Below are 230128 nucleotides of genomic sequence, written 5' to 3'. Positions count from 1 at the left end.
CCGTACGGCTTGCGGCCCCCGGTGTAGAACCAGCCGCCCGCGATGCACAGGGCGCCGACGGCCAGCATCCACCAGTGCCCGCTGAGCACCACCACGGCCAGGCCCGCCACGGCGGCCAGGCCGAAGCACGTCCACGCCGCCGTGCGCACCGCCGCCGGCCGCGCCGCTCCCGAACCGGTCAGCCGGAACGGGCCGACCCGGTCGTCGTCGGTGCCGCGGACGCCGTCGGAGTAGTCGTTGGCGAAGTTCACCCCGATGATCAGCAGCACCGCCACGACCAGCGCCAGCACCGCGAGGAGCGGGTCGAACCCGTCGATCCCGATCGCGGCTCCGCCACCGACCAGCACCGGCGCGATCGCGTTCGGGAAGGTCCGGAGCCGGGCGCCTTCGATCCACTGCGAGACAGTCGCCATGGGTGCATCTTCGCGCACCGCCCTCACCCGGCGGAGGGAGCCTCCCGCACGTCAGGGCACGCCGAGCCGCGCGGCCAGCCCCCGCCGGTCCGGTTTGCCCGGACCGCGCAGCGGCAGCTCGGGGAGGAAGACGATCCGCTTCGGGGTCGCCGCGGCGCCGCTGCGTTCGCGCACCGCGCCGCGCAGCGCCTCGGAATCCGGTGGTGCGGCGGGGTCGGCGGGCACCACGGCGGCGACCACCGCCTGCCCCCACTCCGGGTCCGGCACGCCCACCACGCAGACCTCGCGCACCCCGGTCTGCTCGGTGAGGACCCGCTCCACCGGTGCCGGGGCCACGTTCACCCCGCCGGTGATGATCAGGTCGTCGACCCGGCCGAGCACCTCCAGCCGGTCTTGGCGCCAGCGCCCGAGATCGCCGGTGCGGAACCAGCCGCCGGCGAACTCGGCCGCGCCGGGGCGGCCGAGGTACCCGGAGGCGAGCATCGGTCCGGACAGCGCGATCGGCCCCTCGCCGCCCTCGATGCGGACCTGCGCGATGTCCAGCGGCAGGCCGTCGTAGACGCACCCGCCCGCGGTCTCGCTCATCCCGTAGGTGGTCGTGACCCGGACCCCTTCCTCGGCGGCCCGGGCCAGCAGCGCGGGCGCGGCGGCGGCGCCGCCGACCAGCACGGCGTCGAAGTCCCGGAGCGCGGCCAGGCCCTCGCCCCCGGCGTCGAGCAGGCGGCGCAGCTGGGTCGGCACCAACGAGGTGTAGCGGGGGCCGCCGGTCACCTGCATCGCGCGGGCGGCGTCGGCGAAGCGCTCGGGCCGGAACCCGCCGGTGGTGTCCACGGCGTGCGGCTCGACCCCGGCGACCAGGGAGCGGATCAGCACCTGCATCCCGGCGACGTGGTGCGCGGGCATCGCCAGCAACCAGCGGCCGGGGCCGGCCAGCCCGCGGTGCGTCGCTTCGGCGGAGGCGCGCAGCGCGGTGGCGCTGAGCAGGACGCCCTTGGGCGTCCCGGTGGAGCCCGACGTGGCGATGACCAGCGCGGTCGGCTCGCCGTCCGCGCCCACGGGGTGCTCGCCGAGCGCTTCCGCGGTGCGGCGGGCCTCGTCGGGCTGGTCGGCGGGCACCGGGAGCAGCGCCGGTCCGCCGCCGTCCAGGGCGGTGCGCAGGGCGGGCAGCACGTCCAGGGCGGCCGGTCCGGCCGGTACGGGGAGCGGCTGCGGGACGCGGGGGTCGGGCATGGCCCCATTGTCGTCCCGGCTCGGGCGCGGCGGTGCTGACGTCCTCCGAATACATCAATTCGACCACCAGTTCGAGCGATCAAGTGTTCGATCCGGGTGGTCGATGGTGATGTCAGTGGCGAAACGAAGGAGGCACCATGCGCGTCACCGACACCGCGGTCCGCCCCGTGCGATGGGTCATGCGATCGGCCGTGCGGCGGGCCGTGCGAGAAGTCCGGGTCCGCCTGCGGGCGGCGCTGCACCGGCTGCGCGGCTCCGCCGGCCGGTCCCGCGCGCCCGGGACCGGCCGGCGGAGCGGCTCAGTAGTACCAGGGGAAGGACGACCAGTCCGGCTCGCGCTTCTGCAGGAACGCGTCGCGGCCCTCGACCGCCTCGTCGGTCATGTACGCCAGCCGCGTCGTCTCACCGGCGAAGATCTGCTGGCCGACCAGGCCGTCGTCGATCGCGTTGAACGCGTACTTGAGCATCCGCTGGGCGGTCGGCGACTTCCCGTTGATCTCGCGGGCCCACTGCAGCGCGGTGGACTCCAGCTCGGCGTGCGGCACGGCCTCGTTGACCATGCCCATCCGGTGCGCCTGCTCGGCGGTGTACGGGCGGCCGAGGAAGAAGATCTCCCGGGCGAACTTCTGCCCGACCTGGCGAGCCAGGTACGCCGAGCCGTAGCCGCCGTCGAAGCTGCCCACGTCGGCGTCGGTCTGCTTGAACCGGGCGTGCTCGGCGCTGGCCAGCGTGAGATCGCACACCGCGTGCAGGCTGTGCCCGCCGCCCGCGGCCCAGCCCGGCACCACCGCGATGACCACCTTCGGCATGAACCGGATCAGCCGCTGCACCTCCAGGACGTGCAGCCGCCCGGCCCGCGCCGGGTCCACCGATTCGGCCGTGTCGCCCGAGGCGTACTGGTACCCGGACCGGCCCCGGATGCGCTGGTCGCCGCCGGAGCAGAAGGCCCAGCCGCCGTCGCGCTCCGACGGCCCGTTGCCGGTCAGGAGCACGCAGCCGACGTCGCCGCTCATCCTGGCGTGGTCGAGAGCCCGGTACAGCTCGTCGACGGTGTGCGGGCGGAAGGCGTTGCGGACCTCGGGCCGGTCGAACGCGATGCGCACGGTGCCGCGACCGGGGCCGTCCTCGGTGCAGCGGTGGTAGGTGATGTCGGTGAAGTCGAAGCCCGCCACGGGCTCCCACACGTCCGGATCGAACAGCTCAGAGACACGGGGATTCTGCACACCTGGGACAATAGGTCCCGCGGGCACCGGGTGTCGGGACCTCCCCGCGGTATCCCGGTGCTCCGCGGCGAGACGTCGGAGCGCACCATGGGGGAGGCGACGGGCCGGGGTCCGCCGGGAGACGTGCAGGGGTGATCGGTTGAATCCGTCCACGGCGCAGGCCGAGGTCATCGTCGATGAGCTCGTCCGCAACGGTGTTCGGCACGTGGTGCTGTCCCCGGGCTCCCGCAACGCCCCGCTGTCCTTCGCGCTGCACCGCGCGGTGCGCGCGCGGCGCCTCGAACTGCACGTCCGGATCGACGAGCGCAGCGCCGGCTTCCTCGCCCTCGGGCTCGCCGCCCGCACCGGTCGACCGGTGCCCGTGGTCTGCACCTCGGGTACCGCGGCGACCAACCTGCACCCGGCGGTCAGCGAGGCGTACCACTCCGGTGTGCCGCTGGTCGTGCTCACCGCGGACCGGCCTCCCGAGCTCCGGGCGGCGGGTGCGAACCAGACGATCGACCAGTACCGCATGTTCGGCACCGAGGTGCGGCTGTTCGACGAGCTGGGCGTGGCGGAGGACCGGCCGGGGCAGAACGCCTACTGGCGCAGCCAGGTGTGCCGCGCGTGGCAGGCGGCGGTGGGCGGCTCGCGCGGCGGTCCGGTGCAGCTCAACATCCCGTTCCGGGAGCCGTTGGTGCCCGACGGGACCGAGCGGTGGTCGGAGCCGCTGGTCGGAAGGCCCGATGGCGGCCGGTGGACGGAGGCCTCCGAGCACGGCTGGGAGCCGAGCACCCTGTCGAAGGTCGACGCCCGCCGGGGGCTGGTCCTGGTCTCGGGCTGGGGAGCCGAAGGCGCCAGCGACTGGGGCGAGCGCTACGGGTGGCCGGTGCTCTCCGAGGTCGGCGCCGTCGGCCTGTCCGGCGCCGCGGCGATCGGCACCGGCATGTGGTTGCTGAACCTGCCGGAGTTCATGCGGTCGCACCGGCCCGAGCAGGTGGTCTGCGTCGGACGGCCGACCGTGTTCCGGCAAGTGCAGCGCTTGCTCGCCGACGAAGGAGTGGAGGTGTTGCTCGCCCACGGCGGAGCGGAGTGGCCCGCGCCCGCGCACAACGTGCGCGAGGTCGCCGAGACCTTCGGCGCCGCGCCCGGACGGGCGGCAGCGGACTGGCTCACCGGCTGGCAGCAGGCCGACCAGAAGGCCTGCGCGGCGCTGCACCACGCCCTCGACCTGGAACGGTGGCCGAGTGGTCCGGCGGTGGCCCGCGACGTCGTCGACGCGCTGCCGGAGCGGGCGCTGCTCGTGCTGGGCTCGTCGAACCCGACGCGGGACGTCGCGCTCGCGGCGCGGCAGCGGCCCGACGTCCTGGTGCACCGCAATCGGGGTGTGGCCGGGATCGACGGCACCGTGTCGACCGCGATCGGCGCGGCGCTGGGGCACGACCGCCCCGCGTACGCGCTGCTCGGCGACCTGACCTTCCTGCACGACGCCAACGGGCTGGTGCTCGGGCCGCAGGAACCGCGACCGGACCTGACCCTGGTGGTGCTCAACGACGACGGCGGCGGCATCTTCTCCTTGCTGGAGCAGGGCAGCCCCGAGCACGAGGACAGCTTCGAGCGGATCTTCGGCACCCCGCACGGCACCGACCTCGGTGCGCTCTGCGCGGCGCACGGCGTGGAGCACCAAGTGGTCCGCGAGCGGTCCGAGCTGGCCAAGGCGCTCCAGTTCCAGCCGGGCCTGCGGGTGGTCGAGGTCCGGGCCGAGCGCGATCGGCTGCGCGACGTGCACGATCGGCTCCGCAACGCCGTCCGCTCCGCGGTCCTCGGCTGATCGTTCGCGCACCCGCCGCCGACTTCGGGCGCTCGCATCCCCAGCACGACGTGCGACCTGCGATGCGCGGGTGGGGCGGACGTGGCCCCAGGTCCGAGCGCCGCACGCCGCCGGACGCCCGCGTCCGGCGGCGTGCGGCGCTGCATCCGTGCCGTGCGGGACGCGGGGTCCGGTCGGTGATGTCACCCGTTGGGCGGTCGTTCGCGTTCCCCGCCCAATTCTGGGAAAAGTCCGCCGCGTGAAATGCCGCGCTCGCGCCGCCGGCTTCCCTAGGCTCCAGGCGGAATCCGTTCGTCGAGGAGGTGGCGGGTGTTTCGAGTGCAGGGCTTGCGGGTGGCGGTCGCCGCGTGCTGCGCGGGGACCTTCCTCGCCGCGCCGGCCTTCGCCGGTGCGGCTGGTCCGGGCGCCCCGGGCGTGGGGGACGACTACTTCCCGGGGTACGGGAACGGTGGCTACGACGTCGCGCACTACGACGTCCAGCTCCGGTACGACCCGGCGCAGGACCACCTGCGGGGGACCACGACGGTCGTCGCCACCCCGACCCAGGACCTGACCTCCTTCCACCTGGACTTCGCGCTCCCGGTGGAATCGGTGCTGGTCAACGGGCGTCCGGCCGCGGTGGACCACCGCGGTCTCGAACTCGCCGTGACACCGTCGCAGCCGCTCGCCGAGGGTGAGCTGGCCACGTTCGTGGTGCGCTACGCGGGCGTGCCGTCGTCGGTGGAGGTCGACGGGGAGAACCCGTGGATCCGGACTTCCGACGGTGCGCTGGCGGTCGGCCAGCCGGCGATCTCGTCGTGGTGGTTCCCCGGCAACGACCACCCGACCGACAAGGCCACCTTCGACATCGCGGTCGCCGTCCCGGACGGCACCGAGGTCGTCTCCAACGGGGTGAACACCGACACCTCCAGCATGGCCGGGTGGACCACGTGGAAGTGGCGCACGACCACGCCGACGGCCACCTACCTCGCGTTCGTCGGCATCGGCCAGTACGAGCTGCACTCCGGCACGGGCGCCTTCGGCCAGCCGTTGCTCACCGCCTACTCCGACGACCTGGGCCACTTCGAGGGCCCGGCGAAGGCCAGCGTCGAGCGGACCCCGGAGGTCGTCGAGTTCCTCACCCAGCTCGTCGGCGAGTACCCGGTGGAGGCGCAGGGCGGGCTGGTCGCCTCCGAGGGCCTGAACTTCGCGCTGGAGAACCAGACCCGGCCCACCTACAGCCACCTGTTCTTCCGCGACGGGGCGAACACCTCGGTCGTCGTGCACGAGATCGCGCACCAGTGGTTCGGCGACTCGGTGTCGGTGGACGAGTGGAGCGAGATCTGGCTGAACGAGGGCTTCGCCACCTACGCCGAGTGGCTCTGGTCGGAGCACCAGGGCACCGGCACCGCGCAGCAGCTCTTCGACCACTACTACGCCTCGCACCCGGCCGACGACCCGTTCTGGCAGGTCACGCCCGGTGACCCGGGTGCGGAGAACGTCTTCGACGCAGCCGTCTACGACCGCGGTGCGATGACGCTGCACGCGTTGCGCACCGTGATCGGCGACGCGGCGCTGCTCGACGTGATCCGCACCTGGGTGGCGGACAAGCGGCATTCCACCGGGAGGATCGACGAGTTCATCGCGCTGGCCGAGGAGCGCTCCGGGCGGCAGCTCGACGAGTTCTTCACCACCTGGTTGTTCACCCCGGGACGTCCTCCGGCCGGGCCGGAGAACGGGGTGACCCCCGGTGCCCGGACGCTGTCGACACCGCCTCCTGCGGTGGCGCAGCTCGACGCGACCCACGAGCTGGTCCACCGGCACGACTGACCGGCGGCCCGACCGACCACCGGAACGGCTGCGCACGGCGACCCCCGACCACCGTGCGCAGCTCATCCTTCGGGGGCGAGCGCCTCGCGGATCGGCCGCAGCTTGGCCTGCGCCTCGGCGACCTCCAGGTCCGGATCGGAATCGGCGACGATGCCGCACCCGGCGAACAGCCGGACCTCCCGGTCCCGCACCTGCGCGCAGCGCAGCGCCACGCCGAACTGGCCGTTGCCGCGCCCGTCCAGCCAGCCGACCGGCCCGGCGTAGCGGTCGCGGTCCATCCGCTCCAGCTCGTCGATCAGGCGCACCGCGGCATCCGTCGGCGTGCCGCCGACCGCGGCCGTCGGGTGCACCGCGTCCACCATCCGCAGCAGCGAGGCGCCGGTGCGCTCGTCGAGCCGCCCCGCGAGGTCCGTGGCCAGGTGCAGGACGTTGCGCAGCGCCAGCACCTCGGGTCCGCGCACCGCCAGCTCCGCGCAGAACGGCCGCAGCCGCCGCGCCAGCGACTCGGCGGCGTAGTTGTGCTCGTGCCGGTCCTTCGCCGAGGACCGGAGCTCGGCGGCGAGCTCCTCGGTGGTGCGGCCCGGGCGCGGCCACGCGGTTCCCGCCAGGACCTGCGAGCGGATCTCACTCCCGGTGCGTTCCAGGAGCAGTTCGGGGGTGGCGCCGACCAGGCCGTCGACCGCGAACGTCCAGCAGCTCGGGTAGCGGGCGGCGAGATCGCGCAAGAGGTAGCGCTGGTCGAGCGGCTGCGCGGTCTCGGCGATCAGGTCGTGCGCCAGCACCACCTTGGCGACCTCGGCACCGCCCCGCATCCGGTCCACGGCTTCGGCGACGGCCTCGCGGTAGTGTGCGGCGGGTGCGCTGCCGTCCCGGAAGGCGACCGCGCCGGGTGAACGCGGCGCGGCGGGCAGCACCGGGTCGGCGATCGCTCCACCGATGGTGGTGATCCAGCGCACCCCGTCGCGCTGGCCGATCAGCACTTCGGGCACCACCAGCGCCGAATCCCCGGGGTGGTCGGCGAAGGCCAGGCTGCCGAAGGCGACCGGACCGCAGCCGGGCAACCCGACCTCGTCGTCGACCTCGAACCGCTGGACGAGCCGCTGCCACCACTCGTCGGCCTCGGCGAACCGGTTCGGCCCCGCGGCGTCGAACCGCGCCGCTTCGCCCCACCCGACCAGGCCGTCGCCGTCGCGCACCCAGCTCAGCGCCGATCCTCCGGGCAGCAGCTCCACCAGGCGGGCGGCGTGCCGCGGGTCACCGGGATCGAGCCTGCGAGTGCGCGCGGTCAGCAGCCGGGAGGGAGTCGCCACACCGAAGAGGGTAGGCCGACTGGCGCGGACCGCACCGAAGCCCGAGCGGGCGCTGACGCGGCGCTGCCTACACTTGGTCGATGATGTGGCGAGCGATGCGGCGAGGCAGCACGCGGACGGCTCGGCGTCCGGAGCCCGCACCGGCGGTGCGCCCGTGAGCCGGCCGCCCGCCGACCGCGCGCGCCGGTACGGGGCGCGCGGCGTGCTCGTGCTCGGCGCGCTGCTCACGATCATGGCGTTCTCGCTGATCGGCGCTTGCTTCATCAACGACCGGACCATCACCGAGTCCCGCGGGCACGCCGTGGCCGAGGTCCTCGACACCTCGCTGACCAGGACCGTGGTGCGCTTCAACACCGAAGAGGGGCGCGTCTACATCCCGCCGAACGGCGTGCTGTACCCGATGGACCTGCAGGACGGACAGCTCGTCCGCGTCGAGTACGACACCCGCAACCCCGACCTGGTGCGGGTCACCGGGCGCACCGCCGTCCTCTCGCTGCTGCCGGTGTTGAGCGCGCTCGCCGTGAGCTGGGCCGTGCTGCTGCCGGTGTACTGGCTGCTCCGCAGGCCGCGCCGCTAGCTCGTGCGGTTCGGGCGAAACGCCCGGTCCGGCCGCCGAAGTTGAGTACTTTCCCGCACGCGTGCCGGGGCGGGACCGGCGCAGACTCGATCGGAGATCCCGGGGTACCGCCCTCGTGCCGGTCACGTCGGACCGGCGGCGGCCGGGAACGGCCGAGGGGAGGGCACGGCGGACATGGGCGCACTCTGGATGCAGGTGCTCACCGCGCTGTCCGCGGGCGTCGTGTGCGCCGGGATGGTGGCGGTGGTGCTGCGGACCCGATCGGCTCCGGCTCCGGTGCCCGACGATCCCGGCCCGGCGTTCGGCGACCCGGCCGCTCCCGCGCTGCCCGACCCGTGGTCCGTCCAGGTCCAGCGCTGCGAGCAGGCCGTCCACCGCGCGCGGTGCGCGGTCGAGGCGATCTCCTCGGCCTCGGCGCGGCACGCGTTGCAGGCGGTGGTGCGCCGGATGGACGCCGAACTGCCCAGCGCCCGCGCCCTCGCCGAGCTCGGCAGGGGGCTGGACCGCGGCGGACGGGCCGGGGACACCGCCGTCCTCGACCGCGTGGTGCGGCAGCTCGACGACGCCGTCGAGCGGTTCGGGGCGATCACCGGCGAGGTGCTCGACGCGGTCGTCGACCTCGTCGCCGATCGCGACCTCGATCGCTTGCACGAGCGCGTGCTCGTGCTGCGCGAGCAGTTCCCGCTGCTGCGTCCGATGTCGTCCCTCGTCAGCCCGGCCCCGAGCCCCGCTGCGCCGAAGGCCCTCGTCCCGCTGGCCTGACCCACCGCGACCACCGGGACGGTGACCCCGCGCGACCCGCCCGGACGCCCGCCTGCGCAGGCGATAGCAGCGGAACTTTCCGCGCAGCACGCCGCCCGCGGGAACGGGCCGCGCGAGCGGGGGCGTCAGGGTTGGGCGGTGTGCCACCAGTCGAGGACTTCGGTGGTGACGCCGGGGGCCGCGACGAGGACGCCGTCCTCGGGCAGCGACGCGGTGCGGCCCTGGCGGTCGACGACCTCGGCCCCGGCTTCGATGGCCAGCGCGAGGGCGCCCGCCACATCCCACTCCTGGTAGGAGTCGAGCACGGCGGCCATCGCGTGCCCGAGGGCGACCTGGGCGATGGCCAGCGACGGGGAGCCGAGCAGCCGCACGCCGACCTGGGCCCGCGCGGCGCCGCTGATGAACCGGCCCATGCCCGCCCAGGGGCCGTCCTTGGTCAGCTCGGTGCAGACGATCCCGGCGCGGGTCTCGCGCTGCGCCGAGAGCTGGACCGGGACGCCGTTGGCGCGCATCCCGCGCCCCCGCGCGGCGGCGTAGATCTGCGCCCGGTACGGGTCGGCGACCACGCCCACGACGGGCCCGTGGTCGTCGATCATGGCGAGGCTGTAGGCGCACCAGGGCAACCCCGCGACGTAGTTGGCGGTGCCGTCGACGGGGTCCACCGACCAGCGGAACCCGTGGCTCCGGGCGTCGGTGGGCAGGTCGTCGAACTCCTCGCCGAAGACGGGGGTGCCGGGAAATTCCTCGGAGAGCACGCGGCGGGTGTGCCGTTCGAGGGTGCGCCCCGTGTCGGTCACCCAGTCGAACGGCGATTCGGTCGGTGCCGGGCGAGCTCCCCGGCCGGCGGTCGCGGTGATCACGTCGGCGGCGTCGTTGGCGAGCCGCCCGGCCACCTCGAAGGCGCGGGACACCAGTGCGGCGTCGATCTGCCGCGCGGGTTCGGAAGGCAGGGCCGTCATACCGCCCCAGCATGGGCGCGGTCGGTGACGGCAGCGCTACGACGAGGTGGACGACGGCGGAGATCGAGGTCACGATCACGCGCCGGTTCGGGTCTTGTTCCGGGACGCGTCGTGTGTTTCCATGCCGGGCCCCCGGCGCGGAACCGCTGATCACGCGCGCACCGGAAAGGACTTCTTCGGTGGGCGTTCACGCGGCCGTCCGCTGCGCGCCGGGCTGGCTCGGGACGCTGCCCGGGTGCGCATCGCGATCGTGACGGAGAGCTTCCTGCCTCAGGTCAACGGCGTGACGAATTCGGTGCTGCGGGTGCTGGCGCACCTGCGCGAGCGCGGGGACGAGGCGCTGGTGGTCGCGCCGGGGGACGGCCCGGAGCGGTCCGAGGGGTTCCCGGTGGTCCGGCTGCCCGCGCTGGACCTGCCCGTGGTGTCGTCGCTGCCGGTGGGCCTGCCGACCGGGCGGGTGCAGCGGGCGCTGGCCGACTTCGACCCGGACGTCGTCCACCTGGCCTCGCCGTTCCTGGTGGGTGCGCGGGGGCTGGCGGCGGCGCACCGGATCGGGGCCCCGGTGGTGGCGGTGTACCAGACCGACGTCGCCGGGTTCGCCGCCTCCTACGGGCTGGGCCTGACCTCGCGGGCCGCGTGGCGGTGGCTGCGCCGGGTGCACCGCGCCGCCGACCGGACGCTGGCGCCGTCGAGCTGGGCGGTGGAGGAGCTGCGCCGCCGCGGCGTGCCCCGGGTGCACCGGTGGGGCCGCGGGGTGGACACCGCGCGCTTCGCGCCGGGGCACCGCGACGAGGCGGTGCGGGCCGAGCTGGCGCCGGGCGGTGAACTGCTCGTGGGCTACGTCGGTCGGCTGGCCCCGGAGAAGCGGATCGACCGGTTGTCCGCGCTGGCCGGGATGCCGGGGGTGAAGGTGGTGGTGGTCGGCGACGGTCCGGAGCGCGCCCGGTTGGCCGGGCTGGACGGGGAGTTCCTCGGCCAGCGCACCGGCGACGAGCTGGCCCGGATCTGCGCGAGCTTCGACGTGTTCGTCCACCCGGGGCCGCACGAGACGTTCTGCCAGGCGGTGCAGGAGGCGATGGCGGCGGGCGTGCCGGTGCTGGCCCCGGACGCCGGGGGCCCGCGCGACCTGGTGCGGCACGGGCGCACCGGCTACCTGCTCCCGCCGCACGACGACGCGGCGTTCGGCCGGGAGCTGCGCGCCTCGGTGGCGGCGTTGCGGGACCCGGACCTGCGCTCCCGGCTCGGCGCGGCCGGGCGCGCGGCGGTGGCGCACCGCACCTGGCCGGCGATCTGCGACGAGCTGGTCGGCCACTACGCGGCGGTCGCCGACCCGTCGTGGCCGTTGGCCGCCTGATCCCGCGCGGCACGTACGCTGCGGGGGTGTCTCGGGCGGGATTGGACAAGGACCCACGTGCTGTCGCGACCATGTTCGACGCCGTGGCGCGCAGGTACGACCTGACCAACACGGTGCTGTCCTTCGGGCAGGACCGGGGCTGGCGGGAGCAGACCCGGCGGGCGCTGGCCCCGGCGCCGGGCGAGAAGGTGCTGGACCTGGCCGCGGGCAGCGGTGTCTCGACCGTCGAGTTCGCCCGGTCCGGCGCGTACTGCGTGGCCGCCGACTTCTCGCTCGGGATGCTGTCGGTCGGGCGCGACCGGGGCGTGCCGATGGTGGCCGCCGACGCGCTGCGGCTCCCGTTCGCCGACGCCGCCTTCGACGCCGCGACGATCTCCTTCGGGCTGCGCAACCTGGTGGACACCCGCGCCGGCCTGCGCGAACTGCTGCGCGTGGTGCGGCCGGGCGGTCGGCTGGTGGTGTGCGAGTTCTCCACGCCCACCTGGGCGCCGTTCCGCGCGGTATACCTGAACTACCTGATGCGGGCGCTGCCGTCGATCGCCCGCGCCGTGTCGTCGAACCCGGACGCCTACGTCTACCTGGCCGAATCCATCCGCGAGTGGCCCGACCAGCGAGGTCTAGCCGAGCTGATCGGCGAGGTCGGCTGGACGAAGGTGGCCTGGCGGGATCTGACCGGAGGCATAGTAGCCCTGCACCGGGCCGTGAAGCCTGGCTGAGTTCGTGGTCGTTTTGCGTGGCGGTGCGGGTGGCGGAACCTCAGCGGCCTTCTCGCTCCGGGCGCCCTTCCTGATGTACAAGCGCGTACACGGCGTCAGGGCGTCCTCGCGAGAAGGCCGCTGAGAACCCGCGGCGGTGCCGGTTGCGAGGGTGGGGCAAGGCGGAAGCGGCTTCGCCGCTTGCCTGACGGTGGTCGGGACGTGTTCGGGCGGTGCGGCGCCCCGGCTTCGCCGTTTGGTTGTGGTGGCCCGGCTTTTCGTCGTGGGTCCGTCAGGTCCAGCGGGTTTCCGGGGCTAGGTTGACCGCTGTTCGCCTGGTGTGCTCGATGGTGTCGAGGAAGGCCCGGGTCGCGGCGCTGACCGGACGGTGCGGGTCGCGGACCACGCAGATCCGGCGGGTGACCACCGGGGAGTCCAGCGCGCGGTGGGCGAGCCCGGCGAAGCCGACCAGCGGCAGCACCAGGCCGGGCACCACGGCGACGCCGAGCCCGGCCCCGACGAGCCCCGCCACGGTGGAGATGTTGCGCGCCTCCATCGCCACCTCGGGTGCGGTCCGGGCCGCCGCGAACGCGCGGTCGGCGTGCTGCCGGATGCTGGTGGCCGGTTCGAAGGCGACGTGCGGCTCGTCGGCCAGGTCCGCCCACGCCAGCCGGTCCCGGTCGGCGAAGCGGTGGTCCGCCGGGTGGACGCAGCAGAACCGGTCGGCGGCGATCGGCTGCACCAGCAGGTCGGGCAGCGGTTCGGCGGCGACCGTGACGGCGAGGTCGACCTCCCCGGAGCGCACCCGGCGCAGCACCTCGTCGGACAGCCCGTCCTCGATGGACAGTTCCACGCCGGGCCGGGCGGCGCGGTGGTCGGAGATCACCGGTGGCAGCAGGATCGCCGCCAGCGAGGGCAGCGCCGCCACCCGGACCTGTCCGCGGGTGCCGGACAGGAAGCCCTCGAAGTGGTTGATCCCGGCGTCCACGGCGTCGACCATCCGCCGCGCGATGTGGCAGAACTCGGCGCCCGCGGCGGTCACCACGACGTGCCGGGTGGTGCGCTCGAACAGCGCGACGCCGAGCTTGCGCTCCACCTCCCGGACGGTGCGGCTCAGCGAGGACTGGGCCAGGTGCAGCCGCTGCGCGGCGGTGGTGAAGCTGCCGCTGTCGTGCACCGCGAGCACCAGCCTGAGCTGCTGCAACGTCAGATCCATGCGCACGACGCATTAATGTATCAGCAATTCTTGCTTGACCCGCATGAGCGACGTGGATCACGGTGACCTCCGACCACGAGGAGGTGCCGATGCTGGCCGTGACGGGATTCGCGACCGTAGGCCTGTTCCTCGCGCTGGTGCTGTCGCGCCGGGTCTCGGTGCTGCTCGCGCTGACCCTGGTGCCGATCGCGGCGGCGCTGGTCGCCGGTTACGGCGACCGGCTCGGGGAGCTGATCGCCGAGGGCCTGAGCACGGTGGCGCCGGTCGCGATCATGATCACGTTCGCGGTGCTGTACTTCAGCACGATGATCGACGCCGGGCTGTTCGACCCGGCGGTGGCGCGCATCCTGCGCTGGGCCGGGGGCGACCCGCTGAAGATCACCGTGGGCACGGCGGTGCTCACCCTGCTGGTCGCGCTGGACGGTGACGGCGCGTCCACCTTCCTCATCACCGTCTCGGCGCTGCTGCCGATCTACCGGCGGCTCGGGATGCGCCGAATCGTGCTCGCCGGGGTGATCTGCCTGGCGGCCGGGGTGATGAACATGGTGCCGTGGGGCGGTCCGACGGCTCGCGCGATGGCCGCGCTGGACCTCGGCAGCGCCGAGCTGTTCCTGCCGCTGCTGCCCGCGATGGCCGCCGGGGTCGCCTGGGTGCTGGTCGCGGCGTACCTGATCGGTCGCGCCGAGCGCAGGCGGTTGGGCGTGATCACCCTGGAGGTCGCCGAGCGGCCCCGGCTCACCGGTGCGGCCCGGGTGCGGTTCTGGCTGAACCTGCTGCTGACCCTGCTGCTGGTGGCCGCGCTGCTGGCCCAGCTCGCCGAGCTGGAAGTGCTGTTCGTGCTGGGCTTCCTGGTGGCGCTGCTGATCAACCGGCCGAGCTGGCGGGCCCAGCAGGAGCTGCTCACCGAGCACGGGCACAACGTGGTGCTGGTGATCACCATGATCTTCGCCGCCGGCGTGTTCACCGGCATCCTCACCGGCACCGGGATGATCCAGGCGATGGCGGAGTCGCTGGTGGCGCTGATCCCCGCCTCGGCGGCCGGGCTGCTGCCGGTGGCCACGGCGATCACCAGCATGCCGATGAGCCTGGTGTTCACCCCGGACGCCTACTACTTCGGCATCGTGCCGGTGCTGGCCGAGACCACCGCCGCGCTCGGCGGCGACCCGGCTGCGATCGGCAGGGCCGCGATCCTCGGCCAGATGACCACGGGTTTCCCGCTGAGCCCGCTGACCGCCTCGACGTTCATCCTGGTCGGGATGAGCGGCGTGGACCTCGGCGAGCACCAGCGGTTCATCTTCGGGTGGGCGTTCGGCACCACCCTGGTGATGACCGCCGTCGCCCTGCTGACGGGAGTGCTGTGATGCGCATCGGGTGCGGAGCCGGGTTCGCCGGGGACCGGATCGAACCGGCGGTGCGGCTCGCCGAGCGGGCCGGGCTCGACGACCTCGTCCTGGAATGCCTCGCCGAGCGGACCATCGCGCTCGGCCAGCAGCGCAGGCTGCGCGATCCGGCGGCCGGGTACGACCCGCGGCTGCGCGCCCGGTTCACCCCGCTGCTGCCGGTCGCGCTGGCCCGCGGCGTCCGGGTGGTGACGAACATGGGCGCGGCGAACCCGCTCGCCGCCGGCGCGGCCACCCGCGACCTGCTCGGCGAACTCGGGCTCGGCGGCCGGGTCGCGGTGCTGACCGGCGACGACGTGCTGGACCGGATCGACCCGCGCGCGCCCGCCCTGGAGGACGGCGTGCCGTTGGCCGACCACGGCGAGCTGGTGTCGGCCAACGCCTACCTCGGCGCCGAGGAGCTGCTGCCCGCGCTGGACACCGGCGCCGACGTGGTGCTCACCGGGCGGGTCGCCGACCCGGCGCTGTTCGTCGCCCCGCTGGCGCACCGGCTGGGCTGGGCGCTGGACGACTGGCCGCGGCTGGCGGCGGGCACCCTGGTCGGGCACCTGCTGGAGTGCGCCGGTCAGGTCACCGGCGGATACTTCGCCGACCCGGGGCGCAAGGACGTGCCGGGGCTGGCCGACCTCGGCTTCCCGTTCGCCGACGTCGCCGCCGACGGCACCGCCACCATCGGCAAGCCCGAGGGCACCGGCGGCGCGGTCACCACCGCGACCGTCCGGGAGCAGCTCCTCTACGAGGTCACCGATCCGACCGGCTACCGCACGCCGGACGTGGTGCTGGACCTCCGGCAGGTGCGGGCCGAGCAGACCGGCGCCGACCGGGTGCGCATCGGCGGGGCCGTCGGCGGGCCGCGTCCCGACGAGCTCAAGGTCAGCGTCGGCTACCGCGCCGGGCACCGGGCCGAGGCGGGGATCAGCTACGCCGGACCCGGTGCGGCGCAGCGGGCGCGGCTGGCCGCCGACGTGGTGCTGGCCCGCCTCGGCGGGGCGGGGGCGCGGCTGCGCGCCGACGTGCTCGGCGGGCCGGACGAGGCGCGGCTGCGGGTCGCGGCGATGGCCCCGGACCCGGACGCCGCCGAGGTGGTCTGCCACGAGGTCGAGGCGCTCTACACCAACGGGCCCGCCGGGGGCGGCGGGGTGCGCACCGACGTCCGGGAGGTCGTCGGCGTCGTCTCCGCGATGCTGCCCCGGTCCGAGGTCGAACCCGCCGTCGCGGTGCTGGAGGTGGACCGTGCTGCTCCATGAGATCGCGCACTGCCGCGCCGGGGACAAGGGCGACACCTCGACGCTGTCGCTGTTCCCGCTGCGCGACGAGGACTACCCGCTGCTGGTCCGCGAGGTCACCGCGCGGCGGGTCCGGGAACACCTCGCCGCCGACGTCCGGGGCGAGGTGCTGCGCTTCGAGCTCCCCGGGCTGCGCGGCCTCCAGTTCGTCTGCCGCGCGGCCCTGCACGGTGGCGTGACGACCTCGCTCGCGCTGGACACGCACGGCAAGACCCTGGGCACCCGCCTACTCTCACTTCCTCTTGATTGAGGTGTTGTGGTCCATTTGGCGCGCGGTGCAAGTGGCGGAACCTCAGCGGCCTTCTCGTCGGGAAGGTGTTGTGGTCCGGTTGCGTAGGGGTGCCGGTGGCGGAACCTCAGCGGCCTTCTCGCTCCGGGAGCCGCTCCTCATGTACAAGCGCGTACACAGCGTCGCGGCTTCCTCGCGAGAAAGCCGCTGAGAACCCGCGGCGGTGCCGGTTGATCAGGTGGGGCAAGGCGGAAGCGGCTTCGCCGCTTGCCTGGCGGTGGTTCCGTTCCGCGTGTGCGTGGGGCGGAAGCGGCTCGCGCCGCTTGTCTGATGGTGGTCGCTGGTGGCGCGTGCGTGGGGCGGAAGCGGCTGACGCCGCTTGCCTGACGGCGGTTCCGTTTCGCGCGTGCGTCCGGGGCTGCGGGTGTTCCGTCCGGTTTCCGGGGTGGCCGCGCAGGGTTGGCGGGGCGTCACCCGAAGTGCCCAACAGGCTGCTCCTACCTGCGACAACAGTCACCCGGGTGGCGCATTTCGCGGACTCGATCGCGTGTCGTGCGGCGCTTAGACTCAGGATTTAGTGAACTCGTTCACAAGCGGGTTCGCAAGGCCGGGTCGGCACGACGGCCCGGCTCGGCAATGCACCGAACCGAGGAGTGTCATGACCAGCGCCACCAGCCGCCGCCGACCGGACGACGACGCCGACGTGATCGTCGTCGGAGCCGGTCCGGCCGGGTCGACGGCTGCGACGTACCTGGCCCGCGCGGGCCTGGACGTCCTGCTACTGGAGAAGAGCGAGTTCCCGCGCGAGAAGGTGTGCGGTGACGGCATCACCCCGCGCGGCGTCAAGCAGCTGATCGATCTGGGGATCGACACCCGCGAGGAGGCCGGGTGGCTGCAGAACCGGGGGCTGCGCGTGGTCGGCGGCGGGGTGACCCTCGAACTCGACTGGCCGTCGCTCGCGGACTTCCCGCCCTACGGCCTGGTCCGCCCGCGCAACGACTTCGACGACCTGCTCGCCGGCGCGGCGAAGTCGGCGGGCGCCCGGATGCACGAGCGCACCACCGTCACCGGCGCGATCACCGACGAGCGCACCGGGCGGATCACCGGCGTCGAGGCCAAGTCCGGGCCGGACCGCACCCCGGTCCGCTACCGGGCGCCGCTGGTGCTCGGCTGCGACGGGGTGTCGGCCCGGCTGGCGCTGTCGATGGGCATCGAGAAGCGCGAGGACCGGCCGATGGGCGTGGCGGTCCGCCGCTACTACACCAGCCCGCGCACCAAGGACGACTACCTGGAGTCGCACCTGGAGCTGTGGGACCGCTCCAACCCGGCGGACCCGAAGCTGCTGCCCGGTTACGGCTGGCTGTTCGGGATGGGCGACGGGACGGTCAACGCGGGGCTGGGCATCCTGTCCACCTCGAAGGCCTACGGCAAGACCGACTACCGGGCGCTGCTGCGTTCCTGGCTCGACGGCACGCCGGAGGAGTGGGGCTACCGGGAGGAGAACGCCGTCGGCAAGATCGGCGGCGCCGCGCTGCCGATGGGCTTCAACCGGGTGCCGCACTACCGCGACGGCCTGCTGCTGGTCGGCGACGCGGGCGGGATGGTCAACCCGTTCAACGGCGAGGGCATCGCCTACGCGATGGAGTCGGCGCGGCTGGCGGCCGAGTGCGTGGTGCACGCGCTGGCCCGCCCGGACGGCCCGTCGCGGGAGCAGGCGCTGGCCCGCTACCCCCGCGCGGTGTCCGAGGCGATGGGCGGCTACTTCCGGATGGGCAACTTGTTCAGCAAGTTGATTGGCAATCCGGTGGTCATGCGGACCGCCACCAAGCACGGTCTGCCGCGCCGCACGCTGATGCGTTTCGTGTTGAAGCTGCTGGCGAATCTCTACGACGCCAAGGACGGGGACACCATGGACCGTGTGATCAGCACCACTACTCGGCTCACCCCTAGCGCCTGAAGGCGGCGAAATGGTCAGATGACGCCGTAGTCGTGTGTGGCAACTCATAAAGTTAGGTTCGCCTCACTACCGAGCCGTCACGGTTGACCGCATAGAGTGCGCCCCGAGACCGCAGACGTGTTCCCCGTCTCGGTGGGGGCCGCTGAAGGAGGGCAGCGAGAGTGCTCGACCCGTACATCCCGTTGGTGCTGATGTTCGCGTTGGCCTTCGCCTTCGCGTTGTTCTCGGTGACCATCGCCCCTTTGGTCGGCCCCCGCCGGTACAACCGCGCCAAGCTCGACGCCTACGAGTGCGGCATCGAGCCGTCGCCGCAGCCGGTGATCGGCGGCGGCCGGATGCCGGTCGCCTACTACCTGACCGCGATGATGTTCATCCTCTTCGACATCGAGATGGTCTTCCTCTACCCGTACGCGGTGTCGGCCGACGCCCTCGGCCTGTACGGCGCCGTCGCGGTGGTCCTGTTCATCGTCACCTTCGGCATCGCCGACCTCTACATCTGGCGGCGCGGTGGCTTCGACTGGAACTAGGCGGTGCCCGCCCTGCGCGCGAATCCCCCGCGAACCCCCGGGCCCGCAGGCCCGACGAGACCCGAATCCGTCCCAGAAGCCGCACCGACGCGGGAAGGAGTGCCGAGATGGGGCTTGAGGCAAGCCTGCCGAACGGCATCCTGTTGGCCAACGTGGAGAAGCTCGTCAACTGGACCCGGAAGACGTCGATGTGGCCGGCCACCTTCGGGCTGGCCTGCTGCGCCATCGAGATGATGACCGTCGGCGGATCCCGGTACGACTTCGCGCGCTTCGGCATGGAGCGGTTCTCCGCCACGCCCCGGCAGGCCGATCTGATGATCGTGGCCGGCCGGGTGACCAACAAGATGGCGCCGGTGCTGCGGCAGATCTACGACCAGATGCCCGAGCCGCGGTGGGTGCTGGCGATGGGCGTCTGCGCCTCCACCGGCGGCATGTTCAACAACTACGCGGTGGTGCAGGGCGTGGACCACGTCGTGCCGGTGGACATGTACCTGCCGGGCTGCCCGCCCCGGCCGGAGATGCTGCTCGACGCCGTCCTCAAGCTGCACGCCAAGATCATGGACGAGCCGATCAACCCGACCCGCGCCGCGGCGAAGCTGGAAGCCGGCGAGCGGACGCCGATGATCCCGTCCTCCGAGCGCTACGCCCCGAAGAACCGGGCGCAGCGCAAGCGGGCCGAACGGCAGCAGGCCGCGCAGCGCAGGGAAATGGGTTCCACCTCGTCGCTGGGCGCCCTGGAGAGCACGCCGCGGCGCCCGGAACTCGGTTCGGCGCAGGAAACTCGGTCGGGTAGGTGAGTTCGGTTGGCACAGGACGAAACGCGGAACCAGACCACGCCGGACCCGGGTGAGCCGGGGTCCAGCGCGGAGCGGACCCCCGGGCTGGAACCGACCGCGGCCGGTGCGCAGCCGGTCGCGGGCCGGTCGCGGCGGGGCATGTTCGGGGTCACCGGCACCGGCGACACCTCCGGGTACGGCGGGCTGCGGTTGCCCCCGCACGTCCCGGCCCGCGCCGAGCGGCCCTTCGGGGGCTGGTTCGACGACGTGGCCGACGCGCTGTTCGCCGCGCTGCACGACGCCGGGGTGCCCGACGACGCGGTGCAGCAGGTGACCATCGACCGCGGCGAGATCACCTTCTACGTCCGCGCGGAGCACCTGGTGGCGACCTGCCGCGCCTTCCGGGACGATCCGGCGCTGCGCTTCGAGCTGTGCAGCTCGGTGTCCGGTGTGGACTACGGGCCGGAGGTGCCGCAGCGGCTGCACTCGGTCTACCACCTCACCTCGATGACCTACCGCAGGCGGGTGCGGGTCGAGGTGGCGATCGACTGGCCGAACGAGGCGGGCGGTCCGCCGACGGTGCCCTCCGTCGTCGGCGTCTACCCGACGGCCGACTTCCAGGAGCGGGAGTCCTGGGACATGTTCGGCATCGTCCACGAAGGACACCCGGCGCTGACCCGGATCCTGATGCCCGACGACTGGGAGGGCCACCCGCAGCGCAAGGACTACCCGCTCGGCGGCATCCCGGTCGAGTACGAGGGCGCCGAGATCCCGCCGCCCGACCAGCGCAGGTCCTACACGTGATCGCCGCGGAGAGGTGCTGGAGATGACGACGGAAACACCGGCCGGGACCACCGGCTTCGACCCGTACGCGACGTCCCGGGAGACCACCGAGGGCCGCGTCTACACCGTCACCGGCGGCGACTGGGACGAGTTCGTCGACGAGACCGGCGGCGAGGAGCGGGTCGTCATCAACCTGGGCCCGCAGCACCCGTCCACGCACGGCGTGTTGCGGCTGGTCCTGGAGCTGGAGGGGGAGACGGTCACCAACCTGCGGTCGGTGATCGGCTACCTGCACACCGGGATCGAGAAGAACTGCGAGTACCGCACCTGGACCCAGGGCACCACCTTCGTGACGCGGATGGACTACCTCTCGCCGCTGCACAACGAGGCGGCGTACTGCCTGGCGGTGGAGAAGCTGCTCGGCATCGAGGTGCCGAAGCGGGCCGAGGTGTCCCGGGTGCTGCTGATGGAGCTGAACCGGATCTCCTCGCACTTCGTCTTCCTGGCCACCGGGGCGATGGAGCTGGGCTCCACCACCGGCATGACCTTCGGCTTCCGCGAGCGCGAGGAAGTGCTGCACCTGCTGGAGTTCCTCACCGGGCTGCGGATGAACCACGCGTTCATCCGGCCGGGCGGCCTCGCCCAGGACCTGCCGGAGAACTTCCGGGAGCGGGTGCTGGACTTCATCAAGGTGATCGACGAACGGCTGCCGTCCTACGACAAGCTGTTCACCGGCCAGCCGATCTGGCGGCAGCGGCTCCAGGGCGTCGGCTACCTGCCGGTGGACGGGTGCCTCCAGCTCGGCATCACCGGGCCGGTGCTGCGCTCGGCCGGGCTGGCCTGGGACCTGCGCAAGATCGACCCGTACTGCGGCTACGACGAGTACGACTTCGAGGTGCCGACCAGCACCGACGCCGACTGCTTCGCCCGGTTCCTGCTGCGGGTGGAGGAGATCCGGCAGTCGCTGCGGATCATCCGGCAGTGCGTGGACCGGCTGGAGCCGGGCCCGGTGATGGTCGAGGACGCGAAGATCGCCTGGCCCGCGAAGCTGTCCATCGGCCCGGACGGCATGGGCAACTCGCTGCGGCACGTGCAGAAGATCATGGGTCAGTCCATGGAGTCGCTGATCCACCACTTCAAGCTGGTGACCGAGGGCTTCGACGTGCCGCCCGGCCAGGTGTACGTGCCGATCGAGTCGCCGCGGGGCGAGCTCGGCTACCACGTGGTCTCCGACGGCGGCACCCGCCCGATGCGCGTGCACGTGCGCGACCCCAGCTTCGTGAACCTCCAAGCGATGCCAGCGATGGCCGAAGGCGGTCTGGTGGCCGACGTGATCGCCGCGGTGGCCTCCATCGATCCGGTGATGGGCGGAGTGGACCGATGACCGAGCAGTTCGACTACACCTCGACCGAGGACGTGGTGCACCCCACCGCGGACACCGGCGCGTTCGACGAGCGGGTCCGCGCGGACGCCGACGCGATCGTCGCGCGATACCCGGAGTCCCGGTCCGCGCTGCTGCCGCTGCTGCACCTGGTGCAGTCGGTGCAGGGCCACGTGAGCACCGAGGGCATCCAGTTCTGCGCCGACCGGCTCGCGCTGTCCACCGCGGAGGTCAGCGCGGTCGCCACGTTCTACACGATGTACAAGCGCAAGCCCTGCGGGCAGCACCTGGTCAGCGTGTGCACCAACACGATGTGCGCGCTGCTCGGCGGCGACGAGATCTACCGGCGGCTCGGCGAGCACCTCGGCGTCGGCCACGACGAGACCGCCGGGACGCCGGGCGAACCGGGCTCGCTCACCCTGGAGCACGCCGAGTGCCTCGCCGCCTGCGACCTCGGGCCGGTGCTCCAGGTCAACTACGAGTACTACGACAACCAGACCCCGGAGCAGGCGCTGGAGCTGGTGAAGTCGTTGCAGCGCGGCGAGAAGCCGAAGCCGACCCGGGGTCCGGCGCTGACCGACTTCCGCACCGCCGAACGGCAGCTCGCCGGGTTCTTCGACGACCTGGACGCCGGCGCGGCGGGCTCCTCGGAGGCGACCGAGACCCTGCGCGGCGCGCACCTCGCCCAGCAGCGCGGCTGGACCGCGCCGGTGATGCCCGAGGACGCCCCGCTGCCGGAGACGAAGTGAGGGTGGCCATGACCGACGCGAACACCAGCCCGCTGACCCCGGTGCTCACCAAGCGGTGGCTGTCGCCGAACGCCTGGACGCTGCGGACCTACGAGCAGCTGGAGGGCTACACCGCGCTGCGCAAGGCGCTCGGCGCCGCGCCGGACCAGCTCGTCGAGCTGGTCAAGGCGGCGGGCCTGCGCGGTCGCGGCGGCGCCGGGTTCCCGACCGGTGTGAAGTGGGGATTCATGCCCAAGGAGCCGGTCAAGCCGCACTACCTGGTGATCAACGCCGACGAGGGCGAACCGGGGACGTGCAAGGACATCCCGCTGATGATGGCCGACCCGCACTCGCTGATCGAGGGCTGCGTCATCGCCTCCTACGCGATGCGGGCGAACCACTGCATGATCTACGTGCGGGGCGAGGCGCTGCACCCGATCCGGCGGCTCAACCACGCGGTCCGCGAGGCCTACCAGGCCGGTTACCTGGGCAAGGACATCCTCGGCTCGGGCTTCGACCTGGACATCGTGGTGCACGCCGGGGCCGGGGCCTACATCTGCGGCGAGGAGACCGCGCTGCTGGACTCGTTGGAGGGCAAGCGCGGCCAGCCCCGGCTCAAGCCGCCGTTCCCCGCCGCCGCCGGGCTCTACGCCTGCCCGACCACGGTGAACAACGTCGAGACCATCGCCTCGGTGCCCTACATCGTCAACGGCGGGTCGGACTGGTTCCGGTCCATGGGGCGGGAGAAGTCGCCCGGGCCGAAGATCTTCTCGCTGTCCGGGCACGTCGAGCGCCCCGGCCAGTACGAGGCCCCGCTGGGCACCACGCTGCGCGAGCTGCTGGACCTGGCCGGGGGCATGAAGGACGGCATCCCGCTGAAGTTCTGGACGCCGGGCGGCTCGTCCACCCCGCTGTTCACCGCCGACCACCTGGACACCCCGCTGGACTTCGAGGGCGCGGCCGAGGCCGGGTCGATGCTCGGCACCACCGCGCTGATGATCTTCAACGAGACCGTCTCGGTGCCGTGGGCGGTGATGAAGTGGACCCAGTTCTACGAGCACGAGTCCTGCGGCAAGTGCACCCCCTGCCGGGAGGGCACCTACTGGCTCGCGCAGGTGCTGGAGCGGATGGTCGACGGCCGCGGCACCGAGGAGGACATCGACACCCTCCTCGACGTCTGCGACAACATCTTCGGCCGCTCCTTCTGCGCGCTCGGTGACGGCGCGGTCAGCCCGATCACCAGCGGCATTCAGTACTTCCGCGAGGAATTCCTCGCGCTGTGCCGGAAAGAAGAGCACGACGACACGGCATCCGCACTGGTAGGAGCGGCCCGATGACAGTGGTACCCGAAGCGCCCGACGAGGCCCGCCCGGTGCCGGAGGGCTACGTCCGGCTCACCATCGACGGCATCGAGGTGGACGCCCCGAAGGGCGAGCTGCTGATCCGCACCGCCGAGCGGATGGGCATCGTCATCCCCCGGTTCTGCGACCACCCGCTGCTCGACCCGGCCGGGGCCTGCCGGCAGTGCCTGGTCGAGGTCGAGATGGGCGGGCGGCCGATGCCCAAGCCGCAGGCCTCCTGCACCATGACCGTCGCCGACGGCATGGTGGTCAAGACGCAGAAGACCTCGCAGGTGGCGGACAAGGCGCAGCAGGGCATGATGGAGCTGCTGCTGATCAACCACCCGCTGGACTGCCCGGTCTGCGACAAGGGCGGCGAGTGCCCGCTGCAGAACCAGGCGCTCAAGCACGGCCGCGCCGACTCCCGCTTCCACGAGACCAAGCGGACCTTCGCCAAGCCGGTGCCGATCTCGACCCAGGTGCTGCTGGACCGGGAGCGCTGCGTGCTGTGCCAGCGCTGCACCCGGTTCTCCAAGCAGATCGCCGGGGACCCGTTCATCGAGCTGCTGGAGCGCGGCGCGGTGCAGCAGATCGGCATCGGCGAGCAGCAGCCGTTCCAGTCCTACTTCTCGGGCAACACCATCCAGATCTGCCCGGTGGGGGCGCTGACCAGCAGCGCGTACCGGTTCCGCTCCCGGCCGTTCGACCTGATGTCCACGCCCGGCCAGTGCGAGCACTGCGCGTCCGGCTGCGAGGTCCGCACCGACTGGCGGCGCGGCAAGGTGATGCGGCGGCTGGCCGGGGACGTCCCCGAGGTCAACGAGGAGTGGATCTGCGACAAGGGCCGGTTCGCCTTCCGCTACGCCACCGCGCAGGACCGGATCACCCGGCCGCTGGTGCGCGAGGGCGGCGAGCTGCGCCCGGCGTCCTGGACCGAGGCGCTGCGGGTGGCCGCCGACGGGCTGCTGCGGGTCCGCGACGGCGGGGTCGGGGTGCTGCCGGGTGGCCGGGTCACCGAGGAGGACGCCTACGCCTACGCCAAGTTCGCCCGGATCGCGTTGCGCAGCAACGACATCGACCACCGGGCGCGGGCGCACTCGGACGAGGAGCTGCGGTTCCTGGAGTCCACGGTGGTCGGTACCGCGCCGGGTCGCGGCGCGGTGACCTACCAGCACCTGGAGGACGCCCCGGCGGTGCTCTGCGCGGCCTTCGAGCCCGAGGAGGAATCGCCGATCGTCTTCCTGCGGCTGCGCAAGGCCGCCCGCGCGGGCCGGACGCAGGTGTTCCACCTCGGCCAGTGGAGCTCGCCCGGCGTGGAGAAGACCACCGTCATCGCGCAGGCGGGCGGACCGCAGCGCACCGGTGAGCTGATCGAGTGCGCCCCCGGCGGTGAGGCGGCTGCGCTCGAAGCCCTACCGCCCGAAGCCCTCGAAGCGCTGTCCCGGCCGGGTTCGGTGCTGCTGGTCGGCGAGCGCGCCGCGCAGGTCCCGGGCCTGCACTCGGCGTTGCTGCGGTTCGCCGAGCGGACCGGCGCGCGGCTGGCGTGGGTGCCGCGGCGGGCCGGGGAGCGCGGTGCGGTGCAGGCCGGGACGCTGCCGACGCTGCTGCCGGGCGGGCGCCCGGTGGTCGATCCGGCGGCGCGGGCCGAGCTGGAGCAGGCGTGGGGCCTGGCCGGCGGGACGCTGCCCCCCGCCGCGGGCCGCGACCTCACCGGCATCCTGCGCGCCGCCGCCGACGGGGAGCTGCCCGGACTGCTGGTAGGCGGCGTGGAGGTCGCCGACCTGCCGGACCCGGAGCTGGCCGAGCGGGCGCTGGCCCGCGCGGAGTTCGTGGTGAGCCTGGAACTGCGGCCGAGCGCGGTCACCGACCACGCCGACGTGGTGCTGCCGGTCGCGCCGAGCGTGGAGAAGTCCGGCACCTACCTGAACTGGGAGGGCCGGCGCCGCGAGTTCCGCACCACGATCGAGGAGACCGGCGCGGTGCCGGACTGCCGGGTCCTCGACACCCTCGCGGTCGAGATGGACCACGACCTGTTCACCCAGACGCCCGCCGCCGCGGCGGCCGAGCTGGACCGGATCGGCGACTACCTCGGCACCCGGCTGCCCGCCCCGGACGTCCCGGCCGCCGCGCCGCCGACGCCCGGACCCGGGCAGGCGGTGCTGGCGACCTGGCGGCAACTGCTCGACGACGGGGCGCTGCAGGTCGAGGAGCCGGCCCTGGCCGGGACCGCGCGGGAGGCGGTCGCGGTGCTCTCGCCCGGCACGGCCCGGCGCGTCGGCGCCACCGAGGGCCGCCCGCTGGTGGTGCGCACCGACCGCGGCTCGATCACGTTGCCGCTGCGGCTGGCCGAGCTGCCCGACGACGTGGTGTGGCTGCCCACCCGCTCCGGCCCGTCGCAGGTCAACCGGGAGCTCGGCGTCGGGCACGGCGGGCTGGTGGAGATCGGCGCGATCGGCCCGATGCCCGCGGCGTCCACCAACGGCCACGGCCGCCACCACGACGCCGTCGGGAACTCCGACCACGAGAACGGCAAGGGGGGCCGGGCATGACCCGCACCGCGGAACTGCTCGCCGACGACCCGCTGTGGCTCATCCTGATCAAGGTCGTGCTCATCTTCGGCTTCCTGGTCGTGATGACGCTGCTGACCATCTGGGCGGAGCGGCGGGTCATCGGCCGGATGCAGCACCGGCCCGGCCCCAACCGCGCGGGACCGTTCGGCATCCTCCAGTCGCTCGCCGACGGGCTGAAGCTGGCCTTCAAGGAGGACATCCGCCCGGTCCTGGCCGACAAGTGGGTGTACTTCCTGGCGCCGGTGATCTCGGCGACCCCGGCGATGGTGTCGTTCTCGGTGATCCCGATCGCGCCCGAGGTGACGATCTTCGGCGAGACCACCGCGTTGCAGCTCGTGGACCTGCCGGTCGGCCTGCTGGTGGTGCTGGCCTGCGCCTCGATCGGCGTCTACGGCATCGTGCTGGCCGGCTGGGCCTCCGGTTCGCCGTACCCGCTGCTGGGTTCGCTGCGCTCGGCGGCGCAGGTGATCTCCTACGAGATCGCGATGGGCCTGTCCTTCGTCGCGGTGATCATGTACGCGGGGACGCTGTCCACCTCGGGGATCGTCGCGGCGCAGGCCGACGGCTGGTTCGCGCTGCTGCTGCCGTTCAGCTTCGCGGTGTACCTGGTGGCGATGGTCGGGGAGACCAACCGCGCCCCGTTCGACCTCCCGGAGGCCGAGTCGGAGCTGGTCGGCGGGTTCCACACCGAGTACTCCTCGCTGAAGTTCGCGCTGTTCTTCCTCGCCGAGTACATCAACATGGTGACCGTCTCGGCGCTGGCGACCACGCTGTTCCTCGGCGGCTGGCACGCCCCGTGGCCGCTGTCGATGATCGGCGACGGGGTGCTCAACACCGGGTGGTGGCCGGTGCTGTGGTTCCTCGGCAAGACCCTGCTGTTCCTGTTCGTGTTCGTGTGGCTGCGCGGCACGCTGCCCCGGCTGCGCTACGACCAGTTCATGCACCTGGGCTGGAAGGTGCTGGTCCCGCTCAGCTTCGTGTGGATCATCGCGGTGGTCATCATCCGCGCGGTCCGCAACGAGGACGCCATCACCACCCAGCAGTTCCTCATCGGCGGCGGGATCGTCGTGGTCGTCCTGCTGGCGGCGACGTTCCTGATCCCGGACAAGAAACCCCCGCAGGACCACGAGGTCCCGCACTCCGGCAGCGATTTCCCGGTGCCCCCGCTGGACCTCCAGGTCCCGCCCGCGCCGCCGAAGCGCACCCCGGTGCGCAGCGGCGCCCCGGACGCCGGCGACAGCGGTGCCCCGGACGAAGGAAAGGAGGCGCCCCGTGGGGATGTTTGATCCGATCAAGGGGTTCGGCGTCACCTTCTCGACGATGTTCCGGAAGGTCGTCACCGAGGAGTACCCGGAGGTCAAGAAGGTCCCGGCGCCCCGGTTCCACGGCCGCCACCAGCTCAACCGGCACCCGGACGGGCTGGAGAAGTGCGTCGGCTGCGAGCTGTGCGCCTGGGCCTGCCCGGCGGACGCGATCTTCGTCGAGGGCGGCGACAACACCGAGGAGGAGCGGTACTCGCCGGGTGAGCGCTACGGCAAGGACTACCAGATCAACTACCTGCGCTGCATCGGCTGCGGGTTGTGCATCGAGGCCTGCCCGACCCGGGCGCTGACCATGACCAACGAGTACGAGACCGCCGACGACAACCGGCGGGACCTCATCTACACCAAGGAGGACCTGCTCGCCCCGCTGCTGCCCGGCATGGAGCAGCCGCCGCACCCGATGCGGCTCGGCGACGACGAGCAGGAGTACTACGCGCGCGGCCCCGAACTGGCCCGCCACCGCGGTGTTCCCGAAGACGAGACGGTCGAGTCCGGACCCGAGGAGGCCAGGCGGTGATGGTTCTCGCGGCGACGACCCACGTGCTGGCCCAGTCCGGCGCGGCGGTGGGCACCGGTGAGGCGGTGGCGTTCTGGGTGCTGGGGCCGCTGGCCCTGCTCGGCGGGCTCGGCATGGTGTTCGCCCGCAACGCGGTGCACTCCGCGCTGTGGCTGGTGCTGACCATGCTCTCGCTCGGCGTGCTCTACATGGCGCAGAGCGCGCAGTTCCTCGGCTTCACCCAGATCATCGTCTACACCGGCGCGATCATGATGCTGTTCCTGTTCGTGCTCATGATGGTGGGCCGGGACTCCTCGGACTCGGTGGTGGAGGTGCTGCGCGGGCAGCGGCTGTGGGCCGGGCTCGGCGGCATCGGCTTCGGCGTGCTGCTGGTCAGCGGCCTGGCCCGAGCGCTGACCGAGGTGCCGGTGGCCGCCCCGCTGGACCCGTGGTCGCCCGCGGGCGGCGGTGCGGGCGGGCTCGGCCGGTTGATCTTCACCGACTACCTGTTCCCGTTCGAGCTGACCTCGGCGCTGCTGATCACCGCGGCGCTGGGCGCGATGGTGCTGGCCTACGGCGGCAAGGGCCGCGGGCCCCGGATCAGCCAGCGGGAGCGGGCCAACCGCCGGTTCCGCAGCGACCGCCCGTCCCCGCAGCCCGGTCCGGGCGTGTACGCGACCGCCAACTCGGTGGCCGTGCCCGCGCTGCTGCCGGACGGCTCGGTGGCGCCGGAATCGCTGTCCCGGCTGCTGGAGAACCTGCCCGTCGACGAGGTCGGCGACCACCGGTCGGTGGCGGGCCGGGACCGCGCCCCCGATCCGCACACGCTCACCGGTTCCGGCGCCGAACCGGCGCCCGAACCGCCGGAGGGCGGGGCGGGCCACGCGTCCGAGGATTCCCCCGTCGAGGAGGTCCGGCAGTGACCCCCACGTACTACCTGCTGCTGTCGGCGCTGCTGTTCACCATCGGCGCGGTCGGCGTCCTGGTGCGCCGCAACGCGATCGTCGTGTTCATGTGCATCGAGCTGATGCTCAACGCGGTGAACCTGACCCTGGTGACCTTCGCCCGGATCGAGGGATCGGTGCACGGCCAGGTCATGGCGTTCTTCGTGATGGTCGTCGCCGCCGCCGAGGTCGTCGTCGGCCTGGCCATCATCATGTCGATCTTCCGGACGCGTCGCTCGGCCTCGGTCGACGACGCCAACCTGCTGAAGTACTGAGAGGCGCGTGGTGACGGCAATGATGACGCTCAGCGCCGCCGCGGAGGCCGGGGCCGTGGACGTGACCTCGGCGGCCGGGGCAGTGCAGCAGAACGCCTGGCTGCTGATCGCGCTGCCCGCGCTGGGCGCGCTGGTGCTGCTGGTCGCCGGGCGCCGGGCGAACGGGTGGGGCCACTACCTCGGCACCGCGACCGTGCTCGGCTCCTTCGGCTACGCCCTGGCGCTGTTCACCTCGGTGCTCGCCACCGGCGACGAGCAGCGGGTCCGCGAACTGCCCCTGTTCTCCTGGATCCCGGTCAACGCACTCCAGGTCGACTTCGGGCTCCGGATGGACCCGCTGTCGCTGGTGTTCGTGCTGCTGATCACCGGTGTCGGATCGCTGATCCACATCTACTCGATCGGCTACATGGCGCACGACCAGCAGGGCCGCAGCGGCGGGCGCAACACCGAGCGGCGGCGGTTCTTCGCCTACCTCAACCTGTTCGTCGCGGCGATGCTGGTCCTGGTGCTGGGCAACAGCTTCCTCACCCTCTACCTCGGGTGGGAGGGCGTCGGCCTGGCCTCCTACCTGCTGATCGGCTTCTGGCAGCACCGGCCCAGCGCGGCGGGCGCGGCGACCAAGGCGTTCGTGATGAACCGGGTCGGCGACATCGGGCTGGCGCTGGCGATCTTCCTGCTGTTCGCCAACCTCGGCACCACGCAGTACTCCGAGGTGTTCGCCCGCGCCGGGGAGCTGTCCTCCGGGGTGCTGCTGGCGATCACCCTGCTGCTGCTGCTCGGCGCCTGCGGCAAGTCCGGCCAGGTGCCGCTGCAGGCGTGGTTGCCGGACGCGATGGAGGGCCCGACCCCGGTCTCGGCGCTGATCCACGCCGCGACGATGGTCACCGCGGGCGTCTACCTGATCGCCCGCGCCAACCCGCTGTACTCGCTCTCGCCGGGCGGCCAGCTCGCGGTCGTCATCGTCGGCGCGGTGACGCTGCTGGTCGGCTGCATCATCGGCTGCGCCTACGACGACATCAAGAAGGTGCTGGCCTACTCCACGGTGAGCCAGATCGGCTACATGATGCTGGCCGTCGGCCTCGGCCCGGCCGGCTACGCGCTGGGCATCATGCACCTGCTCACCCACGGGTTCTTCAAGGCCGGGCTGTTCCTCGGCGCGGGCTCGGTGATGCACGGCATGAACGACGAGGTCGACATGCGCAAGTACGGCGGCCTCGCCCGGTACATGCCGGTCACCTTCGCCACCTTCGCGCTCGGCTACCTCGCGCTGATCGGCTTCCCGTTCCTGTCCGGCTACTACTCCAAGGACGCCATCATCGCCGCCGCCTTCGGCCAGGAGGGCTGGCGCGCCTGGGTGTTCGGCGGGGTGGCGCTGCTGGGCGCCGCGCTCACCGCGTTCTACATGACCCGCCTGGTGCTCATGACGTTCTTCGGCGAGAAGCGGTGGAAGGAGCTGAAGTCCAGCGACGGCAGGGACTTCCACCCGCACGAGTCGCCCGCGGTGATGACCGCGCCGATGGTGGTGCTCGCCGTCGGTTCGGTGGCGGCCGGGCTGTTCTTCACCGCCGGGGACCGGCTGGTGACGTTCCTGGTGCCCTCGCTGGGCTCGCTCGCGCACGCCGAGACGCCCGCGCTGCCGCACGCGGTGATCCCGGTGCTCACCGTCGGGTTCTCCGCGCTCGGCGCGGTGGTCGCGTGGCTGGTGGTGGGGCGCAGGCCGGTGCCGGTGCAGCGCCCGCAGCGGGTCTCGCCGGTGGTCCGGGCCGCCCGCGCCGACCTCGGCGGCAACGCGCTCAACGACCTCGTCGCGGTGCGGCCGACCTACGCCCTCAGCCGCGGCCTGGTCGAGGTGGACCGCCGCGGGGTGGACGGCGCGGTCCACGGCGTCGGCTCGGTGCTGACCCTGGCCTCGCAGGGGCTGCGCCGGTGGCAGACCGGGTTCGTGCGCTCCTACGCGCTGTCCATGCTCTTCGGCGGCATCTTCGTGATCGCCGCCCTGATGGTGGTGGGGATGCCGGTATGACGTGCTCCGCTGACCGACCGACCGGAGCGTTGCGGGAGGAGAACCGATGACCCCGCTCCTTGCCCTGATCCTGCTGCCGATCGCCGGGTCGGTGGTGGTGGCGCTGCTGCGCGGCAACGCTCCCGCCGCGAAGTGGACCGCGCTCGGCTTCTCGCTGGTGGAGCTGGGGATCGCCGCCGCCGCGTGGCTGGCCTACGACCCGGCGGGCCCGCGCCTGCAGCTGTCCAGCTCGGTGCCGTGGATCCCCGCGTTCGACATCTCGGTGTCGTTCGGGGTGGACGGCATCGCGCTGGTGATGATCGCGGTGATCACCGTGCTCACCCCGCTGGTGCTGGGTTTCAGCTGGGGCGAGCGGCTGCCCGCGGGCCGCACCCACGGCGGGTTCTTCTCGTTGCTGCTGCTGGAGCAGGCGCTGACCATCGCGGTGTTCGCCGCGACGGACCTGTTCCTGTTCTACGTGCTGTTCGAGATCATGCTGGTGCCGATGTACTTCCTCATCGGCGGCTACGGCGGTCCGGAGCGGGTCCGCGCGGCGGTGAAGTTCTTCCTGTACTCGTTCCTCGGCGGCCTGATCATGCTGGCCTCGGCGATCGGCGCCTACGCCTACTCGGCGCAGGCCACCGGCAGCGGGACGTTCGACTGGGAGCGGTTGGTGCCGGTGCTGTCCCAGGCGCCGACCGAGGTCCAGGTGTGGCTGTTCCTCGGCTTCTTCGCCGCCTTCGCGATCAAGGCGCCGCTGGTGCCGTTCCACACCTGGCTGCCCGACGCCACGCAGCAGGCGCCGATCGGCGTCGCGGTGGTCGTGGTCGGCGTGCTGGACAAGGTCGGCACCTTCGGCTTCCTGCGCTACAGCCTGCCGCTGACCCCGGAGGCGTCCACCCTGCTGGCCCCGGTGGTGCTGGTGCTGGCGGTGGCCGGGGTGCTCTACGGGTCGCTGCAGGCGTTCGGGCAGACCGACCTCAAGCGGTTCATCGCCTACGTCTCCATCGCCCACTTCGGATTCATCGCGCTGGGCATCTTCGCGTTCACCACGCAGGCGCAGGCCGGTTCGGTGACCTACATGGTCAACCACAGCTTCGCCACCGGGATGCTGGTCCTGGTGATCGGCATGGTGATCGCGCGCGGCGGCTCCACCCGGATCGCCGACTACGGCGGGATGGCCCGGGTGACGCCGTTGCTGGCCGGGATGCTGCTCATCGCCGGGCTGAGCACCCTGTCGCTGCCCGGCACCAGCTCGTTCATCAGCGAGATCCTGGTGCTCATCGGCTCGTTCCCGACCCGCCCGGTGTTCACGGTGCTGGCCACGCTCGGCATGGTGCTGGCCGCCGCCTACGTGCTGCGGCTCTACCAGCGGACGATGCAGGGCCCGGTGCGCGGGGACGCGCTGCTGGGCGCGCTGCCCGGACCGGGCGCGCTGGCCGATCCGAACGCCCCGGCGGAACCGCGCAGCGCCATCAAGGACCTCGGCGGCCGGGAGATCGCGGTGCTCGCCCCGCTGGTCGTGCTGGTGCTGGCGCTGGGGATCTACCCGAAGCCGGTGCTGGACGTGGTCAACCCGTCGGTCGCGGCAACCATGAGCGAGGTCGGCGCCACCGACCCCGTGACCTCGCAGGGAGGTAATTGACAGTGCGTGCAGGGGTTCTGGCGCAGCAGCCGGTCGAAGTACCACCGATCGACTACGCGGCGATCGCACCGATCCTGGTGATCCTCGGCGCCGCCTGCCTCGGGGTGCTGGTGGAGGCGTTCATGCCCCGCCACCAGCGCTGGTCGGCGCAGGTGGGGCTGAGCCTGCTGGCGATCGTGGTCGCCGGGATGGCGGTGGCGTTCTACGCGCGGCAGGGCGGTACCGGGGCTACCACGCTGTCGGACACGTTGGCGGTCGACCCGCCCGCGCTGTTCCTGTGGGGCACCCTGCTGGCGCTCGGGTTCGCCTCGATCCTGCTCATCGCGGACCGCTCGGTGGAGATCGGCGGGGCGTTCGTCTCCGAGGGGCAGATCACCCGCGTCGCGGAGGGCCCCGGCACGATGAGCCGGGCCGCCGCGGCGGCGTCCGGGATGCGCACCGAGGTCTTCCCGCTCGCACTGTTCTCGCTCGGCGGCATGATGGTGTTCTGCGCCGCCAACGACCTGCTGACGATGTTCATCGCGCTGGAGGTGCTGAGCCTCCCGCTGTACCTGATGTGCGGGCTGGCCAAGCGGCGGCGGCTGCTGTCCCAGGAAGCGGCGGTGAAGTACTTCCTGCTCGGCGCGTTCGCCTCGGCGTTCTTCCTGTACGGGCTGGCGCTGCTCTACGGCTACGCGGGGTCGGTGCGGCTGGCCGCGATCGCCGACGCCACCGCCGGGACCGACCGCTCCGACACGCTGCTGTTCGCCGGGCTCGGCCTGCTGCTGATCGGCCTGCTGTTCAAGGCCTCGATCGGCCCGTTCCACGCCTGGACCCCGGACGTCTACCAGGGCGCACCGACCGCGGTGACCGGCTTCATGGCCGCCTGCACCAAGGTCGCGGCGTTCGGCGGCATCCTGCGGGTGCTCCAGGTGGCGTTCGAGGCGTCGAGCTGGGAGTGGCGCGGGGTGCTGTGGGCGATCGCCATCGCCTCGATGGTGATCGGCGTGGTGCTGGGCCTCACCCAGCGCGACCTCAAGCGGATGATCGCCTACTCCTCGGTCGCGCACGCCGGCTTCATGCTGATCGGGGCGATCGCGCTCACCGACCGCGGCCTGTCCGGCACCCTGTTCTACCTGCTCGCCTACGGGTTCAGCACGGTCGCGGTGTTCGGCGTGATCAGCCTGGTCCGCCGGTCCGATGGTGAGGCAACTCACCTGTCGGACTGGGCGGGGTTGGCCAAGCGCTCACCGCTGGTCGCCGCGGTGTTCACCTTCCTCATGTTCGCCTTGGCCGGAATCCCGTTCACGAGCGGTTTTGTCGGGAAGTTCGTGGTTTTCGAGGCGGCGCTGCGGGACGGGATGGCCCCGCTGGTGGTCGTGGCCCTGGTGGCCAGTGCGGTCGCGGCCTTCTTCTACCTTCGTGTCATCGTGCTGATGTACTTCAGCGAACCGGCCGACGACGGCCCCACCGTCAGCGTGCCGGGCGCCTTCACGACGGCGGCGATCACGCTGGGCGTGGTCGTCACGTTGCTGCTGGGCGTGCTGCCGACGTTGGCTCTGGACTGGGCGAACGTGGGGGGCTTCGTGTCGTAGAGTGCTCGCCGGTAGGGCGACTCGATGGGGGAACGAAGGCGACGGTGACGTGAGCAGGGCAGCGGGTGACCCGATCAGAGAGCTGACCGGCATGGCGGTCGGGTTCGACATCGCCGACGAGGCGCTGGCCGAGTCGGTCCAGCAGGGCATGGATGCGGTGGAGCGGCTGCTGCACGAGTCGGTGCGCAGCGACTTCGAGTTCGCCACCCGCACCTCGCTGCACCTGGTGGACGCGGGCGGCAAGCGCTTCCGGCCGCTGTTCGTGCTCATCGCCGCGCAGTTCGGCGAGGAGGTCACCGAGGACGTCCTCAAGTCCGCCGCGATCATCGAGCTGGTCCACCTCGCGACGCTCTACCACGACGACGTGATGGACGAGGCGACCATGCGGCGCGGTGCGACCAGCGCCAACGCCCGCTGGGACAACTCGGTGGCGATCCTCACCGGCGACTTCCTGTTCGCCCAGGCGTCGCGGCTGGTCGCCGACCTCGGCGCCGAGGCCGTCCGGCGGATGGCCCGGACCTTCGAGGCGCTGGTCACCGGGCAGATGCGGGAGACCATCGGCCCGGGTCCGGAGGAGGACGCCGTCGAGCACTACCTGACGGTGATCTACGAGAAGACCGGGTCGCTGATCGCGACGGCGGGCCGCTTCGGCTCCTGGTTCGCCGACGCCGCCGCCTCCCACATCGCGTCGCTGGAGCGGATCGGCAGGCTGATCGGCACCGGGTTCCAGATCTCCGACGACATCATCGACATCGCCTCGCCGGCCCTGGAATCGGGCAAGACCCCCGGTACCGACCTGCGGGAGGGCGTCCGGACGCTGCCGATGCTCTACGCGCTGGCCGACGCCGATCTGGAACCGCGGCTGGCCGAGCTGCTGTCCGGGCCGATCACCGAGGACGCCGAGGTGGAGGAGGCGCTGGCGCTGCTGCGGGACTCCAACGGCCTGGCCCAGGCCCGCGCCACCCTGGACGACTTCGCCGACGACGCCCGCGCCGAGCTGGCGACGTTGCCCGCCGGTCCGGCGCGCGACGCGCTGTCCTCGCTGGTCGACTACGTGGTCGCCCGCACGAACTAGCGGAAACGGAGCAGGACGTGCGGGGCAGCGGCGGTGCGTTTCCGACAACGTTGCGCAGCCACCGGACCGTGCCGCGAGCCGGTCGGGCCGGTGCGTCGACCGCCGGGCCCGGCGGTCTCGAGGAGGGACGACGCACGTGACTACCTGGCTGTTCACCCAGGTGTGGTTGTGGAGCCTGGCGGCCTTCCTGCTGGGCTCGGCGTGCACCTGGCTGCTGTTCGTCCGCCCGCTGAAGCGGCGGCTGGCCGAGCAGTACGACGATCCGTACTACGACGACGAGCCCGCCTACGACGTCGAGCAGCCGACGCTGGTGCCGGAGCGCCCGCTGGACCTGCTCGACGACGAGCGCGACAACGAGCCGCCGATCGGCCCGTGGGACCGCTCGCCCCGCCCGTGGGTCGACCCGGAGACCCGGCAGTTCCCGGCCGTCGACGACCGGCCCGAGCCCGCCCCGGTCACCGCCCCCGCGCCGGAGCCGGAGCCGGAGCCGCTGCCGGACCGCGAGCCAAGGCCGGGACCGGAGCCGCTGCCGGACCGCGACGCGGGCAACACCTGGTTCCGCAAGCCCACGGCCGGGTCCGGTGCCGAGTTCCTCCCGGTGGGCGCCGCGCCGGAGCCGCTGCCCGAGCGCCCCGGTCCACCGGTCGAACCGGCGCCGACCGCCTGGCCGGGAGCCGCCCCCGCGTCCGCCGCCGAGGCCCCGACGCGCCAGGAACCCGAGCCCGACGTCCGGCACCGCGACGCCCCGTCCGCCCCGGGGCAGGACCTCGCCCCGCTGCGCCCGGCCGAGCCCGCCCGCAACGGCCAGGCGCCCGCCCCGGACCAGGACCGCCCCGCCGAGCTCCCGCAACCCCCGGCGACCCAGCCGCCCGCGCCCCAGGTTCCGGCGGCCCAGGTTCCCGTGTCCCAGGCTCCCGTGTCCCAGGCTCCCCGGGAACTCGACCAGGGGATGCGCCGCGAGACCAGGCTCACCGGCCAGTTGCGGTCGCTGTTCGAGCCGGTGGAGCCCGGCGATGCCGCCTACACCCCGCCGGTCGGCGCGGAGGCCACCCAGGTCTTCCCGGCGGTCGAGGACACCGCGAACGAGCCGCGGACCGACATCCACCCGGCCCCCGAAGTCAACCGAGCCACCACCACCCCGACCGAGACGGACCTGGATCAGGCCGACCCGCCCCAGGCGGACGGGACCAAGGCGGACCTCGACGAGGCGGCCCAGGCCACCCCGGAGCAACCCGATTCAGATCCGGGGAAGGCGAACCCGCTCCAAGCGGCCCAGGCCACGTCAGGACGAGCCGAGCCCGCCCCGGCCAAGGAGGACCCGGACGAGAACGACCCGGGCACCCAACCCGCCGAGGGGCGACCCGAGCCCGAGGTCAACCCGGATCAGGCGGACCAAGCCACGCCAGGCCAAGCCCCGGCCGACCCCGCCCCAGCGGGGCGAGGCACCGACGCATCCGCCGAGCCGGAGGGAACCGCCGCCGAGGGCGAGAGCGGCCCACCGCCGCTGCCGCGCCGCACCCCGGGAGCGGGCCCGCGTCCGGGTCGCCCGGAGGAGCGCCCCGGCCCGATGATCAAGGGCCATTCGGCGTCCCGCCAGTACCACGCGCCGGAGTCGCCGCACTACGAGTCGATCGTCGCCGACGTCTGGTTCCGCACCCCGGCCGACGCCGAGACCGCCGGCTTCACCGCCTGGAACTCCTGACCCGCTCCGCACCCGAACGGGACGTAGGTGAGGGGCACCCTTGTCCGAAGTGGGTACATCAGGAGCGGCTCCCGGAGCGAGAAGACCGCTGAGGTTCCGCCACCGGCACCGCCACGCAGGCCATTGGCGAAAGCGGTCCTCACTGGGACAAGGGTGCCCCTCACTCAGCTCACGAACGGGTGAGAGGTGCTGGGTCAGTCCTGGTGGTGGGGCGGGGGTTGGCGTTCGAGGAGGCGGGAGAGGACGACCGTCGACACCGTGCGCCGGACGAACTCGACGGCCCGCAGCCGTTCCATCGCCTGTTCGAGGTGGTGGATGTCGGCCGCGCGCAGGTGCACGATGGCGTCGGCGTTGCCGGAGACGGTGTAGGCGGCCACGACCTCGGGCAGCGGGTCCAGCCCGGCGCGCAGCCGTCCGGTGGGGACGTTGCCGTGGCAGTGCACCTCGACGAACGCCTCGGTCCCCCAGCCCAGCGCCTCGGGATCGACCACCGCGGTGAAGCCGCGCAACACCCCGCTGTCCAGCAGCTTGTCCACCCGCCGCTTCACGGCGGGCGCGGACAGCCCCACCCCGGCGCCGATCTCGGCGTAGCTGGCGCGCGCATCGGCCACCAGGTGCGAAACGATTCGCTGATCCAAAGCGTCCACGCGCAACATAGTGCCGCATCCGGCGCAATGCAGCGGCATTGATGATCGGTCGAACCGCCGGTTAGATTTCGGATATGTCGGTCACCGCTGGTCTTCCCGCCGGGCCGGTCGCGGCCCGCCCGCGCGCCACCGCCCGGCACTACGTGATGTGCCCGCCGGAGCACTTCGCCGTCGAGTACTCGATCAACCCGTGGATGGACCCCGCCGCGCCGGTGGACGCCGCGCGGGCGATGCGGCAGTGGGCCGAGCTGAAGGGCGTCTACGAGCGCCTGGGCCACACCGTCGAGGTGGTACCGGCCGAGCCGGGGCTGCCGGACATGGTGTTCGCGGCGAACTCGGCGACGGTGCTGGGCGGGACGGTGCTCGGCGCCCGGTTCCGGGCCTCGCAGCGGGCCGCGGAGGCCGAGCACTTCCGCCGCTGGTTCGCCGCCCGGGGCCACCGCGAGCTGGTGATGGCCTCGCGGACCAACGAGGCGGAGGGGGACTTCGCGTGGACCGGCGAGGTGCTGCTGGCCGGGACCGGCTTCCGCACCGACCCGGCGGCGCACGCCGAGGCGCAGGAGGTGCTCGGGGTGCCGGTGGTGTCGCTGACGCTGACCGATCCGCGCTACTACCACCTGGACACGGCGCTGTTCGTGCTGGAGCGGGGTCCGGGGGCGCGGATCGCGTACTTCCCGGACGCGTTCTCGCCGGGTTCGCGGCGGGTGCTGCGGCGGATGTTCCCGGACGCGGTGCTGGCCACCGAGGCGGACGCGGCCTGCCTCGGGCTCAACGGGGTGTCCGACGGGCTCAACGTGGTGCTGCCCGCGGAAGCGTCGGGGCTGGTGACCCGGCTGACCGACCTCGGTTACCGGCCGATCCCGGTGGACATCTCGGAACTGCGCAAATCCGGCGGCGGACCGAAGTGCTGCACGCTGGAACTGCACTGAAGGCGCAGCAGGTGGGGGCGCAGCAGGTGGGGCGCCGTGCCCGGACGCCCCACCGCCCCGATCAGCCTTCGTGGACCGCCTGCACGCCCAACTGGATGTCGATGGTCGGTCCCACCACGGCGATGCCCTTGGCGAGCGTCGCCTGCCAGTTCACCGAGTAGTCCTCGCGGCGCAGCGTCGTGGTGGCCAGCGCCGCCACCCGCAGGTCGCCGTCGAAGCCCGGGCCCTGCCACTTGCGCTGGCCCAGGTAGGTGGTGTCGAGCTGCACGTTGGTGCTGTGCCCGCGCAGCGTGAGGTTCCCGCTGATCGTCCAGCGGTCACCGCGGAGCTGGGTGAGCCGTTCGCTGCGGAAGTACAGCTTCGGGTAGTTCTCGACGTCGAAGAAGTCCGCCGAGCGCAGGTGCGTGTCCCGCATCTCGACGCCGGTGTCGACGCTCGCGGCCTCGATCACCACCTCGACGCGGGTGTCCGCGAAGTTCGGCGCGACGTGGATCAGCCCGTCGAAGTTCTTGAACATCCCGTGGATCTTGGACATGCCGACGTGCTGGGCCACGAACCGGATCTCGGTGTGGTACGGGTCGAAGCGGTAGACGCCGGGCTGCGGGAGCTCCAGCGAGTCGTCCGCCTTGAGCTCGACGCCGCCGATCGAGGTGTGCTGGTTGACCCGCACCTCGGTGCGGGTGCTGAAGCGGCGGTAGCCGCCCGCGACGACCGAGACCTTGTGGGTCCCGGGCGGCAGCGCCGCGACGAAGTAGCCGTAGCTGTCGGTGTCGCCTTGTGCGATCTCCTTGTTGAAGCGGTCCACCACCGTGACGGTGGCGCCGGGGACGAGGGTGCCCCGTTCGTCGTGGACCTGGCAGCTCAGCACGCCGCTGTCCAGCGGTGTCGGAGGGAGGAACGCGCCGGAGCCGTTGCGCTCCGGACGGTGCGTGCCCTCGCCGGTCGAACGACGTCGACGCAGCTTGGCGAAGATCATCCGAATCCCTTCCGTTTGCCCGCCGCGTGCGCGGACAAGATCGTTGATTCACTACTCGCGCGTAGATGCTAGAGACCTCGATCATCCGATCGGCGACGTGGTGCCCACGACGGGGTAGCGAACGGCACACCGCGTCACCGGAACTCCGATTCGCCCGGAGTCGTTTTCCGGGTGACCGTCGACGTGTCGGGGTGTGGCCTCCCCGCGTGCCGGACGAGAGTGTGATGCGGAGGCTGATGTGCACGGTCGTTCCAACGGGTTGAAGACCGCTCTGCTGCTCGGCGGCATGAGCGCGCTGGTGCTGCTGGTCGGGGCGCTGTTCGGGCGGGCCGGCCTGGTCATCGCGCTCGTGGTGGCGCTGGGCATGAACGGCTACGCCTACTTCAACTCGGCGAAGCTCGCGCTCAAGGCGATGCACGCCCGTCCCGTCTCCGAAGCCGAGCAGCCCCGGATGTACCGGATCGTGCGCGAGCTGGCCACCTCGGCCCGGCAGCCGATGCCCGCCCTCTACATCAGCCCGACGCGGGCGCCGAACGCCTTCGCCACCGGCCGCAACCCGAGGAACGCGGCGGTGTGCTGCACGGCGGGCATCCTGGAGCTGCTCGACGAGCGGGAGCTGCGGGCGGTGCTGGGCCACGAGCTCTCGCACGTCTACAACCGGGACATCCTCATCTCCAGCGTGGCCGGTGCGCTGGCCAGCGTGGTCACCTTCCTGGCCAACTTCGGCATGTTGTTCGGGATGGCCGGGGGCAACGGCGAGAACCGGCCGAACCCGCTGGCGATGCTGCTGGTGGCGCTGCTCGGGCCGATCGCGGCCGGGGTGGTGCAGATGGCCGTCAGCCGGTCCCGCGAGTACCAGGCCGACGCCTCGGGCGCGGAGCTCACCGGCGACCCGCTGGCGCTGGCCTCCGCGCTGCGCAAGCTGGAGCGCGGCACCCGGGAGGCGCCGCTGGCCCCGGAGCCGAAGGTGGTGTCCCAGTCCCACCTGATGATCGCCAACCCGTTCCGCCCCGGCGAGCGGATGGCGAAGCTGTTCTCCACCCATCCGCCGATCGAGGAGCGGGTGGCGAAACTAGAAGGAATGGCAGGCCGCCGGCTTCCTCCTGGTTGAGTGGTTCCTTTGCGTAGGGGTGCCGGTGGCGGAACCTCAGCGGTCTTCTCGCTCCGGGCGCCCTTCCTCATGTACCACCACGTACACAGCGTCAGGGCGTCCTCGCGAGAAGGCCGCTGAGAACCCGCGGCGGTGCAAGCTGCGAGCGTGGAGCAAAGCGGAAGCGGCTTCGCCGCTTGCCTGACGGTGGCCGACTGGTGCTCGGGCGGTGGTCAGCCCTGTGCTCCCGCGTTGCGGGCTACCTCCATGACGTAGTGGCCGTAGCCGGACTTGGCCAGGTCCGCGCCCAGCGCGAAGCACTCGTCGGGGGAGATGTAGCCCATCTGCAGCGCTATCTCCTCCAGGCACGCGATCCGGACCCCCTGCCGGTGCTCCAGGACCTGCACGAACTGCGACGCCTCCACCAGCGAGTCGTGCGTGCCGGTGTCCAGCCACGCGAAGCCGCGGCCGAGCGGGTCAGCCGGGCACGACCGCGTTCGAGGTAGGTGAGGTTGATGTCGGTGATCTCCAGCTCGCCGCGGGCCGAGGGGGTCAGCCCCTTGGCGATGTCGACCACGTCGTTGTCGTAGAAGTACAGCCCGGTGATGGCCGTGTTCGAGGCGGGGCGTTGCGGCTTCTCGACGATGGACAGCAGGTTGCCCTCGCCGTCGACCTCGCCGACGCCGTAGCGCTCGGGATCCCGCACCGGGTAGCCGAACAGCGTGCAGCCGTGCAGCTCCCGCGCGCTGTTCCGCAGGACGCGGGAGAAGCCCTGGCCGTAGAAGATGTTGTCGCCCAGCACGAGGGCCACCGGGTCGTCACCGATGAAGTCCGCGCCGATCACGAAGGCCTCGGCCAGCCCGCGCGGCTCGTCCTGCACGGCGTAGTCGATCCGGATGCCGAACCGCGAGCCGTCGCCCAGCAGCCGCTGGAACAGGGGCAGGTCCGCCGGGGTGGAGATGAGCAGTACCTCCCGGATGCCGGAGAGCATGAGCACCGACAGCGGGTAGTAGATCATCGGCTTGTCGTAGACCGGTAAGAGCTGCTTGGAGACGGCCTGGGTCAACGGGTGCAGGCGCGTCCCGTTGCCCCCGGCCAGCACGATCCCCTTCACCGGTGTCCTTACCGGTAGTTCTCGAACTGCAGCGGCACCTCGAAGTCCGCCGACTTCAGGAGCTGGATGATCTCCTGCAGGTCGTCCTTCTTCTTGCCGGACACGCGCAGCGACTCGCCCTGGATCTGCGCCTGGACGCCCTTGGGGCCCTCGTCGCGGATCTTCTTGGAGATCTTCTTCGCGACCTCCTGCGAGATGCCCTGCACGAGCTTGCCGGTGACCCGGTAGACCTTCCCGGAGCTGGCCGGCTCGCCCATGTCGAGCGCCTTCAGCGAGACGCCGCGCTTGATCAGCTTCTCCTTGAAGACGTCGATGGCGGCCTCCAACCGCTTCTCGGTCTCCGACTCCAGCATGACCGCCTCGTCACCGGACCACTCGATCTTCGTCCCGGTGCCGCGGAAGTCGAACCGGTTGGCCAGTTCCTTGGCCGCCTGGTTCAGCGCGTTGTCGACTTCCTGGCGGTCCACCTTGCTCACCACGTCGAAGGACGGGTTGGCCACCTTGCCTACCTCCGTTGTACTCAGCAGCGTCGTCGACGACCACGCTACCGCTCACCCCCACTGCGCAAGGGGCGGACGCGGGTATGTATGCTTTCAAGTGCACGCCAGCGGGAGCTGGTGAGCACCCGCGCCGGGTTGCCCGAGCGGCCAAAGGGAGCTGACTGTAAATCAGCCGGCATTGCCTTCAGAGGTTCGAATCCTCTACCCGGCACGCACCCACGACGGCCCCTCGACCTGCACAGACAGGCCGAGGGGCCGTTCTCTTGCGGTCCGGTTGTGTACGGCTCCGAACGGTCCTGTCCGGCTATTCGCGGCCAATGCGTGGCTGCGGTCCGAGTGCCGCTCCGACCCGTTCCCGCGCTGCTTGCTCGCCCCCATCGAGGCACTTCGCGTACACCGCAGCAGCACGCGCACGCGCCCCGCCCACTCGGCGACACGCGTGGGTTCCACCTCGACACCGCCGCGCCACCTCGACACCGCCGCGTGCCTCGCGCCTGTAACGCCGCCGCTGAGTCGAGTGGCTGCGGCTGATGCGGTGCGGGAAGCAGAGCACGTGCGCTCCAGTGCGGGGCTTACCAGCTGCAATTGGATGGCATGACCGGACTGTCCTCCGGGACGGGACAACGCGGCCGCTCCGGATCGGTGCGCGCGCGGGCTTGCCGGAGCTGTTCGGGATTCACTCCGGTGACGTTGGCGCCGGAAAGATCGGCACCGGCCAGGGCCGCTCCCGTGAGATCGGCATCGGTGAGGTTGGCACCGGAGAGGTCCGCACCGTCCAGATCGCTATTGGTGAGGCTGGCATAGGTGAGGTCGGCTCGGGCCAGGTCGGCGTCGGAGAGGTCGGCGCCGCGGATCTCGGCGTCGGTGAGGTCGCTGCCGATGAGGATGGCCTCGCGGAGGTTGGCACGGTCGAGGAAGGCTTCGGCGAGGATGGCACCGGAGAGGTCCGCACCATCGAGGTTGACCACCTTGAGGTCCGCACTGTGGAGGCTGGCCTCCTCGAAGGTGGTCCTGCGAAGGTCAGCACCGAAGAGGTCGACGTTGGAGAGAGTGGCATCGGTGAGGTCGGCGCCGGAGAGGTCGGCGTGGAGGAGTTCCGCATCGGGGATGTAGAAGCGGCTGAAGTCGGCACCGGGGAGATCGAGGCGGCTCAGGCATAGTCCGGAAAGGTCGAACTGGTCCTTGGTCCGGTTCCGGTTGAGGAGGTGGGGGCCGGTGAGCGCGTCGAGAGCGGCCGCCACATCCGTCGGGATCTCCAACGGACAACGGCGCCCCGGATCAGCGGCGGACCATGTCGACTGGGTGTTCTCGCCGATGAAGGTGGCCAGGACGTTCATGACCGTGGGGTGGTCGCGTTCGGAATCGTGGGCGATGCGCTCCAGGGCGTAGATCCCGCCCAATCGGATCTGGAGCTCGTCCGAGCCGAGTTGGTCGATGGCCGTGGTGAATCGATCGGTGAGCTGGCCCTGTTGATCGATCGCGTTCTGGTTGCGGGTGGCTTCCAGCGTGGCCTGCGCATTGATGGCCTGCGGGATGGCGAAGACGAGGCTGACCAGCACGGCGCCCAGCGTGAGCAGCTGGGTCAGATCCAGCTTCGTGCGCGCTCGTGTCATCTGCCGACGCGCGGGTCCGCTGGGGGCTGGGCGACGCAGACCCGCTCCGGCCGGTCGGGATGGTCTCCTCACCTGGCGGCGAGCACCGGCGACATGACGACGGCGACTGTTCCTGGGCATGGTGCCGACCGTGTCAGCCCCGTCCCGAGGACCGCAGCCGAATGCATCAACTTCGGGCCGCCAATGGGGTGGTTCGGTGACGCCGGTGGCGTTTCGCCTGGTCACTGCGGTGGGAAGCCGGTGGGGATGACGGGGAGTGGAGAGCCGGACGAGCTGACCGAGGTGCTGGGCGACATGGCCCGCGACCTGCTCGCGCAGGGTTCCGTGCAGCGGACCTTGGACCGGATCGTGCAGCACGCGGTGCGCATCGTCGACGGGTGCGAGCACGCCGGGATCATGGCGGTGCCCCAGCAGCAGGGCGTGCGGACCCTGGCCGCGACCAGCGAGCTGGCCCGGCGGTCGGACCTGCTCCAAGGCGAGCTGGGCGAAGGGCCGTGCTTCGACGCCCTGCACGATGGGCGGGCGGTGTACCGGATCGCCGATCTCGGCGTCCACAGCGATCGGTGGCCGCGCTACACCCCGCGGGCCCGCGAGCTGGGCATCGGCAGCATGATGGGGTTCTTGTTGTTCACCGAGTCGGACAACCTCGGCGCGCTGAACTTCTACTCCTCCAGGCCCAATGCGTTCACCGAGCGCTCCGAGCACGTGGGGCTGGTCTTCGCCGCGCACGCCGCGGTGGCGTTCTCCAGCGCCAGCAACGTCGCCCGCTTGGGTGAGGCGATCGAAACGGGGCGGCAGCGGTTCTCCGAGCTGCTCAGCCTCGCCCCCGTCGGGGTGGCGCTGTTCGACGAGGACGACCGGATCCGGGATGCCAACGAGGCGCTGGGGCGGCTGACCGGATACGCGCACGCGCAGCTCCTGGGCATGCGGGGCGTCGAGTTGCTGCATCCCCGCGATCGCGGGGAGGGCGTCAGCACCGAAGCCGGCCGCGAGCACGGCACCGCCGGGCCCTCGGGGGTCCGCCAGCGCACGCTGGTGCGCCATGACGGCGAGCCGGTGATCTGCGAGGTGCGCTACGCCGTCTCCCCGCAGGACGGGGGCGAGCGGTTCTGGTTGGTGAGCTTCCAGGACGTCACGGCGCGCTCGCACCAAGCCGAGTCGTTGCAGCACCAGGCCACCCACGACGTGCTGACCGGACTGCCCAACCGGCGCGGCGTCGAGGAACTGCTGCGGCACCCCACCGAGGACACGGCGGTGCTGTTCGCGGACATCGACAACTTCAAGCGGGTCAACGACTCCCTCGGCCACGCCGCCGGTGACGAGCTGATCGTGCAGGTGGCGCAGCGCCTGCGCCAAGCCGAACTGCCGGGCTGCACCGTCGCGCGCCTGTCCGGTGACGAGTTCCTGATCATCTGCACCGAGCTCGGGCGCGTCGGCGGGTTGCAGGCCCTGGCCGAACGCGTGTCCGGGATCCTGCGGATGACCGCGACCGTGCGGGGGCACTCCATTCGCGTCTCCGCCTCCGTGGGCGCGGCGGAGGTACCGGCGGAGCCCGTCAGCGGTGAGGACCTGCTGCGGTACGCCGATGCGGCCATGTTCACCGCCAAGCGCCAAGGCCCCGGCCGGTTGAAGCTGGCCGAGGAGGACATGCTCGCCCACGTCAGCGGGCAGGTGCAGGCCGAAGGCGACCTGACCCGGGCGCTGCGGGACGACGCCCTCGAACTGCACTACCAGCCGATCGTCGACGGCGACCGCGTCCCCGTCGCGGTCGAAGCCCTGGTGCGCTGGCCGCACCCGGAGCGGGGGATGCTGTCCCCGGCGGTCATCCTGCCCACCGCCGAACAAGCCGGCCTGCTCCACGACCTCGACCGGTGGATCGTGCGCCGAGCCCTGCAGGACGCGGCCGGCTGGCCCGCGACCCCGGCGGGCCCGGTGCAGGTGTGGGTCAACCTCACCAACCAGACCGCCAGCGACTGCGACTTCCTCACCGGCCTCGGCGACACCCTGGCCCGCTCCGGCATCGAACCGCACCGGCTGGTCCTGGAGATCACCGAGATGTCCCTGCTCGACCCGTCCGAGGCCACCCGGGACGCCATGCGAGGGCTGATCGACCAGGGCGTGTCCTTCGCCGTGGACGACTTCGGCACCGGCTACTCGTCCCTGGGCCGCCTCAAGGACCTCCCCATCGGCAACATCAAGCTCGACCGCCAGTTCGCCGCCGGCATCGAGGACCACGAATTCGACCGCGCCATCGTGCGCTCGACCGTGGACATGGCCCACGCCGCCGGACTCGGCTGCGTGGCCGAAGGCGTGGAGACCACCACCCAGTTCCGCCTGCTCGTCGCGCTGGGCATCGACGCGTACCAGGGGTTCCTGTTCTCCCGCCCGCTGCCCGACGACGACCTCCGCGCCCTGCTCGGGGAGCGGGCCCAGCTCCCGCGGCAGCGGTGAGGGCCCGCCCTGCCGTCCGCCGCATCCGGCGGCCGGGCGGCCCCGGGACCGCGCGGGTCCCGGGGCCACCCTCGTGCTGCCCGGCGCGGGGGTCCCGCGCCGCCTGCTCACCTACCGGATCCTGATGGCCTGGAGGTTCACCCCGCCGGGGTGGTTCGGGAAGTGGAAGTAGGTGTACTTCCCGACCGGGTTGTTGGGCTGCCACCTGCCGTCCGCCTTGTACTGCACGCGGTTGTTCCCCGTCGAGAAATTGTCGAGCCAGCTGTCGGCGGGGAACGAGTATTCCCCGGCGTTGGCGAAGCAGGTCGTGTGCGCGCGATTCCCGCGATGCCAGGTGACCCGCAGGAAATCGTTGCTGTTGCACGGGACCGTGTTGATCCGCGGCGTCGTGGATTCCGTCGACGCGACTCCGGCGGGGGCGATCGTGAACAGTCCGGCGGTCACCAGCGCGGTGCCGAGGACGGACGCGATCTTGCGATTCAGGCGGGCCACAGGGGCTCCTCTCCGATTCGGTGCGATTGCCGAGGCCGGGGGGTTCGTCGCCGTGCGGCCGGACCAGCACCGGTCGCACGAGCGCCGACCCGACGGGGTCGAATTCCGCCCGGCCGAGATCCACTATGCCGCCGCGGAACAGCTCCGTCTATTTCCCCGAAGGGGGGAAATAAGCGGGTGGGGGCTGACGTCGTACCATTTTTCACCCGGTTCTCCAGTCGGGTGAGGCAATTTCGGAAAGGTTGAGAATTCGCGGATTCCGGGGATTTCCGCGAGGGTGGAACAATGTAGTCGCCGGGGCAGCGTCCGAGAAGTACCCGGACGAGTTGACGAGGACCGCCGCTGGCGAACGGCCATCCCCGTCACGGGACGAGGACCGCCCGGCCGCGGACCCGCCCGGCCGCCAGGTCGTCGATCGCGTCCTGGAACCGGTCGAGCGGGTACTCGCTGGTGTGCAGCCGCACCGCGCCGCGCGCTGCCAGGGACATCAGCTCGCACAGGTCGGTGTAGGAACCGACCAGGTTGCCGATGAAGTTGATCTCCGCGGAGATCACGTCGATCGTCGGCACGTCGAGGTTCTCGCCGTAGCCGACCACGTGGTAGTCCCCCGCCCGCCGCAGCATGCCGATGCCGTCGCGGGTGGCGCCGCCTTCGCCGACGAAGTCGAGCACCACCTCGGCGCCGCGCCCGCCGGTGAGCTCGCGGACCTGCTCGACCTGCGTGCCGTCGGCGAGCACGCCGTGGTCGGCGCCGAGGCCCGTGGCGAGCCGCACCGCGTCGGGGTTGCGGTCGACGACGATCAGCTCGGAGGCGGAGATCGCCTTCAGGATCTGGATGCCGATGTGGCCGAGCCCGCCCGCGCCGATCACGGCGCAGCGGTGCCCGGGCCGCAGCGCGCGCGCCGCCTTCGCCGCCGCGTGGTACGCGGTCAGACCCGCGTCGGCCAGCGCCGCGACGTCCGCGGGTGCCAACGAGTCGTCGAGCCGGACGACGCTGCGGGCGGAGGTCTTGAGGTAGTCGGCGTACCCGCCCGCGGTGTCGATGCCGGGGAACGCCTGCTGCTCGCAGTGCACGTCGTCCCCGGAGCGGCAGGCGCGGCACGTCCCGCAGGTCATCAGCGGGTGCAGGATCACCTTGTCGCCCTCGGCGACGTGGCCGACCGCGCTGCCGACGGCCTCGACCCAGCCGGCGTTCTCGTGGCCGATCGTGTAGGGCAGCGCCACGCCCGACTTCTCCGCCCACTGCCCTTCCAGGACGTGGATGTCGGTGCGGCACACCCCGGCGCCGCCGATGCGCACGAGCACGTCGTGCGGACCGGTGATCTCCGGGCGCGCCACTTCGGTCATGGCCAGCGGCGTGCCGTAGCCCACTACTTGAACTGCTCTCATGATGCCTTTCCCTTCGGCGTGGCGGCGGGGTCGGCGACCCGCGGCGTCTGGTCGGCGCCGGAGCCCGGGTAGCGGGTGCGCAGCAGGCCCCGGCACCAGTGCGCGTTGCCGTCCATCGAGATCCGGACCGAGCGGGCGAAGCGCAGCCGGATCGGTACCTCGTCCCGCGGGTACGGCCGGCCGGAGTCGTCGACGAGCACCGGCGAGGACGGCTCGGTGTCCAAGCCGAGCTGCTCGCGGCGGCGCAGCAGCGCCCGGGTCGGGGAGTCGTCCGGCAGATCGGCCAGCGCGACCTCGTGCAGGTCTTCCTCGGCGAGCTCGGCGTCGGCGCGCAGCATGCCGGTCAGCACCCGCTCCATCGCGGCGGTGTGCGCCTTGCGGTGGAAGACGGCCCGCAACTCCGCCAGACCGGTCTCGGCCTCGGCCCCGAAGGTGCCGACGTACCCGGCGTCGTCCCGCAAGCCCCGGTTGATCAGGTCGGAATCGTGGTGGTCGTCCAGCCGCACCACGGCCGCGCGCACCCCCGGCAGCGCGTCGAGGACGTCCTTCGCGTCGGAGGCCATCAGGTACGCGAAGTTGGGCGCGCAGAACGACGTGGGAAGTCGCAGGTGCGCGGTGATCTCGCCGGGCGCGGTCTCCGCCAGCGAGCGGACGAAGCCCAGATCGGTGATCGGCTCGTCCAGTTCCGGGTCGAAGACCTCGCCGAGCGCGGTCCTGGCCTGCTGCTCCAAGGCGGTGCTCATGGGGCCACCACCTGGTCCTCGGCGCCCAGCCCGGCCGGGACCTCGATGCCGTACATCGCCGCCGCGTTGAGGCCGAGGATCTTCTTCTTCTGCCGCGTGGTCAACGGCGGGTACTCGGTCATGTCCGCCGGGATCTGGAAGTCCACGAACTTCTCCACCAGCCAGCGCGGGGTCCACAGCGCGTAGTCGCTGGAGAACTGGATCCGGTCCTCGTCCAGCCAGAACAGCAGCTCGCCGATGATCTCGGCGAAGTACCGCGGCCGGTGGTGCATGAACGGCATCGCCACGGCGAGGCCCGCGTGCACGTTCGGCTCCTGCGTGGCGATCCAGCAGAAGTCCTCCAGCCGAGGCAGCCCGACGTGCTCGACGACGAAGTTCATCTCGGGGAAGTCGCTGGCGGCCTTGTCCACGTCGGCGACGTCGAAGGCATCCCGGTCCAGCGGCCGGATCGTCGGGCCCTTGTGGATGTGGACGTTGTCGATCCCGAGCTCCTGGCAGACCTCGAGGTACCGGTAGGTCCAGGGATCGTTGAGCTGGTAGCCCCGCGAATCGCCGTGCCACTCGGCGGTGTAGAGCTTGACGCCCTTGAGCCCGAACCGCTCGGCGTCGCGGCGGAGCCGGTCGAGGCCGGCCTGCTCGAAGCGCGGGTCCCAGCAGTGGTTGTAGGTGAGCTTGTCCGGGTGCCGCCGGGCCAGCGCGAAAGCCTCCTCGGCCTGCCCGAACCCGCTCTCGAAGAACTCGCCGAGGTGCGCCGGCTGGAAGATCGCGTGGTCCACGTGGCCCTCGTCGAACAGGTCCCGCATCAGCCGCTCGCCGCCGTAGTAGAGGAAGTCCTCGTAGGGCCAGATCTCCGACTCCGGGCTCAGGTTCCGGTGGTAGTCGAAGAAGCAGTCGATGAACTGCTTGCCGTGGACGTTGAGCTGGTTCCCGGGACGGGCGTCCCAGAGCGCGACGTGGGCGTCGACGATGAAGTACGTCTCGCCGTCCTTGCTGTACATCAGTACCTCCCGGTGCGTGGCGTCCGTGGCACGTCGGTGGCGAACGCTAGGCAGCCGGGCACCTCCCCGGGAGGGCCGAGGTGTCTCACTTTGAGACAGCGCGCAGGTGTGACCCGCGCCGCATCCCGCATTACCGTTGCTGCTCACGACGCGACGACGCGTGACCGGGAGGCCGGAATGCACCACTGCGAACAGGCACCGCACGTCGTGCCCACCGCGGACGGGCGGGCGCCCGTCATCGCCCGGCGGCTGCGCGCTTCGTGGCAGCGCAGCGAGCGCTACGGGCTCCTGGCCGACGAGCTGCGCCCGGCGTTCAGCGGCTCCGTCGACACCGGCTCGCTGCTGTACGAGTGCGGCGACGAGGTGTTGCGCGGGCTGCGGGCGACCCTCCCCACCGAGCCGATCAGCCTGATGATCACCGACAGCGAGGGCCTGGTGCTGATCCGGGTGTCCGACGACAAGGAGATCAACCGTTCGCTGGACCGGGTCCACCTCGCGCCCGGCTTCTACTTCGCCGAGCGCGACGCGGGCACCAACGGCCTCGGCCTCGCGTTGGCCGACCGGACCCCATCGCTGGTGCGGGCCGCGGAGCACTACTGCACCAGCTTGCGCGGCTATACCTGCGCGGCCGCGCCCATCGTGGACCGGCTCGGCGGCGGGGTGGCCGGGACGGTCAACCTCACGACCTGGTCGGACACCTCGTCGGAGCTGCTGCTGGCGCTGGCGCAGTCCGCCGCCGCGAACACCACCGCGCTCATGCTGGCCCGGGGTGCGGGCCGCCGCATCCCGCCCGCGCCGCGCGGGGAGGTCTACCGGGTCTACGCCGACCGGCTGAGCCAGCCCCCCGCTCCCGGCGAGTCGCTGTCACCGCGCTGGGACGGCGCCGTCCACCACGCGCGGGAGATGTTCGACCGGGGCCGTGTCGTGGCGGTCGTCGGCGAACCCGGGGTCGGCAAGGTCGCCCTGGCCGCGCTCGCCCGCCGCGGACTGCGGCGCGAGCGGTTGCTCAACGTGCGGCCACCCGCGCCGGAGGACGTGGAGGCGTGGCTGGACCTGTGGGCGCCCGAGCTGGGCAAGGACAGCACGTGCGTGCTCGCCTCCGGGGTGGAGGCGCTGCCCGCGCGGGCCACCACCGAGCTGGCACGCCTGCTCGGCTCCGCCCGGCGGCGCGGTGGTCCGCAGCCGTTCGCCCTCACCGCCCGCACCGACTCCGAGCTGCCCGACGAGCTGCGGCGGCTGGTCGACGTCGTGGTCGAGGTGCCGCCGCTGCGGTACCGCTCCGAGGACGTCCTGCCGCTGTTCCGGCACTTCCTGCGGCTGGACCGCGGCCGCTCCGCGGGCTTCACCGCGACCGCCGCTCGGGCGCTGCGCCACTACGACTGGCCCGGCAACGTCCGCCAGCTCCGGCGGATCGTGCGGGAGACCGCTCCCGCGGCCGAGGTCATCGACGTGCACCACCTGCCGCCGGAGGTGTTCACCGGGCCCGGCCGCCCGCTGAGCCGGCTCCAAGCCATCGAGCGGGACGAGATCGTGCGCTGCCTGATCGCGCCCGGCACGAGCGTCACCCGGGCCGCCGCGGAGCTCGGGCTCAGCCGCGCCACCGTCTACCGCAAGATCGCGCAGTACGGCATCGCGCTACCCCGGCCGGAGTGACTTCCGGTGCGCGGATCGGCGGCCTCCGCGCCGCCGACAACGGGCCGCTGACGAGCACCCGGGCGAGTTGACGAGGTTCAGGGCCAGTCCGCCGAGCCCGGCCGTCCCGGTTCCGCGCCGCCGAGGTGGGCGCACCCGTCGGGGCGGCCGAGCGGCCCCGGCCAGTCCAGCGAGCGCCAGAACGCCATCGCCTCCGGCGTGTCGTCGATCGGCGCGGTGCTCCACCGGTGCTCCGGCCAGGTCGCCAGCACGGCGTCCAGCGCGCGGGTGGCCAGGCCGCGGCGGCGGCAGCGCGGGTCGATCCGGATGTGGTCGACGACGGCCAGCCGGCACGGGTCGCACATCAGCAGGTCGACGTCGCCGACGATGAGCCCGCCCAGCAGGATCTCGATCGCCGTGTGCCCCGCCGGGGGATCGGCGGGGGTGACGAGCAGTTCCAGGTCCGCGACCACCTGATCACTATGCGCCGAATCGGGCGACTTGCCCAGTCCGGGCGATCACGGCCCGGGCGATTACGGCCCCGGCGATTCCGGCGGGGTGTCGTGGACCAGGACGTCGGCCTGGTCCAGCCCGGCGCGCAGGTCGCGCGCCGCGTCGGCGGGCAGCTCGCCCGCGAAGTCCGGACCGGCGGCCTTGACCAGCACGAGCAGCCGCTTGGCGATGCCGCGGGCCTGCGTGGTGCGGACGCGTTCGGCGTCCAGCTCCGCCCGGGACGCGGCGATCAGCTTCCGGTAGCGGTGGTTGAGCCCGGCGTGCTCCGCCACGACGTCCAACGCGGCGGACAACGCGCTCAGCTCGGAGGTAGGCCAGCTCTCAGTCACCGACGCGAGTCTAGGGTGCCGTGGTCCGGCTGCGGAGCGGTGCAGGCGCCGGAACCCCAGCGACCCCCGTCAGACAAGCGGCGAAAGCCGCTTCCGCTTCACCCCACCCTCGCAACTTGCACCGCCGCGGGTTCTCAGCTGTCTTCTCGCGAGGACGCCCTGATGCCGTGTATTGGCGATCCATCAAGAAGGGCGCCCGGAGCGAGAAGACAGCTGAGGTTCCGCTACTTGCACCGCCGAGCAAAGCGAGCCCAGCACATTCCATCCCGGCTAGCCTGGGGGCATGGCCATTGACCGCGCCGCCCGCGCCGCCCGCCGTCGCGCGCTGCGCGCCGCCCACCAGGCCGCCGTGGCGCGGGAGCACCGGGGTGGTGGCGCCACCGCGCTGGGCGTCGAGGGCCTGTTCAGCGCGGCGGCCCGGCACCAGCAGGAGCACTTGGCCTGGGTCGAGGTGGTCAAGGAGGACGAGCGCGAGTCGGCGGGCGGTCGGCTGGACCTGGACACCGGTGTGGTCCGGATGCGGCGGCACGGCTGAGGGCTATTCCGCGGCCCAGCCCCGCCAGGTGCGCACGTCGACCACCAGCAGCCCGCTGTCCGGGCGCCGCTGCCGGTACTGCGGGTACTTCGCGACCAGCGCGTCGATGAGGTCCGGCCGGTCGGCGGCGGCGCGCACGGCGCCGATCCCGTCGGCGCGCACCCACCACAGCCGCGACCAGTCGTCCTCGTAGTGGTCGGCGAGCAGCGATACCGCCGGATTCTCCTCGACGTTGCGCAGCCGCTTGAGCGCGGTGCTCCGCTTCGGCTTGTGGTCCACCGCGATGCCCACTTCGTCGCCGAGCACCGCGAACACCACCGGCACCAGGTGCGGGGACCCGGCGGCGTCGGCGGTGGCCAACCGGGCGACCCGCGCTGCCCCGAACCGGTCACGTGCCTGCGCCTGGCTGATGCGCACCGCCACCTCCGCTACGTATGTTCGGGTTGTGCCTTCGAGCGCTCCCTCCACCCCAGGGGCCGCCGCCGCTGTCGGCCCCGGCTACCGCGACCAGCGGCATTGGCGTCATTACCAGGACTTCTTCCCCGGTGCGCTGCGCACCACCGACGGCAACGCGCCGGTCGAGCAGTGGTGGTCCTGGCGCGGGATGTCGGTGCACCTCGACCGGTTGCCCCGGCCCGACGCCCCGGCGACGCTGATCGCCCTGCACGGCGTCGGCACCTACGGCCGGATGCTGGCCCCCTTCGGCCGCCTGCCCGGCACCTCGGATCTGGAATTCGTCGCTCCCGACCTACCCGGCTTCGGCCTCACCGACACCGGCCGGCGCGGCGTCACCTACCGGACGTGGGTGGACTGCGTGGTGGACCTGGTCGCCGCCGAACGCGCCCGGGGACGGCCGGTGGTGCTGCTCGGGATCAGCGCGGGGGGCCGCCTGGCCTACGACGTCGCGGCGCGCGCCGGGGACGACGTGGCCGCGGTGATCGTCACCTGCCTGGCCGATCCCCGGCTCGCCGCGGTCCGGCGGCGGCTGGCCACCCGCCCCGAGCTGGCCCACTGGGCCGGGGTGCTGAGCGTGCTGCCGCCGCCGCTGCGGGCGCCCCGGCTACCGGTGCACCTGCTGGCCAACATCGCCGCGGTGGCCAACCACGCCCAGTTCGCGAACCTGGTGTGGAACGATCCGCTCGGCGGCGGGAACTGGATCTCGCTGGGGTTCCTGCGGAGCTGCCTGGCCGCGCCGCCCACCGCCGCCCCGGAGGACTTCGGCGGCCCGCCGCTGCTGCTGGCCCACCCGGACGACGATCGGTGGACGCCGCTGCGCCCCTCGCGGGAGTTCTTCGACCGGATCGCCGCGCCGACCCGGTTCGCCACGCTCAGCGGGACCGGGCACTTCCCGGTGGAGGAGTCCGGGTTGGCCGACCTGGACCGCGCGGTGCGGGACTTCCTGGACGAGTTCGCGATCCAGTGACCACGCGTGTCGGACCGCGCTCGTACCGTGAGCGGGGAAATCGGTTGCTGCGGTGATGCTCACACAGTCCACCGCTCGCGGCGCCGACCGCCAGCCCCGCTGCGGCTCGCCGCGCCGCGGGTCGAAGCGGCAGGTCACGCCCGTGGAACGGGCCGGATCGGCGGTCGCGGGCGGGCCGGACCGGGTGCCGCGGGTGCGACGGTCACCATTCGCCCCTGGCCAAGCCGTGCGGCGGTGCGTCACGATCAGCGGCGGCGATCCGGCGTGCCGCGAGGAGGAGCGTGGATGATCGAGCGTCACCGCTCCCTCGAGTCCCAGGGCCCGCGCCCACCGGTGCGCGCCGAAGTCGATCCGGTGCGCCGCCGCCGGTTCACCGCCTTCTCGCTGGTCGTGCTCGTCGCCGGGCTGCTGGCCAGCGGCGCCACCTCGGCGCTGGTGCCGTTCCACTACAGCACCGACCTGCTGTTCATCGGCCCGCTGCTGGCGATGGGTTTCCTGCTCGCCGAGCAGCTCACCATCGACGTCGACGTGCGGCGGGTCGGCTGGACGATCTCGTTCACCGAGATCCCGCTGATCCTCGGGCTGCTCACCGCGCCGTTCGAGGTGGTGCTCGCGGCGAACCTGCTGGCCGGGCTCGGCGCCCAGGTGGGCCGCCGCGCGGCCAGCCACGTCCTCTACAACGCGGGCGTGATGTGCCTGGAGATCGCGGTGCCCTTCGCGGTGGCGCACGCGGTCAACGCGGCGCTGGCCGGGATCGCCCCGGTCTGGTTCGGCCCGGTCGTCGGCACCCTGACCTCGTCCCTGCTGAGCTGCGGATTCGCCTTGGCGGCGCTGCTGGTGCTGGGCGGGGCGATGCGGGTCTCGGCGGGCGGTCGGCTGGCGGTGCGGACGCTGGCCGTCGGGCTGCTCAACACCTCGGTCGGCCTGGTCGGCTTCGAGGTCGCGAGCACGACGCCGTGGGGCTGGCTGCTGGTGGGCCTGGTCGCCGGGGCGGTGATCGGGCTGTACCGGGCGTACTCGGGGCTGCTGCGCGAGCAGCGCGACCTCGAAGCGCTCAGCGACGTGAGCCTCAGCGTGGCGCGGTCCGGGCAGAGCCCCGGCCACGGCGCGGCGGACCCGGACGAGCAGACCACGCCGGTGGCGGAGTGGGAGCCGGTGGCCGAGCGGATCCGGGAGCAGCTCAACGCGACGCGGGTGGTGCTGCGGCTGCGCCTCGATCCGGCCGCCGACGTGAGCACCCTGGTGGCGGGGGAGCCGCTGCCCGCCGAGGCCGAGGAGGCCGCCCCGGCCGCGCTGCGCGACGATCCGCTGCTCCAGCTCCCGGGCAGCCACGTGCGCTCGTTCCGGACCCTGGACTCGCCGGAGGAGGTCCGGCGCGCGCTGCGGCTGCGCGGGGCCTACGAGGCGCTGGCGGTGCCGCTGCGCGGGGCGAGCCAACTGCTCGGCGCGGTGGAGGTGCACGACCGGGTCAGCCGGTGGCGCGGGTTCGGCCGCGCCGACGTCCGCCTGCTGCACACCCTGGCCAGCCACCTGGCGACCGCGATGGACAACCGCAGGCTGCTCGGTCGGCTGCGCCACGACGCCTACCACGACCCGCTGACCGGTCTGCTCAACCGGACCGGGTTCCGGGAGCGGGCCGCCGAGGAGCTGCGCGCCGGGCGGGTGGCGGTGGTGCTGCGGGTCGACCTGGACGTGCTCACCACGGTCAGCGAGGCGCTCGGCCACACCTGGAGCGACCGGATGATCGCCGCGGCGGGGCGCCGGATGCGCGAGGAGGTCGGCCAGGCCCCGCTGGCGCGGCTGGAGGCGAGCTCCTTCGCGGTGCTGCTGCCGGACCGCACCGAGGAGCAGGCGCACGAGGTGGCCCAGCACCTGCGCGCGGTGATCGCCGCGCCGTACCCGCTGGACCGGATCGTGGTGGAGGCCGCGGGCGTGGCCGGCTACTCCTCGTCGGCGCCCGCGGTGGGCGAGCCGGAGAACGACGTGGACGTGCTGCTCCAGCACGCCGACGTGGCGGTGCGCGCGGCGCGCAACGGCGAGGACGGGGTGCGCGGCTACGCCCCGGCGATGGGGCAGGTGTTCCTCCGGCGGTTCCAGCTCGTCACCCAGTTCCGGCAGGCGCTGGACAGCGGTCAGGTCGAGGTGCACTACCAGCCGAAGGTGGCGCTGCCGGGCCGCCAGGTGGTCGGGGCCGAGGCGCTGGTCCGCTGGTCGCACCCGGAGTACGGGCGGCTGGACCCGGACGAGTTCGTGCCGGTGGTGGAGGCCACCGGGCTGGTCGACGCGCTCACCTCGTTCGTGCTGGAGCGCTCGCTGGTCAAGATCCGGGAGTGGTTGGACCGGGGGCTGCGGATGTCGGTCGCGGTGAACCTCTCGGTGCGCAACCTCGCCGACGAGGCGTTCCCGGAGCGGGTGGCCGAGGCGCTGCGCCGCCACGACATCGCTCCGGAGCTGCTCACCTTCGAGCTCACCGAGTCCAGCGTGATGGCCGATCCGGAGCGCGCGCTGCCGGTGCTGCGCCGGCTGCACGCGATGGGCGTGGTGCTCGCGGTGGACGACTTCGGCACCGGGTACTCCTCGCTGGCCTACCTGCGGCAGCTCCCGGTGGACGAGGTGAAGATCGACAAGAGCTTCGTGCTGGGCATGGGCACCGCGCTGGGCGACATGGCGGTGGTGCGCACCATCGTCGAGCTGGGGCACTCGCTGGACCTCGTGGTGGTCGCCGAGGGCGTGGAGGACGACGCCGCGCGGGAGCAGCTCGTCGCCATGGGCTGCGACGTCGCGCAGGGTTACCTGATCTCCCGGCCGCTGTCCGAGGAGCGGTTGGAGGCCTGGCTGCGGGCCCGCACCAAGAAGGTCCGCGGCACCCGCTCGGAGACCGTGCTCACACTGCTGCACTGAGGTGGTCGCGCCGCGGCCCGGAAACGCGATCTGACCTGCGGTGATCCGTTGGGGACCCCCCGGTGTGGAGCGGCTCGGGGAGGGTGTGTAGAGTTCTAATCGCTCCGCAAGAAGAGGGCACGCCCCAATAGCTCAGTCGGCAGAGCGTCTCCATGGTAAGGAGAAGGTCTACGGTTCGATTCCGTATTGGGGCTCGGAGAACAGCCGCGGTGCTCGGGAACCTGGGTGCTGTGGCTGTTTCGCATGGGATATCCTGGCCAGCACCGGGTGCTCGGCACGTGGAGGCCCAGGTATGGCGGTGTAGCTCAGTCGGTAGAGCAAGCGGCTCATAATCGCTGTGTCGCCGGTTCAAGTCCGGCCACCGCTACAATGGAAGGTCCGCGCACCTGAGTGGTGCCGTCGACGAACCGCGAGAGGAAGGGCACGCCCGTGGCCGCCACCGATGTCCGCCCCAAGATCACGCTGGCGTGCGAGGAGTGCAAGAACCGCAACTACATCACCAACAAGAACCGGCGCAACAATCCGGACCGGTTGGAGATGAAGAAGTTCTGCTCGACCTGCGGCACGCACCGCAAGCACAAGGAGACCCGCTGATCTCCTGATCGACTTCGCAGGAACCCGCTCCGGCACGGCCGGGGCGGGTTTTTCACGTCCGGGGCGAGTTCGCCCGCCGCCGCCCCGGTAACCTGCGGTGGTGCCGCTCGACCAGTCATTCATCGGACGTCAGTACCCACCCGGCGAGACCTACGAGGTGGGCCGGGAGAAGATCCGCGAGTTCGCCGAGGCGATCGGCGCCGATTCGCCGGTGCACCGCGACGCGGCGGCCGCGCAGGCCGCTGGTCACCCGGACGTGATCGCCCCGCCGACCTTCGCGGTGCTGCTGTCGATGCGCGCGCACGACGTCCTGGTGCACGACCCGCAGCTCGGCCTCGACTACGCCCGGATGGTCCACGGGCAGCAGGAGTTCACCCACCACCGGCCGATCGTCGCCGGGGATCGGCTGGTCACGGCCGTGGCGGTGGACGACGTCAAGGAGCGCGCGGGCAACGACTTCCTCACCGTCCGCGCGGAGATCGCCACCGAGGCCGGGGCGCCGGTGTGCACGGCCACCTCGCTGCTGGTGGTCCGGGGAGCGGAAGGGGACGCCGCATGACGCTGCGCAGGGCCGAGATCGCGGTGGGCGACCAGTTGCCGCCGCTGGAGGTGCCGGTGACCCGCGAGGACCTGGTCCGGTACGCGGGGGCCTCCGGGGACTTCAACCCGATCCACTGGAACGAGCGGTTCGCGACCGAGGTCGGGCTGCCCGGCGTGATCGCGCACGGCATGTTCACGATGGCGCTGGCCGGTCGCCTGGTGTCGGAGTGGACCGGTGATCCCGCGGACGTGCTGCGGTTCTCGGTGCGCTTCACCCGCCCCGTCGTGGTGCCCGACGACGGCGTCGGCGCGACCGTGGAGCTGGGCGGCAAGGTCGCCGCGATCAACGAGGACGGCACGGCGAAGATCACCATCACCGCCCGCAGCGCCGGCCAGGGCGTCCTGGGCGGGGCCAACGCCCTGGTCCGCCTCGCCACCGACTCTCACCCCGCCGAATCTCGCTCGGAAGTGTGATGAGTGAGGGGCACCTTCATCCGGCCATGTCGGATGAAGGTGCCCCTCACCTGGCCCCTGCTCACCTGGACGGGTGAGGTGGAGGTGGACGAAGGCCCGCCCCGTCGCGGACGACGGGCGGGCCTTCTGACGAGTGCGGTTACTTCGCCTCGCGCAGCAGCTCGCCCATCCGGCGGACGCCGGTCTCCAGGTCCTCGTCGCCGAGGGCGTAGGACATCCGGAAGTAGCCGGGGGTGCCGAAGGCCTCGCCCGGCACGACGGCGACCTCGGCCTGCTCCAGCACCAGCTCGGCCAGCTCGACGCTGGTCTGCGGCCGGACGCCGCGGATCTCCTTGCCCAGCAGCCCCTTCACCGAGGGGTACGCGTAGAACGCGCCCTCCGGCTCCGGGCAGCTCACGCCGGGGATGTCCGAGAGCAGGTCGACGATGGTGCGGCGGCGCCGGTCGAAGGCGTCGCGCATCTCGCGCACCGCCTCCAGGGAGCCGCTGACCGCCTCCAGCGCCGCGCGCTGGGCGACGTTGGTGACGTTCGACGACAGGTGCGACTGGAGGTTGGTCGCGGCCTTGACGACGTCGGTCGGGCCGATCATCCAGCCGACCCGCCAGCCGGTCATCGCGTAGGTCTTGGCGACGCCGTTGAGCACCACGCAGGTGTCGGCCAGCTCCGGCACCACGGCGGGCATCGAGACGTTGCGGGCCTCGCCGTAGACGAGGTGCTCGTAGATCTCGTCGGTGATCACCCAGATGCCGTGCTCGACGGCCCAGCGGCCGATGGCCTCGACCTGCTCCGGCGGGTACACCGCGCCGGTGGGGTTGGACGGCGAGTTGAACAGCAGGACCTTGGTCCGCGAGGTGCGGGCGGCCTCCAACTGCTCGACGGAGACCCGGTAGCCGGTGGACTCGTCAGCGGTCACCACGACCGGGACACCACCGGGCAGGGCGATCGCCTCGGGGTAGGTGGTCCAGTAGGGGGCGGGCAGCAGCACCTCGTCGCCCGGGTCCAGCAGGGTCTGGAACGCCTGGTAGACGGCCTGCTTGCCGCCGTTGGTGACCAGCACCTGATCGGGCTGGACCTGGTGGGCCGAGTCGCGCAGCGTCTTGGCGGCGATCGCCTCGCGGAGTTCGGGCAGGCCGGCCGCCGGGCTGTAGCGGTGGTTCTTCGGGTCGGAGCAGGCGGCGATCGCGGCGTCCACGATCGGCTGCGGGGTCGGGAAGTCCGGCTCGCCCGCGCCGAACCCGATCACCGGGCGTCCGGCCGCCTTGAGGGCCTTGGCCTTGGCGTCGACGGCGAGCGTCGCGGATTCGCTGATCCCGGCGATGCGGGCGGAGACCCGGGTCTTGGTCTGGTTGGTGTCAGGTGCGGCCATGGCTGCAATCCTGGCAGACGTCGAGCGCGCACAACGAGCTGGTGACGCGGCCCACCACCGCCGCCACCAGCGCCCGACCGGGTGAAGTTGATCCGAGTCGTCCCGAACCCGCGCGACGGCTCGGGCGCCGCGGGCGCCGTGGTGCTCATCACTGCCGCGACCTGCGGTGGAGTTGATCTCGGTCGGTTCCCGCGGCGGGTGGTGGGGGTGCCTGTTCCGGGTACCCGGGGGGCTTCTGTAGACTTCGGTAATTGGGATACCCGCGGGCCGTGCGAACCCTGTCCCAGGAGTTGGGGCAACCGGGGATGGTCTAGGGTGTCCTTGCCATTGCGGTCGAGCTCCAGGGCCGCAAAGGGGTGTAGCTCAATTGGCAGAGCAGCGGTCTCCAAAACCGCAGGTTGCAGGTTCAAGTCCTGTCACCCCTGCGTCGATGCGACGGTGAGTGGAGGATGGGCGTGAGCGAGGACCGCGACCACGAGCGGGACGAGGCGCGTGATGGCGCGACCGACCCGTCCGGTGCCGCGGCGCGGCGCGACCGTCGCGCCTCCGCCCGCCCGGTCGGCCGCAAGGGCCGATCCGGCGAGTCGGGCTCGGCTCGCACAACAGAGTCCAAGGGTCGGCCGACCCCTTCGCGGGACGGCCGGCAGGGTCGGGTTTCGCCGTTCCGGAAGATCGGGCGCTTCCTGCGCGAGGTCGTCGCCGAACTGCGCAAGGTCATCTGGCCGACGCGCAAGTCGCTGGTGACCTACACGCTCGTGGTGCTGGTGTTCGTCAGCGTCATGGTCGCGTTCATCTCCCTTGTGGACCTGGGCCTCGCCAAGGGCGTCCTCTGGCTGTTCGGCTGAACACCTCCGGGCCCGCGCGAGGAGCGGGACGGCGGATGCCAACCAGGCACGCAACGCACGAGAGGAAGCGAGACCGACTGTGACCTCCCACGAGGGCCAGGAACCGAAGGGCCTCACCGATGAGCAGGTGAACGCCGGGGCCGACCAGGTCGCGGCGGGGTCGGTCGACGCCGTTGGTTCCGCGGACGCCGCCGGCTCCGGCGAGGACACCGGCTCCGCTCCGGAATCCACCACCGACGACGACCGGGCCACCGACGACGACGGCGCCACCGGGGACCGCGACGCCGAGGACCAGGGCACCGAGGACCGCGACGCCGCGAACCGCGCCGCCGAGGACCAGGACGCCGAGGAGCGGGCCACCGGCGAGGGCCCGACGACCGAGGACTCCGACGCCGAGGCGGCGGAAGCCGAGGGTGAGGAGGAGCCGGACCCGGTCGAGGAGCTGCGCGCCGCGCTGCGCCGCGCCCCCGGCGACTGGTACGTGATCCACTCCTACGCCGGGTACGAGAACAAGGTCAAGACCAACCTGGAGACCCGCGCCCAGACGCTGGACGTCGAGGACTACATCTTCCAGGTCGAGGTCCCGACCGAGGAAGTCACCGAGATCAAGAACGGCCAGCGCAAGCTGGTGCAGCGCAAGGTGCTGCCCGGCTACATCCTGGTCCGGATGGAGCTCAACGACGCCTCCTGGGGCGCGGTGCGCAACACCCCGGGCGTCACCGGGTTCGTCGGCGCCACCTCCAAGCCGTCGCCGCTGACCATCGACGACGTGCTGAAGTTCCTGGCGCCGCAGGTCGAGAAGGAAGCCAAGCCGGAGCCGGGCAAGAAGGCCGCGCAGCAGCCCGCCGCCGCCAAGCCGTCGGCGGTCGAGGTGGACTTCGAGGTCGGCGAGTCCGTCACGGTGATGGACGGCCCGTTCGCGACGCTTCCCGCGACCATCAACGAGGTCAACCCGGACGCCCAGAAGCTCAAGGTGCTGGTGTCGATCTTCGGTCGCGAGACCCCGGTCGAGCTGTCCTTCAGCCAGGTTTCCAAGATCTGACCGACTCCCCACGGGGAGTGCGTCGGCCGCGCGCGGACCCGGCAGGACCCGCGCGCGGTGCCGGTGGCCCACCTGGGCCGCCGGCGAACCCGTTCCGCCCTCGGAGCGGGAAAGGTGTCTACCAGAACACAGGAAGCAATCATGCCGCCCAAGAAGAAGAAGCTTGCCGGGATCATCAAGCTCCAGATCCAGGCCGGCCAGGCCAACCCGGCCCCGCCGGTCGGTCCGGCGCTGGGTCAGCACGGCGTCAACATCATGGAGTTCTGCAAGGCCTACAACGCCGCGACCGAGTCGCAGCGCGGCAACGTGGTGCCGGTCGAGATCTCCGTGTTCGAGGACCGCTCGTTCACCTTCCAGCTCAAGACCCCGCCGGCCGCGAAGCTGCTGCTGAAGGCTGCCAACGTGCAGAAGGGCAGCGGCGAGCCGCACAAGAGCAAGGTCGGCAAGGTCACCATGGAGCAGGTCCGCGAGATCGCGCAGACCAAGATGGAGGACCTCAACGCCAACGACATGGACCAGGCCTCGAAGATCATCGCCGGCACCGCCCGGTCGATGGGCCTGACCATCGAGGACTGAGCTCCTCTCGAGTGGGAGGGCTCCAGCGCAGCCCGACCAACCACACCTGATCCGCTTTTCGAATAGGACAGACATGGCACAGCGCAGCAAGGCCTACCAGCAGGCGGCGGAGCTCGTCGACCGCGCCCGGCTGTACACGCCTTCCGAGGCCGCCGACCTGGCGAAGAAGACCTCGAAGTCGAAGATCGACGCCACCGTCGAGGTCGCGATGCGGCTCGGCGTCGACCCCCGCAAGGCAGACCAGATGGTCCGCGGCACCGTGAACCTGCCGCACGGCACCGGCAAGACTGCCCGCGTCATCGTGTTCGCCGTTGGTGACAAGGCCGCCGAGGCCGAGGAAGCCGGCGCGGACGCGGTTGGCTCCGACGACCTGATCGAGCGCATCCAGGGCGGCTGGCTCGATTTCGACGCGGCGATCGCCACCCCGGACCAGATGGCCAAGGTCGGCAAGATCGCGCGGGTCCTCGGCCCGCGCGGCCTGATGCCGAACCCGAAGACCGGCACCGTCACCCCGAACGTCAGCAAGGCGGTCGCGGACATCAAGGGCGGTAAGATCAACTTCCGGGTCGACAAGCAGGCCAACCTGCACATCATCATCGGCAAGGTGTCCTTCGGCACCGACAAGCTGGTGGAGAACTACATCGCCGCGATGGACGAGATCCTGCGCGCGAAGCCGTCGGCCTCGAAGGGCCGGTACCTGAAGAAGGTCACCTTCACCACGACGATGGGCCCCGGCATCCCGGTGGACCCGGCGGGTCGCTCCTGAGCGATCGGCATCGGCGTTCCCGGTAGGGGGCGGATCGGCTTCGGCCGGTCCGCCCCTTCCGCGTTCCAGGGGGTTTTCAGCCCGCCGTCCTCAGCGGCATTCGGCGGCGTTCATGTCGTAGGCCGAGATGAGCCAGCCGCCGTCGGGCTGGCGGGTCAGGCCGAAGCTGCCGAGCTGCGGTCCGCCGGTGGACCGGATGCGGCAGGCGTAGGCGGCGGCCTCGTCCCCGGCGACCTCCACGGCGTCGTGCGCGAAGTCGGGGTTGGCGAACGCCCCGGGTTCGGTGATCTGCGCGCGCACGGCGCGCGCGGCGCCGGGGCAGTCCGGGGCGTCGTAGGCCAGCGCGAACGCCTGCTTGCCGGAGTCGGCGAACAGCGCGCACGCGGCTCCCGGGTCGTCCCCGCGCAGCAGGTTGTAGGCACCGCGCACGGCCTGCTGCGGGCTCGTCGAGATCACCGGGGCCGCGCCGGACGGCCCGCCGCCGTCGCTGCCGCTGTCGTCGTCCTCGCCGAAGAGGTAGCCGATCAGCATCCGCACGACGAGCAGGAACAGCAGCAGGTAGAGCAGCCGCCGGACGAACTTGTAGCGCAGCAGGCCCAGCGCGCGCCGCCACCAGGGCCGCTTCGGCGGCGGGGCGGGCGGTGCCCCGGGCGGCTCCCCGGCCTGGCCGCGCTTCCACTCCTTGAACCGCTGGAACTCCAGGAACTCCTGGTAGTCGGCATCGGTCGAGCCCCGCGCGGCGTGCACCTCCTCGGAGACGACCTCCGCGTCGATGATCTCGCTGTCCGGGCGGGGTTCGGGGCGGTGAGGGTCGGCCACGATCACCATCATGCCGCGCCGCGCAACCGCCGCCGCGGGGGTGGTGACCGGGGCCGCCGCCGGATCGCGTACTCTGGGTGCAGTTCCACCCAAGACCGCTGGTCTGCTCCGGGTTCCGACGCGGAGCACGAAGGTCCCGTGAGATGCGGGCGGCCTGCGCAGGAGGGACGAGGCCGACTGGAGCGCGCTGCGTGCGCGCCCGCTTGCGACGCCCCGTGCTCTGCTGCGCCGGGGCGTTTCGTCGTCTCAGGGCCCGACTGGTGCGGATCTCAGTCGGCTACAGAGAGGAGGCGACATGGCGAAGCCCGACAAGGTCGACGCGGTCAACGAGATCGCGCAGCGGTTCGACACCGCTACCGCGGCGCTCGTGACGGAGTACCGCGGCCTGTCCATGGCGAAGCTCACCGAGCTGCGGCGCGCCCTCGGCCAGGGCGCGACCTACCGTGTCGCGAAGAACACGCTGGTCAAGCGTGCGGCCGAGCAGCAGGGCATCGAGGGCCTCGACGACCTGTTCATCGGCCCGACCGCGATCACCTTCATCGAGGGCGAGCCGGTCGACGCGGCCAAGGCGCTGCGCGAGTTCGGCAAGGACAACGACGCCCTGGTCATCAAGGGCGGCTACATGGATGGCCGCGCGCTGTCGGTGGCCGAGGTCGAGCGGATCGCCGACCTCGACTCCCGCGAGGTCACCCTGGGCAAGTTGGCCGGGGCCATGCAGGCCAAGATGAGCCAGGCCGCGTCGCTGTTCGCCGCTCCGGCCACCAAGGCCGCGCGGCTGGCTGCTGCTCTGGAGGAGAAGAAGGGCAGCGAGTCCGGCTCCTGAGCCGGGTCGCCCCGACGAAATCATTCCCGCCCGGTGGGCGGGCATCGAACGGAAAGGAACGCCGCCGTGGCGAAGCTGAGCAACGAAGAGCTGCTGGACGTCTTCAAGGAGATGACCCTCCTGGAGCTCTCCTCCTTCCTGAAGGAGTTCGAGGAGACCTTCGACGTGACCGCCGCCGCCCCGGTCGCCGCCGTGGCCGCCCCGGCCGCCGGTGCCGCCGAGGAGGTCGAGGAGCAGGACGAGTTCGACGTCGTCATCGAGGGCGCGGGCGACAAGAAGATCCAGGTCATCAAGGTCGTGCGCGAGATCGTCTCCGGCTTGGGCCTGAAGGAGGCCAAGGAGCTCGTCGAGGGCGCCCCGAAGGCCATCCTGGAGAAGGTCGACAAGGAGAAGGCCGAGGAGGCCAAGGGCAAGCTGGAAGAGGCCGGCGCCTCGGTCACCCTCAAGTGACCACGAGCTGACGCTCTGCCGAAAGGGCGGGCACCCCACGCGGGTGCCCGCCCTTTCGCATGTCCGGGGGCGGACGAACACGCCCACCCGCCACCCGCCCGAGTGGGATTCCCCGAGTGAGGGCACCTTCATCCGACATAGCCGGATGAAGGTGTCCCTCACTCGCTTCACGAACGTGGAAGGACGCGGGCACACCGGCGCACGACGTCGCTCACCCGTTCGGGAAGTAGGTGAGGGGCCCCCTTGTCCGAGTTACTCGGGCAAGGGGGCCCCTCACTCCGTCCACGAACGGGTGTTGGGGGTCACGTTCGGGGCGGAAGTGGTTGGGGGTGCGGGGATTTCGGACATCCGGGTGGGTTCGGGCGGTGGCCGGGCGCGAAGTGAACTCGTGAGTAACCTCGCCGCGCCGTGCTCGTTGCACAGGTGTGACGCCGCTGACGTTCGTTAACCGCGTCACGTATGCCAAGCTGCCGAACCGGGGCCCAGCCCCGAACGGGTGAATCTGCACGCGGAGGTGCCGATGGGCGTCGAGGTGGTCGTCGAGGGGCTGTCGAAGTCCTTCGGCCCGCAGACCATCTGGCGGGACGTCACGCTGACGCTGCCGCCCGGTGAGATCAGCGTGCTGCTCGGTCCGTCGGGCACCGGCAAGTCGGTGTTCCTGAAGTCCTTGGTCGGCCTGCTCAAACCCGAGGAGGGGCGGGTGCTGATCGACGGCGTGGACGTCTGCACCTGCTCCGAGGGCGACCTGTACGAGGTGCGCAAGCTGTTCGGCGTGCTGTTCCAGGACGGCGCGCTGTTCGGGTCGATGAACCTGTTCGACAACATCGCCTTCCCGCTGCGCGAGCACACCCGCAAGAGCGAGTCCGACGTGCGCGCGGTGGTGCTGGAGAAGATGGAGATGGTCGGCCTGCTCGGGGCCGAGGACAAGCTCCCGGGCGAGATCTCCGGCGGGATGCGCAAGCGCGCCGGGCTGGCCCGGGCGCTGGTGCTGGACCCCGAGATCATCCTGTTCGACGAGCCGGACTCCGGCCTCGACCCGGTCCGCACCGCCTACCTCAACCAGCTCATCGTCGACCTCAACGCGCAGATCGACGCGACGTTCCTGATCGTCACCCACGACATCGGCACCGCCCGCACGGTGCCGGACAACATCGGGATGCTGTTCCGCCGCAACCTGGTGATGTTCGGGCCCCGCGAGGTGCTGCTGACCTCCACCGAGCCGGTGGTGGAGCAGTTCCTCAACGGCCGCAGGCAGGGCCCGATCGGGATGAGCGAGGAGAAGGACGCCGGGCAGGCCGCGGCGGAGCTGGCCGCGCTGCGCGACGGCGAGGCCGGGGTGCCGCACATCGTGCCGCAGCTCGACGTCACCGAGGGGATGCCGGAGCGCTCGGCGGTGCGCCGCCGCCAGGACCGGGTGATGCAGCGGTTCGGGACGCTGCCCGAGGAAGCGCAGCAGGAGATCGCCAAGACGCTCACCCCGCGGGAGCGCGCCCGCTACTTCGGCGACCCCACCGGGTCGTGGCCGACCGGGCCGGTGCTGGCGCCGCAGCAGGTGGCGCAGGTGACCGCGCCGACCCCGCGGCCGAGTCCCGAACCCCGCGCCGGGGCGCGGACCCCGGACGCGCCGCCGGAGGAGGGCCCGCGGCGCCGCTGGTTCGGGCGCAGGCGGGGTGGTGACCGGTGAGCGCCCCGACCTTCCCGGGAGCGGGTGGGCTGCGCGAGACCGGCCGGTTGTTCGCACTGGCCCTCGACGTGCTGCGCGCGCTGCCCAAGCGCCCGTTCCAGATCCGCGAGTTCATCCAGCAGTGCTGGTTCATCGCCAGCGTGACGATCCTGCCGACCGCGCTGGTGGCGATCCCGTTCGGCGCGGTGATCGCGTTGCAGCTCGGGTCGCTGACCCGGCAGATCGGCGCGCAGTCGTTCACCGGGGCGGCCAGCGTGCTGGCGATCATCCAGCAGGCCAGCCCGATCGTGACCGCGCTGCTGATCGCGGGCGCGGGCGGTTCGGCGATCTGCGCCGACCTCGGGTCGCGCAAGATCCGGGACGAGATCGACGCGATGGAGGTGCTCGGCGTCTCGCCGATCCACCGCCTCGTGGTGCCGCGGGTGCTGGCCGCGATGCTGGTCGCGGTGCTGCTCAACGGCATGGTCAGCGTGGTCGGGGTGATCGGCGGCTACACCTTCAACGTGATCATGCAGGGCGGCACGCCCGGCGCCTACATGGCCAGCTTCAACGCGCTGGCCCAACTGCCCGACCTGTGGATCAGCGAGGTGAAGGCGCTGGTCTTCGGCTTCCTGGCCGGTGTGGTGGCGGCCTACCGGGGGCTGAACCCGCCGCCGGGCCCGAAGGGCGTGGGCGATGCGGTGAACCAGTCCGTGGTGATCACGTTCCTGCTGCTGTTCGCGGTGAACTTCATCCTCACCACGGTGTACCTCCAGGTCGTGCCGCCCAAGGGGATGTGATGGTGACCTTCTCCCAACGCGCCCGGCGCGCGGCCCGACGTCCGCTGGAGGTCCTCGACGACCTCGGCGACCAGATGTCGTTCTACCTGCGCGCGCTGGCCTGGATCCCGAAGGCGGTCACCCGCTACGCGAAGGAGACGCTGCGGCTGCTGGCCGAGGTGAGCTTCGGCAGCGGGGCGCTGGCGGTCATCGGCGGCACGGTCGGCGTGATGATCGGGCTGACCCTGTTCACCGGCACCGTGGTGGGCCTGCAGGGCTACGCGGCGCTGAACCAGCTCGGCACCTCGGCGTTCGCCGGGTTCATCTCGGCGTACTTCAACACCCGGGAGATCGCGCCGCTGGTGGCGGGGCTGGCGCTGTCGGCGACGGTGGGCTCCGGGTTCACCGCGCAGCTCGGCGCGATGCGGATCTCCGACGAGATCGACGCGCTGGAGACGATGGGCGTGCCGAGCCTGCCCTACCTGGTGACCACGCGGATCGTCGCCGGGTTCGTCGCGGTGATCCCGCTGTACGTGCTGGGGCTGCTCACCTCCTACCTGGCGGCCCGCGCGGTGACGGTCTACGTCTACGGCTTGTCGGCGGGCACCTACGACCACTACTTCAACCTGTTCCTGCCGCCCGAGGACGTGCTGTGGTCCTTCGGCAAGGTGCTGGTGTTCGCGGTGGTCGTGATCATGACGCACTGCTACTACGGCTACCGGGCCAGCGGCGGCCCGGCGGGGGTCGGCGTGGCGGTGGGGCGCGCGGTGCGCACCGCGATCGTCACCACGGCGCTGCTGGACTTCTTCCTGAGCCTCGCGATCTGGGGCACCACGACGACGGTTCGGATCACCGGATGAGCGCCCGAGGAGCCCTGACCGCGGTGCGGCGCCGACTGCTCGGCGTGGCGCTGCTGCTGGTCATCGCGCTGTTCCTGGCCACCACGATCGCCTTCTACCAGAAGGCGTTCACGCCGACCGTGGACGTGGTGCTGCGCGCGGAGTCGGCGGGCAACCAGCTGCTGCCCGATTCGGACGTCAAGGTGCGCGGCATGATCATCGGCCGGGTCACCGACATCGAGTCCACGGGCGACGGTGCCCGGATGGAGCTGGCGCTGGAACCGGACAAGGCCGAGCAGCTCCCGGCCAACGTCACGGCGCGGCTGCTGCCCCGGACGCTGTTCGGCGAGCGCTACGTGTCGCTGCAACTGCCGGAGCGGTCCGCGGGCGCGCTGGCTTCCGGTGACGTGATCCGGCAGGACCGCTCGGCGGCGGGCATCGAGCTGGAGCAGGTGCTCTCCGACGTGATGCCGGTGCTGCAAGCGGTGCACCCGGCCGACCTGGCCAGCACCCTCAACGCGCTGGACCAGGCGCTCGAAGGCCGCGGCCGGGAGCTGGGCGAGACGCTGTCGCGGCTCAACACCTACCTGGACGGGCTGAACCCGGCGCTGCCGGACCTGCAGGCGAACCTGCGGGAGCTGGTCGGGGTCGCCGAGACCTACGAGCAGGCGGCGCCGGACGTGCTGGCGGCCCTGGAGAACTTCAGCACCACCTCGCGGACCCTGGTCGAGCAGCGCGCGGAGCTCACCGCGCTGACCACCCAGCTCACCACCACCTCCGGTGACCTGACCGGGTTCCTGCGCGCCAACCGGGAGAACCTGATCGGGCTGGGCGAGGGCGCGCGGCCGACGCTGGACGTGCTGGCCAAGTACTCCCCGCAGTTCCCGTGCTTCCTCGGCGAGATGGCGGAGTTCACGCCCAAGCTGCGGGAGGTCTTCGGCGAGGGCACCGACGAACCGGGCCTGCACATCACGCTGGAGGTGGTCGCGCACCGGGGCAAGTACGTGCCGAACCGGGACGAGCCGGAGTTCGCCGACAAGCGCGGGCCCCGCTGCTACAACCTGATGCCGCTGCCGAACCCGATCCCGGAGTACCCGCCGGACGGGCCGTTCGAGGACGGGTCGGTGCCGCCGCCCGCGTCCCGGCCGATCGACGGGGGCCTGAACCCGCCGGCGATGGGGAGCAGTACCTGCCGCAGGGCCCGGCGAGCACCTCGCCGCAGTCGGCCGGGCTCGGGCTGGCGAACTCGCCCGCCGAGCAGGACCTCGTCTCGTCGCTGCTGGCCCCGGCCGTCGGCCGGTCGGCGCAGGACGTGCCGGACTGGTCGTCGCTGCTGGTCGGACCCCTGCTGCGCGGAGCGGAGGTGAGCTACCGGTGAACGGACGCGGCATCACCGGACCGCTGGTCAAGTTCCTGGTCTTCGTGCTGGTCACGGTGCTGGCGACCGGGCTGCTCGTGATGACCATCGCCAACCAGGACCTGCGCGCCTCGCAGAGCTACGCGGCGCGGTTCACCGACGTCACCGCGCTCAACGAGGGCGACGACGTGCGCATCGCCGGGGTGAAGGTCGGCGAGGTGGAGAGCATCGAGGTGGTGGACCGGCGCCTCGCGGAGGTCCGGTTCAACGTCGCCGACCGCACGTTGCCCGCCTCGGCCACCGCGTCGATCAAGTACCGGAACCTGATCGGCCAGCGCTACCTGTCGCTGGAGCAGGGGACCGGTGCGCAGCGCGGGACGCTGGACCCGGGCTCGACCATCCCGCTGGAGCGCACCCGGCCCGCGCTGGACCTGACGGTGCTGCTCGGCGGGTTCAAGCCGCTGTTCCAGGCGCTCTCGCCGAGCGACGTGAACAAGCTGTCGCACCAGATCATCCAGGTGCTCCAGGGCGAGGGCGGCACGGTGGAGAGCCTGCTCGCCCACACCGCCTCGCTGACCTCCACGATCGCCTCCCGCGACCAGGTGATCGGCGAGGTGGTCACCAACCTCAACGGGGTGCTGGACACCGTCAACGCGCGCGACGAGCAGCTCTCCGGGCTGATCGCGCAGTTGCAGCAGGTGGTCTCCGGGCTGGCCCAGGACCGGGAATCGATCGGTTCGGCGATCACCGCGATGGACGGGCTGACCAACACCACCGCGGGGCTGCTGCACGAGGCCCGGCCGGGCTTGCGGCAGGACATCATCGGCCTCGGCGAGGTGGCGAGCAACCTCAACGACCACGAGCGGACGGTGGAACGGGTGCTCCAGAACATGCCGCACAAGCTGGAGACCATCGGCCGCACCGCCAGCCACGGATCGTGGTTCAACTTCTACCTGTGCGAGGCGGGCGGCACGGTCGGCGTGGGCGAGCTGAACGTCCGGCTGCCGCTGGCGCCCGTGACCCAGCCGAGGTGTCAGCGATGAAGTCGTTCTCCCAGCGCGAACCGCTCACCATCGGCATCGTCGGCATCCTGGTGCTGGCGCTCGGCTTCGCCTTCGCGATGAACTTCGAGCGGCTGCCGCTGTTCGGCGGCACCGTCTACCGGGCGCACTTCACCGAGGCCGCCGGGCTGCGCGCCGACGACGAGGTGCGGGTGGCCGGGGTCAAGGTCGGCTCGGTGGCCGACGTGGAGCTCGACGGCGGTCACGTGCTGGTGAGCTTCCGGGTCCAGGACGCGTGGCTGGGCGACCGGACCACGGCCGCGATCAAGATCAAGACGCTGCTCGGGCAGAAGTACCTGGCGCTGGACCCGCAGGGCGGCCGGGAGCTGGACCCGTCCGCGCCGATCCCGGTGCAGCGGACGCTGTCGCCCTACGACGTGATCGAGGCGTTCAGCGACCTGTCGACCACCGTGGACCGGATCGACTCCGAGCAGCTCGCGCGGAGCTTCCGCACCCTGTCCGACACCTTCGCGGGCACCCCCGACGACGTGCGCGGCGCGCTCGACGGCCTGTCCGCGCTGTCCGACACGATCGCCAAGCGGGACGCCGAGCTGGACAAGCTGCTGGAGCACACCGCGAAGCTGTCCGGGACGGTGGCCGACCGCAACGCCGAGTTCGAGCGGCTGCTCGCCGACGGCAACCTGCTGCTGCGCGAGGTCCGGGAGCGGCGCGACTCCATCGCCCGGCTCCTCGACGGCACCCGCGCGCTGTCGGCGGAGCTGCGCGGGCTGGTGGCCGACAACGCCGCCCAGCTCGGCCCGACGCTCCAGCAGCTCGACAAGGTCACCTCGATGCTCCAGCGCAACCAGGACAACCTCGACCGCAGCATCGAGATGTTCGCGCCCTTCACCCGGCTGTTCGCCAACGTGCTGGGCAACGGGCACTGGTTCGACACTTACATCTGCGGGCTGCTGCCGCCGGCCGTCGGGCCGATCAACCGGGAGGGGTGCCAGCCGTCATGACCGCGGTGCGCAGCGCGACCCGTCCGCTGGCGCTGGCCATCGTGCTGGTGCTGGCCGCGACCCTCGCCGTGTGGTGGGTGTTCAGCGGTGCCGCCGAGCGCCGGGTCACCGCCTACTTCGGCGCGGCGGTCGGCATCTACCCCGGTGGCGACGTGCGGGTGCTCGGCGTGCCGGTGGGCACCGTCGAGGAGGTGGTGCCCGAGGGCACCCTGGTGCGCGTCGAGTTGGCGCTGGACCCCGAGGTGGAGGTGCCCGCCGACGCCGGGGCGGTGTCGGTGTCGCCCAGCGTGGTCAGCGACCGCTACGTGCAGCTCGCACCGGTCTACCGGGGCGGGCCGCAGCTCGCCGACGGCGCGGTGATCCCCAAGGAGCGCACCGCCACCCCGGTGGAGATCGACCAGGTGTACCGCAGCCTCAACGACATCACCGCCGCGCTGGGGCCCGAGGGCGCCAACTCCGAGGGGGCGCTGTCCGAGCTGCTCACGACCGGCGCGGCGAACCTGGAGGGCAACGGGGCGGCGCTGTCGGAGACCATCCGCAACCTCGGCGAGGTGGGCACCACGCTGTCCGGCAACGACGAGCAGCTGTTCGCCACCGTCGACAACCTCCAGCGGTTCACCTCGATGCTGCGCGAGAACGACGCGCAGGTGCGGGAGTTCAGCGGCCAGCTACGCGAGGTCAGCTCCTTCCTGGCGGACGAGCGCGAGGACCTCACCGCCTCGATGGCGGAGCTGGCCATCGCGCTGGGCGAGGTGGAGACCTTCGTGCGGGACAACCGGGAACTGCTGAAGTCCAACGTGGACCAGCTCAACTCGGTCGCCGAGATCCTGGTGCGCCAGCAGGAGGCGCTGGACGAGTCGCTGCGCAACGCCCCGCTGGCGCTGGGCAACCTGAACAACGCCTACAACGGCGCCAGCGGCACCCTGGACACCCGGGCCAACATCAACGAGCTGAACCAGCCGCCGCTGGTGGCGGTGTGCAAGCTGCTCGACCAGACCAACCCGGTGGACGTCCCCGACGAGCTCGCGGGCACCTGCGACTCGCTCCGCCCGGTGCTGGAGGGCGCGGTCCCGCTGCCCACCCCGGCCGAGACCATCGGCGCGCTGCAGAACGGCGAGCTGCCCGAGATGCCGCTGCCGCTGACCCCCGGAGGTGCGCGATGAGGTTTCGGAGCGGTGGCGGGACCGCAGCGGCCTTCGGTGCGGGCTGCGGGGGTGGCGAAGCGGCTGCGGCGCTTTCCGGCGGACGACCTCGGCGGTTCCGGAGGTTCGCCTCGCTCGCGGTGGCCGGGTTGCTGCTGCTCACCGGCTGCGGTTCGCGCGGGGTCTACGACCTGCCGCTGCCCGGCGGCGCCGACCTCGGCGACGACCCGTACCAGGTGACGGTCCGGTTCGCCGACGTGCTCGACCTGGTGCCCAACGCCGGGGTGCGGGTCAACGACGTGCCGGTCGGCCGGGTCTCGGACATCAGGCTGGCCGGGGACTCCTGGCAGGCCGAGGTGGTGGTGCAGGTCAACGGTGACGTCGAGCTGCCGGCCAACGCCACCGCCCGGCTGCGCCAGTCCAGCCTGCTCGGCGAGAAGTTCGTCGAGCTGGCCGAACCGGCGCCGCCGGACCGGCCGACCGGCAGGCTCGCCGACGGCGCGGTCATCGACGCGTCCCGCACCGGCCGCCCCCCGAGGTGGAGGAGGTGCTCGGCGCGCTGTCGCTGCTGCTCAACGGCGGCGGCGTCGCGCAGATCCAGAGCATCACCCAGGAGCTCAACGCCGCGGTGGACGGCCGCGAGTCCGACATCCGCAGCCTGCTGTCCAACGTGGACGAGCTGGTCGCCGGGCTGGACGCGCAGCGCGGCGACATCGTCCGCGCGCTGGACGCGGTGAACCGGCTCAGCGCCGAGCTCAACGCGCAGCGGGACAGCATCGACGTGGCGCTGCGCGACCTGGAGCCGGGGTTGAAGGTGCTCGACGAGCAGCGCGGCCAGCTCGTCACCATGCTCGAATCCCTCGACGAGCTCTCCGGCGTGGCCACCGACGTGGTGGTGCGGTCGCGGGAGGACCTGGTGCACAACCTCAACCAGCTCGCCCCCACGCTGCGCCAGCTCGCCGCCGCCGGGGAGAACCTGCCCAAGTCGCTGGAGCTGCTGCTGACCTTCCCGTTCCCGGACAACGCGGTCGAGGGCATCGGCGGCAGCGACTACACCAACCTCTACGCCAACGTCGACCTCAACCTGACCAACATCCTGGACAACCTCGGCCGCAGCAGGCAGCCGATCGTCCGGCTGCCGGACGCGGTGCGCGAGCCCCCGCTGCCGCTGCCGCTCACCCCGCCGGAGCGACCGGCGCCACCGCCGCCGGAGCAGACCCCCGAGCCGGAGCAGGGCGACTCGGGCGGGCTCCTCGACTGGTTGGGAGGCCGCTGATGCTCGTGCGCAGAGTCCGCGTCCAGATCCTCGCGTTCGTGCTGATCGCGCTGGTCGGGGTGAGCTACGCGGGGTTCCGGTACGCGGAGCTGGACCGGCTGTTCGGCTCGCGCGGCTACGAGGTGACGCTGCGGCTCGCCGATTCCGGCGGCATCTTCCAGAACGCCGAGGTGACCTACCGGGGCGTGCCGGTGGGCCGGGTCGGCGAGCTGTCGTTGACCCGCGACGGCATCGAGGTGCCGCTGGACATCGAGGACGCGGCGGAGCCGATCCCCGCCGACGTGGAGGCGGTCGTGACCAACCGGTCGGCGGTCGGCGAGCAGTACGTCGACCTGCGCCCGCGCCGCGACGGCGGACCGTTCCTGACCGGCGGCTCGGTGATCGAGCAGGAGGACGCCCGGACGCCGCTGCCGGTGGAGGAGCTGATGCTCAACCTGGACGCCTTCGCCAAGTCGGTGCCCGAGGACGCGCTGCGCACCGTGGTCAGCGAGCTCGGCACCGCGTTCCGGGGCAACGGCGGCAACCTCCAGACCATCCTGGACACCACCCAGGAGTTCACCGCGACCGCGCAGCAGCACCTGCCGCAGACCCTCCGGCTCCTGGAGGACGGCCAGCAGGTGCTGGCCACCCAGAACGAGCAGGGTTCGGCGATCCGGTCGTTCAGCGCCGACCTGGAACTGCTGTCGGCCGAGCTGGCCCGCTCCGACGGCGACCTGCGCGCCCTGATCGAGCGGGCGCCCCCGGCCGCCCGGCAGGTCAGCGGGTTCCTCCGGGAGAACGACCAGCTCGGGCCGCTGCTGGCCAACCTGACGAGCACCTCGCGGGTGCTCTCGGACAACCAGGCGGGCATCGAGCAGCTCATGACCCTGTACCCGGCGGTGGTCGCGGCCAGCGGCACCGTCGTCCCCGGCGACGGGACCGCGCACTTCGGGCTCGTGCTCAACGTGTTCGACCCGATGCCGTGCACCGCGGGCTACGAGGGCACCGAACGCAGGGCCGGCAACGACATGGTGCCGGTGCCGCTGAACACCGAGGCGCACTGCGCCGAACCGCCGGGCAGCGACACGTCGGTGCGCGGCGCGCAGAACGCACCCGGGCAGTGAGGAGGAGACATGCCGACCGCGAGGACCGGCGGCATCGCGACCAGGGCGGTCGCGGTGCTGTTCACGGTGAGCCTGGCCGCCTGCCTGGTGCTCGGGTTCTCCTGGTGGCGGGCGGCCGGTGACCCGGAGGTGGCCTACGCCGCCGAACGGGACCGGGCGCTGCACGACGGCAGGGCCGCGATCATCAGCTTCAACACCCTGGACCACCGGGACGTGCCGGGCGGGCTGGACCGCTGGGAGCGCGACTCCACCGGCCCGCTGCGGGAGGAGATCAAGCAGGGCCGCCAGCGCTACGCCGAGCAGATCGAGCGGGCCGGGAGCACCACCGAGGCGCAGGTGGTCGACGCCGGGCTGACCCAGCTCGACGCGCGGGCGGGCAAGGCCGAGATGCTCGCCGTCGTGCGGGTCACCGTCACCGTCCAGGGCCAGCCGCCGTCGACCAAGCAGGACCGCTACCACGCCGAGCTGACCCGCGAGGGCGCCGTGTGGAAGCTCAGCAACCTGCAGGCCGTGCCGGTCGGCTGACCGAACCGAGGAGTGGGAGAACCAGTGCCCAGCAACCGCCCGAGCCGCCCGGCCACGCGGCGCACGCGCGTGGCCGGACTGCGCAACCGCGACCAGCGGCCGGTGACCCCCGAGGCGAGCACCACCGTCGCCACCGAGGCGAGCACCGCCGACGCGACCGAGGCGGGCACCGCCGCCCCCGAGGCGGACACCGGCGCCGCTTCGGAGGCGGACACCGCCGACGTGACCGAATCGGGCTCCGCCGCGACCCGCGAGGCGGACACGGTCGTCACCTCCGAGCCGAGCACCGCCGTGGCTCCCGATGCGGGAACCGCCGACGCGACCGCATCGGGCACCGCGGACAGCGCCCGCATCGTGGAGTCCGAGTACGCCAAGCGGTTGTTCGGCACCGCGGACGGTTCCTCGCGCATCTCCGTCCCCGCGGTGCAGACCGATCCCGAACCCGCCGAGCCGGACGGCCGGTCGTGGGGGCCACGACCGTCCCGCGGCCTGCTCGGCCTGCTGCTGGTGGGAACGGTGCTGTGCACCGCGCTGGCCGGGTGGTTCGGCTACGAGTGGTACGCGGTGCAGCACACCGGCCCGGCGGCCAACCAGGCGCTCGCCTCCGCGGGCACCACCAGCGAGGTCAACGGCCAGATCAGCGATGCCGTGGAGCGCCTGTTCTCCTACGACCACCGCGACACCGCGGCCACCGAGCGGGCCGCCGACGAACTGCTGGTCGGCGACGCGGTGCGCCAGAAGTACGACGAGCTGTTCGCGCCGGTGAAGCAGCAGGCCCCGGTCCAGCAGATCGTCGTCACGGCCACGGTGAAGAACAGCGCGGTCACCTTCCTCCAGGACGACCGCGCCGAGGTGCTGCTGTTCGTCGACCAGCACGCCAAGCGCGCGGCCGATCCGGAACCCAGCATCATCCCCGCCCAGGTCGCCATCGGCGCCGAGAAGCACGGCGACACCTGGAAGGTCCACCGCATCACCCTCCGCTGACCCCAGGAGCGACCCAGGCGAAGCACCCGCTCACCCGGAAGTGCGCTGAGTGAGGGGCACCCTTGCCCAAGTAACTTGGGCAAGGGTGCCCCTCACCTGGGACGCATCACCCGGAAGTGACGGACGACGGTGATCACGGCGTGGTGCCGACGGCTCATGGTGCGGGGATGGCCGACCGGTGGGCGCGATCCCGTGCGGTGCTTGTGGTCGGTGTTCGTCGTGCGGCGTCGAGGTAGGCGGTGATCAGCGGGAGTTCGTCGGTGGTCCAGGTCGACGGGGGCGGTAGGGGCCGTGCGGTTTCGGCGGGTTCGGGTGGGCCGGTGGCGTTCGCAGCTTGGTAGAACTCGCGCTCGGTTCCGCGGGTGGCGACGCAGGATTCGCACGGCACGTGCTCTCCGGGGCGGATCGCGTCGAGTCGGGGGGTGCGGGCCCAGTCGCCGCGCAGCGGGTGTCCGCACACGGCCGAGCCGGGCAGCGTGCTCAAGTGGCACCGCGTCTGGTCGGGCGAGATCACCCAATACGCGGCTACTCGTTCCGGTTCGCCCACGTGCCCGGATGCCGGTGCGACCCTGGGCGGGGGCTCGTCTGGGAGGTGGTGCTCGGTCATGCCCAGCGCGACCGCGATCAGCAGCAGCAGGCCGTCGAAGACGACCAGGCCGCTCATGGCCGCACCGGGTCGCTGTCGATGACCAGCGGGGCGCCGGTTCCGGCGGCCTCGTGCAGCCGGGTCGCCAGCAGTTCGGCGGTGCGGGCCTGTTCGGTGAGTTGCGCCGCGGTGGGCCGGTGGCCGCATTCGAGGTTCTGGGCCATCGCCCCGAGCCCGATCACGGCCGCCTGCATCGTCAGCAACAACTTCCGGAGGTCGTCGCTCACCGCGCACCCGCCCACCGCAGGGCCACCACCGGGCTGCTGCCCGGCATCGGCACCCCCGCCAGCTCGTGCGCTTTCACGTCGCACCGCGGGCAGGTCCACCACAACCACGCCTGCGCCGAATCGACCGCCGCCACACCCGCCCCGCACAACGCCGTGATCGGGGCACCTCCATGCCAGGTCGGTGTTCTGGTCGCGTGCCGCCGTTGCCCGGCCGGTACCCAACTGAACGGGTACGGCTGCCCCGCCGTCTCCGAAGCGATTCGTTCCATGCCCGTGTCCTCCGTGTCGGAGCGGTGCGTTCCCCGTTCGGGATGACCGCAATGTGCGCTGGATGGCGCAGTTCCGTGCGTCTCGCACCCGGTCGGCGCGCCGCGCTCGGCGGGGGTCCTCCGCCGTCCTCGGGGAAATCATGCAGAGGTGCTGTCGAGCAATGCAAGCAATCTGCGCAACGGGAGCATGAGGAGCACCCAGGAGAGGGAGTGCGGCGAGCCGTTTCCGCCCCTGATCGTGTCAACTCACGGAGGAAGGGCTGACATCGTGCTCATATTGCACCAACGATGCACGGAAACCGCATCAAGGGAGACACCATGAAGCTGACCTTCGAAGGCACCACTTCGCACACCGGCACTTGCCCGACCTTCTACAGCACGGACCGAGGTACCTACGTCCTGCAAGGCACCAAGGTGACCGATCCCGAGGCGCTCGCCGCACTGCGGGAGTACGAGACGGCCGTGGAGATCCCGGTCGAGCTGTTGAACTTCGCCCCCGAGGCCGCCCGATGAGCACCTGGGTGCGGCCGGGTGCTGAGTTCGCCGACCTGCTGCGCTCCTTCCGGCACCGGGCATGGCGGTGGGAGCGGCAGGGGACCTACCGCCAGCCCGACGAGCAGGAGCCGTGGCGGCGGTGGCGCGCCGGTGAGCCCGACGACCTGGCCTGGCTGCGGCCCTGGCTCGACGACGTCGCCGCCGCCGCGCGGGCCGGGAAGACCTTCGCGCGCGTCCGGGTCTTCCAGGAGCCGCCCACCGAGTACCAGCGGTGGCAGCTCGATCTCAGCCCCGAGAACATCGCAGCGGGCGAGGACGTGCGCGTCCTCGTCGACCACCAGGCCGATCGCCTCGATCTGCCCGCGAACGACTTCTGGTTCTTCGACGACGAGCACGTCGCCCTGATGCACTTCGAAGACCAGCAGTTCGCCGGGGCCTCGGTGCTCGCGGACCCGGTGGAGGTGGACCGGTACCGCTCGTGGCGGGACACCGCCTGGCATCATGCGATTCCGTTCCCGACGTACGTGCAAGAGCATTCCCCGAGGAGCCGGTGACCGATTACGAAACACGTCGCCTCGCGCTGGGTGACGCGCTCCGCGAACTGCGGACGGCGGCCGGCCTGTCCGGGAAGGCGCTGGCGGACGCGGCCGGGTGGCCCGCGTCCAAGGTGTCGCGCATCGAGACGGCCAAGCAATCCGTGTCCGACGCGGACGTGATCACCTACTGCCGACTGGTCGGCGCTCCGGAGGGCGCCGAGGTCGACCTGCGGCAGGAACTGCGCGAGATCCGCATCGAGGCCGGGAACTGGAAACGGCAACTCCGGTCCGGATACCGCGCACGGCAGGAGTACGGGCAGCGGATCGAGCACGGCGCGAGCCGCATCCGGTTGTTCGAGACGGCACTGGTCCCGGGGCTGGTGCAGACCGCCGAGTACGCGCGGCACGTCTTCCACGCCGCTGCCGAACTGCACCAGTCACCCGTCGACACCGACGACGCCGTGCAGGCCCGGATGGCGCGGCAAGGAGTCCTGTACGACTCGGGGACGGCCGTGGAGATCCTGTGCTCCGAAGCCGCGTTGCGACACCCCATCGCGCCACCTGCGGTGATGGCCGCGCAGCTCGATCGGCTCCTCGCGCTCGCGGACCTCTCGACCCTGCGGTTCGCGATCCTGCCCCTCGACGTGCGCGTACCCGTGGTGCCGCTGCACGGATTCGTGATCCTCGACGAACTCGCGCTCGTCGAGACCGTCAACACCGAGATGAGCATCGCCGAACCCGCCGATCTGGCGAAGTTCGACCGCCTCTTCGGTTCGCTCATGGAGGTCGCCGCGGAAGGCGCGGCCGCGCGTGCCCTCCTGCGGCGCCTCATCGCCACCTACGCCGAGCAAGCCGAAGGCCCTGAGCAGGAAGGCCCTCAGCAGTAGCGGGAGGAACCGGATGCCGCCGAAGGTCACCGCGTGGCGAACGTCGACCTACACCAAGACCTCGAACTGCGTCGAGGTCGGCCGCTTCGCGGGTGGCGTGGCCGTCCGCGACACCAAGGACCGCGCCGCCGGGTACTTCACCGCCACCGGCCCGCAGTGGACCGCCTTCGTCGACGCGATCAAGCGCGGCGAGTGAGCTCGTCCGCCCGGTAGCTCGCCGCGCGGAGGCCTTCCGGGTGTATGCCGCCGCGGCACCGGAGCGGTGGGCTCCGCTGGTGCGCTAGGAAGAGGAGATCGTGACCGGCTTCGAGCAGCGACGACAGGCATTCGGCGAACGGCTGCGGGCGTTCCGCGCGGAAGCGGGCATGACCGGCCGCGAGCTCGCCGCCGCGCTGGGGTGGCCGCACTCGAAGATCAGCAAGCTGGAGACCGGTCGGCAGACGGCCGAGGACGACGACGTGATCGCGTGGCTGACCGCCCTCGACGCGCCGGAATCCTCGGTTCGTCGGCTGCTCGACGAGCTCTCGGAACTGCGCGTCAGCAAGGCCGCGTGGCGGGCGCAGCTCCGGGCCGGTCACCGGGCGCGCCAGATGCAGAGCTACGACGCCGAGCACGCGGCGGGGCGGCTCCGCAACGTCGAGTTCGGCGTGGTCCCCGGGCTGCTCCAGACCGCCGACTACGCCCGTGCCGTGTTCCGCACCCAGGCCGAACTCCTGCAAGTGCCGGACGGCGACATCGAGGCGTCGGTGCGGGTCCGGATGCAACGGCAGCAGGTGCTCTACCAGGGCAAGGACATCGAGATCATCCTGTCCCAGCACGCCCTCCGCCACCCCGTCGCCGGGCGCGAGGTGATGCTCGGCCAGCTCGACCGGCTGGTCTCCGCCGTCGACGTGCCGGGGCTGCGGTTCGGAGTGCTGCCGGAGCACCGGCACCTGCCGAACATCACGATGAACGGCTACTACATCGTGGACGACCTGGTGCAGGTCGAGCACGTCACCGCCGAACTGACCATCGACGATCCCGATCAGGTCGCCACCTACCACCGGCTGACCGACCGCCTGTGGCAGGTCGCCTGCGAGGGATCCGCCGCCCGCGAGGTGCTCAACCGGGTCGCCGCCGAGCACCGGACGACGTCGTGGTGACCCGCTGGAAGACCGCCAGCCGCGGCGGCACCGGTGACGTCGTCGACGCCGCGCGCGCCCGCGGGCTGCCGGTCACCGTGGTCTGGCCCGAGGGCGCCGAGCGGGGGTAGCCGTCACGGGCCGACGTGGACGTGCCCGGCCCAGCGGGTCGGATCGCCCGGGAACTCGGCGCGCACCCGCTGCGCCGCGCCGTGCAGCGCGTAGGCCGAGCCGTCGGTCTCGAAGCCGTCGGAGCCGAACACCTCCGCGTAGACGTCGGCGTGGACCTGCGCCCCGCAGTCCTGCTCGACGTCCCACAGGCTGCCGATGACGTGGGTGAACCCGGCGAAGCCGAGGACGGCGGCCAGCGTGGTCGCCGCCGCCGAGGGCGTCTCGGCGGCGGTCGCGCACCGGCCGAGGTAGGCGAACTCGGACCGGTCCAGCGCCACCTGCCCCAGCTCCACCGCGCCGACCGAGCGCTGCGGCGGCTCCCGGTCCAGCACCAGCCCGGCGGCCGGGCGGGACGGGAACTGCGAGCTCGGTTCGCAGACGTGCAGCCACGGGTGCTCCGGCATCATCCGCAGCAGCTCCAGGGCGTGCGTGCTCTCCACCGAGGCGATCTCGGCGCCCGGCCAGCGCTGCGCGAGCACCTGGTTCTGCCGGGGCAGCTCCCAGGACACCGCGTTCGCCGACCCGGCGGCCACCAGCGGGTTGCCGCCTTCGGGCAGCGGGCGCGACCGGGCCCGCAGCAGGCAGCTCAGCGTCGGGGTCGACGAGGAGACCACCCGGTCCAGCGCCCCCTCGCCGCCGCGCGGGGCCGCGGCGTGCAGCGGCAGGTACGCGGCCTCGCCGAAGGCGCTCCACCACACCCGCGGCCAGCGTTCCCGCGGCGTCCCGAGGTAACCCATCCGGTCCAGCACCGGCCGCACCACGCTGCGCCAGGTCCAGTCGAGCACGTCGGTCGCGGTGCGGGCGTCGCCCTGCTGCGCGGCGGTGAGCAGCGCGGCGGACTGCTCGGCGGCCGACTCGGGGCTCGCGGCAGGCAGCGGCACCAGCAGCACCCGGCCGCCGATCAACACCAGCGCATCGCTGCGGTACCGGCTCAGGTTGAGCAGCACCGCCAAGCCGTCCTCGGCCCCGCCCGCCAGGTCGGCGAACGCGGTGCGGCGCAGGTGGTTCGGCTGCACCTCGCGGGCCTCGGCCAGCAGCGCCTCCCACGCGCGGACCAGCCGGACCCGGTCCGCGCCGTCGCCCGGCTCGCCGACCGGCCGGTCCAGCAACCGGCGCAGCCGGACCGCCTCGTCGGCGAGGTCGGGGTGGGTGCGGTGCAGGATCCCCAGCTCCCCACCGGTGGGCAGGTAGTCGGCGAGGATGGCCTCCCGCCCCTGCTCCACCAGCTCCACCGCCCGCTCCGGGTCGCCGCTCTCCACCGCGCAGGCCGCCGCGTCGGCGGTGATCGCCGCCCAGCGCTGCTGCTGCGCCGCCGAGGCGACCACCCGCTTGCCCCGGGTGACCAGGGGCAGCAGGCCGACCGCGGTGCCCAGCGACTCGGTGGCCTCGGCCCAGCGCTGGCCCTGCGCGGCCAGCCGACCGGCCAGCGCCGCCGCCCGCAACCGCTGGTCGGCGGGTGCGGTGGCCTGCTCGGCGGCCTCGGTGAGGACCTTGCGCGCCCACCGGTAGTAGCGGCGCCGCCCGGTCCGGTGGTGCACCGCGCGCAGCGCGCGGCCGAGCTGGATCGCCGCCGGGGCGCGTTCCGGGGCCGACTCCGGCAGCGCCTCCAGCGTCCGGTCCAGCAGTTCGATCGCGGCGTCGAGCTCCCGCGAGCGGCCGGTGGCCTCGTGCCGGTGCACCGCGACGATCCCGCGCTGGGCGTCGGCGGCGAGCCGCAGCGGCGAATCCGCCGGGACGTGCTCGGACACCTGCTCGCAGAGCTCGGCGGCCTGCTCCAGGTCGGCGACCTCGCCGACGACGCCGAACCGGTCGACGAGCGAACCGGCCAGCGCGCACAGCGCCCGGCCCCGGTCCTCGCCCGCGGGGTCGGCGGCCAGCGCGGACTGCCCGGCGCGGACCGCGGCGTCCAGCGCCTGCGCCCCGCCGCCGTGCTGGTAGTGCCTGCGCAGCAGGGTCCCGTAGGCGGAGAGGCCGACCGCCCGCTCCTCGTCGTCGGCGGTCAGCGCGCGGACCGCCGGGGCGATCGGGCGCAGCACCCGGCGCAGCTGCGTCGGCTCACCGGTGGCGTCGACGTGCGCGGTGGTGGCGACCGCCAGGTGCCGCACCGCCCGGCCGAGCAGCGGGTGCCCGGCGTCGAGCACCCCGAGCACGCCGAGCAGCTCGCCGATCGCCGCCTCCAGGTCGGCCAGGTCGCCGCTGTGCTCGAAGCGCAGCCGCTGCGCGTGCGCGAGCCGGCACAGCGCGTCCCGCCGGGGTTCGCCGTCGGCCAGCGCGTCGGCGCCCGAGCCGAGGTGCTTGATCGCGTCGTCGAGGTCCTCGACCCGGCCGTCGCGCTCGTACCGGCGCAGCAGCGCGCCGCCGAGGTTGATCAGCAGGTCGCTGGTGCCGGGCTCGCGGGCGGGGGAGAGCCGGACAGCCTCGCGCAGCACGTCGATGGACTCCTCGTCGGAGGCCGTGTCGGCGGCCAGCCGGGCGTGCTGGGACAGCGCGGTGGCCAGCCGGATCAGCGCCATCACCCGCCGCGGGTCGCGCGCGGAGGTGCCGCGGACGGCTTCCCGGGCCACCCGCGCGCTCTCCAGCGCCGCGCCGCGCTGATCGGTCTTGGCGGCCAGGTCGCCCAGCGCGAGGGCCAGGTTGCACCGGTAGAGGACGAGGTCGCGGTCCTCCTCGCGGGCGCCGGTGGCCGCCGAGCGGTAGTAGGCGATGGCGTCGTCGAGGTCCTCCAGGTCGCCGGTGCGCAGGTGGCTGAGCTGGGCGGCGCTGCCGAGGTTGTTGAGCACCCCGGCGCGGGCCGGGTCGCCTTCGGGCAGCACCCCGGCGGTCACCCGGAACACCTCGGTGACCCACGGCAGCCGGGTGAAGTCGAGGGTGGCGACGATCTCGTTCATCGCCGCGATGGCGTCGGCGTAGCGCTGCTCGGCGGACGGGCGCTGCCCGCCCTGCTGCGGCGGCGGTGGTGGGGTCGCCGGCTGCGGGGCGGGCGGCTCGGGGGCGTCCTGGCCGGGGACCGGCTCCTGCTCGCCGGAGAACCAGCTCGACCCGGAGCTCCCCCGGTCCTGGCCCGACGTCCGGCGCTGGAGCCCGCCGAACCGCTCGCCTGCGCGGCTCGCGTCGTCTGTCATCAGTGGCTCTCCATGACTTCCTGGCGGCACGTGGGTGGCGGTCGGCGGCGGGCGCGGGTGCGGACCGGGCGGTCCCGCGCGCCGCCGGCGGACGCCGACCGGATCTTCCGGTAGCGCCAAGTTACTCCTCGGTCGCGCACCGAATCACCGGATCGCTACTCCCGGCCGAACCGGGCGGCCGAATGGATCAACGGTATTCGCAAGATCATTTCGCGATTCACCGATCCCGCGCTAGCCGAATGCGACGGATCGTGCCGATTCGGCCACCCGGAGTCGCGGTCGGACCAGAATCGTCGCGGCGCGCGGGCCGGTCGAATTCCTCCCGCGAATCCGGTTCCGGAGGGGCACCCCGGAGGTGTGACGCGGTCGACCCGGGACGCCGCCGAGCGGCCCCCGAGGGGCCCGCCGAAGGGTCTAGCGCGCCTGCCGGGCGTTGTCCAGATCCCGTCTGAAGTTACCTTCTGGTAGTGCTCTGACCAGGTGTTCCGACCCCGTTCGGGGGTCCTCCGAAGATCGTGTCTTGCGCCACGAGAGTGATCGGAGCCGGAACTCTTGACTGTCGGCTCCAGCGGGGTCACTCTGGTCGTCGACGCGAGGTCGGACCTCCATCGGAGGGTCCCCTCGACAGTCGGCGCGGTTCCGGCTAGACTGCTACTTTGCGCTGCCCTCATACCGTCTGCCCGTGGCGAGCGATCAGCGTCGGGACGGACGGGTTGTGGGCGCCATTGCACCCTTGACAGCCGTGTTAGCGGACCGGCTGGCCTGCCCGTTTCAGGCTCGTCCGCCTCTGACTCGGTTGTAGCCAGTTCAGAGTCCCGGAAGGACGCATCTTGGCAGTCTCCCGCGCGACCAAGGTCTCTGCAGCTTCCAACCACACGTCGGGCATCGCAGGAGCTCCCCGGCGGGTTTCCTTCGCGAACATCCGCGAGCCGTTGGAAGTGCCGAATCTGCTCGACCTGCAGATCCAGTCCTTCGAATGGCTCGTCGGAAACGAGACCTGGTTCCAGCGCCGGGTCGACGCCGGCGAAGAGAACCCCGTAGGCGGCCTCGAAGAGGTCCTGGGGAGATCTCCCCGATCGAGGACTTCTCCGGGTCCATGTCGCTGTCCTTCTCCGATCCGCGCTACGACGAGGTCAAGGCCTCGGTCGAAGAGTGCAAGGACAAGGACATGACCTACGCGGCCCCGCTGTTCGTGACCGCGGAGTTCACCAACAACACCACCGGCGAGATCAAGAGCCAGACGGTGTTCATGGGTGACTTCCCGATGATGACGGACAAGGGCACCTTCATCATCAACGGCACCGAGCGCGTCGTCGTGTCGCAGCTCGTCCGCTCGCCGGGCGTGTACTTCGACCAGTCGATCGACAAGACCACCGACAAGGACGTCTACAGCGTCAAGATCATCCCCAGCCGCGGCGCGTGGCTGGAGTTCGACGTGGACAAGCGCGACACCGTCGGCGTCCGCATCGACCGCAAGCGCCGCCAGCCGGTCACCGTGCTGCTCAAGGCGCTGGGCTGGACGGCGGAGGCGATCCGCGAGCGGTTCGGCTTCTCCGAGACGCTGATGGCGACCCTGGAGAAGGACCACACCGCCGGGCAGGACGAGGCGCTGCTGGACATCTACCGCAAGCTGCGTCCGGGCGAGCCGCCGACCAAGGAGAGCGCGCAGACCCTCCTGGAGAACCTGTTCTTCAAGGAGAAGCGCTACGACCTCGCGCGCGTCGGTCGCTACAAGCTGAACAAGAAGCTGGGTCTCGGCCAGGCCTACGAGACGGGCACGCTGACCGAGGACGACATCGTCACCACGATCGAGTACCTGGTCCGGCTGCACGCCGCCGAGGACGAGATGCCCGCCCGCGGCGTCGGCGAGGGCGAGACCGTGCCGGTCGAGGTCGACGACATCGACCACTTCGGCAACCGCCGCCTGCGCACCGTCGGCGAGCTGATCCAGAACCAGGTCCGCGTCGGCCTGTCCCGGATGGAGCGCGTCGTCCGCGAGCGGATGACCACCCAGGACGTCGAGGCGATCACGCCGCAGACCCTGATCAACATCCGGCCGATCACCGCGGCGATCCGCGAGTTCTTCGGCACCTCGCAGCTCTCCCAGTTCATGGACCAGACCAACCCGATCGCCGGGCTGACGCACAAGCGCCGGCTCTCCGCGCTCGGGCCGGGCGGTCTGTCCCGGGAGCGCGCGGGCATGGAGGTCCGCGACGTCCACCCGTCGCACTACGGCCGGATGTGCCCGATCGAGACGCCGGAAGGCCCGAACATCGGCCTGATCGGCTCGCTGGCCACGTTCGCCCGGGTCAACCCGTTCGGCTTCATCGAGACGCCGTACCGGAAGGTCGCCGACGGCGTGGTCACCGACCAGATCGACTACCTGACCGCCGACGAGGAGGACCGCTTCGTCAAGGCGCAGGCCAACACCCCGATCGACGACGAGGGCAACTTCCTCGAGGACCGGGTGCTGGGTCGGCGCAAGGGCGGCGAGGTCGAGCTGCTGGCGCCCACCGAGATCGACTACATGGACGTCTCGCCGCGCCAGATGGTCTCCGCCGCCACGGCGATGATCCCCTTCCTGGAGCACGACGACGCCAACCGCGCGCTGATGGGCGCCAACATGCAGCGCCAGGCGGTGCCGCTGCTGCGCAGCGAGTCCCCGCTGGTGGGCACCGGCATGGAGCTGCGGGCCGCGGTCGACGCGGGCGAGGTCATCACCGCCGACAAGGCCGGTGTGGTCGAGGAGCTGACCGCCGACTTCGTCACGATCATGGCCGACGACGGCACCCGCCGCTCGTACCGGATGGAGAAGTTCTCCCGGTCCAACCACGGCACCTGCATCAACCAGAAGCCGATCGTCAACGAGGGCGACCGGATCGAGGCCGGGCAGGTCATCGCGGACGGCCCGTGCACCCAGAACGGTGAGATGGCGCTGGGCAAGAACCTGCTCGTCGCGATCACCCCGTGGGAGGGGCACAACTACGAGGACGCGATCATCCTGTCCCAGCGCCTGGTGCAGGACGACGTGCTCACCTCGATCCACATCGAGGAGCACGAGGTCGACGCTCGGGACACCAAGCTCGGCGCCGAGGAGATCACCCGGGACATCCCGAACGTCTCCGACGACGTGCTGGCCGATCTCGACGAGCGCGGCATCATCCGGATCGGCGCCGAGGTGCAGGGCGGCGACATCCTGGTCGGCAAGGTCACCCCGAAGGGCGAGACCGAGCTGACCCCGGAGGAGCGGCTGCTGCGCGCGATCTTCGGCGAGAAGGCCCGCGAGGTCCGCGACACCTCGCTGAAGGTGCCGCACGGCGAGACCGGCAAGGTCATCGGCGTCCGGGTGTTCAACCGCGAGGACGACGACGAGCTGCCGCCCGGCGTCAACCAGCTCGTCCGGGTCTACGTCGCGCAGAAGCGCAAGATCCAGGACGGCGACAAGCTCGCCGGCCGCCACGGCAACAAGGGCGTCATCGGCAAGATCCTGCCGGCCGAGGACATGCCGTTCCTCCCGGACGGGACGCCGGTCGACATCATGCTCAACACCCACGGCGTGCCGCGGCGGATGAACATCGGCCAGGTGCTGGAGACCCACCTTGGGTGGATCGCCTCGCAGGGCTGGTCGATCGACGGCGACCCGGACTGGGCCAAGCGGCTGCCCGCCGAGCTCTACGACGTGGAGGCCGGCACGAACACCGCCAGCCCGGTGTTCGACGGTGCCCGCGAGGAGGAGATCACCGGCCTGCTGGCGTCGACGCGGCCCAACCGCGACGGCGAGCGGATGGTCGGGGGCAACGGCAAGGCGCAGCTGTTCGACGGCCGCAGCGGCGAGCCGTACCCGTACCCGATCGCGGTCGGCTACATGTACATCCTGAAGCTGTCGCACCTGGTGGACGACAAGATCCACGCCCGGTCGACGGGTCCGTACTCGATGATCACCCAGCAGCCGCTGGGCGGTAAGGCGCAGTTCGGCGGTCAGCGCTTCGGCGAGATGGAGTGCTGGGCCATGCAGGCCTACGGCGCCGCGTACACGCTGCAGGAACTGCTGACGATCAAGTCCGACGACGTGGTGGGCCGCGTGAAGGTCTACGAGGCGATCGTCAAGGGCGAGAACATCCCCGAGCCGGGCATCCCGGAGTCGTTCAAGGTGCTCCTCAAGGAGCTCCAGTCGCTGTGCCTGAACGTCGAGGTGCTCTCCAGCGACGGTGCGGCGATCGAGATGCGCGACGGGGAGGACGAGGACCTGGAGCGGGCCGCCGCCAACCTCGGCATCAACCTGTCCCGCAACGAATCGCCGTCGGTGGACGACATCGCGCACTGACGCTCGCCGCCGGGCCGCGGGAGCGATCCCGCGGCCCGGCCGACCCAACCTGGCACCCCTGCCGGTCACCCGGCAGACCTTCCGACCAAGGGAGAAGACCCGACGTGCTTGACGTCAACTTCTTCGATGAACTCCGCATCGGCCTGGCCACGGCCGACGACATCCGCCAGTGGTCGTACGGCGAGGTCAAGAAGCCCGAGACCATCAACTACCGGACCCTGAAGCCGGAGAAGGACGGGCTGTTCTGCGAGAAGATCTTCGGCCCGACCCGCGACTGGGAGTGCTACTGCGGTAAGTACAAGCGGGTCCGGTTCAAGGGCATCATCTGCGAGCGCTGCGGCGTCGAGGTGACCCGGGCCAAGGTCCGCCGCGAGCGGATGGGGCACATCGAGCTGGCCGCCGCGGTGACCCACATCTGGTACTTCAAGGGCGTCCCGAGCCGGTTGGGCTACCTGCTCGACCTGGCCCCGAAGGACCTCGAGAAGATCATCTACTTCGCCGCGTACGTGATCACCTCGGTGAACACCGAGATGCGGCACAACGACCTGTCGACGCTGGAAGCCGAGATCACCGCCGAGAAGAAGCGGCTCTCCGACCAGCGCGACTCGGACCTGGAGCAGCGGGCCCAGAAGCAGGAGGCCGACCTCGCCGAGCTGGAGGCCGAGGGCGCCAAGAGCGACGTGCGGCGCAAGGTCAAGGAGGGCGGCGAGCGCGAGATGCGCCAGCTCCGCGACCGCGCGCAGCGCGAGCTGGACAAGCTCGACGAGATCTGGGAGACCTTCACCAAGCTGGAGCCCCGCCAGCTCATCGCCGACGAGGTGCTCTACCGCGAGCTCTACGACCGCTACGGCGAGTACTTCACCGGCGGCATGGGCGCCGAGGCCATCCAGGCGCTGCTGACGAACTTCGACATCGGCGCCGAGGCCGAGGGCCTGCGGGAGACCATCCGGTCCGGCAAGGGCCAGAAGAAGCTCCGCGCGCTCAAGCGGCTGAAGGTCGTCGCGGCGTTCCAGACCACCGGCAACGACCCGAGCGGCATGGTGCTCAACTGCGTGCCGGTCATCCCGCCGGACCTGCGTCCGATGGTGCAGCTCGACGGCGGTCGCTTCGCGACCTCCGACCTCAACGACCTGTACCGCCGGGTGATCAACCGGAACAACCGCCTCAAGCGGCTGATCGACCTCGGCGCGCCCGAGATCATCATCAACAACGAGAAGCGGATGCTCCAGGAGTCCGTGGACGCGCTGTTCGACAACGGCCGTCGCGGGCGTCCGGTCACCGGCCCGGGCAACCGGCCGCTGAAGTCGCTGTCCGACCTGCTCAAGGGCAAGCAGGGCCGGTTCCGGCAGAACCTGCTGGGCAAGCGCGTCGACTACTCCGGCCGTTCGGTCATCGTGGTCGGCCCGCAGCTCAAGCTGCACCAGTGCGGCCTGCCCAAGGAGATGGCGGTCGAGCTGTTCAAGCCGTTCGTCATGAAGCGGCTGGTGGACCTCAACCACGCGCAGAACATCAAGTCCGCCAAGCGGATGGTGGAGCGCCAGCGCCCGCAGGTGTGGGACGTGCTGGAAGAGGTCATCACCGAGCACCCGGTGCTGCTCAACCGCGCGCCCACGCTGCACCGCCTCGGCATCCAGGCGTTCGAGCCGCAGCTCGTCGAGGGCAAGGCGATCCAGCTGCACCCGCTGGTCTGCGAGGCGTTCAACGCCGACTTCGACGGCGACCAGATGGCGGTGCACCTGCCGCTGTCCGCCGAGGCGCAGGCCGAGGCCCGCGTGCTGATGCTGTCCAGCAACAACATCCTCTCGCCCGCCTCCGGGCGGCCGTTGGCGATGCCGCGGCTGGACATGGTCACCGGCCTCTACCACCTGACCCGCCAGGTGGACGGCGCCGAGGGCGAGGGTCAGGCGTACTCCTCGGTCGGCGAGGCCATCATGGCCTACGACCGCGGTGCGCTGGACCTGCAGGCGAAGATCCGGATCCGGCTGCGCGACGTGGTGCCGCCCCGGGAGGCCACGCCGGAGGGCTGGGAGCCCGGTCAGCCGTGGCTGGCCGAGACCACCCTGGGCCGGGTCTGGTTCAACGAGCTGCTGCCCGAGGACTACCCGTTCGTCGACGACCTGCTGCCGAAGAAGAAGCAGGCCGCGATCGTCAACGACCTCGCCGAGCGGTACCCGATGGTCACCGTCGCCCAGACGCTGGACAAGCTGAAGGACGCCGGTTTCCACTGGGCCACCCGGTCCGGCGTGACCGTGTCGATCAGCGACGTGGTCGTCCCGCCGAACAAGACCGAGATCCTGGACTCCTACGAGGGCAAGGCCGACCAGGTCGAGAAGCGCTACCGCCGCGGTGCGCTGTCCTACCAGGAGCGCAACGCCGAGCTGGTCAAGGTCTGGACCGCCGCGAAGGAGGAGGTCGCCGCCGCGATGGAGGCGAACTTCCCCGACGACAACTCGATCAGCGTGATCGTGAAGTCCGGTGCGGCCGGCAACATGACGCAGGTCGTCCAGCTCGCCGGGATGCGCGGTCTGGTGTCCAACCCCAAGGGCGAGTACATCCCGCGGCCGATCAAGGCGAACTTCCGCGAGGGCCTGTCCGTGCTGGAGTACTTCATCTCCAACCACGGTGCCCGCAAGGGTCTCGCCGACACCGCGCTGCGGACCGCCGACTCGGGTTACCTGACCCGGCGTCTGGTGGACGTCTCGCAGGACGTCATCGTCCGCGAGGGCGACTGCGGCACCGAGCGCGGCATCAAGATGCCGGTCGCCGAGCGGCTCTACGACGGCGGCTACGTGCGGCACCCGCACGTGGAGACCAGCATCTACGCGCGGACCGCCGCCGAGGACGTGCTCGACCAGGACGGCAACATCATCGTGGCCCGCGGTGCCGACCTCGGCGACCCGGCGATCGAGCGGCTGCTCGGCGCCAACGCCACCAAGGTCAAGGTGCGCAGCGTCCTGACCTGCGAGTCGGCCTACGGCGTCTGCGCGGTCTGCTACGGCCGCTCGATGGCCACCGGCAAGCTGGTGGACGTCGGCGAGGCCGTCGGCATCGTCGCCGCGCAGTCCATCGGTGAGCCCGGTACGCAGCTGACCATGCGGACCTTCCACCAGGGCGGCGTCGCCGGGGACGACATCACCACCGGTCTGCCGCGTGTCCAGGAGCTGTTCGAGGCCCGCGTCCCGAAGGGCAAGGCGCCCATCGCCGACACCTCGGGCCGCGTCCGGCTGGAGGACAACGACCGCTACTGGAAGATCACCATCATCCCGGACGACGGGAGCGAGGAGATCGTCTACGACAAGCTGTCCAAGCGGCAGCGGCTCGCGGCGATCTCGGTGGAGGGCACCGAGCGGCAGATCTCCGACGGCGACCACGTCGAGGTCGGTCAGCGGCTGCTGGAAGGCGCCGTCGACCCGCACGAGGTGCTGCGCGTGATGGGTCCGCGCGAGGCCCAGCTCCACCTGGTGAACGAGGTCCAGGAGGTGTACCGGTCGCAGGGCGTGGGCATCCACGACAAGCACGTCGAGGTGATCGTCCGGCAGATGCTGCGCCGGGTCATCATCATCGACTCGGGTGCCACCGAGTTCCTGCCCGGCTCGCCGGTCGAGCGCTCGCAGTTCGAGGGCGAGAACCGGCGCGTGGTGGCCGAGGGCGGCGACCCCGCCTCCGGTCGTCCGGTGCTGATGGGCATCACGAAGGCGTCGCTGGCCACCGAGTCGTGGCTGTCGGCGGCCTCCTTCCAGGAGACGACCCGCATCCTCACCAACGCCGCGATCGAGGGCGCGAGCGACAAGCTGGTCGGCCTGAAGGAGAACGTGATCATCGGTAAGTTGATCCCGGCCGGTACCGGCATCAACCGCTACCGCAACATCCAGGTGCAGCCGACGGAGGAGGCTCGGGCCGCGGCCTACGCGATCCCGTCCTACGACGACAGCTACTACACCCCGGATGTGTTCGGCGCCGGAACCGGCGCCGCGGTGCCGCTGGACGACTACGACTTCGGCCGCGACTACCGCTGATCCACCCGCTGAAGGCCCCTGACCGGTACCACCGGCCAGGGGCCTTCACCTTTCGGCGGGCAGGTCCACCTCCCGCGCCGGGCCGCACCACCCGTTCGTGAACTGAGTGAGGGGCACCTTCATCCGACTAAGCCGGATGAAGGTGCCCCTCACGTGTTGAGGAATCACCCCGACGGGGGCAGTGGGGAGTGCCGGCCGGGCCTTCTCGTTCGGCAGAGGAGGGCGCGTGGTGCTCGACGCGCGTGGCGCGGCGGTCCGCGGGGTGGTCGTGAGCGGCGGGCCGCGGGGCGCCCGGGTGCGTGGCCCGGTTCGTCGGTGGCCCGATTCGCGGGCGCGGAGCGGCGGGGGCGTGGCCCGGCTCGCGGTGTGTGAGCGGCGGGGGCGTGGCGCGGTCCGCGGGTGGCGTGAGCGGCGGAGGCGTGGCCGGTCCTTGGGCTGGCGCGGGCGTCCGGGTGCGTGGCCCGGTCGCGGTGGCCCGGTTCGCGGTGCGTGAGCGGCGGGCGGCGCCCGGCTCGTGGGTGGCCCCGGGGTGGGGTGCTGGTGCGCTGCGGGGATGGTGGTGGTGGACCGGTTCGGTGGTTGCCGCGCCGCTGCCGGGTCTGGGAGTCTCGCCGCGGACCCGCGTCCCCGCGCAGTGCTCGGCAATGCTGGTCCCCGGGCGGACGTGCCGTGCCGACGAGGGGCCGGCACGGCACGTCGCGCCGGGTCAGTTCTCCAGTTCCGCCAGCGCCTTGCGGACCCGCTCGACCTCGGCTTCGAGCTCGGCGAGCTTGGCCTCGTGCTGCTCGCGGGCCTGGGTGATCACGGTGTCGATGGTCTCCGAGATCTCCGGGTGCAGTTCGGCGGCGGCCTTGGCCACCGCGGCGGCGGGCACGGACAGGCCCTGCACCACGCGCTTGCCGGAGTGCATCAGGTCGGCCTGCCACTCGCCCTCGGCGGTGCCGGTGACGGTCAGCGTGAGCTCCACCGTGCGGGTCTTGCGCGCGGTGCTCTTGGTGCGCTTCTTCTTCGGCGCGGCGTCCTCGGTCGAGGCGCCGTCAGCGGCGGGCGCCGCGGTGCCGGTCGCCTCCTCGGCCGGGGCGGCGGTCTCGGTGCCGGTGGCCTCGGTCGTGCCGGCGTTGTCCTCGGTGCTCGTTCCGGGTTCGGTCAATGTCGTCTCCTCGCGATGTGTCGCCGGTACTACAAGAATAGAACAGGTGTTCCCCGCGCGTCCGTTCCGGGAAGTCCGCCTCCGGTGCCGCGCGCCCGGCTCGAGGACCGCGGGCCCGACCGTTCGATCACCAACCTAACGCCTCGCCGCGCGCGCCCCTCCGGCCGCTCGTCCGGGTTCAGCGCCGTTCCAGCACCTCGACGAGCGCGCGCAACCCGGGCCGGAACGCGTGCTCGGGCGGCGCGGCGTAGCCGATCACCGCGCCCGGAGCACCGGCGCCCGGGTCGATCCAGAACCGGCCGAGCAGTTCCAGCCCGACCGAGGCGCGCTCGGCGCGGACCCGCACCTCCCGCTCGCTCGGACCGACCGGGTCGAGCTGGATCGCCAGGTGCAGCCCGGCGGCGATGCCCGCCGGGTAGGGCCGGTGCCGCGCGCGCATCCCGGCCAACGCGTCGAGCACGATCTCCCGGCGCCTGCGGTAGAGCGCCCGGGAGCGGCGGATGTGCTGGTCGTAGTCGCCGGAGCGGATCAGCTCGGCGAGGGTGAGCTGCTCGAACAGCGGCGCGTGCAGGCCGCTGTGCTCCTGCGCGGTGCGCACCGGTTCGACCAGGTCCGGCGGCAGCGCCAGCCACGCCAGCCGCAGCGCCGGGGCCAGCGTCTTGCTCGCGGTGCCGGCGTAGGCGACCTGGTCGGGCGCGAGCCCTTGCAGCGCGCCGACCGGTCGGCGGTCGAACCGGAACTCGCCGTCGTAGTCGTCCTCGACGATCACCGCCCCGGACTCCCTGGCCCACCGCACGAGTTCGGTGCGGCGGCCGGAGGCCAGGGTGCCGCCGAGCGGGAACTGGTGCGCCGGGGTCACCACGGCGGCCGGGCCGCGCAGCGCGGCGACGTCGATGCCCTCGCCGTCGACCGGGACGCCGCGCACGGTCAGCCCGAGCCCGGCCGGGATGGCGCGCAGTTGCGGCAGCGACGGGTCCTCGAAGTCGATCGACGTCGCGCCGCGTTCCACCAGGGCCTTGCTGAGCAGCGCCAACGCCTGGCTGTAGCCGTTGCAGATGACGATCCGCGCGGGGTCGACGGCCACCGCGCGGGCCCGGGCGAGGTAGTCGGCGAGGGCCTCGCGCAGCGCCGGGTGCCCCTGCGGATCGCCGTAGTCGAGGTCGCCCGCGCGCAGCGCGCCCAGGGCGCGGCGGCCGGCGGCCGACCAGTCGCGGCGGGGAAGGCGCTGAGGTTCGGGCGCCCGGGGCGGAAGTCCCAGCGCGGGGCGGGATCGGGCGGTGCCGCCGGGGAGTCGGGCTCGTCGCGGGTGGTGAGGCGGTCGGCGACGGTGGTGGGCGCGCCCTGCCGCGCCAGCAGGAACCCCTCGGTGACGAGCTGGTCGTAGGCGCGGGTCACCGTGCCGCGCGCGACGCCGAGGTCCTGGGCCAGCGCGCGGGTCGAGGGCACCCGGCCACCGGCGGGCAGCCGACCGTCGCGGATCGCGGTGCGCAGCGCTTCCGCGAGCCGCCGGCTGTCGGGCCGTCCCGCCCAGTCCAGGTGCAGGTCCAGCGACCGTCCCACCGCCACGGCCGCCGACCCTACCGGGCGGAACCGGACCACGGGACCGACGGCGCACTGGACCACCGCGCGGCGCGCTCGGCGCCCTAGCGTGGGGCCGTGACCGAGATGCGCATCGACCTGCACCGGACCGACCCGGCGACCAGCCGCGCGATGTTCGCCCTGCAACGCGCCGCGGCGCAGGCGTGGGAGGCCGCCGGGCTCGACGAGGAACTGCACGAGCTGATCAAGGTCCGCGCGTCGCAGCTCAACGGCTGCTCGTTCTGCCTGGACATGCACACCCGCGAAGGCCGGGCCCGGGGCGTCGGCGAGCAGCGCCTGGACCTGGTCGCGGTGTGGTGGGAGACCGACCTCTACACCCCGGCCGAGCGCGCCGCCCTGGCGCTGGTCGAGGCGATCACGAAGCTCTCCGAGCACGGCGTCCCGGACGAGGTGTGGGACGCGGCGGCGGGCTTCTTCGACGAGGCGCAGCTCGGGGCCCTGACCTGGGCCGCGACCACGATCAACGCCTGGAACCGGCTCGGCGTCACCGCACGGCGCCCGATCGCGCCCCGGGAGTGATCAGGCGAACACCGGTCCGATCTCGCTGATCCCCGCCGGGCGGCGCTGCTGTGTTGGTAGCGTTCGCCCGGCGATCGAGGGGGTGACCGGTGCCCGAGGACATCAGGGCCGTCGAGCAGATGGTGCGGCAGTGGCAGGACCGGGCTGCGGAGAAGGCCGAGCGGTTCGGCCGGATGCAGTCGCGCGTCGAGGACATCCAGGTCACCGAGTCGTCCCGGGACGGGGCGGTGCGGGTGACCGTGTCGTCGAGCGGGATGCTCCAGCACCTCGAACTGGCCGAGAGCGCCGGGAACCGGCCGATGGCCGCGCTGTCGGCCGAGATCATGCGCACGGTGCAGGCCGCGCAGGCCCGGATCCCGGAGCTGATGCAGGAGGCGGTCGCCGAGACGGTCGGCCTGGAGGATTCCGCCGCCCAGCACGTGCTGGGGGAGGCCCGCCGCCACTTCCCGGAGCCGCCGGAGGAGCCCGAGGACGAGCCGCCGTCGCGCCGCCCGGGCCTGCGGGACATGGAGATCGAGGTCGAGGAGGACGCCGACCCGGCGCCGCCCCCGGCCCGTCCCCAGCCGCCCCAGACGCCGCATCCCCAGACGCCGAAGCCCCCGCCGCCGAGGCCGCGGCCGAGCGGTCCCGACGATGACGACGACGGCGACTTCAGCGACGAGTCGTTCCTGCGCTGAGAGGGGAAGTCGTCGTGGCCGACGAGATGAACGTCGTGGTGGAGAACCTGCGCGCGCACGCGTCCGCGGTGGACGGTGTGGTGGACCAGCTCGGCACCGCGGTCGACGCCTCGCAGCAGGTGTCGCTGGACAACGACGCCTACGGGATCCTGTGCCGCCCGTTCGCGTGGATGATCGATCCGGTGGAGCAGCAGGGCGTCGAGGCCCTGAAGAAGGCCGTCGAGGCGATGCGCGAGACCGCGGACAACATCCGGGCCACCGCTGAGGACTACGAGTCCGTCGACGAGGACAACAGCGACGGGTTCGAGGGCATCGAAGTATGAGCAATCCGCTCGTCGTGCAGCAGGAGGAGAACCCCGGCGGGTTCTTCACCGCGGGCACCGGGGAGGCAGGCTGGGCCACCGGCATCGGGATCGCCGAGTCGGTCAACGACGTCAGCTCGCTCAACGACGGGTCGAGCTGGGTCGAGAGCGGCCTGGCCTACGGCGGCATGGCGATGGAAGGCCTCAGCATGGCCGTCGATCCCATCGGCACCCTGCTGTCCTACGGCCTGTCCTGGCTGATCGAGCACGTCGAACCGCTCAAGGAGGCGCTGGACTGGTTCGCCGGCGACCCCGACGGCGTCCGCGCCTACGGCGAGACCTGGGCGAACGTGTCGCAGGCGGTCGGCGCCGCCGCCACCGGGTACGCCGACGCGGTCAAGGCCCACACCGGCGAGTGGACCGGCGCGGCCGGTGACGCCTACCGGAAGCAGGCGGGCAAGCACGGCGAGGCGCTGACCGGGATGGCCGAGCTGGCCAACACGATCAGCACCGTCGTCACGGTGATGGGCGAGGTCGTCTCGTTCGTCCGCGAATTCGTCCGGGACCTCATCTCCGACTGCATCTCCCGGCTGATCAGCTTCGCGCTGCAGGCCGTGCTCCCGCCCGTGGCCTCGCTGGCCTGGGTGGTGCCGAAGGCGGTCATGTTCATCGGCAAGACCGTCGCCAAGGTCGCCGAGATCGTCACCAAGCTGACCACGACGATCGCCAACGTCTCGCCCAAGCTCGCCAAGATGGTCGAGGTCTTCGGCGAGGTCATGCAGGCCCTCGGCAAGCTCGGCGGGAAGGCCGCCGACGCGGTCGGCACCGCCGCCGCGGCCGTCGGCAAGGCCGCAGACAAGATCGACATCTCCGGCAAGGTCGCGGACAAGGTCGCCGAGAAGGCCTGGGGCAAGTTCGACGACACCTTCGGCACCGACGTCGTCGGTCGCAGCCGCGCCGGCACCGGGGGCGACCCCGGCGGCGGGGACCCCGACGAACCGACCCGCACCCCGGGTGACCCCGCGAGCACCACCCCCCGCACGTCGAACGACCCCGCCACGGCGTCACCCGGCACCGCCCCACCGGGCACCGGCCCGAACGGCACCGGCCCCACCCCGCCCGGCGCGGACGGGCCGTCCCCGCGCAGCGCGACCGCCACCGATGCCCCCGGTCCCGGCACGCCGAGCCCCTCCCCGGGCACGCCGAGCCCGTCGGCTCCGGACGCGCCGTCGTCGCCGGGCAACTCGACGCCGCAGGCCCCGCAAGCCTTCAACGCATCCACACCGGACTCCCCGTCGCCCGCGTCCACCGCGTCGCCGGGAACCGCGCCGTCGAGCCCGGATGGGCCGCAGAGCACCGCATCGCCGAGCGCCCCGGCGCCGGGTACTGCGCCGTCGAGCCCGGATGGGCCGCAGAGCGCCGGATCGTCGAGCGCCCCGTCGCCGGGCACCGCGCCGTCCACGCCGAGCCCGTCATCGTCCACTCCGGAGGGTGCCTCGACCGCGGGTCCCGCACCGCCGACGGGCGGCGCGTCGACCGCCCCGGGTGCGATGCCCGGACCGCCTCGGGACGCCGGTTCCGAGGTCCCGAACCGCCCGTCGAGCACGTCCTCGGCGAGCGTCGACGCCCCGGTCCGCCCACCGGAGGCGGGCACCGCGGGCCCGGTGGCTCCGCCGCCCCCGCGCACCGATCCCACGAGCAGCGGCGGTGCGTCCGGTGCCTCGCCGGGTGCTGCGCCGGGCGCCTCGACGCCGGGATCGCCCCAGGCCGGGAGCCCGGGACGTTCCGGCGGCGGCTGGACCGGCACCCCGGCAGCCCCGGCGCCGCCGGGCGGCGCGGACCGGATGCCGCGCCACCCCGGGGCCCGAGCGGTCCCCGGTCGCCCGAACGCCCGGGACCGCCGCCGGGAGGCCCGGCGCGTCCCCCGGCGGGACCGCCGCAGCAGAACGCTCCGCGCCCGCCCGCCGCGTCGCCCCCGCAGCCGCCGGGCCGTCCGGACGCACCGGCGCCGAACGCCCCGGCCCGCCACGACGCGCCCGCCCGCCCGGACGCGCGGACCCCGCACGCCCCGGCCCGTCCGGACGCACCACGACCGGAGGTCCCGCCCCGGCCCACGCCGAACGCTCCGGGTGCGCAGTCCCCGAACGTCCCGCCGCGGACCGCCGCCCCGGCTCCGAACGCACCGGCTCCGAACGCACCGGGGCGCTCGGGCGCCCCGACGCCGCAGGGCCCGCCCCGCGTACCGCCCGCAGGTTCCGCGCCGCCGCCCCGTGCCGCCGGTCGCCCGGACGCCCCGGCGCCGAACGGCCCGGCCCGTCCGGACGCATCCCGCCCGACGGCCCCGCCCCGGGACTCCGCACCGGCTCCGAGCCGACCGGACAACCCGGGCCGCCCGGACGCGCCGGCACCGAACGCCCCCGGCCGCCCGGACGCGGCGCCGAACGGCCGCGGCCGTCCCGACGGACCGGCGCACCGCCCGGCCGCGCAGGTCCGGCACGCCGATGCCGACCGCTACCCGTGGGCGGACGTGACCCACGACAGCTTCGCGCACGTCAAGGGCGAGGGTTTCCGGCACTGGGGGCCGGGCTGGCAGCAGCGGGTGGCCGAGGACGCGGCCATCCGGGCCGAATCCCTCGGCTACCACGACCGTCCGGACGCCCCGCCGGAGGAGTCGGCGGGTCCGCCGCGCTCCACGCCGGAGTCGATGGCCGCCGAGGTGCCGGTGGAGGCGCAGTTCTCGAAGCGGGACGGCTGGGCGCTGGGCGTGCACCAGTCCAAGACGCCCGCGATGTCCGACGAGCTGCGGGCGAAGCTCGGGGCGGAGAACATCCGCGAGATCCGCAACGTCGACTCCGGGTTGTCGATGGCGGCGCACCCGTCCACGCCGTACTACGGCAGCGTCGCCCATGCCCGGAGCAGGCCGTGGGCGGCCGTGGACCCGAAGCGCTTCACCGTCGAGGTGCACGGCTCGCCGAACGGCGTGCGGATGGGCAGCACCGAGCTCAACGCGAAGGAACTCGCCGAGATCATCCGGGGAGCGCCGGGCTACCAGCCGGGCTCCCCGGTCCGCCTGCTGGCGTGCCGGACCGGTGGCGACACCGCGGACGGTTCGCCGAACTTCGCCGAGGAGCTGGCCCGCGAGCTCGACGTCGAGGTGCTGGCGCCGAACACCGACGCCTGGGGCGACAACCACGGCAACATGTACGCCAGCGGCAGCCGGGCGAGCTTCGACGTCGACGCCTCCGGCACGCCGCAACCGCACTTCGACGAACCCGGCACCTGGACGAGCTTCCGCCCCGACGGCAGCACCGCCGTCCACGACAGCCCCTTCCCGCCGGGCCACCGGCCGGAGTGGGTCAAGTTCGGCCACTGGGCCGACGCCGCGTGGCGGCGCGGCTACGAGAACCCACCGCCGGAGTTCCTGCACCCCGGCGGCCCCGCGTTCAGCGGAGGGCTGCAGCACCGCCCCGACGACTACGGCACCCCGATACCCGGCCACCTCGGGCCGTCCGGCGAGTTCGTGCCGCACGCGACCCTGGACCAGTACGGCCGGTGGGTCCCGCACGGCCAGGTCGACGGGTTCGGCCGCTGGGTGCCGGGCCACTACGAGCCCAACGGCAACCTGGTGCCCAACGGCCACTACAACCAGCGCGGCGAGTGGATCGCGCACGGCCGCGCCGACGAGCTCGGCCGCTGGATCCCCGTGCACCGCGACAGCACCGGCTACCACGACCTCGGCCGCTACGACCCGCACACCCACCAGTGGGAACCCCTCGGCCGAGTCGACCCCAGCACGGGCCAGTTCGTCCCCAACACCCCGCCCCAGGCCCCGACGCCACAGGCCCCGACGCCGCAGCAGCCGGCGCCGAACCACACGGCGCCGAACCAAGCCCCGACGCCTCCGGCCCATCCGGGTCCCGCTGGGCCGACCGGCGGCCCGACCCAGCAAGCCCCGGGATCCCACGCGCAGCCTGCCGGTCCGCCGCGTCCAGCGGGTGCGCCGCAGAACCCGCCTGGTGCTCCGCAGGTTCCGCACAACGCGCCCGATCCGCGAGCGCCGCGCGGGCCGGTGCCTGGTCAGCAGGGGCCGGGCGCTCCACAACGACCGGGCCCCGGCCATCAACAACCGAACCCGGGACCGCCGCCGCGCACACCGCAGCAGCAGCCTGCCGGGCCTCCGCCGAATGCCGCCCGGCAAGGCCCGCCACCCGGAACCCCGCATCCAGCCGGTCGCCCACCAGCACAGCACCCGACGCCCGACTACAGCGCTCAGCCGCCGCACGCCCCGCGCCCCGGCGAGGGTTTCGGTCCGCAGGGTTCTGGTGGTCGTGCGGATGGTGGTTTTGGTCCGCAGGGTTCTGGTGGTCGTGCGGATGGTGGTTTTGGTCCGCAGGGTTCTGGTGGTCGTGCGGATGGTGGTTTTGGTCCGCAGGGTTCTGGTGGTCGTGCGGATGGTGGTTTTGGTCCGCAGGGTTCTGGTGGTCGTGCGGATGGTGGTTTTGGTCCGCAGGGTTCTGGTGGTCGTGCGGATGGTGGTTTTGGTCCGCAGGGTTCTGGTGGTCGTGCGGATGGTGGTTTCGGTCCGCAGGGTTCTGGTGGTCGTGCGGATGGTGGTTTCGGTCCGCAGGGTTCTGGTGGTCGTGCGGATGGTGGTTTCGGTCCGCAGGGTTCTGGTGGTCGTGCGGATGGTGGTTTCGGTCCGCAGGGTTCTGGTGGTCGTGCGGATGGTGGTTTCGGTCCGCAGGGTTCTGGTGGTCGTGCGGATGGTGGTTTCGGTCCGCAGGGCTTTGGTGGTCGTGCGGATGGTGGTTTCGGTCCGCAGGGTTCTGGTGGTCGTGCGGATGGTGGTTTCGGTCCGCAGGGTTCTGGTGGTCGTGCGGATGGTGGTTTCGGTCCGCAGGGCTCTGGCGGCCGTGCCGATGGCGGTCCCAGCCCGGCGAACTCCGGTCGAGTTGCCAAGCGCGACTTCGATCCGTTGGGCGTCGGTGATGGGCGCGCCAAGAACGGCTACGTTCCGGCGGACCCGAACTCAACGCCGGAAGCGCGGGCGAAAGTCCGGGAAAAGTACGAGAAGATGCTGGGTGACCACCTCGAACCCGGGGACATTGACTGGGTCGAGCAGCGAGTCGATGAGGAGCTCGGGCCGAGGAAGCGGCAGCCCCAGCTGCACAATTTCGAGATCGACGATTCTGTCCAGGCGGTCGCCGCGCCGGACGGAAATGATGCGTTCGGCAGCCTCCCGGACAGCGCCGGATGGGATCAGAAGGCCATCGAGGACGACCTCAACGATGGTCGGCAGGGCAGGTATCTGCACTGGCGCACCGACACCGACGTGCTGTACCGCAGCGATCTCCGCCATCCCAATGAGGTCTGGGGCAATCAGGCGGGTTTCCAGGCGAGGAGCGAGGACCTCAGCCTGGACAAGCACTTCGACGGAAACCGCGGTCAAGGCGGCGGCCTGGTCTCCACCACTCGCGACGAGGACTACGCGCGCGATCGGGCCCTCTCCACGGCGAAGGGGAGCGGCCAGAAATTCGCGTTCGTGTACCAGATCGACGCGGGCGGCGGCATCGATATGAACATGTCGTCGGAGAACCTGGGGCACGACACGCGTGAATCCGAAGTGGGCTTCGTCGGTGGAATCGACTTCCGATACGTGCCGAGCTGCGATGTCTACGACGTGGAGACCGGGGAACTGCTCGGAACCTTCCACAACCCCTACTACTACAAGAATCTCCAGGGCTGATGAGCATGTCGGAAAACGAGCAGGACGGCGTGCCGCCGATCACGCCTGCGTTGCGGGAAGCGGCCAGGCGGCAGGCCGGGGCTTCTTGTACGTCATCGATCGCATGTACGACCCGGACGGTGATGTTCCGGCGCATGCGATCAAGGGTGCTTTCGCGGTTGACGGCCAGGGCGAGATCGGGGAGTACCAGGCCAACCCCGACTACCAGCCATCGCTGGTCGAGCAGGGGATTCCGTGGGCGAATTGGCTCGATCGCGGAATGCGTCGGACGATGGCCGGCCAGATCGACCAGCACATGTTCCTCCGGATCATCGCCAAGGCGGTGTTGCCGGTCGTGGTGACACCCGAGGGACATCTGATGTTGCTCCAGACCTCGGGCGGTCCTCGTCTGACGGCTCACCTGGCGTCCAGCCTGGTGCCTGAGGGCGTGCACGCGAAGTTGATGTACCTGCCCAGGTTGCTGCGGATGCTCCCGCCGGAGGCGTCCCTGGTGGTCAACGGGAGTGCGGGGTTGCAGGCGCAGTTCCCGGTCTCGGACCTGGTCGCCGCGCTGCGCGAGATGAACCTGCTCGTGGACAGCCCGTCGGGCGGGCTCGACGTCGGCCCGACGTTCTGGGTGCAGCACAGCGCGCGGCTCGCCGAGTTCGTCGACGAGCCGACGTTCTCGGTGATCGAGCAGGCGCTGGCCCAATGGGGATATCTCAGTGAGGCCACGCCCAAACGCGGCCGCCAGGTCGAGATCGGGATCACCGCCGTCGGAGTGCTGGTCGAGGGTGGCATCACGGATCCGGACGTGCTCGCGGCAGCGGCGGTTTTCAACGCCGTCGACCCGGTGTCCAGTGGCGGCGGTCGTACCCGGGTGATCCACCCGGACGAGGAGGACACACGGGTGCTGGCGATCCTGCGGTCGGCGACGAGTCCGCTGAACCCGTCGGAGAAGGAGCCGGACTGCCCGGAGTTCGATGGAGACCTCCTGTACCACGTCTACGTGGAACACCTGCGCACCTTGCCCTGGCAGCCTCGTGCTGTCGTGCTCGCCAACCGGATCGCCGACATGGTCACGCCGTGGACGAATGCCGAGGTGCGCGATAGTCGGGAGGGGGACCTCGCGCAACCACTGCGGTCGTGTGCGAGGGACCTGCCGAAGGCCTTCCGAATGCGGATCCTCGAGTCCTGGGGTGTCGACCCGCTCCACCTTGCGCCGTGGAAGCTGGACCCGGAACCGCGGGTCGTCATCACCTCGCCCGCCCAGGCCATCGACCGAGCGCGAGCCGTCGTCGGAGAACTGGCCGATCCGGTCCACGTGGAGGACATCGGGCGGACGTACCTCGTGCGCTCCGAGAGCGCGCCGGGTCGCGTGCACTTCGTGCACAAGGTGTGGGAGACCGTCGTCAGCGATGCGGACGACGGGAACGCCATCGACTGGTATCGCGCCAGGTTCGACCTGTTCCCGTTCGAAGAGCGGCAACCCGGAGGACCGCTCGAGCCCCAGGAGCGGTTCGTGGGGGCGATGCTCGCCGGAGCGATCGGCGACTGCCTGGGCTTTCCCTACGAGACCGGTGACATCGGGCAGATCCGGGACCGGGAAGGGCACCTGGGGATCACTGAACCGCGGCGGGTCATGCAGAACGGCGCGGAGGTCTCCGATGACACGCAGATGATGCTGTTCACGCTCGAAGGGCTGATCAGGGCGCACGTCGCCCGGCGGATGAACCCGGTGGACAACGATCCGGTTCCCGAGGTGCAGCACGCCTACCAGCGGTGGTTGCACACGCAGGACCAATCGTGGGCGCAGGTCGGCGGCCCCTTCGCGCTGCGCCTGCCTGCCCCGGACGGGTGGTTGATCACGAACCCGGAGCTGTTCGTGGCCCGGGCTCCGAGCACCACCTGCCAGGTGGCGTTGGCGGAGTTCGCGAAGACGAACCGGTTCGCCACTCCGCAGCGGAAGGTCAACGACTCCAAGGGGCGCGGCGGAGCGGTGCGGGCAGCTCCGGTCGCGGTGTGGTCGAACGATCCGGCGGAGGTGTTCCACGCCGCGGTCGGTACCGCGGCGCTCACCCACGGCCACCCCAGCGGCTACCTGTCCGCCGGGGTGCTCGCCGTGATCGTGCACCAGCTCATGCGAGATGTCCCGCTGCTCGATTCCGCGCGCGTGGCGCGGGAGTTGCTCACCCGGTGGCCGGGGCACGAGGAGCAGCTGCGCGCCCTCGATGCCGCGGTCGAGCTGGCGAGGAACGGGCCGGTGACCCCGGAGGAGCTCACCGACGCCCTCGGGCACGGCCGGACCGGTGAGGAAGCGGTCGCCATCGGCCTCTACGCCGTGCTGGCCACCGACGACCTGCGGGAGGCGCTGCTGTTGTCGGTGAACCACTCCGGGAACTCGCCGTCCACCGGGATCGTGTGCGGCACCATCGGAGGTGCTCTCCACGGCACGCGGGCCATTCCGGAGGCGTGGCGCGGGTTCGTGGAGTTGGGCGAGATCATCGAGCAGCTGGCTCGGGATGCGTTGGCCGAGTTCAGCCCTGGCCCACCGAATGATGAGGCGTGGTTGCGCCGCTACCCGGCGTGGTAGCCGGGTGTCCGGTGCGGGGCCGCGCTGCCGAGCTGGTCGGCGAGCCGACGTTCACGGTGCTCGGTCCCGAGGCCGGGAGGTCATCGGCGGAAGGGCGATAGGGCTGTGATGGACGGAGCGGGGAAGCCAGGTGGCGCTGTGGCCCGGGATGCTCGGGGCAGGATGACGGCGCTGCGTGCGGAGGACGAGTTCCTCGCGGAGCGCAAGGACCGCTTCAGCGGCGCTGTGATCGGGGCGCTGGCCGGTGATGCGCTGGGGCGTCGAGTGCGGCATCTGCCGTGGTCCGCGATCGAGGAAGCCTTCGGGCCCCGCGGCGTCACCGAGCTGGAGGGGAGTCCGCCCGGGGAATTGATGTCGGACGGCGCGGCCGCGATGGCGCTGACCCTCGACGGGATGATCAAGGCGGACCGCGCTCTGCTCGCGGGCGCACCGGACCCGCTGATCGAGCTGGAACGCGTGTACGAGCAGTGGGCGAGCGGCGGTGCGGCAGCGGGTCGGCTGGCTCCTCAGCTGCCGGAGCACCGGGTGGGTTCGCGGTACATCCTGCAGCTCCGGGAAAGGCTCGGGCTGGAGGACGGCTTCCGGAGCGAGCTCCCGGAGGTGAGCCCGCTGTACTCGGCGATCCCGATGGGGTTGTGGGAGTCGCATCCGGTGGCCGTCTTCGAACTCGTCGACCGGGTCATGGGCTTCACCGGTGAATCCGAGGCGACGGTGGGCGCGTCCCGAGCAGCCGCGGTCCTGATCCAGCAGAACATCATGACCGGGCAATACGTCCGCGGTTTCGGGCAGATCCTCGAGGCGGACCGGCGCCACTACCCGGCATCGCTGCGGAAGTCGCTGGAAGCAGCGCAAACGCTGGCGCGTCGCCCCATCACGCCCGAGCGGATCGAGAACCTGGGGACCGGCGAGGATCCCGAATCGGCGCTCGCGATCGCCGCGTGCGCGGTGCACGCCGCCGAGATGGACTTCGACGAGGCAGTGCGCATCGCGGTGAACCACTCCGGCGACAGCGCGATCACAGGCGCCTTGGCCGGGGCGATCATGGGGTCCAGCTTCACGGGGCAGGACAGGATCCCGGTCCACTGGGCGAGTGGATTGATGAGTGCGAAGGTGCTCGTCAAGCTGGCCAACGACGCTGGTGAGCAATTCGCGGAGAATCCGCGGGACGACGCCGAGTGGCACCACCGGTACCCGATCACGGCGCGGCCGCCGGAAAGGGGCGCGGCACACGAGGTGCTGGTCTCGGAGCGGGAGGAGTTGTTCCTCCGGCACTGGCGGGACTTCTGGTGGAACCGCCGGGAGTTGTCCCGCGACGGTGTGGGGAACACCTTCCCGCGGCTTGCCGAGGAGGCCCTCGGTGCGGATGCCGTGGCGGCGTGGTGGACCCGCGTTCGCGAGGGGACCGAGGTCAGGTGGTCGCGGCGGTTCCCCAAGCACGCCGGGACGTTGGCCTCGCAGGTGGAGCGTGCGGTGCCCGGGTTGGTGTTGGGTGCCGCGGTCGGTGATGCGGTCGGGTGGCGTGCTTGCGGTGCGGACGCCGGTTCCGGCCAGGTGACCGCCGCTACTCAGCTCATGGCGTTCGCCGTGGAGGGGTTGATCGGGGCTCGGGTGAGCCTGCGCTCGTCGGGATGGCCGGACCGCAACGAGGTCCTGCCGTGCACGTTCCTCGGTTACCAGGTGTGGATGCACGCGCAGGGGCGTGAGTGGTCGGAGATCATGACCGGGCGGCACGCCGGCACGTTCCCGCAGCCGGTCGGCTGGTTGTCACGTCGCCCGGAGTTGCGGTTCGTCCGCGCGCCCGACGAGCGGATCGCCGACGAGATGCGGGAGTTCTCGGAGAAGACGGGGCGGGTACCGGCCGACGCGCAGACCGACTCCCGGTCCTGCGGTCCGCTCATGAGCGCGCTGCCGCTCTCGATCTGGTGCACCGATCCCGACGAGCTCGTCACCTTGGCGACCCGGAACACCGCCATGACGCACGGGCCGGTGGTGCGGGCTGCTTCGGCCGCCCTCGCCGTGCTGTGCAACGGCTTGGTGCGCGAGCGGGCGCTGCCGGACGCGGTCGCCGCAGCGGTCGACGCGGTGCGCGCGCTGGACGGTGCGAGCCCGGTTCTCGGCGCGTTGGAGGCGGCGCTGGCCTTGTCCCGCGGCTCCGCGTCCGACGAACAGGTGCGGGCCGCTTTCCCGCGCGCCGCCGAGGCGGATCAGGCCGTGGGCGCGGCGGTGTGCGTGGCGTTGCTGCACCAGGACGACGCCGGGGCCGCCCTGCGTGCGGCCGCCGGTGGGGGCTCCTGGGTGGCGGCGATCTGCGGCGCGCTGCTGGGGATCGGGCGCGGCGTCGAGGCGTTGCCCGCCGCGGAGGTGGCCGCGTTGGACGTGCGGGAGGTCCTCGAGCAGCTCGCCCGCGACGCCGTGGTCGAGTTCGGGAGCGCGGACGACCCGGACGATCCTGAATGGTTTTCGCGTTACGGTCACGGTCTTGGGGACTGAGGGGGAATCGTGGAGCTAGGGGACGAACGCGTGCTCCGCGTGGAGGTCAGTCCGGACGAGGCGGGCGTGCTCGAGGCCTTCCGGGAGCTGATCGGCGATCCGACTCGGCAGCACCGGGAGGACGTCGGCTTCCTGCGCCTGTTCGGCGGGCCGTGCGAGCCCAGCGCGCCCCGGGACGACCGCCGGATGCCGTTCGGCCTGAACTGGCCGGAAGCGGCGATCGGGCTGCGCGGCCTGTTCCTGGGAGGATTGATCGGGGACGCGTTCGCCACCACCGTCGAGGGCTCCTCGCTCGACGCGCTGCTGCGCTCGTTCGCCGCGGGCGGCCTCGCGACGACCCGGATCGGGGCCACCAGCGCTTCCGGTCGCCGCTCCCTGCTGTTCGCCGAAGCGATGGTGCGCGGGCACGTGGCCCGTCGGCGCGGCGGGTGCGACCTCCAGGAGCTGTTGGACGACACCGATCGGCGCGCGCTGCGGGTGGAACGTCGCCAAGCCACCGCGGCGACCGACGGATGGCTGGCCGCCGATCCGGACGTGCTGGCGCCGCACCCGGTCGACCCGGCGTTCCTCGCGGACTGCCAGGCGAAGCTCGCCGGGCGGACTTCGCCCGCGAAGAGCTCCGCGACGAACGTGCTCACCCACGCGGGGATGCTCGCGTTGGCGTGGGACAACGCGGTCGATCCGCGCCCTCCGGAACTCCTGGTCGGCTTCGGCGAGCTGCTCGCCGAGCGGACCCATGCCGCGGCGGAGGAAGCCCTCGCCTGCGGTGCGCTGGCGGCGCTGGTCCGCCAAGGGGAGACGCAGCACCCGTTCTCCCGCATCGTCGGGATGCTCGACTTCCTGATGAAGGCCTACCCGGGACGGGAACCCGTCGTCACCGCGATGCACCGCGCTGTCGAACTCGAGTCGGAGCACCGGGCGGACCCGGCGCGGGGCGTCGCGGCGCTCGTCGAACTGGTCGACCCGGCCACCGCCCTCGGCGCGCTGGTCATCGGCACCTTCGCCGCGGACCACGCGTTGGGGCAGCGCTCCGTCGACCGCTTCTCCGCGGCGATGGCGCTGTCCGTGCTGCACGACGGCGATCGCCGGGCGAGCGCGATGGTGTGCGGCCAGCTCATCGGGATGTTCGCCGGGCCCGGCGTGCTCCCGCGGCCGTGGCTCGACCAGCTCGACCTGCGGGACGTCGCTGCTTGCCTGACCGAGGACGTCCTCGCCGAACTCGGCCCCGAACCGCCGAGGACCGAGGAGTGGTACCACCGGTATCCGCTGCCGGGGGAGGTCGTCGAGGAGCCCGCGGTGTTGCCGCGCGAGGTTCGGGTGGTCGTCGAGCGGTTGCGCGGGGCCGCTGCCGCCGATTCCGGGGCGGGGCGGAGCCCGTGGGACCTGGCGTTGGTGCGGCGGGCGTTCGGGCGCAGCGGTGATGGGTTCTGCGAGCCGGTGAAGGGTTCCGCGCCGCGCCTCGGTGATGTGGCGCTGGTGCACGGCGTCCGCGCGCACTTCGGGGCTTCGGTGCGGGCCGCTGCCGCCGCCGACCGGCTCGCCCGGGGTGGGGCGGGGACGTCCGCGCCGGTGGGGATGCTGGTGTTCTGCCTGGACGCGCTGGTGCGCGCGGAGACGCGGCAGCGGACCGAGGGGATCGTCGATCCGCGCGGCACGGCGCTGTTCGGGCTGCTGCGCTGGCGGCACGCGCTGGGCGTGCCGTGGGAGCGGGTCGCTCCCGGCGCTGCGGAGCCGGGCGGGTGGCTGCCGTCCCGGGCGGTCGCTCCCGGTGATCCCGATCCGGTGTGCGAAGGGGCCTTGGCCGAGTTCGCCGCGGGCGGCGGGACGCTGCGGCGGCCCGTGAACCGCGCCCGCTCCTCCTCGGCGATGCTGCGCGCGCTCGGCCTGGCGACCTGGTCCGACGAGCCCGGCGAGGTGTTCGCGCAGGCGGTGGCGAATGCGCTGCTCACCCACGGCCACCCGGACGCCTTCCTGAGCGCGGGGGCGTTCGGCACCACCGCGCAGGTGCTGCTCGCCGGCGGGGACCTCGACGACGCGGTCGCCGTCGTGGCCGACGAGCTGAGCAGCTGGCCCGGGCACGAGGACGTCCGCCGGGCGCTCGACGGCACCGCACCGCACGGCGACGGCGCCGCCCCGGACGTGCTCGCGGTGGCGCTCGGCGCGGCGCGGGAGCGGTTCGACGACGCCGAGGCCGCCGTCCGGCGGGCGATCGAGCTGAACCCGGCCGCCGCGCCCCTGGTGGGTGCGATGCTGGCCGCGAGCCGGGGCGAGCCGGACGGGTGGCGCGTGGACGCGTCCCTGCGCGACGTGCTCGACCGGCTGACCGCCGACGTCGTCGCGACCCGCGTCGGCTCGCCCGACCGGCGCTGGGACCAGAGCTGGGTCGCCGACTACCCGGCGACGTGAACGAAGGTGGGGGGAATGGACCGGCAGGCAGACCAGCGGCGATTGCTCCGGGCGTGGGAGGAGATCACCGCGCGTCCGGCACTGCTGCCGCTGACCTGGTTCCAGCACGTCGACGAGGTCGACCGGAACGCGGCGGCCCGGGAGGCGTTCCGGCCCGGCGGTGCACCGGCCGGGCCCGCCCCGCGCGAGCAGTGGGACCGGACTCGCTGGGGCCGGGCGCTGGGGCTGCTCGTCGGCGGCGCCGTCGGTGACGCGCTCGGCTCGCTGGGCCCGGCGCCGCCGCCGGAACTGCTGGACGCCGTGCGGGCTCGTCGCGGTGCGTGGATGGGGGCGGGCGAGGGCTTCGGCGCGGTGCTGGCCGCCGCCCGGTCGGCCGTCGGGGGCGAGGCCCCGACGGCCGGGGCGCTGGTCGCGGCGGTGCCGGTGGCGCTGGCCGGGGCGGGGCTCCCGGAGGAGGTGTTCCGCCGGGCGCTGGCCGCCGCGCGGCCGTGGGGCGAGGACGCCGCGAGCAGCGCCGTGCTGGCCGTGGCGCTGGCGAGCGCGCTCGCCGACGGCGGCACCAACCTGGCGCGGCTGACCCGGGCGCTGCTCGCCGAGGAGCACGTGGACGGCGGCCTCCGCGACCGCCTCGACGCGCTGGCCGAGATCGGTCGCCGCTGGGACGCGTGGTCGCTGGACGACGCCCTCGCGCGGCTCGGCGACGGGACGTCCCGGGCCGAGGTCGTGACCCGGGCGCTGCTGCTCGCCCACCGGGTGCCCAACGGCGGTCGCGCCGTGCTGCACGCCGCGTCCCTCGGCGGACCCGACGCGCTGATCTGCGGGCTGCTCGCCGGTGCCCGCGCCGGATCCGGCACCTTCCCGCACCTGTGGCGCCGCGCGCTCGCCCGCGGGGCCGACGTCGAGGCGGTGGCCGCCGACCTGTTCGCCGCCTTCGGCCCCGACGGTCCCCGGCCGGCGGAACCGGTGCCGAGCGCGCCGGAACCCGAGCAGGGGACGCAAGGAGCAGCACCGCAGCCGGAGGGGGATGTGAGTCAACCGCAGGGTACGGCGAAGACCGCGCTGGAGCAGGCGATCGAGCGCTGCGTGGCGGAAGGGGGACCGCTGGACGAGGTGTACCGCGAGTTCCTGGCCGCTCCGCTGCACGTGCTCTGCGGCCCCGGGTCGACGTCCCCCGCGCTGTTCCAGGTCCCGGACCGGTCGCGCGAGCAGATCTGGGTCTGCACCCAGGAGGACTCCGCTCCGGACTTGGGCGCGGGCGAGGGCATGACCCCCGGCATGGCGCGGGCGAACGGGTACGAGCTGCTGCCGACGCTCGCCGAGCGCGACGTGCTCGTCATCACCCCGTCGGGGATGAGCGACATCGTGCTCGTCGGCGCCACAGCGCTGCGGCACGCGCTGCCGGAGCTCGATGACGGCCTCCGCGCCTCCGCCACCCCCGCGTCCTGGCTGCCGGTGCCCGACCGGATGTACCGGGGCGGGGCGCGGACCGACGTCCCCGGGTACGCGGTCGTCGGCGAGTTCTGGGTCGACGAATCGGGCGTGGTCACCGACCGGTACCGGCCGAACCCGGACTACCGGCCGAGCCCCGCCACCCTGGGTTTCCCGCAGCCGGAGAACGAGCTGGAGAAGATTCTGCACCTGTGGGCGACCGGTCATGCGTCCGACAGGTCGATGCTCCTGGCGGTGGCGCAGTCCGAAGTCGTGTTCCTCGCGCACGAGGACGGAGTCCCGGCGGCCTTGCCGTTCGGCGGGAAGTCGGCGCTCGCGGCGGGCTCCAGCGCCAAGTACGTCCCCGACTCCGAACCGAAGGTCGGGGCCGCCGTCGCCCAGCTCAAGCGCGCCTTCGAGGACGTCGACCTGGTCATCGACGTGGGTACGCGCCACCAAGCCGACATCGGGGGAAGGTGCTCCTGCGGGCCTTCGACGAGCTCGCGGCCGAAGAAGCCCGGGCGACCAGCGCTCCGGCCCAGCCCGCTCCGCAGCAGCCCGCACCGGCCCAGCCGCCGCCGGATGCGCATGAGCGGTTCATCGGGTCGATGGTGGCCGGGGCGATGGGGGATGCCCTCGGCTACGCCGTGGAGTTCCACGACATCGGGATGATCCGGCGCGAGCACGGGGAGTCCGGGGTGACGGGGCCCGTGCTGCGGGACGGCGTGGCGGAGATATCCGACGACACGCAGATGATGTTGTTCACGTTGGAGGGGCTGATCCGGGCGCACGTGGCGCGGCGGATCGAGCCGGTGGACAACGATCCGGTGCCGGAGGTGCAGCACGCGTACCAGCGGTGGTTCCACACCCAGAACCAGCCGTGGGAGCGGGCGGCCGGGCCGTACGGGGTGCACCTGCGGGTGCCGGACGGGTGGCTGATCGGCACCGAGGGGTTGTTCCGGAACCGGGCGCCGGGGAGCACCTGCATGGCGGCGTTGGCGCGGTTCGCGCAGACGCACCAGCACGCGTCGCCGCGGCACCGGATCAACGATTCCAAGGGCTGTGGTGGGGTGATGCGGGCCGCGCCGGTGGCGGTGTGGTCGAACGATCCGGCGGAGGTGTTCCACGCGGCGGTGGGGACGGCGGCGCTGACCCACAGCCATCCGAGCGGGTACTTGTCGGCGGGTGTGCTGGCGGTGGTGGTGCACCAGTTGATCCGGGAGGTGCCGCTGCCGGAGTCGGTGCGGTTGGCGCGGGAGCTGTTGCTGCGGTGGCCGGGCCACGAGGAGCAGCTGGCGGCGCTGGACGCGGCGGTGGAACTGGCGCGGCGCGGTCCGGTCGCTCCGGAGGAGCTGACCGAGGCGCTGGGGCAGGGCTGGGTCGGCGAGGAGGCGCTGGCGATCGGGTTGTACTCGGTGCTGGCGACGGGCGATCTGCCGTCGGCGCTGCTGCTGTCGGTGAACCACTCGGGGGACTCGGATTCGACGGGGATCGTGTGCGGGAACATTGCCGGGGCGCTGTACGGGGCGCGGGCCGTTCCTGCGGAGTGGTCGGCGTCCCTGGAGCTGCGGGCAGTGGTGGAGGCGGTGGCGGGTGATGCGCTGGCCGAGTTCAGCCCCGGTGCGCCGACCGACCCGGAATGGACCCGCCGCTACCCCGCCTGGTGACCACGAGGAGACATCGCGATGACCGACGCTCAACCCGGCGTCCGGCTGACCTGGGCCGACCGATTCCGCGGCGCGATGCTCGGCGGTGCGGTCGGGGACGCCCTGGGCTCCGGCGTGCGGACCGCGACGACCGCGGAGATCCAGTCCTGGTTCGGCCCGCACGGCGTCGCCGACTACCTGCCGGTGTACGGCAGGCGCGGCGCCGTCACCGACGTGACGCAGCTCGGCGTGTTCACGCTCGAAGGGCTGCTGCGCGCGAAGGCCGCCAACCCGGGCGGCGTGGCCCTCAACGCCGCGTTCGTGCTGACCAACCACCTGCGCTGGCTGCACACCCAGGGCGTGCCGTGGGAGTTCGCGATGCGCGGCTGCCTGCCGAGCGATCCCGCGCCGAGCGGGTGGCTGCTGGAGCGGCCCGAGCTGTACTCCACCCGCAACCCCGCCGGGTTCACGCTCGCGCTGTTCGGCCGGATGGCCGACCGGTCCCCGCTGGGCCCCGACGGCCTGCTGCGCCCGGTGGCGCACGTGGACGGCCTCGCGGAGGCCGCGGCCTGGTCGGGTGCGGCGGCGGTGTGGTCGGCCGCGCCGGAGCAGGCGCACGCGGCGGGCGCGTTGATCGCCAACCTGTCCACCTCGGGCCCGAACGCGGTGGCCGCCGCCGGGCTGCACAGCGACGTGCTGGGCCAGCTCGTCCGGGGCGTCCCGCTGTGGGACGCGGTGGGCGACGCGGACCGGCAGCGGCTGGGCCGCGCGTACCCGATCCAGGGCGTGCCCGCCGACGTGCGGCGGACCGTGCACGCGGCGATGTTCGTCGGCCAGCGGGGCGCGGTGCCGATGCCGAGCGACCTCGACGTCGAGTTCGACCTCGCCGACAAGCCCGGTGAGCTCGGCATCGCGCTGGCCGCCGTGGGCAGCACCCGGACCTTCGCCGACGCGGTGCGGGTGGCCGTGAACCACTCCGGCGACAGCGCGGTCACCGGCGCGCTGGCCGGTCAGCTCGCCGGGGCGCTGCACGGCCCCACCGCCATCCCGTCGCGCTGGCTCGACGAGCTGGAGCTGCGGGAGGTCATCGAGGTCCTCTGCCAGGACGCCGCCGAGGCGTTCGCCCCGCCCCGGCCGCCGCAGTGGGCGCAGCGCTACGTGCCCGGACCGGTCGGCGGTGTCCCCGGCCTCACCGCCGGATCGCCGGGCACCGTCGAGGGCTCGGCGGAGCGGACCACCGTGCTGCCCGCGATCGGCGCCGAACCGCAGGCCCCGGAGGACGACGCCCCCACCCCGCCGCGCGGGATCGGCGCGCCGACCTTCCCGGCCCGGCGCGGCGCCGCGGACGTCGAACCCTCCAGCACCGGCCCGATCCCGCTGCCGTGGCTGGGCCGCGAACCCGCGGACGCCACCACCGTGATCCCGATCGTCGACGAGGCACCGGACGTCGCGGAACCGTCCGCCCGGGTGCCGATCGACCTCGCCCCCGAACCGGACCCCCGGCCGTCGTGGACCGAACCCCCGGCCGCGCCCGCGCCCCCGGCGGAGGACGACGGCGCGAGCGACGCACCCGGGGAAGCGGCCGGGGACGACGTCCCCGAGACGGTCGCCGCCGCGCGGGAGCCCGTCGTGCCGGTCGTGGGCTGGGACGCGGCCTCGATGCCGAGCGCACCGCCCGCTGACGAGCCCGACGAGCCCGCGCCGTCCGTGGCGCAGTGGCGGACGCCCCCTCCGGTGCGGCCGAGCCGAGCCGGGAGGAGCCCGCGCTCGCGGTGGTCGGCTGGGACCCGTCATCGCCGGTGCTGCGCGAGCCGTCCGCCGAGGACGGGCCGACCCCGGAGGGGTCCGCGCCGTCGGTGGCGGACCGGGCGCCGGGTGAGCCGTCCGCGGCGGCCGAGTCGACCCCGGAGGAGCCCGCCCGGTCGGTGGCGGACCGGGCGCGGGATGAGCCGTCCGCGGCGGCCGACGCGGAGGACTTCGCGTCGTCGGTGCCCGGCCGGGTGCCGGGTGAGCCGTTCGCGGAGGCCGGGCTGAGCGGGGAGGAGTCCGCTCGGTCGGTCGCGGACCACGTGCCGGACGTACCGTCCGTGGAGGCCGGGCCGCGCTGGGAAGAGCCCGTCCTGCCGGTGGTCGGCTGGGCGTCGGCTGAGCCGTCCCTGGAGACCGAGTCGATCTCGGAGGAGTCCGCGCCGTCGGTGGTGGACCGGATGTCGGGTGAGCCGTTCGCGGAGGTCGAGTCGACCCCGGAGGGACCCGCCCGGTCGGCGGCGGACCAGGAACCGGAGGTGCCGTCCGCGGAGGCCGGGCCGCGCTGGGCGGAGCCCGCCCGGCCGGTGGCGGACTGGGTTCCCGGTGAGCCGGTCGCCGGGTCGACTCCCGAGGAGCTGAACCGGTCGGTGGCGGAGGAACCGCGTGCCGAGGCCGAGCCGGACCACGAGCCCGCGGCGGAGCCGTCCGCCGGGGCGGACGAGCCGAGCCGGGAGGAGCCCGCGGTGCGGGCCGAGCCGGACGGGTCGACGCCGGTCCCGCCCGCCGAGCCCGCAGCGGAGCCGTCGGCCGAGGCCGAGCAGGACGTCCCGCCCGAAATGTGGCCGACGGGCGTGGCACCGGATCCGGCGGAGGAGCCCGATCCGGAGTCGCCCGCCGTCGAGCCCGAGGTCCCGGCGGAGCCGGAGCCGTCGGTCTGGTCGGCACCGGCGTCGAGCGCCGAACCCCGGCGCGCGGCGGAGTCCGACCGGTCCTGGTTCGACCCCGGCGGGGACGCCCCGGCGGAGGCCGCGGTCCCGCCGATCGCCCGCGGCGGGCACGCCAAGGCCGAGGGACCGGACGCCGGGGCGCCGTCGCTGACCGAGCGCGTGCTGGGCTGCTTCCTGGGCGGCGCGCTGGGCGATGCGCTCGGGGCGGACCTGGAGTTCCGCACCGCCGAGGAGATCGGCGCCCGGTTCGGCCCCGAGGGGCCGCGCGGGCTGCCCGAGTCCTACGGGGTGCGCGGGGCCTTCACCGACGACACCCAGATGACGCTGTTCACCGCCGAAGGGCTGATCCGGGGCAGCGCCGCCCGCCGGATGCTCGACGTCGCCGACCCGCTGCCCGAGGTCCAGCACGCCTACCAGCGCTGGCTGCACACCCAGGGCGTCGACTGGGACGCCGCCGCCGGGCCGTTCCTCGCCGAGCGCCCGGTGCCCGACGGCTGGCTCATCGAGGTCCCGGGCCTGTTCAAGACCCGCGCGCCGGGCAAGACGGTGTTCCGCGCGCTGACCCGGTTCGGCGACGGACACCCGCCGGGCTCGTTCACCGAGCCGGTCAACGACTCCAAGGGCTGCGGCGGGGTGATGCGCGCCGCGCCGGTCGCGCTGTGCTCGACGGACCCGGCCGAGGTGTTCGAGCTGGCCGCGCGCACCGCGGCGCTCACCCACGGCCACCCGGCTGGCTTCCACTCGGCCGGGGCGCTGGCGGTGATCGTCCAGCAGGCGCTGCTCGGCCGGACCCTCGACGACGGGGTGTGGCTGGCGCTGCAGGTGCTGGAGACGTGGTCGGACCACGAGGAGACCAGCGCGATGCTCAAGGCCGCCGTGGACCTCGCCGGGTCCGGGGTGCCGACCCCGCGGCAGGTCGCCGAGGTCCTCGGCGGCGGCTGGGTCGGGGAGCAGGCGCTGGCCATCGCGGTGTGCGCGGCGCTGGTCGGCGGGGAGGACGTGGCGCTGGCGCTGCGGGTCGCCGTGCACCACGACGGCGACAGCGACTCGACCGGGGCGATCTGCGGCAACATCGTCGGCGCCCTGCTCGGCGTCGGTGCGCTGCCGGTGGACTGGCTGGCCGAGCTGGAGCTGCGCGACGTGGTGGAGCAGATCGCGCTGGACTGCGTGGCGGAGTTCGGCCGGGACGCCTTCCAGCCGGGGCACTCGGCGATCGACCCGCCGACCGACGAGGACTGGCAGGAGCGGTACCCGGTGCGGCCGCAGTGGTCGGCGCCCGCGGAACCGGCCCCGGTGGCCGAGTTCCCGGCGCCCAAGCCCGCGCCGCGCCGGATCAACGGCGTCGTCTACCACGATGCGTTCGAGGGGGAGCAGCAGTGATCCTGGGCACGGTGATTCCGGGCGCGTACGGCTACAGCTCCGCCGCGGGGGAGCCGCGGCCGTTGCTGGAGATCCGGGACGGCGCGGCGGTGGTGGAAGGCGATCCGGAGCCGGACCCGCGCAACCCGGTGGTCTTCGTCGAGCAGGCCGAGCCACCGCGCCCGGTCCGCTCCCGGTTCCCGGCCCGCGCGGGCTTCGGCGAGGTCCCGGACCGCTCGGCGGCGCACGACGGGCTCGTCGAGCAGCTCACCGAGGCGGTGCGCGCGGAGCTGCCCGGCGGAGCGGTGGCGGCGGGTGTGGAATGCGTGGCGCTGGGCACCCGCATCGAGGTCACCGGCGAGGTCCACGCCGATGGCGAGGTCCACCCGTGGGTGGTGCCGCAGCAGGTCGTCGACCTGCTGCGCGCGCTGCGCGCCGTCGACCACCGGCCCGACACCGGGGCCTGGACCCGGGCCTCGCTCGTGCTCGATCCCGACGACCCCGGCCTGCGCACCGACGCCCCGCCGGTGCGGTGGAAGGCGGGGCCGCTGGAGGACCGCGACTGCTACGAGGAGCTGCGCTACTTCCCGCGGGCCGAGGCCCCGGCGTGGCTGCTCGAACCGGCCTGGCGGTACTTCTGGGAGCACCGCCACGACGAGCCGGAGCCGGAGCCGGTCCGGATGGTGCGGGTCTTCGAGGGCCGCGACGCCGGCGGTCGCCCGGTGGCGCACCGGCCCGCGCTGCCCTGGTCGGAGAAGCACCAGGTCCTCGACTACCTGCACGACGGCCAGGTGCTGCTCAGCGCACCCGGCGGCGCCGCCGACGAGCTCGACCCGGAGCAACCGCCGGTGGTGCCCAAGCAGTTCCACACCGACGGCACCTGGGTGTGGCCGCTGGCGATGGCGCACTACCTGGCGAACCACGACGTCGCGCCGCCGCGCGACTTCCTCGACCACATCCGGCACGCCGGCTACCGGGCGCCCGAGGTGGTCGCCGAGCGGGCCGCCGCCGAGGCGAAGGCGCTGGTGCTGGGCACCGAGGTGCAGGAGGCGGTCGACCCGGCCGAGGTGATGGGGCTGGCCCAGGACTTCATCGGCGTGATGGGCATGGGCCGCCGCTTCTACAGCTTCGAGGGCCCGGTGGAGGGCGGCTGGAGCATGGTGCGCGGCGCCGACGGCTGGTGGCAGGTGTTCTGCACCCACCAGGGCGAGCGGCAGCTGGAATCGCGGTTCCCCGACGTGCACCCCGCCGCCGCGCACCTGGTCGGCGCGATGGCGCTGGGCCGCCCGCAGTTCCTGCGCGACCCGGAGGAGCCGCTGGAGGACTTCGAGTGCACGATCCGGCCGCTGCCGGGGGAACCGCCGCTGGCCGCCCTCGACCGGAAGTTCGAGGTGGTGCTGCGCGCCGGGGGCGAGGTGGACCGCTTCGGGCCGCCGACCGGCAACACCGCCTTCGCGGCGGGCACCACGCTGCCGCAGCGCAGCGCACCGCCGGACCGGCAGCCGGGGGAGTACCGGCGGTACCGGGTGGTCGAGGCGCTCACCGCGGTCACCGGCACGGTCCGGCCCGACCACGGCCAGGTCGGCGGCGGCACCGCCTACGTGCTGCCGCGCTCGATGGCGGAGCTCGTCGAAGGCGGCTGGCTGGCCGAGCTCTGAGCCCGGGACCGGGTGGCGCGGGGGCGTCACTTCAGCGGTGCGCGGGCGTCCTCGCGCGCGGATCCGCGGTGCTGGGAACCCCCGCCGACCCGCGGCGCCGCGCGCCGGATCGGGTCGGCGTGGCGTTGCTCACCCGCGCCGGTCCGGGCCCCGGGACGGGTAGCATGGCGGGTGCGCCGACGGCGGGTCTTCGACGCCGGGGTGATCGAGCAGGTCAAAGGACCCCCCGTTTTGACCCTCTGAAAGTCGGCCCGGTATCTTTGTTCATCGGACCCGACACCATATCGGGTCGATCCGCATGCCCGTGCGTGGCGTGGCCGTGGCGAGCGTTGTCTCGTTCGTGGTCGCGGCTGCTCAGGCGGGACGTGTGGAACTCTCCTGAGCCCACTGGGGTCATTCCCGTTGGGACGCCACCAGCGCCGCGAGGCCGCGCCGCAAGGCCGAGGAGTGGGCGACACGCCCGACCTCGTGGTACGGGAGGGGTCCAAGTACACAGTGCCTGACAGGTGCTCGACGCCAGGGCACGCGAAGCTCGAACGAGCGCTGCTTGGACGAGTACCCAGAAGACGCGAACGCTGACAGAAAGCCGGTCCATGCCCACCATCCAGCAGCTGGTCCGTAAGGGCCGCCAGGACAAGGTCGCGAAGACCAAGACCGCGGCGCTCAAGGGGAGCCCGCAGCGGCGTGGCGTGTGCACCCGCGTGTACACCACCACCCCGAAGAAGCCCAACTCGGCACTCCGCAAGGTTGCCCGTGTCAAGCTCTCCAGCGGCATCGAGGTCACGGCCTACATCCCGGGTGAGGGGCACAACCTGCAGGAGCACTCGATCGTGCTCGTTCGCGGCGGCCGTGTGAAGGACCTCCCCGGCGTCCGCTACAAGATCATCCGCGGTTCGGCCGACACCCAGGGTGTGAAGAACCGCAAGCAGGCCCGCAGCCGGTACGGCGCGAAGAAGGAGAAGAGCTGATGCCCCGCAAGGGTCCGGCCCCGAAGCGGCCGCTGCACGCCGATCCCGTGTACGGCTCGCCGCTGGTGACGCAGCTGGTCAACAAGGTCCTCACGGACGGCAAGCGCTCGCTGGCCGAGCGGATCGTGTACGCCGCCCTGGAAGGCTGCCGGGACAAGACCGGTACCGACCCGGTCGTCACGCTCAAGCGCGCCCTGGACAACGTGAAGCCGACCCTGGAGGTCCGCAGCCGCCGCGTCGGTGGCGCGACCTACCAGGTGCCGATCGAGGTCCGGGCCGGCCGCTCCACCACCCTCGCGCTCCGCTGGCTGGTCAACTACTCCCGCGCCCGTCGGGAGAAGACGATGGTCGAGCGCTTGATGAACGAGCTGCTTGACGCGAGCAACGGCCTCGGGGCCAGCGTCAAGAAGCGCGAAGACACGCACAAGATGGCGGAGTCCAACAAGGCCTTCGCGCACTACCGCTGGTGACGTCGGGTCGGCTCCTGCCCGCCTCGGCCCACCGACTCGACGGCTTGCATCCGCTGTAGGAACGGGGAACAAACTCGTGGCACGCGACGTGCTGACAGACCTGACCAAGGTCCGCAACATCGGCATCATGGCTCACATCGATGCGGGCAAGACCACCACCACCGAGCGGATCCTGTACTACACGGGGATCACGTACAAGATCGGTGAGGTCCACGACGGCGCCGCGACGATGGACTGGATGGAAGAGGAGCAGAAGCGGGGTATCACGATCACCTCGGCTGCTACCACGACCTTCTGGGGCGACAACCAGATCAACATCATCGACACCCCCGGGCACGTCGACTTCACCGTCGAGGTGGAGCGGTCGCTGCGGGTGCTCGACGGTGCGGTCGCGGTCTTCGACGGCAAGGAAGGCGTCGAGCCGCAGTCCGAGCAGGTCTGGCGCCAGGCGGACAAGTACGAGGTCCCGCGCATCTGCTTCGTCAACAAGATGGACAAGCTCGGTGCGGACTTCTACTTCACCGTCAAGACCATCGAAGAGCGCCTCAACGCCCGCCCGCTGGTGCTGCAGCTGCCGATCGGTGCCGAGTCCGACTTCCAGGGCGTCGTCGACCTGGTCCGGATGAAGGCGCTGACCTGGCGCGGTGAGGTCAAGAAGGGCGAGGACTACGCGGTCGAGGAGATCCCGGAGGACCTCGCCGAGCTCGCCGCGACCTACCGCGAGCAGCTCGTCGAGGCCGTCGCGGAGTCCGACGAAGAGCTGATGGAGGCCTACTTCGGTGGTGAGGAGCTGACCACCGAGCAGATCAAGGACGGCATCCGCAAGCTCACCGTCAACCGCGAGGCATTCCCGGTCCTGTGCGGTACCGCGTTCAAGAACAAGGGCGTCCAGCCGATGCTGGACGCGGTGGTGGAGTACCTGCCGTCGCCGCTGGACGTGCCCGCGGTGCAGGGCATGCTGACCGACGGCGAGACCACCGCCGAGCGCAACCCGAACACCGAGGAGCCGTTCTCGGCCCTGGCGTTCAAGGTTTCGGTCCACCCGTTCTTCGGCAAGCTCACCTACGTCCGGGTCTACTCGGGCAAGATCGCCCAGGGCGCCCAGATCGTCAACTCCAGCCGGGGCCGCAAGGAGCGCATCGGGAAGCTGTTCCAGATGCACTCCAACAAGGAGAACCCGGTCGACGAGGCCCAGGCGGGGCACATCTACGCCGTGGTCGGTCTCAAGGAGACCACCACCGGTGACACGCTGTGCGACGCCCAGAACCAGATCGTCCTGGAGTCGATGACCTTCCCGGCGCCGGTCATCGAGGTGGCGATCGAGCCCAAGACCAAGGCGGACCAGGAGAAGCTCTCCACGGCGATCCAGAAGCTCGCCGAGGAGGACCCGACCTTCCAGGTCAACCAGGACGACGAGACCGGCCAGACCATCATCAAGGGGATGGGCGAGCTCCACCTGGAGGTCCTGGTCAACCGGATGAAGACCGACTTCAAGGTCGAGGCCAACATCGGCAAGCCGCAGGTCGCGTACCGGGAGACCATCCGCAAGACGGTCGAGAAGTACGAATTCACCCACAAGAAGCAGACCGGTGGTTCCGGTCAGTTCGCCCGGGTGATCATCGCGCTGGAGCCGATCGAGCAGACCTCGGAGAGCGCCACCTACGAGTTCGAGAACAAGGTGACCGGTGGCCGGGTGCCGCGGGAGTACATCCCGTCGGTGGACCAGGGCGCCCAGGACGCCATGCAGTACGGCGTGCTGGCCGGCTACCCGCTGGTCGGCGTCAAGGTGACCTTGCTCGACGGCCAGTACCACGAGGTCGACTCCTCGGAAATGGCCTTCAAGGTCGCGGGTTCGATGGCGATGAAGGAGGCCGCCGCCAAGGCGTCCCCCGCGCTCCTCGAGCCGATGATGGCGGTCGAGGTGACCACGCCCGAGGAGTACATGGGCGACGTCATCGGCGACCTGAACTCCCGCCGCGGGCAGATCCAGTCCATGGCGGAGCGCAGCGGAACCCGCGTCGTCAGCGCACTCGTCCCGCTGTCCGAGATGTTCGGGTACGTCGGCGACCTGCGTTCGCGGACGCAGGGGCGGGCGAACTACTCGATGTCCTTCGACTCCTACGCCGAGGTTCCCTCGAACGTGGCGAAGGAGATCATCGCGAAGGCGACGGGCGAGTGAGGATCCGCGCGGGGAGGGGCTGCCGTCACCGGCGGCGTCCTCGCCGCGCGGGTGCTGCGCCCTCGGGGCCACGCGCCCAACGCTGAGCAGTCGAGTCATCGCTGCGAAGGCGACCGGGGAGCAATCCCCTCAGTTCGGCGGTGGACGGGCCGCCTCCCCGACGCGGGGAGCGGCCCTTCCGCCACCTACCCGACAGGACTCCGCCTGGCACATCAAGTCGTACGGCGGAAAGTCAACAAGTCCAGGAGGACAATCCAGTGGCGAAGGCGAAGTTCGAGAGGGACAAGCCGCACGTCAACATCGGGACCATCGGTCACGTTGACCACGGCAAGACCACGCTCACCGCGGCCATCACCAAGGTGCTGCACGACAAGTACCCGGAGCTGAACCCCTTCACGCCGTTCGACGAGATCGACAAGGCGCCGGAGGAGAAGGCCCGCGGCATCACGATCCAGATCGCGCACGTGGAGTACCAGACGGAGAACCGTCACTACGCCCACGTCGACGCCCCCGGCCACGCCGACTACGTGAAGAACATGATCACGGGTGCGGCGCAGATGGACGGTGCGATCCTCGTGGTCGCGGCGACCGACGGCCCGATGCCGCAGACCCGCGAGCACGTGCTGCTCGCCCGGCAGGTCGGCGTCCCCTACATCCTGGTGGCGCTGAACAAGTCGGACATGGTCGACGACGAGGAGATCATCGAGCTCGTCGAGATGGAGGTCCGCGAGCTGCTGTCCTCGCAGGAGTTCCCGGGTGACGACGTGCCGGTGATCCGCGTCTCCGCGCTGAAGGCGCTGGAGGGCGACGAGACCTGGGCGCAGCGGATCCTGGACCTGCTCGACGCGTGCGACGCGAACATCCCGGACCCGCAGCGGGACGTCGAGAAGCCGTTCCTGATGCCGATCGAGGACGTCTTCTCGATCACCGGCCGCGGCACCGTGGTGACCGGCCGGATCGAGCGCGGTGTCATCAACGTGAACGAGGAGGTGGAGCTGGTCGGCATCAAGGACAAGTCGACCAAGACCACCGTCACGGGCATCGAGATGTTCCGCAAGCTGCTGGACAACGGCCAGGCCGGTGACAACGTCGGTCTGCTGGTCCGCGGCATCAAGCGCGAGGACGTCGAGCGCGGCCAGGTCGTCGTGAAGCCGGGCACCACCACCCCGCACACCGAGTTCGAGGCTCAGGTCTACATCCTGAACAAGGACGAGGGCGGGCGGCACACCCCGTTCTTCAACAACTACCGTCCGCAGTTCTACTTCCGGACCACCGACGTGACCGGCGTGGTGACCCTCCCCGAGGGCACCGAGATGGTCATGCCGGGCGACAACACCGAGATGTCGGTGCAGCTCATCCAGCCGATCGCGATGGAGGAAGGCCTCCGCTTCGCGATCCGCGAGGGTGGTCGCACGGTCGGCGCGGGTCGCGTCGTCAAGATCAACAAGTGAGTCGGTAAGGGGCCCGTCCCCCCTCGCGGGGACGGGCCCCTTGCGGTTCGCCGGGGGCTCCGCCGCCGGTGGACCACCCCCCGAGTGGGAGCGGCGTACCAGGTATGCCATCCTGTACGGGTTGCTCGTTGTAGGGCGGTCGGATTCGTCCGGCCCGGCTCCGGCCCCGGTCCTCGACCGGACGGGACCCGCGCCGCCGCCCGACCCGGCTTGAGTTCATCTCGCGTCGGGCCAGGGTCCGGCCGCACTGCTGCGAGAGCCTCCACGCCCTGAGTTCGGGTCAGGAACGCCTACCGCGCTCCTGCCGCCGCCGGTGGTTCCCGGTGGTGCGCCGAACGGGGTGGCACAAGAAGGTGTACGGGCCTCGGCCCATCTCGGCGGCGACGTTCGCCGGGACCGGTGCGCGGTAGCAGGGCGACACGCCCGACCGCGGGTACCGGGCACCAGATACCTGAACAGGGGCGGACGAGGGCTGTGGTGCTCTCCGGCCGGGTTTCCGGCGCTGAGAGCGGCCACACGGCTGAGGCCGCGTGGGCATGCCGTCCGGCGAGGACGTGCGAGCCCGCTCCCACAACGAAACCGCGGCACGAGACTAGAGGAACGGCAAGCCACCATGGCGGGACAGAAGATCCGCATCCGGCTCAAGGCCTACGACCACGAGGCGATCGACGCGTCTGCGCGCAAGATCGTCGAGACCGTGACGCGCACCGGCGCTCGGGTCGTCGGGCCGGTGCCGCTGCCCACGGAGAAGAACGTCTACTGCGTCATCCGCTCCCCGCACAAGTACAAGGACTCGCGGGAGCACTTCGAGATGCGGACGCACAAGCGCCTCATCGACATCCTCGAGCCGACGCCGAAGACGGTGGACGCGCTGATGCGCATCGACCTGCCGGCCAGCGTCGACGTGAACATCCAGTAGGCGGAGAGATCGAGACTCATGTCTGACAGGCAGATCAAGGGGATTCTGGGCACCAAGCTCGGCATGACCCAGGTCTTCGACGACAACAACCGGGTCGTGCCGGTGACCGTCGTGCAGGCCGGGCCGAACGTGGTCACCCAGATCCGCACCCCGGAGAAGGACGGCTACGCGGCCGTGCAGCTCGCGTTCGGCGCCATCGACCCGCGCAAGGTGAACAAGCCCAAGGGCGGCCACTTCACCAAGGCCGGCGTCACCCCGCGCCGCCACCTGGTCGAGCTGCGCACCACCGACGCCGGTGAGTACGAGGCAGGCCAGGAGATCACCGCCGAGCTGTTCGAGGCCGGCGCGGTGGTCGACGTGGTCGGCACCAGCAAGGGCAAGGGCTTCGCGGGCACCATCAAGCGGCACGGCTTCAGCCGCCAGGGCGAGAGCCACGGTACGCAGGCCGTGCACCGCAAGCCGGGTTCCATCGGCGGCTGCGCCACCCCGGGCCGGGTGTTCAAGGGCATGCGGATGGCCGGCCGGATGGGTTCGGCCCGCGTCACCACCCAGAACCTCAAGGTTCACAAGGTGGAGGGCGAGACCGGCCTGCTGCTGATCAAGGGCGCCATTCCGGGTCCCAAGGGCGGACTGGTGCTGGTGAAGAGTCCCGCGAAGGGTGGTGCGTGATGAGCTTGACGCTCGACGTCCGTACCCCGGACGGCAAGACCGACGGCACGGTCGAGCTGCCCGCCGAGATCTTCGACGCGAAGGCCAACGTGGCCCTGCTGCACCAGGTCGTGGTGGCCCAGCTCGCCGCCGCGCGCCAGGGCACGCACGCGACCAAGACCCGCGGTCAGGTCTCCGGCGGCGGCAAGAAGCCGTACCGGCAGAAGGGCACCGGCAACGCCCGGCAGGGCTCGATCCGGGCCCCGCAGTTCGCCGGTGGTGGCACCGTGCACGGGCCGCAGCCGCGCGACTACACGCAGCGGACCCCGAAGAAGATGAAGCTCGCCGCGCTGCGCGGTGCGCTGTCCGACCGGGTGCGCGCGGGCCAGCTGCACGTCGTCACCCACGTGGTCGGCGCGGAGCAGCCGTCCACCAAGCAGGCCAAGACGGCGCTGCGCACCTGGACCGAGGCCAAGCGGGTGCTGGTCGTGCTCGACCGCTACGAGGAGGAGAACTCCTGGTTGAGCCTGCGGAACCTGCAGCACGTGCACCTGATCGACCCGAGCCAGCTCAACACCTACGACGTGCTGGTCAACGACGACGTGGTGTTCAGCAAGGCCGCCTACGAGCGGTTCGTGGCGGGCCCGGCGAAGGGCCGTTCGGTCAAGGCCGCCGCGTCTTCGGCAGAGGAGGCAGAGCAGTGAGCGCCGACCCGCGGGACATCATCCTCGCGCCGGTGATCTCCGAGAAGAGCTACGGGCTCCTCGAGGAGGGCCAGTACACCTTCCTGGTCCGCCCCGGCTCGAACAAGACCGAGATCAAGATCGCTGTCGAGAAGATCTTCGACGTCAAGGTCACCAACGTCAACACGATCAACCGCCCCGGCAAGCGCAAGCGGTCCCGCACGGGATACGGCAAGCGCAAGGACACCAAGCGGGCGATCGTCACCCTGTCGCCGGAGAGCAAGCCGATCGAGATCTTCGGCGGAACGGCCTCCTGACCGGAAGCTGATGAGGACGAGGTTGCGTTAGAGATGGGCATTCGCAAGTACAAGCCGACGACGCCGGGCCGTCGCGGCTCCAGCGTGTCCGACTTCGCCGAGATCACCCGGTCGGAGCCGGAGAAGTCGTTGCTGCGCCCGCGCCCCAACCGCGCGGGGCGCAACGCGCAGGGCAAGATCACGACGCGGCACAAGGGTGGCGGTCACAAGCGGATGTACCGCGTGATCGACTTCCGCCGCAACGACAAGGACGGTGTGCCGGCCAAGGTCGCGCACATCGAGTACGACCCCAACCGCAGTGCGCGGATCGCGCTGCTGCACTACCGGGACGGCGAGAAGCGCTACATCATCGCCCCGAACGGTGTGAAGCAGGGCGCCATCCTGGAGAGCGGGGTGCGCGCGGACATCAAGGCGGGCAACAACCTGCCGCTGCGCAACATCCCGACCGGCACCGTGGTGCACGCGATCGAGCTCCGCCCCGGCGGCGGCGCCAAGATCGCGCGCTCGGCGGGCGCCCGGGTGCAGCTCGTGGCCAAGGACGGCCCGTACGCCCAGCTGCGGATGCCTTCGGGCGAGATCCGCAACGTGGACGCCCGGTGCCGCGCCACGGTCGGCGAGGTCGGCAACTCGGAGCACGCCAACATCAACTGGGGCAAGGCCGGCCGGATGCGGTGGAAGGGCAAGCGCCCGACCGTCCGCGGTGTCGTCATGAACCCGGTCGACCACCCGCACGGTGGTGGTGAGGGCAAGACCTCCGGTGGTCGCCACCCGGTCAACCCCAAGGGCAGGCCCGAAGGCCGCACCCGCCTCCGCAAGGAAAGCGACAAGCTCATCGTCCGCCGTCGCCGGACCGGCAAGAAGCGCTGAGCAGGGAGGTAAGAACGCATGCCACGCAGCCTGAAGAAGGGCCCGTTCGTGGACGACCACCTGCTCAAGAAGGTGGACGCGCTCAACGAGTCGGGCAAGAAGACGGTGATCAAGACCTGGTCGCGCCGGTCGACGATCATCCCGGACATGATCGGGCACACCCTCGCGGTGCACGACGGCCGGAAGCACATCCCGGTGTTCGTCTCGGAGTCGATGGTCGGGCACAAGCTCGGCGAGTTCGCCCCGACGCGGACCTTCAAGGGACACGTCAAGGATGACCGGAAGTCGCGGCGCCGCTGAGCGGGTCTGTGACACGAACGAGTAAGAGCAAGGGGTAGCAGGATGACAGCCCGTTCCGACGACGCTGCCGCGGAGGAGAACCCGCGCGCAGTGGCGCGGGCCCGGTTCGTCCGCGTGTCGCCGATGAAGGCGCGGCGCGTGGTCGAGCTCATCAAGGGCCGCAGTGCCGCCGACGCCCTGGCCGTGCTCCAGTTCGCGCCGCAGACCGCCAGCGGTCCGGTGTCGAAGGTGCTCGCCAGCGCGATGGCCAACGCCGAGAACAACCTCTCCCTCGACCCGGAGACGTTGTTCGTCGCCCACGCCTACGTGGACGAGGGTCCGACCCTGAAGCGGTTCCGGCCGCGCGCCCAGGGCCGTGCCTACCGCATCCGCAAGCGGACCAGCCACATCACCGTCGAGGTGGAGTCGCGGCCGCAGGCGGCCAGCAAGTCCCGAAAGAGCCAGAAGGGGAGTGCCCGGTAGTGGGTCAGAAGATCAACCCGCACGGCTTCCGACTCGGCATCACCACGGACTGGAAGTCTCGCTGGTACGCCGACAAGCAGTACTCGGAATACGTGGCGGAGGACGTCAAGATCCGCCGTCAGCTCTCCCGCGGCATGGAGCGCGCCGGGATCGCCAAGGTGGAGATCGAGCGCACCCGTGAGCGGGTGCGGGTGGACATCCACACCGCTCGGCCGGGCATCGTCATCGGCCGCCGCGGCGCCGAGGCGGACCGCATCCGCGGTGCCCTGGAGAAGCTGACCGGCAAGCAGGTCCAGCTCAACATCCTCGAGGTCAAGAACCCCGAGGCGGACGCCCAGCTCGTCGCGCAGGGCGTGGCGGAGCAGCTGTCCAACCGCGTGTCCTTCCGGCGCGCGATGCGCAAGGCCATCCAGTCGGCCATGCGTTCGTCGCAGGTCAAGGGCATCCGGGTGCAGTGCTCGGGTCGCCTCGGCGGTGCGGAGATGTCGCGCACCGAGTTCTACCGCGAGGGTCGCGTCCCGCTGCACACGCTGCGCGCGGACATCGACTACGGCTTCTTCGAGTCCCGCACCACCTTCGGGCGCATCGGCGTCAAGGTGTGGATCTACAAGGGCGAGCTGGTCGGCGGCCTGAAGCAGAAGCAGCAGGAGTCCGAGGTCCGTCCCCCGCGCGGTGGTGAGCGCGGTGGTGGTCGTCCGGAGCGCGGCGGTCGCCGCCGGGCCGGAGGGGACCGCGGCAAGGGCTCGGCCCAGTCCCCGGAGCAGGCGCAGACCGCAGGTGATGTGGCCGCCGCCAACGCTCCGGCCGTCGCTGAGCCGCAGTCCGAAGAGAAGACGGAGGGCTGACACGTGCTCGTCCCACGCAGGGTGAAGTGGCGCAAGAGCCACGCGCCGAAGCGCTCGGGCATGGCCAAGGGCGGCACTCGGATCAACTTCGGCGAGTACGGGATCCAGGCCGTTGAGCACGGCTACGTGACCAACCGCCAGATCGAGTCGGCCCGTATCGCCATCACCCGGCACGTCAAGCGCGGCGGCAAGGTCTGGATCAACATCTTCCCGGACCGCCCGCTGACCAAGAAGCCGGCCGAAACCCGTCAGGGTTCCGGTAAGGGTTCGCCGGAGTCCTGGGTCGCCAACGTCAAGCCCGGTCGCGTCATGTTCGAGTTGACCTTCCCGAACAGGAAGACCGCGATCGAGGCGCTGACCCGCGCGTCCCACAAGCTCCCGATGAAGTGCAAGATCGTGTCCCGCGAGGGTGGTGACTTCTGATGGCAGCGGGTGTCACCGCGGCGGAGCTCCGGGAATTGACCGACGAGGAGCTCGTCGATCGCGTCAAGGAAGCCAAGGAGGAGCTGTTCAACCTCCGCTTCCAGATGGCCACCGGGCAGCTCCAGAACAACCGGCGGCTGCGCGTGGTCCGCAAGGACATCGCCCGGATCTACACCATCATGCGTGAACGCGAACTGGGCCTGACGGTTACGACCGAAGGCGCCGAGGAGGGCGCGGCATGAGCGAGAAAGGACAGGGCGTGGACCGCAACCGCCGCAAGGTCCGCGAGGGGTACGTCGTCTCCGACAAGATGGACAAGACCATCGTGGTCACCCTCGAAGACCGCAAGAAGCACGCCCTCTACGGCAAGGTCATGCGTCAGACCACCAAGGTCAAGGCGCACGACGAGGCCAACACCGCCGGCATCGGCGACCGGGTCCTGCTGATGGAGACCCGGCCGCTGTCGGCCAGCAAGCGCTGGCGGCTCGTCGAGGTCGTGGAGAAGGCCAAGTAGGACGGGGACTCGGGTCCGCGCGGCTGGTTCGTGCGGGCCCGGTTCCGGTGCGCGGGCATTCGCCGGCCGGTGGGGAGCAGTCCCCGCCCGGCTGGTCCGCGCACCTGGTGTGACCGCGCGCGTCAGGTCGGAAATTTGGCGCGCCAGAGTGTGCCCGGGCGGAGAGGTCCGGGTACTTAGGGTCAGGGAGTCAGACGTGATCCAGCAGGAGTCGCGACTTCGCATCGCCGACAACACCGGCGCCAAGGAGATCCTCACCATTCGGGTTCTCGGCGGCTCGGGTCGGCGGTACGCGGGACTCGGGGACATCATCGTGGCGACCGTGAAGGAAGCCATGCCCGGTGCCGGAGTCAAGAAGGGCGATGTGGTCAAGGCCGTCATCGTCCGGCAGAAGAAGGAACGCCGTCGTCCGGACGGTTCGTACATCCGGTTCGACGAGAACGCCGCCGTCCTGGTGAAGCCGAACGGTGAGCCGCGGGGCACCCGCATCTTCGGGCCCGTGGCCCGCGAGCTGCGCGACAAGAAGTTCATGAAGATCATCTCGCTCGCGCCGGAGGTGTTGTGATGAAGATCAAGAAGGGCGACTCGGTCGTCGTCATCTCCGGCAAGGACAAGGGCGCCAAGGGCAAGGTCATCCAGGCCTTCCCGAAGGAGCAGCGGGTCCTCGTCGAGGGCGTCAACCGGATCAAGAAGCACACCAAGGTGTCCCGGACCGAGCGCGGTGCCCAGTCCGGTGGGATCGTCACGCAGGAAGCTCCGATCCACGTCAGCAACGTGATGGTGCTGGACGCGGACGGCAAGCCCACGCGGGTCGGCTACCGCATCGGTGAGGATGGCAAGAAGGTTCGCGTTTCTCGTCGTAACGGTAAGGACATCTGATCATGACCACCGCTGAGAAGATCGTCCCGCGGCTCAAGACCCGCTACCGCGACGAGATCCGCCAGGAGATGACCGACCAGTTCGGCTACAGCAACCCGATGCTGGTGCCCGGCGTGGTCAAGGTCGTGGTGAACATGGGCGTCGGCGACGCCGCCCGGGACAGCAAGCTGATCGAGGGCGCGGTTCGCGACCTGACCATCATCACCGGCCAGCGGCCGGAGATCCGGCGGGCTCGCAAGTCCATCGCCCAGTTCAAGCTCCGCGAGGGGATGCCGATCGGCGCGCGGGTGACCCTGCGCGGCGACCGGATGTGGGAGTTCGTCGACCGCCTGGTCACGATCGCCCTGCCGCGCATCCGCGACTTCCGGGGCCTGTCGCCGAAGCAGTTCGACGGCAACGGCAACTACACGTTCGGGCTGAACGAGCAGTCGATGTTCCACGAGATCGACCCCGACAGCATCGACCGTCCCCGCGGTATGGACATCACCGTCGTGACTACGGCCACCAGCGACGAGGAAGGCCGGGCGCTGCTGCGCAAGCTGGGCTTCCCGTTCAAGGAGAACTGACGTGGCCGGCGTCGAGGGTCGAAACGAGGAGAACTGAGCCGATGGCCAAGAAGGCGCTGATCATCAAGGCCGCTCGCAAGCCCAAGTTCAAGGTGCGCGGGTACACCCGCTGCCAGAAGTGCGGGCGTCCGCGTGCGGTGTACCGCAAGTTCGGCCTGTGCCGGGTGTGCTTCCGCGACATGGCGCACGCGGGCGAGCTGCCCGGCGTGAGCAAGTCCTCCTGGTGAACGCCCGCCTGATGGGGGACTGCCGGTAACCGGTACCCTCATCAGGCGTTAGGAGTGCTTTCAGAACTGCGTGCGGAGCGGTGCGGGTGGCGGAACCTCAGTCGCCGCCTCGCTCCGGGAGCCCTTCCTCATGTACCACCACGTACACAGCGTCAGGGCTTCCTCACGAGGCGACGACTGAGAACCCGCGGCGGTGCCGGTTGCGTGCCGCACCGCAGGCGGCTCCGCCGCTTTCTGAGAGGACTTCAACCAGGGCTGATGCCCGCTCCGCGGCGAACGCCGTACTTGCACGCCCCATGACGAGGTCCGCCGTTCGCGGCGGGCGCTCCCCAGACCCCGACTTCGTCCAGGCCAGGGTCCAGACGGCCAGCCGGTGCGCCGGGTGGTACGCGGTCCGGACCCGTCGGAACCAGACGAGAAAGGTGAGTTGGTCATGACGATGACCGATCCCATCGCAGACATGCTGACGCGTCTGCGCAACGCCAATTCGGCGTTCCACGACGAGGTCGTGATGCCGCACTCGAAGCTGAAGGCGAACATCGCCGAGATCCTCAAGCGGGAGGGCTACGTGTCCGGTTCCCGCATCGAGGAGGCCGAGAAGGGCAACAACCTCGTCGTCGAGTTGAAGTTCGGCCCGAACCGCGAGCGGAGCATCGCGGGCCTGCGCCGGGTGTCCAAGCCCGGTCTGCGGGTCTACGCCAAGTCGACCAACCTGCCGAAGGTGCTCGGTGGTCTGGGCGTGGCGATCATCTCGACGTCCGGCGGTCTGATGACCGACCGGCAGGCCATGAAGAACGGCGTGGGCGGGGAAGTTCTCGCCTACGTGTGGTGAGGGAGGAGGAACGGCGCATGTCGCGCATCGGAAAGTTGCCGATCACCGTCCCCTCCGGCGTCGAGGTGACGATCGCCGGTCAGCAGGTGACGGTAAAGGGCCCCAAGGGCTCGCTGGAGCAGAACATCGCGGAGCCGATCGTCGTCGAGCACGACGAGGACGGCTCGGTGCTGGTCAAGCGGCCGGATGACGAGCGGGTGAACCGCTCGCTGCACGGGCTGTCCCGCACGCTGGTCAACAACATGGTGATCGGCGTGAGCCAGGGCTACCGCAAGGACCTGGAGATCCACGGCGTCGGTTACCGCGTACAGCTCAAGGGCGCGAACCTCGAGTTCGCCCTCGGCTACAGCCACCCGATCGTGGTCGAGCCCCCGGAAGGCATCCAGTTCGCGACCGACGGGCCGACCAAGCTCTCGGTCAGCGGCATCGACAAGCAGCTTGTCGGCGAGATCGCGGCGCGGATCCGCAAGCTGCGCCGTCCGGACCCGTACAAGGGCAAGGGTGTCCGGTACGCGGGTGAGAACATCCGCCGCAAGGTCGGAAAGACGGGTAAGTGACCATGAGCGAGAGCACAGCTACCAAGCGCAAGCCGGTGGGCAAGGACGTCTCGACCGTGCGTCGGATCTCCCGCGCCAAGCGGCACACGCGGATTCGCAAGAAGATCAGCGGCACGGCGGAGCGCCCCCGTCTCGTCGTCACCCGGTCCACGCGGCACATCGTCGCGCAGGTCATCGACGACACCCGGGGCCACACGCTCGCCTCGGCCACCAGCCTGGAGACCGACGTCCGGGCCTTCGAAGGCGACAAGAAGGCCAAGGCCACCAAGGTGGGCGAGCTGGTCGCCGCCCGGGCCAAGAACGCCGGTATCGACAAGGTCGTGTTCGACCGCGGCGGTAACGCCTACCACGGACGGGTCGCCGCACTGGCCGACGCCGCCCGTGACGGCGGTCTGGAGTTCTGACAAGTGCGCAAGAACAACGAAAGGGACGCCTGATGCCTGGACGCACTCGGCGTGAGGGCGGGGAGTCCGGCGGCAAGGACCGCCGGGACCGCCGCGACGGTGGCCGTGGCGGGGCGGCCCAAGAGAAGACCCCGCAGTTCGAACGCGTGGTGACCATCAACCGCGTCGCCAAGGTCGTCAAGGGCGGTCGGCGCTTCAGCTTCACCGCGCTGGTCGTCGTCGGTGACGGCGACGGCATGGTCGGTGTCGGCTACGGCAAGGCCAAGGAAGTTCCCGCGGCCATCGCCAAGGGCGTCGAGGAGGCTAAGAAGAACTTCTTCCGCGTCCCGCGCCTCGGCGGCACGATCACCCACCCGGTCCAGGGCGAGGACGCCGCGGGCGTCGTGCTCCTGCGTCCGGCCAGCGCCGGTACCGGTGTCATCGCCGGTGGTCCGGTGCGCGCGGTGCTGGAGTGCGCCGGTGTCCACGACGTGCTGAGCAAGTCGCTGGGCAGCGACAACCCGATCAACATCGTGCACGCCACGGTGGACGCGCTGAAGCAGCTCCAGCGTCCGGAGGAGGTCGCGGCCCGCCGCGGTCTGCCCCTGGAGGACGTCGCCCCGGCGTTCGTGCTGCGCGCCCGCGCGGGTCAGGGGGCCTGATCGCGATGGCACAGCTGAAGATCACGCAGGTCCGCGGTCTGGTCGGCACCAAGCAGAACCAGCGGGACAGCATGCGCACGCTCGGGCTCCACAAGATCCGCCAGACCGTCGTGCGTCCGGACGCCCCGGAGGTCCGCGGCCTGGTCAACACCGTTCGCCACCTGGTGACGGTCGAGGAGGTCGACTGACATGGTCATCAAGATTCACGACCTGCGGCCGGCCCCTGGCGCCAAGCGCGACAAGATCCGCGTCGGTCGCGGTGAGGCGTCCAAGGGCAAGACCGCCGGTCGCGGTACCAAGGGAACCAAGGCCCGCAAGAACGTGTCGCCGCGCTTCGAGGGTGGGCAGATGCCCATCCAGATGCGGCTGCCGAAGCTGCGGGGCTTCAAGAACCGGTTCCGCGTCGAGTACCAGGGCGTCAACGTCGGCAAGCTGGCGAAGGCCTTCCCGCAGGGCGGCACCGTCGGCATGGACGAGCTGGTCGGCGCCGGCCTGGTGAAGCGCAACGAGCTGGTGAAGATCCTCGGCGACGGGGACCTCGAGGGCATCAAGCTGGAGGTGAGCGCCCACGCGTTCACCGGCAGCGCCCAGGAGAAGATCAACGCCGCCGGCGGTTCGGCCACCAAGCTGGAACGCTGAGACAGCACGAGAGGAGCCGGCCGGTCCACCCAGGACCGGTCGGCTCTTTTTCTTTCTCCCGAGGACCAGCCACCCGCACCACCAGCACCCCCGGGACCGCGCGACCCCCGGGACCGCCCACACCCGGACGTGGAGTGAGTGAGGGGCACCCTTGCCCGAGTAAGGACCGCTTTCAAAATGATCTGCGTGGCGGTGCGGGTGGCGGAACCTCAGCGGTCCCCTCGCTGCGCCGATCGCCTCCTGCTGTACCCACGACGTACACGGCGTCGGCGCTGTCCTCGCAAGAAGACCGCTGAGAACCCGCGGCGGTGCGAGCTGACGGCCGCACCGCATGCGGCTCCGCCGCATTCCGAAACGATCCCTAACTGGGACAAGGGTGCCCCTCACTCACGTCACCAACGGGTGAGGCCCCTGGCGGGTTCGGCCGGAATCCGGGGCGCGGTCGGCCGGAGGCCGGGCGGGAGTCCGGTGCGGGGTGGGCGGTGCCGGGGTCGTCGGGCGGGTGCGGTCCGCCGGTGGGGTCGTGCGGGAGTCGTCCGGTTGCCGGGTTCGGTTGCGCCGGTGGGGGTTTCGGGCGCGCGGTGGTTGCGGCGGAGGGTCGGGCGTGCACTGACCGTGGTTCTCGTCGGTGATCCTTCGGTCGCTGATTGTGCACGTGTCGGCGCCTGCTAGAGTCGCCCCGGCGGCACCTGCCAACCGGCGGTGCTGCGATGCTTTTACCGCCGCGCCGGCCTGCCAGCCGGCCACCGTCCCGGCCGGTTCCCACCGGCTCGCGTACAGGAGGTTCGCGTGCTCGGCGCCTTCCGCTCGGCTCTGACGACGCCGGACCTGCGGCGCAAGATCCTGTTCACCCTGGGCATGGTCGTGCTGTACCGGGTCGGGGCGACGATTCCGTCCCCCGGGGTCTCGTACCCGAACATCCAGCAGTGCATCCAGCAGATCGAGGGCGGCGATTCGCAGAGCGTCTACTCGCTGCTGAACCTGTTCAGCGGTGGTGCGCTGCTCCAGCTCTCGGTGCTGTCGCTGGGGATCATGCCCTACATCACCGCGAGCATCATCATCCAGTTGCTCCAGGTGGTCATCCCCAGGTTCGAGCAGCTCAAGAAGGAAGGCCAGTCCGGCCAGACCAAGCTCACCCAGTACACCCGGTACCTGACCATCGCGCTCGCGGTGCTGCAGGCGACCGGCATCGTGGCGCTGGCGGTGCGCGGGCAGCTCTTCCAGGGCTGCACGGTCGAGGTCATCCCGGACGACTCGATCCTGAACCTCATCGTCATCGTCGTCACGATGACCGCCGGTGCGGCGCTGCTGATGTGGATGGGCGAGCTGATCACCGAGCGCGGTGTCGGCAACGGCATGTCGCTGCTGATCTTCGTGTCCATCGCGGCCCGCATCCCGGCCGAGGGCGGCGCGATCCTGAACTCCCACGGCCCGATCGTCTTCACCGTGGTCTGCGCCTTCGCCGTGGCGATCATCGCCACCGTGGTGTTCATCGAGCAGGCCCAGCGCCGGATCCCGGTGCAGTACGCCAAGCGGATGATCGGGCGCCGGATGTACGGCGGCACCTCCACCTACCTGCCGCTGAAGGTGAACCAGGCGGGTGTGATCCCGGTCATCTTCGGTTCCTCGCTGCTGTACCTGCCGCAGCTCCTCGGCCAGCTCACGGGCAACGCCGACAGCTGGTGGAGCCGGTTCATCCAGAACCACATCGTCGATCCGTCGAGCTGGGTGCACATCCTGCTCTACATGGCGTTGATCATCTTCTTCGCCTACTTCTACGTGTCGATCACGTTCAACCCGGAGGAGCGGGCGGACGACATGAAGAAGTTCGGCGGGTTCATCCCGGGCATCCGCCCGGGGCGGCCGACCGCCGAGTACCTCAGCTTCGTGCTCTCCCGCATCACCCTGCCCGGGTCGCTGTACCTGGGCATCATCGCGATCCTCCCGAACTTCTTCCTCGGCCTCACCGGCAGCGGGCAGAACCAGAACTTCCCGTTCGGCGGTACGGCCGTGCTGATCATGGTCAACGTCGGTCTCGACACCGTGAAGCAGATCGAGAGCCAGTTGACCCAGCGGAAGTACGAAGGTTTCCTTCGGTAGTTGACCAGCGCGTCCCCTCCGGGGCGCGGGTCGCCGAGGGCCTCGCCCGTCGGGATCCGGTGTGCCATGCGTATCGTGGGAACACGTGCCGGTCCCCGGGGAGGTGGGGCGGTACGCGGTGCGCTCGTCGGCAAGGCGGCGTGCGAACGGATGATTCGGAGGCAGACCGTTGGTGCGATTGGTTCTCGTCGGCCCGCCCGGAGCGGGCAAGGGCACCCAGGCGGCCGTGCTGAGCGAACAGCTCGCGGTACCGCACATCTCCACCGGAGATCTGTTCCGCGCGAACATCGGCAACTCGACGCCGCTGGGCCAGAAGGCGCAGAGCTTCATGGACGCCGGTGAGCTCGTCCCCGACGAGGTGACCAACGAGATGGTCCGCGAGCGGCTGGCGGAGTCCGACGCCCAGCAGGGCTTCCTGCTGGACGGCTACCCGCGCAACACGGCGCAGGCCGACGTCCTCGCCGACATCCTGGCCGAGAACGGCACCGAGCTGGGCGCCGTGCTCAGCTTCGACGTGCCGGAGGAGGAGCTGGTCCGGCGGATGCTGGCCCGCGGCCGTTCGGACGACACCGAGGACGTCATCCGGCGCAGGCTGGCGGTGTACCGCTCGGAGACCGAGCCGCTGCTCCAGCACTACGGCGAGAAGGTCATCACCATCGACGCCGTCGGCTCCGTCGAGGAGATCACCGCGCGGGCGCTGGACGCGCTCGGCGCCCGGAGCTGAACCCGACGTCGGGGCGGGTGCGCACCGCCTCGACGTCCCATCGAACCCACCTGCGGAGGGGCGGCAGTGTTGCGTCGAGGCAAGGGCATCGAGCTCAAGTCGGCCGGTGAGATCCAGGCGATGCGGGCGGCGGGCCTGGTCGTGGCGCGCGCGCTCGGCGCGGTGCGGGCGCACGCCGCGCCCGGGGTGAGCACCGGTGAGCTCGACGAGGTCGCCGACCAGGTGATCCGGGACGCGGGCGCGGTGCCGTCGTTCAAGGGCTACCACGGGTTCCCGGCGTCGATCTGCGCCTCGGTGAACGAGAAGGTCGTGCACGGCATCCCGTCGCGCACCGAGGTGCTGGCCGAGGGCGATCTGCTGTCGGTGGACTGCGGCGCGATCCTGGAGGGCTGGCACGGCGACTCCGCGGTGACCCTGCCGATCGGCGCGATCAGCGCGGCCGACCAGGCGCTCTCGGCGGCCACCGAGGCCGCCATGTGGGCGGGCGTCGAGCAGGTGCGGGCGGGCAACAAGCTGACCGACATCTCGCACGCCGTGGAGTCGGCGGCGCGGGCCGCGGCGGACCGCGACGGCGTGGCCTACGGGATCATCGCCGAGTACGGCGGGCACGGCATCGGCACCCAGATGCACATGGAGCCGTTCCTGCCGAACCTGGGCAAGCCGGGCAAGGGCCCGAAGCTGCGGGTCGGCATGGCGCTGGCCGTCGAGCCGATGCTCACCGGCGGGACGGCCGACACCGAGGAGCTCGACGACGAGTGGACCGTGGTCACCGCCGACGGCTCCCGGGCGTCGCACTGGGAGCACACGGTGGCCATCACCGAGGACGGCCCGTGGGTGCTCACCGCGCCGGAGTGAGCGGCCGCCGGCACGCGTAGACGCGCGCCGGCGGGACGTTGCGCCACACCGCGCTGCGCGGCAGCACCTCGTCGAACACCTCGTCGAGCGCGCCGACGAACTCGCGGGTCCGGTCGCGCCAGAGCGTCGTGAGGTACGTGACGGTGGTGAACACGCCGTTCGGGTCGAGCACCCGCGCGATCTCGTCGAGCAGGGCGCGCTGCTCCCCGGGCGGCAGCAGGGTCCACGGGAGGCTGCTGATCACCGCATCGGCGCTGCGCACCCCGGCCTCGTCGAGCAGGGTGCGCAGGTGCGCGGCATCGCCTTCGACGACCTCCAGCCAGGGCTTGGCGCGGCGCAGGTAGTCGACCATCCCGCGGTCGATCTCGACGGCGAGGTGCCGGGAGCCGTCCGGGATGCGGGACCGCAGCGCGTCGCTGAGCGGCCCGGTGCCGGGGCCGAGTTCGAGGACCGTGGGCGTCCCGGTGGACGGGACGACCTCGGCGACGGCCTCGGCGACGTAGCGGGAGGTGGGCAGGACGGCGCCGAAGGTGGCGGGTTCGCGCAGCGCGCGGGTGGCGAACGTCCGGTACTCCCGCAGCTTCGCGGCGATGCTCACGGTTTCTCCTGGGGGCGCAGCGGGCGCCGGCAGATGTAGTGCAGGATCGGTGGTGCGTTGAGCCAGGTGACGCTGGTCAGCACCTCGTCGAAGGTACCGCCCAGCAGCTCCCGGAACCGCTTGCCGCCCGCGCTGCGGCTGGCGGGCAGGTAGGTCAGCGCGGTGAACGCCCCGTGCGGCACCAGGACCTCGACGGCCTGGTCGAGGATGCGGCGCTGCCCGGCGTCGTCGATCAGCGACCACGGGATGCTGCTGATGACGGCGTCCACCCGCTCGACGCCCCGGTCGGCCAGCAGCGCGGTGAGCTCGCCCGCGTCGCCGTTGACGACCTCCAGCCAGGGTTTGTTCCGGCGCAGGTGGGTGGCGAGCTCGGCGCCGAGTTCGACGCCGAGGTGCCGGGCGCCCGGGGGCAGCCTGCGGTGGATGCCGTCGCTGAGCGAGCCGGTGCCGGGGCCGAGCTCGACGACCACCGGTTCACCCGTGGTGGGGACCACCTGGGAGACCACCGCGGCGACCGCCGGGGACGTCGGGGTGGCGGCGCCCATCATCCGGGGGTTGTGCACCGCGCTGGTCAGGAAGGTGCGGTACTCGTCGAACTTGCCGACCGCGTCCCGCACGGTCCGGCCGAGCCGCGAATCGCGGTGGTCCTGGTGGGCTGTCACGATGCTCCTCGGAGTCGGTGTGTCCGGCGCGCCTGGCCCTGCCGGGTGACGATCTCCGGCTGCGCCGGGATGACTGTGACACGTGTGGCGGGCGGTGGCTGCCGAGGGACCGGGTGCCGTGGCTCACCTCCGACCGCTGGTAGCGGTGCTGCCGGTACCAGGGCGTTGCCTGGAACCTAGTGAGGCGGCGAGCGGCGTCGCAACCGCCGTGCCGGGGGCCTCACCCGGCGGTGTTGCCGCCATGAGCTGCCCCGATGTGGAAGCCGGTTCACGCGGCGCGTACGATGGAGCCTCGGCGCATTCGTCGCGCCGGTTCGTCGTGCCTGTGCACCTCGTGGCGGCTCATCCGAGTCCGGTACCGGGGCAAACTCGTTCGTCCGGACCGTAGCGGCGTGCGTCCGCTGCTCCCGCCGGGCCTTCCGGTGCGCGCAGCGGGACTCCAAGTCCGAAAACCGTCACCGTCACGAAACGCGGAGGACATGGGCAAGAAGGACGGGGCCATTGAGGTCGAGGGTCGCGTGATCGAGCCGCTCCCCAACGCGATGTTCCGCGTCGAGTTGGAGAACGGCCACAAGGTCCTCGCACACATCAGTGGCAAGATGCGTCAGCACTACATCCGCATCCTGCCCGAGGACCGGGTCGTCGTGGAGCTCTCGCCGTACGACCTCTCCCGTGGGCGCATCGTCTACCGCTACAAGTGACCTCCACGGTGTCCGGGTCGAGCCCGGACACGCGTCCGAGCAGGAGAGCACGACCGTGAAGGTCCAGCCGAGTGTGAAGCGAATCTGCGACAAGTGCCAGGTCATCCGCCGTCATGGGCGGGTCCTGGTGATCTGCGACAACAAGCGCCACAAGCAGCGCCAGGGTTGATCGCGGCACTCGTCGCCACCGCAGTGGAAGAACTCCCCAGACCTGCGGACCCGCACGTGGGTCCGTTGACCCCCGGAGCCAGGCCGGGGCTGCCGCTCCCGCGGCAGGTGGTGGGGGAGCAAACCTGGACGACAGAAGGAGAACCTGCCTGATGGCAAGGGTTGTCGGCGTCGATCTCCCGCGCGAGAAGCGCATGGAGATCGCGCTCACCTACATCTACGGGGTCGGCCGCACGCGGGCCAAGGAGATCCTGGCGGGCACGGGCATCTCGCCCGACGTCCGTCCGAAGGAGCTCGACGACGAACAGCTCACCGCGCTGCGCGACTACATCGAGGCCAGCTACCGGGTCGAGGGCGACCTCCGCCGCGAGGTCCAGGCCGACATCCGCCGGAAGATCGAGATCGGGTGCTACCAGGGCGTGCGGCACCGCCGCCACCTCCCGGTGCACGGGCAGCGGACCAAGACCAACGCCCGCACCCGCAAGGGACCGAAGAAGACGGTCGCCGGCAAGAAGAAGGCCAAGAAGTAACCTCGCGAGGAGCTGAGCTATGCCACCGAAGGCTCGCGCCGGGGCCGTCAAGAAGGTCAGGCGCAAGGAAAAGAAGAACGTTGCTCATGGGCAGGCCCACATCAAGAGCACGTTCAACAACACGATCGTGTCGATCACCGATCCCACGGGTGCGGTGATCTCCTGGGCCTCCGCCGGCCACGTCGGGTTCAAGGGCTCCCGGAAGTCCACCCCGTTCGCCGCGCAGATGGCCGCCGAGAACGCGGCCCGCAAGGCCGCCGAGCACGGCATGAAGAAGGTCGACGTCTTCGTCAAGGGCCCGGGCTCGGGCCGCGAGACGGCGATCCGCTCGCTGCAGGCCGCCGGCCTCGAGGTCGGCACCATCCAGGACGTGACCCCGCAGCCGCACAACGGGTGCCGCCCGCCGAAGCGGCGTCGGGTCTGAGCCGCGGGAAGGAGAGTAGACACCAATGGCTCGTTACACCGGTCCCGCGACCCGCAAGTCCCGTCGTCTGAAGGTCGACCTCATCGGGGGCGACCAGGCGTTCGAGCGCCGTCCGTACCCGCCGGGGCAGCACGGTCGCGCTCGCATCAAGGAAACCGAATACCTGCTGCAGCTCCAGGAGAAGCAGAAGGCGCGCTACACCTACGGCGTGCTGGAGCGGCAGTTCCGCTCGTACTACGAGGAGGCCAACCGGCTTCCCGGCAAGACGGGTGAGAACCTGCTGCAGCTCCTGGAGTCCCGCCTGGACAACGTCGTCTACCGGTCGGGCCTGGCCCGCACCCGGCGGATGGCGCGCCAGCTCGTCAGCCACGGCCACTTCGTGGTCAACGGCAAGCGGGTCGACGTCCCGAGCTTCCAGGTCTCGAAGTGGGACATCATCGACGTCAAGCCGAAGTCGCTGGGCACCACTCCGTTCCTGATCGCCAAGGAGACCCTCGGCGAGCGGCCGGTCCCGGCCTGGCTGCAGGTCGTGCCGTCGAACCTGCGGATCCTGGTGCACCAGCGCCCGGAGCGCGCGCAGATCGACACCCCGGTCACCGAGCAGCTCATCGTCGAGCTCTACTCGAAGTGATGCTGCGCCGCCGGCGGTCGTGCGACCGCCGGCGGTCGGCGGTGGTGGCTCCGGACGCCGCCACCGGGCTCGTTCCACATCGGAACGGGCACGCCATTCCATCGGCGTCATATGGCGGGCGCCGTGAGGAAAGGAAACCGAAGTGCTCATCTCCCAGCGACCCACACTGGCCGAAGAGGTCGTGTCGGACACCCGGTCCCGGTTCGTCATCGAGCCGCTGGAGCCGGGCTTCGGCTACACCCTCGGGAACTCGCTGCGCCGGACGCTGCTCTCGTCCATCCCGGGCGCGGCGGTCACCAGCCTGCGCATCGACGGTGTGCTGCACGAGTTCACCACCATCCCGGGCGTGAAGGAGGACGTCACCGACGTCATCCTGAACCTCAAGGAGCTGGTCGTCAGCTCCGAGGAGGACGAGCCGGTCACGATGTACCTGCGCAAGCAGGGTCCGGGCGAGGTCACCGCCGCCGACATCGTGCCGCCCGCGGGCGTCACGGTGCACAACCCCGATCTGCACATCGCCACGCTGAACGCGAAGGGCAAGCTGGAGATCGAGCTCGTCGTCGAGCGCGGTCGCGGTTACGTCCCGGCGATGCAGAACAAGCAGACCGGCGCCGAGATCGGCCGCATCCCGGTCGACTCGATCTACTCGCCGGTGCTGAAGGTGACCTACAAGGTCGAGGCCACCCGGGTCGAGCAGCGCACGGACTTCGACAAGCTGATCCTCGACGTCGAGACCAAGCCGTCGATCACCGCCCGCGACGCGGTGGCCTCGGCCGGTCGGACCCTCGTCGAGCTGTTCGGGCTCGCCCGCGAGCTCAACATCGACGCCGAGGGCATCGAGATCGGCCCGTCGCCCGCCGAGGCCGACACCATCGCGGCCTACGCGATGCCGATCGAGGACCTCGACCTGACGGTGCGCTCGTACAACTGCCTCAAGCGCGAGGGCATCCACACCGTCGGCGAGCTGGTCTCGCGCAGCGAGGCCGACCTGCTGGACATCCGCAACTTCGGTGCGAAGTCCATCGACGAGGTCAAGATGAAGCTGGCCGGTCTGAGCCTGGCGCTCAAGGACAGCCCGCCCGGGTTCGACCCGTCCGCCGCCGCGGCGGAGTACCCGTCCGAGGGTTGGGCCGCCGAGCCCACCGTCGGCTCGGTGGGTCCGCTCGACGACAACGGCTTCGACGACGGTCAGGACTACGCGGAGACAGAGCAGCTTTAGGCTGTGTTGCGCGTCCGGGGTACCGGCGCGCCCTGAGAGGAGCTACCGATGCCCACCCCGACCAAGGGACCGCGCCTCGGCGGGTCGTCCGCGCACGAGCGGCTGATGCTGGCCAACCTGGCCACCGCGCTGTTCGAGCACGGCCGGATCACCACCACCGAGGCCAAGGCCAAGCGGCTGCGCCCGCTGGCCGAGCGGCTGATCACCAAGGCGAAGAAGGGCGACCTGCACAACCGTCGCGAGGTCATGAAGACCATCCGCGACAAGGACGTCGTGCACAAGCTGTTCGCCGAGATCGGGCCGTTCTTCGCGGACCGCAACGGCGGTTACACCCGCATCATCAAGACGATGCCGCGCAGGGGCGACAACGCGAAGATGGCCGTCATCGCGCTGGTGACCGAGAAGACCGCCACCGCTGAGGCGGAGGCCGCTCGGGGCACCACCTTCGCGAAGGACGAGCCGAAGGCCGAGGAGCCGGCCGCGGAGACCACCGAGGCCGCCGAGTCGACCGAGTCCGCGGAGTCCACCGAGGCCCAGGCCCCGGCCGACACCGAGGCCAAGGCCGAGGACACCGCTGCGGAGAAGAAGGACGAGTCCTGACTCCAGCTCGCGCTGACGAGCCCGCCGCCCCCACCGGGGACGGCGGGCTCGTCCGTCTTCGCCTCGAAGTGGCCTACGACGGGACCGGCTTCTCGGGTTGGGCGCGGCAACCGGGCCTGCGCACGGTGCAGGGCCTGCTGGAGGACACCCTGGCCAAGCAGCCGCCGGGCGCGGAGGTCCCCCGCTCGGTCGTGGTGGCCGGGCGGACCGACGCCGGGGTCCACGCCGAGGGCCAGGTCGTGCACGTCGACGTGGTCCCGCTCGGACCGCAGGACGGCCGCCGGGGGCTCCCGGTGGACGAGGGCGGCATCCCGGACCTGGACCGGATGCGCCACCGGTGGAACCGCATCCTGCCCGGCGACGTCCGGGTGCTCGGCGCGGCGGTGGCCCCGGAGGGCTTCGACGCCCGGTTCTCCGCGCTGCGGCGGCACTACCGCTACCAGGTCTCGGACGCGCCGTGGGGTGTCGATCCGCTGCGCCGGACCGACACCCTGGCCTGGAACCGCCCGGTGGACGTCGCCGCGCTCAACGCTGCGGCGGCGGACCTGCTGGGGCTGCACGACTTCGCCGCGTATTGCAAGGCCCGCGAGGGCGCGACCACGGTGCGCGAGTTGCAGCGCTTCGAGTGGGAGCGGGTGGACCGGCACCTGATCGTCGCGCGGGTCAGCGCGGACGCGTTCTGCCATTCGATGGTGCGCAGCCTGGTGGGCTCGCTGCTCATGGTCGGCGACGGCAGGCGCGGCACCGGCTGGCCCGCCGAACTGCTCGGCGGCACCGACCGGACCAGCGCCGTCGCCCCCGCCCACGGCCTCACCCTGGTCGGCGTCGACTACCCGGACCCGACCGAGCTCGCCGCCCGGGCCGAACGCACCAGAGCCGTCCGCACCCTCTGAACCACCCGAACGTGAACTGAGTGAGGGACACCCTCGCCCAAGTAGCTGGGGCAAGGGTGCCCCTCACTCACGTCCCGAACGGGTGAAACCGGTGGGGAAATGCGCGAACCCCGCCCTTCCCGGGGGGAGGGCGGGGTTCGCGCGGTGGTGCGCCGGGATCAGTCGCCGCGGCGGACCGGGCCGAGGATCTCCTGCTCCTTGTCCTGGGTGACCAGCCGGATCTGCGACCAGAGCATGTTGCCCAGCGCGATGGCCTGGTCGTCCTTGAGCTGGGTGAGCTGGTGCGCCTGCTGCGGGTGCAGCGTCCAGATCCGCTGGGCGAGCTGCGCCTGGTTCAGCGGGAGCCGTTGCAGCAGCACCAGATCCGCGGTGTTGGCCGCCGCGCCGCTGCTCACCTGCGGGTGCAGGTAGGGCAGCACGTAGAGCGTGGTCTGCCACGGGGCGCGCGGCGGGAACAGCTCCTGGGGCACGGCGCCGCCGTCGTGGATCACCAGCAGCGGGGTGTCCTCGGAGGACCGGGGCAGCGCGAACGGTTCGAGGCGGCGGACCTGCACCAGCGGCACCGGCTTGCCGTCGGGCGTCTGCCCGGCGGCGCGCTCCAGCATCTTCCAGGCGGCCGGGCGACCGGTGGCGATGAGCACCCAGGCACCGGTGGCCATCGCGCGCAGCGCCAGCAGCCGGGCCAGGTAGAGCCCGCCGACGCCGACCATCCTGGTGGGCTGCGGGCGCAGCACCGAGGCGGCGAGCGCGTTGCCCGCCGCGTCGGATCCGATCACCATGCCGCCGCGGTCGCCGGGCGGGCTGACCGCGTCCAGGGTCTCGGGCGTCACCAGGAATTCCGGGGCGGCGCCCTGGGCCCCGGGAACGTCGATGGTCCTGCTCCGGCTCATGCCGCACCTCCCAGCGGCACCGTCGCGGCGTAGCCCGCCAGTTGCGAGCCGCGCAGCGGGGTCAGGGTCAGGCCGAGCCGGTTGCTGATCGCCTGCAGCCGCTCGTCGGCCTTGTCGAGCTCGGCGGGGGTCCGGGCGCTGACCCGGACGAGACCGCGCAGGCCCACCTCGTTCTCCTCGCCGACCGGCGAGATGGACATCGCGATGCTGGTGGACAGCGCGCGGATGCCGCTGAGCGCGTTGAGGCTGTGGCTCATCTGGTTCGGCCAGCCGGTGATGGCGTAGCTGGAGTGGCCGACACCGCCCGCGGTGACGCCGCTCCAGCGCTCCTTGAGCCCGACCGGGCGCTGCGAACCGAGCACGCCGTGCAGCTCGGCCGAGGAGATCCCGGCCTGCAGCAGCTCGTCCGGGCCGAGCGGCCGGGTCGGGATGTTCTGCCGCTCCAGGGCGCTGCGGACCCGGGACAGGGCGCCGATCAGCGCCCGGTGCGCGCCGACGATCCCGCCGCCGCGCTCGCCGATCGCCTTGGCGCACAGCTGCGGGTCGAGGCGGACCGCGACCCAGGTGGTGCGCCGCGCGGCGGCGGCGAGCGGGCCGAGCACCTCCAGGTAGGAGTTCAGCGCCGGCGAGTTCGACGGCAGCGCGGCGCTGCCCGGGTAGCAGTGCCAGATGACCTGGATGGCGTCGAGCACCACCCCGCGGTCCTCCAGGCACGGCGCGAGCACGCCCAGCGGCAGGTTCTGCGCCGAACCCACGGTGTTGAGCAGCGACGGCGTCGGCTCGACCATGAGGACCGCGGTCCACTTGCCGTTGTGCCAGGCGAGTCCGACCGGGTTGCGGTCGTGGTCCTGGGTGCGCGCGATCACCAGGTCTTCGACGACCAGCCGCAGCAGCGCGATCCGGTGGTTCTCGTCCGGCCCGATGATCCCGTCGCCGTCCTTGTCCTCGGCGGGCTCGGACAGGTCGACGTTGGCCGGGTCGGACACCCGGGTGTGGCTGCGGCCGCGGTATTCCAGCACCAGGCCGAACCACTGGGTGAACCAGCGGCCGCGGCGGCGCAGCAGCGCGATGATCAGCGCGACCAGCGCGACGCCCGCGCTCGCCGGCCACAGCATCGGGTTGATCAGCACGAGGACCAGGCCGATGGCCAGGCCCACCTCGATGAGCACGATGTTGGCCGCTGGAATGCCGCCGAGCGTCACGCCGTTGAGGCGCCGCCGCCGTGCGCGGATCCGGGCGCGGGGCGGGTTGGCGGACGCGGGAGCTTTCGGCTGGGCCGGATGTTGTGCGGTGACGGACATCCGTTCGGTCTCTCCCCCTCGCAGGTAGGTGCGGCACACGGCGCGCGGAGTAGCGGGCCTCGGAGCAACCGCGTGACGACAATACTGATGGACTAGGTCGAACCGCACCCATTCGGCATGTCTCTGCGGCTATCCTGCGAAACCGTACCTCGGACGGGAGAGCTGTAGGCGAAGAATGGCATCAACACCCACGACCAAATCACAGGTCCAGGCATATCGCTTCGTGCTGCGCCGGATGGAATCGGCGCTGGTGCGCAAAGACGCGGTGATGCTCCACGATCCCATGGGCTCCCACAAGCGCGCGACCGTCACCGGTGTCATCCTCGCGGGCATCGGGATGATCGGCTTCCTGGTGTGGGGCCTGTTCAGCGGCAAGGGAACCGTTCCCGACCCGGGCTCGATCGTCATCGCCAAGGAGAGCGGCAGCGTCTTCGTCGTCACCTCCGACGAAGCCGCCGACAAGCGGCTGATCCCCATGATGAACATGGCTTCGGCCCGGCTGCTGGTGATGGCGCAGGGCGGCGGCGCGGGCGGCGGTCCGGCGCAGCCGACCGTCGTCAAGGAGACCGCGCTGGCCGAGGTGCCGCGCGGCTCGCTCACCGGGCTGGTCAACGCCCCGACGTTCCTGCCGGACGCCAAGAACCAGGCCACGCCGTCGTGGGCCATCTGCGACGTCGGCCAGGTCAGGGGCAACCTCAACGAGTCGATGATCGAGGGCGCGACCGAGGTCCACACCACGGTGATCGGCGGCGACGACCAGCACGGCACCGAGCTGGCCCCGGGCCAGTCCCTGTTCGTGCGGGACGAGTCCTCCGGCCAGGACTACCTGGTCTACCGGGTGGACGACCCGGGCCGGCCGAACACCGAGACGGTGAAGGCCAAGGTCGGTTCCGACGAGAACACGGTGCGCGACGTCTACGGCCTGCGGGGCGCGACGCCGCGTTCGATCAGCACCAACATGCTCAACGCGATCCCGAACGCCCCGGACCTCACCGTGCCCGAGGTGGGCGGCACGGGGCAGAGCCTGGACTACATGGGCGGTCGCTACGAGGCCGGTGACGTGGTGCGCCGCACCGTGCCGGGTCAGCCGGACCAGTTCTTCGTCCTGCTGAGCTCCGGCAAGCAGGAGATCGGCGAGGGCGCCGCGGCGGTGCTGCACGCGGACAAGAACGGCGCCCAGGACATCCCCAACGCCACCGGTGCGGTCACCGACGCGCCGCAGGCCGAGGACGCCGACCAGCTCCGGGTCGGGCAGTTCCCGATCGAGGTGCCCGAGCCGGTGTCCTTCCGGGAGTCCGACACGTCCTGCCTGAGCTGGAACAACGTCAACGGCGACCACCACATCACGGTGACCCTGAGCAAGGGCTCGCCGACCGCGAAGGCGCCGGTGGAGCTGGCCCAGGCCGACCAGGCCGGCCCGCAGGTCGACTTCTTCTACATGCCGCCGGGCAAGGCCGCCGTCATCCGCGGGGCCTCCAACGAGGCGGGCGCCGACAGCGGGCCGATCTTCCTGATCAGCGACCGCGGTGTGCAGTACGGGGTCAAGGACGCCGCGACGGCCACCGGGCTCGGCGTGGTCGGCAGCGGACGGGACATCGAGGCCGGACCGGCGTGGTTGCTGCGGACCCTGCCGGAGGGCGACTTCCTCGACCCGGCCGCGGCGAACATGACCTACGACTCGGTGCCGGTCGGTCCGGGCGTGAACCGGGCGGCGGGCGACCAGCCCCAGCAGGACCAGCAGCAGCAGACCGGGGGTGGCTCCGGGAGCTGATGCCGGAACCGAACCGGCTGGTGCCGACGTCCGAGGGGTGAGCGATCCGCCCGCAGCGCCGCGTCGCTGCGGGCGGATCGTCGTTTCGTCCGGCGGGCGCGGTGCGCCGCCGGGGAGGGAGGGGTGCATGTCCGGGATCAGGGTCGACGTGGAATGGCTGGACCGCTACGCGGGCGAGGTGCGCGCGGCGGGGGAGGAGCTCGTCTCGGCGGAGAGCGCGCTGGAGCCCGCCGAGCTGGAACCCGCGGCGTTCGGCGAACTCGGCCGCGACGCCGCCCGCTCCTACCAGCGGTTGTGCGCGCTGCTGCGGGACCAGACGCGGCGCGCGGGGGAGGCGCTGAGCAGCGCCGGGGACGAACTGGGCGAGGTCGTCGCGCACCACTCCGGCGGCGACGACGACACCGCCGCCGATCTGGCCAGGAAGCAGGAGTGGTGACCATGACGCGCACCGGCGTGGAAGTGCAGGACCACCTCGACTACCTGTCCCGGGTCGCCCGGGAACTGGACACGACCGGTCCGGTGGACCGGCGGGCCGCCGAGTTCGTCGGCAGGCACGAGGAACTGCGGGAGGCGGCCGAGGTGTGGCGGCGCGCCGCCGACCGGGTCGAGACCACCTCGGACGACGTGCAGTCCCGCCTCGGCGGCATCGACTCGGCGTGGCAGGGCGCGGACGCCGACGCGTTCCTGGAGCACCTGCGGGCGGTCGGCCTGGCGGGCAACGACCTGCTGGACACCATGCGCGGACTGGCCGACGCGCTGGAGCACACCGCCGAGGCGGTGCGGCTGCTCCAGGAGGACCTCGTCGAGCTGGTCGCCGAGGTGGCCGACTCGGTGTCGGCGGCGCTGCTGGCGCCGGACGGCGCGCAGCGCGCGCGCAAGCACCTCGCCGACCTGGTGGGGCCCGCGGCCGAACAGGTGACCGCGCTGGAGGAGGTCTTCACCGTCTTCGCGCGGTTCTGCGAGGAGCTGGCGGGCGGTCGCCCGGTCGGCGAGCTCGCGTTCGACGACCGGATGCCGGAGCAGAACTGGAACTTCACCGCGCCCGCCCCGGCTCCCGGCGCCCCGTCCCCGGACACCTCAGCACCGGACACCCCAGCACCCGACACCCCGGCTCCGGCGGCCCCGGCCGCCGCGGGCGACGCCGCCTCGGACGCCCGCGGCGGCACCGGCCCGGGCGGCGGCGGTGGCGGTGCCGTAGGAGGAGGTGGCGGCGCGGTAGGAGGAGGCGCCCTAGGTGGGGGCGCCGCACCGGAGGCGCAACCCCTCCCACCGGGCGGAACCACCGGCAGCGCCGAACCCGTGTCGCCGCCCGCCGCGGCGGCCTCGGCGGCCCCGGGCGGTGCGGGCGGTTCCGGCGGGACGACCGGCGGCTACGGCATGATGCCGATGGGCGGCGGCATGATGGGCGGGATGGGCGGCGCCCAGGGCGGTGCGCAGGAGCGCCAGAACTCCTCGCGCATCAAGGCGAACCCGGACGAGCTGTTCGGCGGACGGGGCGACGAGGCCGCGCCCGCGGTCTTCGGCGAGGGCAAGCGCCCGGCCACCGTCATCGAGGCGGACGAGACCACCGCGCAGCGGACCCCCACCGCACCCCCGGGTGCAGGTGCCGCCACCCCCGACCAGCAGAACACCCCCGCCACCACCACCTCGGGCACGACCACCCCACCCCCGAAACCCACCGGCACGGCGTCCATCGACGATGCCCCGCCTCCGCGCCGCCGCCGCAAGCGCACCTGACCGCGAAGCGAATGAGGGGCACCTTCACCCGACATAGCCGGATGAAGGTGCCCCTCACTCATGTCCCGATGGGGTGAGGCGCGGGTCAGTCGCCTCTGGTCCGGGCGCGGACGTTGCGGACGGCGTTGGTGAGGAACGCGGTGAACACGATCGCCGCGACTCCCGCACCCGCGCCGCCGATCGAGATGATCAGCGCGGGCCAGTCCTTCTGCGGCAGGACGTCGGCCGACAGCTCGGTCGGTCCCGGCGGGGCGGGCGCCTTGCCCCACTCGGCGGGCACCACGTCGCTCAGCGCGGCCATCGGGTCGACCATCCCGTAGCCGACGATGTCGTTGCGTCCGCCGGTGCCGCCGGGGTGCAGCGCGGTGCTGGTGATCCGGTGCATGATCTGCTCGGCGGTGAGCTGCCTGCCCTGCTCCTGGAACTTCTGCTTGATGAGCAGCACGAGCCCGGACACGTACGGGGCGGCGAAGCTGGTCCCCTGGATCGGCGTCATCTGCCCGTCGGGGCCGGAGGAGATCTGGGTGGCCAGCCCATTGCCGCCGCGGCCCGGGTCCAGCGAGGTGATGTTCTCGCCGGGCGCGGCGACGTCGACCCACGGGCCCGGCACGGTGAACTCCGATGGCGCGCCCGCCTGGTTCACCGACGCCACGGTGAGCACGTACTCGTCGAACCACGCGGGCAGCACGGCGGTGCTGGGGCTGCCCGGGGAGTTCTTCTTGCACGCCTCGCTGACGTTGCCCGCCGCCGCGACCACGACGATGCCCGCGTCGTAGGCGCGCTTGACGGCGTTGTGCAGCATCTGGTTGTACTGCTCGCCGGGGTTGCTCGCCTGCTCCATCGGCTGGCAGGACGACTGCGAGATGTTGATGACCCCGACGTTCGCGTCCACCGCGGAGTTGATGGCCTCGGCCATCGTCTGGGTGTTGCCGATGGTCTGGTCGGTGTCGCTGACGTAGAGGTTGGACTGCTGCCGGATCGACAGGATCGACGCGTCCGGCGCGATGCCGACGAAGCCGACCTCGTCGTTCGTCGGTTGCCCGGCGATGAGTCCGGCCACGGCGGTGCCGTGGCCGTCGCAGTCCGTGGTGGCGCCGCCTTCGGGGACGCTGTTCTCCCCGGCGGCCACCCCACCGCCGAGCCAGGGGTGCTGGTTGACCCCGGTGTCGATCACCGCGGCCGTGTATCCGCCACCGGTCAGCCCTTGGACGTGTGCCTGCTCGTAGCCGAGCACCAGTTGCGCCCAGGGCTTCTCCTCGATGATGCCGCCACCGGGGTTGCCCTGCATGCAGCCCTGCCGCCGCTCGTACGGGAACGTCTCCAACGTGGAGTCGGCGGTGATGCCGGGAATCCGCGGTGGTGGGCCTTCGTAGCCCTGGGCCGCGGCGGGGCCCGCCGCGACGCCGAGGGTGAGGCCCGCCGCGGCGGTCAGCGCCAGACCGCGGCGGACCCTCGGGAGGGTAGAGCGCATCACGCCGCTCCTCAGAAGAAGTTGATGTTGAGGTCGCGGAGGGTCATGTAGAGGTCCATCACGGCCAGCGCCAGCGGCAGCACCAGGGCGATCAGGATCGCCTCGATGATGTCGACGGTGCGGCGCTGCACCGGCGAGAACCGCCGGTTCGGGAAGACCACGCCGAAGACGATCGCGAGCACGCCCAGCAGCAGCAGCGGCGGGAACGTCCACGCCACCGCGATCGGGGCGGTCGAGACCTGGATCAGCAGGCCGACGGTGACCCCGAGCGAGGCGAGCAAGCCGCTCATCAGCAGCGCGATCGCCTGGCTGCCGTTGGCGTAGTTGCGGCCGCGCAGCAGCAGCACCGCGGAGACCACGACGGCGAACACCGCGCCCCAGACGCCGGCCAGCGCCGAGACCATCGCGCCGATCGCCGCGACCACGCCGCAACCGATGATCAGCCCGGTCATGTACTGGTGCGCGAGCCCGGTCTGCCGCTCGATCTCCCGGTAGTCCGGGAAGCCGCTGTCCTCCTTGAGGTCCTCGGCGCTGCCCGGCACGTGCGGCAGCGGCAGTTTGGCGAGCTGGATGGTCAGCCGGGGCAGCAGCGAGATGCCCGCGAGGCCCACGGCGGCGGCACCGGCGGCGATGCCCGCGCCCGGCGTGTTCGGCATCAGGGTGGCGACCAGGAACGAGATGGTGCCGAACGTCGCGGCGGTGGCGGCGGCGATGAAGGTGATGATCCCGGCGCCGATGACCATGATGGACACCGCCGCGAAGATCAGCACCAGGGCGCTGCCCAGCAGCATCCGCGGTTCGGCCGCGTTGCCGGGCACGATGTTGAAGCCCGCCACGAAGGCCATCGGCAGTCCGCCCGCGGCGGCGATCACGGTGCCCGTGGTGGGCGCCGCGTAGGCCCGGGTGACGATCGAGCCGACGCCGGTGGCGAAGATCGCGACGACGGCCCCGACCACCGCGGCGATGATCTGGTAGACGATCGCCAGGGTGCTGTTCAGCCCGGGGTGCAGCATCCCGGCCGGTCCGGCCAGGCCGAGCCCGGCGGCGGCGGCGATCAGCGCCAGCGCACCGGCGGTGTGGCCGACCTTGGCGGCCGTCTCCTTGGTCCACGGGCGGTAGCTGCCCGGCTCCGCCTCGGCGAGCGCGTCGACCACGTCGTCGTAGAGCGGCGGCGGCGGGTCGTCCGATCGCCTGCGGAGCTGGAGCATGTCGCCGTCGACGATGCCCTGCGAGGCGAGCGTCTGGCTCGGGTCGAGCGGCTGGCTGGCGCCCAGCTTGGCCAGGGCCCAGCCGCCGTGGCGCGAACCGCCGTCCGGTTTGATCTCGCGCGCCATGTCGAGCAGCATCGGCAGCAGGTCAGCCACGGACACGTCCGCAGGCAGCGCCAGGTCGATGCGAGTTGTCGGTGCCACCACTGTCACGCGGCTGAACACCGTGGTCCCGGTCGCCACTTGGGCCCCCTACTCCCTTGGTCGATTGCCTTGCAACTTTCGGCTCGGCTCGATCCAACCAAGGCCGGTTTTTCTTCCGAAACCCACCCGCCCGGTCGGAGAGCGCCCCTAGTATGGCCGCACCGACCGCCGTGAGGTGATGGGTTTGGTGGAACTCGCACCGATCAATTCGCGACCGGCTCGCGCGAGCCGATCGGTGGTCGGGCGATCCGCTCCGCACCCCGCTGCGCGCGGCGACGTGGGCAGTGCGGAATGCTGCTCGCGGGAAGGCTCTTCGAGCACGTTCGACAGGGAAGGAAGCTGCGTCCGGTGAGCACGCTGCAGTTCAAGCGCACGCCACGCCTGGCCGCTCCCAGGCCACCGGGCGGGGAGGTGCACCTCGAACCACCGCCGGAGATCCCGAGGACGATCCCGGGCAACGTCGTCCAGAAGATCCTTCCGGGCGTCATGATCGTCGCTTCGCTGGGGATGATGGTCTTCATGCTCCAGCGGGCCCGGGACAACCCGATGATGATGATGATGCCCATGATGATGCTCATCTCCACCTTCGGGATGATCGCCGGCGGCGGCCAGAGCGGCGGTCAGCAGAAGGCCGAGATGAACGAGGACCGCAAGGACTACCTGCGGTACCTCGGGCAGATGCGGGATCGCGCGCGGGAGGCCGCCGACGAGCAGCGGCTGGCGCGCGAGTGGGTGCACCCGGACCCGCGGGCGCTGTGGTCGATCGCCACCAACACCCGCCGGATGTGGGAGCGCCGCCCCAACGACAACGACTTCTGCCAGGTCCGGGTCGGCCGCGGTTCGCAGCGGCTGGAGACCCGCCTGGTGCCGCCGCAGACCGGTCCGGTCGACGAGCTGGAGCCCATCACCACGCTGGCGCTGCGCCGCTTCGTCCGGGCCCACTCGCTGGTGCCGGACCTGCCGATCGCCACCTCGCTGCGCGGCTTCGCCGCGGTCGGGTTGCAGGGCGAGCGGGAGCTGGCCCGCGGGCTGGCCCGCGCCATGATCTGCCAGCTCGCCACCCTGCACACGCCGGAGGACGTGCTCATCGCGGTGGCCAGCAGCGGTCGCGCGCGCAGCGAGTGGGACTGGGTGAAGTGGTTGCCGCACGCCCAGCACCCGGAGGAGACCGACGGCATCGGTGCGATGCGCCTGATGTCCGGGTCGCTGCGCGCCATCGAGGAGATGCTCGGCGAGCAGCTCGCCGAACGCCCGCGCTTCCAGCGCAACGCCGCCCCGCCGGACGGCCAGCCGCACATCGTGATCATCATCGACGACGCGGAGATCAGCCGGGAGGAAGCGCTGATCGTGGAGGGCGGCCTGGCGGGCGTCACCATGATCGACGTGTCCGATCTGCTCGGCCAGCTCACCGCGCGGCGCGGGATGCGGATGGTCATCGAGGAGGACCGGATCGGTGCGCGCGGCGGCACCGGCGTCGAGTGGTTCGGCACGCCGGACTCGCTGAGCCTGGAGGAGGCGACCGCGCTGGCCCGCCAGCTCGCCCCGTACCGGGTGGCCGGCGGGGTGGCGGCCGACGTGGACTCCGGTGGCTACGAGCCGCTGACCACGCCGCTGAACTACGTCGAGCAGCTCGGCCTGGCCGGGGACGTGGTGACCTTCGACCTCAACGAGGCGTGGCGGCCCAAGCCCAAGGACGACCTGTACCGGGTCGCGATCGGCCCCGGCGAGACCGGCGAGATCGTGCACCTGGACATCAAGGAGACCGCGTCCGGCGGGATGGGCCCGCACGGCCTGTGCATCGGTGCGACCGGTTCCGGCAAGTCCGAGTTCCTGCGCACCATCGTGCTGGGGCTCATCGCCACCCACCCGTCGTCGATGCTCAACTTCGTGCTCGTCGACTTCAAGGGCGGTGCGACGTTCAACGGGTTCGACCCGGCGCCGCACGTGTCGGCCAACATCTCCAACCTCGGCGACGACGCCACGCTCATCGACCGGATGCAGGACGCCCTGGCCGGTGAGATGAACCGGCGCCAGGAGGTGCTGAACAAGGCGGGCGCGAAGAACGTCTGGGACTACCGCAAGCAGCACGAGGCCGGGGACGGGCGCGCGCCCGAGCCGATGCCCGCGCTGTTCGTGGTCATCGACGAGTTCTCCGAGCTGCTGTCGAAGAACCCGGACTTCATCGACCTGTTCAACGAGATCGGCCGGCTCGGCCGGTCGCTCCAGGTGCACCTGCTGCTGGCGTCCCAGCGGCTGGAGGAGGGCAAGCTGCGCGGCCTGGACGCGCACCTGTCGTACCGGATCGGTCTGAAGACCTTCAACGCCGCCGAGTCGCGCGCCGCGATCGGCCTGCCCGACGCCGCCGACCTACCGGCCACCGGTGGTCACGGCTTCCTCAAGCACCCGAACGGGATGGACCGGTTCCGCGCCGCCTACGTCTCCGGGTTCCTGCACCAGACCAGCGGTCGCCGCCCGGCGTCCCAGGGCGGTGCCTCCCCGGTGACCGGCGACAAGATGCCGCGCCTGTTCATCCCGGACTTCATCGAGAAGCCGCCGGAGCCGGAGGTCCCGGAGGTCGTGGAGGAGCCGGTCCAGGAGCGCAACGAGCTCGACCCGACCGACTTCCAGGTGGTCATCGACCGGGTGCACCAGGCCGGTGGCGCGCCGGCCCACCAGGTGTGGCTGCCGCCGCTGGACGCCCCGCCCACGCTGGACACCATGCTGCCGCCGATGCAGCAGACCGACGACCGCGGCTACACCGCGGCCGGGTACACCAACAGCGGACGGCTCCAGGTGCCGGTCGGCATCATCGACGTGCCCTACAAGCAGCGCCAGGACACGATGGTGCTGGACTTCAGCGGTGCCAACGGCCACGGCGCCGTGGTCGGCGGTCCGCAGACCGGCAAGTCCAACATGATGCGGACGCTGATCGGGTCGATGGCCACCACGCACACCCCGCAGGAGGTGCAGTTCTACTGCGTCGACCTCGGCGGTGGTTCGATGGCGGCGCTGCGGAACCTGCCGCACGTCGGCGGCTTCGGCGGTCGGCGCGATCCGGACACGGTGCGCCGCACGGTCGCCGAGATCAAGACGCTGATGGCCGAGCGGGAAGCCCGCTTCCAGCAGCACGGCGTCGAGGGCATGCAGGACTTCCGGGCCCGCAAGCGGCGCGGCGAGATGACCGAGGACCCGTACGGCGACGTCTTCCTGCTCATCGACGGGTGGCGGGCGTTCCGCGAGGACTTCGAGGCGATCGAGCCGGACGTGCTCAACATCGCCGCGCAGGGCCTCACCTTCGGCATCCACGTGGTCGTCTCGGCGAACCGGTGGGCGGAGATCCGCCCGGCGCTCAAGGACCTGCTGGGCACCCGGCTGGAGCTGCGGCTCGGTGACTCCAGCGAGTCGGAGATCGACCGCAAGATCGCCAAGAAGATCCCGGCCGGTCGGCCCGGTCGCGGGCTGCACCCCTCGGGGCTGCACTTCCTCACCGCGCTGCCCCGGGTGGACAGCGAGAACATCGGTGACCGGATCGGCCTGGAGGCGGAGCGGTTCGCCCGCGAGATGCGGGAGGCCGAGGAGGCCAAGGACGGCCGCGAGGTCGCGCCGCCCCGGATGGGCTGGGAGCTCTACAACGACGACCTGTCCACCGGTGTCTCCGACCTGGTCAACCGGGTCCGCAGCTCCTGGAAGGGACGTCCGGCGCCGCAGGTCCGCCTGCTGCCGGAGGTGCTGCCTGCCGAGCAGCTCCCCCGCCCGGAGCAGCAGCCCTACCCGAAGCTGGTGCCGATCGGCGTCAACGAGGACGGCCTCAACCCGGTCTACCTCAACTTCGCCGCGGAGCCGCACTTCTACGCCTTCGCCGAGCGCGAGGCGGGCAAGACGTCGCTGCTGCGCACCATCGTCCGGGGCATCACCGAGCGGTACACGCCGAAGGAAGCGCTCATCCTGCTGGTCGACTACCGGCGGACCATGCTCGGCTTCCTCAACACCGGTCACCTGATGGAGTACGCGGTCGGCGCCGACCAGCTCAAGAGCAACGTCAAGGACGTGTCGGCTGCGTTGAAGAACCGGCTGCCCGGCCCGAACGTCACCCAGGAGGAGCTCAAGAACCGCTCCTGGTGGAAGGGCCCGGAGCTGTTCGTCATCGTCGACGACTACGACCTGGTGGCGCCGCAGGGCAGCAACCCGCTGGCCCCGCTGGCGGACTTCGTCCCGCAGGCGGGCGACGTCGGTCTGCACATCGTCGTGGCGCGCAACTCCGGTGGTGCGCAGCGCTCGCTGTTCGAACCGATCATCGGCAAGATGCGCGAGGTCTCCACCCCGGGCCTGGCGATGAGCGCGAACAAGGACGACGGCCAGCTCGTCGGCAACATCAAGTCGCGGCAGCTCCCGCCGGGACGCGGTGTGCTGCTGAGCCGCCAGTTCAAGGAAGGTCCGCAGACGATCCAGACGGCGTTCCTGCCGCCGGAGTGATCTCCGCACCGCGAAGCCTCCCCCGCCACCCGGCGGGGGAGGCTTCGTCGTTCCGGGGACCGAGACGGCGTACGCGGCCGGTCAGCCGCGGTGCGTGCCCGGCGCGCGACGGTGCAGCCGGGCACGAACGGGTCGAACCTGTGCAACGCCCCCCCGGGCCGGACGTGCGGCTCTGCGTTCCCGCCGGCGCCCGGGAATCGCTGCGCGCCGACGACGGCCTTGTGCGGAAGAACCCGCCTCGGAGCGGAGCAGGGCCGACGGGCCGCGTGCTCGGGCGGGGAGCCGCGCGCCGTCCTCGCCTGCGCGTGCCACCGCTGGCCGCATTCCTGGACCGCGATACCTGACGCACCCGGGGAGCACCGGGTGCACGACGGAGCTGTGCGGCGACCGGGCCAGGCCATCACCGTCGCCCTCGTCGAGATCCCGCCCGATCACGGACCCCGCGTCCGGCGGCCACCCGATCCGTGCGGCACCCGAGGCCGCGTCCGCACCGTGTTGGTCCGCCCGCGCCGTGGTGGGACCGACGCGCCCTCCGCGTCACGGGGCCGCGTCGTCGGGACCCGCGTTCGCGATGGCGATCAGGCCGTCGATGGTCTCCGCCGTGATCGGCACGCCGCCGTATCCAGGAAGCCGTCCGATCGGGAACGACTCCATCAGCTGCATCATCGTCGTGTCCTGGAGCACGTTCTCGATTTCGGGCATCTGCCCGGCCATCTCCGCGAGCGCTCGTTGCACGAGCTGCGCGGCGAAGGGATCCGCCAGCACCTCGCCGAGCGAGGAATCCCGCGTGAACACCGGCCGCGCGGAGTCACCGTCGATCGCGACGCTCGTGCGGGAGCGGACGTCGCGGCTGGAGGCTCCGACCTCGAGCACGTACTCCCCGCCCTCGACGCGCCAGCGATCGAGCCGCGCGTCCCACACCGCGAGGTCCGCGCGATCGATGACGAGTTCGACCTCGACCGTCTGGCCAGAGGGAATCCCTACGCTGCGGAACGCCTTCAGCTCGCGCGGTGGCCGCACCGCTCGAGACCCCGGAAGCGACGTGTAGACCTGCACGACCTCGCTCCCGTCGCGGTCGCCCTCGTTCGTCACGGGCACGCGCACGACCACGTCGTCGCCTCGCAGGTGCGTCCCGGCCTCCCCATAGCGGAAGTGCGTGAAGGAGAGTCCGTGCCCGAAGGGGAAGGCCGGCCCGATGCGCCGCGCATCGTGCCAGCGATAGCCCACGAGGAGGCCCTCCCCGTAGACGACGTGGCCGTCCTCGCCGGGGAAGTTGCCGAACGACGCCGTGTCCTCCAGTCGGTGCGGCACGGTTTCCGCGAGGCGTCCCGAGGGGTTGACGACGCCGAACAGGACGTCCGCAGTGGCCCCGCCGCCGGCTTGCCCGAGCAGTGAACCGTCGACGATCGCCGGGACGTCGTCGGCGAACGGCAGGGTGACGACTCCGCCGTGCGAGAGGACGACGACCGTGCGCGGGTTCGCCGCGCGCACCTCCTCGAGCAGCGCGAGCTGCTCGGCGGGCAGGTCGAGGTGGCGCCGGTCGAACCCCTCGGACTCCTCTTCGTCCGGGAGCCCGAGAAAGACGACCGCGACCTCGGCATCCGCCGCGACGCGTCCGGCCTCGGCGCGCAGTTCGCCCGCGTCGCGTGCCGAGTCCGCTGATCCGCGCAGCGCGAACCCAGGCGCATAGGTGACCTCGCCCGCTGCGACCGCGCGAAATTCGTCGAGAGCGTTGTCGAGTCGCGTGGGGACGATGCGCGAGGAACCCGCGCCCTGGTATCGCGGGCGCTCCGCGAACGCACCGATGACGGCGATCCGGTCGGTCGTCCGCAGCGGAAGCAGGTCGGCGTCGTTCTTCAACAGCACGATGCACCGCGCGGCGGCCTCGCGCGCGAGCAGGTGATGGGCGTCGACGTCGATCGGCGCCGCGCTCGGTCGTCTGCCCGCCCGGCGCACGAGGTCGAGCACCCGGCCGGCCGCAGCGTCGAGCGCCTCCTGCGTGACGCCGCCGGCATCGACGGCCGCGACGATCCGGGCGTCCGCGTGCCCGTTGCCTCCCGGCATCTCGAGATCGAGTCCGGCGGCAAGGGCCGCGACCCGGTCGTCGACGGCGCCCCAGTCGCTGACGACGAGTCCGTCGAAACCCCATTCGTCCCGCAGCACGTCGGTGAGCAGCCAGCGGTTCTTCGAGGCGTAGATCCCGTTGATGCGGTTGTACGAGCACATCACCGTCCAAGGCCGTGCCTGCCGCACCACGTGTTCGAATGCGCGCAGGTAGATCTCGCGCAGCGGGCGCGGCGCGATGTCCGCCGAGACGCGCATTCGATCGGTCTCCTGGTTGTTCGCCGCGAAGTGCTTGAGCGACGCACCGACCCCGGCCGACTGGATCCCCTCGACCATGGCCGCCCCGAGTGCGCCGGTCACGAGCGGGTCCTCCGAGAGATACTCGAAGTTGCGCCCGCACAGCGGTGATCGCTTGATGTTGATGCCCGGTCCGAGGACGACGGCGACGTCCTCCGCGGCGGCTTCCTCGCCGATCGCCTGTCCGACGCGGCGGAGGAGATCGACGTCGAAGCTGGCGCCGAGCGCGACGGCAGGCGGGTAGCACGTGGCCGGGTTGCTGTCGCCGAGGCCGAGGTGATCGCCGCCGACGGACTGCTTGCGCAAACCGTGCGGGCCGTCGGTCATCATCACGGACTCGACGCCGACGCGGGGGATCGACGTCGTGTGCCAGACATCTGCGCCGCTGGTGAGCGAGGCCTTCTCGGTCAGCGTGAGGTCCACCGAGGTGATCGGTGTGCGGGGCGTCACATCTCCTCCTGGGGGCTGGTGGTGCCCGAGGTCATCGGACGGATCGGATCGGGAGCACGCAGAGGGCGCCGAGAACGGCCAGCACCGATGCGGCGGGGAACAGCCAGACGTAACCGAAGGCGAGGACGAGACCGCCGGCAATGGCGGGAGCGAGGCTTTGCGGCAGCGTGATGGCCATGTTGACGATGCCGAGGTCCTTGCCGAAGGTCTCCGCGCTCGGCAGCACCTCGGACATGAGCACCGCGTCGACGGATTGGAACACCCCGTAGGCGAGTCCGCCGACGGCGAAGGTCAGGAGCACGCCGGTCGTGGTGGGCATCACGACGGGAATGACCATGGCGGCGCCGAAGACCACGCCCGAGATCACGATGAAGATCTTGCGCCGCCCGATCCGGTCGGACAGCGGGCCGCTGAGAGCGGTCGCGAGCACGGACCCGGGTGCCGCGGCGACCGCCATCAAGGGCACCGCGGCCGTCGCTCGCGCGGTTCCGAGGCCGATGTAGTCGGCGAGCACGTACAGCAGGTAGCCGCCGGCGACGATGTAGTACGCGAGGTTCAGCAGGAATCTGCCCGTGAATCCCCAGAAGAAGTCGGGATGGTGCAGCGGGTTCACCCAGAACGTCCGGACGAGGCCCCGCCACGAGAAGCGCTGCGGTTCGAGCCCGAGGCTCGAGCGGTCGCGGTTCGCGGTGTTGAACGCGACGAACATCACGACGCCGGCAACGGCGAGGACGACGTAGGCGAGAGGGATGGTTCCGCTGAGCGTCGCCCCGAAGAACTGCCCGCCCAGCATGCCGACGAGCGTGCCGAGGCCGCTCAGCGCCGAGAAGCTGCCGCGGGCCAGTCGCGGAATCCGGTCCGGCATGACGGCGGCGAGCGGCGACTGAGCGAAGTTGTACGCGATCGACACCGCCACCCACAGCACGGCGATTCCCACGAGGGTCGTCTGGAGTCCGAGCGCGATGAGCAGCACCCCGCCGACCGCGCTGCCGCCGACCATCCAGGGCGCACGACGCCCGAAACGGGATCGGGTGCGGTCCGAGAGCAGCCCGGCGACCGGCTGCGCGAGCATCGACACGACAGCTCCGAGCGTCGTGACGATCGCGAGGTTCGCGACCTTGTTCACCGGATCGACGTGCTCGACATGCAGCGCCAGGAGGATCCCGGGCACGGCTCCCCAGATGGCGAAGAGGGCCGCGTAGGTCGGGGCCAGCCACATCAGCAGTCGCCGCAACGGTCCGCGAATCCGGACGGGGCCCGCGGAGGAGCCGTCGAGCATGGGCTCGGGGCCCTGCTGCGATGTCGTCTTCGACATGGGCTCTCATCCCCCGATCGGGCCGTCTAGCGAAAACAGTCTGTCCGTCTGTTTTCCTTCTGGCAAGAGTCGGGTTTACTGCGGTCATGGCGAAGAGGGGCTCGTACGCGAAGAGCGCGGTGCGCCGGGATGAGATCCTGCGGCACGCACTCGCCGTCGTCGACGAGGAGGGATACGCCGCTGCGTCGGTCACGCGCATCGCGGAGGCGGCTGGGATCAGCAAGACCGGCGTGCTGCACCACTTCGGCACGAGGGAGAACCTGCTCACCGAGGTGCTGCGCTTGCGCGACGAACTCGATGCCGTCGAGTTCGAGCGTCCGCACCCGAGCCTGTCGGACGTCGAGGACGCCTACTTGCGCGTCATCGGGAGGAACACGCGCATCCCGGGCATGGTCGAGCTGTTCACCCGGCTGTCGGTCGAGGCCACCAATCCGGAGCACCCCGCGCACGACTTCTTCCTCCGCCGGGAGAAGGTGATCGGGGCCGGAATCTCGGAGACGGTGTCGCGCGTGCTCGATGAGCGGGGCGTGACGGACGTGGACCCCGACGTCGTCGCCCTCATCGTCCTCGCGGTCACCGACGGTTTGCAGCAGCGGTGGCTCGTTGATCGGAGCGTCGACATGACGGCAGCCGTCGGGACGCTCTTCCGGATCTTCGACGCCGCGCTCACGCGTGCGGCGCCTCCCGATGACCACGGAGCCGACACGTGAGGCGTGCCCGGGGAGGAGCGCGAAGTCCTTGCCGCCGCCGCTCGTGGCGGGCGCGTGGTGCCGCTGGCATCACGCGCCCGCCGTCGACGGGCGAGCCGGAGCTCACCCCGCCGGGTCAGGAGACGGACTCGATGTCCGACTTCTTCACGTAGACCCAGCGGTGGTTGTAGGAGATCGGGACGAACTCCTGGTCACCGTTGATCAGCGTGTGGTTGTTCGGGTCGTCGACGCCGTCGTAGCTGGCGTAGTAGTCGAACGACTCGATCGCGGGCTGGGCCACGTAGCGCTGCCCGGCCGGGAGCTCGTACGGCAGCGCCTCCAGCGTCTGCGGCTCGATGCCCTCCGGGTACGCCCCTGGTTCCGGCAGCGCGCGGCCGTAGACCGGGATGCCGTCCCGCTTCGGCTGCACCAGTTCGGCGTCCTCGGCCGGGGTGGTGTTCTTGCCGCCCGGGTCGCGCAGCCAGGCCTTCTTGCCGTCGAACCAGATCGCCAACCAGTCACCGGAGCGCTCGGCCACCGCGTACTGCCTGCCGTGGGTCGCCTTGTTGCCCCAGTCGCCGATCCAGGTGCTGCCCGGAGCGCCGTCCGGGTGCACCACCTCCGAGGTCAGCAGCGGCGCGTCCGCGCGCGGTTCGGTGCGCAGGGGCAGGAAGTTCGCGCCCTGCTCGGGCAGGAGCTCGCACTTGCCGTCCGTGCAGGTCGTCACCTCGGGGCGGTTGGTGTCGAAGTCGGGGGAGATCGTCACGGCCCGGTTCCCGCCGGTGCCCTCCTCCGCCGGAGCGCCGATCAGCTCCATGTAGCGGTCCCAGTCCCAGTAGGGACCCGGGTCGTAGTGCTCCAGGCCCGCCTTCGCCGGGGTTTCGGCGCTGACTTCGTCGTGCCCGATGATGTGCTCGCGGTCCAGCGGGATGTCGTACTTGTCCGCCAGGTGCCGCACCAGCTTCGCCGAGGAGCGGTACATCTTCTCCGTGTACCAGGTCCCGCCTTCGGCGGCCCAGCCCTCGTGCTCGATGCCGATGGAGGTGATGTTGCGGTCCCAGCTGCCGGCCTGCCACGCCATGTCCTTGGTGGGGATCATCTGCGTGATCTGGCCGTCGGAGGAGCGGACCACGTAGTGCGCGGCGCTCCCGCTGGCCGGGTTCTGGAACGCCGAGATCGTCGCCTGGTACGACAGTTCGGTGTCGTGGATGACGATCGAGTCGATGCGGGCGTCGTTCGGGCGGTCGGCGGTGTCGTAGTTGCCGTAGCCGCCGGCCGGGTTCTCCGGGTCGGTCGGCGCGTACGCCGCCGGGATGTAGCGGCAGTCCAGCTCGCTCGGGCACTCCGCCTTCGGCTTGGTGTCCTCGTCCTCGTTGCGCGCGGCCTGCCGGTTCGCGGTCCGCGCCTGGGCGAGCCCGGTGCCGGTGAGGTCGCGGTCCATGGTCACGTCGGTGACCTTGGGGAAGGCGAGCTCCTGCCCGGTGGACGTGGTGCGCTTGCGACCCTGCCCGAGCACGTCGTAGACGTCGTCGGCGAACGACCGCGCGCCGCTGGCCCGCGGGCTGCCGCTGAGCTCGGCGACCGCGGGGTACCAGCCGCCGATGGTCTCCGGGAGGTTCCCGTCGCCGAGTTCCCTGGCGTTGTCGGCGAGCAGCGCGGCACCGGCGCGGATGTTCTGCGCCATGTCCCGCTTGACCTGCTCCGCCGGGACGTCGATCAGCTCGGCGGCTTCCACCAGGGTGTGCAGCCGCGGGTTGTCCACCGCGAGCCCGATCAGCTTGGGGTTGTCGGCGCGCAGCTGCTCGGGGTCCACATCGGTCAGGTGCATCGGGCCGTAGCCGCCTGCCGTGCTCTGCTCGCCGCCGTGGTCTTCCCACCTGGTGAGCTGGAACGAGACCGCCATGAGGAGCTGGGTCGGCACGTCGAACTCGTCGGCGGCGGACTCGAACGCGCGCTGCTCGACGGTGTGCGGGGCGAGCGGGGTCCGCGGCTCGGCGGACGCGGCTGGGGCGACGCCGGCCAGCAGGCCGGTGGCGATCGCCGTCGCCACCACCGGACGCGTCCAGCGCCGTCTGTTCGTTCTCAAGTTGGCCACCTCGTGATTCGCTTGTGGTTGCCCGGTTTGCCGCGCGCAGGGGCAGCGGGGTCTCGCGCTGGCGGTCGCTGCGCGCACTGCTCGGCCGCGCGGACGGGTCGACGACGCGCGGGAGCCTCCGGTCGTGACGAATTCCGGTGCATCTCCGGGCCGGTGCCGAGCCTATCCATCCGAACGGGTGATGGTGTCCGGGTTCGTCGGGTCCTCCGGCGATGCTCGGGAATTCCCTCACCAACCGGCGCTGCTCCACCGCGGACGCGGAGTCCGCTCCGCAGGCCTCCGGGCGGCGCCGGTGGACCCCGGTTGGCGGCCGGTGCGGGCGACGTGCGGCAATGGCGGGGTGATGCAGCGGAAGCACATGGTGTTCGTCGTCGTGGTCCTCGTCGTGCTGCTGGTGCTGGCGGCGGCCTCCCAGGCGTTGTGGGTGTTCTTCGACTGGCTGGGCTGATTCACGCCTCCCGGCGGTGCCGACCGGCGCGCGTCCGGCGGCACACCGGGCAGGCCAGGCGGGGCGGGGACTCGGCCGCGACGCGGGCGATGAGCAGCGCAGCGGGGTGCACCACCTCGGCGGCGGGCTCGGCCCGCGCCTCGACCTCCCGCATCGCGCCGTCCAGCAGCGCGAGCCCCAGCAGGCACAGCACCACCAGGTTCACGCTCAGGACCCAGACCACGGCACCGTTCCTCCCCGCAACCCCGCGGCGATGAGCCGCCAGCACTCCATGCACGACGCCTCCCGGATCCAGTCCAGCTCGGTCCGGTCGTGCAGCTCCGCGGCAGCCGCCAACGCCCCGCAGAACGCCGTCACCTCGTCCTCCCGCGGACGCTCCCGATCCCCAGCGGCGAACGCATGCCGCCCACCGCTCACCGGCCGCCACACGTACGTCAAGTAAGGCGTCATAGGTGCCTCGATTCTTTCGGATGCCAACTTGTGACAAGCCTTGCCAATTCTGTGTGGCGGATCAACTACCTGATCAGGCGAAAGACTTCGCAAGAACCTCATGTTCGTAAGCTCTCCCCATGTCGGAGACTCCGAGAGCACGTGCGCTTGCCAAGGAGTTGCGCGCAGCGCGGCAAGCAACAGGGATGACCATGCGGCAGCTCGGTGATGCCCTGGGATGGTCGGAAGCGAAGATCAGCAGGCTGGAGACCGCCCAGCGCGGGATCAAGGAAGCGTCCGTGGTCGCGATCCTCGACGCGCTGGAGATTGAGGGCGAAGCCCGGAACCGACTGCTGAAGATGGCTCGCGAGATCGACCAGCCAGCTTGGTGGGAGCTGGGGCAGGACCTGCACCACCAGACCATCGCGTTCATCGACGCCGAGCAACGAGCTGTCCGGATCACGGAGGTGGCTCTCAGCCTGATCCCGGGCCTTCTCCAAACGCGCGCCTACAGTCGAGCCGTCATGGAGTCGGCCGGAGTGGACCAGGACGAGGCGAGTGATCTGGTATCCATCCGCCAGGTTCGGCAAGGTGTCCTCGGCAAGCGGGAACCAGCCCACCTGCGGTGCTTCATAGACGAAGCTGCGCTCTTCCGCCCCGTCGGTGGCCACCGCGTCATGGCGGAGCAACTGCGCGCCTTGATATCTGCCAGCGCGGATGCCCAGATCAGCGTGCGGGTCATTCCGCTGGCGCGTGGCGCGCACGCTGGGCTGGGTGGCACCTTCGTGCTGTTCGAGTTCGTCAAGGCGCGCCCGGTCGCGTACGTGGAAGCGCGCAGCTCGGGCGCCTTCTTGGACCAGGAAGAGGATGTTGCTCTCTTCTTCGATGCCGTAGAACGGATCGTGGACGTTTCCGCACCAGAGGCGGAATCGGTCGCACTGCTCGAACGCTATGCGGAGCTGCACGAGAGGGAAGCGGGATGACAAGCGGTTTAGCTGGCTGGAAGGTGTCGACGTACAGCGGGCCGCAGGTGAACTGCGTCGAGGTGGGCACCGCACCCGGCGTCGTCGGCGTCCGCGACTCGAAGGACCGCGACGGGGCGGTCCTTGTCTTCGACCGGCAGCGCTGGTCCCGCTTCGTCGCAGCGCTGCGTGATCACCAGGCGTAGGGGAGAGCGCGCCGGTGTGGTGTGACGACATCGGTGGTGTGGCGTTCGTGAATCTTGTCCGCGTTGAGCACCTCAACCGGTATGCTCAGCGGCCGTGATCGTCGCCGAACGAGGCGCGACGATCACCGTCCGTTTGAGGGGGTGGGCGATGACGACGGGCATGGAAGGCTTCGCCGCAGGCGCGGGCGCGCTCGCGGGGCGCGCGCAAGGGCTGCGTGCTGCCGTGGACTCAGGCCAGCTCGTAATGGACGCGGAAGCGGCCGAACGAGTCGCGAAGGTCTACGAAGACAAGGCCGAGTCCCTGGGCGACCTGATCTCGGACAGTCAGCGATTGGTGCGCAGGTCGGTCTACGGGGACTGCAGGATCGGCAGTCAACTGGAGCAGAAGTTCAACGAGAAGGTCAACGGGGCGTCGGGCAGTCCTGACGCGGGTCTGACGCCGATCCTGCGGCGTATGGAACAGACCCTGCGGTCCATGGCGCAGGCTTACCGGGACGCTGCACGCGATACGCAGAGCAATGACGAGGAACAGGCTCGTCAGCTTGGACGGAGCATTTGATCTGATGGCGACTATGCGCATCCAGAAAGTCTCGATCACGCTCACCGCTGCTGCGGCTGGGCTGCTGCTCGCCGGGTGTTCCGGCGGCAGTTCCGCTCCGGAAGGCAACCCCCCTTCGTCTGAAGCGACGAACGTGCTTCAGAACTTCGACCCGTGCACCGTGTTGACGCCTGAAGAGATCCAGTCGTTCGGCGCTTCACCGGAGGGTGAGCCCAGCGATCTCGGACTCGGGGAGACCGGATGTGACTTCGATGGCGAGGTCTTCGACTTCGGAATCCTGAAGGCGCCGGAGAGCGACCAAGCTTACTGGGAAGGTCAGAAGAACAACTTCGACCGTTTCGAGCCCAACCAGGTCGGTTCTCACGCTGGGTTCTCCGGAATTTCCACTGGCGGCGCAGGCCAAGGTGTGTGCAGCCAGATGATGTATGTGGGTAGCGGCACGGTGACCGTGGACGTGACGTATCGATCCGACACCATGGCCGGTGCCGATCCCTGCGCGAAAGCGATGGAGATCGCCCAGGCCGTTGAGCCGAAACTGCCGCAGTAGGTACGGGCATGCGTACCAAACGAGTCTTCGGGTTAGCGGTGGCCGCTACGGCCGGATTGCTGCTAGCGGGCTGTGGAGGGGGACAGAGCGCTGAACCGTCAGCGGCGCCGCCTCCGGCGAAGGACGTGTTCCAGAACTTCGATCCATGTGCAGCGCTCTCGCCTGAAGAGATCCAGTCATTCGGCGCAAGTCCGGAACCAATCCCCAATGACCTTGGCATTGGCGAGGCTGGATGTGATTACCAAGGCGAGGGGCTCATCTTCGGTGTGCTGGAGGCGCCGGAGAATGACAAGGCGTATTGGGAAGGTCAGCGCGGCCAGTTCGACTCGTTCGTTCCAAACCAAGTGGGCACACACGAAGGGTTCGTCGGGATCGTGCTCGGCGGTACGGGGCAGGGCGTGTGTCGCCAGATGATGTACGTCGGCTCTGGTTCCGTGATCGTGGACATCACGCTGAGCTCGAACGCCATCGAGGGGCGCGACCCTTGTGCTGAGGCGATGAAGATCGCTGAAGTCGTCGAAACGAGATTGCCCGCGTAAGGGTCTGTTGAGGGGGTAGCAGGACGTGGGGAACTGGTTCACCGACGGCGTTGACTACGTCTCGGACAAGGTCGACGCCGTCACCGGCGCGGTGCACGACATCTACGCTTCCGCCACCGGTGGGGAGACCAACGCGCAGGAGGCGCAGCGGCAGGCTCGGGAGGAAGCCGCGCAGGCGGCGCGTCAGGAGCAGGCCGCCCTGGCTCGCGAGCAGCGTGGACTGGGTGTCGAGGCTTACGACCCCGCGTCGATCACGCAGCACGACAACTGGAACGACTGGGACCAGGCTCGGCTGGCCAACCAGCTCAAGCCGTCGCTCAAGGTCGAGGACATCAACGCTTCCGGGAAGGCGTGGGAGAAGCTCGGCGCGGATATCGCCGAGATCTTCGGCGACCTGGACAGCCAGGCCCGTGCTGCCGCTGGGGACGGCATGCGCGGGGAGGCGGCCGAGGCCGGGTTCACCGCTGCGAAGCCGTTGCAGGACTGGGGGCGGTCGTTCGGCGATGCGGTGAAGGCGACCGGGCTGAAGATCCAGGAAGCCGGGGTCACCGCGGAGCAGACGAAGGCGGCGCTGCTGCCGCCGCCGGAGCCGAGCACGGCTCGGGCGGTGATCACGGGCGCGGGTTCCATGATGACCGGCGGGATGATGGGCACCGCCGATGCGGCGCTCCAGATGCGGGAGCGGATGGAGGCCGACAAGCAGGCCCGCGCCATCGTGCAGAACGTCTACGGCCCCGGGTACGAGGCCGTGGACCAGAGCACGCCGACGTTCCCGCCGCCGGTGAACCCGCTGAACCCGCCGCCTCCGCCGCCTTCGGCGACGGATCGCTCGTCGATCCCCGGCGGCCAGCAGCCCAGCGCGCTCGGCACGAATCCCGGTGGTGGCGGCAGCGTTGGTTCCGTGCCGGGTGGTGGCGGTGGTGGTGGCGGGTTCTCCGCCACGCCGAACGTTCCGGCGCAGAGCAGTTCGGCGTGGGCTACCCCGCCGAGCACCCCTGGGCCCGGGTACGCACCAACCCCGGGCTCGCCTGCGCCGACGCCCGGCGGGCCGGGGTACGGCGCGGTCGGTCCGATGCCGCCCGGTGGTCCCGGTGGCGCTCGGCCGGGTTCCGGTGCGGGCGGCGGACGTGGTCCCGGTGGTGCTGCCGGGGCGCGCGGCGGTGCCGGTGGCGCCGGTGGTGCTCGCGGGCTCGGCGCCGGGCCCGGGGCCGGGGCGGCGCCGGGTGCCGGTGGTCGGGCCGGGATCGGTGGCGTCGGCGGTGCGGGCGCGGCCGGGGCCGGTGGTGCCGCCGCCGGTGGCGCCGGTGGTGCCGGTGGGCGCGGTGGGATGGCCGGTGGCATGGGCGCCGGTGCCGGGCAGCGCGGCCAGGGCCAGGAGGACGAGGAGCACCAGCGGCCCGGCTGGTTGGAGGAGCAGGACGACGTGTGGCTCGACGAGATGCCCAAGACCGCGCCGCCGGTTTTCGGGGCGTGACGCCGATGCGCTGGTTGCTGCCCCCGCTGTGGTTCGACCTGTGCTGGGAGCTCGGGCGGTTCGACGAGCAACCGTTCCCGCTCGCGGTGCGTTCGCACGGCGCGACGTTGGAGGAGCGCGCCGCCCTCCTCCAGCGCACGCTGCCGGAGCTGCGCGCCGCGGGGCTGGTCGACGGCTCGGCGCTGGACCCGGCGTTCGCCCGCGCGCTCGACCGCATCTCCAAGCCGAGCCTGTGGATCGAGGGCATCTGGATGCCCGACGCCGAATCGGAGTCGCCCGCGCGGCTGCTGTCGGTCGCCACCGAGGACGGCGCGGTGGTCGTCGAGCAGTTCCCCGGCGAGACCGAGCAGTTCGGCGGTGACGTGCGGATCACCGAGCACCCGCGGACCTCGCTGGCGGCCGCCGCGGTGCAGGGGATGCCGCCCGCGCCACCGGGCACCAAGCCGCGGGTCGCGGTGCCGCTCAGCGCGCTCGGACCGCAGGAGGAGCGGGACTTCAGCGAGCTCGACGTGATGAGCTCCGGTCCGCAGGGCCTGGAACGCGAGGTGCGGGAGCTGCGCCGGTTCGTCGACGCACCCCACCTCCGGGACGGCCAGTTCACCGCCAACCACCGCGACCGGCTCGGCCGCGCGCACCGCTCCCCGGTGTTGCAGTGGTTCGACGCCTTCGAACCGGACGGCCGCTACGGGCTCACCGGCACCGGGACGGAACTGGTGCTGGCCCCGCTGGGCCCGGCCGAGATCGGCCGCGCGCTGGACAACCGGGTCCAGGAGGTCCGCGCCGCGGGCGGGTAACCCTTTCGATATCTGGGTGAGGGGCCCCTCGTCCCAGTATCTTGGGCGGGGGTGCCCCTCACCTCGCCGGGCGGGCGCGGGACCGTGCGGGCACCCGCACCCGTGCCTCTAGGGTGCTCGGGGAGCCGGCGCGAGGCGGTCCGGCTCGCGGACGTCCCGGATCGCGCCGACGGTGAAGGAGTTCTGGGTGTCGCTGCACGTCTCGATCGACTTCGGCACGTCGAGCACGTGCACGGTGGTCTCGGTGGGCGGTGGTGAACCGCAGGTCGTCGTGATCGACGGCCAGCCGCTGGTGCCCTCGGCCGTGTTCGCCGCCGCCGACGGCACGCTGTTCGTCGGCCACGAGGCCGAACGGCAGGCCGCCGTCGACCCGTCGCGGTTCGAGCCGCACCCCAAGCGCCGCATCGACGAGGGCGAGCTGCTGCTGGGCAGCAGCGTGCTCAAGGTCGCCGAGGTGGTGCGCTCGGTGCTGCGGCGCGCGGTCGACGAGGCCCGCCGGTACGCCGGCGGCGCGGTGGTCGACCTGCTGGTGCTGACCCACCCGGCAGACTGGGGCGCGCTGCGCGCCGGGGAGCTGCGCGGTGCCGCCGCCGGGCTGGCCAAGGAAGTCGTCCTGGTGCCCGAACCGGTGGCCGCCGCGGTGTTCCACTCGGCGGGCAACGGCCTGGCCGAGGGCGCCGCGCTGGCCGTCCTCGACCTCGGCGGCGGCACCGTGGACGCGAGCGTGGTGCGCAAGCAGGGCGCCCGGTTCCAGGTGCTCGCCACCAAGGGCGATCCGAACTTCGGTGGCGCCGACATCGACCAGGCGCTGCTGGAGCACATCGGCGGTGTCGTCGCGGGCGCCGACCCGGAGGCGTGGCGGCGGCTCGTCGAGGGCCGCGACATGGCCGACCGGCGCCGCCGCCGGGTGCTGCGCCAGGACGTGCGCGGTGCCAAGGAGACGCTGTCCCGGCACACCTACACCGACGTGCCGATGCCGCCGCCGTTCTCCGACGCCCACGTCACCCGCGCCGACCTCGAAGCGCTCATCGCCGAACCGCTGTCCCGGGCCGCCGACCTGGTGCTCGCCGTGCTCCGCGACGGCGGGGTGCCGCGCGGTCAGCTCTCCGGGGTGTTCCTGGTCGGCGGGTCGAGCCGGATCCCGCTGGTGTCCCGGCTGCTGCACGAGCGCACCGGGGTGGTGCCGACCACGCTGGACCAGCCGGAGACCGTGGTGGCCCGCGGCGCGCTGCGCGCCGTGCGGCTGGACCCGGACCGCACCGGCGGGCTGGCGCCCGCGGGCGGGTACTCCGGTCCCGCGGTGCGGCGTCCCCCGGAGCAGGACCCGCTCAGCACCGCCTCCACCATCGTGATCGGCGCGACCGACCGGACGCGCCCGGTGGCGCTGCCCGCGGCGCCGCGACGGACGCGCCGGGGCCCGCTGCTCGTCGGCGCGGGCGCGGCGGCCCTGGTGGTGGCCGGGGTGGTCGCCGCGCTGCTGCTGTTCGACGGCGGCGGCGCGGCCGAGGACAGCAGGCAGGCGCGGGCGTTCAACTACGCCTTCTCGCACCCGGCCGACTGGCGGTCGGCCGAGGGCGACCGGGACAACTGGGAGACCCTGCTGACCCCGGTCGAGGCCACGCCCGGCGCGGTGATCTCGGTGCAGCAGGGCGGGCTGACCTACAACGCCGAGGCCGGCCGGGACCGGGCCGTGCAGGAGCTGCGCACCCAGTACGAGGGCCTGGTCTCCGCGGGCCGGCCGTTCAGCCATTTCGACCCCGACGCCAGTTTCAGCGGACGCGACGTGGTGTTCTACCAGCAGCGGTTGGACGGGCGGACCGTCAATTGGTACGTCCTGCACGAAGGACGATTCCGCATCAGCGTCGGATGCCAACGGGGTGCCGCGGAAAAGGACGCGGTGCTGCGCGCCTGCGAACAGGTCGTCGCAACGATGAAGGTGCGGTGAATTCCGGGGCCGGGCGGCGCCCCGGAATCGCCGGTGAGGAGGCGCGGTCGTGGAACGGGAAGAATCCATCCGGAGATTGCGGGCGGCGCTGACCGACGCGGTCGGACGCGGGCGGCGGGCGCGCACCGACGCGCACCGGCACGCCGAGGAATTCCGGCAGCGCACCGGGGAGCTCGCGCGGGAGGCGCCCGGCGGCGGCGGGGACCACGCCGCGGCGGCGGCCGACTACCGGCGGCGCGCCGGACTGCCGGTCGAGGAGTTCCCGGAGAAAGTTGCGGAAACGTCCGAAGCGACTCCGGAATCGCCGGAGCACACGTCTTCGGACGGCAGCGACCTCGACTTTTCGCAAGCGCGAATCATGCGATGACCTGCGGTTCCCGCGTTCCGCGTTCACAACAGCAACGGGTTGCGGGGAAAACCGGGACAGGGTGGAACCGGGCGTGGCAATGTCTGCGTCGCAGGGTTCGAGTCGAGCACGAACGAAGGGGGTCAACCCGAGATGAGCGGTTTCGGTACCGACGCGCAGTTGATGGAGCAGGCCGCGGGGCAGGTCGAAGAGGTCAAGAACAACGTGGAGACCGCGGTCAACCAGCTCCAGTCCAACCTGGAGCCCGTGCTGGCCGGCTGGAAGGGCCAGGCGTCCGACGTCTTCCGCAAGCTGACCGACCAGTTCCACGAGAACGCCAAGGTCATCAACCAGCGCCTGCAGGAGATCAGCGACAACATCCGCAGCTCCGGCCAGGACTACGTCCAGCAGCAGGAGGAGAGCGCCCAGGAGATCTCCAAGATCGAGGGCCTGCTCAACGGCTGATCCAGCCGGTCACCACTTTTCTCCACTGATCACGACACCACCTGAGGGGACGACAATGGGTGAGATCAAGGTTGACTTCGGGCAGCTGAGCCAGGCTGCCGACGACTTGGGCCAGACGGCCACCAAGATCCAGTCCGAGCTGGACGAGCTCGAGCAGATGCTCAAGCCGCTGGTCGAGACCTGGGACGGTGCCGCCAAGGAGGCCTACTACGCCGCGCAGCGCGAGTGGGACCAGGCCGCCAAGAACATGCAGGAGATCACCGCCAAGATGGGCCTGGCCGTCGGTGCGGCCAACGAGTCCTACCAGGCCGGTGAGAAGCGCAACGCCCAGCGCTTTGGCGGCTGAGACCGCTCCCGGTCCGCAGCACACCCGGCCCCGGCCTCGCGCCGGGGCCGTCGTGCTGCTCGGGGCCCTCGCGCAGGGGGTGGCGGGGCCGTCCCGGGGCGGCCGAGTACCATGAGGTGGGCGAAATGGCCCTGGTCGGCAGCGCGGGCAACGGCGGCGTCCGGTAAGTCGGACCCGTTTTGACCGGGCTGAAGGCCACCAAGTACCCTGATTCTTTGTTGTGCGGTGCGCGACTGCGGCATGCGCCCGAGGACCGCGAGGGATGGCGGTCCCGGCGGTGCTGGCGGATGTGCGACTCCCGGACGGATCCGCGGTAGTCGACCAGCGTGATCGAGGCGGGCTCCGCACTGAGATTCCGACGCGAACGACGAGGTAGATCCGTGCGCACGTACAGCCCGAAGCCCGGCGAGGTGACCCGCGCCTGGCATGTGATCGACGCCGAGGATGTGGTGCTCGGCCGGTTGGCGACGGAGGCCGCGACGCTGCTGCGCGGCAAGCACAAGCCGATGTACGCCCCCACATGGACGTCGGCGACTTCGTCGTGATCGTCAACGCCGAGAAGGTCGCCCTGACCGGCAACAAGCGGGAGCAGGCCTTCCACTACCGGCACAGCGGTTACCCCGGCGGTCTGCGCAAGCAGTCCTTCGGCCAGGTGCTGCAGAGCCACCCCGAGCGGCTGCTCGAGAAGGCGATCAAGGGCATGCTGCCGAAGAACAAGCTCGGCCGCGCCATGAGCAAGAAGCTCAAGGTCTACGCGGGTCCGAACCACCCGCACGAGGCCCAGAACCCGCAGCCGTTCGAGATCAACGCGAAGGTCGAGAAGTGACTGACGAACTCCAGGAAGAGACCGTGACCGCGCCGGCTCCGGAGGAGACCGCGCCCGCTCCGGAGGACTACGTCGCCGAGGACGTGGCCCCGATGCCGATCGGCCAGCCGGTGCAGACCGTGGGCCGTCGCAAGCAGGCCATCGCCCGGGTCCGGCTGGTCCCCGGCAACGGCAACTTCAAGCTCAACGGCAAGACCCTCGAGGGGTACTTCCCGAACAAGGTCCACCAGCAGCTCATCAAGGAGCCGATGGTGACCGTCGAGCGCCTCGAGAACTTCGACGTGATCGGCAACCTCTCCGGCGGCGGCCCCTCCGGTCAGGCCGGTGCGCTGCGCATGGCCATCGCCCGCGCGCTCGCCAGCTACGACCTGGACGACCGCCCGGCGCTGAAGAAGGCCGGGATGCTCACCCGCGACTCGCGGGAGAAGGAGCGCAAGAAGTACGGCCTCAAGAAGGCCCGCAAGGCGCCGCAGTTCAGCAAGCGCTGATCTCGCTGCCGAGGGCTCGCGCGGAGAGGGCGGAGCCTGCGCGCGGCGATGCGCTGCGCGATCGCCGGTCGCCGCGGCTCCGCTGCGACACCTCCCTCCGCCGTGCGGTTCGTCCACCTGGACGCCGCTCACGACGGCAGCCCTGCACCGCGTGAGCCCTTACCATCCGCGGGAGTGGTCCCTCGCCCATCGGGCGCCGGACCGCTCCCGCGGATGTCGTATACGCCCGTGCGGGCTGAGGAGGAGCTGCTGCTGATGTCCCGGTTGTTCGGCACCGACGGGGTCCGCGGTCTGGCCAACGCCGACCTGACCCCCGAACTCGCGATGTCCATCGCCGCCTCGGCGGCCCGCGTCCTCTACGACCGGGACGGTTCCCAGCGGCGGCGGGTGGCCCTCGTCGGCCGCGACCCCCGGGCCAGCGGCGAGATGCTGGAGGCCGCCGTCACCGCCGGGCTGGCCTCCGCCGGTGCCGACGTGCTGCGGGTCGGCGTGCTGCCCACGCCCGCCATCGCCTACCTGGTCGCCGACCAGGGTGCCGACCTGGGCGTGATGATCTCCGCCTCGCACAACCCGATGCCCGACAACGGGATCAAGCTGTTCGCCGCCGGGGGGCACAAGCTGCCCGACGCGGTGGAGGACGAGATCGCCGCGCGCCTCGACGAGGCGGTGGACCGGCCCACGGGGGCGCAGGTCGGCCGGGTCCGGGACGTCTCCGACTCGGTGCAGCGCTACGTCGATCACCTGCTGGTGGCCACGCCGCAGCCGCTGGACGGCCTGCGCGTCGTGGTGGACTGCGCCAACGGCGCCGCCGCCGCGGCCGCCCCGGAGGCCTACCGCCGGGCCGGGGCCGAGGTCATCGCGCTGCACGCCGATCCGGACGGGATCAACATCAACGACGGCGTCGGCTCCACCCACATCGACGTGCTCCAGCGCGCGGTCGTCGAGCACGGCGCCGACCTGGGCATCGCCCACGACGGCGACGCCGACCGCTGCCTCGCGGTGGACCACAGCGGCACCGTCGTCGACGGCGACCAGATCCTGGCGATCCTGGCGGTGGCCATGCACGAGGCCGGCGAGCTGGTGGACAAGACGCTGGTCGCGACCGTGATGAGCAACCTCGGCCTGCACCTGGCGATGCAGGACCACGGCATCCAGGTGCGGACGACCGCGGTCGGCGACCGGTACGTGCTGGAGGAGCTGCGCTCCGGCGGGTTCTCGCTGGGCGGCGAGCAGTCGGGCCACGTGGTGCTGCCCGGCCACGCCACCACCGGCGACGGGCTGCTCACCGCGTTGCGCCTGATGGGCCGGGTCGCGGGCTCCGGGACCTCGCTGGCGTCGCTGGCGAAGGTGATGCGCCGGCTGCCGCAGGTCCTGGTCAACGTGCGGGTCCACGACAAGGCCGCGGTCGCGGTCGCCCCGGAGGTCGCCGAGGCGGTGGCCGCGGTCGAGGCCGAGCTGGGCGCCACCGGTCGCGTGCTGCTGCGTCCCTCCGGGACCGAGCAACTCGTCCGGGTGATGGTCGAGGCGCCCGCCGAGGACACCGCGCAGGCGGCCGCGCAGCGACTCGCCGAGGTCGTTGCCGCGATCCGGTGATTCTTGTGATCTAGGTCTCCGGTCGGCGAGATCTGTGAGACCCTGCTCACATGGGTGCCATCGTCGTCGCCACCACCATCGGACTCGTCGCCATCGGGCTGGTCCTCGGAATCGTCGTGCTCGCGGTCTTCGCGCTGGCCGGGATCAAGGCCCTCAACGCAGCGCACGACGGCCGGTCCAGGTTCGTGAACCGCACCCAACGGCAGCGGAGCTGATCACCATGCGCAGTCGGATCGGGGGAGACCTGCTGATGGTGCTGGTGCTGCCGCTGGTGGGGCTGGCGCTCGGCGGTGTGATGGCGATCGTCATCTCCCAGGCCTGGGGACTTCCGCTGTACCTGTTCTAGGCCGTCCCCGGCAGCCGGGCGGCCTCGATGCCGCGCCCGGCGATGGCTGCTGCCTGCGGCGCGGCCCGCGTTGGTGGGTCCGGTCGCGGGCGCGGTGCCACCGCCGTCGATGACCAGCACCCTCCTCCTCGCGCGGCGTTCCTGATCATGGAGGTCGCGGTCACTGCTTCGCTTCTGCAAGTGGTTCACCGGTTCAGACCTGCTCGGGTGCCGAACCTGCCAAGATGGGAGTCGATCATCCCGCAGTCCGCTTCGGCACGGCGCGGGAGCGCGGCGGCAGGCTTGGAGCACGAGGAGGGGGCACGGTGACGGGATTCGGTGCCAACGCGGGGGAATTCGCCTCCGCGGCCGGGAACATCCGTGGTGCGGCGGATCCGATCCGGGACGACCACAGCAAGAAGATCAAAGATCTCGGCATGGGCGCGAAGGACTTCGGCAAGGCCCACGGTGACCACTTCACCGGCTACCAGGACGCGATGAACAAGCTCTCCGCGTGCGCCACCAGCCTCGCCAACGCGATGGACGACTTCGCCGGGAAGCTGGAGCAGACGGGCGCGGGCTACGACTGGTCCGACGCCGAGGCCGCCGACACCGTCGGCCAGTCGGGGGGTAACTGATGGCGGGCGAGAACGGCTGGAAGTACCCCTACGAGGACGCCGACAACTACGACGAGATCCAAGGGCTGCTCGACAACCCGAACGTGTCGCATGATCTCAAAGAGCAGCTCATGCGCGGGCCCTACTACGGCGGCTACGGCGGTGCCTACGGCGGCTACGGCGGGAACTACCAGTTCGACCAGGCCCTCGAGGACGCCAAGAAGCAGCGCGACGACGCCAAGGAGAAGGAGGAGAGCCACGACCAGGCGGTCACCGACGGCCGGGCCACGCTCGAGGACAGCCGCACCCAGGGCGAGTCCGGTTCCCACGGCGGCGCCGGGGTGGCCACCGCCGATGAGCTCCTCGACGCCGGCAAGCCGGGCCTGCGCTTCTTCGAGCGCTTCGTGCCGCTCTACGAGAAGATCGAGCACGCCTACAACGACAAGAGCAAGGTGCTCGCCGTCGACAAGGTCAAGGAGCTCTACGACCAGCAGCGGGGCTTGAACTTCGACAAGTTCGCCAAGTCCGCCGAGGACCTCTCCGCCGCCGAGAAGGGGATGCGCGAGGCCCACCAGGGCATGTCGGACCGGCTCGGCAAGCTCTGGGGGAGCTGGACCGGCGCCGCCGCCGATTCGTCGCAGCAGTACTTCTCCGGGACCTTCACGCCCACCGCGCAGGAACGGGTGATCACCCGGATCAGCGACGCCGCCGCGATCACCAACGAGAGCTGCAAGTCGATCTCCGAAATGGTCCGGACCAAGGCCGAGTCCGTGCTGGGATTCGACGAGTTCAGCGAGAACATCGGCGGGAAGGGGACCTCGGACTGGGACATCACCATCCAGGTCGCCAACCAGACCGAGGACGAAGAGCTGATGCGCACCGCGTGCCGCGTCTGGGAAGTCAAGATCGACGAGGGCTGCAGCGGCGGCCTCACCGACGAGGCCAAGGAGAAGATCCGGGACGAGTGCATGAAGCAGGTCCGGGAGTGCTTCGCCAAGTCGGTCGAGGACAACTGCGCGAACTTCAAGACGCTCTGCGACGACACCAAGAAGAACATCGACGAGGCGTGGAAGGGCCTGAACGAGGAGCTCGGCAAGGCCGAGGCGAACCCGTTCCAGAACCCGGGCGGCGAGGACTCCGAGCAGCCGCCGGGTGACCAGGGCGGCGACCCCGGCGCGGGCGGCGGCTCGGGTCCGGGCGCCGGTGGCGGTTCCGGCCCGGGTGCGGGTGGCGGTGCCGGTCCGGGTGCCGGGGGCGGCGGTGGCGGCGGCGAGATGCCGCCGGCGCCGGAGGTTCCCGAGGTCGAGACGCCGGAGATGCCGCCGGTGCCGGAAGGCCCGGGTGCGGGCGGTGGTTCGGGCCCGGGTGCCGGTGGTGGCGGTGGTGGCGAGACGCCGCCCACGCCGGAAGCACCGCCGACGCCGGAGACCCCGCCCGCGCCGGAGGTGCCGCCGACCCCGGAGATGCCGCCCGCACCGGAGGTGCCCACGCCGGAGGCGCCGCCGGTGCCGGAGATGCCGCAGGGGCCTGGCGCTGGTGGTGGTGCTGGTCCGGGTGCCGGTGGTGGCGGCGGGACGCCGCCCACGCCGGAGGCGCCGCCGACACCGGAGATGCCGCCTGCGCCGGAGGTGCCGGAGGTCGAGACGCCGGAGATGCCGCAGGGGCCTGGCTCCGGTGGTGGTGGCGAGACGCCGCCCGCGCCGGAAGTTCCGCCGGCGCCGGAGATGCCGCCCGCGCCGGAGGTTCCCCAGGTCGAGATGCCGGACGTGTCCCCGGGCCCGGAGATGCCGCAAGGCCCCGGTGAGGACGACGGCATGGGCGGCGGCGCCGGTGGTGGCATGGGCGGTGGCGCCGGCGGTGGCGTCGGCGAGCCCGAGACCATCACCGTCGGCGAGGGCGAGAACGCCGTCGACGTACGGGAACCCGGCCCGGACGGGCACGTCCAAGTGGAGCTGACCGGCGAGGACGGGCAGCCCAAGACCTACGACGTGATCTTCCCGCCCGAGGGCGAAGCGGGGCAGGCCGTGCCCGCCGGAGTTCCGGGCTTCCCGGCGTCCCCGGGCGTCCCACCGCAGGTCGGCGGGTTCGATGCCCAGCCAGGGCAAGTGCCCGGCCTGGGCGCACCGGGTTCGCCGGGCGTCCCGCCGCAGGTCGGTGGGTTCGAGGGCCAGCCGATGCCGGCTCCCGGGTCGACCAGCGGCTTCGGCGGGCAGCCGATGACCCCGGGTTCGCCGGGGATGCCGCTGGGGCCCGAGGGGCAGCCGATGCCCGCTCCCGGGGCGACCAGCGGGTTCACCGGGCAGCCGATGCCTGGGCAGCCGATGCCGGGCCAGCCGATGCCGGGAGTGCCGCAGGAGGGCGGCTTCGACGCGCCGCAGGCGATGCCGGGCGTTCCGCCGCAGGTCGGCGGGTTCGACGGCGAGACCCCCGGCGCACCGGCGATCCCGGTGCAGGCGGGCGAGGACGGCAAGGCGGTGATCCAGGAGGGCGATCGCACGATCACCTTGGAGCGCACGCCCGAGGGCGAGGTCCGGGTCTCCGTGGACAACGGTGACGGCAGCCCCCGCCTCGACGAGTCCCTCGACTTCGGGGCGGAGCCCCGCCGGTTCGAGGCCGTGACCAGCGAGCCGATGGCCCCCGGCCCGCGGATCGCGGCCGAGGAACCGATGGTCGCTCCGGGGGCGCCGTCCGAGCCCGGCGAAGGGTTCCGCTCGGCCCGGCCGGTCGAGGACGTGCAGGGCGGCGTCGCCGCGACCCCGGCCGGGGTCGCCGGGATGCCCGCCGAGCCGGCCGCGGAGCCGCCGAGCGGTCCGCAGCCCGCGCCCACCACGGCGCAGTCCGCCGGGTTCAGCTCGTTGTTCGGGCAGGCCGACGGCGCGCAGAACTCCTTCGGCAGCGCCTCCGGGCAGCTCTTCGGCGCGGTCGGCGACTCCGGCGGTGCCCAGGGCGCGGGCTCGGCAGTGGGCGGCCCGGCCGTCGGTGGACCGGCGGGCGGCGGCTCGGGCGGTGGTGCCCCCGGTGGGGGCGCCCCGGGGGGTGCGCCGGGAGGCGGCGGCCCGCTGGGCGCGGCGCCCCTGGGAGGCGGCCCGGGCGGCGCCTGGGATCCGCCGGCCGAACCGCCGCGCGGGCCCGGGGCGACCGGCCTGGCCAGCATGGCCGGTGACGCCCCCGCCGCGCCCGAGGCCGCTTCCGGGAGCGCGCAGGGCGCCAGCGGCCTGGCCTCGATGGGCGGTGAGTCCGGTGGCGGCGCGACGTCCTCCGGCGGCGGCCAGAGCTCCGGGGCGATGGGCGGCGGCATGATGGGCGGCATGGGTGGCATGGCCGGTGGCGGCCAGCAGCAGGGCGCCGACCAGGAGCGGACCAACTCCAGCCCGTGGCGCACCCAGGGCCAGCTCTTCGATTCCGGCGTGGACGCGTCGAACGTGCGCTTCCGGTCGGTGCTCGGCGAGGACAAGCAGCAGGAGCAGTGATGCCCGGGGTGGCTGAGGAGGCAGGAGCGCGGTGACCGAGGTCAGCGAGAACGTCAAGGCGTTCCGGAACCGGATGGCGGGGCTGGTCGCGGAGAACTCGGCCAGCGCGAGCGCGGTGCGCCAGCGGTGGCAGGAGTCGGCCGCCGAGGCGGACAAGAACTCCGCGGAGCGCATCGAGAAGGCGCAGAAGCTGGCGGAGCGCATCGCCGAGCGCACCCAGGCGCTGCGCAAGGCGCAGGAGAAGGAGGCAGCCGGGTTCGCGGAGATCTCGGTCCGGGACGACTACGACGAGGACGACGTCGATCCCGAGGTCGAGCGGTTCTCCCAGGGCATCCTCGCCCAGCAGCCGAAGCCGGAGCCGACGGAAGCGGCCGGCACCGCGCAGCAGTCGGCCCAGCAGTCGGCGCCGCAGCCGGGCGAGGCACCGCGCCACGCCCGGCCCGAGCCGGCGCGCCCGGAGCCCGCCGGGTGGGGGGTCCAGGCGGGTCGCTTCGGCCGCCGCGCGGAACCGGAACCGCCACCGGCTCCGCCCCGCGCGCAGCCGAAACCGGCTCCCCGCCCGGCTCCGCGCCGTCCGGCCGCCTACGACGACGAGGAGGACTTCGAAGAGCGGAAGTGGCTGGACTGAGCTGGTGCTGACCGGGCTGCGATCCACCGCGGATCGCAGCCCGGAGCACTACTGCGGGGGCGGGTAGCCCCCGTACTGCTGCGGGGCGCCGTACTGCTGTTGCGGGTACGGCTGCTGAGCGGGCTGCTGGGCTTGCGGTGTCCCGTACTGCTGACCTGGGTACTGCTGCGCCGCGTACTGGGGTGCGCCGTAGTGCGCCGGGGCCTGGGCGGTCGCGGACCGGGGCTTGAGGCCGTTGCGGGTGAACGGCAGCAGGCTCAGCGCGGTGACGATCAGGGTCGGCACCAGCGTGATGACTTCGGCAAAGGAGTACAGGATCTCGCCGAGCGATCCGCCGAGGTACTCCGACGTGGCCCGAAGCACGATGCCCTTGACCAGGAACGCCAGGCACAGCACCGTCGCGCCGATCAGCAGGAACGGGCCGATCCAGTGCCGCAGGATCAGCAGCACGCCGCCCGCGATCAGCGCCAGCCCGGCTGGCACGCAGATCAGCGTGTTGACCAGGTTGCTGAAGGCGAAGTCGAGGGTGATGGCCAGGCCGATGATGATCGCCAGCACGCCGAGCACCCGGGCCGGGACGGCCGAAGCGCCCTGCGGCGGCTGCTGCGGCTGTCCCCATTGCTGCTGGCCCCACTGCTGCGGCTGCTGGTACGCCTGCGGATGGCCGGGTTGCGGCGCGTACCCCTGAGGCCCGGGGTAGCCGGGTTGCTGCTGGTAACCGGCTTGCTGCGGGTACCCGGGAGGTACGCCGGGCTGCTGTGGTGGCTGAGGCGCGCTCATGGCCGCTGATTGTCGCGCATCGGACGAGGGCGGCAGGCGACTCCATCGCAATCGGTGGGCGAACCTGACCGCGACCGGCACCACCGTGCGCACAGCCCCGCACCCGCTCGGGAGCTGAGTGAGGGGCACCTTCATCCGGCACAGTCGGATGAAGGTGCCCCTCACCTGGCATCGATCACCAGGGCGCGGGTCCGAACCCGGGGTGCGGTCCCACCGTGGAGCGCGGCCAGGAGCGCTACTGCTGGGGCGGGTAGCCCCCGTACTGCTGCGGGTGCTGCTGCTGCGGGTACGGCTGCGGGGCGTACTGCTGCTGAGCGGACTGCTGGGGTTGCGGCGTCCCGTACTGCTGACCCGGGTACTGCTGCGTCGCGTGCTGGGGTGCGCCGTGCGGCGTGGCTTGGGCGGTCGCGGACCGGGGTTTGAGGCCGCGGCGGGTGAACGGCAGCAGGCTCAGCACGGTGACGATCAGGATCGGCACCAGGATGCTCAAGTCGCGCCAGGAGAACAGGACCCCGCCGAGCGTGTCGTAGAGGTAGTTCAACGAGGACCGGTACACCATCTGGTCGATCACGTGCACCAGCCACAGCACCGTCGCGCCGATCAGCAGGAACGGGCCGATCCAGTGCCGCAGGACCAGCAGCACGCCGCCCGCGATCGACACGAGCCCGGCGGACACGCAGAGGAGCGGGTTCGTGCCGTGGAAGAAGTAGCCGATGATGATGGCCAAGCCGATGACGATGGCCAGCGCGCCGAGGACCCGGGCCGGGACGGCCGAAGCGCCCTGCGGCGGCTGCCCCCACTGCTGCGGTTGGCCCCACTGCTGCGGCGGCTGCGGGTACGCCTGCGGGTGGCCGGGTTGCTGCGGGTATCCCTGGGGCCCGGGGTAGCCAGGTTGCTGCTGGTAGCCGGGTTGCTGCGGGTACGCGGGGGGCTGGCCGGGCTGCTGGGGCGGTTGGGGCGCGCTCATGGGCGTGATTCTCCCGCACCCGGCAAGGCGGCGGGCGCGGTCGTCGGCGATCGGTGGACTCAGGCGGAGCGGGTGTGCTCGCGGTCGATCTTCGTCCCCGCCACGTCGGCGTCGAGCAGTTCCGCGCCGCGTTCGTCCTCGCGCAGGGTGCGCAGGAAGAACGCGGTCAGCAGCGCCTTGCCCACCCGCTGCGCGGCGTACTCGGAGCGGCCGTGCAGCACCAGCTCCGACCAGTGCCGTCCGGTGGTGAACCCGAGGTGGCTGGCCTTGGGCAGCATCCGGAGCTGGACCGGACCCGCCCAGGCGCGGGCGATCGGTTCGGCGTTGGCGACCGCCGGGGCCAGCAGGTCGTTGCCCGCGGCGAGGTGCAGCCCGGGCACCCGCACCCGGTGGGCCGCCGCCAGCGCGGACGGCCGGGTCTCCGAGGCGGCCAGCGTGGCCACCGCCCGCACCCGCTCGTCCTCCGCCGCGGCCAGCACGGCACAGCCGCCGCCCATCGCGTGTCCCGCGGCGCCGAGCCGGTCGGGGTCGACGCTGATCCCGCCCTCGCCGAGCCGCACGCCGGTGCAGACGTCCAGCGCGGTGCGCAGGTCGGCGGTGAACAGCCGGTGCGAGGCCAGCGCGCCGCGCTGGGTGCCGGGTGCGGCGACCACGAACCCCCAGGACGCCAGGTGCCGCAGCAGCGCGAGGTAGCGCCTCGGCGGTTGCAGCCAGCCGTGCCCGAAGGTGATCGCGGGCAGCCCCGCCCCGCTGCGCGGGGTGCACACCAGCCCGGGCATCCCGACCAGGGACAGGTCCCCGTGCAGGACGTCGTGCGGTCCGCGCCGGGAGAGCTCTTCGAAAGCCTTCTTGGCAGTGCGCCCCATGGTCGGCAACGGTAGCGGACCGGTCGCGCCACGCGCGGTTGCGACCGGGCGGGGGACGGCTGCGACCGTCCTCACGAGGTTGCGGCCGCGCGGAGTCGTTACCCTTGGCCAGGTGTGCGGCATCGTTGGTTACGTAGGACATCGCCCGGCGCTGGACGTCGTGCTGAACGGTCTCCGGCGCCTGGAGTACCGCGGATACGACTCCGCCGGGGTGGCGCTGGCCGACGGCGCGGGCGGGCTGGCGGTCGAGCGGGCCGCCGGTGCGCTGGCGAACCTGGAGAAGCGCCTCGGCGAGGTCGACGGCGACCGCTTCGCGGGCACCAGCGGTATGGGGCACACCCGGTGGGCCACCCACGGGGCGCCGACCGACCGCAACGCCCACCCGCACCGGGACGCCGCCGGCGCGGTCGCGGTGGTGCACAACGGGATCATCGAGAACTTCGCCGCGCTGCGCGCCGAGCTCGAAGCCGCGGGCGTCGAGATGGCCAGCGACACCGACACCGAGACCGCGGCCCACCTGGTCGCCGCCGCCTACGCCGACGGTCCGACCGCCGGGGACCTGACCGCGAGCACGTGCGCGGTCGCCCGCCGCCTGGAGGGCGCGTTCACGCTGGTCGTGACGCACGCCGCCGAGCCGAACACGATCGTCGCGGCACGCCGGTCGTCGCCGCTGGTGGTCGGGGTCGGCGAGGGCGAGCACTTCGTGGCCTCCGACGTCGCCGCGTTCATCGAGCACACCCGCGAGGCCGTCGAGCTCGGGCAGGACCAGGTCGTCACGATCACCGGCGACGGCTACCGGGTGACCGACTTCACCGGCGCGGAGGTCGCCGCCAAGCCGTTCACGGTGAACTGGGACCTGTCGGCCGCCGAGAAGGGCGGTCACGACTACTTCATGCTCAAGGAGATCGAGGAGCAGCCGGAGGCGCTGCGGGACACCTTGAGCGGGCACTTCACCGGCGGCAGCGTGGTCCTCGACGAGCAGCGGCTCACCGAGCAGGACCTGCGCGACATCGACAAGGTCTTCGTCGTGGCCTGCGGCACCGCCTACCACTCCGGCCTGGTCGCCAAGTACGCCATCGAGCACTGGTGCCGGCTGCCCGTGGAGGTGGAGCTGGCCAGCGAGTTCCGCTACCGCGACCCGGTGCTCGGGCGGGACACCCTGGTGGTGGCGATCTCGCAGTCCGGGGAGACCGCCGACACCCTCGAAGCGGTCCGCCACGCCCGCACCCAGCGGGCCCGGGTGCTGGCGATCTGCAACACCAACGGCGCGCAGATCCCGCGCGAGTCCGACGCGGTGCTCTACACCCACGCCGGCCCGGAGATCGGGGTCGCGGCGACCAAGACCTTCCTGGCCCAGGTGGCGGCGAACTACCTGGTCGGGCTGGCCCTGGCGCAGGCGCGCGGCACCAAGTACTCCGACGAGGTGGCCCGCGAGTTCGAGGAGCTCTCGGAGATGCCGGACGCGGTGCGCCAGACCCTCGCCACCGTCGACCAGGTCCGGGACCTCAGCACCCGGCTGGCCACGTCCAAGGCGGTGCTGTTCCTCGGCCGCCACGTCGGCTACCCGGTGGCGCTGGAGGGCGCGCTCAAGCTCAAGGAGCTCGCCTACATGCACGCGGAGGGCTTCGCGGCGGGTGAGCTCAAGCACGGGCCGATCGCGCTGATCGAGGAGGACCTGCCGGTCGTGGTGGTGATGCCCTCGCCGAAGGGCCGGGCGCTGCTGCACGCCAAGATGGTGTCCAACATCCGCGAGATCCAGGCTCGGGGCGCCCGCACCGTGGTGATCGCGGAGGAGGGCGACGACGCGGTGCGGCCGTTCGCCGACGAACTGATCACCATCCCGTCGGTGCCGACGCTGTTCCAGCCCCTGGTCTCCACGGTGCCGTTGCAGGTGCTCGCCGCCGAGATCGCCCGGGCCCGCGGCTACGACGTCGACAAGCCCCGCAACCTCGCCAAATCAGTCACCGTCGAGTGATCTTCCGCTGAGTGAGGGGCACCCTTGACCGAGTAACGGGTCCTTTCAGAATGCGGCGGAGCCGCATGCGGTGAGGCACGCAGCTTGCACCGCTGAGGTTCCGCCACCCGCACCGCCACGCAGGCCATTGGCGAAAGCGGTCCCAACTCGGGCAAGGGTGCTCCTCACTCATGACCCGAACGGGGGTTTCTCGTGATCGTGGGCGTGGGGACCGACCTGGTCGACGTGGCTCGCTTCGCGGCCTCGCTGCGCCGCACCCCGGGCCTGGCCGACCGGCTGTTCAGCCCGGCCGAGCGCACCACCTCGGCGGGCACGCCGCGAGCGGCGCGCTCGCTGGCCGCCCGGTTCGCCGCCAAGGAGGCCGCCGCCAAGGCCCTCGGCGCCCCGGCCGGCTACCGGCTCACCGACTGCGAGGTGCTCAGCGCCGCCGACGGCCGCCCGGAACTGCGGGTGACCGGTCGGCTCGCCGAGGCCGCCGCCGCGCTGGAGGTCACCACCTGGCACGTCTCGCTCAGCCACGACGGCGGGACGGCCTGCGCCTTCGTCGTCGCCGAGCACCGCTGAGCACGCGATCACCTGTGGTGGACCGCGCCCCGGCGTGCAGACTGGGGCCCTACCGCTGGAGGCAGGGAGGCTCGATGCAGGGAGTGTGGACTCCGGACCAGATCCGCGCCGCCGAGCAGCGGCTGTTCGCCAGGACACCGGAGCCCGCGGTGATGCGCCGGGCCGCGTTCGCGGTGGCGGCCCAGACGGCGCAGCTGCTCACCGAGCAGACCGGCGGCGTGACCGGTCGCCGGGTGGTGCTGCTGGTCGGCGGCGGCAACAACGGCGGTGACGCGCTGTGGGCGGGGGCGTTCCTGCGCCGCCGGGGCGCCGCGGTGACCGCCGTGCTGCTCTCCCCGGACAAGGCGCACCCGGCCGGGCTCACCGCGCTGCGCCGCGCCCGGGGCCGGATCGTCGAGGCCACCGGGGCCAGCCCGGACACCGCCGGGATCGGAGCCGCCGCCGCGGACGCCGTGGAAGGCGCCGACGCGGTCGTCGACGGCATCGTCGGGCTCGCCGCGCGCGGTCCGCTGCGACCCGTCGCCGCCGAGCTGGTCCGCCGGGTCGCCGCGCCGATCGTGGCCGTCGACCTGCCCAGCGGCGTCGACCCGATCACCGGTGCGGTCGAGGGCGCGGCGGTCCAGGCCGAGGTCACGGTGACCTTCGGCGGGCGCAAGCCCTGCCACGTGCTCGGCCGGGCGGCGGTGCGCTCCGGCGACGTGCAGGTGGTGGACATCGGCCTCGACGACGACCTCGGCGAGCCGGAGCTGCGGGTCCTCGAAGCGGCCGACGTCGGCGAGCGCTGGCCGGTCCCGCGCCCGGAGGACGACAAGTACAGCCAGGGCGTCATCGGGGTCGCCGCCGGATCGGCCACCTACCCCGGGGCCGCGGTGCTCGCCGCCGGGGCGGCGGTGCGCACCACCTCCGGGATGGTCCGCTACGCCGGGCCCGCCGCCGACGTCGTCCGCGCGCACTGGCCCGAGGTGATCGCGACCGGCTCGATCACCGACGCCGGGCGGGTGCAGGCGTGGGCCGTCGGTCCCGGGATCGGCACCGGGGCCAGCGGCCGGGACGTGATGCTGCACGTGCTGCGCTCCGGCCACCCGGTGTGCGCCGACGCCGACGCGATCACCCTGCTCGCCAAGGACCCCTCCCTCTGGGACGCGCGCGAACCCGACGCCCCGCTGGTGCTCACCCCGCACGCGGGCGAGTTCACCCGGCTCTCCGGCGACGAGCTCGGCATCGACCGGGTCGGCGCCGCCCGCGAGGTCGCCGCCCGCTACGACGCCGTGGTCCTGCTCAAGGGCAACACCACGGTGATCGCCGCGCCGGACGGCCGGGTGCTGGTCAACGACTCGCACCACGCGTGGCCGTCCACGGCGGGCTCCGGCGACGTGCTCACCGGGATGATCGGCGCCCTGCTCGCCTCCGGCGTCGACGCCTGGGAGGCGTGCGGCTACGCCAGCCACGTCCACTCCCGCGCGGCGGCGCTGGCCGCCCGCGGCACCGGCGGCCACGGCGTCGGCGCCCCGATCGGCGCGTCCGCCCTGCTCGCCGGCGTCCCGGAGGCGATCCGCACCGTCCGCGCCGCCGCCCTGGCGTGACCGCAGGAGGGACGCCTTTCTGCCACCGGTGGCAGCAGGGGAACCTTCCTGTCACGGGTGGCAGCGGGGGAACCTTTCTGTCACCGATGGCAGGAGGGGAACCTTCCTGTCACCGGTCGCCGGAGGGCCACTTTCCTGTCACCGGTGGCACCAGGGGAACCTTCCTGTCACCGGTGACAGCAGGGCCACTTTCCTGTCACCGATCCCGGCGACGGCACGTGACGGGAGGTACACCCCGACGGCTGACCTGCGGGAGGAGGGCGCGGACCGACGACGTCGGGGGCGCGGGGTGTGGGACGATGGCGCTGTCATGAGCGACCAGCCCGCCCACCGCGCCGACCTGCGCATCGACGTCGCCGCGCTCCGCCGCAACGTCGGCATCCTCGCCGAGCGCGCCCGCCGGTCGGGCGCGCGCACGATGGTCGTGGTGAAGTCCGACGGCTACGGGCACGGGGCGGCGACCGTCGCCCGCGCCGCGCTGGCCGCCGGGGCCACCGACCTCGGCGTCGCCTCGATCGACGAGGGCAGGCAGTTGCGCGCCGCGGGCATCACCGCGCCGATCCTGGCGTGGCTCTACGCGCACGACGAGGACTTCGCGCCCGCGGTGGCCGCCGACCTGGAGCTGTCCGCGTCGTCGGTGGCGCAGCTGCGGGCGATCGCCGCCGCGGCCGCGGCGCAGGGCCGGATGGTGCCGGTGCACCTCAAGATCGACACCGGGTTGTCCCGCAGCGGGTGCCCGGAGGAGCTGTGGCCGGAGCTGGTCGCGGCGGCGGCGAAGGCGCAGGCCGACGGGGACGTGGAGGTCGCGGCGGTGTGGTCGCACCTGGCCAGCGCCGACGAACCGGGCGATCCGTCGATCGACCGGCAGGCGGCCCGGTTGCGCCGCGCCCACGAGCAGGCCCGCGCGGTGGGGTTGACGCCGATCCGGCACCTGGCCAACTCGGCCGCCGCGCTCACCCGCCCCGACCTGCACTTCGAGCTGATCCGCCCGGGCATCGCCGCCTACGGCTTGGACCCGGTGCCGCAGCACGGCGACCACGGGCTGCGCCCGGCGATGACGTTCCGCTCCTCGGTGACGATGGTGAAGCGGATCGCCGCCGGGGAGAGCGTGTCCTACGGCCGGACCTGGACCGCCGACCGGCCGGTGACGCTGGCCTTGGTCCCGGTCGGCTACGCCGACGGCGTGCCCCGGCGGTTGTCCGGCGCGCTGGAGGTGTGGCTGGCGGGCCGCCGCCGCCCGGTGGTCGGCCGGGTGTGCATGGATCAAATCGTGGTGCGCTGCGACGACGACGAGGTCCGCGAGGGCGACGAGGTCGTGCTGTTCGGCCCGGGTGAGCGCGGCGAGCCGACGGCGGCGGAGTGGGCCGACGAGCTCGGCACCATCCACTACGAGGTCGTCAGCGGCATGTTCCGCCCCCGGGTGACGCGGACCGTGGTGGACGAGGACCCCCGATGAGGCCGGTGTGGCAGGCGCTGGCCTGGACCGGCGGCGTCGTCGGCGCGGCGGTCACCGGCGCCGTGGTGGGCGTCGCCGCGCACAGCACCCGCGCCCAGCGCCGGTCCGACGGTGCGCTGCTGGACGAGAAGCCCGGCGGTCTGCTCCCGGACCGGCAGTCCACGGTGGCGGCCGACGACGGGGTGCCGCTGGCGGTGCAGGAGGTCGGGCCGCTGGACGGTGGTGCGGCGGAGCTGACCGTGGTGCTGGTCCACGGCTACGCGATGGACTCCCGGTGCTGGCACTTCCAGCGGCGCGACCTGCCGGAGCTGACCGGCCCCCGGGTCCGGCTGGTGCTCTACGACCAGCGCAGCCACGGCCGTTCCGGGCAGTCCTCGCGCAGCGGCAGCACCATAGACCAGCTCGGCCGGGACCTGGACGCGGTGCTGCGGGCGACCGCGGCGAGCGGGCCGGTGGTGCTGGTCGGGCATTCGATGGGCGGCATGACGATCATGGCGCTGGCCGAGCAGCGACCGGAGCTGTTCCGCGGCCGGGTGCGCGGGGTGGCGCTGATCGGCACCTCGGCGGGTGCGGTCGGTGCGGCGGGGCTGTCCCGCCCGTGGCTGTCCCGGTACAACCCGATCACCCGCGGCCTGTCGATGGTGGTCGGGGTGCAGCCCGCGCTGGTGGAGCGGATCCGCCGCACCGGTGATCCGCTGGCCCGGACCCTCATCCGGCGGTTGGGCTTCGCCGACCGCGACGTCTCGCCCGCCGTGGTGGACCTGGTCGCCGAGATGATCGGCGCGACGTCGGTCGAGGTGGTGACCGACTTCCTGGAGACCATCGGCACCCACGACCGCAGGGCCGCGCTGGCCGCGCTGGCGGAGTGCGAGGTGCTGGTGCTGGCCGGGGATTCCGATCGGATCACGCCGTTCTCGCACGCGGAGGTGATCGCCGGGGAGCTGCCGACCGCCGAGCTGGTGCAGGTCGAATCCGCCGGGCACCCGGTGATGCTGGAGCGGCACGAGGTGGTCACCGAGCAGCTCGTCGCGCTGATCCGGCGGGCGTACGCGGGGGAGGAGCGGTGATGGACACCGAGCACGTGCTGGAGCTGGCCGAGGAGTCCGACACGCTGGAGTTCGGCCGCCGGTTGGGCGGGCTGCTGCGGGCCGGTGACCTGGTCCTGCTGGACGGTCCGCTCGGCGCCGGCAAGACCGTGCTGACCAGGGGGATCGCCGCCGGGCTCGGGGTGGCGGGGCGGATCACCTCGCCGACGTTCGTGATCGCCCGGGTGCACCGGCCGGAGCGCGGCACCGGCCCGGCGCTGGTGCACGTGGACGCCTACCGGCTGGGCGGGCTGGACGAGATCGACGACCTCGACCTGGACACCGACCTCACCGAGGCCGCCGTGGTCGTGGAGTGGGGCGCCGGGATGGCCGAGCGGCTGGCCGACGAGCTCCTGCTGGTCCGGCTGCGCCGCCGCGCCGACGACGTCCGCGAGCTGGTCCTGGAGCCGCGCGGCGAATCCTGGCGGCGACGGGTCGACGAGCTAGGGTGACCGAATTCCTCGCCGGGTTCCCCGGCCCGCTGGCGCTGCTGTTCGCCGCCGCCGTGCTCGCCGCCGAATCGGGGCTGCTCATCGGGATCTTCCTGCCGGGCGCCGGGCTCGTGGTGGCGCTGGGCTGGCTGGCCGGGCACGGCGTGCTGGAGGTCTGGGCGGCGATCGGCACGGCCGCTGCGGCCAGCGCCGGTGGCGCGCAGCTCGGCTACCTGCTCGGCGGCACCGGTTCCGGGCGGTTGCGGGAGTTCGCGGTGCGCCGCTTCGGCGCCGACCGGATCGAGTCCGCTGTGGACGGACGTGCGGTGGCGGCGGCGCAGGCGCTCGCGGTGGCGCGGACCGTGGTGCCCCGGCTGGCCGCGCGCAGCGGCGTCGGGCACCTGAGGTTCACCGCGTGCACCGTGCCGGTCGCGCTGGCCTGGTCGACCGCCTGGGTGCTGCTCGGCGCCTGGTCCGGCGCCGCCTACGAGCAGGTGCGCACCGCGTCCGGCCTGTTCGGCGTGCCGCTCCTGCTGGTCATCGCGCTGGTCGCCCTGGTGGTCCGCTGGGCCCGCCGCAGAACGCGGACCCGCGGCTGACCTCCGAACCGGGTGAGGGGCACCTTCATCCGACTATGCCGGATGAAGGTGCCCCTCACTCACAACCTCTCCGAGTGATCACCACCCGTTCGTGAGCTGGGTGAGGGGCACCCTTGCCCAAGTAACTGGGACAAGGGTGCCCCTCACTCACGTCACGTTCGGATGATCGGGGTGAGGGCGCCTTCGCTCGGTTGAGCACCGGGCCGCGGGGACCCGGGCCGTGGGGCTCAGGCCGTGGTGATCTCGGCTGCGAGTTCCTTGGCCAGGCGTTGCATCAGGGGGATGACGTCGTCGGTGGTGATCCGGGTCATCCGCCCCTCGGGGCCGCTGATCGAGATCGCCGCGCCCGCCGGGGCGCCCGGCACCGCCACCGCGTAGCAGCGCACGCCGACCTCCTGCTCGCCGTCGTCGACGGCGTAGCCCTGCTCGCGGATGCGGCCGAGCTCCTGCTGCATGCCTTCGACGGTGGTGATGGTGCGCTCGGTCTCGGGGCGCATCCCGGCGCGGGTGAGCAGTTGCGCCACCGAATCCGCCGGGAGGTTGGCCATCATCGCCTTGCCGACGGCGGTGGCGTGCGCGTCGACCCGCCTGCCGACCTCGGTGAACATCCGCATCTGGTGCCGCGAGGGCACCTGCGCGACGTAGACGATCTGCTCGCCGTCGAGCACCGCCATGTTCGACGTCTCGCCGGTGGCCTCGGTCAGCTCCGCCAGGTAGGGGCGGGCCCAGGAGCCGAGGGCCTTGCTCGCGGTCTCGCCGAGCCGGATCAGCCGGGGGCCCAGCGCGTAGCGGCGGGACGGCTGCTGGCGGGCGTAGCCCGCGCTGACCAGGGTGCGCATGATCCGGTGGATCGTCGGCAGCGGCAGCCCGGACCTGTCGGCCAGTTCGGAGAGCGCGACCTCGCCGCCCGCGTCGGCCATCAGCTCAAGCAGGTCGAAGGTGCGTTCCACCGACTGGACTCCTCCGCTGGGCTGGGAGCGGCGCGGGCCGGTGGTCATCGGGAACTTCCTCTCGGCAGGACGGGGTGGCCGTGCCGCAGTCTAATCGCTGTCGAGTGCGACAGCTCATGTTGCTTTCGGCGCCATGCGGAAACTAACATCCACGATGCAGAATAACAGGACGGGCGTACCGCTTGGCGCGGACGCGGCGTCGCGCGGCCATCCGCGCGCGACCGCCCGGCGCGCCGCCAGGTGAGCCAACCAAGCCACCGATCTGACGAACCCGGCAGCAGAAAGGGTGGAACACCCATGTCCGCGAACCCACACGGCGTCCAGGTGCTCGGCGGTCCCGTCGAGCGCGGGGACGAGATCCTGACCCCGGAGGCCCTCGACTTCGTCGCCGGGCTCCAGCGCGCCTTCGGCGCCCGCCGCGACGAGCTGCTCGAGCGCCGCGCGCAGCGCCGCGCCGAGGCCGCCCGCACCGGGCGGCTCGACTTCCTGCCCGAGACGCAGCACATCCGCGAGGGCGACTGGCAGGTCGCCGCGCCGCCCGCCGACATCGCCGACCGCCGCGTCGAGATCACCGGGCCCACCAGCCGCAAGATGGCCATCAACGCGCTGAACTCGGGCGCCCGCGTGTGGCTCGCCGACCTGGAGGACGCCAACACTCCGCACTGGGACAACGTCGTCTCCGGCCAGGTCAACCTGTACGACCTGGTGCGCAAGCAGATCGAGCTCACCACGCCGGAGGGCAAGCAGTACACCCTCCGCGACGACGTGCGGCACGCCGTCCCGCTGGTGCGCCCGCGCGGCTGGCACCTGCCGGAGAAGCACCTGCTCGTCGACGGCGAGCCCGCGGTCGGCGCGCTCGTCGACTTCGGTCTGCACTTCTTCCACAACGCCCAGGAGCTGCTGAACCGGGGCAGCGGGCCGTACTTCTACCTCCCCAAGATGGAGAGCCACCTCGAAGCGCGGCTGTGGAACGACGTGTTCACCCACGCCCAGAGCGAGCTCGGCATCCCGCACGGCAGCGTCCGCGCCACCGTGCTCATCGAGACCTACCCGGCGGCGTTCGAGATGGAGGAGATCCTCTACGAGCTGCGGGACCACTCGGCCGGCCTCAACGCCGGGCGCTGGGACTACCTGTTCAGCGTGATCAAGACCTTCCGCGACTCCGGCGAGTACATCCTGCCGGACCGCAACTCGGTCACCATGACCGCGCCGTTCATGCGCGCCTACACCGAACTGCTCGTGCGCACCTGCCACAAGCGCGGCGCGTTCGCCATCGGCGGGATGGCCGCGTTCATCCCGACCAAGGACCCGGCGACCAACGACAAGGCGATGGGCAAGGTCCACGAGGACAAGAAGCGCGAGGCCGGCGACGGCTTCGACGGTTCCTGGGTCGCCCACCCCGGTCTGGTGCCGATCTGCTTCGAGGAGTTCGACGCCGTCCTCGGCGACGAGCCCAACCAGATCGACCGGACCCGCGAGGACGTCACCGTCACCGCCGACCAGCTCCTCGACGTCGCCGCCACCCCGGGCGAGCGGACCATCGAGGGCCTGCGCGCCGCGGTCGACGTGGGTGTGCGCTACATCGCCTCCTGGCTCGGCGGGAACGGCGCGGCGGCCATCCACAACCTGATGGAGGACGCCGCCACCGCCGAGATCTCCCGGTCGCAGATCTGGCAGTGGCTGCACAACGACGTCGTGCTGGCCGGTGGCGAGCGGGTGACGGTCGACCTCGTGCGGGAGGTGCTGGCCGACACCGAGAAGGAGCTGCGCGGCGAAGGTCTCGCGCAGGACCAGGTGGGTCGCGCGGTGGAGCTGTTCGAGCAGGTGGCGGTGGCCGACGAGTTCGTCGACTTCCTGACCCTGCCCGCCTACGACGACCTGCCCTGAACGGCTGATCTTCTTCCGAGTGAGGGGCACCTTCGTCCGACCATGCCGGAGGAAGGTGCCCCTCACTCCGGGTGCGTGCGGAGGACGTTCGGGCGGGTGTCGCGCGGTGGTGCGGTGGCCGTCCGGCGCCTGAGATTTCCGGCCCGTCGCGGTGGCGGGTCCGGTGGTTGAGGAGGGAGAGCGCGATGGTGGGCACCTCGTTGGACGCGGCGGAGGTCGAGCGGCGGTTGTCGCGTCTGTCCGCTGTGGACGAACGCGTCGCGGCGGTGTACCCGGGGGCCGGTGCGGCCCGGCAGCCCGTGCACACCTGCTACGTCCCGGCCGGTGACGTCCGCGCCGACACGCTGCGGGAATGGGCGCGGCAGGCTTCGGCGGTGTTCGCCGAGCACGTCGCCGACGCCGCGGCGCTGGCCGAGATCGTCGGCCTCGATCCCGCGATCGCGACCGCCGTGCACCCCCGGGTGGCGGCGAAGCTCGCCGACGCGCCCGTGGAGGACCTGCGCATCGACTTCGAGGACGGCTACGGGCGTTCCGGGGACGACGTCGAGGACGCCGACGCCGAGCGCACCGCCGGGGTGGTCGCCGACTGGGCCGCCGCCGGAACGCTGCCGCTGGGCGTCGGGCTGCGGGTGAAGTCCTTCGACGGTCCCGAATCGCGGACCCGGTCGGTGCGGACGCTGGACGCGTTCCTCACCGCGCTGCTGCGCCGCGGCCCGCTGCCCGACGGGTTCGTGGTGACCTTCCCGAAGGTCGTCGACGTCGCCCAGGTCGAGGTGTTCGTCGAAGTCCTCGGCCTGCTTGAGCAGCGGCTCGGACTGCCGGACGGGGCGCTGCGGTTCGAGATCCAAGTGGAGACCACGCAGTCCATCGTGGACTCCGACGGCCGGTTCGCGCTGCCCCGGTTCCTGCGCGCCGGGGCCGGACGGGTCAGCGGGCTGCACTTCGGCACCTACGACTACACGGCGGCCTGCGGCCTGACCGCCGCGCACCAGCACCTCGCCCACCCGGCCTGCGACTTCGCGCGGCACGCGATGCAGGTCGCCGCCGCGGGCACCGGGGTGTTCCTGTCCGACGGCTCGACGAACGTGCTGCCCGTCGGCGACCAGGTGCGGCACGGCCTCCGAACGCACTGGGAACTCGTCCGCCGCTCCCTGTCCAACGGCTACTACCAGGGTTGGGACCTGCACCCGGGACAGCTCATCACCCGCTACGCGGCGGTGTTCGCGGCGTTCCGGGAAACCGCGCCCGCCGAGGCGCGGCGCCTCTCCGACTACGTGTCCGCCTCCGGCGGCGCGGTCCTCGACGAACCCGCGACCGCCCGGGCGCTGGCCGCCTCCTTCGTCCGCGCGCTGGACAACGGGGGGATCGATGCGGCGGAGGTGCAGGAGCTGACAGGGACAACAGAACAAAAGATCCGAGAGCTTGGGAGGCTTTGATTCTGTTGGGTCTTTTTGCTAGGCGGTGCCGATAGCGGAACCTCAGCGGCCTTCTCGCGGTGGAGAGTGTTGTGGTCCTTGTGCTGAGCGGTGCGGGTGGCGGAACCTCAGCTGCCTTCTCGCTCCGGGCGCCCTTCTTGATGTATGCCAATACACGGCATCAGGGCGTCCTCGCGAGAAGGCCGCTGAGAACCCGCGGCGGTGCAAGCTGCGAGGGTGGGGCAAGGCGGAAGCGGCTTTCGCCGCTTGCCTGACGGTGGTTCTGTTCGGCGCGTGCGTGGGCTGGAAGCGGCTGCTCCCCCGGTGTGGTTCTGGCGGTGGTGCGCGACTGCGGGAGCGGCGGCTGCTGCCTCGCTTGGTTGTTGAAAAGGTCCGTGGGCGGTCTGGACAAACGGTTGTCCGGCGTGAGCAGATGAGCTGACCCGGACGAAGGAGTTGCGCGGTATGCGGATCAGAGGAGCCGTTCTCCAGGAAAGCGGCAGGCAGGGGCCGTGGGAGCAGACCCGGCCGCTGGCGGTCACCGACCTCGACCTCGACGGGCCCGGTCCCGGCGAACTCCGCGTGCAACTCGAAGCGGCCGGGGTGTGCCACTCCGACCTCTCCGTGGTCGACGGGAACCGGCCGCGCCCGGTTCCGATGCTGCTCGGGCACGAGGCGTGCGGGCGGGTCGCCGAGGTCGGACCGGACGTCACCGACGTGGCGGTCGGGCAGCGCGTCGTGCTCTACTTCGTGCCCCGGTGCGACGAGTGCGACGCCTGCCGGGCCGGGGGCCGGATGCTCTGCACCCCGGGCTGGGCGGCCAACGGCGAGGGCACGCTGCTGTCCGGCGCGCGGCGGCTGCGCTGGGACGACCGGGACGTGCACCACCACTGCGGCGTCTCCGGTTTCGCCACCGACGCCGTGGTGTCCCGGCACTCGGTGGTCCCGGTCGGCGACGACATCCCACCGGAGGTCGGCGCGCTGCTCGGCTGCGCGGTGCTCACCGGGGGCGGGGCGGTGAAGAACGCCGCCCGGATCCAACCCGGCGAGGACGTCACCGTCGTCGGCGTCGGCGGGGTCGGGATGGCGGCCGTGCTGGTCGCGATCGCCTGCGGTGCCGGGCGGGTCACGGTGATCGACCCGCTGCCCGCCAAGCGCGCCCGCGGCCTCGAACTCGGTGCGGCGCAAGCGCTCTCCCCGGACGAGGCCGCCGACGCCGGGCACCGCTGCGGGCTGGTCGTGGAGGCCACCGGCAACCCGAAGGCGTTCGAGCAGGCCGTCCAGGTCACCGCGCCCGGCGGCCGGACCGTCTCGGTCGGGCTGGCGCACCCGGCGGCCAGCAGCAGCATCTCGCCGCTGGCGCTGGTCAGCGAGACCCGCAGCATCATCGGGTCCTTCCTCGGCTCCGGGCTCCCGGCCACCGACATCCCGGAGTACGCCGACCTGTGGCGGGCCGGGAAGCTGCCGGTGGACCAGCTGGTCTCCTCGACGATCGACCTCGACGCGATCAACCACGCGATGGACGAGCTCGCCGCCGGGCGGGCGATGCGCCAGGTCATCCGGTTCTGACAGCTCGTTCGGCGAACGCACCTCGCGCGGCGGTGCGGGCGGCCGAACCTCAGCGACCTCCTCGCGAGGAGGCCGCTGAGACCCCGCGGCGGCGCCGATGTCGTGCGTGGGCCAAGCGGCTCCGCCGCGTCGAGGAAACGACGAACCGACTCCGGAAACCGTTCTGAAGACGCCGAAATCCGCCGCAGGAGCCGTACACCTGGTCCGGCCGGAGCCGAAGAGGCTAGGGTCGGGGCGTGACCGAATCCGAGAAGCACGATGACCACCTGCTCGTCGAGCTCGCCGACCGCCTCGGCCGGAACCAGGTGTTCGGGGAACCGGTGCGCCAAGGTGACACGACGCTGGTGCCGGTCGCCTCGGTCCGCCTCGGCCGTGGCCGGGAAGGCGAGCGCGGCGGCGAGGAGGGCGGCGGCACCGGCGTCCACGTCCGGCCGGTCGGCGCCTTCGAGGTCTGCGCGAAGGGCGTGGCGTGGCACCCGGCGGTCAGCGTGAACCGCATCGTCTGGGGCGGCCAGGTCGCCCTCGCCGTGGTCCTGGTCGCGTTCGCGATCGCCTTCCGCCGCCGCTGATCCGACGTCCCCCTGCGGCCGAGGCAGGCGCACCCCGGTGCGACACCCGGCCGACGGTCGCCCGCGGGAACCTGGAGTGAGGGGCACCCTTGCCCGAGTAACTTGGACAAGGGTGCCCCTCACCTCGGAGAAGTCACGGGTGGGCGACGCCTGGCGGGATGGGCGCTCGGCGTGTTCGGCGCGCGTGCGGCGGTCGTGGTGCCGGCGCGGGGTGGTTCAGTCCCCGAAGGTCATCGGGTCGATCCCCGACCAGCTGACGAGCCTGCCCGAGACCTCCGCGACGGTCGGTCGCGCGGTGGGATCCGGCGCCAGGCAGGCGTCGACGGTCCGGGAGAGCGCGGCGGGCAGCCGCCGGTGGGTGCGCAGCGGGGCCGGTGCGCCGTCGCGCTGCGGGTAGTAGCGCCCGCCGTGGCTGGTGCGCTCCCGGTGCGACACGTGCGCCCACGGCGTCGTCCCGGCCAGCACCTCGTAGAGCGTGCTGCCCAGGCCCCAGGTGTCGGCGGCCGGGCTCATCGGCTCGCCGCGCGCCTGCTCCGGGGACAGGTAGTCGAACGTCCCGGCGGAGCTGCGCTCGCCGACCCGGCACGCCAGGCTGAGGTCCAGCAGCACCGCCCGGCCGCCGGTCTGCACCACGTTGGACGGTTTGACGTCGAGGTGCACCCAGCCGCGCCGGTGCAGGTAGCCCAGCACCGAGCAGAGCTGGATGCCCAGCACCGCGGCGTCCACCGGGCGCAGCCGCCCCACCTCGTCGAGCAGGTAGCCGAGGGTGAGGCCGGGCAGCGTTTCGGTGATCACCGCGGGTCGGTCCGGCGGCGCGGTCCGCACGATCTCGTAGCCGCGCACCAGGTGCGGGTGGGTGAGCTGGGTCAGCATCACGCCCTCGTTGCGCAGCCAGCCGATCGCCTGCCCGTCCTCGGCGCGTTCCGGGCGCAGCGTCTTGGCGACGCAGCGGCAGCCCCGCTCCTCGCTCCACACGTCGTAGACGTCGAGCCGGCTGCCGCGCCGCAGGTGGTCCACGACCCGGTACCCGGGTGCCAGTTCGGCCCCGGGTACCAGCACCGGTCCCGGCTCGCCCCAGTCCTGCTCGTCCTCGGAGTAGTAGGAGTCCGCCGACGCGGCGATCGCCTGCTCGTCCTCCGCCTGGGCGCGCACCGGGATCAGCTGTGGCTGCGGCGACGCCGGTAGCGGCCGTCGCTGCTGGACCGGCGGCGGCGGTGGTCGCTGCTCGACCGCCGGCGCCGGTGGTCGCTGCTGGAGTGCCGACGGCGGCGGTGGTGGTCGTCGCTGCTGCCGCGCCCGCGGTGGTCGTGCTTGGCAGGGGAGACCATCTTGAACAGCTTGGACAGATCCATCCGGGTGCTCCGTTCCGTGCGTCGTCGGACGGGTTGGCGACCCGCCTCCCGATCATTCTTCCTGGATTCCGGCGCGCGGTCGAGCAGTCCGGGCATTTCGCGTCCGGAAGGCCCGTGCGCTCCGCCACCCGTCCGATAGCTGAGTGAGGGGCACCTTCATCCGGCATGGTCGGACGCAGGTGCCCCTCACTCGGAACGGCTCGGGGGACGGCGGCTCGGTCAGTCGGTGGCGGGGGCCGCGGGGGCGTGCTCCGGGACGGGCTTGCGGGTGCTGCCGAACAGCAGGTTCAGCAGCAGGGCCGCGATGCAGCCGGTGCTGATGCCGGAGTCCAGGACGGTGCGCAGCGCCGCCGGGAAGTGCTCGTAGAACTCCGGCGCCACCACCGGGATCAGCCCGACGCCGAGCGCGCCCGCCACGATCAGCGTGGTGCGGGGATCGCCGAGGTCGGCCTTGCCGAGGGTGCGGATGCCGCTGACGGCCACCGAGCCGAACAGCACCAGCGCGGCGCCGCCGAGCACCGGCTGCGGCACCAGCGAGACCACCGCGCCGACCATCGGGAACAGGCCGAGCAGCACCAGCACCACGCCACCGGTGGCGACCACGTAGCGGCTCTTGACCCGGGTGAGGGCGACCAGCCCGATGTTCTGCGCGAAGGCGCTGCAGGTGAAGCCGCCGAACACGGCGCTGATCGCGCTGCCCGCGCCGTCGGCGCGCAGCCCGGCGGCGATGGTGCGCTGGTCGGCGGGCCGGTCCACGATCTCGCCGAGGGCGATCATGTCCGCGGTGCTCTCCATCATCGCCACCAGCATCACGATGCAGATCGACAGCGTGGCGGTGATGCTGAACGTGGGCGTGCCGAGCTCGAACGGCAGCGGCAGGTCGAACACCGGCGCCTGGCTGAAGGTGCTGGTGTCGACCAGCCCGGCGGGCCAGGCCACCAGGGTGCCGACCAGCAGCCCGATGAGCAGCGCGATGCGGTTCCAGAACCCGGTGAGGAAGCGGTTGAACAGCAGCACCAGCACGAACGTCATGGCGCCGAGCGCGATCTTGGCGGGCGCGGCGTAGTCGGGCGCGGAGCTGTCGTCGCCCGCGATCCAGCCGATGCCGACCGGCATCAGCGACAGGCCGATGAGCGTGATCACGGTCCCGTTGACCACCGGCGGGAAGAACCGGACCATCTTGGAGAAGTACGGTGCGACGAAGAAGGCGAGCACACCGGCGATGAGCACCGAGCCGTAGATCACCGACAGCGGGTTGGTGCCCTCCGCCTGCTGCCCGACGATGGCTAGGATCGGTGCGACGGAGCCGAAGGTGACGCCGTTGACGAACGGCAGGCGAGCGCCGATCTTCCAGACGCCGACGGCCTGGAGGATGGTGGCCAGGCCGGCGGTGAACAGGCTGGCGCCGATGAGGAGGGTCAGGTCCAGCGGGGAGAGGCCGATGGCCTCGCCGACGATCAGCGGGGGTGCGACCACCCCGGCGTACATCGCCGCGACGTGCTGGACGCCGTAGGCGGCCATCCGGCCGGGAGGCAGCACCTCGTCGACCGGGTGGACGTCATGTCCGTTGCGGGTACCGCGGTTCCGTCGTGCCTTGAACAGGGCCATCGGATCTCCCTGGGTGCGGGTAGCACGAGACCACGGCGGAATTGACCGTTTCCGCCGCGGAATCTACCGTCTTAATAGGACAGTCCGGGTGAATGAGCGCCCCGGATGTGACCGGGGCCACCGGGACGTTCCCCGATGGCCCCCGCAGGCCGGCTCAGAACTCCGGCAAGCTGTACCAGGCGCGTGGTTGCGGCTCGACGTCGTCCCTGGTGACGACCCCCTCGATGAGCCCGTAGGGGCGGTCGGCGGCGAAGAAGACCTCGTTGTCGTTGGTCAGCCCGCAGAATTCCAGGTCGACCAGGAAGTGGTGCTTGTTCGGCAGCGACAGCCGCACCTCGGCGACCTCCTCGTGCGCGGCCAGCACCGCCTTGCCCATCTCGTAGAGGCTCTGCTGCAGCGCGAGGCTGTGCGTGGTGGCGAAGGCCTCCAGCATCGTGGCGCGGATCGACTCGAAGCTCTTGCCCCAGTCGACGTCCTCGCCCAGGTAGCGCCAGCGGGCGGTGACGGCGGTGGCGAGGATGCGGTCGGTGGTCTCGGCCAGCGTGGTGTAGCGGTCCTTCGGGTAGCCCCAGAACTCCGAACCGGTGGACTTGAGCACCACCAGGTCCTTGAGCCCGGAGACGACGTGCGCTCGGCCGTCGTCGATGGTCACCGCGGTGATCCGCTTCTCGTCGCCCGCGCGGCTGAAGGCGTGGTCGTGCTCGCCGCCGCCGACCGGGATGCGCTGCCAGGCGTGCTCCTCGACGAGCACCCGAGCCCCGGTGATGCCCTCGGCGGTGCGGGTGAAGTGCCTGCCCAGCCGCAGCGCGAAGTCCTCGATCTCGCCGACCGGGGCCTCCTTGGCGAAGGCGTAGACGGTGTTCTTCTGGGTGTCGGTGGGCAGCACGTTGCCGTTGTCGCCGGTCAGGTGCACCTCGTCGAGGTCGCCGCGCAGCGAGGTGCTGACCGTGAGGTCCTTGATGCCGTGCCGGGCGGTGCTCCGGTCGATGGCGACGAGGCGCACCTCCGCCTTGCCGTACTGGTTGGGGCCCATGACGATGCTCATGATCAGCTCCCTCGGTAGGTGGAGTAGGCGAACGGGCTCAGCAGCAGCGGGACGTGGTGGTGCTGGTCCGGGTCGGCGATCCGGAAGGCGATCCGGACCTGCGGGTAGAAGGTGTCGACCCCGCGCTCGGCGAAGTAGTCACCGGTGGTGAAGGTCAGCGCGTAGTCCCCGGCGGGCAGCGCGTCGGGGCCGAGGTCGCGGATCCGGCCGTCGGCGTCGGTGCGCCCGGCGCCCAGCTCGCGGCCGTCGGCGTCCTCCAGCCGCACGGCGATGCCCGCGGCGGGGCGGCCCAGCGCGGCGTCGAGGACGTGGGTGGTCACGGCGCTCATCCGGCGATCACCTTCTCCAGTCGCAGTCGGGCGATCTCGCGCAGTTCCCGCTCGACGACCCGCCGCTCGGCGGCCGGGTCGTTGTCCAGCCGGGAGCGCAGGATCGACAGCAGTTCGGCACCGCTGCGCCCGGCGGCGCGGACGAGGTAGACGTGGCCGAACCGGCGTTCGTACTCCTCGTTGCCCTCGCGCAGCGCGCGGGACAGCTCGGCGTCGTCGGGGTCCACTCCGGACTGCTCGCCGCGGGCGTGGTCCGCGGCGGAGCCGGTGCCCGCCGGGCGTTGGCCGATCCGGGGGTGGGCGGCCAGCGCGCCGTCCAGTTCCCCGGGGGTCAGGTCCGGGGCCGCGCCGTCGGCGGCCCCCAGGAGCTCGGCGAGGTCGGCGAACGGCCGCCGGTCGGCCACGTCGTCGGCCCAGCGCGGCACGTCCAGGCAGGCGAGCAGGCGTTCGACGAGTTCGGCGCGGGGCAGGTCGTTGAGCGCGGCGAGCCCGTCGCGTTCGGATGACCTGTCGCGCTTGGATGAGATGGGTGGTGACATGCGGTCCCCCCGTGGAGGCGGCGGATGCACTGGCGGGCAGCGGGGAGCGGTGGCTCCGGTCGTGCTGCGGCGGCGCTGTGGTGCTGCTCACGAGCGTCGATGGAGCTGAAAGCTACGGCTGCTCCGCGTCGGGTGTCAACAGTTTGTTGAAATCTCGGGTTCACGGGGGCTTCAGCAGGAATTCCCGCGACGACGCGGCGGAGTCCGCCCCGGCGCCGGGTTCGGCGTCGGGCGGAACCGGTCAATCCCGGTTCAGGTAGTTGTAGACGGTGAAGCGGCTGACGCCGAGCGCCTGCGCCACGGCTTCCACGGACTTCCGCAGGGTGAAGGCGCCGCGCTCCTCCAGCAACCGGACGGCGCGCTGCTTGTCGGCGCGCGGCAGGTCCGGCAGCCGGCCGCCGAGCTCGGTCTCGACCTGGGCGATCATCCGGTCGAGCGCGCTGGTCAGCTCCTCCCCGGCCAGGCGCACGGCCACCGCCGGGGCGCCGTCCCAGTGCAGCACGACGTCACCGGGCCCGCGCTCCTCCACGGGAACCGCGGTGGCGCCGATCCGGTCCAGCAGCGGGGTGATCGCGGCGGCGAGCGGATGCACGCCCACCAGCTTAGGACTGCTTTCGGGGTGATCTGCGCCGCGGTGCGGCTCCGCCGCCTTCACCCCTCGGTGGACTCCTCGGCGGTGACCTGGAGGGTGATCCGGGCCGCTCCCGCGCCGAGCGCGACGTCGAGCACCTCGGCGAGGGCGGCGAGCACGGTCTGCCGGTCGCCCTGGATCGCGGTGCCCAGCGGGCCGAAGTCCGGCTCCAGCCCCGCGGTGCGCAGGGCGTCGCGGGCCGCCACCGCGTGCGCGGGCGGTTCGCCTTCGCCCTCGAAGGGTTCGGTGGTGAACTCTGCTCGCAGGATCATCGGCGCTCGCAATGTCGTCCGTCGGGAGTCTGTGCGGGCCACGGTAATCCGCCGGGATGTCGGTCGTGTCGCCGTGCCGGGGCGCGGGGTGGCGCGGACGTGTTGACCGCCGGGGAGCTGCTCGCTAATCTACCGCTGTACGAAACAATTCTTTCACGATGAGGAAAACACGGTGATGCCGGTGGAACGCAGCCGTTTCGACGTCAACCTCTCGATCCTGTTCACCGAGCTGGACGTGCTGGACCGCCCGGCGGCGGCCAAGGCGGCCGGGTTCGACGCGGTCGAGTTCTGGTGGCCGTTCCCGGACGCGGTGCCCGGCGACCGCGAGGTGGACCGGTTCGTGCGCGCCGTCGACGACGCCGGGGTGGAACTCACCGGGCTGAACTTCTTCGCCGGGAACATGCCCGCCGGTGAGCGCGGCGTGCTGTCCGACCCGGACCGCGCGGGGCAGTTCACCGACAACGTCGACATCGCGATCGGCATCGGTGAACGGCTCGGCTGCACCGCCTTCAACGCCCTCTACGGCAACCGGATCGACGGCGTCCGCCCGGACGCCCAGGACGAGGTGGCCACCGCCAACCTCGCCCGCGCGGGCAAGGCTGCCGACCGCATCGGCGGCGTCGTGCTCGTCGAGCCGGTCAGCGGCACGCCCGCCTACCCGCTCAAGACCGCCGCCGACGCGATCGCGGTGATCGACCGGGTGCACGCCACCGGCGAGACCGAGGCCCTGCGGTTGCTGTTCGACCTCTACCACCTCGCCGCCAACGGCGACGACCCCGGCGCGGTGCTCGACCGGCACGCCGGGCGCATCGGCCACGTGCAGATCGCCGACGCGCCGGGCCGCAACGAGCCGGGCACCGGCGACCTGGACTTCGGACACTGGTTCCGCAGGCTCGACGAGGTGGGCTACCGGGGGCGCATCGGCCTGGAGTACAAGCCCAGCGGGGCCAGCGCGGACAGCTTCGGCTGGATCGGAGGAGTGCAATGAGCGAGGTCGGGTTCATCGGACTCGGGATCATGGGGGGTCCGATGGCGGCCAACCTGGTCGCGGCCGGCCACCGGGTCACCGGGTACAACCGCAGCCGGGGCAAGGTCGACCGGCTGGTGGAGCAGGGCGGCGTCGCCGCGAGCGACGTCGCCGAGGCGGTGCGCGGCGCCGAGGTGATCATCACCATGCTGCCGGACTCGCCGGACGTCGAGCAGATCGTGCTCGGCGAGGACGGCGTGCTCGCGCACGCCCCCGAGGGCGCGCTGCTCATCGACTGCAGCACCATCCGGCCCGACGTCTCCCGGCGGGTCGCCGAGGAGGGCGCGGCGCGCGGCATCCGGGTGCTCGACGCCCCGGTCAGCGGCGGGGAGCCCAAGGCCATCGACGGCACCCTGTCGATCATGGTCGGCGGCGCGGAGGAGGACTTCGCGCGGGCCGGTGCGGTGCTCGACGCCGTCGGCGCCACCGTGGTGCACGTCGGTCCGGCCGGAGCCGGGCAGACCGTCAAGGCCGCCAACCAGCTCGTCGTCGCGGGCAACATCGGCCTGCTCGCCGAGGCGCTGGTGTTCCTCGAAGCGCACGGCGTGGACGCCGAGGCCGGGCTGCGGGTGCTCGGCGGCGGGCTCGCGGGCAGCGCGGTCCTCGGCGCCAAGGAGGCGAAGATGCGCGGGCGCGAGTTCGCCCCCGGCTTCCGCCTCGAACTGCACCACAAGGACATGGGCATCGTGCAGAGCGCGGCCCGCGACGCCGGGCTGAGCATCCCGCTGGGCTCGCTGGTCGCGCAGCTCGTGGCGGCCTCGGTGGCCCGGGGCGAGGGCGGCCTCGACCACTCCGCCCTCTACAACCGGATCGCGGAGCTCAACGGGAAGGGCTGAGGCCCGCCCCGCTGACCGGAAGGCGCTGATCGGCAGGTGCCTTCCCCGATCCCGTGCGGTTCCGGCCGCTTCCCCCGTGAAGCACCGGAACCGCCGCGCGGTGCGGCCTGCGGCCCGCACCGCTGCGGGGCTCAGGCGTCGCCTCGCGAGGACGCCCGGACGCTGCGGAGCTGAGGAGGGGCGACCGCAGCGGGGCGACGCCTGAGATCGCGCCGCGCGAGGTGAACACAGGTGAAACGGGCGGGGTCCGATGCCGGCAAGCGTGGGGACCCCGACCCGTTCCGTCCGGTACCGGGCCGAGCCCGGTGCCCGAGAGGAAGTCATACACCATGGCGAAAGTCCCTGTCATGCAGGCGGTCGTCGACGTGCTCCGCTCGGAGGGCGTGGACGTCGCGTTCGGCTGCCCCGGTGCCGCGATCCTGCCGCTGTACGCCGCGCTGGAGGACAGCGGCATCAAGCACCTCGTGGTCCGCCACGAGGAGGGCGCGACCCACATGGCCGACGGCTGGGCGCGCACCAACGGCAAGGTCGGCGTCGCGATCGGCACCTCCGGTCCGGCGGGCACCAACATGATCACCGGCCTCTACACGGCGCAGGCCGACTCCATCCCGATGGTGTGCATCACCGGGCAGGCCGTCTCCTCGAAGCTGCACCAGGAGGCGTTCCAGGCGGTCGACATCGTGGAGATCGCCAAGCCGGTGACCAAGTGGTCGGTGCAGGCCAAGGAGGCCGCGCAGCTCCCGTGGATCTTCCGCGAGGCGTTCCGCACCGCCCGCTCCGGCCGACCCGGGCCGGTCCTGGTGGACCTGCCGCTGGACGTGCAGCAGCAGGAGATCGAGTGGGACCCGTCCCTGGACGCCCCGCTGCCGGTGGCCGAGGTCCGGCCGCACCCGCCCCGGGTGCGCCGCGCCCTGGACATGCTGCTGTCCGCCGAGCGCCCGCTGCTGCTGGCCGGTGGCGGCGTCGTCCTCGGCGAGGCGCACGACCTGCTGCGCGAGCTCGCCGAGCTGCTCGGCATCCCGGTGCAGGTCACGCTGATGGGCAAGGGCTCGTTCCCGGAGGACCACGAGCTCTACGCCGGGATGACCGGCATCCAGACCAGCCAGCGCTACGCCAACAAGGCGTTCCTGGAGTCGGACCTGGTGCTGGCCCTGGGCTCCCGGTTCGGCGACCGGCACACCGGTGCGCTGGACGTCTACCGGGGCGACCGGAAGTTCATCCACGTCGACATCGAGCCGATGCAGCTCGGCCGGGTCTTCGAGCCCGACCTGGGCGTCGTGTCCGACACCCGGCTGTTCCTGGAGGCGCTGCTGGAGCAGGCCCGCGACGTGGTGGCCGACTTCCGGCCGTGGGTGTCCCGGGTGGCGTCCCTGCGCGAGACGCTGACCCGCCCCGACGACTACCGCGACGTGCCGATCAAGGCGCCCCGGGTCTACCGGGAGATCAACGAGATCTTCCCGCCGGAGACCTACTTCGTCACCGCGATCGGGCTCTACCAGATCTGGGGCGGCCAGTTCCAGACCGCGCACCTGCCCCGGCACTACCAGGTGTGCGGGCAGGCCGGGCCGCTCGGCTGGGAGATCCCCGCCGCGATCGGGGTGAAGTCGGCCGAACCGGACGCCGAGGTGGTCGCGGTGGTCGGCGACTACTCGTTCCAGTTCCTCGTCGAGGAGCTCGCGGTCGCCGCCCAGTACGACCTGCCGTTCGTGATCGTCATGCTCAACAACGAGTACCTGGGCCTGATCCGCCAAGCCGAGGCCGACGGCTACGACATGCGCACCGAGGTCGACATCCACTACGACGACCACGGCACCGACAACGTCACCATCATGCGCGGCTACGGCTGCTCGGGCCGCCGGGTCCTGCACCCGGACGAGATCGCCGAGGCGATCGAGTGGGCCCGCAAGGAGGCCGTGGCGACCAGCAGGCCGGTGCTGGTGGAGGTGATGATCGACCGCGAGGCGAACACCGCCCGGGGCACCCGGATCGACGCGCTGATCGAGCCGGAACCGGTCCCCGGCGGCTGAGCCCGCCCGGAAGGGGTGGCGCCCCTTCCCACTGACGGGGGTGTCGGGTGGAATACCCGATGACCCCTGCGTTCCCCGCCGGTGGCGTGCCGGGCGCCCCGGCGGGGAACGCACCCAGTCGAGCTCGGGAGTTGTTGTCGTGCCAGGTCCAGTCCTGATCGCGCCGGACAAGTTCAAAGGATCGCTGACCGCGCCGGGTGTCGCCGACGCGGTGGCGGACGGCCTGCGGCGGGCGGCTCCCGACGTGGAGGTGCGGTCGGTGCCGATCGCCGACGGCGGGGACGGGACCGTCGAGTCGGCGCTGGCCTCCGGTTACCGGTCGGTGCCGGTGCTGGTGGCCGGCCCGGTCGGCGACCCGGTGCCCACCGAGATCGCGCTGCACGAGGGCACCGCGGTGGTCGAGCTGGCCTCGGCCTCCGGGCTCGCGCTGCTCGACCCCGACGACCTGTCCCCGATGGGCGCCTCCAGCGAGGGCACCGGGGAGGCGATCGCCGCCGCCCTGGACGCCGGGGCGCGGACCGTCGTGCTCGGCGTCGGCGGCAGCGCCTGCACCGACGGCGGGGCCGGGCTGCTCACCGTGCTGGGCGCCCGGCTGCTCGACGTCGACGGGCACCAGCTCCCGCCCGGCGGCGGACCGCTGGCCCGAGTGGCCGAAGTGGACCTCGCCGGCCTCGATCGCCGCCTGGCGGACGTGGAATTCGTGCTCGCCTCCGATGTGGACAACCCGCTGCTCGGCGTGCGCGGCGCCGCGCACGTCTACGGCCCGCAGAAGGGCGCCGGCCCCGAGCAGGTCGAGCTGCTGGACACCGCGCTGGCCCGGTTCGCCGACGCCGTGGTGCGCGCGGGCGGGCGGGACGTGGCCGGGCAGCCCGGCGCCGGCGCGGCGGGCGGCGTGGGGTTCGGCGCGCTGTCGGTCCTCGGCGCCCGGATGCGGCCCGGCGTCGACGTGGTGCTGGAACTGGTCGGGTTCGCCGACCAGCTCGCCGGAGCCGGGCTGGTGATCACCGGCGAAGGCTCCATCGACGAGCAGACCCTGCACGGCAAGGGCCCGGCGGGCGTCGCCGAGCGGGCCCGCGACGCGGGCATCCCGGTGATCGCGGTGGCCGGGCGCTGCCCGCTGCCCGCCGACCGGCTGCGCGCGGCCGGCTTCGAGCGGGTCTACGCGCTCACCGACGTCGAACCGGACCTCGAGCGGTGCCAGCGCGAGGCCGGGGTGCTGCTGGCCGGTGTCGGCGAGGCCCTGGCCCGCGACTGGCTCTGACCGTTCGGCCGCACGGGTCCGCCGAGGAACCGGCGGCGGGCCCTTGACCGGCCACCCGATTCGGTTCAACATTTTGTTTAAGTTTTGGTGGAGGGAGTCGCAGTGCCCGGCACAGCCGAATTCGATCTGGTGTTCCGCGCGCGTCGGGTCGTGGGCCCGCGCGGCACGGCACCGGCCGCCGTCGCCGTCCGGGACGAGCGGATCGCCGCGGTCGAGGCGTTCGACGCCCCGTTGACCGCGGCCCGCACCGTCGAGCTCGCCGACGACGAGGTGCTGCTGCCCGGCCTGGTCGACACCCACGTGCACGTCAACGACCCGGGCCGCAGCGAGTGGGAGGGCTTCGGCACCGCCACCCGGGCCGCCGCCGCGGGCGGCATCACCACCCTGGTCGACATGCCGCTCAACAGCCTGCCGCCGACCACCGACACCCCGGCGCTCGCGGTCAAGCAGGACGCCGCGCGGGAACAGGTGCACATCGACGTCGGCTTCTGGGGCGGCGCGATCCGCGGCAACCTCGCCGAGCTGCGCGGACTCCACGAGGCGGGGGTGTTCGGCTTCAAGTGCTTCCTGCTGCACTCCGGGGTCGACGAGTTCCCGCCGCTGGACGCCGACGAGCTCGATGCCGCGCTGCGCGAGGTCGCCCGCTACGACGCGCTGATGATCGTGCACGCCGAGGACTCCGAGGCCATCGAGCACGCCCCGACCGCGCACGGCGAGGACTACCGCGACTTCCTCGGGTCCCGGCCGCGCGGGGCGGAGAACCTCGCCATCGCCCACGTCCTCGAAGCCGCCCGGCGCACCGGCGCCCGGGTGCACATCCTGCACCTGTCCTCGTCCGACGCGCTGCCGATGATCGCCTCCGCGCGCGCCGACGGGGTCCGCGTCACCGTCGAGACCTGCCCGCACTACCTCAGCTTCACCGCCGAGGAGATCCCCGACGGCGCCACCCAGTTCAAGTGCTGCCCGCCGATCCGCGAGGCGGCCAACCGCGAACTGCTCTGGCGCGGCCTGGCCGACGGCACCATCGACTGCGTGGTCAGCGACCACTCGCCCTGCACGCCCGAGCTCAAGCGGCTCGACATCGGTGACTTCGGCGTCGCCTGGGGCGGGGTGTCCAGCCTCCAGCTCGGCCTGCCCGCGGTGTGGACCCAGGCCCGGCTGCGCGGGTACGAGCTGGCCGACGTGGTGCGCTGGATGGCCGACCGCCCCGCCGCGCTCGCCGGGCTGCGGCACAAGGGCCGCATCGAGGTCGGCGCCGACGCCGACCTGTGCGTGTTCGCCCCCGACGAGGCCTTCGTGGTCGACGTCGCCGACCTGCACCACCGCAACCCGGTGTCGCCCTACCACGGGCGCGCGCTGTCCGGCGCGGTCCGGCAGACCTGGTTGCGCGGTGCCCCGATCGTCGGCCCGGAGGTGACTGACCCGGTCGCGCGCGGAGCGCTGCTCAGCCGCACCCAGACCCGGTAGTTCGATGCAGGAGGACCGATGAGCACGACCGGCACCGCGGCGGGGATCGCCTCCGCGACGCTGCCCGACCTGGCGTCCCGCGCGGTGGGCGGCAGCGTGGTCTGCGCCAACGACGAGCTGTTCGCCGAGCGGGAGAACCTGATCAAGCCCGCCGAGCCGGTGTTCCGGACCTACACCTTCGGGCACAAGGGCCAGGTCTACGACGGCTGGGAAACGCGGCGGCGGCGGGAACCGGGCACCGACTTCGCGATCGTCCGGCTCGGGCTGCCCGGGATCGTGCGGCGGCTCGTGGTGGACACCGCGTACTTCAAGGGCAACTACCCGCCGGAGGTCTCGGTCCAGGGCTGCGCCGTCGAGGGCTACCCGAGCCCCGACGAGCTGGCCGCCGCCGACTGGGAGGAGCTGCTGCCCCGGTCCCCGGTGCGCGGCGACGTCCGCAACCACTTCGAGGTGGGCGGCGACCGCCGCTACACCCACGTGCGGCTGTGCATGCACCCCGACGGCGGCATCGCGCGGCTGCGGGTGCACGGCGAGCCGGTCGCCGACCCGAGGTGGGTGCCCGCCGAGTTCGACCTCGCCGCCCTGGAGCACGGGAGCCAGGTCGTCGGGTGCAGCGACATGTTCTATTCCTCGCCGCACAACCTGCTCGCCCCCGGCCTGACCCGGGTGATGGGGGAGGGCTGGGAAACCGCCCGCCGTCGCGACGACGGCAACGACTGGGTGTCGCTGCGGCTCGCCGCCCCCGGCACCGTCCGCTGGGCCGAGCTCGACACCAGCTACTTCCTCGGCAACGCGCCCGGCTGGGCTTCGCTGTCCGGCTGCGACGCCCGCGCCGCCGACCTCGACGACCCGGGGAACTGGACCGAGCTGCTGCCGCGCACCCGCCTCCAGCCCGACACCCGGCACCGCTTCCGGCTCCCGGTGCGCGCCGAGGTCAGCCACGTGCGGCTGGACATCTTCCCGGACGGGGGCATGGCCCGGCTCCGCCTGCACGGCACCGCCGCCCCCGACGCCCGCGCCGAACTGGCGCGCCGCTGGTTCAACGCGCTCCCCGAGTCCCACGCCCGGGCCGTGCTCGCCGAGGCGGGGCAGGACGACGGCCTCCTGACCCGCCGCCCCCTCCCCCGGGTACCGACCTCCCACCCGCCCTCGTCCAGTAGCGGCGACCCCGGACGCCCCAACGGGAGCGGCTCACCCGTTCGGGTCCTGAGTGAGGGGCGCCCTGTACCACGTGACGTGGTACAGGGCGCCCCTCACCTGCTTCCGCCCCACCGTCACGTCACCCGTCCGGGAGGTGAGCGAGGGCCCCCTTGTCCGAAGTGGGTACGTCAGGAGCGGCTCCCGGAGCGAGAAGGCCGCTGAGGTTCCGCTACCCGCACCGCCGCGCAGGCCAATGGCGAAAGCGGTTCCAACTCGGGCGGGGGCGGTCCGGTGCCTGGGTGCGGGTCGCGTCCTGGGGGTGACCTGGGCTGACGTACGCTGGTCCACCGTGCTCGTCATAGCGTTGGACACCTCGACGCCCGCCGTGACCGCCGGGCTCGTCGTCCTGGACGACGGCGGACCGCGGTCGGTGGCCGAGCGCGTCGCGGTCAACCCCCGGGCCCACGGCGAACTGCTGATGCCGCACCTGCTCGCGGCGCTGGACGAGGCGGGCAGGCGGCTCGCCGACGTCGACGCGATCGTGGTCGGCGACGGCCCCGGGCCCTTCACCGGACTGCGGGTGGGCATGGTGACCGCCGCCGCGCTGGGCCAGGCCCTCGACGTGCCGGTGCACCCGGTCTGCGGCCTGGACGCGATCGCGGTGGCCGCCGGGCACGACGGGCCGCTGCTGGTCGCCACCGACGCGCGCCGCAAGGAGGTCTACTGGGCCGCCTACGACGCCGCGCGCACCCGGACCGGCGGACCGGCGGTGCAGCGCCCGGCGGACGTCCCGGTCGACGGGTACGCCGTCGCGGCGGGGGAGTCCGCCGAGGCGCTGGGGCTGACCGCCGTCGAGCCGCGCCACCCCGCCCCGGCGGGGCTGGTCGCGGTGGCCGCGGCGGAGCTGCGCGCGGGTGCGGAGCCGGCGCCGCTGGTGCCCCGGTACCTGCGCCGCCCGGACGCCGCCGAACCCGCGCCGCGCAAACCGGTCGGAGGTCTCCGGTGACCGCCGAGGTGCTCAAGCTGCGGCCCAAGGACCTGGCGCGGTGCGCCGAGCTGGAGCAGCAGCTCTTCCCCGGTGACGACCCGTGGTCGCAGGACGCGTTCGCCGCCGAGCTGGCGCAGGGCCACTACTACGTCGGGGCCTACCAGGACGAGCTGCTCGTCGGATACGCCGGGCTGGCGGTGCTGGCCCGGCCGCCGCGCGCCGAGGTCGAGGTGCACACCATCGGCGTCGACCCGGCGCACCAGGGGCGGGGGGTCGGCACCGCGCTGCTGCGCGCGCTGCTGGTCCGCGCGGACGCCTACGCGGCGACGACGTTCCTCGAAGTGCGCACCGACAACGAGCCGGCAATCGCGCTGTACCGGGCGCACGGCTTCGACGTGGTCGGGGTGCGCAAGCGCTACTACCAGCCCTCCGGCGCGGACGCGTTCACCATGCGCCGCCCGGCCAGGATCGCGGAGGACGCGGGATGACCGCTGAGGTTCGCGAGCGCGACCGGATCGTGCTCGGCATCGAGAGCTCCTGCGACGAGACCGGGGTCGGCCTGGTCCGCCTCGGCGCGGACGGCGGCGTGGAGCTGCTGTCCGACGCGGTGGCCTCCAGCGTCGACCAGCACGCCCGGTTCGGCGGGGTGGTACCGGAGATCGCCAGCCGGGCGCACCTGGAGGCGATGGCGCCGACGACGACCCGCGCGCTGGACGGCGCCGGACTCCGGCTGTCCGATGTGGACGCCGTCGCGGTGACGGCCGGTCCCGGGCTGGCCGGTGCGCTGATGGTCGGGGTCGCGGCGGCCAAGGGCTACGCGGCGGCGCTCGGCGTGCCGCTCTACGGCGTGAACCACCTGGCCGGGCACGTCGCGGTGGACACCCTGGAGCACGGACCGCTGCCGCGGCGCTGCCTGGCGCTGCTGGTCTCGGGCGGGCACACCCAGCTGCTGCTGGTCGAGGGCGTCGGGGAGCGGATCACCGAGATCGGCTCCACCATCGACGACGCGGCCGGTGAGGCCTACGACAAGGTCGCGCGCATCCTGGACCTGCCCTACCCGGGCGGACCGCCGATCGACCGGATGGCCGAGGAGGGCGACCCGGCGGCGATCGCGTTCCCGCGCGGCATGACCGGTCCGCGCGACGCGAAGTTCGACTTCTCCTTCTCCGGCCTCAAGACCGCGGTCGCGCGCTGGGTCGAGGGCGAGCAGCGGGCGGGCCGGGAGATCCCGGTGGCCGACGTGTGCGCCTCGTTCCAGGAGGCGGTGGCCGACGTGCTGACCGCGAAGGCGGTGCGCGCGGCGCGCGAGCTGGAGGTCACCACGCTGGTGATCTCCGGTGGGGTGGCGGCGAACTCGCGGCTGTCCGGGCTGGCCCGCGAGCGCTGCGCCGCCGCCGGGATCGAGCTGCGGGTGCCGCGCCCCCGGCTGTGCACCGACAACGGCGCGATGATCGCCGCCCTCGGCGCCCACGTGCTCGCCGCGGGCGCACCGCCGTCGTCCCTGGACCTCTCCGCCGACCCCGGGCTCCCGGTCCACACCCTCGTCCGCTGACCCGCCCGACCGGGTGAGGCGGTCCCGAGTGAGGGGCACCTTCATCCGACTACGCCGGATGAAGGTGCCCCTCACCCAGGAGATGTTGCGAGACTCGGGGTCCTTCAGCATGCGGCGGAGCCGCATGCGGTGAGGCCGTCAACTGGCACCGCGGCCCGTGCTCGGACGGTGCCGCTCAGCGGTCTTCTCGCGAGGACAGCCGTGACGCCGTGTACGTCGTTGGTACATCAGGAGCAGCTCCCGGAGTGAGAAGGCCGCTGAGGTTCCGCTACCCGCACCGCCACGCAGGCCATTCTGAAAGGATCCCTCAGCGGCGCCACCAGAAGGCCTTGGTTGTGGCGAGGAATTCGCGGCGGGCGCCGCGGGCGGAGACGCGGCGCAGGCCGTCGGCCGCGGCGTCGTGGCCGACGCCGTGGGCGTCGATCCCGGCGCGGCGGCACAGCGCGATGGCGCGGCGCAGGTGGAACCGGGTGGTGACCACGGTCAGCTCCGCGAGCCCGAAGTCCTGCGCCGCGCGGCGGCACGACTGCCAGGTGTCCACACCGGACTCGTCGAGCAGCACGGCATCGGGCGGAACTCCGCGTGACACCAGGAATTCCCGCATCACCTCCGGCTCGCTGTGGCCGCGGGACTCCGGGCTGCCGCTGACGACGATCCGGCGCACCTTGCCCGCCCGCAGCAGCGCGTGCGCCACTTCGAGGCGACCGCGCAGGATCCGGCTCGGCGTGCCGTCCCACCGCACCCCGGCGCCGAGCACCAGCGCGTACTCGGTGCCGGGCACGTCGGCGACGGTCCGGACGCGGTGCGCGCTGCGCGCCCGCGCCCAGACCGCGGGCGCTCCCGCGACCGCGCCGAATCCCGCCAGCACCGCCCACTTCGCCCGTCGTCCGCGCACCGGGTCAGTGTGCCGTGCCGGTGCGTGACCGGGTCAGGCCGGGTTCAGCGCCCGGACGCCGTCCTGCACCGCGAACGAGCGCGCGGTCTCGGCCGGCGCGCCGGGCTCGGTCACCTTCCGCAGCGTCCGGAAGTCCGCCCGCATCTCCTCGGCGGTGAACCGGGTGCGCACGTAGCCCCGCCGGTTGGAGGAGAACTTCACGTGCGGGTTCTCCGCGATGACGTCCTCGTTGCCGTCGTCGCTGCCGTCGCCGCCGCTGGTGATGGAGGTGGTGACCAGCTCGGTGCCGACGGCCGGGGTGCTCGGGTCGTCGTGGGTCCGCTTGACCTCGGCGGCCCAGTGGCGGTGCACGTCCCCGGTGAGCACCACGCCGTTGCGCACCCGGGAGAGCCCGTCGGCGATCCGGTCGCGGTTGGCGACGTAGCCGTCCCAGGCGTCCATGTTGTAGCCCTCCTCGGCCCCCGGCGTGAGGTCGATCTTGGAGAAGAACACCTGCTGGCCCAGCACGTCCCAGCGCGCGTCGGAAGAGCGCAGGTTCTTGAGCAGCCACCGCTCCTGCTCGGCGCCGGTGATGCTGCGGTCGGGCGACAGGCGGCCGTCGCAGCCGGCCTGGACGCCGTCGCCGCAGAGCTGGTCGTCCCGGTACTGGCGGGTGTCGAGCATGTGGAAGTCGGCCAGCCCGCCCCACCGGATCCGCCGGTACAGCCGCATGTCGATGCCCTGCGGCCGGGCGCTGCGGCGCAGCGGCATGTTCTCGTAGTAGGCCTGGAACGCGGCGGCCCGCCGGTCCAGGAACCCGGCGTCGGGGTCCTCCGGCACCTCGTCGGCCCAGTTGTTCTCGGTCTCGTGGTCGTCCCAGACCACCAGCCAGGGCGCGGTGGCGTGCGCGAGCTGGAGGTCCGGGTCCGTCTTGTACTGGGCGTGCCGCTGCCGGTAGTTGGCCAGCGTGCGGGTCTCCGGTCCGCGCACCTCCCGCACGTCGTCGGAGTCGCCCTCGTACTCGTACTGGTAGTCGCCGAGGTGCAGGATCAGGTGCGGCTGGTCCTCGGCCATCCGGCGGTACGCGGTGAAGTGGCCCTGGCCGAAGTGGGAGCAGGACGCGAAGCACATCAGCAGTGCCTCCAGCGAGCCCGGGGCCGGGGCGGTGCGGGTGAAACCGGTCGGGGAGACGGCGTTCTCGGCGCGGAACCGGTAGTAGTACTCGGCGCCGGGGCGCAGCCCCGACAGCTCGACGTGCACGCTGTGCCCCAGCTCGGGGGTGGCCTGGGCCTCGCCGCGCCGCACGATCCTGGTGAACCGCTCGTCTTCGGCGACCTCCCACCGCACCGGCACGACCCGGTCGGGCATCCCGCCGCGGCCGTCGTCGGCGGTGGGCTCCGGCGCCAGCCGCGTCCACAGCACCACCCCGTCCGGCAGCGGGTCGCCGGAGGCGACGCCGAGGGTGAAGGGGTCGGCCAGCGGGCGGCCACCCGCCCCGGGCAAGGCGTGGGCCAGCGTCGAACCGGCGAACGTGGTGGTGCCGAGAGCGGCGGCGCCACCGAGCAGCACGGTGCGCCGGGACGGGTTGCCGGGCGATCGGGACATCGGGTCCTCCAGCGTTCGGGAACTACTGCGGCACGACCGTCGCGCGGTCGGCCCGCGGAAGGTACCGATGTCCGGTGGGTTCGGGGTGAACTTCAGCGGAAGAGGCGGAATCGTCCCCGCGGTCTTGTTCGCCGCCGGATGCGGTGCTGCTGCCGGACGGGAAGACCGATGTCCTCAATGGACGATGTTGGCGGTGCCGGTTCCCGCCGAGCGGAAGCCGGGATCGCCGCCCGCGCGGAGCGGGCGGCGACTACCGCGGCGGGGGTCGGCGGCTCACTTCGGACGCCACCCGGAGCGGGTGGGCGGGCCCGACGGGCCGGGCGGACGAGCGGGTCGGGGTCGGCGCTCCCACGGCCTGTTCGTGGGCCTCGACGGTGCGGGCATGGCAGGGAACCTAGGGCAACCGCGGCTCCGGGTGGAAACCGTTCATGGCCTTTGGTGAGATATCCCGCACGCCGATCTACCTGCGAAGATCACGCGCGGTCGATCACCGGTGACGCTTTCCGCAGGTCCGGGGTTCAGCGCAGCCCGGGAACCCGGTCGGAGACCACGAACGACGCCTGCGTCTCGGCCGGGGCGTAGGGCCGGGAGACGTAGGGCAGCACCCGGAAGTCGGCCCGCAGCTCCTCCGGCGTGATCCGGGTGCGGAGGTAGCCGCGCATCCCGCTGCGGAACCGGAAGTGCGGGTTGTCCGGGTCGCCCTCGAACTCCCCGCCCGCGGCGTCGCCGCCGGAGGTGACCGAGGTGGTGACCAGCTCGGCGCCCACCGCGGGGGAGTCCGGGTCGTCGTAGTCCAGCTTGAGGTCGTTGGCGTAGTGCTCGTGGATGTCGCCGGTGAGCACCACCGGGTTGCGCACGCCCGCGTTCATCCAGCCCCGGGTGATGCGGTCCCGGGAGGCGGTGTAGCCGTCCCAGGTGTCCATGCTGGTGATCTTCAGCGGTCCCTTCGCGCTGTCGTTCTGCGCCATCATGACCTGCTGACCGATCAGGTCCCAGCGGGCGCGGGATTCGCGGAACCCCTCCAGCAGCCAGGACTCCTGCTCGTCGCCGGTGATCGAGCGGGTCGGGTCGGATTCCTGCCCGCAGGGCCCGATCAGCCCGCCGCAGGCCTGGTCGCTGCGGTACTGCCGGGTGTCCAGCAGGTGCAGGTCGGCCAGCGCGCCCCAGCGGATCCGGCGGTAGAGCTGGAGGTCCACCCCGGCGGGCACCGAGGAGCGGCGCAGCGGCATGTTCTCGTAGTAGGCCTGGAAGGCGGCCCGGCGGCGGCGCCGGAACTCCTCGGTGGCGCCGAAGACCTCGTGGTGGTCGTCGGCCCAGTTGTTGTCGAGCTCGTGGTCGTCCCAGACGACGAGCCAGGGCGCGGTGGCGTGCGCGGTCTGGAGGTCCCGATCGGTCTTGTACTGGGCGTGCCGCCGCCGGTAGTCGGCCAGCTCGAAGGTCTCCCCGCCCTCGACCGGGCGGGCCACGCCGGAACCGACCGGGTAGCCGAGGTGCCCGTGCTCGTACAGGTAGTCGCCGAGGTGCAGCACCAGGTGCGGGTCGTCCTCGGCGATCCGCCGGTAGGCGGTGAAGTAGCCGTGCTCCCACTGCGCGCAGGAGGCGACGCACAGGGTCAGCGCGGAGCGCAGCGCGCCGGGGGCCGGGGCGGTGCGGGTCCGGCCGGTGCGGCTGAGGTGCCCACCGCAGCGGAACCGGTAGAAGTACTCCCGGCCGGGCCGCAGTCCGGCCACCTCCACGTGCACCGAGTGCGCCAGCTCCGGCACGGCGGTGGCCACGCCCCGGCGCGCGGTGCGGGCGAAGCCCTCGTCCTCGGCGATCTCCCACTCCACCTCGACCGGCCGGGCGGGCATCCCGCCGAGCCCGTCGTCGGCCAGCGGGGACGGGGCGAGCCGGGTCCACAGCACGAACCCGTCCGGGGCCGGGTCGCCGGAGGCGATGCCGAGGGTGAACGGGTCGGCGGTGATCGCGGCACCCGCGCCCGGGGTGAGCGCGAGCAGGCCGAGCGCGGTGCCGCCGGCGAGCACGGCGCGGCGGTTCGGTCGGGGAGCGGGCACGTCGGTTCCTCCTCGGGTGGTGGGGCCGGGGGCAGCGTGCACCAAAAACGTGAAACGAATTCGCGTACAGGGTGATCGCATGGTGAACGACGGGCGGCGGGACGTCTGCCCCGCAGTCGGGTGACGCGCCGACGGGCGGTGCCTGTTGAGCGTTGGCACTCCCGTGGGTAGAGTGCTAGACACACGGCGCCGGAGCGCCCCGGCACCCGCGACGGCGGGGAGCCACGGAGCCGCTAGACCCAGACAACGCTTCGAAGGCCCCAGAAGGTGGAGGTCACACCCGTGGCGAGCATCAAGCCGCTTGAGGACAAGATCGTTGTCCAGGCGAGCGAGGCCGAGACGACCACTGCGTCCGGCCTCGTGATCCCGGACACCGCCAAGGAGAAGCCCCAGGAGGGCAAGGTCCTGGCCGTCGGCCCGGGCCGCATCGACGACAAGGGCAACCGCATCGCGGTGGATGTCCAGGAAGGCGACGTCGTCATCTACTCGAAGTACGGCGGCACCGAGGTCAAGTACAACGGCGAGGAGTACCTGATCCTCTCCGCCCGCGACGTGCTGGCCGTCGTCAACTGACGATCCGCAGTGCACTCAACCGCCCCGGCGGTCCCGACCGCGGGACCCCGGGGCGGTCGCACGTCGGGGAAACCCCGACGCAACCGAGCACCCATCGCTGAAGGGCTGTTGAACAGATGGCTAAGCAGATCACCTTCGACGAGCAGGCGCGCCGGGCCCTGGAGCGCGGCGTCAACCAGCTCGCCGACGCGGTGAAGGTCACCCTCGGGCCCCGGGGCCGCCACGTCGTGCTGGACAAGCAGTTCGGCGGGCCGCAGGTGACCAACGACGGCGTCACCATCGCGCGCGAGATCGAACTGACCGACCCGTTCGAGAACCTCGGCGCCCAGCTCGTCAAGAGCGTCGCCACCAAGACCAACGACGTCGCCGGTGACGGCACCACCACGGCCACCGTGCTGGCCCAGGCGCTGGTCCGCGAGGGCCTGCGCAACCTGGCCGCCGGTGCCAACCCGGCCAGCCTGAACAAGGGCATCCAGGCCGCCACCGACGCCGTGGTCGAGGCCCTCAAGGCCAAGGCCACCCCGGTCAAGGGCAAGGACGGCATCGCCCAGATCGCCACCGTGTCCTCCCGGGACGAAACCATCGGCGCGCTGGTCGGCGAGGCCATGGAGCGGGTCGGCGAGGACGGCGTGGTGAGCATCGAGGAGTCCTCGACGCTGGCCACCGAGCTCGACGTGACCGAGGGCGTCGCCTTCGACAAGGGCTACATCTCGCCGCACTTCGTCACCGACGCCGAGCGCCAGGAAGCCGTCCTGGAGAACGCGCAGATCCTGCTGCACAAGGAGAAGATCTCCAACCTGCAGGAGATGCTGCCGCTGCTGGAGCAGATCGCCCAGAACGGCCGTCCGCTGCTGATCGTCGCCGAGGACGTCGAGGGCGAGGCGCTGTCCACCCTGGTCGTCAACGCCGTGCGCAAGACCTTCAAGGTCGTCGCGGTGAAGGCGCCGTACTTCGGCGACCGCCGGAAGGCGTTCCTGGACGACCTCGCGGTCGTCACCGGTGCGCAGCTCATCACCAGCGACGTCGGGCTCAAGCTGTCCGAGGTCGGCCAGGAGGTGCTGGGCACCGCCCGGCGCGTCACCGTCACCAAGGACGAGACCGTCCTGGTCGACGGCGCGGGCTCGCAGGACGACGTCAAGGCGCGGGCCGAGCAGATCCGCAAGGAGATCGAGGCCAGCGACTCCGACTGGGACCGCGAGAAGCTGCAGGAGCGGCTGGCCAAGCTGGCCGGCGGCGTCGCGGTGATCAAGGTCGGTGCCGCCACCGAGACCGAGCTCAAGGAGCGCAAGTCGCGGATCGAGGACGCCGTGTCGGCGTCCAAGGCCGCGGCCGAGGAGGGCAGCGTCCCCGGTGGCGGGTCCAGCCTGATCCACGCCGCCAAGGCGCTGGACGGCAACCTCGGCCTCACCGGTGACGAGGCCACCGGCGTGCAGCTCGTCCGCTCCGCGCTGGCGGCGCCGCTGCACTGGATCGCCACCAACGCGGGCCAGGAGGGCGCCGTCGTGGTGTCCAAGGTCCGCGACCTGGACTGGGGCCACGGCTACAACGCCGCGACCCTGGAGTACGGCGACCTGGTCGGCCCGGGCGTCGTGGACCCGCTGAAGGTGACCCGCTCCGCGGTCGCCAACGCGGCCTCCATCGCCCGGATGGTGCTCACCACGGAGAGCGCCGTGGTGGACAAGCCCGAGGAGGAGGCCGACGAGGCCGGTCACGGCCACGGCCACGGCCACTGACCTCCGGTTCGAGCACGACCTGTTCGAACACGATGAGGGGCGGGACCCGCGGGTCCCGCCCCTCATCGCGTGCTGCCCGGCGGCGGATGACGCCCCTCGTGGTCATCCGCCGCCGCGTCAGACCACCGCGGCCATCTGCTGGCGCTTGCGCGCCTTGATGATCACTTCGCGTTCCGACTCCGACAGGCCGCCCCAGATGCCGTACGGCTCCTGGACCGCGAGCGCGTGCGCGCGGCATTGGGCGATCACCGGGCAGTACTGGCACACCTCTTTCGCCTTCGCCTCCCGGCGGGCCCGGGCGGGCCCCCGTTCGCCGTCCGGGTGGAAGAAGTACGCGCTGTCCATGCCTCGGCACGAACCGCGGATCTGCCAGTCCCAGATGTCGGCGTTCGGTCCAGGAAGACGTCGAGTGTCCGCCATTGCGACAACCACCTCCTACACGGTGGGGTTCCCCTCCCCTGCTGCGACCCGGCCGTCGCAGCCTCGCATGATCCAACCGTAGAACCGAGTCAAAGCTTGTTCAACCCCTTTCGCGCCAAAAGCTGTTCATCATCCGAGTGATCTGCTGATCCGAGACGGATGGCTCAACTGGCTTGCTCTTGGCGGACGAGAACCGGAACATGACCGGCGTGACCATGAGGCCGGAATGCGTTCAGGGGCACGACCGCCCCAGCACCACCGATTCCGCGGACCTCGAACGCCCAGCGCAGGACGCGGTACCGGTCGACGACGACCAGCCCCGGCTCACCGTCGCGGCGGTGGCCCGGCGGCTCGGCGTCGCCCCGGCGACCCTGCGCACCTGGGACCGCCGCTACGGCCTCGGCCCCAGCGATCACACCAGCGGCAGGCACCGCCGCTACGGCCCGGACGACATCGCCCGGCTGGAGCAGATGCAACGCGCCCTGCTCCGGGGCGCTTCGCCCGCCGAAGCGGCCCGCTACGCACGAACGGTCGCAGCTCCGCTGCCGCAGCGCTACCCGGCGGCGGCCGAGGAGCCGCCGCAGGAGGCGGGTCCGGAGCCGCTGATGCTCTCCGGCCTGCTCGAAGGCGAACCGGAGTTCAAGTTCGAGGGCGGCTCGAACACCGGTGGTCGCGGCCTCAAGCTCTCCGGCGCCGTGCCGCGCGCCCGCGGCCTCGGCCGCGCCGCGCTGGCGCTGGACTCCTGGTCGGCGCAGAAGCTGCTCATCGAGGGCCTGGACGCCGACGGCGTGGTCGAGACCTGGAACACCGTGCTGCGCCCGGTGCTGCGCGCCGTCGTCGAGCGCAGGCAGCGCTCCGGGGTCGGCGTCGAGGCGCAGCAGCTCCTCGTCGACTGCGCCTCCACCGCGCTGCGCTCGGTGATCGCCTCGGCGTCGCCGCCGCTCAACCCGCGCCCGGTCGTGCTGGCCCCGGTGCCGGGCGAGGCGCAGGAGCTCGAACTCGTCGCGCTGGCCGCCGCGCTGGCGGCCAACCGGGTGGGGCACCGGCTGTTCGGCGCCGCGTTGCCCACCGAGGGCCTGGCCGCCGCGGTGCGCCGCTCGGCGCCCGCCGCGGTGGTGCTGTGGGCCGACCAGTCGCACTACGCCGCCCCCGGGTGCTGGAGGACATCCCGATCACCCGGCAGCGGGCGCGCGCCTTCGTCGCGGGGGCGGGGTGGGCGCCCGCCTCGTTGCCGGGTCACGTCGAGCTGCTGGACTCGCTGGAGAGCGCCGTCGCCCGGGTCTCGGAGACCGTGCTGGGTTGAGGGCCGCTGACCCGCGGACCTGCGTGATGCTCGTCACATAAGGCGGCCCGGGTGGCGGGCAGCCGTTCGGGCACTCGCCTCCGCTGCGTGTCCGGTGACCGGCAAACGGGTGAAACATCGCAGGGTACGGAGGGTGTCGCCCGGTCCGGGAGGCGATGCCGGACCGGGGGCGCGGCCTTGCTCCGTTCCGGTGACGCGAGCCCGTCGGAACCCCCGCGGAAATTTCTTGACGGATTAAGCACCAGATCGTGTCAAGGTTTCCGCTGCGGCGTCCGATAGGGGTTGTGGAACGTCACTCGCCTGCAGGAAGGAGTTCCCGTGACGACGGTCTTGATCTGCGATGACCGGCGTAGCGTCCGGGAAGGGCTCACTCGTGTGATGTCTGCTGTCCCCGGAGTGAGCCGGATCGATTGCGTGGCGCACGGTGACGAGCTGCTGGCCCGCTTCTCGCGGCAAGCGGTCGACGTCGTGCTGGTCGGTACGCAGCGTGCCGTGCCCAACGGCGTCGAGGCCACCCGGCGACTCGTCTCGGCGCATCCGCAAGCGAACGTGATCGTGTTTGGCGCCCCCGACGACGCGGCGAGCATCGCCGCGGCCATCGCCGGTGGTGCCCGCGGTTACCTCCGCTGGGACGCGTCCCGGCCGGAGCTCGTCGCCGCTCTCGCGCACACGCTGGCCAGCACCTCGGTGCCCGCGCCGCGCCAGCCGTCCGACCCCGGCGTCCAGCTCACCGAGCGCGAGCTCCAGGTCCTGCGCGGGATGAGCCAGGGCAAGAGCAACGGCCAGATCGGCCGCGAGCTCTACCTCTCGGAGGACACCGTCAAGACGCACGCCCGCCGTCTCTTCCGCAAGCTGGGGGTCCGGGACCGCGCTCAGGCCGTGGCGCACGGCTTCCGACGCGGTCTCGTCGCCTGAGCCCCGGAGCGCGGCACCGCCCGCGCCCACCGGGGTGAGGCGACGTCCACCGGACGCCGAACCTGCGGGGTGACGTTACGGCACCATTCGTGGCCCGCGTCACTTCTCCGCGCCGCACCGGGTTTCCGCCCGGGTGGCGCGGAGTCGTGGCGCGGGCCACGTCGTCGTGCGGGTCGGGTGCCGGCCCGCCGCCCTCCGCCGGCCGCGCCCGCGACCGCGCCGCGGCGGCTCCGGAGAGCATCCGGGGTCCCGCTGGCCTCGGGAAATCCCGATCTGCCGCGGATTCTGGTAGACGTGAAAGTGTGACCACGACTCCTTCCCGGCCCCACTCCCTGTTCAGCGATCGAACCCCGCCCGGTACGGTGACTTCGGCGCGGCGTGCGGGGCACGCGGAACACGCCGGGCACATCCGAGTCGCTTGAGACGTAACACCAGGGCTGCTGTCTGCGATGACCAACGTGGGGGACGGGCTGGACGCTCTTGTAGGCGCCGCCGTCGACGGCGATCGTCAGTCGATCGAGCGCTTGCTGGCGGAAATCCGTCCTTTGGTGGTGCGGTACTGCCGCGCCAGAGTCGGACGAAACGAGCGGTCGTTCGCATCCGCGGACGACGTGGCCCAGGAGGTGTGCCTCGCGGTGCTGACCGCGCTTCCCACCTACCGGGACCAAGGCCGTCCGTTCCTGGCGTTCGTGTACGGCATCGCCGCGCACAAGGTGGCTGATGCTCATCGCGCGTTGGCGCGCAACCGCTCCGAGCCGGTCGCGGACCTCCCGGACACCCCGGAGTCCGAGGCGGGGCCGGAGCAGCGGGCCATGCAAGGTGAGCTCTCGGGCAGGATGGCGCAACTGCTTCGTGTCCTCCCGGCCAAGCAGCGGGAAATCCTGCTGCTCCGGGTGGTCGTCGGGTTGTCCGCGGAGGAAACCGCCGAAGCGGTCGGTTCGACGCCAGGTGCGGTGCGGGTCGCTCAGCACCGCGCCCTGGCCCGGCTGCGCAAGACGCTGTCCGCGGAGGAGGTGGTCTGAATGGCTGAGCGGAGAGGGCCCGAGGGGGAGCATGACGGTATCGAACCTGTCGAGCCAGGCCAGCAGGAAGACCGTTCGCGCAACGATGGCGACGGCCCTGACCCCGTGACCGAGCACGGTGTTCCCGGTTCGCACGAGCCGGAAACCCCCGACTCGGAGGACACCGGCGAGTCCGCCGGTGCCGACGTGCTGGCGTTCCGCCGGCGCGAGGACGACGACGCTTCTGACGAGGCCGTCGGGATGCCGACCGAGGACGGGTTCGGCGCCGACGACGACCTCGACACCGATGACGAGCCGGTGGACCTGTCCGCGTTGCAGGCCGACGACGCGCTGCTCGACGCCCTGGGCGGCACCAATCCCGAGGTGCCGGCCGCCGACGACGAGCGCCCCGGTCTAGACGCGCTGCTGGTCGCCTGGCGGCAGGACGTGGACGCCGCCCCGATCGGCGACCTGGTCGACGTGGAGACCGCCGCCGCCGCGATCGAGGAGGGCAAGCCGTCCCGGCGCAAGCTGCGGCGCAGGCACCTCGTGCCGGTCGCCACCGCCGCGGCCGTCCTCATGATCACCTTCACCGGGGTGGGCGTGGCCGCCCGCGACGCGCTGCCCGGCGACATGCTGTGGGGCGTCGCGCAGGTGCTCTACTCCGACCACACCCAGGCCGTGCGGGCCGCCACCTCCGCGCGGGAGAACCTGCTCGCCGCGGAGGGCGCGCTGGAGCAGGGCCAGCGGGACGAGGCCCAGGCCGCGCTGAGCTCCGCCAAGGAGTACATGCGCGGGGTCGACGACGAGCACGGCCTCTCCGACCTGCAGGCGGCGCACGCCTCGCTGGCCGCCCGCTACGACAACCACGAGCACGACCAGGGGTCCGCGGTCCCGCCGACCGGGGAGTCGGAGCTGCCGCCGACCGGCACCACCGAGCCGACGCCGACCAGCCCGTCCGACCCGAACGTGCCGCCGACCGGCTCCACGACGCCGCCGTCGTCCTCGGACGACACCTCGGAGTCGACCACCTCGCCGAGCGAGACCAGCGGGAGCTCGGAGTGGCCGTCCAGCGGGTCGAGCTGGGGTTCGAGCCACGACCTGATCCCCGGTCCCACCGGCTGACCGCCCGCGGAGGGGTTCCGCCGGAGCCCCTCCGCCCGGGTGCCGGTGCGCGGGTGTTCAGCCCAGGGGATTCAGCCCAGGGGATTCAGCGCAGGGTTTCGCTCTCCGTGACGCCGTCCGCGTAGCCGCGGCAGTACTCCCACGTCACGTACAGCCCCGGGTCGGGGTCGTAGGCGGGCTCGTGCGGGCGCATCCGGCCGTCGTTGAGCAGCTGCTCCAGGCTGGAGCGCAGCAGCTCCCAGTCGTGGTAGTGCGACTCACCGCAGTCCGCGCAGTCCACGACGATGCCGCGCAGGCCCCTCGGTTCCAGCAGCGCCTGGTAGACGGCCAGATCGGTGAGGTCGGCCAGCAGTTCGGCCCGCTCCTCGTCGCCGAGCGGCGGGCCGTCGTCGGCGTCGTGATCCCCGAGTGCCATGCTCGGATCGTCCGGATCACCCGCGAACGGGTCTGGAGGCATCGGATCGTGCGGCACGGCCCGCACGGTACCGGCCACGTCCACCCGCACCATCCTGCGGGGGCGCCCGGCGGCGTCGGCTGAGCAGCGGTGGGCCGCCGACGTTGCTGCACTCGGCGGTAGACGGGCCGTCGGCGCCCCGCCGGGTGGTCTCTATCATGGGGGGAATCCCCGCGTCCGGTTCCGCGTTGCAACACGTACCGATGTCCGGGAGCCCCCCACCGCACCCTCCGGTTGTGGCCCACAGCGTGAAGGAAGGCGAACCCTCGCGATGACCAGCGAACTGACCGCCCCCGGCCTCCCCGCCAAGTTCGCGACGCTCGGGCTGACGTTCGACGACGTCCTGCTGCTGCCCGCCGAGTCGGACGTGATCCCCAGCGGCGTGGACACCTCGACCCAGCTCTCGCGCAACGTCCGGCTGCGCGTGCCGCTGCTGTCGGCGGCGATGGACACCGTCACCGAAGCCCGGATGGCGATCGCGATGGCCCGCCAGGGCGGTGTCGGCATCCTCCAGCGCAACCTCTCGGTCGAGGAGCAGGCCGCCCAGGCCGAGGTGGTCAAGCGCTCCGAGTCCGGCATGGTCACCGACCCGGTGACCTGCTCGCCGGAGGACACCATCGCCGAGGTCGACGCGCTCTGCGCCCGCTACCGGATCTCGGGCGTCCCGGTGACCGACCCGGACGGCACGCTGGTCGGCATCATCACCAACCGCGACATGCGCTTCGAGGTCGACCACACCCGCCGGGTGCGCGAGGTCATGACCGCCGCGCCGCTGGTCACCGCGCAGGTCGGCGTCACCGCCGACGCCGCGCTGGGGCTGCTGCGCCGGAACAAGATCGAGAAGCTGCCGATCGTCGACGGCGCGGGCAAGCTGCGCGGCCTGATCACCGTCAAGGACTTCGTCAAGACCGAGCAGTACCCGGACGCCACCAAGGACCCCGACGGGCGGCTGCTGTGCGGCGCCGCGGTCGGCGTCGGCGCCGACTCCCACGAGCGGGCGATGGCGCTGGTCGACGCGGGCGTCGACGTGCTCATCGTGGACACCGCGCACGGCCACTCCCGCTCCGTGCTGGAGACCGTCTCCACGCTGAAGAAGGAGCTCGGCCACTCCGTCGACGTCATCGGCGGCAACGTCGCCACCCGCGCGGGCGCCCAGGCGCTGGTCGACGCCGGTGCCGACGCGGTCAAGGTCGGCGTCGGGCCCGGCTCCATCTGCACCACCCGCGTCGTCGCGGGCGTCGGCGTGCCGCAGATCAGCGCCATCTACGAGGCCAGCCTCGCCTGCCGCCCGGCGGGCGTGCCGATCATCGGCGACGGCGGCATCCAGTACTCCGGCGACATCGGCAAGGCCATCGCGTCCGGGGCCAGCAGCGTGATGCTCGGCAGCCTGCTCGCCGGGACCGCCGAGTCGCCCGGTGACCTGGTGTTCGTCAACGGCAAGCAGTTCAAGGTCTACCGGGGCATGGGTTCGCTCGGTGCCATGCAGACCCGCGGCCAGGGCAAGTCGTACTCCAAGGACCGCTACTTCCAGGACGACGTGCTCTCCGAGGACAAGCTGGTGCCCGAGGGCATCGAGGGCCGGGTGCCCTTCCGCGGCCCGCTCTCGCAGGTCGTGGCGCAGCTCGCCGGTGGCCTGCGCTCCGGCATGGGCTACGCCGGGGCGACCACCATCCCGGAGCTGCAGGACGCGCACCTGGTCCGCATCACGGCCGCCGGGCTCAAGGAGAGCCACCCGCACGACATCACGATGACCGTCGAGGCCCCCAACTACAACTCCCGCTGAGGTCCGAACTGAGTGAGGGGCACCCCGCACCACGTCACGTGGTGCGGGGTGCCCCTCACGCATCTCCCGGACGGGTGACGCGCGGTGGCGGAGCGGTGGCGCGGGGCGTCGATGGCGGGAAGGTTCCCCTGCTCGCGAGCGCGCGGCGACGCCCCGGGTGCGGGTCACCCGGTTGTCCCAGGGACAATGGTGCGCTGGACATCGGTGCCGCGAGGAAGGACTGACCGTGCGGGATCAGGTTGAGATCGGCATGGGCCGGACGGCCATGCGCGGCTACGACTTGGACGACGTGGAGATCGTGCCGTCCCGGCGCACCCGGTCGTCCCAGGACGTGTCGCTGGCCTGGCAGCTCGACGCCTACCGGTTCGACATCCCGCTGGTCACGCACCCGACCGACGCGACCGTCTCGCCCGCCACGGCGGTGCGGGTCGGCGAGCTCGGCGGCCTGGGCGTGCTCAACGCCGAGGGCCTGTGGGCGCGGCACGAGAACGTCGAGGAGCGGCTGTTCGAGGTCGTCCGCGCGGCCGAGGAGAACGCCGAGCCCGACGCGGCGATCCACCTGCTCCAGGAGCTGCACGCGGCCCCGATCCGGATCGACCTGCTCAGCGAGTCGATCAAGCAGATCAAGAACTCCGGCGTCACCGTCGCGGCGCGGGTCAGCCCGCAGCACGCCGAGGAGCTGACCCCGGACCTGCTCGCCGCCGGGGTGGAGGTGCTGGTCGTGCAGGGCACGATCGTCTCCGCCGAGCACGTGGCCCGCGACGGCGAGCCGCTGAACCTGAAGCGCTTCATCGCCGACCTCGACGTGCCGGTCGTGGCGGGCGGGGTCGGCGACTACCGCACCGCGATGCACCTGATGCGCACCGGCGCCGCCGGCGTGATCGTCGGGTTCGGCCAGTCCCGCGCCACCACGACCACGCAGGTGCTCGGCATCGGCGTGCCGATGGCCACCGCCATC

Annotated in this window: 209 protein-coding genes, 4 tRNA genes and 6 pseudogenes (2 of these 219 cut by a window edge); 165 read left to right on the top strand and 54 right to left on the bottom strand. The window is 72.0% G+C overall.

Annotated features, from left to right (window positions below; genetic code table 11):
* From ACQP0T_RS25930 to ACQP0T_RS25920, 3 genes are all read right to left on the bottom strand, one after another.
* Nucleotides 1–413, bottom strand: partial view of a 1,4-dihydroxy-2-naphthoate polyprenyltransferase gene (locus ACQP0T_RS25930; RefSeq protein ID WP_433870373.1) — the beginning only. Its footprint begins 460 nt before the window's first position; only the first 413 of its 873 coding nucleotides appear in the window; it begins with the start codon at nt 411–413; its stop codon lies off the left edge, out of view.
* Between the two features lie 51 nt (nt 414–464).
* Entirely contained in the window at nt 465–1643 is a 1179-nt protein-coding gene (gene menE, locus ACQP0T_RS25925; protein WP_433870372.1) for an o-succinylbenzoate--CoA ligase, read from the bottom strand.
* Between the two features lie 299 nt (nt 1644–1942).
* The gene (locus tag ACQP0T_RS25920; RefSeq protein WP_345357315.1) at nt 1943–2866 is read right to left on the bottom strand and encodes a 1,4-dihydroxy-2-naphthoyl-CoA synthase; all 924 of its coding nucleotides are present in this window, start codon (nt 2864–2866) and stop codon (nt 1943–1945) included.
* 139 nt (nt 2867–3005) lie between these two features.
* Here ACQP0T_RS25920 and menD point away from each other — a divergent pair, with 139 nt between their 5' ends.
* Together menD and ACQP0T_RS25910 are read left to right on the top strand one after the other, a co-directional pair.
* Nucleotides 3006–4676 carry a 2-succinyl-5-enolpyruvyl-6-hydroxy-3-cyclohexene-1-carboxylic-acid synthase gene (menD, locus tag ACQP0T_RS25915; protein ID WP_433870371.1) on the top strand — a complete coding sequence of 557 codons (1671 nt, stop codon included), beginning with the start codon at nt 3006–3008 and terminating at the stop codon, nt 4674–4676.
* A 309-nt stretch (nt 4677–4985) separates the two neighbouring features.
* Nucleotides 4986–6485 (top strand): M1 family metallopeptidase, encoded by a 1500-nt coding sequence (locus tag ACQP0T_RS25910; RefSeq protein WP_433870370.1) that lies wholly within the window; start codon nt 4986–4988, stop codon nt 6483–6485.
* Nucleotides 6486–6547: 62 nt separating this feature from the next.
* Here the strand turns inward: ACQP0T_RS25910 and ACQP0T_RS25905 are convergent, their stop codons facing one another.
* Nucleotides 6548–7795, bottom strand: a complete 1248-nt coding sequence (locus ACQP0T_RS25905; protein ID WP_433870369.1) for an isochorismate synthase — start codon at nt 7793–7795, stop codon at nt 6548–6550.
* Nucleotides 7796–7949: 154 nt separating this feature from the next.
* On the opposite strand from ACQP0T_RS25905, the gene ACQP0T_RS25900 reads away from it, so the two are divergent.
* Both ACQP0T_RS25900 and ACQP0T_RS25895 read left to right on the top strand, forming a co-directional pair.
* The gene (locus ACQP0T_RS25900; protein ID WP_433870368.1) at nt 7950–8372 is read left to right on the top strand and encodes a DUF3592 domain-containing protein; all 423 of its coding nucleotides are present in this window, start codon (nt 7950–7952) and stop codon (nt 8370–8372) included.
* Nucleotides 8373–8546: 174 nt separating this feature from the next.
* Nucleotides 8547–9134 (top strand): hypothetical protein, encoded by a 588-nt coding sequence (locus tag ACQP0T_RS25895; RefSeq protein WP_433870367.1) that lies wholly within the window; start codon nt 8547–8549, stop codon nt 9132–9134.
* 125 nt (nt 9135–9259) lie between these two features.
* On the opposite strand, the gene ACQP0T_RS25890 is transcribed toward ACQP0T_RS25895, so the two are convergent.
* Nucleotides 9260–10093 carry an inositol monophosphatase family protein gene (locus ACQP0T_RS25890; protein WP_433870366.1) on the bottom strand — a complete coding sequence of 278 codons (834 nt, stop codon included), beginning with the start codon at nt 10091–10093 and terminating at the stop codon, nt 9260–9262.
* Nucleotides 10094–10328: 235 nt separating this feature from the next.
* On the opposite strand from ACQP0T_RS25890, the gene ACQP0T_RS25885 reads away from it, so the two are divergent.
* The gene (locus ACQP0T_RS25885; RefSeq protein ID WP_433870365.1) at nt 10329–11447 is read left to right on the top strand and encodes a glycosyltransferase family 4 protein; all 1119 of its coding nucleotides are present in this window, start codon (nt 10329–10331) and stop codon (nt 11445–11447) included.
* 26 nt (nt 11448–11473) lie between these two features.
* Nucleotides 11474–12163, top strand: coding sequence for a demethylmenaquinone methyltransferase (locus tag ACQP0T_RS25880; protein ID WP_433870364.1), 690 nt, complete (start codon nt 11474–11476; stop codon nt 12161–12163).
* 271 nt (nt 12164–12434) lie between these two features.
* Here ACQP0T_RS25880 and ACQP0T_RS25875 read toward each other — a convergent pair whose 3' ends face one another.
* Entirely contained in the window at nt 12435–13364 is a 930-nt protein-coding gene (locus ACQP0T_RS25875) for a LysR family transcriptional regulator (protein ID WP_433870363.1), read from the bottom strand.
* Between the two features lie 56 nt (nt 13365–13420).
* On the opposite strand from ACQP0T_RS25875, the gene ACQP0T_RS25870 reads away from it, so the two are divergent.
* The 20 genes from ACQP0T_RS25870 (at nt 13421) to ACQP0T_RS25775 (ending at nt 37370) form a co-directional block, all read left to right on the top strand.
* Entirely contained in the window at nt 13421–14719 is a 1299-nt protein-coding gene (locus ACQP0T_RS25870; RefSeq protein WP_433870362.1) for a CitMHS family transporter, read from the top strand.
* Complete coding sequence (locus ACQP0T_RS25865) at nt 14719–16005, top strand: acyclic terpene utilization AtuA family protein (RefSeq protein WP_433870361.1); 1287 nt, start codon at nt 14719–14721, stop codon at nt 16003–16005. The genes ACQP0T_RS25870 and ACQP0T_RS25865 overlap by 1 nt, the downstream gene beginning before the upstream one ends.
* Nucleotides 15992–16294: an AtuA-related protein gene (locus ACQP0T_RS25860; protein ID WP_433870360.1), complete on the top strand. Its 303-nt coding sequence runs from the start codon at nt 15992–15994 to the stop codon at nt 16292–16294. Before ACQP0T_RS25865 ends, ACQP0T_RS25860 begins: the two co-directional genes overlap by 14 nt.
* Before the next feature lie 637 nt (nt 16295–16931).
* Nucleotides 16932–18230, top strand: a complete 1299-nt coding sequence (locus tag ACQP0T_RS25855) for a geranylgeranyl reductase family protein (protein ID WP_433870359.1) — start codon at nt 16932–16934, stop codon at nt 18228–18230.
* Between the two features lie 161 nt (nt 18231–18391).
* Nucleotides 18392–18757: an NADH-quinone oxidoreductase subunit A gene (locus ACQP0T_RS25850; RefSeq protein ID WP_345357360.1), complete on the top strand. Its 366-nt coding sequence runs from the start codon at nt 18392–18394 to the stop codon at nt 18755–18757.
* Between the two features lie 107 nt (nt 18758–18864).
* A complete protein-coding gene (locus ACQP0T_RS25845; RefSeq protein WP_433870358.1) occupies nt 18865–19554 on the top strand; it encodes a NuoB/complex I 20 kDa subunit family protein in 690 nt (229 codons plus the stop codon).
* A gap of 6 nt (nt 19555–19560) precedes the next feature.
* Nucleotides 19561–20337, top strand: a complete 777-nt coding sequence (locus ACQP0T_RS25840; RefSeq protein ID WP_433870357.1) for an NADH-quinone oxidoreductase subunit C — start codon at nt 19561–19563, stop codon at nt 20335–20337.
* Between the two features lie 22 nt (nt 20338–20359).
* Complete coding sequence (locus ACQP0T_RS25835; RefSeq protein WP_433870356.1) at nt 20360–21700, top strand: NADH-quinone oxidoreductase subunit D; 1341 nt, start codon at nt 20360–20362, stop codon at nt 21698–21700.
* Nucleotides 21697–22446, top strand: coding sequence for an NADH-quinone oxidoreductase subunit NuoE (nuoE, locus tag ACQP0T_RS25830; RefSeq protein ID WP_345357369.1), 750 nt, complete (start codon nt 21697–21699; stop codon nt 22444–22446). Before ACQP0T_RS25835 ends, nuoE begins: the two co-directional genes overlap by 4 nt.
* Before the next feature lie 8 nt (nt 22447–22454).
* Complete coding sequence (gene nuoF, locus ACQP0T_RS25825) at nt 22455–23762, top strand: NADH-quinone oxidoreductase subunit NuoF (RefSeq protein WP_433870355.1); 1308 nt, start codon at nt 22455–22457, stop codon at nt 23760–23762.
* On the top strand, nt 23759–26314 hold the full coding sequence (locus ACQP0T_RS25820; protein WP_433870354.1) for an NADH-quinone oxidoreductase subunit G: 2556 nt from the start codon (nt 23759–23761) through the stop codon (nt 26312–26314). Before nuoF ends, ACQP0T_RS25820 begins: the two co-directional genes overlap by 4 nt.
* Nucleotides 26311–27621 carry an NADH-quinone oxidoreductase subunit NuoH gene (nuoH, locus tag ACQP0T_RS25815; RefSeq protein ID WP_433870353.1) on the top strand — a complete coding sequence of 437 codons (1311 nt, stop codon included), beginning with the start codon at nt 26311–26313 and terminating at the stop codon, nt 27619–27621. Before ACQP0T_RS25820 ends, nuoH begins: the two co-directional genes overlap by 4 nt.
* Nucleotides 27608–28174: an NADH-quinone oxidoreductase subunit NuoI gene (nuoI, locus tag ACQP0T_RS25810; RefSeq protein ID WP_433870352.1), complete on the top strand. Its 567-nt coding sequence runs from the start codon at nt 27608–27610 to the stop codon at nt 28172–28174. Before nuoH ends, nuoI begins: the two co-directional genes overlap by 14 nt.
* Entirely contained in the window at nt 28174–29076 is a 903-nt protein-coding gene (locus tag ACQP0T_RS25805) for an NADH-quinone oxidoreductase subunit J (protein WP_433873849.1), read from the top strand. Before nuoI ends, ACQP0T_RS25805 begins: the two co-directional genes overlap by 1 nt.
* Nucleotides 29073–29372, top strand: a complete 300-nt coding sequence (nuoK, locus tag ACQP0T_RS25800) for an NADH-quinone oxidoreductase subunit NuoK (protein ID WP_093155324.1) — start codon at nt 29073–29075, stop codon at nt 29370–29372. The genes ACQP0T_RS25805 and nuoK overlap by 4 nt, the downstream gene beginning before the upstream one ends.
* Before the next feature lie 19 nt (nt 29373–29391).
* Nucleotides 29392–31395, top strand: a complete 2004-nt coding sequence (gene nuoL, locus ACQP0T_RS25795; protein ID WP_433870351.1) for an NADH-quinone oxidoreductase subunit L — start codon at nt 29392–29394, stop codon at nt 31393–31395.
* A gap of 46 nt (nt 31396–31441) precedes the next feature.
* Nucleotides 31442–33019 carry a complex I subunit 4 family protein gene (locus ACQP0T_RS25790; protein ID WP_345357394.1) on the top strand — a complete coding sequence of 526 codons (1578 nt, stop codon included), beginning with the start codon at nt 31442–31444 and terminating at the stop codon, nt 33017–33019.
* Nucleotides 33020–33036: 17 nt separating this feature from the next.
* The gene (gene nuoN / locus ACQP0T_RS25785) at nt 33037–34593 is read left to right on the top strand and encodes an NADH-quinone oxidoreductase subunit NuoN (RefSeq protein ID WP_433873848.1); all 1557 of its coding nucleotides are present in this window, start codon (nt 33037–33039) and stop codon (nt 34591–34593) included.
* Between the two features lie 91 nt (nt 34594–34684).
* Entirely contained in the window at nt 34685–35668 is a 984-nt protein-coding gene (locus ACQP0T_RS25780) for a polyprenyl synthetase family protein (protein WP_433873846.1), read from the top strand.
* Nucleotides 35669–35804: 136 nt separating this feature from the next.
* Nucleotides 35805–37370, top strand: a complete 1566-nt coding sequence (locus tag ACQP0T_RS25775; protein ID WP_433870350.1) for a sunset domain-containing protein — start codon at nt 35805–35807, stop codon at nt 37368–37370.
* 194 nt (nt 37371–37564) lie between these two features.
* On the opposite strand, the gene ACQP0T_RS25770 is transcribed toward ACQP0T_RS25775, so the two are convergent.
* The gene (locus ACQP0T_RS25770) at nt 37565–38017 is read right to left on the bottom strand and encodes an Lrp/AsnC family transcriptional regulator (RefSeq protein WP_433870349.1); all 453 of its coding nucleotides are present in this window, start codon (nt 38015–38017) and stop codon (nt 37565–37567) included.
* A gap of 74 nt (nt 38018–38091) precedes the next feature.
* Between ACQP0T_RS25770 and ddaH the strand changes: the two genes are divergently transcribed.
* Nucleotides 38092–38946 carry a dimethylargininase gene (gene ddaH / locus ACQP0T_RS25765; RefSeq protein WP_433870348.1) on the top strand — a complete coding sequence of 285 codons (855 nt, stop codon included), beginning with the start codon at nt 38092–38094 and terminating at the stop codon, nt 38944–38946.
* Nucleotides 38947–39007: 61 nt separating this feature from the next.
* Here ddaH and ACQP0T_RS25760 read toward each other — a convergent pair whose 3' ends face one another.
* Complete coding sequence (locus ACQP0T_RS25760; protein ID WP_433870347.1) at nt 39008–39922, bottom strand: YceI family protein; 915 nt, start codon at nt 39920–39922, stop codon at nt 39008–39010.
* 238 nt (nt 39923–40160) lie between these two features.
* Here ACQP0T_RS25760 and htpX point away from each other — a divergent pair, with 238 nt between their 5' ends.
* Entirely contained in the window at nt 40161–41033 is an 873-nt protein-coding gene (htpX, locus tag ACQP0T_RS25755) for a zinc metalloprotease HtpX (RefSeq protein ID WP_433870346.1), read from the top strand.
* Between the two features lie 212 nt (nt 41034–41245).
* Here the strand turns inward: htpX and rfbA are convergent.
* Nucleotides 41246–42126 (bottom strand): annotated as a pseudogene (rfbA, locus tag ACQP0T_RS25750) (glucose-1-phosphate thymidylyltransferase RfbA).
* Nucleotides 42127–42134: 8 nt separating this feature from the next.
* Nucleotides 42135–42626 carry a YajQ family cyclic di-GMP-binding protein gene (locus tag ACQP0T_RS25745; RefSeq protein ID WP_345357415.1) on the bottom strand — a complete coding sequence of 164 codons (492 nt, stop codon included), beginning with the start codon at nt 42624–42626 and terminating at the stop codon, nt 42135–42137.
* Nucleotides 42627–42755: 129 nt separating this feature from the next.
* Here ACQP0T_RS25745 and ACQP0T_RS25740 point away from each other — a divergent pair.
* Nucleotides 42756–42837: transfer RNA gene (locus ACQP0T_RS25740), tRNA-Tyr, on the top strand.
* Between the two features lie 361 nt (nt 42838–43198).
* Here ACQP0T_RS25740 and ACQP0T_RS25735 read toward each other — a convergent pair.
* Nucleotides 43199–44239: a pentapeptide repeat-containing protein gene (locus ACQP0T_RS25735; RefSeq protein WP_433870345.1), complete on the bottom strand. Its 1041-nt coding sequence runs from the start codon at nt 44237–44239 to the stop codon at nt 43199–43201.
* Nucleotides 44240–44485: 246 nt separating this feature from the next.
* On the opposite strand from ACQP0T_RS25735, the gene ACQP0T_RS25730 reads away from it, so the two are divergent.
* Nucleotides 44486–46690, top strand: a complete 2205-nt coding sequence (locus ACQP0T_RS25730) for a putative bifunctional diguanylate cyclase/phosphodiesterase (RefSeq protein WP_433870344.1) — start codon at nt 44486–44488, stop codon at nt 46688–46690.
* Between the two features lie 111 nt (nt 46691–46801).
* Here ACQP0T_RS25730 and ACQP0T_RS25725 read toward each other — a convergent pair whose 3' ends face one another.
* The 4 genes from ACQP0T_RS25725 to ACQP0T_RS25710 form a co-directional block, all read right to left on the bottom strand.
* On the bottom strand, nt 46802–47182 hold the full coding sequence (locus tag ACQP0T_RS25725) for a beta/gamma crystallin domain-containing protein (RefSeq protein ID WP_345357427.1): 381 nt from the start codon (nt 47180–47182) through the stop codon (nt 46802–46804).
* A gap of 362 nt (nt 47183–47544) precedes the next feature.
* Nucleotides 47545–48570, bottom strand: coding sequence for an NAD(P)-dependent alcohol dehydrogenase (locus ACQP0T_RS25720; protein ID WP_433870343.1), 1026 nt, complete (start codon nt 48568–48570; stop codon nt 47545–47547).
* The gene (locus tag ACQP0T_RS25715; protein WP_433870342.1) at nt 48567–49313 is read right to left on the bottom strand and encodes an iron-sulfur cluster assembly protein; all 747 of its coding nucleotides are present in this window, start codon (nt 49311–49313) and stop codon (nt 48567–48569) included. The genes ACQP0T_RS25720 and ACQP0T_RS25715 overlap by 4 nt, the downstream gene beginning before the upstream one ends.
* A complete protein-coding gene (locus ACQP0T_RS25710) occupies nt 49310–50311 on the bottom strand; it encodes an amidohydrolase family protein (protein ID WP_433870341.1) in 1002 nt (333 codons plus the stop codon). The genes ACQP0T_RS25715 and ACQP0T_RS25710 overlap by 4 nt, the downstream gene beginning before the upstream one ends.
* Before the next feature lie 177 nt (nt 50312–50488).
* On the opposite strand from ACQP0T_RS25710, the gene ACQP0T_RS25705 reads away from it, so the two are divergent.
* A complete protein-coding gene (locus ACQP0T_RS25705; RefSeq protein ID WP_433870340.1) occupies nt 50489–51964 on the top strand; it encodes a GAF domain-containing protein in 1476 nt (491 codons plus the stop codon).
* A 77-nt stretch (nt 51965–52041) separates the two neighbouring features.
* On the opposite strand, the gene ACQP0T_RS25700 is transcribed toward ACQP0T_RS25705, so the two are convergent.
* Nucleotides 52042–52416 (bottom strand): GNAT family N-acetyltransferase, encoded by a 375-nt coding sequence (locus tag ACQP0T_RS25700; protein ID WP_345357430.1) that lies wholly within the window; start codon nt 52414–52416, stop codon nt 52042–52044.
* A gap of 60 nt (nt 52417–52476) precedes the next feature.
* Nucleotides 52477–52785 (bottom strand): hypothetical protein, encoded by a 309-nt coding sequence (locus ACQP0T_RS25695; RefSeq protein WP_433870339.1) that lies wholly within the window; start codon nt 52783–52785, stop codon nt 52477–52479.
* Nucleotides 52786–53068: 283 nt separating this feature from the next.
* Here ACQP0T_RS25695 and ACQP0T_RS25690 point away from each other — a divergent pair, with 283 nt between their 5' ends.
* Nucleotides 53069–53320, top strand: coding sequence for a hypothetical protein (locus ACQP0T_RS25690; protein WP_433870338.1), 252 nt, complete (start codon nt 53069–53071; stop codon nt 53318–53320).
* Between the two features lie 3 nt (nt 53321–53323).
* Here ACQP0T_RS25690 and ACQP0T_RS25685 read toward each other — a convergent pair whose 3' ends face one another.
* Nucleotides 53324–53737, bottom strand: a complete 414-nt coding sequence (locus ACQP0T_RS25685; RefSeq protein WP_433870337.1) for a TIGR03668 family PPOX class F420-dependent oxidoreductase — start codon at nt 53735–53737, stop codon at nt 53324–53326.
* 28 nt (nt 53738–53765) lie between these two features.
* On the opposite strand from ACQP0T_RS25685, the gene ACQP0T_RS25680 reads away from it, so the two are divergent.
* The 7 genes from ACQP0T_RS25680 (at nt 53766) to ACQP0T_RS25650 (ending at nt 59252) form a co-directional block, all read left to right on the top strand.
* Nucleotides 53766–54743 carry an alpha/beta hydrolase gene (locus ACQP0T_RS25680; RefSeq protein WP_433870336.1) on the top strand — a complete coding sequence of 326 codons (978 nt, stop codon included), beginning with the start codon at nt 53766–53768 and terminating at the stop codon, nt 54741–54743.
* A gap of 285 nt (nt 54744–55028) precedes the next feature.
* Nucleotides 55029–57644 carry a putative bifunctional diguanylate cyclase/phosphodiesterase gene (locus ACQP0T_RS25675; RefSeq protein ID WP_433870335.1) on the top strand — a complete coding sequence of 872 codons (2616 nt, stop codon included), beginning with the start codon at nt 55029–55031 and terminating at the stop codon, nt 57642–57644.
* 121 nt (nt 57645–57765) lie between these two features.
* Nucleotides 57766–57838: transfer RNA gene (locus tag ACQP0T_RS25670), tRNA-Thr, on the top strand.
* A 100-nt stretch (nt 57839–57938) separates the two neighbouring features.
* A tRNA-Met gene (locus ACQP0T_RS25665) sits at nt 57939–58011 on the top strand.
* 62 nt (nt 58012–58073) lie between these two features.
* Nucleotides 58074–58238 carry a 50S ribosomal protein L33 gene (gene rpmG / locus ACQP0T_RS25660; protein ID WP_345357448.1) on the top strand — a complete coding sequence of 55 codons (165 nt, stop codon included), beginning with the start codon at nt 58074–58076 and terminating at the stop codon, nt 58236–58238.
* 100 nt (nt 58239–58338) lie between these two features.
* A complete protein-coding gene (locus ACQP0T_RS25655; RefSeq protein ID WP_345357451.1) occupies nt 58339–58797 on the top strand; it encodes a MaoC family dehydratase N-terminal domain-containing protein in 459 nt (152 codons plus the stop codon).
* Complete coding sequence (locus ACQP0T_RS25650; RefSeq protein WP_433870334.1) at nt 58794–59252, top strand: MaoC family dehydratase; 459 nt, start codon at nt 58794–58796, stop codon at nt 59250–59252. Before ACQP0T_RS25655 ends, ACQP0T_RS25650 begins: the two co-directional genes overlap by 4 nt.
* 139 nt (nt 59253–59391) lie before the next feature.
* Here ACQP0T_RS25650 and ACQP0T_RS25645 read toward each other — a convergent pair whose 3' ends face one another.
* Nucleotides 59392–60618, bottom strand: a complete 1227-nt coding sequence (locus ACQP0T_RS25645) for a pyridoxal phosphate-dependent aminotransferase (protein WP_433870333.1) — start codon at nt 60616–60618, stop codon at nt 59392–59394.
* Between the two features lie 352 nt (nt 60619–60970).
* Between ACQP0T_RS25645 and ACQP0T_RS25640 the strand changes: the two genes are divergently transcribed.
* From ACQP0T_RS25640 to rplA, 5 genes are all read left to right on the top strand, one after another.
* Nucleotides 60971–61043: transfer RNA gene (locus ACQP0T_RS25640), tRNA-Trp, on the top strand.
* A 30-nt stretch (nt 61044–61073) separates the two neighbouring features.
* Nucleotides 61074–61463, top strand: coding sequence for a preprotein translocase subunit SecE (gene secE / locus ACQP0T_RS25635; RefSeq protein WP_433870332.1), 390 nt, complete (start codon nt 61074–61076; stop codon nt 61461–61463).
* A gap of 79 nt (nt 61464–61542) precedes the next feature.
* Nucleotides 61543–62505 (top strand): transcription termination/antitermination protein NusG, encoded by a 963-nt coding sequence (gene nusG / locus ACQP0T_RS25630; protein ID WP_433870331.1) that lies wholly within the window; start codon nt 61543–61545, stop codon nt 62503–62505.
* 141 nt (nt 62506–62646) lie between these two features.
* Nucleotides 62647–63081 carry a 50S ribosomal protein L11 gene (rplK, locus tag ACQP0T_RS25625; protein WP_345357467.1) on the top strand — a complete coding sequence of 145 codons (435 nt, stop codon included), beginning with the start codon at nt 62647–62649 and terminating at the stop codon, nt 63079–63081.
* A gap of 73 nt (nt 63082–63154) precedes the next feature.
* Nucleotides 63155–63847, top strand: a complete 693-nt coding sequence (gene rplA / locus ACQP0T_RS25620; RefSeq protein WP_433870330.1) for a 50S ribosomal protein L1 — start codon at nt 63155–63157, stop codon at nt 63845–63847.
* A 90-nt stretch (nt 63848–63937) separates the two neighbouring features.
* On the opposite strand, the gene ACQP0T_RS25615 is transcribed toward rplA, so the two are convergent.
* Nucleotides 63938–64666: a hypothetical protein gene (locus ACQP0T_RS25615; protein WP_433870329.1), complete on the bottom strand. Its 729-nt coding sequence runs from the start codon at nt 64664–64666 to the stop codon at nt 63938–63940.
* Nucleotides 64667–64961: 295 nt separating this feature from the next.
* On the opposite strand from ACQP0T_RS25615, the gene rplJ reads away from it, so the two are divergent.
* The 13 genes and pseudogenes from rplJ to ACQP0T_RS25550 all read left to right on the top strand — a co-directional run bounded on the left by rplJ (nt 64962) and on the right by ACQP0T_RS25550 (nt 77630).
* Nucleotides 64962–65489: a 50S ribosomal protein L10 gene (gene rplJ / locus ACQP0T_RS25610; RefSeq protein WP_433870328.1), complete on the top strand. Its 528-nt coding sequence runs from the start codon at nt 64962–64964 to the stop codon at nt 65487–65489.
* A gap of 66 nt (nt 65490–65555) precedes the next feature.
* Nucleotides 65556–65939 carry a 50S ribosomal protein L7/L12 gene (gene rplL, locus ACQP0T_RS25605; RefSeq protein WP_345357479.1) on the top strand — a complete coding sequence of 128 codons (384 nt, stop codon included), beginning with the start codon at nt 65556–65558 and terminating at the stop codon, nt 65937–65939.
* 520 nt (nt 65940–66459) lie between these two features.
* A complete protein-coding gene (locus tag ACQP0T_RS25600) occupies nt 66460–67623 on the top strand; it encodes an ATP-binding cassette domain-containing protein (RefSeq protein ID WP_433873844.1) in 1164 nt (387 codons plus the stop codon).
* On the top strand, nt 67620–68402 hold the full coding sequence (locus ACQP0T_RS25595; protein ID WP_345357482.1) for an MlaE family ABC transporter permease: 783 nt from the start codon (nt 67620–67622) through the stop codon (nt 68400–68402). The genes ACQP0T_RS25600 and ACQP0T_RS25595 overlap by 4 nt, the downstream gene beginning before the upstream one ends.
* Complete coding sequence (locus tag ACQP0T_RS25590; RefSeq protein ID WP_345357485.1) at nt 68402–69241, top strand: MlaE family ABC transporter permease; 840 nt, start codon at nt 68402–68404, stop codon at nt 69239–69241. Before ACQP0T_RS25595 ends, ACQP0T_RS25590 begins: the two co-directional genes overlap by 1 nt.
* The gene (locus tag ACQP0T_RS25585; RefSeq protein WP_433870327.1) at nt 69238–70587 is read left to right on the top strand and encodes an MCE family protein; all 1350 of its coding nucleotides are present in this window, start codon (nt 69238–69240) and stop codon (nt 70585–70587) included. The genes ACQP0T_RS25590 and ACQP0T_RS25585 overlap by 4 nt, the downstream gene beginning before the upstream one ends.
* Nucleotides 70588–70594: 7 nt before the next feature.
* Nucleotides 70595–71620: an MlaD family protein gene (locus ACQP0T_RS25580; RefSeq protein ID WP_345357491.1), complete on the top strand. Its 1026-nt coding sequence runs from the start codon at nt 70595–70597 to the stop codon at nt 71618–71620.
* A complete protein-coding gene (locus ACQP0T_RS25575; protein WP_433870326.1) occupies nt 71617–72600 on the top strand; it encodes an MCE family protein in 984 nt (327 codons plus the stop codon). The genes ACQP0T_RS25580 and ACQP0T_RS25575 overlap by 4 nt, the downstream gene beginning before the upstream one ends.
* Nucleotides 72597–73763, top strand: coding sequence for an MCE family protein (locus ACQP0T_RS25570; RefSeq protein ID WP_433870325.1), 1167 nt, complete (start codon nt 72597–72599; stop codon nt 73761–73763). Before ACQP0T_RS25575 ends, ACQP0T_RS25570 begins: the two co-directional genes overlap by 4 nt.
* A 119-nt stretch (nt 73764–73882) precedes the next feature.
* Nucleotides 73883–75018: pseudogene (locus ACQP0T_RS25565) on the top strand (MCE family protein).
* Nucleotides 75018–76121, top strand: a complete 1104-nt coding sequence (locus ACQP0T_RS25560) for an MlaD family protein (protein ID WP_433870324.1) — start codon at nt 75018–75020, stop codon at nt 76119–76121. The pseudogene ACQP0T_RS25565 and the gene ACQP0T_RS25560 overlap by 1 nt, the downstream one beginning before the upstream one ends.
* A 9-nt stretch (nt 76122–76130) precedes the next feature.
* A complete protein-coding gene (locus ACQP0T_RS25555) occupies nt 76131–76646 on the top strand; it encodes a hypothetical protein (RefSeq protein ID WP_433870323.1) in 516 nt (171 codons plus the stop codon).
* A gap of 24 nt (nt 76647–76670) precedes the next feature.
* Nucleotides 76671–77630 (top strand): hypothetical protein, encoded by a 960-nt coding sequence (locus ACQP0T_RS25550; RefSeq protein ID WP_433870322.1) that lies wholly within the window; start codon nt 76671–76673, stop codon nt 77628–77630.
* A 154-nt stretch (nt 77631–77784) separates the two neighbouring features.
* Here ACQP0T_RS25550 and ACQP0T_RS25545 read toward each other — a convergent pair whose 3' ends face one another.
* From ACQP0T_RS25545 to ACQP0T_RS25535, 3 genes are read right to left on the bottom strand one after another with little or no spacing between them, the layout of a single operon-like run.
* Nucleotides 77785–78294, bottom strand: coding sequence for a hypothetical protein (locus tag ACQP0T_RS25545; protein WP_433870321.1), 510 nt, complete (start codon nt 78292–78294; stop codon nt 77785–77787).
* Entirely contained in the window at nt 78291–78503 is a 213-nt protein-coding gene (locus ACQP0T_RS25540) for a hypothetical protein (RefSeq protein ID WP_433870320.1), read from the bottom strand. The genes ACQP0T_RS25545 and ACQP0T_RS25540 overlap by 4 nt, the downstream gene beginning before the upstream one ends.
* Nucleotides 78500–78772 carry a zinc finger protein gene (locus ACQP0T_RS25535; protein ID WP_433870319.1) on the bottom strand — a complete coding sequence of 91 codons (273 nt, stop codon included), beginning with the start codon at nt 78770–78772 and terminating at the stop codon, nt 78500–78502. The genes ACQP0T_RS25540 and ACQP0T_RS25535 overlap by 4 nt, the downstream gene beginning before the upstream one ends.
* Nucleotides 78773–79090: 318 nt before the next feature.
* Between ACQP0T_RS25535 and ACQP0T_RS25530 the strand changes: the two genes are divergently transcribed.
* The 5 genes from ACQP0T_RS25530 to ACQP0T_RS25510 all read left to right on the top strand — a co-directional run bounded on the left by ACQP0T_RS25530 (nt 79091) and on the right by ACQP0T_RS25510 (nt 81832).
* Nucleotides 79091–79285, top strand: a complete 195-nt coding sequence (locus ACQP0T_RS25530; protein ID WP_433870318.1) for a hypothetical protein — start codon at nt 79091–79093, stop codon at nt 79283–79285.
* Nucleotides 79282–79821, top strand: a complete 540-nt coding sequence (locus ACQP0T_RS25525) for a DUF6879 family protein (protein WP_433870317.1) — start codon at nt 79282–79284, stop codon at nt 79819–79821. The genes ACQP0T_RS25530 and ACQP0T_RS25525 overlap by 4 nt, the downstream gene beginning before the upstream one ends.
* Nucleotides 79746–80690 (top strand): helix-turn-helix domain-containing protein, encoded by a 945-nt coding sequence (locus ACQP0T_RS25520; RefSeq protein WP_433870316.1) that lies wholly within the window; start codon nt 79746–79748, stop codon nt 80688–80690. The genes ACQP0T_RS25525 and ACQP0T_RS25520 overlap by 76 nt, the downstream gene beginning before the upstream one ends.
* A 13-nt stretch (nt 80691–80703) precedes the next feature.
* The gene (locus ACQP0T_RS25515) at nt 80704–80886 is read left to right on the top strand and encodes a DUF397 domain-containing protein (RefSeq protein ID WP_433870315.1); all 183 of its coding nucleotides are present in this window, start codon (nt 80704–80706) and stop codon (nt 80884–80886) included.
* Between the two features lie 100 nt (nt 80887–80986).
* Nucleotides 80987–81832, top strand: coding sequence for a helix-turn-helix domain-containing protein (locus ACQP0T_RS25510; protein WP_433870314.1), 846 nt, complete (start codon nt 80987–80989; stop codon nt 81830–81832).
* Between the two features lie 113 nt (nt 81833–81945).
* Here ACQP0T_RS25510 and ACQP0T_RS25505 read toward each other — a convergent pair whose 3' ends face one another.
* Nucleotides 81946–85104: a CHAT domain-containing protein gene (locus ACQP0T_RS25505; RefSeq protein ID WP_433870313.1), complete on the bottom strand. Its 3159-nt coding sequence runs from the start codon at nt 85102–85104 to the stop codon at nt 81946–81948.
* 830 nt (nt 85105–85934) lie between these two features.
* On the opposite strand from ACQP0T_RS25505, the pseudogene rpoB reads away from it, so the two are divergent.
* Nucleotides 85935–89428, top strand: a pseudogene (gene rpoB, locus ACQP0T_RS25500) (DNA-directed RNA polymerase subunit beta).
* 104 nt (nt 89429–89532) lie between these two features.
* Nucleotides 89533–93444 (top strand): DNA-directed RNA polymerase subunit beta', encoded by a 3912-nt coding sequence (locus ACQP0T_RS25495; protein WP_433870312.1) that lies wholly within the window; start codon nt 89533–89535, stop codon nt 93442–93444.
* 706 nt (nt 93445–94150) lie between these two features.
* Here the strand turns inward: ACQP0T_RS25495 and ACQP0T_RS25490 are convergent.
* Complete coding sequence (locus ACQP0T_RS25490; protein ID WP_433870311.1) at nt 94151–94594, bottom strand: DUF6319 family protein; 444 nt, start codon at nt 94592–94594, stop codon at nt 94151–94153.
* 178 nt (nt 94595–94772) lie between these two features.
* Nucleotides 94773–96142: pseudogene (locus tag ACQP0T_RS25485) on the bottom strand (PLP-dependent aminotransferase family protein).
* 117 nt (nt 96143–96259) lie between these two features.
* Between ACQP0T_RS25485 and ACQP0T_RS25480 the strand changes: the two are divergent.
* The 41 genes from ACQP0T_RS25480 (at nt 96260) to map (ending at nt 139162) form a co-directional block, all read left to right on the top strand.
* Nucleotides 96260–96712 (top strand): carboxymuconolactone decarboxylase family protein, encoded by a 453-nt coding sequence (locus ACQP0T_RS25480; RefSeq protein WP_433873842.1) that lies wholly within the window; start codon nt 96260–96262, stop codon nt 96710–96712.
* Nucleotides 96713–96801: 89 nt separating this feature from the next.
* Nucleotides 96802–97389 (top strand): YbaB/EbfC family nucleoid-associated protein, encoded by a 588-nt coding sequence (locus ACQP0T_RS25475; protein ID WP_433870310.1) that lies wholly within the window; start codon nt 96802–96804, stop codon nt 97387–97389.
* Between the two features lie 14 nt (nt 97390–97403).
* Nucleotides 97404–97712, top strand: a complete 309-nt coding sequence (locus tag ACQP0T_RS25470; protein ID WP_433870309.1) for an ESX-1 secretion-associated protein — start codon at nt 97404–97406, stop codon at nt 97710–97712.
* Entirely contained in the window at nt 97709–100222 is a 2514-nt protein-coding gene (locus ACQP0T_RS25465) for a hypothetical protein (protein WP_433870308.1), read from the top strand. Before ACQP0T_RS25470 ends, ACQP0T_RS25465 begins: the two co-directional genes overlap by 4 nt.
* The gene (locus ACQP0T_RS25460) at nt 100219–103437 is read left to right on the top strand and encodes a scabin-related ADP-ribosyltransferase (RefSeq protein ID WP_433870307.1); all 3219 of its coding nucleotides are present in this window, start codon (nt 100219–100221) and stop codon (nt 103435–103437) included. The genes ACQP0T_RS25465 and ACQP0T_RS25460 overlap by 4 nt, the downstream gene beginning before the upstream one ends.
* Nucleotides 103438–103522: 85 nt before the next feature.
* Nucleotides 103523–106009: an ADP-ribosylglycohydrolase family protein gene (locus ACQP0T_RS25455; RefSeq protein ID WP_433870306.1), complete on the top strand. Its 2487-nt coding sequence runs from the start codon at nt 103523–103525 to the stop codon at nt 106007–106009.
* A 162-nt stretch (nt 106010–106171) separates the two neighbouring features.
* A complete protein-coding gene (locus ACQP0T_RS25450) occupies nt 106172–108499 on the top strand; it encodes an ADP-ribosylglycohydrolase family protein (protein ID WP_433870305.1) in 2328 nt (775 codons plus the stop codon).
* Between the two features lie 9 nt (nt 108500–108508).
* Nucleotides 108509–110905: an ADP-ribosylglycohydrolase family protein gene (locus ACQP0T_RS25445; RefSeq protein WP_433870304.1), complete on the top strand. Its 2397-nt coding sequence runs from the start codon at nt 108509–108511 to the stop codon at nt 110903–110905.
* Nucleotides 110906–110920: 15 nt separating this feature from the next.
* The gene (locus tag ACQP0T_RS25440; RefSeq protein WP_433870303.1) at nt 110921–113005 is read left to right on the top strand and encodes a type VII secretion system-associated protein; all 2085 of its coding nucleotides are present in this window, start codon (nt 110921–110923) and stop codon (nt 113003–113005) included.
* Nucleotides 112957–114000, top strand: coding sequence for an ADP-ribosylglycohydrolase family protein (locus ACQP0T_RS25435; RefSeq protein ID WP_433870302.1), 1044 nt, complete (start codon nt 112957–112959; stop codon nt 113998–114000). Before ACQP0T_RS25440 ends, ACQP0T_RS25435 begins: the two co-directional genes overlap by 49 nt.
* Before the next feature lie 18 nt (nt 114001–114018).
* Nucleotides 114019–116013, top strand: a complete 1995-nt coding sequence (locus tag ACQP0T_RS25430; RefSeq protein ID WP_433870301.1) for an ADP-ribosylglycohydrolase family protein — start codon at nt 114019–114021, stop codon at nt 116011–116013.
* Nucleotides 115905–118055: an ADP-ribosylglycohydrolase family protein gene (locus ACQP0T_RS25425; protein WP_433870300.1), complete on the top strand. Its 2151-nt coding sequence runs from the start codon at nt 115905–115907 to the stop codon at nt 118053–118055. Before ACQP0T_RS25430 ends, ACQP0T_RS25425 begins: the two co-directional genes overlap by 109 nt.
* An 11-nt stretch (nt 118056–118066) precedes the next feature.
* Nucleotides 118067–119692 carry a TNT domain-containing protein gene (locus tag ACQP0T_RS25420; protein ID WP_433870299.1) on the top strand — a complete coding sequence of 542 codons (1626 nt, stop codon included), beginning with the start codon at nt 118067–118069 and terminating at the stop codon, nt 119690–119692.
* A 593-nt stretch (nt 119693–120285) separates the two neighbouring features.
* A complete protein-coding gene (gene rpsL, locus ACQP0T_RS25415) occupies nt 120286–120660 on the top strand; it encodes a 30S ribosomal protein S12 (protein ID WP_188986588.1) in 375 nt (124 codons plus the stop codon).
* On the top strand, nt 120660–121130 hold the full coding sequence (rpsG, locus tag ACQP0T_RS25410; protein WP_345357568.1) for a 30S ribosomal protein S7: 471 nt from the start codon (nt 120660–120662) through the stop codon (nt 121128–121130). The genes rpsL and rpsG overlap by 1 nt, the downstream gene beginning before the upstream one ends.
* A 76-nt stretch (nt 121131–121206) precedes the next feature.
* Nucleotides 121207–123309 (top strand): elongation factor G, encoded by a 2103-nt coding sequence (fusA, locus tag ACQP0T_RS25405; RefSeq protein WP_433870298.1) that lies wholly within the window; start codon nt 121207–121209, stop codon nt 123307–123309.
* Nucleotides 123310–123566: 257 nt separating this feature from the next.
* Nucleotides 123567–124760 carry an elongation factor Tu gene (tuf, locus tag ACQP0T_RS25400; RefSeq protein WP_345357574.1) on the top strand — a complete coding sequence of 398 codons (1194 nt, stop codon included), beginning with the start codon at nt 123567–123569 and terminating at the stop codon, nt 124758–124760.
* Nucleotides 124761–125373: 613 nt separating this feature from the next.
* Nucleotides 125374–125679 carry a 30S ribosomal protein S10 gene (rpsJ, locus tag ACQP0T_RS25395; protein ID WP_009948626.1) on the top strand — a complete coding sequence of 102 codons (306 nt, stop codon included), beginning with the start codon at nt 125374–125376 and terminating at the stop codon, nt 125677–125679.
* An 18-nt stretch (nt 125680–125697) separates the two neighbouring features.
* Nucleotides 125698–126348, top strand: coding sequence for a 50S ribosomal protein L3 (gene rplC, locus ACQP0T_RS25390; protein WP_345357578.1), 651 nt, complete (start codon nt 125698–125700; stop codon nt 126346–126348).
* Nucleotides 126348–127031 carry a 50S ribosomal protein L4 gene (rplD, locus tag ACQP0T_RS25385; RefSeq protein ID WP_345357581.1) on the top strand — a complete coding sequence of 228 codons (684 nt, stop codon included), beginning with the start codon at nt 126348–126350 and terminating at the stop codon, nt 127029–127031. The genes rplC and rplD overlap by 1 nt, the downstream gene beginning before the upstream one ends.
* The gene (rplW, locus tag ACQP0T_RS25380; RefSeq protein ID WP_345357584.1) at nt 127028–127327 is read left to right on the top strand and encodes a 50S ribosomal protein L23; all 300 of its coding nucleotides are present in this window, start codon (nt 127028–127030) and stop codon (nt 127325–127327) included. Before rplD ends, rplW begins: the two co-directional genes overlap by 4 nt.
* A gap of 33 nt (nt 127328–127360) precedes the next feature.
* Nucleotides 127361–128194, top strand: coding sequence for a 50S ribosomal protein L2 (rplB, locus tag ACQP0T_RS25375; RefSeq protein WP_345357587.1), 834 nt, complete (start codon nt 127361–127363; stop codon nt 128192–128194).
* Nucleotides 128195–128212: 18 nt separating this feature from the next.
* The gene (gene rpsS / locus ACQP0T_RS25370) at nt 128213–128494 is read left to right on the top strand and encodes a 30S ribosomal protein S19 (protein WP_345357590.1); all 282 of its coding nucleotides are present in this window, start codon (nt 128213–128215) and stop codon (nt 128492–128494) included.
* Nucleotides 128495–128536: 42 nt separating this feature from the next.
* Nucleotides 128537–128956 carry a 50S ribosomal protein L22 gene (gene rplV / locus ACQP0T_RS25365; RefSeq protein ID WP_345357593.1) on the top strand — a complete coding sequence of 140 codons (420 nt, stop codon included), beginning with the start codon at nt 128537–128539 and terminating at the stop codon, nt 128954–128956.
* On the top strand, nt 128956–129801 hold the full coding sequence (gene rpsC, locus ACQP0T_RS25360) for a 30S ribosomal protein S3 (RefSeq protein ID WP_345357596.1): 846 nt from the start codon (nt 128956–128958) through the stop codon (nt 129799–129801). The genes rplV and rpsC overlap by 1 nt, the downstream gene beginning before the upstream one ends.
* Nucleotides 129802–129804: 3 nt before the next feature.
* Nucleotides 129805–130224 (top strand): 50S ribosomal protein L16, encoded by a 420-nt coding sequence (rplP, locus tag ACQP0T_RS25355; protein WP_345357599.1) that lies wholly within the window; start codon nt 129805–129807, stop codon nt 130222–130224.
* Nucleotides 130224–130466: a 50S ribosomal protein L29 gene (gene rpmC, locus ACQP0T_RS25350; protein WP_345357602.1), complete on the top strand. Its 243-nt coding sequence runs from the start codon at nt 130224–130226 to the stop codon at nt 130464–130466. Before rplP ends, rpmC begins: the two co-directional genes overlap by 1 nt.
* Nucleotides 130463–130738, top strand: coding sequence for a 30S ribosomal protein S17 (rpsQ, locus tag ACQP0T_RS25345; protein WP_345357605.1), 276 nt, complete (start codon nt 130463–130465; stop codon nt 130736–130738). Before rpmC ends, rpsQ begins: the two co-directional genes overlap by 4 nt.
* A 196-nt stretch (nt 130739–130934) precedes the next feature.
* Nucleotides 130935–131303 carry a 50S ribosomal protein L14 gene (gene rplN / locus ACQP0T_RS25340; RefSeq protein ID WP_345357608.1) on the top strand — a complete coding sequence of 123 codons (369 nt, stop codon included), beginning with the start codon at nt 130935–130937 and terminating at the stop codon, nt 131301–131303.
* Nucleotides 131303–131617, top strand: coding sequence for a 50S ribosomal protein L24 (rplX, locus tag ACQP0T_RS25335; protein WP_345357611.1), 315 nt, complete (start codon nt 131303–131305; stop codon nt 131615–131617). Before rplN ends, rplX begins: the two co-directional genes overlap by 1 nt.
* Before the next feature lie 2 nt (nt 131618–131619).
* On the top strand, nt 131620–132183 hold the full coding sequence (gene rplE / locus ACQP0T_RS25330) for a 50S ribosomal protein L5 (protein WP_345357614.1): 564 nt from the start codon (nt 131620–131622) through the stop codon (nt 132181–132183).
* A gap of 41 nt (nt 132184–132224) precedes the next feature.
* On the top strand, nt 132225–132410 hold the full coding sequence (locus ACQP0T_RS25325; RefSeq protein ID WP_345357617.1) for a type Z 30S ribosomal protein S14: 186 nt from the start codon (nt 132225–132227) through the stop codon (nt 132408–132410).
* Nucleotides 132411–132843: 433 nt separating this feature from the next.
* Nucleotides 132844–133242 carry a 30S ribosomal protein S8 gene (gene rpsH, locus ACQP0T_RS25320; RefSeq protein ID WP_433870297.1) on the top strand — a complete coding sequence of 133 codons (399 nt, stop codon included), beginning with the start codon at nt 132844–132846 and terminating at the stop codon, nt 133240–133242.
* Between the two features lie 17 nt (nt 133243–133259).
* Nucleotides 133260–133799, top strand: coding sequence for a 50S ribosomal protein L6 (rplF, locus tag ACQP0T_RS25315; RefSeq protein WP_345357623.1), 540 nt, complete (start codon nt 133260–133262; stop codon nt 133797–133799).
* 2 nt (nt 133800–133801) lie between these two features.
* Nucleotides 133802–134203 (top strand): 50S ribosomal protein L18, encoded by a 402-nt coding sequence (rplR, locus tag ACQP0T_RS25310; protein ID WP_345357626.1) that lies wholly within the window; start codon nt 133802–133804, stop codon nt 134201–134203.
* Between the two features lie 32 nt (nt 134204–134235).
* Nucleotides 134236–134844, top strand: a complete 609-nt coding sequence (gene rpsE, locus ACQP0T_RS25305; RefSeq protein ID WP_433870296.1) for a 30S ribosomal protein S5 — start codon at nt 134236–134238, stop codon at nt 134842–134844.
* A gap of 5 nt (nt 134845–134849) precedes the next feature.
* The gene (gene rpmD / locus ACQP0T_RS25300; protein ID WP_345357632.1) at nt 134850–135032 is read left to right on the top strand and encodes a 50S ribosomal protein L30; all 183 of its coding nucleotides are present in this window, start codon (nt 134850–134852) and stop codon (nt 135030–135032) included.
* Between the two features lies 1 nt (nt 135033).
* Entirely contained in the window at nt 135034–135483 is a 450-nt protein-coding gene (gene rplO / locus ACQP0T_RS25295; protein ID WP_345357634.1) for a 50S ribosomal protein L15, read from the top strand.
* Nucleotides 135484–136272: 789 nt separating this feature from the next.
* Nucleotides 136273–137583, top strand: a complete 1311-nt coding sequence (secY, locus tag ACQP0T_RS25290) for a preprotein translocase subunit SecY (protein ID WP_433870295.1) — start codon at nt 136273–136275, stop codon at nt 137581–137583.
* A gap of 169 nt (nt 137584–137752) precedes the next feature.
* On the top strand, nt 137753–138307 hold the full coding sequence (locus tag ACQP0T_RS25285; RefSeq protein WP_345357640.1) for an adenylate kinase: 555 nt from the start codon (nt 137753–137755) through the stop codon (nt 138305–138307).
* Nucleotides 138308–138373: 66 nt separating this feature from the next.
* Complete coding sequence (map, locus tag ACQP0T_RS25280) at nt 138374–139162, top strand: type I methionyl aminopeptidase (protein ID WP_433870294.1); 789 nt, start codon at nt 138374–138376, stop codon at nt 139160–139162.
* Here map and ACQP0T_RS25275 read toward each other — a convergent pair.
* Complete coding sequence (locus ACQP0T_RS25275) at nt 139146–139760, bottom strand: class I SAM-dependent methyltransferase (protein WP_433870293.1); 615 nt, start codon at nt 139758–139760, stop codon at nt 139146–139148. The genes map and ACQP0T_RS25275 overlap by 17 nt on opposite strands.
* Complete coding sequence (locus ACQP0T_RS25270) at nt 139757–140422, bottom strand: class I SAM-dependent methyltransferase (protein ID WP_433870292.1); 666 nt, start codon at nt 140420–140422, stop codon at nt 139757–139759. The genes ACQP0T_RS25275 and ACQP0T_RS25270 overlap by 4 nt, the downstream gene beginning before the upstream one ends.
* Nucleotides 140423–140901: 479 nt before the next feature.
* On the opposite strand from ACQP0T_RS25270, the gene infA reads away from it, so the two are divergent.
* From infA to truA, 8 genes are all read left to right on the top strand, one after another.
* On the top strand, nt 140902–141123 hold the full coding sequence (infA, locus tag ACQP0T_RS25265) for a translation initiation factor IF-1 (RefSeq protein WP_009948665.1): 222 nt from the start codon (nt 140902–140904) through the stop codon (nt 141121–141123).
* 55 nt (nt 141124–141178) lie between these two features.
* Nucleotides 141179–141292: a 50S ribosomal protein L36 gene (rpmJ, locus tag ACQP0T_RS25260; protein WP_345357652.1), complete on the top strand. Its 114-nt coding sequence runs from the start codon at nt 141179–141181 to the stop codon at nt 141290–141292.
* A 151-nt stretch (nt 141293–141443) separates the two neighbouring features.
* Nucleotides 141444–141821: a 30S ribosomal protein S13 gene (rpsM, locus tag ACQP0T_RS25255; RefSeq protein ID WP_345357655.1), complete on the top strand. Its 378-nt coding sequence runs from the start codon at nt 141444–141446 to the stop codon at nt 141819–141821.
* 19 nt (nt 141822–141840) lie between these two features.
* Nucleotides 141841–142245: a 30S ribosomal protein S11 gene (gene rpsK, locus ACQP0T_RS25250; RefSeq protein WP_093414154.1), complete on the top strand. Its 405-nt coding sequence runs from the start codon at nt 141841–141843 to the stop codon at nt 142243–142245.
* A 25-nt stretch (nt 142246–142270) separates the two neighbouring features.
* A complete protein-coding gene (rpsD, locus tag ACQP0T_RS25245; RefSeq protein WP_345357660.1) occupies nt 142271–142876 on the top strand; it encodes a 30S ribosomal protein S4 in 606 nt (201 codons plus the stop codon).
* Nucleotides 142877–143018: 142 nt separating this feature from the next.
* Nucleotides 143019–144095: a DNA-directed RNA polymerase subunit alpha gene (locus ACQP0T_RS25240; protein ID WP_345357663.1), complete on the top strand. Its 1077-nt coding sequence runs from the start codon at nt 143019–143021 to the stop codon at nt 144093–144095.
* Nucleotides 144096–144143: 48 nt separating this feature from the next.
* The gene (gene rplQ / locus ACQP0T_RS25235) at nt 144144–144695 is read left to right on the top strand and encodes a 50S ribosomal protein L17 (protein WP_433870291.1); all 552 of its coding nucleotides are present in this window, start codon (nt 144144–144146) and stop codon (nt 144693–144695) included.
* 68 nt (nt 144696–144763) lie between these two features.
* Entirely contained in the window at nt 144764–145588 is an 825-nt protein-coding gene (gene truA / locus ACQP0T_RS25230) for a tRNA pseudouridine(38-40) synthase TruA (protein ID WP_433870290.1), read from the top strand.
* 158 nt (nt 145589–145746) lie between these two features.
* Here truA and ACQP0T_RS25225 read toward each other — a convergent pair whose 3' ends face one another.
* Nucleotides 145747–146478, bottom strand: a complete 732-nt coding sequence (locus ACQP0T_RS25225) for a hypothetical protein (RefSeq protein ID WP_345357672.1) — start codon at nt 146476–146478, stop codon at nt 145747–145749.
* Nucleotides 146475–147779 carry a type VII secretion protein EccE gene (eccE, locus tag ACQP0T_RS25220; protein WP_433870289.1) on the bottom strand — a complete coding sequence of 435 codons (1305 nt, stop codon included), beginning with the start codon at nt 147777–147779 and terminating at the stop codon, nt 146475–146477. Before eccE ends, ACQP0T_RS25225 begins: the two co-directional genes overlap by 4 nt.
* A gap of 175 nt (nt 147780–147954) precedes the next feature.
* Between eccE and eccB the strand changes: the two genes are divergently transcribed.
* The 3 genes from eccB (at nt 147955) to ACQP0T_RS25205 (ending at nt 151287) form a co-directional block, all read left to right on the top strand.
* The gene (eccB, locus tag ACQP0T_RS25215; protein WP_433870288.1) at nt 147955–149550 is read left to right on the top strand and encodes a type VII secretion protein EccB; all 1596 of its coding nucleotides are present in this window, start codon (nt 147955–147957) and stop codon (nt 149548–149550) included.
* A 127-nt stretch (nt 149551–149677) separates the two neighbouring features.
* Nucleotides 149678–149986 (top strand): hypothetical protein, encoded by a 309-nt coding sequence (locus tag ACQP0T_RS25210; RefSeq protein WP_433870287.1) that lies wholly within the window; start codon nt 149678–149680, stop codon nt 149984–149986.
* Between the two features lie 2 nt (nt 149987–149988).
* Complete coding sequence (locus ACQP0T_RS25205) at nt 149989–151287, top strand: WXG100 family type VII secretion target (protein ID WP_433870286.1); 1299 nt, start codon at nt 149989–149991, stop codon at nt 151285–151287.
* An 85-nt stretch (nt 151288–151372) separates the two neighbouring features.
* On the opposite strand, the gene mycP is transcribed toward ACQP0T_RS25205, so the two are convergent.
* The gene (gene mycP, locus ACQP0T_RS25200) at nt 151373–152758 is read right to left on the bottom strand and encodes a type VII secretion-associated serine protease mycosin (protein WP_433870285.1); all 1386 of its coding nucleotides are present in this window, start codon (nt 152756–152758) and stop codon (nt 151373–151375) included.
* Between the two features lie 11 nt (nt 152759–152769).
* Nucleotides 152770–154209 (bottom strand): type VII secretion integral membrane protein EccD, encoded by a 1440-nt coding sequence (gene eccD, locus ACQP0T_RS25195; RefSeq protein ID WP_433870284.1) that lies wholly within the window; start codon nt 154207–154209, stop codon nt 152770–152772.
* A gap of 309 nt (nt 154210–154518) precedes the next feature.
* Between eccD and eccCa the strand changes: the two genes are divergently transcribed.
* Nucleotides 154519–158643: a type VII secretion protein EccCa gene (gene eccCa / locus ACQP0T_RS25190; RefSeq protein WP_433870283.1), complete on the top strand. Its 4125-nt coding sequence runs from the start codon at nt 154519–154521 to the stop codon at nt 158641–158643.
* 537 nt (nt 158644–159180) lie between these two features.
* Here eccCa and ACQP0T_RS25185 read toward each other — a convergent pair.
* Together ACQP0T_RS25185 and ACQP0T_RS25180 are read right to left on the bottom strand one after the other, a co-directional pair.
* Nucleotides 159181–161454, bottom strand: coding sequence for a glycoside hydrolase family 3 C-terminal domain-containing protein (locus ACQP0T_RS25185; protein ID WP_433870282.1), 2274 nt, complete (start codon nt 161452–161454; stop codon nt 159181–159183).
* Nucleotides 161455–161485: 31 nt separating this feature from the next.
* Nucleotides 161486–162769 carry an MFS transporter gene (locus tag ACQP0T_RS25180; RefSeq protein WP_433870281.1) on the bottom strand — a complete coding sequence of 428 codons (1284 nt, stop codon included), beginning with the start codon at nt 162767–162769 and terminating at the stop codon, nt 161486–161488.
* Between ACQP0T_RS25180 and ACQP0T_RS25175 the strand changes: the two genes are divergently transcribed.
* Nucleotides 162754–163479 (top strand): TetR/AcrR family transcriptional regulator, encoded by a 726-nt coding sequence (locus tag ACQP0T_RS25175; RefSeq protein WP_433870280.1) that lies wholly within the window; start codon nt 162754–162756, stop codon nt 163477–163479. The genes ACQP0T_RS25180 and ACQP0T_RS25175 overlap by 16 nt on opposite strands.
* A gap of 115 nt (nt 163480–163594) precedes the next feature.
* Here ACQP0T_RS25175 and ACQP0T_RS25170 read toward each other — a convergent pair whose 3' ends face one another.
* The 3 genes from ACQP0T_RS25170 to ACQP0T_RS25160 all read right to left on the bottom strand — a co-directional run bounded on the left by ACQP0T_RS25170 (nt 163595) and on the right by ACQP0T_RS25160 (nt 166358).
* Entirely contained in the window at nt 163595–165544 is a 1950-nt protein-coding gene (locus tag ACQP0T_RS25170) for an N-acetylmuramoyl-L-alanine amidase (RefSeq protein ID WP_433870279.1), read from the bottom strand.
* Between the two features lie 458 nt (nt 165545–166002).
* Complete coding sequence (locus ACQP0T_RS25165) at nt 166003–166224, bottom strand: hypothetical protein (protein WP_433870278.1); 222 nt, start codon at nt 166222–166224, stop codon at nt 166003–166005.
* Nucleotides 166209–166358, bottom strand: coding sequence for a hypothetical protein (locus tag ACQP0T_RS25160; RefSeq protein ID WP_433870277.1), 150 nt, complete (start codon nt 166356–166358; stop codon nt 166209–166211). Before ACQP0T_RS25160 ends, ACQP0T_RS25165 begins: the two co-directional genes overlap by 16 nt.
* A gap of 212 nt (nt 166359–166570) precedes the next feature.
* Between ACQP0T_RS25160 and ACQP0T_RS25155 the strand changes: the two genes are divergently transcribed.
* The 19 genes and pseudogenes from ACQP0T_RS25155 (at nt 166571) to ACQP0T_RS25065 (ending at nt 182560) form a co-directional block, all read left to right on the top strand.
* Complete coding sequence (locus tag ACQP0T_RS25155) at nt 166571–167413, top strand: helix-turn-helix domain-containing protein (RefSeq protein ID WP_433870276.1); 843 nt, start codon at nt 166571–166573, stop codon at nt 167411–167413.
* Nucleotides 167414–167436: 23 nt separating this feature from the next.
* On the top strand, nt 167437–167598 hold the full coding sequence (locus ACQP0T_RS25150; protein WP_433870275.1) for a DUF397 domain-containing protein: 162 nt from the start codon (nt 167437–167439) through the stop codon (nt 167596–167598).
* 94 nt (nt 167599–167692) lie between these two features.
* A complete protein-coding gene (locus ACQP0T_RS25145) occupies nt 167693–168157 on the top strand; it encodes a hypothetical protein (RefSeq protein WP_433870274.1) in 465 nt (154 codons plus the stop codon).
* Nucleotides 168141–168704: a DUF3558 family protein gene (locus tag ACQP0T_RS25140; RefSeq protein ID WP_433870273.1), complete on the top strand. Its 564-nt coding sequence runs from the start codon at nt 168141–168143 to the stop codon at nt 168702–168704. The genes ACQP0T_RS25145 and ACQP0T_RS25140 overlap by 17 nt, the downstream gene beginning before the upstream one ends.
* An 8-nt stretch (nt 168705–168712) precedes the next feature.
* On the top strand, nt 168713–169243 hold the full coding sequence (locus ACQP0T_RS25135) for a DUF3558 family protein (RefSeq protein WP_433870272.1): 531 nt from the start codon (nt 168713–168715) through the stop codon (nt 169241–169243).
* Between the two features lie 25 nt (nt 169244–169268).
* Nucleotides 169269–170717, top strand: coding sequence for a hypothetical protein (locus ACQP0T_RS25130; protein ID WP_433870271.1), 1449 nt, complete (start codon nt 169269–169271; stop codon nt 170715–170717).
* A 5-nt stretch (nt 170718–170722) separates the two neighbouring features.
* Nucleotides 170723–171511 (top strand): ESX secretion-associated protein EspG, encoded by a 789-nt coding sequence (locus tag ACQP0T_RS25125; RefSeq protein WP_433870270.1) that lies wholly within the window; start codon nt 170723–170725, stop codon nt 171509–171511.
* A gap of 187 nt (nt 171512–171698) precedes the next feature.
* A complete protein-coding gene (locus ACQP0T_RS25120; protein WP_433870269.1) occupies nt 171699–173456 on the top strand; it encodes a type VII secretion-associated protein in 1758 nt (585 codons plus the stop codon).
* A 49-nt stretch (nt 173457–173505) separates the two neighbouring features.
* Nucleotides 173506–173823, top strand: coding sequence for a hypothetical protein (locus tag ACQP0T_RS25115; RefSeq protein WP_433870268.1), 318 nt, complete (start codon nt 173506–173508; stop codon nt 173821–173823).
* 132 nt (nt 173824–173955) lie between these two features.
* Nucleotides 173956–174267, top strand: coding sequence for a WXG100 family type VII secretion target (locus ACQP0T_RS25110; protein ID WP_345357740.1), 312 nt, complete (start codon nt 173956–173958; stop codon nt 174265–174267).
* A 55-nt stretch (nt 174268–174322) separates the two neighbouring features.
* Nucleotides 174323–174613: a WXG100 family type VII secretion target gene (locus ACQP0T_RS25105; protein ID WP_433870267.1), complete on the top strand. Its 291-nt coding sequence runs from the start codon at nt 174323–174325 to the stop codon at nt 174611–174613.
* 380 nt (nt 174614–174993) lie between these two features.
* A pseudogene (gene rplM, locus ACQP0T_RS25100) lies at nt 174994–175439 on the top strand (50S ribosomal protein L13).
* Between the two features lie 23 nt (nt 175440–175462).
* A complete protein-coding gene (gene rpsI / locus ACQP0T_RS25095) occupies nt 175463–175927 on the top strand; it encodes a 30S ribosomal protein S9 (RefSeq protein WP_433873840.1) in 465 nt (154 codons plus the stop codon).
* Nucleotides 175928–176182: 255 nt separating this feature from the next.
* The gene (gene glmM / locus ACQP0T_RS25090; protein ID WP_433873839.1) at nt 176183–177520 is read left to right on the top strand and encodes a phosphoglucosamine mutase; all 1338 of its coding nucleotides are present in this window, start codon (nt 176183–176185) and stop codon (nt 177518–177520) included.
* A gap of 50 nt (nt 177521–177570) precedes the next feature.
* Nucleotides 177571–177735 carry a hypothetical protein gene (locus tag ACQP0T_RS25085; protein WP_433870266.1) on the top strand — a complete coding sequence of 55 codons (165 nt, stop codon included), beginning with the start codon at nt 177571–177573 and terminating at the stop codon, nt 177733–177735.
* Nucleotides 177736–177740: 5 nt separating this feature from the next.
* Complete coding sequence (locus tag ACQP0T_RS25080) at nt 177741–177866, top strand: hypothetical protein (protein WP_433870265.1); 126 nt, start codon at nt 177741–177743, stop codon at nt 177864–177866.
* 305 nt (nt 177867–178171) lie between these two features.
* Complete coding sequence (locus ACQP0T_RS25075; RefSeq protein WP_345357761.1) at nt 178172–178483, top strand: WXG100 family type VII secretion target; 312 nt, start codon at nt 178172–178174, stop codon at nt 178481–178483.
* Nucleotides 178483–181932, top strand: coding sequence for a hypothetical protein (locus tag ACQP0T_RS25070; protein WP_433870264.1), 3450 nt, complete (start codon nt 178483–178485; stop codon nt 181930–181932). The genes ACQP0T_RS25075 and ACQP0T_RS25070 overlap by 1 nt, the downstream gene beginning before the upstream one ends.
* A gap of 31 nt (nt 181933–181963) precedes the next feature.
* Entirely contained in the window at nt 181964–182560 is a 597-nt protein-coding gene (locus ACQP0T_RS25065) for a hypothetical protein (protein ID WP_433870263.1), read from the top strand.
* Between the two features lie 48 nt (nt 182561–182608).
* On the opposite strand, the gene ACQP0T_RS25060 is transcribed toward ACQP0T_RS25065, so the two are convergent.
* From ACQP0T_RS25060 to ACQP0T_RS25050, 3 genes are all read right to left on the bottom strand, one after another.
* Nucleotides 182609–183340 carry a hypothetical protein gene (locus ACQP0T_RS25060; protein WP_433870262.1) on the bottom strand — a complete coding sequence of 244 codons (732 nt, stop codon included), beginning with the start codon at nt 183338–183340 and terminating at the stop codon, nt 182609–182611.
* A 235-nt stretch (nt 183341–183575) separates the two neighbouring features.
* Nucleotides 183576–184307 carry a hypothetical protein gene (locus tag ACQP0T_RS25055; RefSeq protein WP_433870261.1) on the bottom strand — a complete coding sequence of 244 codons (732 nt, stop codon included), beginning with the start codon at nt 184305–184307 and terminating at the stop codon, nt 183576–183578.
* Nucleotides 184308–184366: 59 nt separating this feature from the next.
* The gene (locus ACQP0T_RS25050) at nt 184367–185173 is read right to left on the bottom strand and encodes a dienelactone hydrolase family protein (protein ID WP_433870260.1); all 807 of its coding nucleotides are present in this window, start codon (nt 185171–185173) and stop codon (nt 184367–184369) included.
* 112 nt (nt 185174–185285) lie between these two features.
* Here ACQP0T_RS25050 and glmS point away from each other — a divergent pair, with 112 nt between their 5' ends.
* From glmS to ACQP0T_RS25015, 7 genes are all read left to right on the top strand, one after another.
* On the top strand, nt 185286–187148 hold the full coding sequence (gene glmS / locus ACQP0T_RS25045) for a glutamine--fructose-6-phosphate transaminase (isomerizing) (protein WP_433870259.1): 1863 nt from the start codon (nt 185286–185288) through the stop codon (nt 187146–187148).
* A gap of 192 nt (nt 187149–187340) precedes the next feature.
* Nucleotides 187341–187712: a holo-ACP synthase gene (locus ACQP0T_RS25040; RefSeq protein ID WP_433870258.1), complete on the top strand. Its 372-nt coding sequence runs from the start codon at nt 187341–187343 to the stop codon at nt 187710–187712.
* Nucleotides 187713–187786: 74 nt separating this feature from the next.
* Complete coding sequence (locus ACQP0T_RS25035; protein WP_433870257.1) at nt 187787–189295, top strand: NAD(P)H-hydrate dehydratase; 1509 nt, start codon at nt 187787–187789, stop codon at nt 189293–189295.
* Nucleotides 189296–189605: 310 nt separating this feature from the next.
* Nucleotides 189606–190751 (top strand): alanine racemase, encoded by a 1146-nt coding sequence (gene alr / locus ACQP0T_RS25030; RefSeq protein ID WP_433870256.1) that lies wholly within the window; start codon nt 189606–189608, stop codon nt 190749–190751.
* Entirely contained in the window at nt 190748–191818 is a 1071-nt protein-coding gene (locus ACQP0T_RS25025; RefSeq protein WP_433870255.1) for an alpha/beta fold hydrolase, read from the top strand. Before alr ends, ACQP0T_RS25025 begins: the two co-directional genes overlap by 4 nt.
* A complete protein-coding gene (gene tsaE / locus ACQP0T_RS25020) occupies nt 191818–192288 on the top strand; it encodes a tRNA (adenosine(37)-N6)-threonylcarbamoyltransferase complex ATPase subunit type 1 TsaE (RefSeq protein WP_345357792.1) in 471 nt (156 codons plus the stop codon). The genes ACQP0T_RS25025 and tsaE overlap by 1 nt, the downstream gene beginning before the upstream one ends.
* Complete coding sequence (locus tag ACQP0T_RS25015; RefSeq protein ID WP_433870254.1) at nt 192285–192866, top strand: DedA family protein; 582 nt, start codon at nt 192285–192287, stop codon at nt 192864–192866. The genes tsaE and ACQP0T_RS25015 overlap by 4 nt, the downstream gene beginning before the upstream one ends.
* 227 nt (nt 192867–193093) lie before the next feature.
* Here the strand turns inward: ACQP0T_RS25015 and ACQP0T_RS25010 are convergent, their stop codons facing one another.
* Nucleotides 193094–193864 (bottom strand): IclR family transcriptional regulator, encoded by a 771-nt coding sequence (locus tag ACQP0T_RS25010; RefSeq protein WP_345357798.1) that lies wholly within the window; start codon nt 193862–193864, stop codon nt 193094–193096.
* Between the two features lie 249 nt (nt 193865–194113).
* On the opposite strand from ACQP0T_RS25010, the gene aceB reads away from it, so the two are divergent.
* The 4 genes from aceB to ACQP0T_RS24990 all read left to right on the top strand — a co-directional run bounded on the left by aceB (nt 194114) and on the right by ACQP0T_RS24990 (nt 199256).
* Complete coding sequence (aceB, locus tag ACQP0T_RS25005; protein WP_433870253.1) at nt 194114–195703, top strand: malate synthase A; 1590 nt, start codon at nt 194114–194116, stop codon at nt 195701–195703.
* Between the two features lie 185 nt (nt 195704–195888).
* On the top strand, nt 195889–197139 hold the full coding sequence (locus tag ACQP0T_RS25000) for a DUF6986 family protein (RefSeq protein WP_433870252.1): 1251 nt from the start codon (nt 195889–195891) through the stop codon (nt 197137–197139).
* A 444-nt stretch (nt 197140–197583) separates the two neighbouring features.
* A complete protein-coding gene (locus ACQP0T_RS24995) occupies nt 197584–198687 on the top strand; it encodes an alcohol dehydrogenase catalytic domain-containing protein (RefSeq protein ID WP_433870251.1) in 1104 nt (367 codons plus the stop codon).
* A 236-nt stretch (nt 198688–198923) separates the two neighbouring features.
* On the top strand, nt 198924–199256 hold the full coding sequence (locus tag ACQP0T_RS24990; RefSeq protein WP_433870250.1) for a hypothetical protein: 333 nt from the start codon (nt 198924–198926) through the stop codon (nt 199254–199256).
* 216 nt (nt 199257–199472) lie between these two features.
* Here ACQP0T_RS24990 and ACQP0T_RS24985 read toward each other — a convergent pair whose 3' ends face one another.
* The 8 genes from ACQP0T_RS24985 to ACQP0T_RS24950 form a co-directional block, all read right to left on the bottom strand.
* The gene (locus ACQP0T_RS24985; RefSeq protein ID WP_433870249.1) at nt 199473–200408 is read right to left on the bottom strand and encodes a serine/threonine-protein kinase; all 936 of its coding nucleotides are present in this window, start codon (nt 200406–200408) and stop codon (nt 199473–199475) included.
* A 5-nt stretch (nt 200409–200413) separates the two neighbouring features.
* On the bottom strand, nt 200414–200608 hold the full coding sequence (locus ACQP0T_RS24980) for a hypothetical protein (RefSeq protein ID WP_433870248.1): 195 nt from the start codon (nt 200606–200608) through the stop codon (nt 200414–200416).
* Between the two features lie 219 nt (nt 200609–200827).
* Complete coding sequence (locus ACQP0T_RS24975) at nt 200828–202216, bottom strand: nucleobase:cation symporter-2 family protein (RefSeq protein WP_433870247.1); 1389 nt, start codon at nt 202214–202216, stop codon at nt 200828–200830.
* 154 nt (nt 202217–202370) lie between these two features.
* On the bottom strand, nt 202371–203261 hold the full coding sequence (gene pucL / locus ACQP0T_RS24970; protein WP_433870246.1) for a factor-independent urate hydroxylase: 891 nt from the start codon (nt 203259–203261) through the stop codon (nt 202371–202373).
* A 2-nt stretch (nt 203262–203263) separates the two neighbouring features.
* Nucleotides 203264–203590 carry a hydroxyisourate hydrolase gene (gene uraH / locus ACQP0T_RS24965; protein WP_433870245.1) on the bottom strand — a complete coding sequence of 109 codons (327 nt, stop codon included), beginning with the start codon at nt 203588–203590 and terminating at the stop codon, nt 203264–203266.
* Nucleotides 203587–204129, bottom strand: a complete 543-nt coding sequence (gene uraD / locus ACQP0T_RS24960) for a 2-oxo-4-hydroxy-4-carboxy-5-ureidoimidazoline decarboxylase (RefSeq protein ID WP_433870244.1) — start codon at nt 204127–204129, stop codon at nt 203587–203589. The genes uraH and uraD overlap by 4 nt, the downstream gene beginning before the upstream one ends.
* Before the next feature lie 241 nt (nt 204130–204370).
* Nucleotides 204371–204721 (bottom strand): helix-turn-helix domain-containing protein, encoded by a 351-nt coding sequence (locus tag ACQP0T_RS24955; RefSeq protein WP_433870243.1) that lies wholly within the window; start codon nt 204719–204721, stop codon nt 204371–204373.
* Between the two features lie 59 nt (nt 204722–204780).
* Nucleotides 204781–205032, bottom strand: coding sequence for a thiamine-binding protein (locus ACQP0T_RS24950; protein WP_433870241.1), 252 nt, complete (start codon nt 205030–205032; stop codon nt 204781–204783).
* A 175-nt stretch (nt 205033–205207) separates the two neighbouring features.
* Between ACQP0T_RS24950 and ACQP0T_RS24945 the strand changes: the two genes are divergently transcribed.
* The 9 genes from ACQP0T_RS24945 to tsaD all read left to right on the top strand — a co-directional run bounded on the left by ACQP0T_RS24945 (nt 205208) and on the right by tsaD (nt 215330).
* Nucleotides 205208–206020, top strand: coding sequence for a hydroxypyruvate isomerase family protein (locus ACQP0T_RS24945; RefSeq protein ID WP_345357837.1), 813 nt, complete (start codon nt 205208–205210; stop codon nt 206018–206020).
* Nucleotides 206017–206895: a 2-hydroxy-3-oxopropionate reductase gene (locus ACQP0T_RS24940; RefSeq protein ID WP_433870240.1), complete on the top strand. Its 879-nt coding sequence runs from the start codon at nt 206017–206019 to the stop codon at nt 206893–206895. The genes ACQP0T_RS24945 and ACQP0T_RS24940 overlap by 4 nt, the downstream gene beginning before the upstream one ends.
* A gap of 329 nt (nt 206896–207224) precedes the next feature.
* Nucleotides 207225–208922, top strand: a complete 1698-nt coding sequence (gene gcl / locus ACQP0T_RS24935) for a glyoxylate carboligase (RefSeq protein WP_433870239.1) — start codon at nt 207225–207227, stop codon at nt 208920–208922.
* A gap of 139 nt (nt 208923–209061) precedes the next feature.
* Nucleotides 209062–210183 carry a glycerate kinase gene (locus tag ACQP0T_RS24930; protein WP_433870238.1) on the top strand — a complete coding sequence of 374 codons (1122 nt, stop codon included), beginning with the start codon at nt 209062–209064 and terminating at the stop codon, nt 210181–210183.
* A 102-nt stretch (nt 210184–210285) separates the two neighbouring features.
* Nucleotides 210286–211650: an allantoinase AllB gene (gene allB, locus ACQP0T_RS24925; RefSeq protein ID WP_433870237.1), complete on the top strand. Its 1365-nt coding sequence runs from the start codon at nt 210286–210288 to the stop codon at nt 211648–211650.
* An 18-nt stretch (nt 211651–211668) separates the two neighbouring features.
* Nucleotides 211669–213012 carry an allantoicase gene (gene alc, locus ACQP0T_RS24920; RefSeq protein WP_433870236.1) on the top strand — a complete coding sequence of 448 codons (1344 nt, stop codon included), beginning with the start codon at nt 211669–211671 and terminating at the stop codon, nt 213010–213012.
* A gap of 127 nt (nt 213013–213139) precedes the next feature.
* Nucleotides 213140–213796, top strand: coding sequence for a tRNA (adenosine(37)-N6)-threonylcarbamoyltransferase complex dimerization subunit type 1 TsaB (tsaB, locus tag ACQP0T_RS24915; protein WP_345357855.1), 657 nt, complete (start codon nt 213140–213142; stop codon nt 213794–213796).
* On the top strand, nt 213793–214266 hold the full coding sequence (gene rimI / locus ACQP0T_RS24910; protein ID WP_433870235.1) for a ribosomal protein S18-alanine N-acetyltransferase: 474 nt from the start codon (nt 213793–213795) through the stop codon (nt 214264–214266). The genes tsaB and rimI overlap by 4 nt, the downstream gene beginning before the upstream one ends.
* The gene (gene tsaD / locus ACQP0T_RS24905) at nt 214263–215330 is read left to right on the top strand and encodes a tRNA (adenosine(37)-N6)-threonylcarbamoyltransferase complex transferase subunit TsaD (protein ID WP_433870234.1); all 1068 of its coding nucleotides are present in this window, start codon (nt 214263–214265) and stop codon (nt 215328–215330) included. The genes rimI and tsaD overlap by 4 nt, the downstream gene beginning before the upstream one ends.
* Nucleotides 215331–215637: 307 nt before the next feature.
* Here the strand turns inward: tsaD and ACQP0T_RS24900 are convergent, their stop codons facing one another.
* The 3 genes from ACQP0T_RS24900 to ACQP0T_RS24890 all read right to left on the bottom strand — a co-directional run bounded on the left by ACQP0T_RS24900 (nt 215638) and on the right by ACQP0T_RS24890 (nt 219863).
* Entirely contained in the window at nt 215638–216225 is a 588-nt protein-coding gene (locus ACQP0T_RS24900; protein WP_433870233.1) for a SanA/YdcF family protein, read from the bottom strand.
* A gap of 33 nt (nt 216226–216258) precedes the next feature.
* Nucleotides 216259–217809 (bottom strand): alkaline phosphatase D family protein, encoded by a 1551-nt coding sequence (locus tag ACQP0T_RS24895; protein WP_433870232.1) that lies wholly within the window; start codon nt 217807–217809, stop codon nt 216259–216261.
* A gap of 518 nt (nt 217810–218327) precedes the next feature.
* On the bottom strand, nt 218328–219863 hold the full coding sequence (locus ACQP0T_RS24890) for an alkaline phosphatase D family protein (RefSeq protein WP_433870231.1): 1536 nt from the start codon (nt 219861–219863) through the stop codon (nt 218328–218330).
* A gap of 267 nt (nt 219864–220130) precedes the next feature.
* Here ACQP0T_RS24890 and groES point away from each other — a divergent pair, with 267 nt between their 5' ends.
* Both groES and groL read left to right on the top strand, forming a co-directional pair.
* Nucleotides 220131–220436 carry a co-chaperone GroES gene (gene groES / locus ACQP0T_RS24885; protein WP_433870230.1) on the top strand — a complete coding sequence of 102 codons (306 nt, stop codon included), beginning with the start codon at nt 220131–220133 and terminating at the stop codon, nt 220434–220436.
* 116 nt (nt 220437–220552) lie between these two features.
* A complete protein-coding gene (gene groL / locus ACQP0T_RS24880) occupies nt 220553–222169 on the top strand; it encodes a chaperonin GroEL (RefSeq protein WP_433870229.1) in 1617 nt (538 codons plus the stop codon).
* Nucleotides 222170–222286: 117 nt separating this feature from the next.
* Here the strand turns inward: groL and ACQP0T_RS24875 are convergent, their stop codons facing one another.
* The gene (locus ACQP0T_RS24875; RefSeq protein WP_345357877.1) at nt 222287–222589 is read right to left on the bottom strand and encodes a WhiB family transcriptional regulator; all 303 of its coding nucleotides are present in this window, start codon (nt 222587–222589) and stop codon (nt 222287–222289) included.
* 200 nt (nt 222590–222789) lie between these two features.
* Here ACQP0T_RS24875 and ACQP0T_RS24870 point away from each other — a divergent pair.
* From ACQP0T_RS24870 to ACQP0T_RS24855, 4 genes and pseudogenes are all read left to right on the top strand, one after another.
* Nucleotides 222790–223892 (top strand): annotated as a pseudogene (locus ACQP0T_RS24870) (MerR family transcriptional regulator).
* Nucleotides 223893–224210: 318 nt separating this feature from the next.
* Nucleotides 224211–224807, top strand: coding sequence for a response regulator transcription factor (locus ACQP0T_RS24865; RefSeq protein WP_029536209.1), 597 nt, complete (start codon nt 224211–224213; stop codon nt 224805–224807).
* A gap of 449 nt (nt 224808–225256) precedes the next feature.
* Nucleotides 225257–225829, top strand: coding sequence for a sigma-70 family RNA polymerase sigma factor (locus ACQP0T_RS24860; RefSeq protein WP_345357881.1), 573 nt, complete (start codon nt 225257–225259; stop codon nt 225827–225829).
* Nucleotides 225830–225934: 105 nt separating this feature from the next.
* Nucleotides 225935–226933, top strand: coding sequence for an anti-sigma-D factor RsdA (locus ACQP0T_RS24855; RefSeq protein WP_433870228.1), 999 nt, complete (start codon nt 225935–225937; stop codon nt 226931–226933).
* A gap of 85 nt (nt 226934–227018) precedes the next feature.
* On the opposite strand, the gene ACQP0T_RS24850 is transcribed toward ACQP0T_RS24855, so the two are convergent.
* Nucleotides 227019–227441, bottom strand: coding sequence for a DUF5319 domain-containing protein (locus ACQP0T_RS24850; RefSeq protein ID WP_433870227.1), 423 nt, complete (start codon nt 227439–227441; stop codon nt 227019–227021).
* Nucleotides 227442–227658: 217 nt separating this feature from the next.
* On the opposite strand from ACQP0T_RS24850, the gene guaB reads away from it, so the two are divergent.
* Together guaB and ACQP0T_RS24840 are read left to right on the top strand one after the other, a co-directional pair.
* A complete protein-coding gene (guaB, locus tag ACQP0T_RS24845; RefSeq protein ID WP_345357887.1) occupies nt 227659–229170 on the top strand; it encodes an IMP dehydrogenase in 1512 nt (503 codons plus the stop codon).
* 226 nt (nt 229171–229396) lie between these two features.
* Nucleotides 229397–230128, top strand: the 5' portion of a protein-coding gene (locus ACQP0T_RS24840) for a GuaB3 family IMP dehydrogenase-related protein (protein WP_433870226.1). The gene runs 399 nt beyond the window's last position; only the first 732 of its 1131 coding nucleotides appear in the window; it begins with the start codon at nt 229397–229399; the stop codon falls past the right edge of the window.

The organism is Saccharopolyspora sp. CA-218241 (assembly GCF_050954615.1).
Classification (GTDB): domain Bacteria; phylum Actinomycetota; class Actinomycetes; order Mycobacteriales; family Pseudonocardiaceae; genus Saccharopolyspora; species Saccharopolyspora cebuensis.
This window is presented reverse-complemented; position numbering and strand designations above follow the sequence as displayed.

Coding starts and splice junctions, on each gene's coding strand:
- ACQP0T_RS25895 (WP_433870367.1), top strand. CDS start 8,547: ATGGGCGCACTCTGGATGCAGGTGCTCACCGCGCTGTCCGCGGGCGTC.
- ACQP0T_RS25325 (WP_345357617.1), top strand. CDS start 132,225: ATGGCCAAGAAGGCGCTGATCATCAAGGCCGCTCGCAAGCCCAAGTTC.
- glmM (WP_433873839.1), top strand. CDS start 176,183: ATGTCCCGGTTGTTCGGCACCGACGGGGTCCGCGGTCTGGCCAACGCC.
- rplJ (WP_433870328.1), top strand. CDS start 64,962: ATGGCGAAGCCCGACAAGGTCGACGCGGTCAACGAGATCGCGCAGCGG.
- ACQP0T_RS25845 (WP_433870358.1), top strand. CDS start 18,865: ATGGGGCTTGAGGCAAGCCTGCCGAACGGCATCCTGTTGGCCAACGTG.
- ACQP0T_RS25155 (WP_433870276.1), top strand. CDS start 166,571: ATGTCGGAGACTCCGAGAGCACGTGCGCTTGCCAAGGAGTTGCGCGCA.
- rpmD (WP_345357632.1), top strand. CDS start 134,850: ATGGCACAGCTGAAGATCACGCAGGTCCGCGGTCTGGTCGGCACCAAG.
- uraD (WP_433870244.1), bottom strand. CDS start 204,129: ATGTCACCACCCATCTCATCCAAGCGCGACAGGTCATCCGAACGCGAC.
- ACQP0T_RS25450 (WP_433870305.1), top strand. CDS start 106,172: ATGACGGCGCTGCGTGCGGAGGACGAGTTCCTCGCGGAGCGCAAGGAC.
- rpsQ (WP_345357605.1), top strand. CDS start 130,463: ATGAGCGAGAAAGGACAGGGCGTGGACCGCAACCGCCGCAAGGTCCGC.
- ACQP0T_RS24950 (WP_433870241.1), bottom strand. CDS start 205,032: ATGATCCTGCGAGCAGAGTTCACCACCGAACCCTTCGAGGGCGAAGGC.
- ACQP0T_RS25560 (WP_433870324.1), top strand. CDS start 75,018: ATGCTCGTGCGCAGAGTCCGCGTCCAGATCCTCGCGTTCGTGCTGATC.
- ACQP0T_RS24980 (WP_433870248.1), bottom strand. CDS start 200,608: ATGGATCTGTCCAAGCTGTTCAAGATGGTCTCCCCTGCCAAGCACGAC.
- rpsE (WP_433870296.1), top strand. CDS start 134,236: ATGCCTGGACGCACTCGGCGTGAGGGCGGGGAGTCCGGCGGCAAGGAC.
- rplE (WP_345357614.1), top strand. CDS start 131,620: ATGACCACCGCTGAGAAGATCGTCCCGCGGCTCAAGACCCGCTACCGC.
- ACQP0T_RS25105 (WP_433870267.1), top strand. CDS start 174,323: ATGGGTGAGATCAAGGTTGACTTCGGGCAGCTGAGCCAGGCTGCCGAC.
- eccB (WP_433870288.1), top strand. CDS start 147,955: ATGGCATCAACACCCACGACCAAATCACAGGTCCAGGCATATCGCTTC.
- ACQP0T_RS25225 (WP_345357672.1), bottom strand. CDS start 146,478: ATGAGCCGGAGCAGGACCATCGACGTTCCCGGGGCCCAGGGCGCCGCC.
- groL (WP_433870229.1), top strand. CDS start 220,553: ATGGCTAAGCAGATCACCTTCGACGAGCAGGCGCGCCGGGCCCTGGAG.
- ACQP0T_RS25590 (WP_345357485.1), top strand. CDS start 68,402: ATGGTGACCTTCTCCCAACGCGCCCGGCGCGCGGCCCGACGTCCGCTG.
- ACQP0T_RS25760 (WP_433870347.1), bottom strand. CDS start 39,922: ATGATCTTCGCCAAGCTGCGTCGACGTCGTTCGACCGGCGAGGGCACG.
- ACQP0T_RS25505 (WP_433870313.1), bottom strand. CDS start 85,104: ATGACAGACGACGCGAGCCGCGCAGGCGAGCGGTTCGGCGGGCTCCAG.
- ACQP0T_RS25730 (WP_433870344.1), top strand. CDS start 44,486: ATGACGGGGAGTGGAGAGCCGGACGAGCTGACCGAGGTGCTGGGCGAC.
- alr (WP_433870256.1), top strand. CDS start 189,606: ATGAGCGACCAGCCCGCCCACCGCGCCGACCTGCGCATCGACGTCGCC.
- gcl (WP_433870239.1), top strand. CDS start 207,225: ATGGCGAAAGTCCCTGTCATGCAGGCGGTCGTCGACGTGCTCCGCTCG.
- ACQP0T_RS25515 (WP_433870315.1), top strand. CDS start 80,704: ATGCCGCCGAAGGTCACCGCGTGGCGAACGTCGACCTACACCAAGACC.
- rplD (WP_345357581.1), top strand. CDS start 126,348: ATGAGCTTGACGCTCGACGTCCGTACCCCGGACGGCAAGACCGACGGC.
- ACQP0T_RS25055 (WP_433870261.1), bottom strand. CDS start 184,307: ATGAGCGCGCCCCAACCGCCCCAGCAGCCCGGCCAGCCCCCCGCGTAC.
- ACQP0T_RS25805 (WP_433873849.1), top strand. CDS start 28,174: ATGGTTCTCGCGGCGACGACCCACGTGCTGGCCCAGTCCGGCGCGGCG.
- ACQP0T_RS25820 (WP_433870354.1), top strand. CDS start 23,759: ATGACAGTGGTACCCGAAGCGCCCGACGAGGCCCGCCCGGTGCCGGAG.
- ACQP0T_RS24975 (WP_433870247.1), bottom strand. CDS start 202,216: ATGGCCCTGTTCAAGGCACGACGGAACCGCGGTACCCGCAACGGACAT.
- alc (WP_433870236.1), top strand. CDS start 211,669: ATGAGCACGACCGGCACCGCGGCGGGGATCGCCTCCGCGACGCTGCCC.
- rpsK (WP_093414154.1), top strand. CDS start 141,841: ATGCCACCGAAGGCTCGCGCCGGGGCCGTCAAGAAGGTCAGGCGCAAG.
- rplF (WP_345357623.1), top strand. CDS start 133,260: ATGTCGCGCATCGGAAAGTTGCCGATCACCGTCCCCTCCGGCGTCGAG.
- ACQP0T_RS25435 (WP_433870302.1), top strand. CDS start 112,957: ATGGGGGATGCCCTCGGCTACGCCGTGGAGTTCCACGACATCGGGATG.
- ACQP0T_RS25050 (WP_433870260.1), bottom strand. CDS start 185,173: ATGGGGCGCACTGCCAAGAAGGCTTTCGAAGAGCTCTCCCGGCGCGGA.
- ACQP0T_RS24895 (WP_433870232.1), bottom strand. CDS start 217,809: ATGTCCCGATCGCCCGGCAACCCGTCCCGGCGCACCGTGCTGCTCGGT.
- ACQP0T_RS25865 (WP_433870361.1), top strand. CDS start 14,719: ATGCGCATCGGGTGCGGAGCCGGGTTCGCCGGGGACCGGATCGAACCG.
- nuoF (WP_433870355.1), top strand. CDS start 22,455: ATGACCGACGCGAACACCAGCCCGCTGACCCCGGTGCTCACCAAGCGG.
- tsaD (WP_433870234.1), top strand. CDS start 214,263: ATGACCGCTGAGGTTCGCGAGCGCGACCGGATCGTGCTCGGCATCGAG.
- ACQP0T_RS24940 (WP_433870240.1), top strand. CDS start 206,017: ATGAGCGAGGTCGGGTTCATCGGACTCGGGATCATGGGGGGTCCGATG.
- ACQP0T_RS25835 (WP_433870356.1), top strand. CDS start 20,360: ATGACGACGGAAACACCGGCCGGGACCACCGGCTTCGACCCGTACGCG.
- rplK (WP_345357467.1), top strand. CDS start 62,647: ATGCCGCCCAAGAAGAAGAAGCTTGCCGGGATCATCAAGCTCCAGATC.
- ACQP0T_RS25570 (WP_433870325.1), top strand. CDS start 72,597: ATGACCGCGGTGCGCAGCGCGACCCGTCCGCTGGCGCTGGCCATCGTG.
- rplR (WP_345357626.1), top strand. CDS start 133,802: ATGAGCGAGAGCACAGCTACCAAGCGCAAGCCGGTGGGCAAGGACGTC.
- ACQP0T_RS25430 (WP_433870301.1), top strand. CDS start 114,019: ATGACCGACGCTCAACCCGGCGTCCGGCTGACCTGGGCCGACCGATTC.
- ACQP0T_RS25000 (WP_433870252.1), top strand. CDS start 195,889: ATGGTGGGCACCTCGTTGGACGCGGCGGAGGTCGAGCGGCGGTTGTCG.
- ACQP0T_RS25855 (WP_433870359.1), top strand. CDS start 16,932: ATGACCAGCGCCACCAGCCGCCGCCGACCGGACGACGACGCCGACGTG.
- pucL (WP_433870246.1), bottom strand. CDS start 203,261: ATGAGCATCGTCATGGGCCCCAACCAGTACGGCAAGGCGGAGGTGCGC.
- ddaH (WP_433870348.1), top strand. CDS start 38,092: ATGTCGGTCACCGCTGGTCTTCCCGCCGGGCCGGTCGCGGCCCGCCCG.
- rplO (WP_345357634.1), top strand. CDS start 135,034: ATGGTCATCAAGATTCACGACCTGCGGCCGGCCCCTGGCGCCAAGCGC.
- ACQP0T_RS25135 (WP_433870272.1), top strand. CDS start 168,713: ATGCGTACCAAACGAGTCTTCGGGTTAGCGGTGGCCGCTACGGCCGGA.
- ACQP0T_RS25010 (WP_345357798.1), bottom strand. CDS start 193,864: ATGACCACCGGCCCGCGCCGCTCCCAGCCCAGCGGAGGAGTCCAGTCG.
- guaB (WP_345357887.1), top strand. CDS start 227,659: ATGACCAGCGAACTGACCGCCCCCGGCCTCCCCGCCAAGTTCGCGACG.
- nuoL (WP_433870351.1), top strand. CDS start 29,392: ATGATGACGCTCAGCGCCGCCGCGGAGGCCGGGGCCGTGGACGTGACC.
- ACQP0T_RS25080 (WP_433870265.1), top strand. CDS start 177,741: ATGCGCAGTCGGATCGGGGGAGACCTGCTGATGGTGCTGGTGCTGCCG.
- ACQP0T_RS24860 (WP_345357881.1), top strand. CDS start 225,257: ATGACCAACGTGGGGGACGGGCTGGACGCTCTTGTAGGCGCCGCCGTC.
- ACQP0T_RS25890 (WP_433870366.1), bottom strand. CDS start 10,093: ATGACGGCCCTGCCTTCCGAACCCGCGCGGCAGATCGACGCCGCACTG.
- ACQP0T_RS25035 (WP_433870257.1), top strand. CDS start 187,787: ATGCAGGGAGTGTGGACTCCGGACCAGATCCGCGCCGCCGAGCAGCGG.
- infA (WP_009948665.1), top strand. CDS start 140,902: ATGGGCAAGAAGGACGGGGCCATTGAGGTCGAGGGTCGCGTGATCGAG.
- ACQP0T_RS25790 (WP_345357394.1), top strand. CDS start 31,442: ATGACCCCGCTCCTTGCCCTGATCCTGCTGCCGATCGCCGGGTCGGTG.
- rplV (WP_345357593.1), top strand. CDS start 128,537: ATGACAGCCCGTTCCGACGACGCTGCCGCGGAGGAGAACCCGCGCGCA.
- ACQP0T_RS25715 (WP_433870342.1), bottom strand. CDS start 49,313: ATGAGCACCGCCTTGGAGCAGCAGGCCAGGACCGCGCTCGGCGAGGTC.
- rpsH (WP_433870297.1), top strand. CDS start 132,844: ATGACGATGACCGATCCCATCGCAGACATGCTGACGCGTCTGCGCAAC.
- ACQP0T_RS25545 (WP_433870321.1), bottom strand. CDS start 78,294: ATGAGCGGCCTGGTCGTCTTCGACGGCCTGCTGCTGCTGATCGCGGTC.
- ACQP0T_RS25205 (WP_433870286.1), top strand. CDS start 149,989: ATGACGCGCACCGGCGTGGAAGTGCAGGACCACCTCGACTACCTGTCC.
- ACQP0T_RS24850 (WP_433870227.1), bottom strand. CDS start 227,441: ATGGTGCGGGTGGACGTGGCCGGTACCGTGCGGGCCGTGCCGCACGAT.
- ACQP0T_RS25720 (WP_433870343.1), bottom strand. CDS start 48,570: ATGAGAGCAGTTCAAGTAGTGGGCTACGGCACGCCGCTGGCCATGACC.
- ACQP0T_RS25650 (WP_433870334.1), top strand. CDS start 58,794: ATGACGCTGCGCAGGGCCGAGATCGCGGTGGGCGACCAGTTGCCGCCG.
- rpsL (WP_188986588.1), top strand. CDS start 120,286: ATGCCCACCATCCAGCAGCTGGTCCGTAAGGGCCGCCAGGACAAGGTC.
- rplQ (WP_433870291.1), top strand. CDS start 144,144: ATGCCCACCCCGACCAAGGGACCGCGCCTCGGCGGGTCGTCCGCGCAC.
- rpsS (WP_345357590.1), top strand. CDS start 128,213: ATGCCACGCAGCCTGAAGAAGGGCCCGTTCGTGGACGACCACCTGCTC.
- ACQP0T_RS25480 (WP_433873842.1), top strand. CDS start 96,260: ATGCGCATCGACCTGCACCGGACCGACCCGGCGACCAGCCGCGCGATG.
- rpsD (WP_345357660.1), top strand. CDS start 142,271: ATGGCTCGTTACACCGGTCCCGCGACCCGCAAGTCCCGTCGTCTGAAG.
- ACQP0T_RS25085 (WP_433870266.1), top strand. CDS start 177,571: ATGGGTGCCATCGTCGTCGCCACCACCATCGGACTCGTCGCCATCGGG.
- nuoE (WP_345357369.1), top strand. CDS start 21,697: ATGACCGAGCAGTTCGACTACACCTCGACCGAGGACGTGGTGCACCCC.
- eccE (WP_433870289.1), bottom strand. CDS start 147,779: ATGTCCGTCACCGCACAACATCCGGCCCAGCCGAAAGCTCCCGCGTCC.
- ACQP0T_RS25780 (WP_433873846.1), top strand. CDS start 34,685: ATGGCGGTCGGGTTCGACATCGCCGACGAGGCGCTGGCCGAGTCGGTC.
- ACQP0T_RS25690 (WP_433870338.1), top strand. CDS start 53,069: ATGGCCATTGACCGCGCCGCCCGCGCCGCCCGCCGTCGCGCGCTGCGC.
- ACQP0T_RS25110 (WP_345357740.1), top strand. CDS start 173,956: ATGAGCGGTTTCGGTACCGACGCGCAGTTGATGGAGCAGGCCGCGGGG.
- rplX (WP_345357611.1), top strand. CDS start 131,303: ATGAAGATCAAGAAGGGCGACTCGGTCGTCGTCATCTCCGGCAAGGAC.
- rplC (WP_345357578.1), top strand. CDS start 125,698: ATGTCTGACAGGCAGATCAAGGGGATTCTGGGCACCAAGCTCGGCATG.
- ACQP0T_RS24995 (WP_433870251.1), top strand. CDS start 197,584: ATGCGGATCAGAGGAGCCGTTCTCCAGGAAAGCGGCAGGCAGGGGCCG.
- ACQP0T_RS25710 (WP_433870341.1), bottom strand. CDS start 50,311: ATGTACAGCAAGGACGGCGAGACGTACTTCATCGTCGACGCCCACGTC.
- menE (WP_433870372.1), bottom strand. CDS start 1,643: ATGCCCGACCCCCGCGTCCCGCAGCCGCTCCCCGTACCGGCCGGACCG.
- ACQP0T_RS25025 (WP_433870255.1), top strand. CDS start 190,748: ATGAGGCCGGTGTGGCAGGCGCTGGCCTGGACCGGCGGCGTCGTCGGC.
- ACQP0T_RS25535 (WP_433870319.1), bottom strand. CDS start 78,772: ATGGAACGAATCGCTTCGGAGACGGCGGGGCAGCCGTACCCGTTCAGT.
- rplB (WP_345357587.1), top strand. CDS start 127,361: ATGGGCATTCGCAAGTACAAGCCGACGACGCCGGGCCGTCGCGGCTCC.
- ACQP0T_RS25060 (WP_433870262.1), bottom strand. CDS start 183,340: ATGAGCGCGCCTCAGCCACCACAGCAGCCCGGCGTACCTCCCGGGTAC.
- ACQP0T_RS25735 (WP_433870345.1), bottom strand. CDS start 44,239: ATGACACGAGCGCGCACGAAGCTGGATCTGACCCAGCTGCTCACGCTG.
- ACQP0T_RS24945 (WP_345357837.1), top strand. CDS start 205,208: ATGCCGGTGGAACGCAGCCGTTTCGACGTCAACCTCTCGATCCTGTTC.
- rpsJ (WP_009948626.1), top strand. CDS start 125,374: ATGGCGGGACAGAAGATCCGCATCCGGCTCAAGGCCTACGACCACGAG.
- ACQP0T_RS25070 (WP_433870264.1), top strand. CDS start 178,483: ATGGCGGGCGAGAACGGCTGGAAGTACCCCTACGAGGACGCCGACAAC.
- mycP (WP_433870285.1), bottom strand. CDS start 152,758: ATGCGCTCTACCCTCCCGAGGGTCCGCCGCGGTCTGGCGCTGACCGCC.
- ACQP0T_RS25180 (WP_433870281.1), bottom strand. CDS start 162,769: ATGTCGAAGACGACATCGCAGCAGGGCCCCGAGCCCATGCTCGACGGC.
- ACQP0T_RS24875 (WP_345357877.1), bottom strand. CDS start 222,589: ATGGCGGACACTCGACGTCTTCCTGGACCGAACGCCGACATCTGGGAC.
- ACQP0T_RS25465 (WP_433870308.1), top strand. CDS start 97,709: ATGAGCAATCCGCTCGTCGTGCAGCAGGAGGAGAACCCCGGCGGGTTC.
- ACQP0T_RS25210 (WP_433870287.1), top strand. CDS start 149,678: ATGTCCGGGATCAGGGTCGACGTGGAATGGCTGGACCGCTACGCGGGC.
- ACQP0T_RS25555 (WP_433870323.1), top strand. CDS start 76,131: ATGCCGACCGCGAGGACCGGCGGCATCGCGACCAGGGCGGTCGCGGTG.
- rpsG (WP_345357568.1), top strand. CDS start 120,660: ATGCCCCGCAAGGGTCCGGCCCCGAAGCGGCCGCTGCACGCCGATCCC.
- ACQP0T_RS25585 (WP_433870327.1), top strand. CDS start 69,238: ATGAGCGCCCGAGGAGCCCTGACCGCGGTGCGGCGCCGACTGCTCGGC.
- ACQP0T_RS25575 (WP_433870326.1), top strand. CDS start 71,617: ATGAAGTCGTTCTCCCAGCGCGAACCGCTCACCATCGGCATCGTCGGC.
- nuoH (WP_433870353.1), top strand. CDS start 26,311: ATGACCCGCACCGCGGAACTGCTCGCCGACGACCCGCTGTGGCTCATC.
- ACQP0T_RS25440 (WP_433870303.1), top strand. CDS start 110,921: ATGGACCGGCAGGCAGACCAGCGGCGATTGCTCCGGGCGTGGGAGGAG.
- rplA (WP_433870330.1), top strand. CDS start 63,155: ATGGCACAGCGCAGCAAGGCCTACCAGCAGGCGGCGGAGCTCGTCGAC.
- rpsM (WP_345357655.1), top strand. CDS start 141,444: ATGGCAAGGGTTGTCGGCGTCGATCTCCCGCGCGAGAAGCGCATGGAG.
- ACQP0T_RS25175 (WP_433870280.1), top strand. CDS start 162,754: ATGTCGTCTTCGACATGGGCTCTCATCCCCCGATCGGGCCGTCTAGCG.
- ACQP0T_RS25645 (WP_433870333.1), bottom strand. CDS start 60,618: ATGGCCGCACCTGACACCAACCAGACCAAGACCCGGGTCTCCGCCCGC.
- aceB (WP_433870253.1), top strand. CDS start 194,114: ATGTCCGCGAACCCACACGGCGTCCAGGTGCTCGGCGGTCCCGTCGAG.
- ACQP0T_RS25705 (WP_433870340.1), top strand. CDS start 50,489: ATGCACCACTGCGAACAGGCACCGCACGTCGTGCCCACCGCGGACGGG.
- uraH (WP_433870245.1), bottom strand. CDS start 203,590: ATGAGCGCCGTGACCACCCACGTCCTCGACGCCGCGCTGGGCCGCCCC.
- ACQP0T_RS25125 (WP_433870270.1), top strand. CDS start 170,723: ATGCGCTGGTTGCTGCCCCCGCTGTGGTTCGACCTGTGCTGGGAGCTC.
- rpmC (WP_345357602.1), top strand. CDS start 130,224: ATGGCAGCGGGTGTCACCGCGGCGGAGCTCCGGGAATTGACCGACGAG.
- ACQP0T_RS25600 (WP_433873844.1), top strand. CDS start 66,460: ATGGGCGTCGAGGTGGTCGTCGAGGGGCTGTCGAAGTCCTTCGGCCCG.
- tsaE (WP_345357792.1), top strand. CDS start 191,818: ATGGACACCGAGCACGTGCTGGAGCTGGCCGAGGAGTCCGACACGCTG.
- ACQP0T_RS25525 (WP_433870317.1), top strand. CDS start 79,282: ATGAGCACCTGGGTGCGGCCGGGTGCTGAGTTCGCCGACCTGCTGCGC.
- ACQP0T_RS25530 (WP_433870318.1), top strand. CDS start 79,091: ATGAAGCTGACCTTCGAAGGCACCACTTCGCACACCGGCACTTGCCCG.
- ACQP0T_RS25675 (WP_433870335.1), top strand. CDS start 55,029: ATGATCGAGCGTCACCGCTCCCTCGAGTCCCAGGGCCCGCGCCCACCG.